The following is a 228,444-nucleotide window of genomic DNA, read 5'->3' on the forward strand; positions in this document are numbered from 1 at the left end:
ATCGGCAATGTGCCGTCCAAGATCATCACGACGGGCGCGCTGTTCCTCTCCTGCGCGCTCTCCTGGCCCATCTTCATCTCCTACCTCACCGGCAATGCCCAGCCGCAGATTGTCGAGCTGTTCACCTGGATGCGCTCGGGCACGCTGGACGTCAGCTGGGCGCTGCGGGTGGATTCGCTCACGGCGACGATGCTCGTGGTCATCACCAGCGTCTCCGCGCTCGTCCACCTGTATAGCTGGGGCTATATGGACGAGGACCCGGATCAGCCGCGCTTCTTCGCCTATCTATCGCTGTTCACCTTCGCGATGCTGATGCTGGTGACCGCCAACAACCTGCTGCAGATGTTCTTCGGCTGGGAAGGGGTGGGCCTGGCGTCCTATCTGCTGATCGGTTTCTGGTACAAGAAGCCGTCGGCGGGCGCGGCAGCCATCAAAGCGTTCGTGGTCAACCGCGTCGGCGACTTGGGCTTCATGCTCGGCATCTTCGGCATCTATCTGGTGTTCGGCACGATCGACATTCCGGCGATCCTGGCGGCGGCCCCGACCATGGCCGGTTCGACCATCGGCTTCCTTGGCATGCGCCTCGACACCATGACGGTCCTGTGCCTGCTGCTGTTCATCGGCGCGATGGGCAAGTCCGCGCAGCTCGGCCTCCACACCTGGTTGCCGGACGCGATGGAAGGCCCGACGCCGGTCTCCGCACTGATCCACGCCGCGACCATGGTCACGGCAGGCGTGTTCATGGTGTGCCGCCTCTCGCCGCTGTTCGAGACGAGCGCGACGGCCATGGCGGTGGTTACCATCGTTGGCGCGGCAACCTGCATCTTCGCCGCCACCATCGGCACGGTGCAGACCGACATCAAGCGCGTGATCGCCTATTCGACCTGCTCGCAGCTCGGCTACATGTTCTTCGCCGCTGGCGTGGGTGCTTATGGTGCCGCGATGTTCCACCTGCTGACGCACGCCTTCTTCAAGGCGCTGCTCTTCCTTGGTGCCGGCTCGGTAATCCATGCCATGCATCACGAGCAGGACATGCGCTATTATGGCGGCCTGCGGAAATCGATCCCGATCACCTTCTGGACGATGTTGCTTGGCACGCTGGCCATCACCGGCGTCGGCATTCCCGGCACCTATTTCGGCTTTGCCGGCTTCTTCTCCAAGGATGCCATCCTGGAGAGCGCCTTCGCGGCGGGCGGTCATGGCACGGGCGCGTTCTTCGTCGGCGCCTTCGCGGCGCTGCTCACCAGCTTCTACAGCTGGCGCCTGATGTTCCTGACCTTCTGGGGCAAGCCCCGCTGGGCGGGCAGCGAGCACATTCAGCATGCTGTGCATGACGCGCATGGGCATGATGCCCACGGCCACGGTCATGACGACCATGCCCACGCCGAAGCACATGGCCATGCCGAGCATGGCGCGGATAATCCGCCGGCGCAGGAAGATGCGGGTCATGATCCGCACGGCCATGGCGTCGATGCGCAGGCAACCGGCACGGCAGGCTATCATCCCCATGAGAGCCCGCTGGTCATGCTCATCCCGCTGATCGTGCTGAGCCTTGGCGCGGTCTTCGGCGGCTATGTGTTCTACTACAGCTTCTTCGGGGTCGAGGAGGGCGCCCGCTTCTGGGCGGCCAGCACGCTCTATTTCAACGAGCATCTGGTCCATGCCGCGCATGAAGTGCCGTTCTGGGTGAAGGCGACACCGGCCGTCGTCATGCTCACCGGCCTCGTCATCGCCTGGCTGGCCTATATCCGCCACACCGACTGGCCGGCCAAGTTTACGGCGCAGTTCTACATGCTCTACGATTTCCTGCTGCATAAGTGGTATTTCGACGAGCTGTACGATCTCATCTTCGTTCGCCCGGCCATGTGGCTTGGCCGCGTCTTCTGGAAGGGCGGCGACCAGGGGGTCATCGATCGGTTCGGTCCCAATGGCGCGGCGGCAGTCGTCGTCGCGGGCAGCCGGGTCACGCGGGCCATGCAGTCGGGCTATCTCTATTCCTATGCGCTGGTGATGCTGATTGGCCTCGCCGCGGCAGTCACCTGGGCGATCATGCCGAAATGAGCCAGAGCTTCCCCATCCTTTCGCTGATGCTCGCCGTTCCGATGATCGGCGCCATCGCCTGCCTGTTCGTCTCGGCGCAGTCGGCGCGCTGGATCGCGCTCGCCGCGACCCTGATCGACCTGTTGCTGGGCGCTATCCTCTGGCTGAGCTTCGACATGACGCTTGGTGCGGCGGAGTGGCAGTTCACCGAATATGCGCCCATTTTCGGCAAGTTCGCCTGGGCGCTGGGCATTGACGGCATCGCCCTGATGCTGATTGCGCTCACGGTGTTCCTGATGCCGATCTGCATCGGCGCGAGCTGGGAATCCGTGAAGGACCGCGTCGGCGAATATATGGCGGCGTTCCTGTTCATGGAGACGCTGATGATCGGCGTCTTCGCGGCGCAGGACATCTTCCTCTTCTACATCTTCTTCGAGGCCGGCCTCATCCCGATGTATCTCATCATCGGCATCTGGGGCGGCGCGGACCGGATCTACGCCAGCTACAAATTCTTCCTCTATACGCTGCTCGGCTCGGTTCTGATGCTCATCGCGATGCTGTGGATGGTCCGCGTGGCCGGCTCCACCGCAATCCCGGTGCTGATGGCCTATGACTTCCCGCCGCACGCGCAGACCTGGCTGTTCCTCGCCTTCTTCGCCAGCTTCGCGGTGAAGATGCCCATGTGGCCGGTCCATACCTGGCTGCCGGATGCGCACGTGCAGGCGCCGACCGCAGGGTCGGTGATCCTCGCCGGTGTGCTGCTGAAGATGGGCGGCTATGGCTTCATCCGCTTCTCGCTGCCGATGTTCCCGGTCGCCTCGGCCGAACTGGCCTGGCTGGTCTGGGGCCTCTCGATGGTCGCGGTGGTCTACACCAGCCTCGTCGCGCTGGTGCAGAGCGATATGAAGAAGCTGATCGCTTATTCCTCGGTCGCGCACATGGCGATCGTGACGGTCGGCCTGTTCGCCTTCAACCAGCAGGGCGTCGAGGGCGCCATGATGGTGATGCTGGGCCACGGCCTGGTTTCCGGCGCGCTCTTCCTGTGCGTGGGCATCATCTATGATCGCCTGCACACCCGCGAGATCAGTCGCTATGGCGGCCTTGCCGTCAACATGCCCAAATATGCGCTGCTGTTCATGCTCTTCACCATGGCCTCCGTTGGCCTGCCGGGCACGAGCAACTTCGTCGGCGAACTCTTGTCGCTGATGGGCATCTATCAGGCATCGAGCTGGGTTGCGCTGGTCTGCACCACCGGCATCATTCTGGGCGCCGCCTATATGCTGTGGCTCTACCGCCGCGTGGTGTTCGGCGATCTGGTCAAGGACGACGTGCGCGCCATGCCGGACCTCTCGGCGCGCGAACTGGCGCTGCTGGTGCCGATTGCCGCCGCAGTCCTGTGGATGGGCGTCTATCCTGAGAGCTTCCTGGCGCCGATGCGCGGCAATGTCGCCAGCATCGTTGCCCGCACCGAGGCCGTGAAGCCCGCCGGTGACGCCCATCTCACCAAGGGCACCGGCAAAGCCGTTGACACACATCACGAAGAACACGCCGAGGGGGCGCACTGATGGATAGCCTGGGCGTATTTGCTTCGGTCCTGCCGGAAATCACGCTGACGATCTCAGGCCTGGTCCTGCTGATGGTCAGTGCCTTTGCAGGCGACAGCGCCGGTCGCACGGTGAGCTGGCTCTCGGTGCTGGCGCTGGCCGTGGCCGGGCTGCTGCTCGCCACGCCGGCCGTGAATGCCGGCGGCCTGATCTTCGAGGGTCTCTACCGCGCCGATGCCTTTGCGAGTTTCGCCAAGGCGCTGATCTTCTTCGCGGCTGCGGCCTGCATCGTCGTGGCGCCGCGCTTCTTCGATGGCGACGGTGGCCTGCGCGCCGAATATCCGGTGCTGATCCTCTTCTCGTCCATCGGCATGTCGATGATGGTGTCGGCGGCCGATCTGCTGACGCTCTATATCGGCCTCGAGCTGCAGAGTCTGGCGGCCTATGTGCTGGCGAGCTTTGCCCGCAAGGATTCGCGGTCGGCAGAAGCGGGCCTCAAATATTTCGTACTCGGCGGCCTCGCGAGCGGCATCCTGCTTTATGGCATGTCGCTGCTCTATGGCTTCTCCGGTACGACGAGCTTCACTGGTGTCGCTGCAGCGATGGCCGATGGACTGAGCACCGGCGAAATGTTCGGCATGGTGTTCGTGCTGGCTGGTCTTGCCTTCAAGATCAGTGCGGTGCCGTTCCACATGTGGACGCCCGACGTGTATGAAGGTGCGCCGACGCCGGTTACCGCCTTCTTCGCTAGCGCACCCAAGGTCGCTGCGCTCGCTCTGACAGTGCGCGTGGCGATCAGCGCGATGGGACCGAGCGGCGTCGCCTGGCAGCAGATCATCATCTTCATGGCCTTGGCCTCCATCGTGCTGGGTGCCGTCGCGGCGATCAACCAGCCCAACATCAAGCGACTGTTGGCTTATTCCTCGATCAACAACATCGGTTTCGCACTGATCGGTCTGGCAGCCGGCACGGCCGAAGGTGTTGCGGCGGTGATGAGTTATCTGTTCATCTACATCATCATGACGGTCGGCAGCTTCGCCTGTGTGCTGCAGATGCGCGACGAGAACGGCAACCCGGTCGAGACGATCGCGAGCCTTGCAGGCCTGTCGCGCTCGCGGCCGGGTCTGGCGGCTGCGCTGGCCATCTTCATGTTCAGCCTTGCAGGCATTCCGCCGCTGTTCGGCTTCTGGGCCAAGTTCCTGGTGTTTGATGCCGCCGTCGGTGCGGGCCTCACGCCGCTCGCCGCCATCGGTATCGCGGCTTCGGTGATTGGTGCCTTCTATTATCTCAAGGTGGTCAAGACGATGTACTTCGACCAGCCGGCCGAGCCTTATGGCACCGCGCGCAGCCCGCTGGAATATGGGCTTATGACCGCCTGCGCGGCGATCATTGTGGTGGGCTATCTGCTCAACCCCTGGCTCGACCGGGCGAGCGCGGCTGCTGCAGCCTCGCTGTTCTGAGACCGCCGCGTGTCGCCTCCCCAGTGGGGCGACGCGGCGGTGCGCAGTGGGCGCATCGATGACCCTCGATCACTGCATGGCGTCACAGGGGCGCGGCTAAATGGCGCACGCGCGCATCCATGTCGTGCCGGAGACTGGCTCCACCAATGCCGATCTGCGCGCGCAGGCGGATCGCTGGCCGAATGGGCACTGGCTGCGCGCCGAGCTTCAGACGGCGGGGCGAGGGCGGCTTGGGCGTGCATGGCAAAGCCCGACGGGCAATCTCTACGCCTCCACGCTGATCGCGTTGCAACCGGGCGATCCGCCAGTCACCGGCATCAGTCTGATGATGGGGATCGCGGTCCATGACGCGCTGTCCCGCCTCGCTGAGAGTGCGTCGATCCTGCTGAAATGGCCCAATGATGTGCTGGCGGATGGCGCCAAGCTCGCGGGCATGTTGCTGGAGCGGGAGGGGCAGGCGATCATCGCCGGGATCGGGGTCAACATCGCCACCGCGCCGTCGCTCGCCGACCGCCCGACCGTAGCGCTGAGCTCACTGCCGGGCGGGGCCGGCCTCACTGCGGAGACAGTCCTCGATGCGTTGGTTCTCGCGGTCGACCGCTGGCTGCTGCTTTGGCGCGCCGAGGGAATGGCCGCGCTCGTCCCGGCCTGGCTCGCGCGTGCGCATCCCGTCGGTACGCCGCTGGTGGTGACAGGCACGGGCAGCGCCCCCTTACACGGGCGCTTTGCTGGCCTGCGCGACGATGGTGCGCTGATGCTGGCCCGTGAGGATGGCACACAGGCCGTCATCCACAGCGGCGATGTCGGCATATTGCCTTGAATTCGGCGCTGGAAACGCGCAACGCCGCCTGAGAGGATCAGCCCATGTTGCTAGCCATCGATGCCGGAAATACCAATGTCGTCTTCGCGCTGATCGCGTCCAATCGCACGATCCGCGCCCGCTGGCGGATCGCCACCGATCCGCGCCGCACCGGCGATGAATATGCCGTGTGGATCAACCAGCTGCTCCAGCTCGAAGGGCTGGGCATGAAGGATGTGACGGCGGTGATCGTCTCTACCGTCGTGCCGCGCGCGATGCATAATCTCGATACGCTCGCCCGCAAATATTTCGGCGTCGAGCCGCTGATTGCCGGCAAGCCGCCGGTGGAGTGGCACATCAATGTGGACGTGCCGATGCCGCAGACGCTCGGTGCGGATCGCGCGCTCAATGCCATCGCCGCCCATGACGCCTATGAAGGCGATCTCATCGTCATCGATTTCGGCACGGCAACCACCTTCGACTATATCGATTATACCGGCGCCTATAAGGGCGGGATCATTGCGCCGGGCATCAACCTGTCGCTCGATGCGCTCGTGAACAATGCCGCGAAACTGCCCCGCATCGCCATCGAATCCCCCCGTAACAATGATTCCGTGATCGGCCGCACCACGGAGGACCAGATGCTGATTGGTGTTTTCTGGGGATATGTGGCAATGATGGAGGGGCTGGTCATGCGGATGCGCAAGGAGATCGGCCGCCCGGCGACTGTTCTTGCCACCGGCGGCCTCGCCATCTTGTTCGACCAGAAGACCGATCTCTTCGATGCCATCGTGCCGGATCTCACATTGACCGGCCTGGCACTCCTTTATGAACGCAGCGGAAAAAGTGCATGACGCCAGGCGATGAACTTCTCTTCCTGGCCCTTGGTGGGTCAGGCGAAATCGGCATGAATCTCAATCTCTATGGCTGTCGTGGCAAATGGTTGATGGTGGATCTGGGGGTGACCTTCTCCGATCCGTCCTTCCCCGGGATCGATCTCATCATGCCGGACACCGCCTTCATCGAGGAGCGGCAGAAGGATCTGCTCGGCATCGTGCTTACCCATGGGCATGAGGATCATATCGGCGCGGTGCCTTATCTCGCGGCCGATCTCGACGTGCCGATCTATGCAACGCCGTTCACCGCCGGTCTGGTGCGGGGCAAGCTTGCCGAGGAAGGTCTGACGGACAGCGTGACGCTGCATGTCATCCAGGAGGACGAGAGCTTCCAACTCGGCGACTTCCGGATGCGCTATCTGCCGCTGGCGCACTCGATTCCTGAAGGGAATGCGCTGCTGATCGAGACGCCCTTTGGCCGCATCTTCCACACCGGCGACTGGAAGCTCGACGACGAGCCGCAGATCGGCGTGCCCTCCACGGCGGAAGAACTCAAAGCCGTCGGTGACGAGGGCGTACTGGCGCTCGTGTGCGACAGCACCAATGTCTTCAATCCCGAGGCCAGCGGCTCGGAAGGCTCTGTGCAGGCCGATCTGCTGAGCACCATCGCCGGCGCCAGGGGCAGGGTGGTGGTGACCACCTTCGCCAGCAATGCCGCGCGCCTGCAGACGCTGGCCAATGTGGCGCGGCTCACCGGGCGTAAACTCTGCGTGGCGGGGCGCTCGCTCGATCGCATCATCACCATCGCCAAGAGCTGCGGCTATCTGCAGAATCTGCCGCCGATGCTGGACTTCGACGCGATCATGGCGGTGCCGCCGCGCGAGGCGATGATCATCGCGACCGGAGGCCAGGGCGAATCCCGCGCCGCGCTCGCCCGCATCGCGACCGATCAACACCCGATCAAGCTGGATACCGGCGACACGGTGATCTTCTCGTCGCGCAAGATTCCTGGCAACGAGCTGGCCATCGGCCGCATCCAGAATGCGCTGGCCGCCAAGAATGTGGTGATGATCACCGAGAATGATGCGCATATCCACGTTTCCGGCCACCCCGGGCGGCCGGAGCTTGCGGCAATGTATGGCTGGATACGGCCCGAGATGATCGTTCCGGTGCATGGCGAATTACGCCATATGGCCGAACAGGCGCGCTTTGCCGCCGAGCAGGGCATCGAGCGCGGCATTGTGCAAACCAATGGCGACATCATCCGCCTCGCGCCCGATGGGCCGCACAAGATCGGCGAGACGCGCGCCGGACGCCTCGTGCTGGATGGCGACGTCATCCTGCCGGCCGATGGCAACACCATGAACGAGCGCCGCAAGATCATGATCCACGGCCATATGAGCGTGGGGCTTGCCATTTCTTCCAAGGGCAAGATGCTGGGCGTGCCGGATATCCGCACCAAGGGCGTGCCGGTGGAGGATGATCGCGAGCAGTTCCTGGCCGATGCGGCCAAGGCTGTGGGCGCAGTGGTTGCCAAGGGCAAGGCGAGTGGGGACGTCGAATCCTTGCGGGAAGCAGTGCGCATCGGCGCGCGCCGCGTGGCGTTCGAGTGGACCGGCAAGAAGCCGATCGTCGATGTGACGATCGTGCAGGCCGGCTGAGGGAGGCGAGGATGCAAATCGGCTCCGCGCTGGCGATCTATTTTCTGATCTGGTTTCTCAGCCTGTTTCTGGTGTTGCCGTTCGGCGTGCGCACCAGCGACGAGCTTGGGAAGGAGAAGGTGCCGGGGCAGGCGGACAGCGCACCCCATGAGTTTCGCTTCTTCCGCATGATCCTGCGCACGACGGTGCTTTCCGCCCTGTTCTTTGCGCTGTTCTACGCGAACTGGCAATATGGCTGGGTGACCATCCGCAGCTTCGACGGGTTTTTAAATGCGCCGGAGAGCCTCCGGCAATAAGCGGGGAGGCGGGCGCGCGGTTTCAGCCGCGCGCCCCGCTCAGTTCGGCCTCAATTTGGCCGAAGCCGGTCGATACCCTGTGCAAGCGCCACGTAGAGCTTGCCGATATCCGACGAGATCATTGTCAGCGCCAGCGTGCTGCCATCCTTGGCGGCCATCACCGTGCGCAGCAGCATTTCGAAGTCGCGGATGTAGCGGTTCACATGCTCGCGGAAGGTGGCATCGTCCTGATAGAGGGCGTGGATCTGCTTCGCCTCGGCATTGTTGACCAGCTTGGTCGCCCGCCGAGCGAACAGACCCTGATCCCCCTTGAGATAGGCGTTCCAGTCGCTGTCCGAGACATCCTTGTCGAACCATTTGCCGACATCGATGGCGTGCTCGCCCAAGGCGCCGATGAGCATGGCCGAGCGTTCGGAGATCAGGTCGCGGTCCTGCGTCTCCAGCTTCTCGCGATGTGCGCTGATGGCGAGGTCGAGCGTCTTGCTGGCTTCGGCAAGGGTCAGCATGTCGCCGCTCAGCTTGTGCGTTGCCTTCTGGGCGGTCTGCGCAGCCTCGTCGGCCGCTTGGGCCAGCCGGGCCAGTTCGCTCGAAACGGTCGCCTCGACCACCTGCCGGATGGCCTTGTCGCTGGCCACGGCGAGGCCCTGGGCGGCTGTCGGGATCACGCTGTCCATCGCTTCGCGCGCGCGCAGAGCGGCGGCGTCGGCGGCATTGCGGACTTCGCCCAGCGCTTCCGCCAGGCGCGGGCCGACGGTTTCGCCGAGCGTTTCCATGCCACGACCTGCCTGCTCGACCGCCTCGGCCAGAGCCGCGATCTGCTGGCGCTGCGCGGCAAGAGCGTCCTGCGACTTGCACAAAGCCTCGGTGAGCACGCTGAGCTGAGTGTTGGTCGCCTTGTCGGACTCGCGCAACTGGCTGACGACGCCGGTCGCCACCGCTTCCACGGCCTCAAGCGCAGGCCCCGCCGTGCGAATGCGCTCGTGCATCGTGCCAAGCTGGCTTTCCACCCGGCCAATCGCGGCCGGCAGGCTCTCGTCCAGCTCGCGCACGCTGCTGTCGAGGGCGAGCAGCAACGCTTCAGTGCGCTGGATAAGCTGGCCGGCATGGCCATCGCCGCGCCCCAGCGTCTCGATCAGGGCCTGGGTTTCCCCTGACAGCCGGCTGAGCGTGCCGGAAAGCTGCTGGGTGCGCGCCAGCGAGGCCTGCTCCAGCGCATCGAACGAATTTGCAAGCGCGGCTGCTTGCTCGCTCGTCTGGGTCAGCCACTGCGTGCTCCTGCCGGTCTGCCCTTCCAGCCGGGCATCGAGACCGTCCAGCAGGGCTTCCATCTCGCGGCAGGTGGACGCGAAGCGATCCAGACCGCCGCTGGATGCACGGTCGATCGCCGCGGCGCTCTGTTCGACGAGCGCGGCCAGCGCGGCATTCTGCGCATCAAGGCGCTGCTCGGTCGCATCGAGCACGGATTTCACGCGGTCGATGATGAGGTCGAGGCGGGCAGAGGAGAGTTCGGAGAGATTGGTCAGCTCTTCTCCTGCGTCATGGGCGCCGTCACGCAGACCGGAGATCTGCGCCGAGAGCGCCTTGCCGGCATCGGTGAGCTGCAGGCGGACTTCCTCCGCCACCAAAGCTGTCGCCTGCAATTGATGATCGAGCGCGTCGTGGCGCTGGCCCAGATCGCCACCGACCCGTGCGAGCGTTTCGCCCAGTGTCGCCAGCCGGTCCTCCAGCTTGGGCAGCGTATCAACCATCGCGGCGAGCCGGTCGCCGACAGCACTCACGCGAGAGAGCGAGGTCGTGCTGTTCTGGCCGAGCAGATCGGTCTGCGCGGCGATGTCCGTCATGGATCGGCGCAGGGACTCGCTCGCCGCCTCGGCTGCCCGGGCGGTTTCGCGGGTCTGGCCGGCAAGCTGGCCGTTCACGTCAGTAAGCATGGTCAGGGCCTGGCGCGCTTCGCTGGTGATCTGCGCGGCGTCGTCGGCGCTGATCGAGGCGGCCGCCGCAGCCGGGCGTCGCATCAGGATCACCGCGAGGCCGCCGAGGATCAACAAGGGTGCCGTCGCGACTGCGATCAGGTTGATCAGCCATGCGGAGCGCGCGCCGATGTCCGGATCGGTCCCACTGGCGACCACAAGCGCGACCCAGCCGACGGCAATGACGCCCAAGCCCCCCAGAGCGGCTTTCCGCGCCGGGCTGAGCGGTTCGCTCTCTTCGGCGCCGTTTGCGAAGGATATGGCCATGCCTTGATCTCCCCCAGAAGAACGATCGGGAAAGGCGGGCGCGTCCCAGCCTGCATCCGACTCGTTGCGGCGCGAGACGCCGTCCTGTTTCACGTGTTCTGGCCCCTTATTGATGCCGCTAATCTGGTCGATATCCCGCCCATCCGTACCGTTTTGGGACGGATTTTCGACTTTTCGGGCGTCGGACATGACATTTCCTTAACATGTTCCCTCTGAGGGGGAACCCGGTTTTACACTCTGTTCACCTTTCGAAGGTTATCAGATGGCCATGGCATATGATCCTGGCACGCTCGAAGCAGCCCTTGCTGCGGCAGTCGGTTCCGACCGTGCGCTCATCGCGGATTTGCGTCGCGCATTCCTCGAAAGCGCAGGCCGGCAGGTTGATCTTCTCGCCCGTTCTCGCTGCGATGCGAACTGGACAATGGCGGCGCTGCGACTCAAGGGGCTGTGCGCCAGCTTTGGCGTTAATCGCCTGATGAACCTCGCTGATGAAGCGCTGGTGGGCGCGCCGGGCGATCCGGTCATCCTGCGGCGCATCACCCAGGCGCTCGCGACGGTCGGGGCGGAAAACGAAGACTGACAGCCCGACCGCATGTGTCGGCTGATCACTCTCACGGCATCCCCCTGTGTCGAAATGGGGGCCTTGCAATCGGGCCACCGCATTGCCAGACAGATTGTCTGTGTCGAATGTCGGTCTCTAGGTAGCATCCATGGTGCTGGTCGCTCTGCTCAGTGCGCGCAATGCCGCACGGGACGGTCTGCAGTCGCCCGTGTCATCGGCGCTGCTGGACTTTGGCGGCCAGAGCCTCATCGAGTATCAGGCGCGGCTGGCGCTTGGCGCGGGCGCGGAAAAGCTCATCATCCATGCCGATGCGGCGGCGGCCGAGGCGGACTTGCCCGGCCTCACCCGCATGGCCGATCACATCGCGCGAGAGACCGATTGCCCGGTGAGCGTGGTGCGCGACATGCCGGAACTGGCCCGCACGATTGCACCGGAAGACCTCGTTCTGCTGATGGCGGAAGGGGCGGTGATCCCCTCAGAAGCGCTCGACGCCCTGACGATCAGCGGTGGCGAGGCGGTGCTGGTGCTGCCCTCTGGCGCGAGCACGGCCAGCTTCGAGCGGCTGGATGCCAGCAGCATGTGGGGCGGGGCGTTCTGTGTTTCCGGGGAACGGCTGCTCGCAACGCTGGATATGCTGGGCGAGTGGGATCTGGTGCTCACCTTGCTCCGTCGCGCCGTTCAGGATGGCGTGGAGCGGATCATGCTGCCGCCCGAGCCGGTGCTGCAGGGCCGGTTGGCCTTCCTCACCGATCAGTCCAGCGCCGATCTGGCGCTGAATGCCCTCAGCGATTACGCCCCCGACGCAAGCTGGCGCGATGGCGGCGGCGTTGCGGCCTTGCTGGCGCCGCTCTCGCGTACGTTGCTGCGCGAGTTGATGCACCGGCAGGCGGAACCGGGACATATCGCGCTGCTCGCCGTGCTGCTGTGCGCGGGCAGCGTGGCAGTGGGACTCAGCGGATGGGCTTTCCCGGCGCTGCTCCTCATGCTGCCGGCGCTCGGCATCGCGGCGCTGGCGGACCGTTATGCGCAACTGACCCTGCGCGCGACCGGTCGGCGGTGGCCGTTGGCGCTGGTGCAGGGCGGCGCGCTGCTGCTGTTGGGCATGACCGGTTTGCGCGCGGCGGGAGCGGACCCGCTGGCGCTCACGACGGTGCTGTTCGTGCTGCTGTTCCTCACTCTTTTCACCTTCGGGTCGGAACGAACGCCGCCCACTGCGCTTTGGGAAGTGCAGCTTCGTCCCGGCGTCCCGGCGGCATTGCTGATGGTGCTTGGCGGCGTTATCGTCGGCTATGTGGGAATAGCCTTTGCGCTGCTCGGCTGGGTTCTGGCCGGTCTTCTGGCCGCGCGACTGTTCCATTTGGGAAGGTCCGAATTTTAGGGCCTGTTAAGCCTGTTTGGCTAGGGATGGGGCATGACGGGCGTGGGTGAACCGGTTCAGCAACGCCATGGCGGCGAGCGGGAAGGCGCGGTGTTTGCCGCGCGCTTTGCTCGCGGGCTGGCGCTGGAGGTTCGCCATGGGGCCGATCTCGCGCGACTGGCCGACGATGCGCCGGGCCGCTGGACCGATGCCTTGCTGGCCGAAACGCGCATCCATCTTGCCGGGCTGATGAACGCCGTCGAGCAGGCGCTGGTCGCCGGACTGGCCCGCGAGCCCGTGGCCTCGGCCTCCGCCATGCCCGATGCGGGTTATGCGCGGCAGGCGATCGAGCGGGACATCGCCGTGCTTTCGCCGGACCTGCTGCGCCATCTGCGTCATCGCGCCTGCGTGTCGCTGCTGATGCGGCAATATCGGCTCGAGGGTCGCCATGGCGATCGCTCGCGGCTGGAGAGCGAGGCCAGCGACAATGGTCGGTATCTCGATGCACTGGCTGGCCTCGCGCTGGCGGAGCGCAACTGGTGCGGGCCGATGTTGCTCGACGCAACGATGCTGCCGGACCTGCCGGCCGATCTCTATCACGATCTCGTGTGGACCGTCGCGGCCCTGCTGGTAAACGGCAGCAGCGCACAAGCCGCCGGCGCTGATCCCATGCTTACGGCAGCCATCGCGCGCGCCGCCGAGGGGCTGATTGCCCGGCATGATGAAGGGCAGGGCGCCATCGCACAGGCCCGCCGCTGCGCGCGTGCGCTTAATTCGGATCAACGCTTCGCCATCGCCCCGCACGCGCTGGCGGAAGCGCGGCTGCTGCTCTTCGCCGCCATCGTGGAGTGCGAGGGCGGCATTGCGCTGGACGAGGTGCTGGAGGCGCTGATCGGCCCGCAGGATCGCGATCGCTTCGCCCTGTTGCGGGTCATGGGCGTGGACGATCCCGGCGCCTTTCAGGTCGCAGAGATGCTCGGCCCGGTCACCGGTCTCGCCGAAGGGGGTGATGCCGCGCTGGTCGCTTTCGTCGAGGGCTATCGCGCGTTCGATGCGGAGCAGGCCATGCAATGGCTGCTCGACCGGATGAACCCGCGCGCGCTGGCGGACAAGCTCGCTCTGCTGGACGGCCGATGACAGTCGCGCGCCCCGGCACGGAGCCAATCCTGGCGCGGCTGGACGGCGACGGCCGCATCATCGCGGCCGACGCGCCGCTTGCGCGGTTGCAGGCCGATGCCGGCGGCGATCCGCACGGGCCGCTCGCCATTCCCGCGCTGGCCGCGCTCGTCCGCCTCGCCGCGCGCCTGCGCATCCCGATTTCCCGCGCGGTGCAGGCGGCTCAGGGCGAGGCTGATCTGAGCATGTGGGTGCAGATCCGCCCGGAGGCGGACGGCTATGCCATGTCTATCGTCGACTGGCAGGTGCGCGCTCCGCGTCAATGGCCCGGCGAACTGGGCGTGCTGATGGCGCGCCGTCTGGCGCCCGTTGAGCCGGGCTGGCCATGGCAGGTGGATACGCAACTGCGCTTCCGGCAGGTTGCGGCAGACGCCGCCGCCATCGGGCATGAGCCGCCCCGCGATGGCGAGCCGCTGACGGCCTATTTCCGCCTCGATGCGATCATTGCGGACGATGTGTCGCCGATGCCGCTGGTTGAGGCGTTGGCGCTGCGCATGCCGTTTACGGACCAGCATGCGCGCCTGCGGGCCGACGATGCCGTCTTCTATCGCATTTCCGGCGAGCCGCTGTTCGATGAGCATGGCGCGCTGATGGGCTATCGCGGCCGCGCGGTGCCGCAGGAGAGCCAGCCCGCACAGGGACCCCGCGTCGAGGCAGAGGCGCCGTCGGCGGAGATCCACGATCTCTTTGGCGATGGCATGTTCGATGCCGGCTTCGCCCCCCGGCTGGACCGCGCCCTTCGCCAACCGATCGGGCGGATCATCGCCAATGCCGGCAGCATCGCTGCGCAGGCGCATGGTGAACTGCGAGAGGAATATGCAGGCTATGGCGCGGACATCGCCCAGGCCAGCCGCCATCTGCTAGATCTGGTCGATGACTTGTCAGATCTTCACGCCATTGAGCGCCCCGATTTCCGGGTGGCGAAGGAGCGCGTCGATCTGGCCGATCTGGCGCGCCGAGCCGCCGGCCTGCTGCATGTTCGTGCCGGCGAGCGCGGCATCCGTATCCAGACACCGCCGCTGGGTGAGAGCGCCATGGCTTGCGGTGAGTATCGCCGCGTGCTGCAGATTCTCGTCAATCTCATCGGCAATGCGGTGCGGCATACCCCGCGCGACAGCACCATCTGGGTCCGCGTCGATAGCGAGAGCGGGCGCGCCCGCGTCGTCGTTGCGGATCAGGGCGGCGGCATTGACCCCGCCGATCACCAGCGCATTTTCGAGCGGTTCGAGCGGCTGGGTCTCTCCGGCGGGGATGGTAGCGGGCTGGGGCTCTATATCTCCCGCCGCCTTGCCCGCGCGATGAGCGGCGATCTGACCGTCGAGAGCGCGCTGGGGCAGGGCGCCCGCTTCACGCTCGATCTGCCGGTGTGGGCGGACGCCTGACCTGAGGCGTAGCGTTCAGGGCACCCGCAGACCTCGCAACTCATAGCCGATCGACTGTTCGATCTCACAGGTCTTGCGAACGGCTGGCAGCGCCATCATCCGGTCATAATGAGCGGTGAGGCCCGGCCAGTTCTCCACCGGCAGGGCGAGCGTGTGCCGCATCCGCCAGAACAGGCGGAAGAGGTGGATGTCGGCCACCGAAAGCCTGCCGCCTACCGCCCATTCCTGACCCGCAAGCCGATGCTCCGCCTGTTCGAGCGCGGCCTCTGCGCGCCCTTGCCCGGCAATGAAGGAGGGATGCAGCGTCGACGCGGCGAACGACATCCAGGAGAGAGCTTGCGCGGTGCCCATGGGATCATCCGGCAGCAGCGCGGCCTCGGGAAAACGCCGCGCGAGATAGAAGAGGATGGCCGCTACTTCGGTCAGCGTGCCCTCATCGGTCACCAAGGTCGGCACCTTGCCTTCGGGGTTGATCGCCAGATAGGCCGGCTCGGCCTGTTCGCGTTTGGCGAAGGAGAGCGAACGTAGCTCGAACGGCGCCCCGATGTGCAGGAGCGCGATGTGCGGGGCCATCGAGCTGGCGCCCGGAGCGATGTAGAGCGTGAGCATGGGTTGTCCTCCCTGATGCCGGCAAAGGCTGTGACAAGCTTAATCCTTCTCCCCTTGAGGGAGAAGGATACGGAGCCTTGCCGCTATGAGCGGCTACGCGGAGTTGGATGAGGGGTGCGGATCTCTGATTCGCGCGATCCTGTCGATCGCTGACCCCTCTCCTAGCTTCGGCTAGGCAGCACGCTGCCAAGCCTGCGCATCCCTCTCCCTCAAGGGGAGAGGTACAGGGCGATCGGCAGCCAGCTACTATCTCAGGCCGCCTTCACCTGCGCGCCGTCATAATAGCCATGGCCGCTCGCTGCCATCTCCCGCAACTGCTCAGGCGGCGCGAAGCGTTCGCCATGCGCGGCCGTCAGCCGATCCAGCACCTCGACCACCTTCGCGGGGCCGATCGTGTCGATCGCGCTGAACGGGCCGCCGGTATAGGGCGCGAAGCCCCAGCCGAAGATCGCCCCGATGTCGCCATCCTGCGGCGTGACCAGCACGCCCTCGGCGAAGCAGCGGGCACATTCGACCAACTGGCGATAAAGCAGCCGCTCACGCACCTCGGCCGGCGTCGGCTGGTTGAGAGCGCGGGGGAACTCCGCCGCAAGGCCGGGCCAGAGCGCCTTTTTCCCGCCGTCCGCCGGGTAATCATAATAGCCCTTGCCGTTCTTGCGGCCGAGGCGGCCGATCTCGACCATATGCGCCACAACATCGTCGGCCTTCGCGGGCACATAGGCATCGCCCAGCGCGGCCTTCGCGGCGAGCGTCACCTTATGGGCCAGCTCAATGGAGACCTCGTCCGAGACGGCGAGTGGGCCGACAGGCATGCCCAGCTGGCGCCCGACATTCTCGATCAGCGCGGGGTTGATGCCCTCTGCCAGCATTTGCGCGCCTTCCTGCACATAAGTGCCGAAGCAGCGCGAAGTGTAGAAACCGCGCGAGTCATTGACGACGATGGGCGTCTTGCGGATCTGCGCGACGAAATCGAGCGCCTTGGCGACGGCGGCATCGCCGGTCTGCTTGCCAAGGATGATCTCGACCAGCGGCATCTTTTCCACCGGCGAGAAGAAATGCACGCCAATGAAATTTTCCGGCTTCGACCAGGCCTTGGCGAGGCCGGAGATCGGCAGGGTGGAGGTGTTGGAGCCGAAGATCACGTCCGGCCCCAGCACGGATTCGACCCGCTGGGTGATCTCCGCCTTGATCGCAGGGTCTTCGAACACGGCCTCGATCACGAAATCGCAGCCCTGCAGCGCATCCACGCTGTCCGCCGGGGTGATGCGGGCGAGCGCTTGTTCCATCTTATCTGGCGTCATGCCCCGGCCGATGCGCTTTTGCATTTGCGCTTGCGCATGGGCCTTGCCCTTGTCCGCTGAGGCGAGATCGCGGTCGAGCAGCACCACGTCGATACCGGCCTGCGCCGCGACATTGGCGATGCCCGCGCCCATCATCCCGGCGCCGAGCACGGCCAGCTTTTTTGTGGGGGCCTTCTCGACGCCAGCGGGGCGCCGCGCGCCGCGTTCGGCGGCCTGCTTGGATACGAACAGCGTGCGGACCATGTTGCCCGCCTGCGGATCGGCCACCACCTTGGCGAAATATTTGCTCTCGACGCGGATCGCCCGATCCATCGGCAACTGGATGCCTTCATAGACCGCGCTGAGCAGCGCATGTGGCGCATGGATGTTCCGCTGGGTCTGCTTGGTGGTCATCACCGTTGCGGCCATCATCGTCTGGATGAAGCCGGGGTTGAACTGCCCCGATCCGCCGGGCACCTTGAAGCCCTTGATGTCCCACGGCTGTGTGTGGGCATCGGGATTGGCCTTCACCCAGGCCTTGGCGACAGCGACAGTCTGGCCGGGGTCGGCCAGTTCATCGACCACCTTCATCGCTGCCGCCTCAGCCGGGCGCCAGCTCTTGCCCTGCAGCATGTACATGAGTGCGCCCTGGATGCCGATCAGGCGGGGCAGGCGCTGTGAGCCGCCACCCCCGGGGAACAGGCCGACGAGGATTTCCGGAAGGCCGATCTGCACCTTGGGATTGTTGCTGAGCACGCGGTGATGGCAGGCGAGCGCCAGCTCCAGACCACCGCCCATGGCCGTGCCTTCGATGGCAATGGCGACCGGCTTTCCGCAGGTCTCAAGTTTGCGCAGCAAGTCGTTGAGGGTGAAGACATTGTCGAACAACTGGCTCATGTCCGCGCCGCCGCTCGTTGCCTCGCGCAGCATGGCCGAGAGATATTTGAGGTCCATGCCCGCCATGAAGCCACTGTCCTTGCCGGAGCAGATGACGGCGCCCTTGATGGCCTCCTCGCTGCCGATCCGCGCGATGGCGGCAGCGAAATCGGTCAGGAAGTCGGGCGTGATGACATTCATCGACTGCCCCGGCACGTCGATGGTGAGAAGGGCGATGCCGTCGCCGTCGATCTCGGTCGTGATGGTCGTAGCCATGTGTGCCTCCTGACTCGTTCAATTTTTTCCCTCCGTTCATCCTGAGTAGCCACTGAGCTTGTCGAAGTGGCGTATCGAAGGATCGAGCCACGGAAAGACCCTTCGATACGGGTCTTCGGCAGGCTCAGCCCCTACTCAGGGCGAACGGACTTCTGGATTCAAACCCGCTCGATAATGATGCCCGTGCCCATTCCCGCGCCGACGCACAGATTGACCAGCGCCGTGCCCTTGCCGGAGCGTTCCAGCTCATCGAGCGCAGTGCCCAGCACCATCGCCCCGGTCGCGCCGAGCGGATGGCCCATGGCGATGGCGCCGCCGTTCACGTTGATCTGGCTGTGATCGAGCCCCATCGCCTGCATGTAGCGCAGCACGACGCTGGCGAAGGCTTCGTTCAGCTCCCACAGGTCGATATCGCCGACCGACATTCCAGACTTTTTCAGGAGCTTGTCGGCAATGTTTTCCGGGCCCGTGAGCATGATCATCGGCTCGGAGCCGACCGAAGCCATGGCCTTCATCCGGGCGCGCGGCTTGAGCCCATATTTCTCGCCCATGGCCTTGCTGCCGACCAGCACGGCCGCAGCGCCATCGACAATGCCGGAGCTGTTGCCGGCATGGTGGACATGGTTGACGCGTTCCAGCTCCGGGTATCGGAGCAGGGCGATGGTGTCGAAGCCCGGCATCTCTTCGCCCATGGCGAGAAAGCTGGGCTTGAGGCTGGCAAGGCTCTGCATCGTCGTTTCCGGGCGCATATGCTCGTCATGGTCGAGCAGCACCTGGCCGATCACATCCTTCACCGGAATGATCGACTTGCCGAAGCGCTTGTCGTCCCAGGCAGCCTTGGCGCGCTTCTGGCTCTCGACCGCATAGGCATCCACATCGTCGCGGGAGAAGCCGAACTTGGTCGCGATCACGTCCGCGCCGATGCCCTGCGGCGCGAAATAGCTGGCATAGGCAACATTGGGATCGGAAGCCCAGGCGCCGCCGTCCGCGCCCATCGGCACGCGGCTCATGCTCTCCACGCCACCGCCAATGGCCAGCTCCGCCTCGCCACTGATCACCTTGGCGAGGGCCATGTTCACCGCTTCCAGGCCGGAGGCGCAGAAGCGATTGATCTGCACGCCCGGCACGGTCTCGGCATAGCCGGCGGTCAGCACCGCCATGCGGGCGATGTCCGTCCCTTGCTCGCCGACCGGGGCGACGCAGCCGAGGATCACGTCGTCCACGTCCGCCGTGTCGATGGCGTTGCGATCGCGCACCGCCTGGAGAACCTGGACCGCTAGCTGTACCGGCGTCACCTCATGGAGCGACCCGTCCGGCTTGCCGCGTCCCCGCGGTGTGCGCACGGCATCATAGATGAAGGCTTCCATGGTCGCTCTCCTATAGGTCTGGCGGGGCCTTTGGTGCGGCCAATATGGGCCATGCCATCGCCTTCGCGCAAGGGCTCGCTGCCGGCTTCGCCACTTGCGTGGTCCATGCAAGCCCAAGAAATCCGCCAATCCTCGGCCCTACCCTAACGTCAACGGAAGGTGCGCGGGCGGGGCATAATTTCCCTATCTTTAGCGCCAGGGCGAGCCGTGCATGCCGAGTCCGCGCTGCCCTTTTGGGCGCAAGCGGCCCGACTCGGGCGTCTGCGGTTGAATAGAAAGTTCCAACGGCCTATCTGCGCCGCATCAGCATATCGACATGCACACCCGCGTGTCTTCTTGTCCTTTTCCCGGGGGTAGGCATGGCCAGCCAGAACGAACTCAGTCCCAAGCCGGCAAAGCCGGACGTTCCCAAGGATGTCGAGGAGGCGATCCGCACCCTCATCCGCTGGGCCGGCGACGATCCAGAGCGGGAAGGCCTCATTGAAACGCCCAAGCGCGTCGCGCGCGCCTGGCGGGAATATTGCGAGGGCTATGCCGAAGACCCGGCCTATCACCTCTCGCGCATCTTCCATGAGGTCGGCGGCTATGACGAGATCGTGCTGCTGACTGACATCCCGTTCCAGTCGCATTGCGAGCATCACATGGCGCCGATCGTCGGCAAGGCGCACATCGCCTATCTGCCGCAGGATTATGTCGTCGGCATCTCCAAGCTGGCCCGCGTGCTGGAAGCGTTCGCCCGCCGCCTGCAGGTGCAGGAACGGCTGACGGCGCAGGTCGCCGACTGCATCTGGGAGAATCTCAAGCCGCTCGGCGTGGCCGTGGTGATCGAGGCGACCCATGGCTGCATGACCGGGCGGGGCGTCCGCACCCATGGCACGATCATGCGCACCAGCCGGATGATGGGCGTATTCAAGCGCGACGAAAAGAGCCGAGAGGAAGTGCTGCGCCTCATGGGCGTAAAATGACGGCGCAGGCCCCGCTCGCGCTCGTCACCGGGGGGCACCGCCGCCTCGGCGCGCGCATCGCCATGCATCTGGCGCGTGCCGGCTATGCGCTGGCGATCCATGGCCGGCATGATGCGGAGCCGCATCGTTTCCTGTCCGATTGCCTCGCCGAAACGGGCGTGAATTGGCATGGCTTCGTCGCGGATTTCCTGACGCCGGGGGCCGCCGAAGGGCTGATGCCGGCGGTGATCGATCATTTCGGCCGTGCACCGGATCTGCTGGTGAACAGCGCCTCGCTGTTCGGCGAGAGCGAGCTGGCCAATGTCAGCGCCGGCCAGCTGGCCGACTATCATCAGGTCAATACGGTTGCGCCGGTGTTGCTGACCCAGGCCTTTGCTGCGGCGGCCCGGCCCGATGGGGCTGGCGCCTCGATCGTCAATATTCTCGACCAGCGCCTGGCCCAGCCGCATGGCGACCAGCTTGCCTATACGCTGGGCAAGGCGGGGCTGGAGGCGTTCACGCGGATCGCGGCGCGCACGCTGGCGCCTGCCATTCGCGTCAATGCGGTCTCGCCGGGGCTGACGCTCGCGACCTATGATTATACGCCCGAGCAACTGGAGCGGCTGGCCAGCCACGCGCCGCTCGGCGTGTTGCCGACGCCGGAGGCGGTGGGCGAGGCGGTGCTGTACCTGGCGCGGGCGGAGTCGGTGACCGGCCAGACAATCATCGTCGATGGCGGTGCCCATATGCGCAGTTACGCGCGCGATTTTCTGCATCTGGAAACCTGAACCGCCCGGCAGCGCCCGGTGACGGCCGATCCGATCTCCCACAAAGCAAAACCCCGCCGGACGATCTGTCCGGCGGGGTTTCTAAAGCTTGCGGAGGGAAGGAGCTCAGGCCTCTTCCGTATCCTCGTTGGCAGCCGGCTCGGCAGCCTCGGTCGCGATTTCGCCCGGCTCGGCATTAGGATCGTAATCCTCAGTGAAGCCGGCTTCGTCCTTCTCGAACATGGAGGCCATGACGTCCACGCCGTCCTTCTGCAGGTCGGCTTCCTCAGGCGAACGTGCGACGTTGGCCTGAACGGTGACGGAGACTTCCGGGTGCAGCGAGACGCGCACGTCGAACAGGCCGAGCGTCTTGATCGGGCGTTCCAGCACGACCATCGACTTGCTCACATTGGTGTGGCCGGCTTCGTGGAGCGCTTCCACGATGTCACGGACCGAGACCGATCCGTAGAGCTGGCCGCTGTTCGACGACTGACGGATCAGGACGACCTGAACGCCATCGACCTTCTCGGCCGCCTTGGCGGCGTCGTCACGACGGGCTGCGTTGTCGGCCTCGATCTTGGCGCGGTTGGCCTCGAACACCTTCTTGTTGGCGTTGTTGGAGCGAAGCGCCTTCTTGTTGGGCAGCAGATAGTTGCGCGCATAGCCGTCCTTGACGGTTACGACGTCGCCGATTGCACCCAGCTTCTCGATACGCTCGAGCAGAATGATTTCCATGGGTCCGCCCTCCTTACTTCACGATGTAGGGCAGCAGGCCCAGATGGCGGGCGCGCTTGATTGCCTGGGAAAGCTCGCGCTGCTTCTTGGCCGAGACGGCCGTGATGCGCGAGGGAACGATCTTGCCGCGCTCAGAGACGAAGCCCTGCAGCAGGCGCACATCTTTGTAATCGATGCGCGGTGCGTCCTTTGCGGAGAACGGGCAGGTCTTGCGACGGCGGAAAAATGGGCGTGCCATGTGTCAGGTCTCCTTATTCGCCGTCCGAGGCTTCTTCGCGGTCCCGGCGGGGCGCGCGATCGCCGCGATCCGGGCGGTCACCACGGTCGCCGCGCTCACCACGACGCTCACGGTCACGCTCGTTCTTGCGCATCATCACCGAAGGGCCACCCTCCAGCTCTTCAACGCGGACGGTCATGAAGCGGATCACGTCTTCGTTGATCTGCGTCTGACGCTCCAGCTCGGCGACGACGCCAGCCGGCGCGTCGATGTTGAGCATCACGTAGTGAGCCTTGCGGTTCTTGGCGATCTTGTAGGCGAGGTTGCGGAGACCCCAGCTTTCCACCTTCGTCACCTTGCCTTCATTGGCCTCGATGATCTTGGTGGCATTTTCCGCGAGCGCATCGACCTGGGCCTGTGCCAGATCCTGACGCGCAAGGAAGACATGCTCATAATAGGGCATGGTTCATGCGTCCTGTCTTTTGGCCGATTGCTGACATACGCCCCATGCGCATGCCCCTCCGGCTGTCGTCTCAAACAAAGCTTCGCGGCGGGCGCAGCGAGAGCCTGCCCGGCGAAGGGGCGGCCTATGGCTGAAAAGTGCCGGCAAGGCAAGCGCGCAATGCCCGCTCTTGCCGATAAGCGATCAGGGCCGGAACTGCCGGGCCAGCGCGTGATAGAGCTTGGGCTTGCAGATCTGCCCGCTGACCCAGTTGGCGAAGATCGCCGTGGCGAACAGCGGCAGGATCATGGTGCGGTCTGCGGTCATTTCCATCATGATGATCGCGGCGGTGAGGGGCGCCCGGACCACACCGGCGAAATAGCCGATCATGCCGAGCAGCACGATGGCGCCGTGCGGCTGGTCCGGCATCAACAGCCCCAGCAGCTGGCCAAGGCCGGCGCCGACGGAGAGCGATGGCGCGAAGATACCGCCGGGCGCTCCGCTCAGCGCCGTAGCCAGCGTGGCGACCAGCTTGGCGGGGCCGAAGCTCCAGGAAACCTCTTCGCCGGCGAGCAGCGCGCGGGTCGTCTCATAGCCGGTGCCCCAGCTGATCCCGGCGGTGAGAATGCCCGTGATGGCGACGACGAGCCCGCAAGTGCCCGCGACGAGCAGCGGCTTGGCCCGCATCGCGCGGGCGAGCGGGCTGCGGGACCAGGCAAGAGCGATCAGCGCGCGCGAGAACAGGCCGCCCGCCACGCCGCCGACCAGCCCGGCGACCGGCGTCAGCAGCAGCATCGACGAGATCGGCATCGATTGATGCATGGCGCCGAAATAGATGTAATCGCCCGAAAGCCACAGGCTCGTAATGCCCGCCATCATCACGGCGGCCATGACGACGATTGCAATCTTCTGCTCGAAGGCGGCGGCCAGTTCCTCGATGGCGAAGGCGACCCCCGCGAGCGGCGTGTTGAACGCCGCCGCAACACCGGCCGCACCGCCGGCAATGATGATCCCGGCTGAAACCGGGACGCGCAGCCAGCGCTGCACCGCGGCCATGATGGCGGCACTGATCTGCACGGTCGGTCCTTCGCGACCGACTGAGCCACCCGCGAGCAGCATCCCCAGCGTGCCGAACAGCTTGAACAGGGCGGTCCGCAGCGAGAGCAGGCGGCGGGATTGTGGATGATCCGGCATGCGCGCCGCCGCCATTGTCTGCGGAATGCCCGATCCGCGCGCCTCCGGGCACCAGTGTCGCGTGACATAGGTCACCGCGATGAACAGGCCGGGCGTGATGACCAGCGGCGCATAAGGAAAGGCATCGGCCACGCCGGTAAACACGCCTTGCGCGGCCTCACCCAGCTTGGCGAACAGCACCGCGACCAGGCTGAGCAGCAGGGCGCCACCGATCGCGCCGATGCGGCCCCGCATCACGCGGGCATCCACGCGGCTGATCGCGTTGGAGAACCGTGGCTTTAACATCCTGGCTTCCCCTATGCCCCATGAGCAGGGCGCACAATGGCCAATGTCCATCCTGGCGCGCTGTCTTGCCGGTCAAGCCAACAGGACTTGCCCGGGGCGCCCCCCCGGACTAGGGCGCAGGCCTTCACAGACCAAGCAGGGATCAGGGCCGTGCGTGCATTCATCTTTCCGGGGCAGGGCAGTCAGGCCGTGGGCATGGGATCGGCGCTGGCCGCAGCATCGCCCGTGGCGCGCGAGATTTTCCAGGAAGTCGACGAGGCGCTGGGCCAGCATCTCTTCCGCATCATGACCGAAGGACCGGAAGCGGACCTGACGCTGACTGAAAATGCCCAGCCGGCGATCATGGCCAACGCGCTCGCCACCTTGCGCGTGCTGGAGAAGGAGGGCGGCATCGTGCTCCGCGACAAGGCGGATGCGCTGGCCGGCCACAGCCTCGGCGAATATAGCGCCCTGTGCGCGGCGGGCGCCTTCGATCTCGCGACCACCGCCCGTCTGCTCAAGACGCGCGGCCGGGCGATGCAGGCCGCCGTGCCGGTGGGCGAGGGCGCCATGGCTGCCCTGCTCGGCGCCGACATCGAAAAGGCCGAGGCGCTCGCGGCTGCTGCGGCGGAGGGCGAAGTCTGCGCCGTCGCCAACGACAATGATCCGAGCCAGGTCGTCATTTCCGGCCATGTCGGCGCCATCGAGCGCGCGATCGGGCTGGTGAAGGATTATGGCATCAAGCGTGGCGTGCTGCTGCCGGTCTCCGCGCCCTTCCACTGCCCGCTGATGCAGCCGGCTGCCGATGCGATGGCGGCTGCCCTGGCGGACACGCAGTCGCCTGGCGCCTTCATTCCCGTCTATGCCAATGTGACGGCCGCGCCGGTGAGTGACGCGGCGACCATCCGTGACCTGCTGGTTCAGCAGGTGACCGGCCGGGTGCGCTGGCGCGAAAGCATCGCGGCGATATGGGCGGCGGGCATTACCGATTTCGTCGAGCTGGGCGGCAAGGTGCTCGGCCCGATGGTCAAGCGCATCGCGCCGGATGCGACCGTGACCAGCGTGATCTCGATGGATGACATCGAGGCGCTACTCGGCCGCGTGTGAGAGACAGGAGGGACTGCATCATGTTCGATCTCAATGGAATGACCGCGCTGGTCACTGGCGCGAGCGGTGGCATCGGCTCTGCCGTGGCCCGGGCCCTGGCCGCGCAGGGCGCGCGACTGGCGCTCTCCGGCAGCAATGTCGCCAAGCTGGAGGCCTTTGCCGCCGAGCTGGGCGGCGATCACGTCTGCGTGCCGTGCGATCTGAGCGATGCGGCTTCAGTGGACGCGCTGGTGCCCGCCGCGATCGAGGCGCTGGGCGGCAAGCTGGATATCCTCATCAACAATGCCGGCGTCACGCGCGACAACCTCATCCTGCGCATGAAGGACGAGGAGTGGGACACCGTCCAGAAGATCAATCTGGAAGCAGCCTTCCGCCTCATCCGCGCGGCTTCGAAGCCGATGATGAAGGCCCGCACGGGGCGGATCATCTCGATCACCAGCGTCGTGGGCGTGACCGGTAATCCGGGCCAGGCCAACTACGCCGCCTCCAAGGCCGGCCTGATCGGCATGAGCAAGAGCCTTGCACAGGAACTGGCCAGCCGGGGCATCACCGTGAACTGCGTCGCGCCCGGCTTCATCCGCTCGGCCATGACCGACGCGCTGAATGACGCCCAGAAGGACGCCATCCTCTCGCGCATTCCAGCCGGCGCGCTCGGCACCGGCGAGGATATCGGCGCGGCGGTGGTCTATCTCGCCAGCCGCGAGGCGGGCTATGTCACCGGCCAGACCCTGCATGTGAATGGCGGCATGGCGATGATCTGAGTTTTGGCCGGTCTCTGGTGAGATCGGCTCATCTGGAGCTCGTCATTACGGCAGAGCGAGATTTTTTATCGGCAGGCGGAACCCGATGCCGCGCCGATCATTCCTTCACTGACTGGCTCCCGCCGGTCAGCGGACCCCCTTAACGGCGACCTTCCAGAGGTCGCCGTTTTTTTGTGGCGAGGGTTGGTGGGCTGGCCGTGCTGAGGTGGTCTCAGTTGACGCTGACGCTGTCTAGTTCTGAACCCACGAACCCGTGGCGGCTGGTCCCGCCAGTCGATTGTCCGCCCCATACCGATAAAACGCGGGATACCGGCGGAATATGGTGAGCCCTGCTGGGTTCGAACCAGCGACCTACTGATTAAAAGTCAGTTGCTCTACCGACTGAGCTAAGGGCCCCCAAGCGGGTGTCGCGATCCCCTAAAGGTGCGGGCTCTGGCGGTCAACCGGCTTGGCGGCTTTTACAGCCGCGATCATCTGGCTGGGGTGGGTTTGCGCAGGCGGAAGGCCAGATGGTGGATGGTGAGGCCGGACACAGGATCTTCTGCATTCGGAGCGATCCCGCGCAGCGGTTCCAGGACGAAGGCACGGTCTGCGATGGCCGGATGCGGCACGGTCAGCCGTCTGCTGCGCACGGCGCCGCCAGACCAGAGCAGCAGGTCGAGATCCAGCGTGCGCGCGCCCCAGCGGCGGTAGCGGCGGCGATGGAAGGTGCGCTCGATGGCCTGAAGCTGGTCGAGCATCGCCAGCGGTAGCAGCCTCGTGCTCACAATGGCTGCCGCATTGGCATAAGTGCGCGCGGACGGGCCCAGGGGGCGCGAGTCGATGATGGGGGAGGCTCGAACAAGGCTGAGGGGCGCGAAGTCGAGGGCATCGAAGGCGGCGCGCACGATGTCGCGCGGGCGCATCCCCGCCATCGGACGATTGGCGCCGATACCAACAGCGTAGATCTGCTCGCCGGTTTCCGGCGACCGATGGTCGCGCGCCAGAGGGTGGATGCTTGCCTTGTTCATCCGCCAGGGCCTATCCGCAGGGCATGTCCATGACCAGTCCTGTTATAAGCCCCGTGCCCGGCGCCGAACCGGCGCGCGATTGTCCCCTATGTCCGCGTCTGGTCGCCTTTCGCCAGGCCTGTCGGATCGAGTATCCGGACTGGTGGAACAGTCCAATCCCCGCCTTTGGCGATCCGGATGCACGCATTGTTCTGGTGGGACTGGCGCCCGGCAAACATGGCTCTAACCGCACCGGGAGGCCGTTCACCGGCGATTATGCGGGCGACCTCCTGTTCGCCACGCTCGACAAATTCGGTCTTTCGCGTGGCACATATGACGCGCGTGTGGATGATAGTCTTGAGCTGGTGGATTGCGCGATCCTCGCGAGCGTGAAATGCCTGCCGCCACAGAACAAGCCGACCCCCGAGGAAATCCGCACGTGCCGTCCGTTTCTGGATGCGGAGGTCACGTTGCTGCCCAAGGCGCGCATCTTCATCGCGCTCGGGCAGATCGCGCATCAATCCGCGGTGAAAGTGCTGGGTGGGCGGCTGCCCAAGGCCCGCTTCGCGCATCTCGCCGAGCACCGGATGCCCGATGGGCGCATGCTGATCGATAGCTACCACTGCTCGCGCTACAATACGAACACCGGGCGGCTGACGGCGGAGATGTTCGAGGCGGTTTTCGATCGGGCGCTGGCTTTGCGGGATAGCCTTTAAGCGACGCGGTGATAGGCAGGTTTTATCCGTCGGGCATTGCGCCCGTTGGATGAAGTTCGGGCGGCAACCTTGCGCGCGGCTGTTCCTTCACGACGCAGCAATGGTCGTGAGAGAACGCGCATGCCAAACAGGTTCCAGGGTGCAGACATTGCTGACCGGCCTTATCTCGCCAAGCTGAAGGCCCGGCTCAAGAGGCTGGTGAACGCGAGGGACTGAAAGCCACCGCCGCGCTCGCCGGGTTTATCGCAGCAGATAGTCGTAATAAGCGCCATCCGGCGGGCCACCGGCGGCAGCCTGCACGCCATCCAGGGCGCCTTCCGGTAGCGAGGCGAGCGACTTGGCATGATGCTCTTCGCTGGCCCATTTCTCGATGAAGATGAAGCGGTGCTCGTTGCCCAGGTCCCGCATCAGTTCGACGCCTTCACAGCCATCGGCAGCCTTCACCGTGCCTGAGAGGGCGATGAGGGCCGCTTCCATCTCGGCGCTTTTGCCGTCTGCGGCGGGAATGATGTAGAGGCGAGCCACGGTCATACACATCTCCTTATGCAGCGATGGTTACACATCCTGCGCCAGCCGTCCATAAAGCTCGGGCCTGCGATCGCGAAAAAAGCCCATGCCGGCACGGTGCTTGCGTGCGCGGTCAAGATCGAGCGTGGCGATGAGCGCGCCGGTCTGCCAGTCTTCCGCCTCGGCCACCAGATCGCCCCATTCGTCTGCGATGAAGCTGTGGCCGTAGAAGCTTTGTTCGCCGGTGGCGCCGGCCATCTGCTCGCGGCCGATGCGATTGGCGGCGATGACCGGCATGCAGTTGGAGACGGCATGGCCCTGCATCGCCCGCCGCCACATGCGGCTTGTATTCAGATCCCCATCATAAGGCTCCGAGCCGATCGCTGTGGGGTAGAGCAGCACCTCTGCGCCCATCAGCGCCATGGCGCGGGCTGTTTCCGGATACCATTGGTCCCAGCAGATGCCGACGCCGATCGTGCCATATTTCGTCTCCCACACCTTGAAGCCGGTGTTGCCGGGCCGAAAATAATATTTCTCCTCATAGCCCGGCCCGTCCGGGATATGGCTCTTGCGGTAGACGCCCATGATCTCGCCCTGATCGTCGATCATGGCGAGGCTGTTATAATGGTGCTGGCCATCCCGCTCGAAGAAGCTGGTGGGGATGTAGACGCCCTGCGTCTTGGCCAGCTTCTGCATCGCCAGCACGGCAGGATGCTCGGTGAGCGGGCGGGCGCGGGCAAACAAAGCCTCATCCTCGACCGTGCAAAAATACAGGCCCTCGAACAGTTCGGGCGGCAGGATGATCTTGGCTCCGCGGGCCGCGGCCTTGGCGACATGTTCCTCCACCAGCGCGATATTGGCGACCTCATCCTCCGAAAAGGCGAGCTGAAGCGCGGCGACCGTGAGATGAGACATGGCGTGATCCTGCGGCGAAAGGGGTCAGACGGCGGCCGGCAGATGCATGCTCATGCAATGGAAACTGCCGCCGCCGCGCAATATGGCATCGGACGGCAGGCCGACAATAGCCCGGCCCGGAAAGAATGGCGCGAGCGCATCCAGCGCGGCCTGATCATTGGCCGCGCCATATTGCGGCACGATGACGGCGCCGTTGGTGATGCAGAAGTTCATGTAGCTCGCTGGCACGATGTGCCCGTCAATCTCGTATCGGCCGACCGACGGCATCGTGGCGACCTCCAGCCCATAGGCGCGGGCGCGAGCCGTGGCATCGGCATAGATGGCGGTGTTGGGATCATCCTCGGTGCTGGCCTGCGGCACCACGAGAACCCCCGGCGCCACGAAACGGGCGAGATTGTCGACATGTCCATCCGTGTGATCGTTCAGCAAGCCATCACCCAGCCAGAGCATGGACGACAGGCCAAGGGTACCGGCCAGGATCGTCTCGATCTGCTTGCGATCCAGCGTGGGATTGCGATTGGGGTTGAGCAGACATTGCTCGGTCGTCACGAAGAGCCCGGTGCCATCCGTATCGAGCGCGCCGCCTTCCAGGATGATGGGGACGTGACGGCAGGGCAGGCCGGTCGTGGCGGCAAGGCGCGCGCCGATGTCCTCATCGCCCGACATCTGAAACTTGCCGCCCCAGCCGTTGAAATCGAAATCGACGAGGGCGCGGGAGCCATTCGGGCCGAGGAGGCCGATTGGGCCGGTGTCGCGCAGCCAGATGTCGCCGAAGGGTTCGTGGCGGACCTCTACGGCGGGGGGGACAAGGGTGCGGGCGTGGAGGGCATCTGGCTCGGTGCGCGCGAGAAGTATGACGCGCTGGCCCTGGCTGGAGACCGCATTTGCAAATGCCGCTGCCTGCAACTGGGCATCCGAACGCGCTGAGGGCCATTCCGACGGGTCGCCGGGACAGCCAATCCAAAGCAGTTCCTGAGGGGCCCACTCTGCCGGTAGGATGTAAGACATTCGGCGTTCTCTCTCGTTTCGCGAGCGTCTTGGCCGACATAGCTTGCAATGACAAGGTGCGCTTTCGTCGCGGTCGGTGCTTGTTTTTTTCGGAGGGGGCTGCGCCTATGATGTGTCGAGTCTGTGCTTTTTCGCCGGGCTGACGTGGTGCAAACTGATGGGTCTGGCGGAAGGCAATCCAGCAATAACCGAATAGCAATGCTTTCGACGGTCATTCTCGCTAGGAACATCGGAGGTGTCAGCCCGTCGCGCGGCGCTGCCAAACTCTGCTGCACCAGCACACGAAGAGGGTGTCCCGCATGGTTTCCCGTCAAAGTGAAACTCAGTTTCTGTTCACATTGGTTGCGCTCGACAATGGCATCAGAAGCGATAATGGACTAACGGCGATTGGGTCGCCCCCAACCTTCTTTATTTGAAAGATGCAGGGAAAATAAAATAGACGATGATCCTAATATATTATCCTTAAATATAGTGGCATTGAATATTTATATTAATTCTATGAAGTTAAAATCTATGCTTATAGATGTATCTCGTTTGATTTGGCGCATGAAAAGAGGGTTGTTGCCGACAGGTATTGATCGAACATGTCTTGCGTATATTTCTCATTATCGCGGTCGCGCCCATGCAGTCATTCAGTTCGGGAAGGTGACAGCGGTTTATCCCCTTGAATGTTCCCGAGAATTGTTCGAGGTCTTACTTTCATCCCATAAAGGTGGTGGTGGCCACCGATTGCCCTCCCTCGTTTGGCGGGGCGTGCGGGAGCTTTTGAGAGGTCGGGTGGGGCGGCGTGACCTCACGGGAGCCATTTATCTGAATGTCGGTCACACGGGCCTCGATAAGGTGAGCCATGAGGCTTGGGTTCAGAAATCGGGCGTGAGACCAATCTATTTTGTGCATGATCTCATTCCGATAACTCACCCCGAATATTGTCGTCCGAGAGAATTAGAGAAGCATCGTCACCGCATCACTGCGTTATTGCGCAATGGAACTGGCATCATCGGAAACAGCCGCGATACGCTTGATGAGTTGAAAATTTTTGCCAGTTACCAAGGATCGTTGGAAATGCCGCCGACGCTTCTGGCACCTTTAGGAGCGGATTTCTCTGATAGACAGCAAGCCCCGAGACCCGATACGACTTTGCCGGTGCGGCCCTATTTTGTCATGCTCGGCACGATTGAAGGACGGAAGAATCACCTCTTTATTCTTACGATATGGGCAGAGATGGCTCGGCGTTTGGGGGCAGCGTGCCCGCAACTCGTTATCATTGGCCAGCGCGGCTGGGAAAGTGAGCAGGCGGTCGATATGTTGGAGCGCAGCGCGGCGCTGCGTGGGCATGTTATCGAGCTGTCACGCTGTGACGATGCGGAGCTCCAAGCCTATATGTGCGGGGCGCGAGCGCTGCTCTTTCCATCTTTCGTCGAAGGATATGGTCTTCCGCTCGTGGAAGCGTTGGCCAGCGGGACGCCGGTCATAGCCAGCAATCTTGGGGTCTTTCGTGAGCTTGCGGGCGAAATTCCAGAGTATCTCAGTCCGATTGATGGTCTGGGCTGGTCTCAGTTGATTGAGGATTTTGCGCAGCCCGACAGCACTCGGCGTGCAAATCAGCTAAAGCGTCTTGCTAGCTGGCAGCCGCCAACTTGGGCGGATCATTTCGCCAAGCTCGATCCCTGGTTGGAGGAGTTAGCTGCTCAGCCGTAAGTGGCAACGCTCGCGAGCTGCCACTGGCCGGTTCGATTGCTAACCAGCCGCTCTACGGAAGACTCCACCAATATACTCGTCGCCGTCTCGCTCGCCAGCCCGCCATAGACGAGGCAGCGATCGTGCAACACGCGGCGGAAGGACTCGTAGACGTCCGAATCGGGCGCTTGCGGGCGCATCCAGAAGTCGTCGAGCCGACCCTGGTGGGTGATTTGCGGTATGTTGTAGATCGCCTTGCCCAGCGCCATGGTAGGAACGCCGGCGGCGAGGGCCAGCGTGGCTGAGGTGCTGTTGATCGTCACCATGCCCAGGGTATCCGCCGTCAGTTCCTCAAGGACGCCCCCCGCAATGTGCAAGATGCGATCTTCGATGCCGGCCTTGCGGGCCTGGCTCATGATATGATTGCGCCAGCTCATGAAGCTGCAATCGAGCGGATGCTCCTTGATGAGCAGGCGGACATGCTTGGGCGCGCGGCGAGCGAAGCTGTAAAGCACGTAATCCAGCGCTTCCTTCATGTCCGCGAACGGCGAATGCTCGCGAATTTGGAAATCGGTGGAGAGTTGCAACGGGAAGAGGAAATAGGGCGCCCCGGGCAGCCGCGCGAGGGTCTCCTCGGCGCGGCGAGCATCTGCCTTTTCCCGCGCGAATTTATAGAGCCAGCCAAAGCCCTCCATCATCAGGGACCCGGTCCGGTGTGACTGGTAGAAAGGATAGAGCGGCCGCCCGAACCAGGTGCGTGAGTAATAGCGCCAGGCATCGCGCGCGCGGCGGTTGAAGCTGGCGGTGATGACCGGGCGCTGCGGCAACGGGGGCAGGTTGCGCGCGGCTTGCAGGTACCATTCCGGGTCTCGCGGCAGCGAGCTGTTGCCGTTCACGCCGCTCGGCTCAAGGGTCAGCCAGTCCGGACGAATATAGCCTTCTTCAAAGACATGCACGTCGATCTTGCGAAGCTGTGCCATGCGATGGGCGGCCATGTGCAGAGGGCGGCAATCGCCGAACAGAATGATGTCGGTGATGGCATTGTCGCTTAGGAAGCGATCAATGAACAGGGTCCACCGCTTCCGGCTTCCGCGATAATTGGTGGCCTCGCCGGGCCAATCGGCGAGATCGCCGCCATTCAGATTGATGCGAAAAATACCGCATTCGAGAGTGCGAAGTCGTTCGGCCAATTGCCAGAAGAAGGGCCCCGGCGGCCCCTGCAGGAACAGGAAGTTCCGATGCGCTATGGGCTGGAATTTCATCTGTTTCCCAACATGTGCGCGATGGCCCGTCTAGCCAAACCAACCAACTTTCTGAGCGGGACTAGCGCAACATTTTGACGCTGAACACCAGAAATGAGACGCATGACAAGTATTTCTGCCGTGCATGGCAAATTGGTTACGGGGTCCAGATAGCGCGGATATTGAATAAGCACATAGGCTGTTAACGCATCTAGCGTTAAGGCCTTGTTTCGACGCGGCAGGGATGCGCCGAGATCATTGGTGAGCCCCCAGCCTGCAAAGAAGGGCATGCCGTGCGTCGTCACCGGTGTCCCGTGCAACAGCGCTTCGAACCCGGCGAGAGAAGTAATGACATGCACCTCGTCCGCCATGGCGATCAACGCGCTGATCGGACTGTCGGGGTTGATTTCGTTCGCCAGATCCAACGCGATATTCGTCGGGATGGCGCCGCGCCGATGGCCCGCTTCAACATCGGGATGCGGTCGATAGACGATCCACGCATCCGGCGCGCCTGCGCGAACGCGGCGGAGCAGTTCAAGGTTGGACTGGACGGCCCCGCCGCCGAACTGGACGGACCGGTCATCCTCGACCTGGCCGACCACGAGAAGATGACGCTTCTGCCCGCCCCGGCGCGGCAAAGTGGCTGCGCGGCCAATGCCATATTTGCTGACGCCTTCGCACACCAGCCATTCGCGCAGACGGCGCGCGCGGGCAAGCATGCCGGGCGAGGGTGTGCCTTGCGCCAGCATCTCCTCCAGCCGGTTGGGGCGGGTGGGGTCGTAGTGAACGCCCAGATCATCGACGATGATGGAAAGCGGTGGCACGCAGTCGGCACCGAGCCCGGCTGAGCGGATGAAGCCATCCTCCACTTCCATCACCGGCCAGGGACCCGCCTCGATCTCCGCCAGCAGGGCAGGGGGAACGCGCGCCTTCCACACAGCAATGGCATCGCTGGGCTTGAGATCGCGCAGGGCCGCGGGATTGGCGGGACGGAACGGGACGGCGCTGCCGGCCCAGAGCAAGGGGTCCACCGTATCGCGCTTCCAGTGCGCGAAACCGAATGCCGCCGCGATCGGGCGGTTGGCGTCGATCAAGCGCCGCCAGCTCGCCAGCGTTTCGATCAAATCGAATGCGCTGGCGAGCTGGCCGGTGAACGGGTCTGCGTAGGCGACGTCCTGCACCAGATGCCGCTCAACCAAAGCGGCGATGATGGCCTCAGTCTCGGGGGCGTCGGGCGCACGGTCGGCAAGCGCAGCGAACGCGCCTTCACCGTTAAGGCAAACGCGCTTGCCTGCGATGGCGCTGAGCAGCATCAGCGGATCGTCGGCGGACCCGGACACGCTTTCTTGTGCGATTGTCCAAGGATCGTCCGGCGCCCAGAACGGACCACCGACGCGATATTGTCGCAGGGCCGCGAGGATTTGCTCCGCGGTTGCGGAGCGGACATGGCTCTCGCCCCCCGCAGCGCTGAGGACGACCGGATAGGGTTTTCCGCCGGGAAAAGGAGGAACGGCGAGGATCGTCTGTGCGGCGAGCGTCATGGGCGATGCACTTTCTCCAGCCAGCCCGTCGGCGGCTTGGGCACGGCGGCGTGGGGATCGGCACGCATCGCTTCGATCACGCGGTTCAGCCAGGGCGACAGGAGGGCCATATTGGGATTATGACGGGAGGCCACCCCTGTGACCAGACTGGAGGGGCCGGAATAAGCCGCAAACAGCGTATCGGCGCTGGCCTTCGGAACGAGGCGGTCGAGATCGCCTTGGACGAACAACACAGGGACCTTGATCGCCTTCAATGCCTCCCGATTGTCCCATCGATCCGGGATGAAGGCGCGGCTGATCTTTGGCGCGGCGGCAGCAATGCGAACGAAAACGCTCATCGCGATCACGCCAGCGATATCCGGTTCTCTTGCTGCGGCATGAAGCGCCACGGAAGAGCCCAGCGAATGGCCGATCAACCAAATACGCGCGCCGGGCCCGGCCAGATCCCCCGCCTTTGCGATGAACGCGCTCGCATCGGTCATCAGGCCGTCTTCGCTCGGTCGGCCCGGATTGGCGCCGAAGCCGCGGTAAGACGCAGCCAGAACCGCATTGCCTGTCCCGGCCAGATGCTGGGCAGCATTCGCATTCATTTCGGCATTCCAGTTGCGGCCGTGGAACATCACGAAGATGTCGGGGTCGCCCGGCGCGCCCGGCCAGTAATAGCCGGTGAGTGCGAGATGATCCTTCGTGGTGACGCTGATGGTCTGGGGTGGCGCGCCGACCCATCGGGTCACGGCGGCTTTGTTATGGGGAGAATAGAGAACGTCACGTGATAGAGACGCACAGCCCGGCGTCATCCCCAGCCACGCCAACAGCACCATGGTCTGCCGCGCACGCGCCCGCCTGCTATGGCGCGGCTTGCCCGGACGATCCTGTGTCTCGCGCACGATCCTCACCTAGGGCGAGACGCGCGCGCTGAGAATCCCTTCGACCAGCGGAACGTCGCTGGGGTTGTTCACCTCTACGATGGGATAGCCTTGTTCCTCAAGCGTGACGACCGAGACCGGTATGCCCGCGACGAGGAAGCGCAACTGTTCGAGGCCCTCGACTGCCTCCAGCATCGTCGGCCCCAGCGCGACATAGCGCTCTAGCGCGGCGCGGCGATAGGCATAGAGGCCAAGATGGAGCAGCACAGGCATGTCCTCGTTCGGCATGCGGCCTTCAGGGAGATAGGGGAGGATGCGCTTGGAGAAATACAGCGCTTCCGAACGACCGTTGACCACGACGGTGGTGCCACCCACGCGGCCCTGCGCGGCATCCTCGGCAAGGTGGCGATAGGTTTCGTGTGAACACCGCACCGCCACGGTCGCGACCTGCACCTCCGGATTGGCGTGCATATGGTCGATCAGGGCAGCGACGAAAGCCGGCGGGGTGAGCAGCGCATCGCCCTGGAAGTTGACGAGCAGCTGCGCATTGGGCAGCGCGTCGAGGCAGGCCGCCACCCGCTCGGTGCCATTGCCGCAGCTTTCCGGTGTCATCAGCCACTGGCCGCCAAAGCCATCGACTTCGTCGGTGATCCGCTTGTCGTCCGTCGCGACGACGACGGCCGCGTCTTCGCAGACTGCGAGTGCGCCATCATGGCTCCACCCGATGAGCGTATTCGTGATGCCATCAGGGCCCATGATGGGCGCCAGCGGTTTGCCGGGATAACGGCTCGATCCATAGCGTGTCGGGATAATGATGACGGTCCCAGCGTCAGCCAGGGCAGGGCGCTCACTCATGCGGCTTCCCGTCGTCGAATCTCGGGCCGAATGCAAGCCGGGTTCCATCAGCCTCGCGGTCAATCTGGGCGTGACGTTGACCGGCGATCATGGCGCACCCGCTCAGGGCGCGAGATCGTGAATATGCGCGATGCCCACGGGCTTTGCGCGGTCATCCTGCGCCGTGACGAACAGCACCGTGATCTTGGCATCGTTCATGAGGGTGAGAACTTCTTCCACCAGCGTGCCCACGGGCACAGTGATGGGGGCGCTGGTCATGATATCGGCCGCGCGGGCGGTAAGCACATGGTCGAAGGCGCGGCGCAAATCGCCATCGGTGATGATGCCGACCAGGGAGCCATCATCGGACACGACGCCCGCCACGCCCTTGCCGCCGCTTGTCATCTCGAAAACCACGTCGCGCATCGGCGCGTCCCAGCGGACCAGGGGAAGCGGGTCGTTGACGTTGATCACTTCTTCGATCGGCGCGAGGCGCGAGCCGATGTCTCCGCCGGGATGCCATTGGGCAATATCGGTGCGCGTGAGGCCGCGACGTTCCATGGCAGCCATGGCCAGCGCGTCGCCAAGCGCCAACATCATCGTGGTGGAGGTCGTCGGCGCAATCCGCACGGGACAGGCCTCTGGTGCGTCGGGCAGTTGCAGGACGATATCGGCTGCGACGCCCAGCGGCGAATGACGCCGCGAGACGATGCCGATCACCTGTACGCCCCGCCGCCCGGCATAAGTGAGCAGCGGGCGCAATTCCGGCGAAAAGCCGCTGTTGGAGAGAATGATCAGCACATCGCCCTGACTCAGCATCCCCAGGTCGCCATGGGCTGCTTCCCCGGCGTGAAGAAAGAAGGAGGACGTGCCGGTCGCAGCAAAGGTTGCAGCGATCTTGCGGGCAATATGGCCGGACTTTCCGACGCCGGCGACGACGACACGGCCGGGCGTGTTCAAGATGACGTTGACGGCATCCGAAAAGGACTGATCGAGCGACGCAGCCAAGGCTGCGAGACCAGCGGCCTCTTGCGTGATAACGGACAGGCCCGCCTCGAGCGTTCTTTCATGGTCTACCCGGGAAGGGTGAAAGGAACGCGGGTGAACAGTAGCCATGTCGACGGAATTTCCCTGATTTGCGCCTTGGGCTAGCTTTGGCTGCGCTTTCGCGCAACTCATTTTTGCACCGCAACAACTCATCGCTTGCTCAGAACAACTGGCCTTAACAAATCGATGATTTAAGGTTTTAACGCCAAGGCTCTTAATAACCTGTTCCGTCTACTTTGGCGCATTCGCTCCACTCCGGCTCTCGTCGCGAATCGTCCGGAATTCTGCGGTTGGGAACCAGTTGGGCCACACGTCGCTCTGCGCCAGTTCGCGGCCGATGCGATAGTGAAGCTGGAGATCGCTTGCCGCGCCGGCCCAGTTCCAGCGGGGATCATATTCGTCCTGCGGCTTGTGATAGCGGTGGACCGTGTAATCTTCGGCCGCGGCCTGGCCGGCCGTCACGCCGCCATCCACCAGGTCCTCGCCGCTCTCGGCATACAGCATGGGCACGCCCTGCTTTGCGAAGCTGAAATGGTCGGAGCGGTAGAAGCTGCCTTTCTCCGGCGCTGGCTCGGGCTTGATGACGCGGCCCGCATCCTTGACGGCGCGTTCGAGGAACAGCTCCAGCTCGGATTTGCCGCCGCCGATGACCACCACGTCGCGGGTCGGGCCCGCCATGTTCAGCGCATCCATGTTGATGCCACCCACCGTCCGCGCGAGCGGGAAGACGGGGTTCTCGGCATAATAAGCCGAACCGAGCAGGCCGGCTTCCTCCGCCGTCACGGCGAGGAACACCAGGGTGCGCGCAGTGGGTCCGGCGTCACGGTGAGCCTTGGCCAGCGCAATCAGCGCGGCCGTGCCCGTCGCGTTATCGACCGCGCCATTGCAGATGTCGTCGCCATCGATTGGTTCGCACCGGCCCAGATGATCCCAGTGCGCGGTGTAGAGCACATAATCGTCAGGCCGGCTGGTGCCGGGGAGAATGCCGATCACGTTGCGGGAGCGTTGGCGGCGGACCATGTTGTTGATGGTGATGCTGGCCTTGAGGTCACCCAAGGGCACCGCCCGGAAGCCCGGGCGCTTGGCCGCCGCGCTGAGCGCGACGAAATCCTTGCCGGCCGCAGCGAAGACGCGTTTGGCAGCATCGAGCGTCACCCAGCCAGCCGCGGCGGACTGATCCATATGATCGCCCGGCACATCGATGTTGAGCTGCGGCCCGGTCCAGGAGGAGACGACCACGTCCCATGGATAAGCGGCCGGAAATGTCTCGTGAACGACCAGCGCGGCAACCGCGCCTTGCCGCGCGGCTTCCTCATATTTGTAGGTCCAGCGGCCATAATAGGTCATGGCGCGACCCTCGAAGGGACCGTCGAGACCTTCCATCTCGTAATCGGGATCGTTGACGAGGATGACCACCGTCTTGCCGCGCACATCAACGCCGGCATAATCGTTCCAGCCCCGTTCGGGCGCGTTGATGCCGTAGCCGACGAACACCATGTCGCTGGCCGCCACCGTGCTGGTCGGCACCACCCGATAGGTGCCCGCGACCATATCCGTTTTGTAGGCGAGGTTGATGGCGGTTTTGGCCCCGGCGATCCGCAAGGTCATGTCCGGCGAGGGTGTCAGTTCGACCAGCGGCACGTCCTGTGTCCAGCTTCCCTTGTTGCCCGGTTTCAGGCCAGCCTTGCGCATCTGGGCGATGAGATAGGAGACGGTCTTTTCCTCGCCGACAGTCCCGGGCGCGCGCCCTTCGAAAGCGTCCGAGGACAGGGTGCGCGTGACGCTTTTGAGCAGATTGATGTCGATGGGTTTTGCCATCACGGCGGCAGGCAAAACAAATGCCGGGTCCGCTGACACGGGCGCGGCATCGGCCGTGCTTTTCAGTGGCGTGGCTGTGGGTTGGCACGCAGCGAGAAGCGCGAGAGGGAGAGCGATCGCGAGACGAGGGAGGCGCATGGGTACTTCTTCCAGCAACAGGCAAGGTGATAGTCGCTCATGTCAGGGTCTGCTTGCGTGTTCAACATGAAGCCGCTTAATCAGAGGCATGGCTGTGCCGTCATGCTTTGGTGGGGCCATTTACGAGGGGGGATTTCTATGATTTCGACCGGCGTCGTCGCGCGGGTTATGGGCGCGAGCTTGTTTAGTATCGCGGTCGGCGCGGGGGCGGCCGGCGCGGCGGCGGGTGCCCCGTCGAGCGTCGAGCAGGCGGCCGCGACCTTTGGAGCGCGCCCGAGCGTGCAGCACGCCAGTCTCTCCCCCGACGGGGCTTTGCTCGCAACCATCGAGCCCATTGGTGCACGCGGCACGCAGGTCCGCATTCTCGATCTCACTCGGGAGGACTCCCGTCCTGTCGGCATCCTGCAGGCATCGGGATCACCCGAACGGCTGAGCTGGTGCCGTTGGAGCGGGACCCGCCGTCTCCTTTGCAGTATTTATGGGGTGTTCCCACTCAACGACGGCCAACTCAGCTACGCCAGCCGGCTGATTGCGATCGATGCGGACGGCAAGCGGATGCAGTCACTTCGATTGCCGGGTACCAAGGGGAATGCGCTGGGCTACCGGCTGTTCGGCGGATCTGTGCTGGATTGGAACCCTGGGCAGGACGGCCATGTGCTCTTGCTCCGCGAGTTTGTGCCGGAATCCACGACCGGCACGCGGCTCGCGCAGGTTGCCGATGGCCTTGGCGTGGATCAGGTCGATACGATTTCCATGCGGACGGTCTCTGCGATCGAGCGGCCACGCCCAGCTAATACTGAGTTCATCAGCGACGGCCAGGGCCACATTCGCATTCGTGGCATAGATCCCAACAGAACCTCGGAGGGCTATGCGTCCGGCATCACGCGCTACCAGTATAGCGGTGCAGACGGTAGCAACTGGCGGCTCCTGGGCGATTTCGATTCAAGGACGGGTGAGGGGTTCAATCCCTATTATGTCGATCCTGCCTTGAACCTTGCTTACGGCTTGCGGAAGCTGGACGGTCGCTATGCCGCCTATTCGGTGTCGCTTGACGGCCAAGCGTCGGAGAAGCTGCTGCTGGCCCGCCCGGATGTCGACGTCGAGGGGTTCGTGACGATCGGGCGCAATTCACGCGTCATCGGCATTTCCTACACCACCGATAAGACGGAGGTTGAATATATCGACCCCGAGCTCAAGCGGTTGAGCAAGGCGCTTTCGCGCGGCTTGCCAAACTTGCCTCTCATCCATTTTCAGGATTCCAGTCAGGATGAGCGCAAGCTGCTGCTTTGGGCTGGGAGCGATGTCGACCCCGGCCGCTATTATCTTCTGGACCGTGAGATGCGCGGCCTGACGGAGTTGGCCTTTAGCCGCGCGGGGACGCAGAACCTGTCGCTCGCGACCGTCCGGCACATCACGTTCGATGCTGCGGACGGCACCAAGATTCCTGCCTATCTGACCCTGCCGCCGGGGAGCGACGGAAAAGGGCTTCCCGCCATCGTGATGCCGCATGGCGGCCCGAGCGCACGGGATAGCTGGGGCTTTGACTGGATGGTGCAGTTCTGGGCCAATCAGGGCTACGCTGTGCTGCAGCCGAACTTCCGGGGCTCGTCCGGCTATGGCGATACGTGGTTCCAGACCAATGGGTTCAAGAGTTGGAACGTGGCCATCGGCGACGTTGTCGATGCCGGGCGCTGGCTGATCCGCGAAGGGATTGCCGACCCGCGCAAGCTCGTCGTCTCTGGCTGGTCTTACGGCGGCTATGCCGCGCTCCAGTCGGCTGCTGTGGAACCGGATTTGTTCCGCGCCGTGATTGCCATTGCCCCTGTGACCGATCTGGAAAGGCTGAAGAATGAGTGGTCCGGCTGGAGCAACTATTATCTGCAGAAGGACTTCATCGGCTCGGGCCCTCATATCGAGCAGGGCTCGCCAGCCCGGCAGGCGGGTCGCATCAAGGCGCCGGTCCTCATGTTCCACGGCACGTTCGACCGCAATGTGAACGTTGGCCAGTCACGGCTGATGTCTGATCGGCTGCGGCAGGCGGGGAAGGACGGGACGCTGGTCGTCTACGAGCAGCTGGACCATTATCTGGATGACAGCGAAGCGCGGAAAGACATGTTGGTCCAGTCCGCCAACTTCCTGCAGAAAGCGCTGAACGCCGCGCCTTGAGCGCGGCGTTCAGCCTCAGCCGAAAGGCTGCGTCGCAGAGCAGGCGCGCGATCATGAAAAAAGGCGGCCCGTTGCCGGACCGCCTTTTTTGAAATCTGCCTGAGAGGCCGATCGATCAGCGCGAGTAGAACTCGACGACCAGGTTCGGCTCCATCTTCACCGGATAGGGCACCTCGTCCAGCGTGGGGACGCGGGTGTAGGTGATCTTGGTGGCGCCATCGGGGGCGAGATAGTCGGGGATGTCGCGCTCGGGCAGGCTCTGAGCCTCGAGAACGAGCGCCATTTCCTGCGCCTTCTTGCCGAGCGTGATCTCGTCCCCCGGCTTCACCAGACGCGACGCGATGTTGCACTTCACGCCGTTCACATAGATGTGGCCGTGCGAGACGATCTGGCGAGCCGAGAAGATCGTCGGCGCGAACTTGGCGCGGTAGACGACCGCGTCCAGACGACGCTCGAGCAGACCGATGAGGTTCTGGCTGGTGTCGCCCTTCATGCGGCTGGCTTCGATGTAGCTCTTCTTGAACTGCTTCTCGGTCACGTCGCCATAATAGCCCTTGAGCTTCTGCTTGGCGCGCAGCTGGATGCCGTAGTCGGACATCTTGCCCTTGCGGCGCTGGCCGTGCTGACCGGGGCCATATTCACGCTTGTTGACCGGGCTCTTGGGGCGACCCCAGATGTTCTCGCCCATGCGACGGTCGAGCTTGTACTTGGCGCTTGTGCGCTTCGTCATGATGACTTTCCTTCAATTGCGAACAACGTCTGCCGCGCCCTGAAAGGGTTTGGCGTCGATCCCGGTCTTTCGCCTGACACTCATTTTCAGAGGCAGGGCCGCCGCTGCACCGGGGTGCGGGGCCGATTGCGAAGGCGCGCCTATGGCGGGCGAGGCTCGGAAAGTCAAGGCGCCGTCGCGGTGGCGGTCTTTCGTGCGGGGGGTGGGGTCAGGCGCGGAAGCTCCGGCCCTACGCCGTCATACAGCAGGCGCAGGGTAGGGAAGGCCTGAACGATGCGCCAGCAGCCCCAACTGAGTGCCATGGTGAGCGCGGTGATCACGCCCGCCTTCACCACCACCGGCATGGCGATGTGCTGGCCGAGGACGACGAGGCCGGCGATGATTGGCAGGTGGACGAGATAAATCACGAAGGCGCCACTCACCAGCGCCTGCACAGCGGGGCTTGGCCTGTCCGCCAGCCGCTTCATCGCGGCAATGAGGGTCTGCGTCATGGTGATCGCCGCAATGGTGCCGATGAACCGCTCGGTCATCGGATGCACGTCTCGTCCGATCTGGAGGTAGAGCAGGGTGGCGGCGAGGGCGATCAGCGCAAGCAACGCGGAAGGCTTGTGCAGTGCTGCGCGGAACTGGGGGGCGCGGCAGACCAGCCAGCCGAGCGCGAACCACGGCGCGAACTGGATCAACTGGTCGATGCGCAGGATTTGCTGGGGCAGGTTGGTGGCAAAACCCCAGGCATAGAAGAGCTCGATGGCCCCGGCTTGCCAGGCGCCGATCACGACGCCGAGGCCGATCACGGCCGCTGCCATATGCCGGCCAAGCCAGTCATCGAGACGCGCGGGAAGCACAGCCTGCCCCGCGCGCGGTGCGAGATGACAGAGCAGGGCGGCCGCACCGCAAAGATAAAGCAGCACGATGATGAACCACAAATGCCGCATCCAATATCCGCCCGATTGCAGGCTGTTCTTCTCCAGCGAGCCCAAGGCGCCCCATAGACTGAAATTGGACAGCTCGGTGAACAGGTTGAGCAGCGGATTGAGGGTAAGCAGTGCGGCAATGAACGGCAAGCCGAGGCGGATCAGGCGGTTTTTCATCCACGCACCGGGTGCGCGTCGCATCAGCAGGAGCGCGGCGAAATAGCCTGCGATCACAAAGAAAGCGGGCATTCTGAACAAATGGATGATGCCGGCGATCCACGTGAAGATGAGATCGCCTTCGCCCGCATTGACGATCCACACGTCATTGGCGCGGTAGGCCATGGCGACATGATAGGGAATGCCGAGCAGCATGAGCAGGGCGCGCATGGCGTCCCAATGATGTTCACGACCCGAAACGTCTGTTCTCATTCTTCTTCCTGACGCGCACCAGCCTTGAACAAGAAAGCGCGCGGCCACCAGAGCGGTGGCACGGCTGGCCGCGATGGCAGGGAGGTTCGTCGGTTTTGACGCGCAAGATGGGCCTCAATGGGCCTGTCGCGCGGTGTCAGCGTCGCTGATTGTCAGCGCGGGCGCGGATTGGCGAGCGAGGAGAGAACGCCGCGCAGCGTGCGCACTTCAAGGCTGTTCCAGCCGGGCTTGGTGAGCACGCCGCGCAGGGTGCGCCGTGTCGCCGGGGCGCGATCGGGCGGGTAGAAATAGCCGGCTTGCTCGAGCATGCCATCGAGCTGGGCGATCATGCCCTCCAGCTCTTCCTGCGGGGCGGGGGGCAGCAGGTCGGTGTGGGTCGGCTGGCTGAGCGCCGCCTGCTTGGACCATTCATAAGCGCACAGGATGACGGCCTGCGCGAGGTTGAGCGAGCCGAACTCCGGGTTGATCGGAACCGTGAGGATAGCCCGGGCAAGCGCCACATCGTCGGTTTCCAGCCCGGAACGCTCCGGGCCAAAGACGATGGCACTGCGCCCCTGCGCAAGGTGGATATCCCGCGCGGCTTCTTCCGGCGTCACGACAGGCTTGGTCACGCCGCGCTTGCGCACGGTGGTGGCATAGACATGCGGACAGTCCGCCACGGCATCGGCCAGCGTCTCGAACACCTGCGCGTTGGCCAGAACCCCGTCCGCGCCCGCGGCTGCGGGGCCGGCCGCCGGATTGGGCCAACCATCGCGCGGCGTGACCAGCCGCATCTCGGTCAGCCCAAAATTGAGCATCGCCCGCGCCGCCTTGCCGATGTTCTCACCGAGTTGAGGGCGGACGAGGACGATGACGGGGCGTGGGGTGTCATGCCCTTGTACTTGCTCACTTTCCTCCGTTCGCCCTGAGCGAAGTCGAAGGGCCGAGCTGAGCGCAGGCGAGGCAGGAGCGCTGACGGAAGGAAATGCGGCTGTTTCTTCCCCGTTCGTCCTGAGTTGCTGCTGAGCCTGTCGAAGCGGCGTATCGAAGGACTTCCGCGCCGCTTCCTTGAGGGCCGCAAAATCTCCCGCGATCAGCGCTTCCTTCTTCTTGCGTGACCAGCCCTTGATCTGTTGCGCCGCACTCAATGCTTCCTCGCGCGTTCCGAACGATTCCGACCACGAAAGAGCGACCGGCAAGCGCGTTGCTGTGTAGCCGGGAATTGATCCAGACTCATGCTGGGCAATGCGCAGGTCCAGATTGTCGGTATGGCCGGCATAATAGCTGCCATCGGCGCACTTCAGCAGATAGGTGTAGAAGCTCATGGCAAGGCCCTTCGATACGCCACTTCGACAGGCTCAGTGACTACTCAGGGCGAACGGGGTGAGGCAGACGTGGTGCCTCACTCCCGGCCAACCTCACGGATCGACCCTGCAAAGGACTCAAAATCCTTCGCCTCGGTAAAATCGCGATAGACGCTGGCGAAGCGGATATACGCGACGCTGTCCAGGCCCTTGAGGCCTTCCATCGCCAGTTCGCCGATGCGGGCGGCCGGGACTTCCGTCTCGCCGCTGGTTTCGAGCTGGCGCTGGATGCCGGAGACCAGCCGCTCGATGCGCACCGTGTCGATCGCCCGCTTGCGGCAGGCGATTTCGATGGAGCGCGCGAGCTTGTCCCGGTCGAAGGGCTCGCTGGTGCCGTTCGATTTCGCGACGGCGATGTCGCGCAGTTGGATGCGCTCGAACGTAGTGAAGCGCGCGCCGCAGCCTTCGCACTGGCGGCGGCGGCGGATCGCGGCGCCGTCCTCTGTGGGGCGGCTGTCCTTCACCTGGCTGTCTTCATGGGCGCAATAAGGGCAGCGCATTTAGCGGCGAATCCTCTGCCAGAAGGCGATACCGGCGCCGGTCACAAGACCGAGCGGCAGTGAGACCACCGGCAGGACCAGCCCGGCCACGGCGCCAATGGCCGCACCGGTCAGCACTGGCTTGGTGGAGGGATGGGCAAGCCCCTGCTTGGCCATGCCGGTGGCTTCCGCCTTGGCGCGCTGGGCGAGATCGTCGGGCTTGCTCATCGGTCGCGGTCCTTGCTCAGTAGATCGGGAAGGCGGCGGTGAGGGCCTTCACCTTCTCACGCACATGCGCCTCGATCTGGCCATCGCCTTCATCGCCATTGCGACGCAGCCCCTCGACCACTTCGGCGATCCAGCCGCCGATCTGGCGGAACTCGGCCTCGCGGAAGCCGCGCGTCGTGCCCGCCGGGGTGCCGAGGCGCAGGCCGGAGGTGACGAACGGGCTCGCCGTGTCGAACGGCACGCTGTTCTTGTTGCAGGTGATGTAGGCGCGATCCAGCGCCTTCTCGGCCGCCTTGCCGGTCGTGTTGCGCGAGCGCAGGTCGATCAGCATCAGGTGATTGTCTGTGCCGCCCGATACCACCGCTACGCCAGCGTCGGCGAGACTGGCGGCCAGCGCCTTGGCATTGGCGACGATCTGATGGGCATAGGCCTTGAACTCAGGCTGCAGGGCCTCGGCGAAGGCGACGGCCTTGGCGGCGATCACATGCACCAGCGGACCGCCCTGCAGGCCGGGGAAGACGGCCGAGTTGAACTTCTTGGCCAACGCCTCGTCATTGGTGAGGATGATGCCCGAGCGCGGGCCACGCAGCGACTTGTGCGTGGTCGTCGTCACGACATGGGCGTGCGGGAAGGGCGAGGGGTGCGCGCCACCGGCGACGAGGCCGGAGAAGTGCGACATGTCGACCAGCAGATAGGCGCCCACTTCATCGGCAATCGCGCGGAAGGCCGCGAAGTCCCACACGCGCGGATAGGCGGTGGCGCCCGCGATGATCAGCTTGGGCTTGTGCTCGCGCGCCTTGGCGATCACCTCGTCCATGTCGAGCAGCTGGTCTTCCTTGCGCACGCCGTAGGACACGCAGTTGAACCACTTGCCGGACATATTGACCGGCGACCCGTGGGTGAGGTGGCCACCCGCCGAGAGATCGAGGCCCATGAAGGTGTCGCCCGGCTGCAGCAGCGCGAGGAACACTGCCTGGTTCATCTGGCTGCCGCTATTGGGCTGCACGTTGGCGAAGTCGCAACCGAAGAGCTTCTTGGCGCGCTCGATGGCGAGGTTCTCCACCACGTCGGCCCACTCGCAGCCGCCATAATAACGCTTGCCGGGATAGCCCTCGGCATATTTGTTGGTGAACACGCAGCCGGTCGCTTCCAGCACCGCCTTGCTGACGATGTTCTCGGAGGCGATCAGCTCAATCTTGTCCTGCTGGCGCTTGAGCTCGCCCTGAATGGCGGCGAAAACCTCCGGATCGGCGTCCGCAAGGCCGGTCGAGAAAAAGCCCTGAGCGCGGACGGCGGGCTGGTTGTCGAGATCGGCAGCGGCTGGCGAGGCAGTCATGAGCGGATGTTCCTTGTTATCAGACGTCTGTGTTCAACGGATCGGGCGCGGCATCACGCCGTCGTGGCGAGCGCTGGCGGATTGCCGAGCTTACCGACGCGACGAGCGTGACGATCGCCGCCGAAATCGGTGGTGAGGAAAGCGGTGAGGCAGGCCTTGGCCATTTCCGGGCCGATCAGGCGGGCGCCCATCGCGATCACATTCGCATCATTATGCTCGCGCGAAAGCTGGGCGGAGAGCGGCTCGCTCACCAGCGCGCAGCGGCAGGCCGGATCGCGATTGACGGCAATGGAAATGCCGATGCCCGAGCCGCACAGCGCCACGCCGCGCTCGGCGCGACCGGCCGCGATCTCTGCGGCCAGCTTGTAGCCATAATCGGGATAGTCGACGCTCTCGCCCGCGGCCGGGCCAAGGTCGTTCACATCATGACCCTGCTCGCGCAACCACTCGGCCAGCGCGGCCTTGAGGTCGGTTGCGGCATGGTCGGAAGCGATGGCGATACGCATGGCAGAAGGTCCCCGGCCCAACTCTGAATCTGAACGAGTCGGCTTCGCGCCGCTATCTAGTATCCGCGGGCCCAGAATGCCACCGTGGATTGCGTGGCCGCGCGGCTGGCGCTATCGGGCGGCCATGAGCGGGACCATTCTCTCCATCCTCATGCTCGCCGGCATCGCGCTGGGCGTGGGCGGCATCTACATGATCGGCTGGCGGCACGATGCCAAGCGCGGGTGGCTGATGATCGTCGCGGCGATGGTAATGTTCATGAATGTGACGATCTGGACGATCCCGGTGGCGGAGCCGGGTGCGGCGGGCGTAGCGAACGCCGCGGAGTAAGCGTTGCCTGAAGTCCAAAGCTGACTGGTTGCAGGTCGGCCGGCATTATATGCCTAGCCATTCCAGTCCGCCTTTGAGTTCGTCTGCCGAGTAATCGATCTGTAACACGCGCCGATGTCCCGCGGACTTTTTGGCGGCGGAAGCGTGTAGAATGGGCGTGGCGTGAGCCCAGACATCGCCAGCTTGAGCTACGCAGGCCCGCACCCCACATTTCTGAACGACGTTATCATACTGGGTTATGGGAAGCCGGCCGGCGCGATGTGAGCCTGGCGCAACCAGAAGTGGCGCATTGTCTTCTGGAACATCATCGATGTGGCAGCGTAGGGTCAGCATCCGTTCAAGGAGGGCGAAGGGCGGCTCAACATGTTGCATCCCGCTTTTCTTGCTCCAAGGGCCATAGCCTTCGACCTCCAATCGGCGTTGCACGCATATTGTCCGATCTTGATGCCACGCGAGCGACCAATTCGTCTCGTTGGTTTTGTCGAACAGGATCGCTCGAACCGGTTGGCAGCGCTCTCCGAGAACCGAAGCGGCCAAAGATCCTATTGGTCCTGTGGATGCCAAAAGAGGCCGGAGGCCCGCTACGTTACGAAGACGCAAGCCGGCTTGCCCTCCGGGAAGCGTGCTCAATATTTCGCAAATTTCTCCAAGGCAATTTGAAGCGGCGCCATGAAAATGCTCGGCGCCGTCTCTTGCGAGTGTGAGGGAAAAGGGCTCCGCAGGTTGCGTCATAAGTTCAGATCATCGCTAAAGCATCAGGCAGCCGGGGCAGATGCGGCATAAACTTTAGTCCCAGACGAGCGCATTGTCGGGTGCCGCGATTAGGATCACAAATCCCTGATCAGCCGCACCGGCAAGCCGATCCAGGCGGGGTCGTTCACCACTTGCTGGCGCATGCCGATGCCGAGCGGGAGGAGGTGGAGCATGGCGCCGTCGCGGCCGATGAGGCGGCCAAAGAGGAAGCGGCCGGCGGGGCGGGGCACTAGTACGTCGCGGTTGAGTGCGTCGGCGAACCGCTCCGGCGGCAGGGGTTCGCACCACAATTCGTCTCCGGCGCGGTAATCGCCAAGCGCGGCGGTCATGCGGATGCCAAGCGCGCCTTTGGGCACGGCGGGCGGCACCAGCGTCAGCGGGCGGCTGGGCGCGCCGGCGCCATCTGGGCCGACCAGCGCGGCGACGGGCACTTTCTCGCTGGCGGGCAGATCGACGAGGTCGCTGGCCTGCACGTCCAACGCGGCGGCGATACGGTTGAGCCATTTCACCGATACGGTTCGCGTGCCGGTTTCGAGGCGGCCGATGGTCTGGGCGGTGGTCGGCGGCTCGCAGCGTGCGGCGACTCCTTCCAGCGTGAGGCCCCGCGCCTTGCGGACTTCCCTGATCCTCGTAATCATCGGCTCACCTGATTTGTTAACCTCATCGGTTCGCTATGTCCTACATTTGTCGCCACATGGCAATGGTTTTTGCGACTCGAAACGGGAGACGCAGGGCATGACCGAACGGCGCGGTAAGACAGTGGAACGAGTGATCGAAGGGCCCGATGGGCGGCGCGAGCGCGTGATGGTCAACATCGCAGAATCGCCGACGAGCTGGCTCCATGCGCGTGGGATGCTGAGCCAGCGCCAGTTCGATGCCGCTGAGGCGCTGCGCCGCGATTGGGAGCAGGCTGGCATGGGCGCGCGCGTGACGATGAACTGGGATCTGGCGGCCGTACCTGTTCGCGCCGGGCGGGGCGGGGCGCCGGGGCAAGCGCCGACGCTCGCAAGAATGAGCGCGCGCGACCGGCTGAATGGCGCGCTGGCGGCGGCCGGCCCCGGTTTGGTGGATATCCTGTGGCGGGTCGTATGCGCGTGCGAAAGCCTCGTCGCGGCCGAACGCGCGCTCGGCTGGCCGGCGCGGGCCGGCAAGCTGGTGCTGGGCTTCGCGCTGGATCGGGTAGGGGATTTTTACCGGATTCGATAAGCCAGCCACCGCTTCACGGTTGCTTGCATAGCGCCCCTCACCCTCGTCATTCCCGCGAACGCGGGAATCCAGCTTCGACGTTGCCTTAACGCGCCGGCGCTGACCTGGATTTCCGCGTTCGCGGGAATGACGGAGGAAGGGAGAGGGACGCGTTCCTTCGGTGGGGTGCCCACCTTGTCCGCGCCCGGGTCGTTCCGATCCGCCCCAGCCCGCCACCACCTCAAACCCGATCCGCTCTGGCTCAGGCGCATTTTCTTCCGCGCGCCGGGCTGATAAGGCGCGGCCATCATGATCACCGATCCCGCGCGCGCGCTGGCCATTGCCAAGTCCATTTTCCTCGAACGCTTTCCCGGAGCCGATTACGCCTTTGTGGCCGGTTCCATCATGCGCGGTGAAGGGCGCGCCTGGTCGGATATCGATCTGGTGGTGGTCTATCGCGCGCTGCCCCTGGCGCACCGGGAATCGGAGACGGTCGACGGCGTGCCGGTTGAAATGTTCGTGCACGATCCCTCCACGCTCGCCTGGTTCATGGAGCAGGATATTGCGAAGGGGCGCCCCTCTTTGCTCTCGATGGTGGCCGAGGGCGAAGTGATCGGGCGGCGGATCGCGCTCGGCAAGGTTCTGCAGGCGAAGGTCGCGGCGCGGCTCGCGGCGGGGCCGAGGCCGCTGAGTGCCGAGGCGCTCGAAGACCTCCGTTACCAGATCACGGACGCCCTGGACGATCTGCGCGGCGAGCGCAGCCGCTCCGAGAAGCTGGCCATCGGCGCGCGACTCCACCCGCTGCTGGCGGAACTGAGCCTGCGCACCCGCGACTGCTGGAATGGCGCCGGCAAATGGCTGCCCCGCCAGCTGGAGGCTGCGCAACCCGGCCTCTCGAGCCGCTACGAGACCGCCTTTGCTGATCTGTTCGGCGCCGGGCGAGCTGACGCTGTGCTGCAGCTGGGCGAGGCGGAGCTGGCCCGCGTCGGCGGGCGCTGCTTCGACCGTTTTCGGCGCGATGCCCTGGCTGCGCAACGCATCGACGCGCGCTCACCCCTTGCGGCGACGAAAGACCGGGTCTAGGGCCGGCGCATCCGATCACCATCACCGATCAACATGACAAGGACAGTCCCGATGAAAGCCCGCGTGTTCGTCACCTTGAAATCCGGCGTGCTCGATCCGCAGGGCAAGGCGATCCAGCACGCGCTGGAAGGGCTGGGCTTTGGCGGCGTCAATGATGTCCGCGCCGGCAAGCTCATCGAGCTCGATCTGGCCGACGGCACCAGCGAGGACGAGATCGACGCCATGTGCCGCAAGCTGCTCGCCAATACGGTGATCGAGAATTACCGCATCGAGGCGATCGGCTGAGCCGGCGACAGGAAGGACGTTTCCGATGAAAAGCGCTGTCATCGTCTTCCCGGGCTCCAATTGCGACCGCGATCTGGCCGTGGCTTTCGAGGCCGTGAGCGGCGCCAAGCCTGAGATGGTCTGGCATCGCGAGACGGAATTGCCGGAGGGTCTGGACCTCATCGGCGTGCCCGGCGGCTTTTCTTATGGCGACTATCTGCGCTCCGGCGCCATGGCGGCGCGCTCGCCGATCATGCAGGCCGTCGCTCAGGCGGCATCGCGTGGTACCTATGTGCTCGGCATCTGCAACGGTTTTCAGGTGCTGACCGAAGCGGGGCTTCTCCCGGGCGCACTGATGCGCAATGCCGGCATCCACTTCGTTTGCCGCAGCGTGGCGCTGACCGTGGAGAACAGCCAGAGCGCATTCACCAGCGGCTATGAGGCCGGCCAGACGATCAACATCCCCGTCGCGCATCATGACGGCAATTATTTTGCCGATGCGCAGACGCTGGATCGACTGGAAGGAGAGGGCCGCGTTGCGTTCCGCTATGCCGAGGCCGTCAATGGATCGGCGCGGAACATCGCGGGGATCCTCAATGAGGGCGGCAATGTGCTCGGCATGATGCCGCACCCCGAACGCGCGATCGAGAAGACCCATGGCAGCACCGATGGGCGCCGGATGTTCGAGGGACTGACAGAGGGCCTGCTCGCACGCGCTTGAGGGTTTGCGGGCGCCAGTTGGGACATCCGTCGGTCGCGACCTCCTCCCTCGTCACCCCGGACTTGATCCGGGGTCCCGCTGCTTCAATGCAGCCGAAGGTTCAAGCAGCCCACCAAGAAAGCTGGACCCCGGATCAAGTCCGGGGTGTCGAAGGTGGGATAGGCTGGTGCTCGATGCTCGCTTCCTTGCCTTACGGGGCAATGCCAAAGCGCGCATAGTCCGCGTCGATGCGGGGCTTGATGCGGCGGGCGATGGCGAGATCGGTCTGGCCCTCCGCGCCGCGGTCCATGCGGGCGAGGACGACGCCGCGCATGAAGCGGCTTTCGGCGAGATTGGGGACGGCATTCAGCACGGCATTCAGATCGCGGAGCGCATCCTCATACCGGCCGAGACGGTAGGAGACGACCGCACGGCTATCCAGAATGCCATAGGGACTGTTGCTCAGCTCCAGCGCCGATGTGCAATCCTTCGCGGCGGTTTCGATCTCGACCTGCCGCGTCCCCTTGATCCAGCAGCGCATATTGAGCAGCGACGGCGTGCCCGGCCGGTCTTCCAGCAGCGTGTCGACCAGCGCGAGCGCCGTGGCCGGGTCGCCATAAGTGCCGATGATGTCAGCCTTGCCTTCCTGGAAGGTCCGGCGAGATTCGCCGCCCAGCGCAATGCGTTGATCCAGCAGTGCGACGGCCCCATCCAGATCGCCGCTTTCGGCGCGCAGGTTGGCGACCCTGAACACCGCGCCCACGGACGCGGGGTCGAGCGCACGGCCGGCTTCGGCATCCGCCAGCGATGCCTTGAGGTCGCCCATTTCCTTGTGGATCTGGCTGCGCATCAGATAGAGGTCGATGTCCGGCTCGATCGTGATGGCCTTGCCGAGATCGGCCAGAGCGCCCTCGCGATCATTGATGGCGCGGAGAAATGTCGCCCGGTCGCGATAGGGCGCGGCCTTGTCGGCATTGGCGGCAATGGCCTTGGCGTAGACGGCCTGCGCGGCGGCGATCTGCGTCGCGCCGGCGGGATCCTTGCCGGTGATGTCCCACGAGCGCAGGGCATTGGCCGGGGCGATCAGGCGCGGCGCCTGCGATTGCGCGGTGGCAAGGCGGTCCTTCTCGGGGCCGATCTCGCTGGCCGGGATCTCGATGCCGGTGGAATCGACATTTTCATCGATGGTGAGCACGCCTTTCTCAAGACTGAGCGCGCGCTTGAAATCATAGCCGGCGATGCGGGCGGCCAGCGCAGGCTCGCCCTCAACGCGGAAGCCCGCGCCCTGCTGGGGCAGGCGGATGGTCGTGCGAACATGGCGTCCCTCGGGCGCCGGCGTCGCGACCGGGATGGCGGACCAGGCCGCACGTGCGCGATCCGGCGCGAAGCTGATCGACGAGATGCTTTTGTCGACCGCGCGGCGCATGGTCTTGTCCGTCCACGCCCACTCTGAATCGGTGACGCCGCGTGCCTTGATCGTCACGATCCCCGCCTGATCGTCTCCGGTGAGGCTGATGTCCGCAAACTGGGATTCGCCGACCACGCTGGAGAGGAACTCGCCAAGCACCTCCTGCTGCTTCTCGCTGTCCAGCTGCGTGCGCACGACGTTGAGCTGCATGGCGGCGAGGCCGCGCAACACCAGCGTGAGATCGAACACGCTTGGCAGATCGATGCTGGCGGTCTCATCCATGGTCATCGTCAGGTCGAAGGCGGGGCGGCCGGCATTGCGCGGCTCGATCAGCAGGAGATCGGCGCCGTCCGGGCGTAGCGGCAGCACATAGCGGAAGGGCGGCGTATCGTGGATATCCTTGATCCGCGAGCCAATGCCGGTGCCGTCCAGCCAAAGGGATTCGCCATCGATCTGCGCGCGCACGAGAATGTGGTTGAAGGCGGCCGGGCTGGCGAGGCGCTTCACGACGGCGTCGCCGAGCTGGGCATGGGCCAGCACGGGCTCTGCCGTAATGCCCATTCCGCGCAGCATCGCGAGGAGCATCAGTGTCTTGGCCTTGCAGTCTCCATAGCGCAAAGCCCAGCTCTGCTCCGGCGTTTGCGGCACATAATTGCCGCCATCCATGGAGACCGCCAGATAGCGGATCTGGTCCTGAACGAGCCGCAGGGCGCGCTGGGCACGGCCGAGCGGCGTACGCTCGGCAGCCATGATCGCCTGGACCTCCTGCAGCAGGGCGCTGCCGGGCTTGAGCAGGCCCTGCGTCGCGAACAGCGGGGACATCGTCCTGGAGACGTCGGCCCAATCCTTGAACGTAGAGACCTCGAGCAGTGGCAGCGGCTGAAAGCGGATGGGCGCATCGGAGGGAATCTCCGTCTGGCGCGGGCCGGGCAGGGCAAAGCTAAGCTCAGTGAAGCGTGGGCCGCGGACTGGCTTGGCCTCGATGCCGGTGATGCCGACCTTCCATTTGACCGGGCTGTCATTGTCCCACAGGGTCCGGAGGCGACCCTGACCGAGCGTGACCGGCGCGGTGATCAACGGCGTCAGCGCCTGGACATGGCCGGCAAGCGCGGCGTCCTTGCCGGTGGTGGAGGCGCGCAGGCGCAGGATGTCGCCCACGCGCAGGCCTTCGACGGCCATGGTCGCGGTCAGCAGCCCAGTGAGTTCGCGCCGCTCCAGCGCCTGCTCGCGCCGGATGACTGTGAAGGTGCGGCCACCGGCCAGCAGATCGATGCTCTGACCATCGCGCACGATCGCTAGCTCGTGGATGATGAGATCGCCCTTGTCCGGCAGCCAGGGCAGGGTGAGGTTGGCGAGCTGGTTGAGCTGTTCGGCCGAGGTGATGCGCTGCGCGGTGTCCGAGTAGGTCCACAGGCTGCCGTCTGCGATGCGCTGCTGGCGGTCGAAGATGAGGATGGCGGGGCCGCTCGCGGCAAGCGCGGACGGCGCGGGAAGCTGTGCGGCGATGACCCAGTCCGGTGAGCGCTGATATAACGGCGTCTCTCCCGCGCGCGCCACCGCAGAGAGGGCGAGGCCACAGAGCAGGGCTGAAGCAAAAATACGCCGTTTCAATCGTCTCTCCTCATCGCGCAGGCCATGAGGCGTTAGCTGATCGCGACGAATGGCTCAATCGACCCTATCGATGCTGCGCATTATTCTTCGGGCTGGCTCGGCGATCCTTCCCGCTGGAGGCGGCGGGCAGTGCGCTCATGCAATATAGCGGCCTCGCGCAGGCGGCGGGCGACGTCTGCATCGCCACAGTTGTCGGCCTTCAAGCGCGCCACCCGGGCGAGTTGCTGATAGTAAATGGCATCACGCCGGGTTTCCATGTCCTGCGGAATAGCACGACATGGCTCCGCGCGAAGCCGTTTTGCGACAGCTTGTCTTGCAACGGGACAAGTGAGGCACTTGAGGAGGCCCGGAACTTTTCGACCAAGCCACCGATTTGACATCCCGATAGCCGGCCCTCACGGTGCGGTCACTCCACAGGAGGCCATGTGGCTTTGAACGGCGCCGATGCACTGCTGACCCAACCCATCGCCTATATCGGGGCGTCCGGGCTCACCATCGGCGCGATCATCTCGGCCATCGTCGTCTTCTCGACGGCGCTGCTGGCGGTGTGGCTGCTCAAGAAGTTCGTGCGCCGCGCGCAGCAGACCATGGGGGAGGAACGCTCCCACGCCATTCATATCGGCGGGCAGATCGCACGCTATGTCATCGTCGCCTTCGGGCTTGCAGCGGCGGTGTCGGCGCTGGGAGTCGACCTGTCCGCGCTCTCCCTGTTCGCCGGTGCGCTGGGTGTCGGCATCGGCCTGGGGCTGCGCGATATCGTGCGCAACTTCGTGGGCGGTCTGGTGCTACTGTTCGACCGGAGCATCGAAGTGGGCGATTTCGTCGAACTGGAAGACGGCACCATGGGCGAGGTCCGCTCCATTGGCCCGCGCGCCACGGCGGTGCTGACCAATGACGATGTCGACATGCTCGTGCCCAATGCCAACCTCATCGACGGCAAGGTGACCAACTGGACGCGCAACCGCATGACCCGCCGCGTCCACATTCCCTTCCGCACGGCTCTTAATGCCGACAAGGAGAAGGTGCGCGACGCCGTGATCGAGGCGGCCAAGGCCGTGCCGCTGACCTTGCCGGATGCCGGGCGCAAGCGCACGCAGGTCTGGCTCGTCGGCTATGGCGAGAACGCGCTCAAGTTCGAACTGGTCGTCTGGCCCACCCTGTCCGCCGTCAAACGACCGGGGCGCACGCTGGCGACCTATTGCTGGGCGATCGACGATGCCCTGCGCCAGAATGCCATCGAAATCCCGCTGCCGCAGCAGGAAATCCGGGTGCGCGGCCTGTTCGGCCAGGAGGGCGAGGCTGGACTGGACGCCTTGCGGCCGGGGCAGGGCGCGGCAACCGATGGGGCAGGGGCGCGTTCTTCCTCCGAAGGCTGAGGGCTTGGTCCCCGGCATTATAGGAGGCCTATCCATGACGCAGAGTCAGAAAACCCCGCCGCTGGACTTCAACGATCCCGACAAGGACAATGCCGAGCAGGATGAAAGCGGCACGCAGGCGCAGGATGTCGCCGCCGATGCGCAGGCCAATCCCTATCGCGGCGAGCCCGAAACCGAGCATGGCGGCAAGCCGAATCCCGCTCAAGTGATGCCCATCGATGCGCCGGACCTGGTGGACACGATGAACCAGATGGATCGCAGCGGCCTCATCGACATGGGCGCCTATGAAGGCGAGGAGAATATGGACGACGAGGACGGCTCCATACCGGAATAGCGCCGACACCGTTTCCCTCTCTTGAGGATCGTCGCGGACGATCCGCCCGATCATCGAGCGCCCGAGCCGGCCACCGCCGGCTCGGGCGCTTCCCGTTTCCGTAGCGTCCGGACTGCGCATCGCTGCTCTTCATGCCAGCATGGCGCCCCTCCTTCGCGAGCACAGATGCGCATTTGCAACGCGTGTCGACAAGGCGCGGGGCGGTTTGACGTGGGTCAAAGCGAGCCGTGGCGCAAAGGCTACACCTGTGTCTCGAATGAACGATATCGCTGCCCTTTGGGGCAGTCGGGTCTTGCATTCAGTGAGTGCGGGCGCATTGAACATGCATGCCCATCCCGCAGGGCCAGCATAACAGAAACGGAAGAGAGAGAATGAAACGGATTTCCCTGTCCATCCAAGCGTCCATCCCCGCGCTGCTCCTCGCCTCGACGAGCGCCCTCGCCCAAACCCCGCAGGCCGCCCAGACAGCGACCGCCGCCGATGACGGCATGGAGATCATCGTCACCGCCCAGAAGCGCGAGCAATCGCTGCAAGATGTGGGCGCCGCCGTCAGTGCCTTGGGCGCCGACCGGATCGCCAGCGCTGGCGTCAACAGCATCTCTGACCTGCAGACGATCGTGCCGTCGGTGAACTTCGGCAGCGATTTCAATCAGGCGAAGATCTTCATTCGTGGCGTGGGTGCCAACACCTCGACCACGGGCAGTTCCACCGGCGTGGCCTTCCACGTCGACGGTGCTTACGTGGCCCGCGCCGAGGCCCAGCTCACCTCGCTCTTCGATCTGGAGCGCATTGAGGTGCTGCGCGGCCCGCAAGGCACGCTCTATGGCCGCAACGCGGTGGGTGGGTCGATCAACGTCATCACCGCCCGCCCGACGGACATCTTCTCGGGCTATGGCCGCATCGGCTATGGCAGCTATAATGCGTTGACGACCGAAGCCGCGATCAGCGGCCCGATCACCGAGGGCATTCGCGCCCGTCTGGCGATCAAGACCGAGAACCGCGACGGCTATGGCGTCAACCCGGTCTCCGGCAAGGATGTCGACGATCTCAACCGCCGCATGGGCCGCGCTTCGCTCGAGTTCGATCTTGGCCGCGAGGCGACGCTGCTGGTTTCGGGTGAATATTTCCGCCAGAGCGATGCTTCCGGCGCGATCCATTATCTGCGCGCATCCTTCCCCGGCGTGGCCCGTCTCGCGCCGCTCGGCGTAGGCGGCTATGCGACCAACCCGCGTGATCTCGCGACGGAATCCAGCCCGGGCACTGAGACCGAGACCTATGCCTTCACCGGCACGCTCAATGTGCCGCTCAACGATGCGCTGACGGTCACCAACATCGCCAACTACCGCTCCTTCAAGAGTTCGCTGTTCCAGGACCTCGACCTTTCGGCGGTGATCGACAGCCTGCCGACCAACGGTCAGGCGACCACGGTGCAGGAGCGCCGGATCGACAGCAAGCAGTGGAGCAACGAGTTGCGCCTCGGCCTGCAGTCCGAATGGGTGAACGGCACCATCGGCGTGTTCTTCTTCCATGAACGCCAGCGGCCGATCGACAATGTGGGCCTCGCGAACCGGACCGGCATGGCGCAGAATATCGGCGTGCTGCAGGCTGCCGGCATCGATCTGAACGAGGCCTATGGCCTGTGCGGTTACTCGCCCAACGGCGTGACCGGCGGCAGCAACATCATCGCGCCCAAGCGCGTCTGCACGCGCTCGAACCTGCTGACCGAGGCCTTCTCGATCTTCGGCCAGTATGAGATCGGGCTTGGCATGTTCAGCGAGGCGCTCTCGGGCCTCAGCGTGAAGCTCGGCGGCCGCTGGAGCAGTGAGCATGTGGAGTCGGAGAACCCCTCCATCATCATCACCCGCAACGGCGTGGGGCCGGTGCTCCGCTACACCGCCGCGGGCACGCATGTGGAGAAGACCTTCCGCGACTTCACGCCGGAAGCCGGGCTGGTCTGGAAGGCCAATCAGGACATCCTGCTCTATTACACCTATTCGGAAGGCTTCAAGGCCGGCTCGGGTGAGAATGCCGCAGGCAGCACCACCATCGTGAACCCCGAGAAGATGTTCAACCATGAGGCGGGCATCAAGGCGAGCTTCGGCCGCATGTTGACCGTGAACCTCGCTGGCTATGCTTACACGCTGAACGGCCTGCAACTGAACAAGACGATCGCCGGTGGACCGACGGGCTACACCACGATCTTCCAGAACGCGGCCAAGACACGCGCAAAGGGCATCGAGCTCGACGCAATGCTGCGCCCGATGCCCGGCCTGCGGCTGAGTGGTGCGCTCTCCTACACGGATGCGCATTTCGTCGATTATCTGACGCTCGATCCGCTCAACCCGGCCAACATCGCCGGTGGCACGCCGTATAACGCCGTGACCAACCCCGATCCGACGGCCTTTGGCGCCCCGAGCGGCGGCAACATCCAGCTCGCCGGCAACGACACGCGGAACAGCCCGCGCTGGTCGTGGAACCTGCACGGCGAATATGATGTGATCGCGCCCATCGGCACCTTCACGCCGAGCGTGGACGTCTCCTATAAGAGCCGCACTTACTTCAGCGAGTATATGCGCGAGATCGAAAGCAGCGCGGCCTACACCATGGTCGATGCCTCGCTGGCCTACGAGACCAACGACGGCCGCATCCGCGCGCAGCTCTGGGCCAAGAACCTGTTCGACGTGTTCCGCCCGAGCAGCACCTTCGCTCTGGCGACAGGCCGCCTTCTCGGCGTGACCTGGCTCCCGCCGCGCACCTATGGTCTGACGGTCGGCTACAAGTTCTGAGGATTCACGCGGCGGCTGAGGTCGCCGCGTGACCGGTTGAACCGATCAACATTGCGCCCGGCAGGCTCAGGCTTGCCGGGCGCGATTGCGTTCTGGCATCAGCCACACCGCGACCGTCCGCGCGTGACGTGACTCGCGGCGCCTATTTCTTGTCGTCGAACGGTATGTAGACCGAAGATTTGTAGAACCGCCCAAGCAAGGCGCCGACATGGACCGGCGGAAACTTCGCTTCACCGTCACGCGCCACCAGTTCCTCCAGCGGCTCGACAACCACGTCGTGATCGGCGTTCCAGAAGAACGGCACCGACAAGCGCTCGACGCGCGAGGTATTGCGCACGCGGTGAAGCGTCGAACGATAGCGCCCGTTCGACCACCACATCATCATGTTACCGATGTTGACCGTGAAGGCCCCAGGCACCGGCGGGGCGGAAATCCAGCGCCCGTCCAGCGTCTTGAGTTGAAGCCCGCCAATCTCACCCTGGGCGAGGATCACGAGCGGACCTTCGTCGACATGGGCGCTCAAATTCTTTATTTCGTTGCCTGCGCCTTCGGGGAGAGAAGGGTAGTACATCAGGCTGATCTGCGAGGTTGAGTTCTGGAAGTAGCGGTCGAAACGGTCTTCCGGCAGGTCCAGCCCAAGGGCGAAGGCGTGGATCAATTCCTTCGCGAGATGCGACATTATGTCATAATAGGTCATGCAATCCTTGTCGAAGTTGTCGACCTTGGATGACCATCTGTTCTGCTGGTAGAAGGGGTTCCCGGTTTTGAGCAGCGGGTCGTCAGGGTCGAACTCTCGCTGGATGCGATACTGCTCAAAGACCCGGCTATTCGCGTTCAGCTTCTCCCGATCCCCCGCATAGATCCAGCCCCGGTTGAGTTCGTCGTTGACGCGCACTTCCTCCTTATCCTCCATCGGCAAATGGAAGAAATCCGTCGCTCGGTCGAAGACGGCCTGTCGCATCTCGGTCGGCACGCCGTGGCCCGTGAGGTAGAAGAACCCCATGGTGGCGCAGGCCTCGGCGATCTGTCGGGCCACCTCACGCCGCGCGTTGGCGTCGCCGTTGAGGAAAGGCGAAAAGTCGATCAGCGGAACTTGGGAAAGTTCTACAGCCTGTGCGATCAGGCGGTCTTCATCCTGAATCATAGCGTCCATTCTCGCTCACCCATTTTTTTGCACCTGGAATTCCGGTGCATAAGGTGACAGGCCAAGTCGGAAGCAGGTAATGCTATTCCCGTCCGGTTTGCTTGCGCGAATTGCAACGCGTCAGGTTGCGCCACGGCTAGGCTTCGCTGGGCCGGCGACCTCATCGCGCAGCTGGATCGACGGCTTGATTGCGCTCGATATGGGTGAGGAGCGCCTCGGTGAAGGCTTCAGGGTCCTCCCTAGCAGAGATATGTCCTGCATCGAGCAGAACAAGCTGCGCGCCGGGAATGCCGGATGCCAGGGCTTCACTGTCGGAAGGCGGCGTGGGCACATCGTTCCGGCCGGTCATCACCAAGGTCGGGACGGCGATCGATGCGAGATCCCGTGTGAAGTCGCAATCGCGCAAGACCGCGCAGCATCCGGCGAAACCATGCGCCGGGGTGGCGAGGAATGTATCGCGAAACTCAGCGATTGTCGCCGGATCGCTGCTGCGGAACTCGTCGGAGAAGAATCGCAGAAGCGACATGTCGACCAGAGCTTCCATCCCGCCCGAAAGCGCAGTGTCGATCCGTTGCTGCCAGCCTTCCACCGTTCCCAGCCGGGCCGCTGTGTCGCATAGCGTCAAGCTGGCCAGTCGTTTCGGCATATTAAGGGCCATGAACTGGCCCATCGTTCCGCCAAGTGACAGTCCACACAGATGCGCCCGTTCGACCCCAAGCGTGTCCAATATGGCGCACGCGTCACCCGCAAGCTGCTGGACGCTGTAAGGCCCTTCGGGAGCATCGCTCGCGCCATGTCCGCGTGTGTCGTAGCGAATGATGCGGTATCGGTCGTTGAGGTCTGCTGCTTGCCGGTCCCATAAGGTCAGATCGCAACCGACGGAGTGCGCAAAGAGGATCGCTGGTGCATCTTGCGGACCCTCGACCATGACATTCAGCCGGGCCTGATCGAACGAACGGATAAACGGCATAAGGGACTCCTTCCGTCCCAGTTCGCATATTGCTGATCAACCCGCTGTTTCAAAAGCGGTACGGTCACCATGCCCAAATTGCACAACCGGCCTCTTCGAGATGAGGCTAACTTGGCTGCGCTGGTATCTATGAAGATGGGCATCCTTAGATGAGTGACTTTGCGCTTCCGATCATCGATCTGTCGGCACTGGAAAGCGACGATACCAGCATAAGAAGGACCGCAGTTGAGCGCCTGAAACAAGCGAGCCTGCAGCACGGCTTCTTCTATTTGGTCGGTCACGGCCTCAGCCAGGAGCGTCTGGGCTTGGTGCTGAAACACGCCGAATCCCTGTTCGCCCTGTCGGAGACCGAAAAACGCGCCATTGCAAACGAGGGAACGCCGGGTGGGCGCGGGTATGCGCTGATGGGCGGTCGCACCAGCGAAGGCGCGCTCCAGCAACCGCTGAAGGAAGAATATTATCTTGGGCGTGAGGACGTGCACGAGCCTGCCAATCTGTGGCCGGCCGGGCTTCCTGCTTTCAAAGCTTTCATGCTCGTGCATGTTACTGCCATGCACGATATCGCCCGGCGGCTCATGGCGGGCTTCGCTGTCTCGCTCGATCTGCCGCGCGATTATTTTTCGGCTTTCTGTAAGGACCCAATCGCTGCTGTGCGGCTCGTCCATTATTCCGCTGCCGCCTGCGGGGCAGGGGCGCATTCCGACTTTGGAAGCCTGACTTTGCTCGTTCAGGATGATGTCGGCGGCCTGCAGGTGTTTGATCGCGATGCCGCAGGCTGGATCGACGCTACCCCCTTGCCGGGGAGCCTCGTCGTCAACGTTGGCGATCTGTTCGAGCGCTGGACCAATGGCCGGTACAGATCTTCGGTTCACAGAGTGGTGAACACGGCAGGTGTGGATCGATATTCTGCGCCATTCTTCCTGACCGGTGCGCCGCAGCAGGAAATCGCGTGCCTGCCTTCCTGCCTCGCTGATGGGGAAGTGCCGCTCTATCCGCCCATAGCGGTCGCTCAGCACCTGAAAAACGGCTTTGAAGCTCAGGGGTTTTGAAGTCTGGCGGTCAGCGAACGACCTGTAACGCCCTCTTGAAGGCGGCGTTCAAGGCTCGCCCAAACGCTGCCGCGCGAGGTGTCACGCGGTCAGTCCAGCCATGTTTGTAATTGATTTGGTCGGGACGAGAGGATTCGAACCTCCGACCCCCACACCCCCAGTGTGATGCGCTACCAGGCTGCGCTACGTCCCGACCGGAGGTGCGCTCCTAGGCGTATCGCGCGGAAGTTGCAAGGTCCGTTGGCGCCTCCTTGCGCATGATTTTTCATTTTGCTGGTGGCCGGCAGGCGGGGCGGGGTGACGGGGCGATTGTTCGGCGCGCTTTGCTCGGCCGGCGCGCGGCGCGGCGGTGGCGCGGGGGAAGGGCGCCCGGCGATCTCGGTTGCCTGCACCGGGGCGATATGCTAGCCGCGCGCCCTTGAAACAGTGTGCGTGAGGCCGCATCTGCGGGGCGCGCTGTCATCCATCTGCTGATTGCCCTGCTCAAGGATCGCAATGTTCACAACTTTTGCACTCGCCGCCGCTGCACCAGGCTCTTCGGGAATGGCCAGCTTCATGAGCTTCGTTCCGCTGATCCTGATCTTTGCGGTGTTCTACTTCCTGCTCATTCGTCCGCAGCAGCAGCAGATGAAGAAGCATCGTGCCAAGATCGGCGCGGTCAAGAAGGGCGATCAGGTCGTCACCGGCGGCGGTCTTGTCGGCAAGGTGGCCCGGGTGGACGACACCTATGTGGACGTCGAGCTCGGCCAGGGCATCAAGGTGAAGGCGGTCAAGGCGACCCTGAGCGATGTCGTCGATCCGATGACCGCCAAGCCCGCGAACGACTGACGGGCCATGCTCGACTTTCCCCGCTGGAAGATCTGGCTCGTCCTTGTGGCGCTGGTCGTCGGCAGCCTGTATGCCGTGCCCAGCTTCCTGCCCGACCGGACCTATTCGCAATTGCCGAGCTTCATGCAGGCGCGCGTCAATCTGGGCCTCGACCTCTCCGGCGGCAGTCACATTCTGCTCGAGGCGGACACGAAGGACGTGGCACGCCAGCGCATCCAGAATATCGAGGAAGCGATCCGCGTCGATCTGCGGCGGGCTGACAGCCGCATCGCCATTGGCGAGATGTCCACGCAGGGCGATGCGCTGCGCTTCATGGTGCGCGATGTCACGCAGGTTGACGCCGCTGTCGAGCGCATCCGTCCGCTGACGCGCGGTGCGGGGCTTACCGGCCAGCGCGATTTCGACGTGCAGGTGCGCGATGGCAGCACCATCGTCGTGACGCCGACCGAGGCCGGCATCAACGCCGCCGTCGAGAGCGCCATGGAAGTGGCGACGGAGGTTATCCGCAAGCGCATCGACGAGATGGGCACGCGCGAGCCGACCATCATCCGCCAGGGCAGCAACCGCATCGTCGTGCAGGTGCCCGGTCTTCAGGACCCCGCTCAGCTCAAGGATCTGCTCGGCCAGACCGCGCAGCTTGAGTTCAAGCTGGTCGACACGACGGCCAATCCGGCCGACTTGGCGCGCGGCATCGCGCCGGTGGGCAGCGTGCTTGTGCCGTATCCAGACAATCCACTCGGCCAGCCGGTCATCGCGGTGAAGCGGCAGACCATGGTGGCGGGCGATGAGCTGATCGACGCCCAGCAATCCTATGATCCCAAGACCAATGCGCCGGTGGTGAGCATCCGCTTCAATAGCTCGGGTGCCAACAAGTTCGCGCGCACCACGCAGCAGAACGTGAACAAGCCCTTCGCGATGATCCTCGATGGCACGGTGCTCTCGGCGCCCAACATCAACGAGCCCATCCTCGGCGGATCGGCGCAGATCAGCGGCAACTTCACCGTGGAAAGCGCCAACCAGCTGGCGATCGCGCTGCGCTCCGGCCAACTGCCGGTGAAGCTGACGGTGGTGGAGGAACGCACGGTCGGGCCGGATCTTGGCGCTGATTCCATCCGCAAGGGCATTATCGCCGGCGGCGTGGCGACGGCTGCGGTGCTGCTGCTGATGGTGATGGCTTATGGCCGCTTCGGCATCTACGCGAACCTGGCGCTGATCTTCAACGTGCTGATGATCGTCGGCATCATGGCGCTGTTCAACGCGACGTTGACCCTGCCGGGCATCGCCGGCTTCGTGCTGACCATCGGTGCGGCGGTGGACGCCAACGTGCTGATCAACGAGCGCATCCGCGAGGAGCAGCGACGGGGTCGCAGCATCATGCAGACGATCGAAACCGGCTATAAGGAAGCGCAGCGCGCGATCTTTGACGCTAACACGACGAACGTGATCGCCGCCGCTTTGATGTTCTACTTCGGCTCCGGGCCGATCAAGGGCTTTGCGGTCGTGCTCACCATCGGCATCTTCACCTCGGTCTTCACGGCCGTGACGGTGACGCGCCTGTTCGCTTCCTTCTGGCTGCGCAAGCGGCCGACGACACTGACGATCTGAGGCACAAGACCAATGCGCTTGCTCAAGCTTGTCCCGGACAACACCAACATCGGCTTCCTCAAGTGGCGCCATGTCGCCATGGCGATCAGCATGATCTCGATCATCGCGTCGATTGCTCTGGTCGCCACGCGTGGCCTCAATCTGGGCGTCGATTTCGTCGGCGGCCAGATGATGCGGGTCACCTTTTCGCAGCCCGTCAATCTCGATGCCCTGCGCGGTACCGTGGATGCGGCGGTGAAGGGGGAGGCGAATATCCAGCAGTTCGGCTCGGCGAGGGACGTCTCCATCCGCACGTCGCTGCCGGAAGGCGGTGAGGATGCCGCGAACCAGGCCGCCGAGCGGCTGAAGGCGGCGATCCTCAAGGCCCATCCCGATGCGGTGTTCGGCAGCGTGGATACCGTGTCCGGCAAGGTCTCGGGCGAACTGTTCGAGACTGGCGCCTGGTCGATGTTCTTCGCGATGCTGGCGATCTCCATCTACATCTGGTTCCGCTTCGAATGGCAGTTCGGTCTCGGCGCGCTGTTTGCGCTGTTCCATGACGTGGCGCTCACCTTCGGGCTGTTCGCGCTCACCCAGATGGAGTTCAACCTGAATATCGTCGCGGCCTTGCTGACGATCATCGGTTATTCGCTCAACGACACCATCGTCATCTATGACCGTATCCGCGAGAACCTGCGCAAATATCGCAAGATGGAGCTGGTTCCGCTGCTTGACCTCTCGATCAACGAGACGCTCGCACGCACGGTGATGACCTCGCTGACGATCATCATCACCCTGGTGGTGCTGCTGCTCCTCGGGCCGGAAGTGATCTTCGGCTTCACCGCCGCCATGTTGTTCGGCATTTTCGTCGGCACCTATTCGTCGATGTACATGTCCGCGCCGCTGCTGGTGTGGACCAAGGTCGGCTCGGACAGCTTCGTTGCTAAGGCGGGCGGTCAGGTGGCCGGCGCCGAGCGGACCCTCAAGAACGAGACGATGCCGCGCTGATCTCGCGGCATCCGTCGGGCGGGGAGGAAAGAGCATGGAACTGCTCCGCGACGAGAAGCCAGCGGGCCCGGTCATCACCGGCTTTGCCGGGCGCGGCTTTCGCGTGCGCGATCATGTGTTCGACAGTGGTATCCTGATTGATCCGTCTGGCGTGGTCCCGTGGGACGCGCCGGCGACGATCGACCAACTGACTCTCGAGATGCTGCGCCCGATTCTGGATCTCGACCCGCCGGCGGAATTGCTCCTGCTCGGCACTGGACCCAGGCTGGTCAGGCCCTCGGCAGCGTTCGTCCGCGCCGTTGAAGCCATGGGGATCGGCGTGGAGGCCATGGACAGCCGCGCGGCGGCGCGCGCCTGGGGCGTACTGCGACAGGAAGACCGACAGATCGTCGGAGCGCTGCTCCCGCATCGGTGAGCGACCCACCAGCCTGCGCCCGAAGGGCCGGGCATGACGCGAAATCTTAACCTCAGTCCGCTAGACCTGTTTCCAGGGCCAGAAAAAGCAGGAACAAAATCCGACAACGGGCGTCCTGTACGGGTGAGGATGGAGCGTGATGGGGCAGCTCCTTGTGTGAGTATGTCGCATGGCCATCATTGCCATTGATTTCGAAGCCTCCTGCCTGCCGCAATATGGCCGGTCTTTCCCCATCGAAGTTGGCATTGCCAGTACCGAAGGCTGGAGCCGATCCTGGCTGATCCGCCCTCATGCGGACTGGTCGGACTGGCAATGGAGCGAAGAAGCCGAAAGCCTGCACGGCATTTCGCGTGCGCAGCTTGAGCGCGATGGGCTAGATGCCCGCTGCGTCGCACGGCAATTGCGCGCGGCCGTGGCTGGGCATGAGGTGATTGCCGACAGCTATTTCGATAATGCGTGGTCGCGCACGCTCTTTGCTGCAGCGGGCGAACCGACGCATCTGTCGATCCGCTGTCTCGCCGAGCTTCGCCTCTTTCACGATACGGACCGCACCGTCCTGACGCGCCTGCTCGACGCGGCTGATCGTCAGCGGGCGCGGCGTCACCGCGCCGAGGATGATGCCCGCTGGCTGGCACAGGTCATGGCAGGGCTGATCGCAGAGAGTGACATGCCCAGGCCAGCGGCGCGCGCCGCTTAAAAGACTGCGCCGAACTGGCCGCCGGGGATCGTCCGGCGGCCGCGGCCTACTGCTCCAGATCGTCGGCCAGCGCCTCGGGCGGATGCAGGCGCACCCGCGCGACATGGCGCGGATTGGCCTCGACGATTTCGATGCGCCAGCCACTCGGCTCATGCTCGATGATTTCGCCGGTCTCCGGCACGCGCCCCGCGATCACGAACGCCAGGCCGCCAATAGTGTCGACATCGGAATCGACCTCGGCAAGGCGCGGATCGATGGTTCGGGCGATATCTTCGAGCTCGGCGCGGGCGTCGGCATCCCACATGCCATCTTCCAGCGGCACCAGCAGTGCCTCCGGTTCCTCGTCATGCTCGTCCTCGATATCGCCGACGATTTCCTCGACGAGATCCTCGATGGTCAGCAGACCGTCCGTACCGGAATATTCATCGAGCACGATGGCGAGGTGCGTGCGCTTGGCGCGCATTTCGGCGAGCAGGTCCAGCACGCCCATGCTCTGCGGCACATAGAGCGGCTGACGGATCAGCGTCTCCAGCGACTCCGGGTGCGCTTCTCCGCGTGCCAGAATGGCGAAGGCATCGCGAATGTGGATCATGCCGGTGACATGATCGAGCGTGTCCTTGTAGACGGGGATGCGGCTGTGGCCGGCCTGAGCGAAAAGCGCCATCAGCTCCGTAAAGCTGGCGTCCTGCGAAATGGCGATGATGTCCGCGCGCGGCACGGCGACATCGTCCACCGTATGCTCGCTGAAATGCAGCATGTTGCGGAGCATCTGCCGCTCGATCGGCGTGAGATCGCCCTTGCGGGACGTCTCATCTTCCTGATCGTCATATTGCTCGATGACGCTCTCAAGCTCGTGCCTGAGGCTGGTCGATCCATTATCGCCGAAAAGCAGGGCTTTGAGGCCCTGCCATATTCGTCCGCCTTCGCTGCTACTACTACTGTCGCCCTCTTTGGAGGGGGACGGTGCGGATGTCTCCGACATCTTCTGGATCAATTCCCTGTTTCGTCAATCGGGCCGGTCATGCCGGGCTCGCGATCCCCATATGGATCATCAATGCCCAGCGTTTCAAGGGCTCGTATTTCGAGGCGCTCCATGGCCTCGGCCTCGGCATCATTCTCATGATCATGGCCGAGCAGGTGGAGCGTGCCGTGAACGATGAGATGTGTCGCGTGATTTTCTAGCGAAACCGCGCGTTCCAGCGCCTCGCGGGCGCAGGTTTGGTAGGCGAGGATGATGTCGCCGAGCAGCACCTCACCATCGTCACTATTTTCGATGGATTCGATGAGATCGCTCTGGATCATCGGAAAGGAGAGGACGTTGGTCGGCTTGTCCTTGCCCCGGAAGGAGGCGTTGAGCTGCTGGACTTCTGCATCGTCGGCCAGCCGGATGGAGAGTTCGACGCAAGCATCGCTGTCGATGATAACCGATTGCGAGGTTTGCGCGAGCGCGGCGCGCACCGCCCGATCAGCGAGCGCGTTCCAGTCGGTTTTCTCGGCCCAGTCCGGGCTGGCCTCGGTCAGCACTTCAAGCATTCGGGCCCTCATAAGCCGCGACGATCCGTCCGACGATGGGGTGGCGCACCACATCGGCCGTGGTGAAGCGGGTAACGGCGATGCCTTCAATGCCCTCCAGCCGCTCGACCGCATCGGCGAGGCCCGATGCGCCGGGCTGCGGCAGATCGACCTGCTTGGGGTCGCCGCAGATCACCATGCGGCTGCCTTCGCCAAAGCGGGTGAGGAACATCTTCATCTGCGCGATGGTGGTGTTCTGCGCTTCATCGAGGATGATGAAGGCATTGGCGAGCGTGCGGCCGCGCATGAAGGCGAGCGGCGCGACCTCGATCTCGCCCGAGGCGATGCGCCGCTCGACCTGCTCGGCAGGCAGCGTATCGTAGAGCGCGTCGTAAAGCGGGCGGAGATAGGGGTCGACCTTCTCCTTCATGTCGCCGGGCAGGAAACCCAGGCGCTCGCCGGCCTCGACGGCAGGGCGCGAGAGAATAAGGCGGTCCACAGAGCCGGTGATGAGCTGGCTCACTGCCTGTGCGACGGCGAGATAGGTCTTGCCGGTGCCGGCCGGCCCGAGGGCGAAGATCAGCTCGTTGCGGGCCAGCGCGTCCATATAGACGCCCTGATTGGCCGAACGCGGCACGATGGTCTTCTTGCGGGTGCGGATCATCACCTTGGGCGGCTCCGACACATCATGCCGGATGATGCCATCGAGCGTCGGCTCGGCGGACATGGCGATCACCGCCTCGACCGCGCCGCTGTCAACCGTCTGGCCGGCGGCGAGGCGATTGTAGAGCCCCTGCAGGACATCGCGCGCGCGCGCGGCGCCTTCCGCATTCCCTTCGATTTGCAGCTTGTTCCCCCGTGCGGAGATGTAAACGCCGAGGCGGTTCTCGATGGCTACAAGGTTCTGGTCATATTCCCCGAACAAGGCGCCGAGCAGAAACGGCTTGTCGAAGACCAGTTCGAGGCGGGCCCGTTCTCCGGCCTGGGCGGGCACGGGGCGCTTAGGCAAGCGGGCGACCAAGCGGTCGACTCAGGGCGCGGGGCGCGATGAGAGTGTCTGTCATTGCCAAGCTTCATGCCAGAAGGGCGGGGGGAGCGACAAGCGGGAAGTCTCGCCCTTGAGGTGAAAAGAGGGGCGGCGGTTTTGGGTGAGGGCGCGGGTGTGATCTTGCGGCGGGGTCGGTTTCCCTGGGAGGTGTGAGGGGGACGAGTATTTCTTGTCATTCCCGCGCACGCGGGAATCCAGGCAGCCTATCGGCGGCAAACCAAGGTCGACGGCAGGATGGCTCCTCATCGCACAGTTGCTCCTAGATTCCCGCGTGCGCGGGAATGACGAGGGAAAATCCAAAGTCAGCGCTATCGCCGTTTTGAAATTTTGATCTTGAATGGCCGGCACTCGCTTCTTTGCGGCGCCCCCCCTTACCCTTGCGCCGAATCCCAATGCTCCACGATCAGGCCATCGCGAATGCGATAGGTGTCGTACCACCAGACCGGCGTGAGCCGCGCGGGATCGTGCGGGTCCGGCAAATGCCGCTGGAACATGAGCTGGACGAGGTCGCCCTCGGCGAGGACGAACTCGAACCGGGTCAGCGGATAGGTGCCGGGCTCCAACGGCTGCATGTCTGGAAATTCGGTGCGCAGGAAGGCGATGAGTGCTGCCAGTCCCTGGCCGATGCCGGGCGAATGCTGGATGTAATCGGGCGCGATATATTTGCCCGCAGCCTCGATGTTGCGGCCGTCGATGACGTCGTGCCACATCGCCAGCACAAGTTGCTTGTTGGCCGCGAGCGCGGCGGCTTCCGTGGGTTGCGCCATGTCCTCTCCCCAGCAGTGTCGCCCAGGACTAGCGGGTTCCACCGACAGCTAAAATGGCGATTGGAAGGCGCGCCGGCACCTGCTCGGACGCAGAGCCTCAGGCGGGGGCGAGCACGCCGTCGTAGATCGGATCTTCCAATGCCCGACCGGCGCCCATCGCCACGCACATCAGCGGGTTTTCGGCGATCTTCACGGGCAAGCCGGTCGCGACCGCAATGGCCTCGTCCATGCCCCGCAGCAGCGCGCCGCCGCCTGTGAGGGTGATGCCCTCGTCGATAATGTCGGCGGACAGCTCTGGCGGGGTTTCCTCCAGCGCGGTCATCACCGATCCGACGATCTGGTTGATCGATTCGCGCAGAGCCTCGGCGATCTGGGCTTCGCTGATCTCGATCTCGACCGGGCGGCCGTTGACCAGATCGCGCCCGCGCACACCCAGGGTTATGCCAGCGCCGTCAGGCGTCATGGCATTACCGATCTGCTGCTTGACGCGCTCGGCCGTTATTTCGCCGATCATCAGATTATGATGGCGCCGGACGTAGGAGGAGATGGCTTCGTCCATCTTGTCGCCGCCGACGCGCACCGAGCCGCTATAGGCGATGCCGCTGAGCGAGAGCACGGCCACCTCGGTGGTGCCGCCGCCAATGTCGACGACCATGGCGCCAATCGGGTCCACGACTGGCAAGCCCGCGCCGATCGCCGCTGCCATGGGCTCCTCGATGAGCTGCACGTCGGCAGCGCCTGCGCGCGAGGTGGCGTCGCGGATTGCGCGGCGCTCCACCATCGTCGCGCCCGAGGGCACCGCGACTACCACGCGGTTGCGGCCCATGCGGGCACTGCCCAGCGCCTTGTCGATGAAATGCTTGATCATCTGCTCGGCGATTTCGATGTCGGCAATGACGCCGTCACGCAGCGGACGCAGGGCGCGCACGCCTTCCGGCGTCTTGCCCAGCATCAGTTTGGCCTCATTGCCGACGGCCTTGATATGGCCGACGCCCGCGATCGTCTCGATCGCGATGACGGACGGCTCGTTCAGGACGACGCCCTTGCCGGCGACGTGAACCAAGGTGTTGACGGTGCCCAGATCGATGGCGAGATCATGGCCGGAAAAGCTGAAAAAGCGGGAAAACTTCATACCCTCGAGATCGTCACTGAGTGAAGCCGTTCACATGCCGCGCGGGCACGGTGGCGTATTCTGCAAAGAGGTGAAGCGGTGTTTTCAGGGGACCGTTGCCCGCGCCCGCCCACCTCAGGCGGCAAGCGGACTGGCGAGCGCGCCGGCGAGGCTGTTGGGCCCGGCCGAGAGGATATCCACCGCGATCAGATCGCCGATGGCCGCGCTCGTGCCATCGATATGGACCGACTGGAGCCAAGGCGTCTTGCCGATGAGTTGCCCGGCGTGCCGCCCCTTGCGCTCCAGCAAAATGGTCGTGCGCTGGCCGACGCTGGCCTGATTGAACGCCAATTGATGAACGTTCAGCGCGGCCTGCAGGCGCTTGAGGCGTTCGTCCATCACCTCTGGCGCGATTTGGCCTTCCATATCGGCTGCAGGCGTGCCCGGGCGCGGACTGTATTTGAAGCTGAAGCATTGCGCGTAGCGCGCCTCGTTGACGATGCTCAGCGTCTCCTCGAACTCGGCATCGGTCTCGCCGGGGAAGCCGACGATGAAATCGCCGGACAGGGCTATATCCGGCCGGACCGCGCGGACGCGTTCGATGATGCGCAGATAGGAGTCGCGGCTGTGGCTGCGGTTCATGGCCTTGAGGATGCGGTCCGAGCCGGCCTGCACCGGCAGGTGGAGGAACGGCATCAGCGCCGGCACCTCGGCATGGGCATCGATCAGTGCCTGCGTCATGTCGTTGGGGTGGCTGGTGGTGTAGCGGATGCGGGCGAGGCCGGGCAGCCTGTCCAGCGCGCGGATGAGCCCGTCCAGCCCCTGCGGGCGACCGGCTTCGTCTTCGCCGGACCAGGCATTCACATTCTGGCCGAGCAGGGTGATCTCGCAGGCGCCGGCATCGACCAGCGCGCGCGCCTCATCCATGATGGCGTTCCAAGGGCGGCTGACTTCCGCGCCGCGCGTATAGGGCACGACGCAATAGGTGCAGAACTTGTCGCACCCCTCTTGCACGGTGAGAAAGGCAGACGGTGCGGATCGGCGTGCCCGACCCGGCAGCACGTCGAATTTGGAATCGGCGGGCATGTCCGTATCGACGGCCTCGCGACCCGCCACCACATCGTCGATGAGGCCGGGCAGGCGGTGATAGGCCTGCGGGCCGACGACGATATCGACGGCCTTGGTGCGCCGGGTGATTTCCGACCCTTCCGCCTGCGCCACGCAGCCCGCGACGGCGATCATCGGGCGCGTGCCATCCTCCCGCCGCAGCCGACCAATGTCCGAATAGACCTTCTCGGCCGCTCGCTCGCGGATGTGGCAAGTGTTCAGCACCACCAGATCCGCCTCTGCACCGTCGCCCGCCGCCGTCATGCCGCGCGCCGCCAGCAACTCGCCCATGCGCTCGCCATCATAGACGTTCATCTGGCAGCCGAAGGATTTGACATGGTAGGTCTTGGGTGGGGTCTGGGTCATGCCCGCGCCTATACAGCCGTTAGGACGAGGGGGGAAGGGCAGGCCGCTGCGGGGCCTGCCGTTCAGCCGGGCAGGCCCATGGCCGCGGCAAGCCTCGCCCGCGCGCTGGCGGCGAGTGCCTTGCGATCGGGATGATCGCCGGGATCGAATGGATCGAGGAACCGCAGCGTCAGGGTGCGCCGGCCTGGCGCGCCGAGGATGCGGAGCGCATTGGCGATGCCGCTCTCGCCCTCCTTCCAGGCGACGAGATCGGTTCCCGCGCCGTAATCGATGACGACCGGCTGGATATGGATCGAGCGGGGCGGCGGGAGAAGAACCGAAAAGAGCGCGGGCTTGAACGGCAGCAGAGATCGGCCGTCCCCAGTCGTCCCTTCCGGGAACAGCGCGATGGGCTGATGCGCTGCCAGTGCGGTGCGCACGGCGTCGATCTGCCCGGAGACGGCACCGCGCCGCTCGCGCGTGATGAACACGGTATTGTTCTGCGCGGCGAGCCAGCCAACGATGGGCGCGCGCGCGACATCATCCTTGGAGATGAACGCGGTCCCAGTGGCGCCGCCCAACGCCAATATGTCGATCCAACTCACATGATTGGCGATGAAGAACACATCGTGCAGCAAGGGGGTGCCCTCGATGCGGACGTCAAAGCCCGTCGCGTGAGCGGCGCGCGCGAGAAAGCGCTGGGGCCAGGGCGAAACGCCGCGGCGCCGGGCGAGAAGATGCGGGATGACGCAGGCAATGACGACGCCGATCAGGCGCGCAAGCCTTGCGAGCGCGCGCAGGCGGCTCACTTAGTCCTTGCTGCGATCGCGATCGAGCGAGACGCCGTAGAGCTCCATGCGGTGATCCACGAGGCGATAGCCCAGCTTCTCGGCAATCTGGCGCTGGAGCTGCTCCAACTCCGGGTCCACGAACTCCACGACCTTGCCGGATTCCACGTCGATCAGGTGATCGTGATGGGCTTCTGGCGCCGGCTCATAGCGCGCGCGGCCATCGCCAAAATCATGACGCTCCAATATGCCTGCCTCTTCGAACAGGCGCACAGTGCGATACACCGTGGCGATGGAGATGTTGCTGTCGATTGCGGAGGCGCGCTCGTGCAGCTTTTCCACATCGGGATGGTCTTCGCTTTCGGAAAGCACGCGGGCGATCACGCGCCGCTGCTCGGTGATGCGCAGGCCGCGCTCTGCGCACAGCGCTTCTATGTCAATCGTCCGGGACATGGGGACTGTGTAGCTGAATTTGCCCGTTCTGGAACCCGCAATTTCGGCTTTTTGACGATTGGCTGACAAGAAAAATGCCGCCCTTGTGCAAAGGCGGCATCGTTCGATTTTTGCGTTCGCGCGCGGGGCGCGGGATTATTTGCGGCCGCGCTTGCGCGTGGTGCCGAGACCGATCTTCTTGGCCAGCGTGCGGCGCTGTTCGGCATAGTTGGGCGCGACCATCGGATAGTCAGCGGGGAGCCCCCACTTGGCGCGATAGTCTTCCGGCGTCATCTGATAATGGGTCATGAGATGTCGCTTGAGCATCTTCAGCTTCTTCCCGTCTTCCAGGCACACGATGTAATCGGGCTTGATCGAAGAACGGACAGATACGGCCGGCTCCTGCTTGGGCTGCGGCGGCGCGACGTCCTGCTGAAGACCGGCCAGCGCACTGTAAACATTCTGGATGAGCGTCGGCACGTCCGACACGGCCACACTGTTATTGGATACGTGGGCAGCCACGATATCCGAGGTGAGCGTGATCAGCACTTCGTCTTGAGCGTTAGTATCGGACATATGAAGTTCCCATTATCAACTTGCGACCCGTAGAATCACTATTCTTAGGCTATATTCTACCATTAAACACTATGGGGATTGAACGATGAGCGCAAGAGAAGTTTCGGACTCAGGACGCACCCTGTCCCAAAACGAGTTTCAAACTCAAAGCATCAAAGCGGGAACCGTTCGATCCACAATAGTAGTTAAGTCGAACATTATACTGATGAAAGCCGGCTTTGATATAAAGATGAAGAGCTGGATTCCCTGATCGCACTTCCAGAAAAATTGTTTCTGCGCCGGTTCCCTCGGCCTCTGTCATACAGCGATCAAGTAATCGGCGGCCATGTGTCCGCCCACGATGATCCGGATGGACGGCAAGCAAAAGAAGCTCAGCTTCGCCGGCAATACTGCGGATCAGGCCGAAGCCGACCGGTCCGGCATGGGTGTAGCCAGTCACCAGAATGGAGCCGGGCAACTGCATCATGCCCATCAATTGCGCAGAGGACCATGCTTCGCCAAATTCCGGTGGGAAGGCGGCCGACATCACCTGCATGGCGGCGCCGATCTCGTCCACACAAGGATCGAGACTGGCCACGATGCGGAGCGCCTCCTTGTCCTGCATCAGCGAACCGGCGCTGGTCTGGGCTTGCTTAAGGCAGCCATGGGCTTCGCGTCTGCCCCGCGCCCGTAATCGGGCACAGGCGGGCGGGTGCGCTGCGTGACCGGCAGGCGGAATACCGCGCGGGCATCGGGAAGCAACGGAACGGCCTGGCCCCGCGCGCCGGCATCGACCAGCGTCTGGGCGCCCGAGCCGACGAGCAGGCCGACGCGGAGAGACGCCGCCAGTTCGTCGATTGGCGTGGATCGGACGGTGAGGGGCGGCCTGTCGGATGTGACAGACGATGCCGCTTCCGCCCAGAAGATTTCGCCATGTCCGCCGACCATCGTTACCGCGAACGGCTCTGTCGGCCCGAGCTGGGCACGGGCGATGGCGGCAACCAGATCGAGGCAGCCATAGCCGGAAACAGGCACCTGCCATGCGAAGCCCAGCGCGCGCGCGGCAGCCAGCCCCACGCGCACACCGGTGAAGCTGCCGGGGCCAATGTTCACGAGAATGGCGTCAGCGCGGCCGCCCTCGGGCAGCGCGGCGACAGCGGGCAGCAGCGCTTCGGCATGGCCGCGCCCCAACTCGCGATGCGTTGCCTCAATCAACCGGTCGCCATCGAACAGGGCGATGGAGAGCGCCGGCGTGGCGCAATCGATGATGAGCGTGCGCTGCGCCAAGGGCTGGCTCATCGTGCGCGTGGGGGAACGATCCGGCGCATCGATCGGCTCAGACGGCCCGGACTTCGGTCACTTCCGGCACATAATGCTTGAGGAGCTGCTCGATGCCGTTCTTGAGTGTCGCGGTCGAAGAGGGGCAGCCGGCGCAGGCGCCCTGCATCCGCAGGAAGACAGTGCCGCGCTCAAAGCCGCGATAGACGATATCGCCGCCATCATTGGCGACGGCGGGGCGCACGCGAGTGTCGATCAATTCGCGGATCTGGGCGACGATGTCGGCATCGGCCGGGTCGTCGCCGGGCATGGCGCCATCGTCCTCATTCTCCGCCGGAACGCGGATATCGTGCGCCGTGCCCGGCGCGAACAGCGGCATGTCCGCCGAGAAATGGTCGAGCAGGATCGCGATCACGTCGGTGCGCAGCGAACTCCACGCAACGCCCGGCGCTGCCGTGACCGAAATGAAATCCCGGCCGAAGAACACGCCGGTCACATCCCCGAGGTTAAACAACGCCTCGGCGAGCGGCGAGGCCGTCGCCTCGTCTGCGCTGGCGAAATCGCGCGTGCCCGAGGTCATGACCGGGCGCCCCGGCAGAAACTTCAGGGTTGCGGGATTGGGGGTCTGCTCGGTTTCGATGAACATGCTGGCTCTCGCGCGAAGGACGGAGGCCGGCTTGAACGCGCGCCGGCCATGGATGCGACTGCCTCCCATTTGGGCCGTCCCCGGCGCTCGTGCAAGGGGCGAGTTGGCGCCTAGCGCGTCGGAGCGGATGCCGATCCGGCCGATGTGCCGGGCGCCGGGGCCGGCGCGCTCTCGGGCAGAACCACCGCGGACCAGCTTTTCTCCGGCACGAGATAGCGAGCAGCGAGTGCCTGCAGGTCGGCCGGAGTGATGCTCGTGAGGTCACGCCCAAGGGCGCGCGCATAGCCGAGCTGGTTCTCGTCGCGGGAGAAGCCCTGCAACTGGTCCATCCAGAAGGCATTGCTGTAGGCCGCGCGAGTCAACAATTGACGCACCGGCGCGATCTGGCGGTTGAGTTCATCCTCCGTCACCGGATTGGTGGTCAGATCGCGCACCAGTTCATCCACGAGCTGATAGAAATACGGGATGCGCTCGGGCTTGAGCTGGGTCTGCACGACCAGGAAGCCGCCGCCGTTCATCCGTTCGGGCCAGTTGCTCGATGCACTGGGCGTATAGGCCGCACCGTCAATGGAGCGCAGCCGCTCGAACAGCCGGTCGGTGATGATGCGGGCCAACATCTCAAGCTGGCGGCTCTCGCGAATGTCGGCGACGCCACTGCCGGTCGGCCAGGCGATGATCGCGGCGGCCTGTTCGTCCGGCCCGTCATGGACGATGCGAACCGGGGTCGCGACATGAGCGGGGAAATTGAGCGCGAGGTTGCGGGCTGGTGGCGGTGCGTCGGCGCGTTTGGGCAGAGCGCCGAAGCTGGCGGCCACGGCGGCAATTGCCTGCTCGACATCGAGATCGCCGAACACCTGGATTTCAATGGGGCCGTTGGCGAGGCGGGGCGCCCAGACCTTGCGGAAGGCATCCAGCGTCAACGCCGTGCGATCATCCGGCGAGGCCGGGCTGAAGCGGGCATCCTTGTCCCGCAGCATCCATTCAAGATCGCGGCCAATGGCTTCCGCAGCGGAGGCCGGCACCGGATCATAGCTGGCCTCAAGCATCGCCATGGAGCGGCGCAGCGGCGCCTCGTCCCAGCGGGGGAAGGCCAGCTTGGAGGCGAACAGGCGCAGCTGATCAGGATAATCCTGCGGGCTGCTCGTGCCGCTCAGCGTAAACGCATCGTCATCGATGCCGAAGTTCAGCGACAGGCGGCGGCCGCTCATCAGATCGTTCAGCTCGCGCTGGCCGAGGTCGCCGATGCCGCTGGCAGTCAGCGCATAGGGCACCGCCCACAAGGCGGCGCGCTCGTCCGGCGCGAAGCTCTGGCGGCCATGGCCCCAGCGCACGTTGACATGCACCTTGCCCGGTTCGGCTTGATTGCCGGCGACCAGCAAGCGAACACCATTCTCGAACGTGACGTTCTGGATGCCCAGCACGCCGAGGTCAGTGCGCGAGGCCACCTTGCCCGGCGCGGGCAGCTTGGGCAGCGCGGCCATGGTCACCCGCGAATCGCTCAGGCGCGCGCGGGAATTGGGCTCGACCTGCGCGCTGAAGGCAGTCTGCAGGCGCTGTTCGGCATTGTCCTGCGGCGCGCGCAGGCTCAGCAGGGCGCGTTCCACCGTAGCGGAGAACAGCCGGTTGGTGGCCGCGAGCAGTTGCTCGGGCGTCATATATTTCTTGGAGGACTGGTAGATGGCGAGCTGGTCCTGCGGGGAGACGACCGTCTCGCGAATATCCACCGCCTGCACGATGCTCTCGACCTGCTGGGGGCTGCCCTCAATGGCGGCACTGGCTACCAGCGCGGCAAAGCCGGCTTCCATGCCCTGAAACTCGCGGTCGATATCGACCTGGCTGGGAGCGACCCGGCGGGCATCCTCGATGATGGCGCGCACTTCCTGCAGCGCCTTCTCCCAGTCGCTGCCATTGGGCACGATGGTCACATAGGTCGCATTGGCCGAGCGCATGCTGTTATCCAGCGAGACATTGGCCTGCACGAATGACGCGCCGTCGCTGGCCACGGCTTCGAGGCGCCGATTGATCAGTTCCAGCGCGACCATGTCGGCCAGCCGCATCTGGTTGAAGACGATCGTGTCCTCGTTGAACACCCATGGCCGCAGATAAGCGAGGCCCACGCTATAGGGCACGCTCGGCTCGACGATCACCTTGGTGGCCGGGGCGGAGGGATCGGGCTTGCCGAAGTCGGGCAGCGGCGTCGCGCGGCCCTTGGCCTTCCAGCCGGAAAAATGCGCGCGGACCATCGCTTCGAGCGCGGCCGGCTCCATGGACCCGGAAATGGCGATCACGGTGCGATCGGGGCGATACCAGCGGTCGTGGAAGGCACGCAGGGCCTGCGGCGTCGCCTTGAGCAGCGTCTGCTCGGTGCCGATGGGGCTGTGGCTGGCGAGGCGCTGGCCGGCGAAATAGAAAGCGCGGATTTCGTCTCCCAGCCGGGCGCCGGGGCCAAGGCTCTCGCGCCGCTCGGCGAGGATGACCGCGCGTTCGGCCTCCACGGGCGCCTTGCTGATGTTGGGCTGCTGCATCATCCCGGCGAGAATGCGCAGGCTCTCGTCGATGCCTTCGTTCGTCGCGCGCGGCAGATCGAGCGCATAGGTGGTGCCGGTGGGCGTGGTCTGCGCATTGCTGTCACTGCCGAACTCGGCGCCCAGCCGCTGCCAGATCCGCTTCGATTCGCCATCGGGCACATCGCGCGATCCGCGGAAGGAGAGATGCTCGATGAAATGCGCAAAGCCGGCTTCGGCAGGCTCTTCCATCAGCGAGCCGACATCCACCCGCACGCGGATCGATACCTGTCCGGCCGGCACATCGTTGCGACGCACCGCATAGCGCAGGCCGTTTTCCAGCACGCCGAACTGCCACGCCGGGTCGATGGGCACGTCGCTCTTCTCGTAGAGCCACGGGCGCTCGGCCGGAACGGTGGGCTTGAGCGTCTGCTCGCCCGCCTTGGATTGCGGCTGAAGGAGGCCGGGCACCTCGCCCTGTGCGGCCAGCGGCGCCGAAGCGATCAGGCCGAGGACAACGGTGGCGGAAACGATGGGCCGGAAGATATCGGAAAAGGTCATGATGCCAGTCTATTGCCCATTGCGTGCGGGGTCACCCTGAAACTCAGGGCAATGATGGTCGGGCGGAAATGCCGGCCTTCGGGGAGGATGAGCGCGCGGGTTGGTTGCGCGTACAGGCGGTCGGTCGGCACGCCGCAGGTATCGCATCCCAGCCTGAACGCCAGATGACCGCGCTTGCGGCGACCAGCCGGATAGATCGCTGCCCGCAAATCCTCTCCGACATTTGGCATTTGGCGTCGCGCGCCTATCTACCAAGCCGACGACCCACTCTGAACCCTGGAGTTACCGGCTATGCCTGGCATTGGCGACGCACTTTTTCGGCCTTTTCAGTTCAAATCGCTTTCCCTCCCCAATCGTATCGTGATGGCGCCGATGACGCGGGCGAAGGCCCCCGGCGGCATCCCTGGCCAGCCTAATGCGGACTATTACCGGCGGCGGGCCGAGGGCGGGGCAGGGCTCATTCTCTCCGAAGGCACGGTGATCGACCGGCCAGCCTCGCGCAACGATCCGGGCATTCCTTTCTTCCATGGCGAGGCGGCGCTGGCCGGCTGGGCGGGAGTGATCGAGGCAGTCCATGCCGCCGGCGGGCGAATGGGGCCGCAGCTCTGGCACACCGGCTCGACTCGCACCGGTAGCGGCTGGGAGCCGGACGCGCCGGTGGAAAGCCCCTCCGGCCTGCTCGCACCCGGCGAACCGCGCGGCGTCGCGATGACCGAAGAGGATATCGCTGATACCGTGGCGGCCTTCGCCAAGGCAGCCGCAGACGCCAAGCGCCTGGGCTTCGATACCATCGAGATCCACGGCGCCCATGGCTATCTGATCGATCAGTTCTTCTGGTCCGGCACCAATGTTCGCGAGGATCGCTATGGTGGGTCTACCATCCGCGAGCGGGCGCGCTTCGCCGGTGAGGTTGTCGCCGCCATTCGCGCGGCCGTCGGGCCAGATTTCCCGGTGATCCTGCGCGTCAGCCAGTGGAAGCAGCAGGATTATTCCGCCCGGCTGGCCGCGACGCCTGCCGAGATGGAGGACTGGCTGCAGCCGCTGGTGGATGCCGGCGTCGATATCCTCCACTGCTCGCAGCGCCGCTTCTGGGAGCCTGAATTCCCGGAGATCGACGGCGAGGCCGGCCTCAATTTTGCTGGCTGGGCCAAGAAGCTAACCGGCGCGCCGACGATCAGCGTCGGGTCCGTCGGCCTCTCGGGCGAGTTTCTGGCGGCTTTCGGCGGTGAAAGCTCGACAAGCGTGGAGCTCAATCGCCTCATCGAGCGGATGGAGCGCGACGAGTTCGACCTCATTGCCGTCGGCCGCGCGCTGATCAGCGATCCGCAATGGCCCCGCAAGGTGCAGCAGCAGGCGTGGAGCGATCTCAAGGGCTTCACCCCGGCAGACCTGCAGGAACTCGTCTGAGCAAGGGGAGGGCGCGCCAGGTTTACGGCGCGCTCTTCCAGCCCCGGCTTTTCGATCTACGTTGCTGAAAGGATGGTAGCGGAGGAGGGACTCGAACCCCCGACACGCGGATTATGATTCCGCTGCTCTAACCGGCTGAGCTACTCCGCCCCAAGGGCTTGCTGCCGCCTTGCGGCGTCAGGCCGGCGCGCTATACGCAGGCGAAATCGGATGGTCAATGGTTGACCGTTCGATTGCGGCACCTTCGTTTCTCTGGCAAGGCCGCGGGGTAATTTGCATTGGGGAGATGACGTGCAGCATTTCGACTGCTTGATCGTGGGGGGAGGCCATGCCGGTGCGCAGGCGGCGATCCTGCTTCGCCAGCTCAAATATGAGGGGTCCGTGGGCCTGATTGGCGATGAGCCGGAATTTCCTTATGAGCGCCCGCCGCTGTCCAAGGACTATCTGGCCGGCGAAAAGACCTTCGAGCGTATCCTGCTGCGCCCGGCCAACTTCTGGACGGATCAGGCGATTTCGCTGTTCCTCGGGGAGCGGGTCAAGACGATCGATCCGGTCGCGCATCAGGTGGTCACGGCCAAGGGTACGGAATTTTCCTATGGCAAGCTGATCTGGGCGGGTGGTGGCTCGGCCCGGCGGCTGTCCTGTCCGGGCTCGACGGCGAGCGGCCTGTTCACCGTGCGGTCGCGCGCCGATGTCGATGGGTTGATGGCCATTCTGCCCACGGCGGAGCGGTTCGCCATCGTCGGCGGCGGCTATATCGGCCTTGAAGCGGCGGCAGTGCTGAGCAAGCTCGGCAAGCAGGTCACGCTGCTGGAGGCGCAGGAGCGGCTGCTGGCTCGCGTTGCAGGGCCGGAACTGTCCGATTTCTTTGCGCAGGAACATCGCGCCCATGGCGTGGACGTGCGCCTCTCGGCCTCGGTGGATGCCATCGAGACCGGTGATCAGGGGCAGGCCACCGGTGTCCGGCTGGCCGATGGCGAGGTGATCCCGGCAGATGCGGTGATTGTCGGTATCGGCATCGTGCCGGAGACCGGGCCGCTGATTCTCGCGGGGGCGAGCGGCGGCAACGGCGTGGATGTCGATCAATATTGCGAGACCTCGCTGCCCGACGTCTACGCGATCGGCGATTGCGCCGCGCATGAGAACCGCTTTGCGGCGGGGCGCCGGATGCGGCTCGAATCGGTGCAGAACGCCAATGATCAGGCGCGCACGGCCGTGCAGCATATCATGGGCAACCCCGCTCCTTATGAGGCGGTGCCGTGGTTCTGGTCGAACCAATATGATCTGCGCTTGCAGACCATCGGTCTGTCGCTGGATTTCGACGAGTGCATCGTGCGCGGCGATCCGGCTTCGCGCAGCTTCTCGGTTGTCTATCTGCGGCAGGGGCATGTCATCGCGCTCGACTGCGTCAACCGCACCAAGGATTATGTGCAGGGCCGCGCCCATGTCGTCGCGGGGAGCCGCCTGGACCAGGCGCAACTGGCAGATGGCGAAATTCCGTTGAAAGAGGTCGGCGTCGCCTAGCGGCTGAGGTCGGGCGCGTCGGAGGGGGACAAGCCCTCGGTGCCCACCGGCCTGATCTTGCGCAGCAGATCGATCAGCAGCTGTTGCTCCTGTGTATCGAGATGCGCCAGAAGCTGGGTTTCGTGGCGGTGGATGCGTGCGGCGGCCTCGGTGAAGGCGGCGGCGCCCTTGTCCGTCAGCGTGAGGGAAAACGCCCTGCGGTCCGAGGTCGAAGGCCGGCGCGTCACGAAATCGAGCGCGACGAGCTGATTGACCAGCGTCACCATATTGGTGCGCTTGATGCCGAGCGCGGTGCCCACCCGGCCCTGGCTGATGCCGGGATTGGCAGAGACGACCGACAACACAGCAAAGAGCACTTGCCGCATGTCGCTATCGGCAAAGGTGCGGGAGAAGTCGGCAGACATTACCGCGAAGGCGCGGCGAAGATGATAGCCGGCCAGATCGCCCAGAAGACCGAGCGAGAGAGCATCGGATGGTTCGGCAGATTGGTCTATGGCTCCCCTCCTCATGCTTGCGGTCCCCTCATGGCTGAGGGTTGCCGCCCGAAAATCATTTCCCAGCTAACGGTGTGTTGCGCGTATATCACAGCCCCGCACTGATTGTTATGTCGCATTGCTAGTTGCGCATGGTGGGCTTATTTTCCCGGCCAGGTCAATGCCCTGCGGGGCACGCGCGGCCCCGCTGCGCCGACCAAGAAACCACAGGGAGGATATCATGAAAGCCCCATTTCTCATTGGCGCAGCGCTCGGCGCGCTGATCTCCACGCCGCTCTTGGCGCAGGATACGGCCGCGACCCAGACGCCCCAGGCGATGGATACGGAATCGGATGCCGGCACGATCATCGTGACTGCGCGTCGCCGGGCCGAATCCCTGCAGGATACGCCGGTCGCGATCTCCGCCTTCGATGCGCAGGTGCTCGAAGACCGTCAGATTAACCAGACGTCCGATCTCGAGACGATCACACCCAACCTCCAGTTCAAGACGGCGGGCCAGCTCTCCGGCAACTCCGCCGCGACGGTGGTGTTCATCCGCGGTATCGGCCAGCTCGATCCCACGGCGGCGGTCGATCCGGGCGTGGGCATCTATCTGGATGAAGTCTATGTCGGCCGCGCCGTCGGTGGCGCCATCGACTTCGGCGATATCGCCGGCGTTGAAGTGCTGCGCGGCCCGCAGGGCACGCTGTTCGGCCGCAACACCATTGGCGGTGCCATTCTCGTGCGCACCAAGCAACCTGAGCTGGGCCGGTTTGGTGCGGATGTGCGCCTGCGCCTTGGTTCGGACAGTCTGATGGAAGGCTTTGCCGCCCTCAACATTCCGCTGGGCGACACGTTGGCGGCGCGCGTCTCGGGCGGTTTCCGCAAGCGCGATGGCTATGTGATCCGCGAATATGACGGCATTGATCTCGGCAATGACGATAGCGCGACGCTGAATGGCGCGCTCTATTGGGAAGCCAGCCCGGACATCAAGGTGAACATCCGCGGTGACTACACCAAGCGGGACGAGAACGGTGCGCCGTTCGTCTTCGCCGGCGTGAACCGGAACGCACCGGTCGCGGCGATCGCGAGCGTGGCGGCCGGCTGCCCCGGCGCGACCATCCCGTTCGCGCCGCTCACGCCGGGCGATCCGCGCTTCGGTGCGCCGAACGTGCCGCAGATCAACGATGCTCGCTGCGCCAACAATTTCCAGGACAAGGGCCCGTTCGTCAATGGCGGCACGGCCCCGGTGCTGAGTACTTCGGAAGTCTGGGGCGTCTCGGGCACGGTCACCGCGAATGTGACCTCTAATGTCCTGCTGAAGTCGATCAGCGCCTATCGCTCCACCCAGTCGCGCGGCGTGCGCGATGCGGACAATACCCCGCTGCTGCTGATCACCACGGATGTGGGCTCGCAGTCCGACCAGTATAGCCAGGAACTCCAGCTGCAGTATGAATCGCCGGTGCTCAACGGCATCATCGGTGGCTATTACTTCAATGAGAAGACCAACGAGCGGGCGACCGTGCCGCTGGCCTTCCCGCCGTCGCCGCCGGTCATCGGGTCCCTGCTGGCAGGCGGCCCCGGCTCGCGCGACCTGCAGGTTTCTGATCTGGAAACGGATTCCATCGCGGTATTCGGCGAGCTTTCGGTCAAGCCGATCCAGAATCTCGAGATTTCTGGCGGTTTGCGCTACACGCGGGACAAGAAGAAATATCACGGCATCGTGTTCAACCTGTTCCCAGCCACGCTGCCGGACCCGGATCCGCTGCCGACGCTGGCGATCCCGCAGGGTGGCCCGCTGTTCATCTATCCGGGCCCCTATTCGCAGAGCTTCTCTGCGCTGACCGGCTCGGCGAGCGCGCGCTATTCGTGGACGCGCAATGTCAGCACCTACATTTCCTACTCGCGCAGCTTCAAGTCGGGCGGCTTCAACACCCGCTACAATGCGGCGCCTCCGGGCAATGTGCCGACGCCGTTCGACGAGGAGAAGGTGGATAGCTACGAGATCGGCGCCAAGTTCGATTTCGGCGATTTCCGCTTCAACGCGGCGGCTTTCCAGGCGGATTACAGCAATATCCAGCTGATCTTCCGTCAGGGTGTCGTGCCGCTGCTGTTCAACGGCGGCAAGGCGCGTATTCGCGGGCTTGAAGGCGAGCTGAGCTATCATCCGCGCGCTTACGGCCTGCGGATCGACATCGCGGCGAGCACGCTCAACGATGAGATCCTGAGCATCACGCCTGTTCCGGGCGCGACGGCGACGGTTCAGCCGGGCGATGACCTGCCGTTCACGCCCTCCTTCCAGGGCAATTTCGGCATCGGCTATGAGATCCCGCTCAACGACGACGTGACGCTGACGCCTCGCTTCGACGGCAATTACAGCGCCAGCCTCAAGTTCATCACCGGCAGCGTGCCGGAGATCGAGCAGGACGGCTATTTCGTCGGCAATGCATCCGTCACGCTCGCCAACAAGGCGACCGGGTGGAAGCTGACCGGCGGCGTGCAGAACCTGTTCGACGAGCTGTATCTGGTGCAGGGCAATGCGTCGCTCGGCACGCTCGGCTATGCCGAGAAGATCTACGCACGTCCGCGCAGCTGGTATGTGCAGGCGTCGATCTCGTTCTGATTGTGACGAAACGGCCGGCAAGGCCCGGCTGATGCAGCGGCCCGCTTCGTGATGAAGCGGGCCGTTTCGTTTGTGATGACGATCAGCGACGAAAGCGGTGCTGGCTCAGGGCAGACCAGGGGCCGCCTTCATAAACCCATACCGCAAGGCCGGCGATGACGAGAGGGGCAGGGCGGATCTGTGTCCGCAACAGCGCCAGCGTCTCCTTCGCGACGGAGGGAGCGACCTTGTTCTGGACCGTGATGTGCAGGCGCTTGAGTGCGTGGTCCTGCGGGATGAGGTGCCGCTCAAACCGCTCGGCGATCGTGGCGCGAATATCGAGAAGCCCGTCACTCTCCACCGCCAGCGCGACAAGGCTGCCTGACCCGAACGGCTCGCCTAGACTGGCCGGAGGTGGGGGACGATCGACCAGTCCCTTCAGCATCGTCCTTAGTTCGGCATGCAGGGACGGCGGGAGGTGGTGGAACAAGGTGATGTGGGCGGGCACCTGATTGCGAGCGGCGGGATAATGGGTCTGACGCAGCCCGTCGGCCCATGCTTGGTCCGCGCTCCTCAACTGAGCGGTGACGATGAGGGGGCCGCGGGGCAGTTCGAGGACAGTTTGCGTCATGTCAGAACCGGGCTAAAATGGCCGTGCAACAAGCCATGGGGAGGGGGTGTGTGATGACGGGTGTGGGGGACCATCGCAGCCGGAGCATGTCGCGGATTCCGGCTATTCTGTTTCTGATATGGACCCTGATCGGCATCGCCGCCTTCCTTGTCCAATCGACCGCCAATCTCGAAGAGCTGGCCATGGCCGATCCCTATCAGGCGGAAATCTGGGCCAACATGCCGCGCTGGGCCTGGCTGAGCTACGGCGTGGCCGTTGCCGCCGCGTTTGCCGGCGCCGTTGCCCTTCTGGCACGGCGTGCCGCCGCCGTCTGGTTCTCGGTCATCGCGCTGATCGCCATATTGGTCCAGTTCAGCTACTCCTTCATCGGCACCGATCTGCTGGCGGTCAAGGGCACCAGTGCGGCGCTGTTCCCGGCCTTCATCGTGCTGATTGCGCTGCTGCAACTGGGCTATGCGCTGCGGTTGCGGAGCAGGGGTTTGCTCCGCTGAGCAAAGCTCACATTTCGCCGCGTTGACGGCGGATGTCATACCATTTGCGCACATTCGCATTATGCTCGGCCAGCGTCTCCGCGAAGATATGCCCGCCCTTGCCATCCGCGACGAAGTAGCGCGCTTTCGTTGCCGCCGGCCGCAGGACGGCCTCGATAGAACTGCGTCCGGGGTTGGCGATTGGTCCCTTGGGTAGGCCAGTCATCGCATAGGTGTTGTAGTCGTTCACCGCGCGGATCTCCGACTGGAGGATGCGGCGTCCGAGCGGCTTGCCCCTGGTGATCGGGTAGATGATCGTGGGGTCGGCCTGCAGCATCATGCCCTCGCGCAGCCGATTGGCGTAGACACCGGCCACCGTCGGTCGCTCGGCGGGGATGGAGGTTTCCTTCTCCACGATGCTGGCGAGGGTGACGGCCTGCTCAGGCGTCTTGACTGGCGTTGCAGCCGAGCGCTTGGGCCACTGCGCGGCAATGAAGCTCGTCATTGCGGCCTGCATCCGCCCAAGCACCGCCGCGCGGGTCTCGCCCTTCTGGTAGCCATAGCTGTCGGGCATCACCGAGCCTTCCTCGGGCACGGGAATGTCTCCGGTCAGCTCGGCATTGGCCATCAGCCGCTCATGCACGAGGACGGAAGGCATGCCTTCTGGGATGGTGACGAGATGGACGAGGGTCTTGCCGCTCTGCAGGATGCCCAGAATGTCGGCGCTGCTCGCTCGTCGGGGGATGCGATATTCGCCCGCCTTGATCGACCCATCCGGCCCCAGCACCCGCGCGCGGGCAAGGAAGGCGGTGGCGGAGCCGATGGCGCCTTGCGCTTCCAGCTCGTCGGCCGCCTTGCGCAGCGTCGCGCCCTCGGGAACGATGATCGTTGCATCGGCCTCAAGCGGGCCGGGCCTCGACCAGCCATGGACGAAGAGAAGCGCCGCAACGGCCAGTCCGGCCAGCAGCAGAGCAGCGACCGTGAGGACGATGCGGCGCATTGCGGCCGTCAGAGAGCCTTGAGCACAAGGCTGGCGTTGGTGCCGCCAAAGCCGAAGCTGTTGTTGAGCACGGCCTTGACCTTCCGCTGCTTTGCCGTGTGCGGAACGAGGTCGACGCCCTGGCAGCTTTCGCTGGGATCATCCAGGTTGAGCGTGGGCGGCACGATCTGGTCACGCATCGCAAGGATGCAGAAGATCGTCTCGACGGCGCCGGCACCGCCGAGCAGATGCCCGATGGCCGACTTGGTGGACGACATCGACATGGTCTCCAGCGCCGGGCCGAAGAGCCGCCGCACTGCGCCAAGCTCGAGCTCGTCGCCGAGTGGGGTCGAGGTGCCATGGGCGTTTACATAATCGATATCGGCAAGCGACAGGCCAGACCTGCGCATGGCCATTTCCATCGCGCGATAGGCGCCTGAGCCCTCGGGGTGCGGTGCCGTCACATGATAGGCATCGCCCGAGAGGCCGTAGCCGAGAATCTCCGCATAGATCTTCGCACCGCGCGCCTTGGCGTGCTCATATTCCTCGAGCACGACCACGCCGGCCCCTTCGCCCATGACGAAGCCGTCGCGGGCCTGATCCCACGGGCGGCTGGCGCGCCAGGGTTCGTCGCGAAATTCGGTCGAAAGCGCGCGCGCCTGACCGAAGCCGGCAATACCGATCGGGCAGATGGCGCTTTCCGCGCCGCCGGCGAGCATCACATCGGCATCGTCGAGCGCGATCATCCGCGCCGCGTCGCCGATCGAGTGAACGCCCGTCGCGCAGGCCGTAACGACGGCGTGATTAGGGCCCATCAGGCCGTATTTGATGGAGACCTGACCGGAGATCAGGTTGATCAGGCGACCGTGGACGAAGTGCGGCGAGACCCGCTTCGGCCCCTTATGCTCCAGCACCAGCGATTCGCTCTCGATGCCCGGCAGGCCGCCAATGCCCGAGCCGATCGAACAGCCGGTGCGCAGACGCTCGGCTTCGCTCATCTCGGTCAGGCCGGCATCTTCTATGGCCTGGCCGGCCGCGTCGATGCCATAGACGATGAACGGATCGACCTGACGCTGGACCTTGTGGTCCACGCGCTTGTTGGGGTCGAAGCCGAATTCATGATCCGGAGCCTTCACTTCGCAGGCGTAATTGGTGTGGAAATCGGTCGCGTCGAAACGGGTGATCGTTTCCGCGCCCGACCGGCCGGCGATGATGTTCTTCCAGCTTGTCTCCACGTCGCCGCCAAGGGGCGAAACCATGCCGAGACCTGTTACGACGACACGACGCATTTCACTCTCCTGATCCAGTCACCCGGCCAGTTGCCCGGAACGCCAGGCGCTGATCAAACACGAACGGCCCTCCCATGGCGAGTCAAACCCGCAACCGGAGAGCCGTATCCATGTGTATTCACTGGCCGGTGCATGTCCGCGACGAGGCCGCGAACCGGGCTCCCGCTATCTTACTGCTTGCCGTCGATGAAATCGATCGCGTCCTTGACGGTGGCGATCTTCTCGGCAGCATCGTCGGGGATTTCGACGCCGAACTCTTCCTCAAAAGCCATGACGAGCTCGACGATGTCGAGGCTGTCAGCGCCCAGATCGTCGATGAAGCTCGCGTCTTCGGTCACCTTGTCCGCCTCGACGCCGAGGTGCTCGACGACGATCTTCTTCACGCGATCCGCGGTCTCACTCATGAGAGGTCCTTTGCTTTACTTTGGTCTTCAATCTGGAGATGCCCTAGAGCCTAGGGCGGGGCGTGACAAGAGGCTAGCGATAGCGGGTGCAATTGCCCCGTGCGCGGCGGCTTTCGGCACACTCACAGCGTTGCGCGGCGCCGGAAGACGTAGCGAATCTGGTGGCGTCCCTCGCAAAATTGCTTTGCGCGCGATGCACTCACGCCCATATGCGCGGACACGATCAAGACAATCCGAGGATCTCTCCTGATGAGCGACTATGACTTCGACCTGTTCGTAATCGGTGCCGGATCGGGCGGCGTGCGGGCATCGCGCATTGCAGCGGCGCATGGTGCCAAGGTCGCCGTGGCGGAGGAGCACAAAGTCGGGGGGACATGCGTGATCCGGGGCTGCGTGCCCAAGAAGCTGCTCGTCTATGGCGCGCATTTCGCCGAGGACATCAAGGATGCTCGCCGGTTCGGCTGGGATATTTCGGACTGCAGCTTCGACTGGCCCACCCTGCGCGACAATGTGATCGGGGAGGTCTCCCGGCTCGAAGGGCTCTATCAGCAGACGCTCGACAATAACAAGGTGACGACCTTCCACGAGCGCGCGACGGTGGAAGGGCCGCATGAGGTACGGCTGGCCAGCGGCAAGCTGGTGACCGCCAAGGTCATTCTCATCGCGGTCGGCGCCTGGCCGAATGTGCCCGATGTGCCCGGCGCGGAGTTGGGGATCACATCCAACGAGGTCTTCCATCTGGAAAAGATGCCCAAGCGCGTCGCGATCTTCGGCGGCGGTTATATCGCCAACGAGTTCGCCGGCATTTTCCACGAGTTCGCCTGTCAGGTGACGGTGTTGCTGCGCGGCGACCAGATCCTGCGCGGCTATGACGAGCAGATTCGCGACCGCCTGCTGCAGATCAGCACGGCCAAGGGCATCAACTTCCGCTTCAACGCCCCGCTCGAAAAGATCGAGAAGCAGGAGGATGGCTCCCTCAAGGTGTTTATCGAGGGTGGCGATCCGATCGAGACCGATCTGGTGCTGTTCGCCACCGGCCGCAATCCCAAGATCGACGGGCTGGGCCTGGACAAGGTTGGCGTGGAGACGGAGAAGGGCGCGATCAAGGTCGACGAATATAGCCGCACCAATGTCGAGAGCATTTACGCGGTGGGCGACGTGACCGATCGGGTGCAGCTCACCCCGGTGGCGATCCGGGAGGGCCATGCCTTCGCCGACACCGTGTTCGGCGGCAATCCGCGAACGGTGGATTATGGCTGCATTCCATCCGCCGTGTTCAGCCATCCGCCGATCGGCGCGGTCGGCATGACTGAGGGCGAGGCGCGCAACACGCTGGGCGCGGTCAAGGTCTATACCTCCGACTTCCGGCCGATGAAGAACACGCTGGCCAATCGCAACGAGCGCAGTCTCTACAAGCTGATTTGCGAGGAAACGACCGGGCGCGTGGTCGGCATCCACATGATCGGCCCGGATGCGCCCGAGATCCTGCAGGCGGCGGCCATCGCAGTGAAGGCGGGCCTGACCAAGGACGATTTCGACGCCACCGTCGCGCTGCATCCGAGCATGGCGGAAGAGCTGGTGCTGATGCGCTGAAGGTTCAGGCCGGCACGCCCTTTAGCCGATGCTGTAGGGAATGACGTGCCGGCCATCCCGCTCGACGTGGATCGGGCGGTCGATCGGCGGGAAGGCGCGCTGCGGGCAGCCTTCGCGCGGGCACAGGCGACAGCCCGGCCCGATGGGCGTGACTGCGGCATCATCGGCGAGGTCCAGCCCGTCCGCCCAGGCGAGATGGGCAGCATAATCGCGTTCGCAGGCGAGCACGATGGCGTGGCGGCGGTCCGGCCGTGCGATGGCGCGGGCGAGCAGGATATAGTGCACGCCATCGGGCATTTCCGCGCGCTCCGCACCGCTATAATCAGCACGGGTCGGGGCCTCGTGCAGCCTCAGGCGGGGGCAGAGCGGGCCATAGCTGCCAAAGTCGAGCCGCGTGGCGCTATGCCGCTTGGTGATGTTGCCGGCCGGATCAATGCGACAGAAGAAGAAGGGAATGCCGCGCTGTCCCGGTCGCTGTAGCGTGGCGAGCCGATGCGCGACCTGCTCGATGCTTACGCCAAACCGCGCCGCCAGCGCATCGACATCATGGCGGAGCGTCCGGGCCGTCTCGCGGAAGAGACCATAAGGCATGAGCAAGGCGGCAGCGCCATAATTGATGAGCGCGTGATGCAGCAGGGCATCGGCAGGCGCCCCCACCGGGTGCTGGGCAATGATGGCGCGCATCGTGGAATCGGCCAGCCCGCGCAAATGCACGATATGGCTGGCGAGCTGGAAGGCGATGCTCGTGGCGGGCAGGCGATCATTGACGTGCAAGGTCCGGCCATCGGGGGAGGGCGCGCGCAACAGCGTGGTCTTGAGTGGTTCGCGACTGACGATGCAGTCATGCTCGTCACGCAGTGCCGCGCTGAGCGTTGCTATCGTGGCTTCCGCATCGGAGCGCGCGCAGATGCTGAGCTGCGTGGCGAGATCCTCGGCGGCGGTGTCCAGATCATGGAAATAATTGTCGAACAGCCGCAGGCGATCGCTCACCTGATCGAAAGTCGCGCGTGCGCCCGGCAGCAGGCCGTTACCGAGCGCCTGTTCGGCCATGGACAGCCGACCCTCGGTCTGCCGGAGGGCGTGATGCAATTCCACATAGCGCGCCGCAAATTCAGGATATTGAACATGCAGCCGCTCGGTCCGCTCGGGATCGGGGGGCGGTGAGCGATGTCCCGGATTGGCAAGCGCCCAGTTGAAGGCGCCGAGCAACTGCTCCTCAGGCCGCGCGTCGAAATCGGACCAGTCGAGCGGAAAGGCCGCCGCCAGCGCGGCCTTTACCCGTGCGGTCAGGGGACGGTCGTTATTCTCCAGTTGCGAGAGATAGGAGACGGAGATGCCCAGCAGCCGCGCCATGTCCGCCTGATCGAGCCGGCTCTGCAGACGCAGGTCGCGCACTTTCTGGCCAACGAACAATCTGTTTCCGCGTGGCAAGGACTGTCTCCGGGGTACGAGTCGGGGTGAGGGATCGCCGCACTGGCCGGGACAGTGGGCACGATCCGCAAATTTTTCATCCGCGGGTTAGCGCCTGTGCCGATAAACCAGGACGTCCTTCAAGACGCCCGCACCGTAGCGGAACCAGCTCATTTCGCAATTCCGCAAATTGCTGCTCGTGTTTGCCGATCCATACTCGCTCTGGCGCGACGCTTGCCGCGCGCGGGTACGATGCTAGCCTGCGCCCAGTCAGAACAGCGGTCGGCAACCGCGCCGCAAGGGAGGATCGATTGAGCGAGATCGTGCTGTCCACGCTGGACGATGGGGTGCTGACCCTTGCCCTTAACCGCCCCGAGCGGCTCAATGCCCTTTCCACCGGCCTGCTGGCAGACCTGACCCGCAAGCTCGATGAGGGCGTGCGTGCAGGTGCGCGGGCCGTGTTGATCACCGGGACGGGCAGGGCGTTCTGCTCCGGCGCGGATCTGGCCGATAGCGAAGGCATCGGCGCCGATCTCGGGGAAACCCTGGCGACCTATTACCATCCTCTGTTCCTGCGGCTGGCCGGGCTCGATATCCCGGTGTTGAGCGCGATCAACGGGCCGGCGGTTGGCGCCGGCGTCGCCTTGGCGCTGGCCGCCGACATCGTGGTGATGGCGCGCTCTGCCTATCTGCAGCTTGGCTTCGTCAATATCGGGCTCGTGCCCGATGCCGGGGCGACATGGCTGGTCGCGAAGAGCGCCGGGCGCGCCAAGGCGCTCGAACTGGCGCTTCTTGGTGAGCCGATGAGCGCTCAGGAGGCGCAGGACGCCGGACTGGTCGCCCGCGTGACCGACGACGAGAGGCTCGGCGAAACCGCACGCGGTCTTGCTCTCAAACTCGCGCAAGGGCCGACCCGCGCCATCGGCATGATCCGTAAGCAGGTCGCTGCCGCACTCAATCACAGCCTGTCGGAGACGATGGGCATCGAAGCCGCCAATCAGGCAGCGGCCGGCCACAGCGCGGATTTTCAGGAGGGCGTCGCGGCCTTTCTGGAGAAGCGGGTGCCGCGCTTCCAGGGGGATTGAGCGAGAAACGCTACGGAATTCGGCTCGTCGGTCGAGCCGAAAACTGCGATTTTTCTTTGCGTCATCTTTCCTGCTTTGTGAGCACCATTTGATCGATCTGACGATAGCCCGTTCGTTTCGTCCTATGGCAACGTTTTACTAACCTTTGAACGCTTAGCACTCTCCTAAACTCAGAGACGATTGGACGGCGTGGAGAGCTTTTACCATCTGGTCGTGGTTGATCAGCAGATTCGGGGCATGCTGATCATTGTGGCGATTTGCGGGTCTGGCATTTTAACAGCCACGGCCATTCTCGGTCATACGTTCAACATGAAATCGCAGAGCGTACGTCGGGCCTGGCTTGTGATGGCCGGGCTGGTGACAGGCGTTTCGTTTTCGGCGATCCTGCTGACAGGGGTTGCGGCCTTGGGTGCGCGTGCCGGAACGACTACCGGGCCTGACATGGATCGTATCATCGTCGAAGGCGTGGCCAGTCTGCTCTTCATGACCGCCCTTGTTCTGGCCTGGCGTGGATTGATGGGTGGCAGTGCGGCATCGGCGGATGACGGCCAGCTTGCCGAGGCGCTCGATGAACTAGCCCATGTGCAAGCGCATCATCGCGCCTATGTCGAGCTCAATCCCCAGATCGCCTGGATGGCCGATGCGGAGGGACGCATCACCGAAATTGGCCCACTTTGGGCTGAACAGGTGGGCCTCGATCTAGAGGCCGGGCTAGGATATGGATGGACGCAGGCCGTTCATCCTGATGACCTTCCGACCGTTCAGGCCTTATGGGCGGACGTTGTCAAAAATCAGTCGGATGCCGCCGATGTCCGCTATCGCATCCGCATGGCGAACGGGATGTACCGCTGGTACCGGGCGCGCGCACGGCCTCACCGGGGTGAAGATGGCAAAGTCCTCGCCTGGTATGGCACGCTGGAAGACATCCACGACCATGTGATCGCCGAAACCGCGCTCAGGCAGAGCGAGGAGCGCTACCGCCTGGCGGCGGAAGCTGGGAACGACGTCATATGGGACTGCTCCCTGCCAACCGGCATCACGACCTGGAGCGGGGCGTACAAAAAAGTCCTGGGCTATCCGGAACTGGATCAAGCCACGCATTTCGATTGGTGGATCGAGCGTATTCACCCCGATGACCGGGAGCGGGTCCTCGCCAACCAGAGGCGGGCCCTGGAGAGTGGCCAGAAGTTCTGGCTCGAGGAGTTTCGGTTTCGCACGGCCAAAGGGACGTTCATCGATACCAAGGCGCGAAGTGTCATCGTGCGCGGCGACAAGGGCGTAGCAGTCCGGCTTGTCGGATCGATACTGGATATCACCAAGCAGAAGCAGGCCCAGGCCGAACTGAATTGGGCCGCGTATCACGACCATCTCACTAGGCTTCCGAACCGGGCGCTCTTCGGCGTTCGTATTCAGGCCGCGATCGACGCGGCATGTGATTCCGGTGATCCGGTGGCGCTCATGATCCTGGATCTCAATGGATTCAAGGAAATGAACGATTCGCTCGGCCATGCCGCAGGCGACCGGGTGTTGGTGGAGGTCGCTCGGCGCCTGTCCTCCTGTATCCCCGAGGGGGCGACAGCGGCTCGGCTGGGCGGCGACGAGTTTGCAATCATCTTGCCTGGCCTGTCTGCGGCGGACGAATATCGCCCGGTAGCGGACGCCTTGAAGCGCTGCTTTGAAGTGCCGGTGCAGATCGAAGAACTGCGCATTCCGGTCAGCTTTTCCGTCGGTGTCGCTGTCTGGCCGCGCGATGGCTTTGAGCCCGGGGACCTCCTGATCGCGGCTGACCTTGCTCTCTATGCAGCCAAGGCCGACATGCCCGGCTCCGTCCGGGAGTTCTCCCCGTCCCTCAAGGTAGCATCCGAGAGGCGAACCCGCATGCTGGTCATGGCGCGCGCAGGGTTGGACGAGGACCGCATCGTGCCGTTCTACCAACCCAAGGTGAACCTCCAGACCGGGCAGATCGACGGCTGGGAAGCGCTGTTGCGGGTGGCCGAGAACAGCCAGGTTCTGCCGCCTGCGGCCATCGAGGCGGCGTTCTCGGATGCCGAAATGTCGGTGCGGCTGACCGACCGGATGATCTGCGGCATCTTTGCGGACATTGCGCGCTGGCGGGCCGATGGGCTGGAGCCGGGGCGGATCGCGGTCAACGTGTCCGCGGGCGACTTTCGCGCGCCGAGTTTGCCGGCCCGTCTGGAAGATGCCGCCCGGGCCCATCGGCAGGGTCTGGCCCAGATCGACATCGAAGTGACGGAGACTGTGCTCATCGGGCAATTGGGGCCAGAAGTCGCGCGGATGCTCGAGGAGCTGCGCGGCCTTGGAGTGATGGTCGCACTGGATGATTTCGGCACGGGCTATGCTTCGCTCAGCCATCTCCAGCAATTTCCGGTCGACGTGATCAAGATTGACAAGTCGTTCATCGACCGTATCGAGGACAGCACCCCCGGCGCGACGGCCGTTATCGACGCCGTGTTGCAGATGGCCCGGCGCCTGGGGATGCAGACGGTCGCGGAAGGCGTCGAAACCATCGCGCAGGCCCGCTATCTCCGCGCGCGGGGCTGCACGCTGGGGCAGGGCTTCTTGTTCAGTAAGCCGGTTCCGGCGTCACAGGTGCCCTCACTGCTGCGAGGGAAAGCCTATGGTCACTGGGAGTTCGGCGGCGTCGGCTGACCAGCAGTCGGCGCGGTCGGCTCATCGCCCCCGCCCAGGGCCCGGTAGAGCCCGGCGGCACTGGAGAGCTCCTGACGCCGCAACTCCAGCAGCGCGAGCCGCGCAGCATAATCGCTGCGCTGCGCATCGAGCAGTTCCAGCCGGGCATCGACCCCGGCCTGATAGCGCAGGCGGGAAAGCTCGGCGCGCCGCGCGGCCGACTGGGCCACGCCCCGCTGGGCTTCGATCTGGCGGGTATAGGTCTCCCGCCCGGCCAACCCGTCTGCGACCTCGCGGAACGCAGACTGAATGGCCTTTTCGTAGTTTGCGATGGCGATCGACTTGCGAACCTTCGCCAGATCGAGCTGGCCCTGCAAACTGCCGCCGTTGAAGATCGATTGGGTGATCTGCGGCGTGAACGACCAGTTGCGGTTTGCGCTATCGAACAGGCTGTCCAGCGCCATGCTGGTGAAGCCGAACAGACCTGTGAGCGAAATGCGCGGGAAGAAGGCGGCGCGGGCGGCGCCGACATCGGCATTGGAGGCGACCAGCTCATGCTCGGCCTGACGGATGTCCGGCCGGCTGGCGAGCAGGGCGGAGGGCAGGCCGACCGGCAGCTGGGTGCGGATCGGCTGGTCCATGAGCGCGATGGGGGCGGGCAGGTCGGCGGGCAGGGGCGCCCCGACCAGCAATTGCAGCGCGTTGCGCGCCTCGGCCAGCATCCGCGTGCGCATCGCCTGATCGGCCTGGGCCTGACTCACCTGTCCCTCTGCCTGCGCAACATCGAGCCCGCTGACCTGCCGCGCCTGCTGGAGACGGCGAGTGATCGCGAGCGAATCCTGCCAGTCGCCCAGCGTGCGGTCGGTGAGGGCAAGCTGCTCCTCGGCGAGCCGTTCGGCCAGATAGGCATCGACGATCGACCCGATCAGCGCGATGCGCGCGGCACGGCGGCCTTCGTCAGTGGCGAGATAGCGCTCGAAGGCGGCCTCGCTCTGCGAGCGGAGGCGACCAAACAGATCGATCTCAAAGCTGGTCAGCGCAGCATTGGCGGAGAACTGGCTGAACTCCGCCCCAGCGCCGGTTTGTGAGGCGGCCGCCGAGACGCGCTGCCGGGAATAAGCGGCGCTGGCATCCAGCGTCGGCAGTTGCGCACCTCTTGCGACGCGGAACTGCGCGCGGGCAGCCTCGACGTTGAGCGTAGCGACGCGCAGATCGCGATTATTCTCCAGCGCCAGCTCGATGAGCCGCTGCAGGCGCGGGTCGCCAAACATCTCGTGCCAGTCCAGCGCCGCGGCACTGGCTGCCTCTTCGGGAGAGGCGAGCGGGTAGACCGGCGCAACCGGGGCAGGCGGCGTTTCCAGCCGTGGGTTCATCGAGCAGGCGCTGGTCAGCAGCAGCGCCGCGAGGGCAAATTTACGCATCTCAATTCTCCGATGCGGGGTAGGCGGCGGGCGTCTGCGATGAACCATCGACATGCTTCTTGCGCTTCTGTCGCTCGACCAGCTTCATCACCACCACGAAGAAGACCGGGACGAAGAAGATCGCGAGAATGGTGGCACTGATCATGCCGCCGAAGACGCCCGTGCCGATGGCCCGCTGGGTCTCCTTGCTCGCACCGCCCGCGAGCATCAGCGGAACGACGCCGAGCGTGAAGGCGAAGCTGGTCATCAGGATCGGCCGCAAGCGCAGGCGCGCTGCGTGCAAAGCGGCGTCGACCGCAGACATGCCGTTATCATAAGCATGCTTGGCAAATTCCACGATCAGGATCGCGTTCTTGGCGCTGAGGCCGATGATCGTGATGAGGCCCACGTTGAAGAACACGTCGTTGGGCATGCTGCGCAGCGTGACCGCCAGCACGGCGCCGAGCACGCCGAGCGGCACGACCAGCATCACCGCCGCCGGGATTGCCCAGCTTTCGTACAGCGCGGCCAGCACCAGGAAGACGACCAGCATCGAGAGGCCCAGCAGAAGGATCGCCTGATTGCCAGCGAGCCTTTCCTGAAGCGACTGACCGGTCCATTCGATGGCGAAGCCGGGCGGCAGCTGGCTCGCAAGCCGCTCCATCTCCGCCATGGCCTCGCCGCTGGAGTGGCCGGGCGCGGGCTGGCCGGCAATGCGCATGGCGGGATAGCCATTATAGCGCACCAGCTGCAGCGGCATTGTCTCCCAGCGCGGCGTGACCAGCTCCGAGAGCGGGACCGTGTTTCCGGCCGCGTTGCGGACATACAGCTTGAGCACGTCCTCAAGGTTCATGCGGAAGGGGGCATCAGCCTGCACGATGACCTGCTGCATACGGCCATTATTGGGGAAGTCGTTGACATAGGCCGAGCCCATGGCCCCGCTCAGCGTGGAGGTGATGGACTCGAAGGGCACGCCCATGGCCTGCGCCTTCTGGCGGTCGATCACCATCTCGACGCTGGTGCCGGGCATCAAGCCTTCCGGATAGACGCCGGCAAGGGCCGGGTTTTTCGCGGCCATGCCGAGCAGTTGGAACTGCGCGGCCATCAGGGCATCGAACCCACGGCCCGAGCGGTCCTCAAGGCGCGCGGAGAAGCCGCCGGTGGTGCCAAGGCCATCGATGGATGGCGGGATGAGGCTCATCACGAGCCCTTCGCGCACGCCGGCGCCGGTGGCCTGATTTGCCGCGCCGGCCTCGCCAAATGCGGTCGCGCCGTCACGCTCGCTCCAGTCCTTGAGCATCGTGAAGCCGAGGCCGACATTGGCGCCCGCGCCGGAGAAGCCCCAGCCCAGCACCGAGATGGTGTCGGCAATGCCGGCGCGCTGCGCGGTGTGCTTTTCGAAGACTTCCAGCGCTTCCAGCGTTCGGCCGGACGTCGCGTCCGACGGGAGCTGGAAGACGGTCATGAAATAGCCCTGATCTTCATCGGGCAGGAACGAGGAAGGCAGGTTTGTATAGCCGACGATCATCAGCACCACGATGACCGCGAAGCTCGCCATCATCCGCGCGCTGCGCTTCAGGGCGCGCGTCACCCAATTGTGGTAGCCGTGCGTCATCGTGTCGAACTTGCGGTCGAACCAGCCGAAGAAGCCCTTCTTGGTCTCATGGCCCGTGACCGGCTTGAGCAATGTCGCACAGAGCGCCGGCGTCAGGCTCAGGGCAAGGAAGGCCGAGAACAGGATGGAGACCGCCATGGAGATGGTGAACTGCCGGTAGATCGCGCCGACCGAGCCGCTGTAGAATGCCATTGGCACGAACACGGCGGTGAGGACGAGGCTGATGCCGATGATCGCGCCCGTAATCTCGCCCATGGCCTTGCGTGTGGCTTCCTTGGGCGGCAGCCCTTCCTCGGCCATGATGCGCTCGACATTCTCGACCACCACGATGGCGTCGTCGACGATGATGCCGATGGCGAGGACCATGCCGAACATAGTCAGCACGTTTACGGAATAGCCGGCCAGCATCATCACCGCGCAGGTCCCGAGCAGGGCGATCGGCGCGACGACGGCGGGAATGATGGTGTAGCGGAATTTCTGGAGGAAGACGAACATCACCAGGAAGACGAGCACCATCGCCTCGACCAGGGTCTCGATGACCTTCTCGATCGAGATCTTCACATAAGGCGCGGTGTCGAACGGAATGCGGTATGACATGCCGCTGGGCATGGCCCGCGCCAACTCGACCATGCGCTCATGCACGCGGGCGGAGGTGGAGACCGCATTGGCGCCGGGCGCGAGCTGGACGGCCATCAACGCCACGGGCTTGCCGTTGAGGCGCGTCTGGAACCAGTAGGACGCGGAACCAAGATCGACCCGGGCGACATCGCCCAGCTTCAGGGCGGAGCCATCCGTTCCGGCGCGCAGCACGATCTCCCGGAATTGCTCGGGGGTCTTCAGCTGGCCCTCGACGGTGATCGGAACCTTGACGCGCTGGCCTTCGGCAATCGGCTCGCCGCCCAGCACGCCGGGCGAAACCGGCGTGTTCTGTGCAGCAATCGCCGCCGTGATATCGCTCATCGCAATGTCGTAGGACGCCAGTTTTGCCGGATCGACCCAGATGCGCATCGCGCGCTCGGCGCCGAACAGCTGGACACGGCCGACGCCGGGGAGACGCTTGAGCTCCTCGACAACATAGCGCGCCGCATAATCCGACAGTTCCTCGAGGTTCTGCTGGCCGTTGGACGATTCCAGGCTCACCAGATTGAGGAAGTTGCGATTGGCGGAATCGACCTGGATGCCGAGTTGGCGGACGATCTGCGGCAAGCGCGGCTCGGCGGCCTTGAGCCGGTTCTGCACGTCCACCTGCGCCAGTTCCGGGTTGGTCCCCGGCTGGAAGGTGGCGGTGATCGTGGCCTGACCGGACGTATCCGTCGAGCTTTCGAAGTACAGCAGGTTGCGCACGCTTGAGAGTTCGCGCTCGATCAGGCTGACGACGCTGTCATTCAGCGTCTGCGGCGTGGCACCGGGATAGGTCGCGGTGATCTCGACGCTTGGCGGCGCGATGCTCGGATAGCGCTCCAGCGACAGGCGCGGGATGGCGATGACGCCCGCTAGGATGATCGCGATGGCGACCACCCAGGCGAAAACGGGCCGATCGATGAAGAAACGGGGCATGGGTTCGCTTTCGTCTTCAGCGCGCGGCCGCGGCGGGCTTGGCGGCGGCTGCAGGGCGCCATGGCTTGGCCGAAACGGTGGCGCCGGGCTGGACCCGATCCTGCCCTTCGACAATCACGGCTTCACCAGCCTTGATGCCTTGCGTAATCAGGACGTTTCCGTCGCGCACATCCCCGGTCTGCACCGGCCGCAGCTCGACCTTGCCGTCTTTCCCAACAATCCGGACGCTGGCCTGACCGGCGGGATCGCGCAGCACGGCTTGCTGCGGCAGAGTCAGCGCACTGGGCAGAACCATGCGGGGCAGGCGCGCACGCACGAACATGCCGGGCAGCAGCGCCCGCGTGGGATTGGGCACCTCGACCCGGGCGATCACCTCGCCCGTGCCTGGATCGACGCTGATGCCGGAGAAGAGCAGGCGCCCGGTCGCCGCATAGGGCTTGCCCTCGGATGAGAGGATCTCCACGGGCGCGCCCTGGGCGGAATTGCCGGCACGCGCCGCCTCGCGCAGCGTTTCGAGGCGGGCGGCCGGCTGACGCACGTCCACATAGACGCGGTCAATCTGTTGGACGGTGGCGAGCGGTTCTGCGCCGCCGACGGCGGCAAGGGCGCCCTCGGTCACCATGGACTGGTCGATCCGGCCACTGATCGGCGAGCGGATCGTGGCGAAGCCGAGATCGACCTGCTGGCGTGCCAGCGTGGCGCGGCTCTGGGCAAGATCGGCAGCGGCCTGGTCGCGCGCGGCCACGGCATCGTCATAGGCCTGTCCGCTGATCGCATCGACCTTCACCAGCGGCGCCAGGCGCTCGGCCTGGATGCGGGCGCGGTTGAGGGCGGCCTGCGCGCGCTGCACGGCGGCTGCGGCGCTCTGTGTATCCGCGCGGAACGGGGTCGCGTCGATCTGGAACAGGGGCTGGCCGGCCCGCACTTCGGAGCCCTGCTCGAACAGCCGGCGCTGGATGACGCCATTCACCTGCGGGCGGATTTCCGCCACACGGAAGGCCATCACCCGGCCCGGCAGTTCGTCCGCCACGTCGACGCGCGAGGGGGAGACCTTCACGACCGATACCTCTGGCGGCGGAGGCGAGGATGGGGTCTCACCTCCTGAGCAGGCGGACAATACAAGCGCCATCGACGCGATAACGATATAGGCGCCAGAGCGCCTGGGGGGGCATTTTGTCATCATGTCCGACTCTTGATTTTTGCTTGTCCGCGCTGGCCCTTTGGGACTGGCTTGTCGAGGCAGTGTTGGTCAAGTGTAGAGAAATTGTGGAGGCAGGTGGCCCCCCGTTTGGAACTGCGGTAACGGCTTGAAGGCAGAAGGATATGCTATGGATGCCGAAAACGCGCTCGTGCTGGTCGCGGAAGACGAACCGGAAATCGCCGATGTCATCGCCGCCTATCTGGAGCGGGAAGGCTTCCGGACGGTTCGTGCCGCTGACGGGCGCACCGCGCTGGAACTGCACCTTGCCCTCAAGCCGGACCTCGTGATGCTCGATGTGCAGATGCCGCGGCTCAACGGCTGGGACGTGCTGGCCGAGTTGCGGCGTCGCGGCTCGACCCCTGTGATCATGCTGACCGCGCTTGATCAGGATATCGACAAGCTGCAAGCGCTGCGCATCGGCGCAGACGATTATGTCGTCAAGCCGTTCAATGCGCTGGAGGTGGCCGCAAGGGCGCGCGCCGTGCTGCGCCGGTCGGGTGGCAGCCGGGGCTCCACGCTGCGGGTCGGGCCCATCGAAATCGATATGGACAGCCATCTGGCCAGCGTGATCGTCGGGGACGATCCGCAGCGCGTGAGCCTGTCCCTCACCCTCACCGAGTTCCGCATTCTTGCGCACATGGCGCGCGCGCCCCGGCGGGCGTTCTCGCGTGGCGAGCTGGTCGATGCCTGCCTGCCGGGCGGCGATGCGCTCGACCGGACAGTGGATACGCATTTGAGCAAGCTGCGGCGCAAGCTGGAGGATGCCGGTGCGCATGGCTTCATCAACAATGTGCGCGGCGTCGGCTTTCGCCTGGCAGATATTTCATGAAGAAGCCGGCAGGCGGTCTGGGGCGGCAGATCGTGTTGTCCACGGTGATTTCCACGGTCGCTTCCGTGCTGATCACGATCATCGGCCTCTATATCTTTTATGGCGTCATCATCCGGGTGGCGCCGCATATGCTGTTTCCGCTGACGGACGACTGGCGCCCGCACGGCATTGAATGGCTGCTCATCGGGCTGTTCTGCGTCGTCTCGACCGGCATTGCCGTGCTGGTGGCGACGCGGCTGGCCCGGCGGATCGTTCAGCCACTGGTTTCGGTTGCGCAGACCGCGCGGATCATTGCGGACGGCAATATCAAGGTCCGTGCACGCAGCGATGACCGGGCGCCCACCGAGGCAACGATGCTGGTGGAGGACTTCAATCTCCTGGCCGACCGGCTGGAGCAGGCGGGGGAGGCCGTCCGCCGCTGGAACGCGACCATTGCCCATGAACTGCGCACGCCGGTGACGATCCTCTCCGGGCGTCTCCAGGGCCTTGCCGACGGGGTGTTCGCGCCCGATCCGCCGCTGCTGCGCTCGCTCGTCACGCAAGTGAATGCCCTGACCCGCTTGATCGAGGATCTGCGCACGGTGAGCCTCATGGAAGGCGGCCGGCTGGACATGCGCTTCCAGCAGGTCGATCTCGCCGAAGAAATGGAGACGGTCGTCCGGCTGATGCAGCCCGAGCTGGAAGCCGCGGGCTTCAGCATCGTCACCGCCTTCGACCGCGGCCTATGCTATGTCGATACCGCCCGTATTCGGCAGGCCCTGATGGCGCTGCTCGAGAACGCCCATCGCCATGCCGATCCCGGTCAATTGGCCGTGACGCTGCGCATCTCCTCGTCCAGCGTGCTCCTGAGCGTGACCGACGAGGGCCCCGGGATGACGGAGGAGTTCGCCCGCCATGCCTTCGATCCGTTCCGTCGCTATATGGAGCAGGGCGGAGCGGCGAAAGGCAGCGGTCTTGGCCTCTCCGTGGTGCGGGGCATTGCCGAGGCGCATGGGGGCGCAGCGACCTACCGCACGGTCAATGGCGGCTCCTGCTTCACCCTCACCCTGTCGCGATGGAAGCCGCGCGGACCATCGGCGCCCATGGAAGGCGATTTCGCCTGATCCTGCGCGTCAGGCGGTGATGGCCGCAACCGTCGCGCCGAGCGCGGCGATCGCCTGATCTGGCGCCAAGCACAGCTGCAGGCCGCGCTGGCCGCCATTCAGATAAATGTGCGGCTGGGCCAAAGCGCTCTCGTCGATCACCGCGCGGATGGGCTTCATCTGGCCGAAGGGGCTGATGCCGCCGACCTTGTAGCCGCTCAGGCGCTCGGCATTGGCCGGCTTCATCATCGCAGCGCTCTTGGCGGACAGGGCCGCGGCGAACTTCTTCATCGCCACTTCGCTGCTCGCCGGGACGATGGCGCAGGCCGGCTTGCCATCCACCAGCGTCATGAGCGTCTTGAAAACGCGCTCCGGTGGCTCACCCAACGCCTCGGCGGCCTGCAAGCCGATATGGGCGGCAGCCGGATCGTAATCGTAGAGATGGACGGTGAAGGCGATGCCGGCCTTGCTCAGCGCCCGAGTGGCGCGGGTTTCCTTTGCCATGCGCGCTGCGTGCTGCGTCCAGTTCACGATGTCAATGCAGCGCCGTTTCACCTCTCGGCGTAAAAAGGCCGCCAATCATGGTGCATGGACAAGGCGAACCATTAAATAACCATGGCTCTTAGCCGTTCAGTATCGTGCGGGCGCCATCGTCGTCGCTCGTACCTGACCGGCGGAGTCCAGATGCTCAAGAGAATCGATGTTGCTGACGTGAAACTCGGCATGTTCATTCACAAACTTGAAGGGCCGTGGCTCAAGCACCCGTTCTGGCGGACGAAATTCCTGCTGACCGACCCCCAAATCCTTGCCGACCTGCGCGCCAGCGAGGTCGAGGGCGTGATGATCGACATCGACAAGGGCGATGATGTCGCGGGTGCGGGCGGTCCGCGTCCGCCGGCGACGACGCTGCGTCGACCGCTCGTGGCGGCGGGCTCCTCCGCCCCCTCGGGCGGTGTCGGTCTTGCCGAGCGGGTGCGCATGGAGCGGCTGCGCAAGCTGGTGCCGGAGCGCGCGAGCGGATCGAACGTCGTTCCGTTCAACCCACGCTCCACGACGGCCTTGAGCGTCGGTGCGGAGGTGGGCCATGCCAAGGCCGTGGTGGCGCGGTCCAATCGCGTGATGAGCGCCGTCTTCGAGCAGGCGCGGCTGGGCAAGGCGATCTCGCGGGGGCAGGTCGAGCCGGTGATCGAGGATCTGTTCGCCTCCGTGCAGCGCAATCCGCACGCCTTCAACGGCCTGATGCGCATCCGCCGCGAGAATAGTTCGCTCTACGCGCACGGCCTCGCCGTCAGCGCGTTGATGATCGCGTTGGGCCGCCAGATGGGCCTCGATGATGCTCGGGTGAAGGAAGCCGGGCTGGCCGGGCTGCTGATGGACGTGGGCATGGGCCATCTGCCCATCGACGTGGCGACGATCAGCGACGATTTGAGCGAGGGCGAGCGCAAGATCGTCGAGACGCACACCACGCTTGGCTATGAGTTCCTCCAGATGGGCGGCGAAATTGCCGAGGATGTCGCACTGGTCTGCCTTGAGCATCACGAGCGCTGCGATGGCTCCGGTTATCCCAACCAACTGACTGGCGAGAATATCAGCCTGTTCGGCCGCATGGCGGCGGTATGCGACGTCTATGACTCAATGACGTCCGACCGGCCGCATCGGCCACGGATCGACCCCAATGCCGCGCTCGGCCTGATGCGGGGCATGGAAGGCGAGCTGGATGACGAGATTCTCGATCACTTCATCGAGAGCGTGGGCGTCTACCCCATCGGCTCGGTGGTGCGCCTGAGCAACGGGCGCCTGGCGCTGGTGGTGGAGCAGAATGTCGGCGAATATACCACGCCGCGCGTCTGGAGCTTCTACGACATCGCCGCGCGCCGGGTGATAAAGCCGGAGGATATTGACCTGCGGCTGTGGAAAGGCCGCGTCGAGATCGCCTGCAGCGATGACGCTGCCGACTACGGGATCGACGATTTTCCGGCACTGCGAGAGATGGTCTTCAATGCGGCTTGCAAGGCCTCGCTCTAATGCGCGATCTTATCTAAATACGCACTGTTCCGCTACTTTCAGGCCGGGTGTCGATTTTTGTAAGCAACTTCAGCCGTTTCATAAGGGGCTTCTCAACATAGAGAAAAGCTGCTTCGCCCAAAACCAAGCATAAGGAGGAAATTGGAACAACCCAAGCTAAAGCACTAATTTCGCTCCCGGGACAAGCGAGTAGGAGCAGCGCCAAAAGACCCCACTGAATGGGTTTGTGAGTAAGGTAAAGAATGTAACTGGAGTCACCAAACCGCGCCAACGCATTAACAATGTTGGACGCGCCAGAATTAGATTCCCACGCGACAACGCCTGCGATTAGGATGCAGCTTGGAATTCCCCAAAGGACGACTTTAGGTAGTGCGTTTTCCTCAAGCGCAAATCCCGCCAGAAACACTAAGATTGCGCCTATAACAAGCGTTCTGCCAAATTCGAGGGACGGCTTCCTGTAAGTTAACCACAGCGCGATTGCAGCGCCCGTCAGAAACTCAATGAGTAATCCGTTGGTGGCAAGGTCGATGAATGCATTCCCCGTGTCCAGAAATGGACGCGATGCAATCATCAGAATGAAGAATCCGCAAAGGATTAAGAATCCTCGTTGGCGGCCTAGAAGCATCGCGGTCGCGAAGCAAAGGTAAAAATAAACTTCGTAACTCAACGTCCACGCTGGTGAAATGTAGCGCGGTGAAAGGCCAGGCCACAAAGCCATTACACCAAAAAATTCTAGGCCGGTGGAATGTATCTGGCGCCCGATTGCGAAGAAGATAAGGAGAGAGATGGCTAATACTAACCAATATACCGGATATATCCTAATAAACCTCTTCATTAAGAAATCTCGAAATGAGAATTTCCTCGGTCCGAGGAATGAGATCATCATTACAAAGCCACTTATAACGAAGAAGATGTGGACCCCGGCTTCCCCAAAAGCAAAAATTCTGTCCTCGGCGCGGAAAGCCCGCAGCCAGCCCTCAGCTTCGGCATCTTGATGCGCATGAAAAAAGACAACGGCCGTCGCGGCAAGCGCCCTCAGCATCTGGATCGATTTGAAAGTCCCCACATTTATCGACTTATCAAACGGATTTACTCTCGCAACTGTTTTTTATGAAGACTTGGCTTTGCTGCCTCCGTGCACTCAAAGGTGCCGTCTTATCGCCGGGCCAGCTCCATCAACCGGACAAGATCGGCCATCGTCTGATTGCTGGGCGCGGGGACGCCGACCGCTTGGGCGCGGTCGCAGATGGCGCCGTTGATGAAGTCGATCTCGCTGGCACGGCCGGCAATCATGTCCTGCAGCATGGATGCCTTGTGACCGCGATGTTCGGCCAGGGCATGGTCGATGCTGGCGGTGATGCGCGCATGGTCGACCGTCACCCCATGGGCCTTGGCCGTGGCCACCACCTCGTCGACGATCGCTGCAATGATGCGGCGGCCCGGTGCGTTGTCCACGCCGGCATTGGGCTGGCCGGTGACGGCGCCGAGCGGGTTGAGCGCGGCGTTGAAGGCGACCTTTTCCCAGATCGCGACATCGATGTCCGCGCTGTAGCGCGCGTCGAAACCGGCGCGGGCGAGCAGGGCGGTCGCGGCCTGCGCCGCTTGCGCGCCGGCCGGCGTCATCGCGCCCAGCTCGACATGGCCGGTGCCGTGGGATTCCACACCATTGAGGCCATGGAGGTCGGCCGGAAGTGCGGCGATCCCCTTGAGGATCTGGTCCTGCGGAAAACTTTCCGCCACAATCTCCGGATTGCCGAGGCCATTCTGGAGCGTGAGCACATAGGTGCCGCTGGCCGCGAGATGCGCGATCGACTGGATCGCCGAGCGGCTGTGCATCCCCTTGGTGAAGAGCAGAGCGAGGTCGATGGGCGGCTGGGCATCGGCCGCAAGCCCAGCCCGCAGCGAAATGGTGCGTGTGCCATTGTCGTCGGTGAGGTGGATGCCGTCGCGGTCGATCGCTTCGATGCGGGTCTTGTCGACATCGATGAGCAGCACGTCCGCGCCGCTCTCGGCAATACGTGCCGCGAACAGGGAGCCCATCGAGCCCGCGCCGATCACCAAAATGGACTGCACCTGCGTCTCCTTATTCCATCGCTGCCCGGCAGCCTTCACGCGCCGCCCTGATGGCGTCCGGTCCGGCATGGGTCAAGCCGCTTGGCGCCGATCCTCCGGCGGGTTACCCTGTTTGCAATGCGTGACGTTCAAAGGCGCACGGACCATGAGGAGAGGCGGGCATGAAGAATTTTGCGGGCAAGGTGGCCTTCGTGACGGGCGGAGCGAGTGGCATTGGCCTCGGCATGGCGCGCACGTTTCTGGCCGAGGGCATGAAGCTCGTTATCGCCGATTACAATCAGGACCATCTCGATGCCGCCCGCGAGCTCATGACGGGCAACAATGCCACGCACTTCATCAAGGTGGACGTGACCGACCGGGCCGCCCTGCGCGCAGCGGCGCAGGAGGCGCTGGACATGTTCGGCAGGATCCATCTGCTGGCCAACAATGCCGGCGTCGGCGGCGGCGGTGCGGCGGATGATCCCGACTTTGAGGATTGGGACCGGACCATCGGGATTAATCTGGGCGGGGTGGTCAACGGCTGCAAGATCATCGTGCCGATCATCAAGGCGCAGGGCGAGGGCGGTCATGTCATCAACACAGCCTCCATGGCCGGCATGGTGCCGCTGCCCGGTGCCGGCGCCTATGCCGCGAGCAAATATGCCGTGCGCGGCTATACCCAGACACTCCGGCTCGATCTGGCGCCGCATGGCATTGGCGTGTCCTGCCTCTATCCGGGCGCGGTGCAGAGCGCGCTGATGCCGGTGCCGGAAGATGACAGCAGTGCCCCGCCGGGCGAGGAGGGCGTGTTCGTCAAGCGCTTCTGGGCCGCGATGCGCGCGGCAATGGACCCTTTGGAAATGGGCCGGCTGGTGGTCGAGGCGATCCGCGAGAACCGCCCCCACATCCTTACGCACAGCGAATTCCTGCCGGAAATGCGCGCGATGCATCAGGATCTGGAAACCGCCTTCGTGACCGGTCTGCCGGTGCCCGACGCACGCAGCAGTTTCGAGCGCTTCCGGCACGAGACGGTCGCGCGGTTGATGGCGATGGACGTGATCGATTGACCGCCGCCCATTGGGCGGGTCAGCCCGCCTGATGCGCCTGTTTGGCGTGGCGCGCGAAATTGTCGAGGATCGCTTGCCAGCCGTCGCGCTGCAAGTCGCGGCTATGTTCGTCCTCCGGCTCGAACTGCACCTGAACATGGGTGCCATTCGCTGCGGACGCGAATGTCACGCGGGCGGTGCGCTCCCCGAACGCATATTCAATCAGGCGCTCCGGTTCGATGCGGGTGTAGGTGCCCGCGAAATCGAAGCCCACGCTGCCATCCTTGGCTTCCATGCGCGAGGAGAATGCGCCGCCTTCGCGAAGGTCGACGCTGGCTGCCGTCGTATGCCAGTCATCGGATGCGGCATTCCACTGCATGATGTCCTGCGGCGTCGTATAGCACCGCCAGACATGATCGATGGGCGCCTCCACAAGCGCTTCGACGGTGATCATTTCGCTGGTCATGATGGCTGATCTCTCCTTGCCGGCAGGCGTTCGCCCTCTCATCGGTTCGCGATGCCTCTCGGTCCATCCTCCTGCACGGCCGGGCGCCCTGTCAATGCAGCATGAGGCAGGGATCGATCCGGAAAGTGGCCATCGCATGCTTGCGCCTTCGCGTACCAGTCGCCAATTAAGGCGCCACGAAGAGGACGTTCGATCTTAGGAGATTCGGCATGGAAAATTTCAACAAGACGATCAAAGGCATAAAGGATCGCGGCGCGGCGCAGCTGTTCATCGATGGTGAATGGCGCAAGAGCAGCGGCACCAATGAGTTGTCGGTGGTGACCCCGCATGACGAGGAAACCGTCCTCACCTATTTCGAGCCGACCACGGCGGACGTGGACGTCGCCGTCGCCGCCGCGCGCAAGGCTTTCGACACCGGCCCGTGGCCGCGTATGGCGCCCGCCGAGCGCGGCGTGTACCTCAAGAAGGTCTCCGACATTCTCATGGCGCGCATGCCCGAGTTGGCCGAGGCCTGGACGGGCCAGGTCGGCGCCGTGATCGGCTTCTCCAGCAAGGCCAGCTATCAGGTGCCCGGCCTGTTCAAATTCTATGGCGAGCTGTGCGACAGCTACAAGTTCGTCGATGAGCGCATTGGCTCGATGGGCGGCAACAAGGTGCGCGTTGTGAAGGAGCCGGTTGGCGTCGTCGCGGCGGTCACGCCGTGGAACGCGCCGCTGGTGCTGCTGGTCTACAAGGTCGCAGCCGCGCTGGCCGCAGGCTGCACCATGGTCTGCAAGCCTTCGCCGGAAACGCCCATCGATGCGCACATCCTCGCTGAAGCGATCAAGGAAGCGGGCATCCCCGCCGGCGTGTTCAACATGCTGCCGGCCGGGCGCGAGGTGGGCGATCACCTCATCCGTCATCCGGGTATCGACAAGATCAGCTTCACCGGCTCGACCGCTGCGGGCAAGCACATTGCCGGCGTCGCGTCCGAGCGTCTCGCCCGCGTCAGCCTGGAGCTGGGCGGCAAGTCGGCGGCGATGATCCTCGACGATGCCGATATGGACCATGTGCTCAAGAGCCTCGTGCCCTATTCCATGCCGATCACCGGGCAGGTCTGCTTCTCGCTGACCCGCGTACTGGTGCCCAAGAGCCGCAAGAGCGAGATCATCGACGCCTATACGAGCGCCGTCTCCAAGGTGAAGGTCGGCGATCCGTTCGAGGCGGATACCGGCATGGGCCCGCTCACAATGCAGCGCCAGCTTGAGCGCGTGCAGGGTTATATCGCCAAGGGCAAGGCCGAGGGCGCCAAGCTCGCGCTCGGCGGCGGCCGCCCGGCCGACCTCAATCGTGGCTTCTTCATCGAGCCGACGGTGTTCACCGATGTCGACCCGAGCATGACGATCTTCCAGGAGGAGATTTTCGGCCCGGTCGTCTCGTTCGTCGATTACGACAATGAGGCGGACATGATCGCCAAGGCCAATGACACCGTGTACGGTCTGCACGGCGCAATCTACACGCAGGATGCGGAGCGCGGCTTCGCCGTCTCGCGCGAATATCGCGCCGGTTCGGTGACGATCAACGGCATGATGGTGGACATTCACATGCCCTTCGGCGGCTTCAAGCAGTCCGGCCTCGGTCGGGATGGTGGCATCGAAGGTCTCGAGAACTACACGGAGACGAAGGCGGTTTACTTCGCCTGATCTGGTCCGGCGCCCGCCCGCGATTGTTGCGGGCGGGCGTTGGCATCAGGGACTTACCAAGCAAGAAAAGCGCGTGCTCCTGCGAAGGCAGGAGCCCAGGGCGATAGTGTGCTGCGGTTGGGCCCTGGGCTCCTGCCTTCGCAGGAGCACGGGTGGTACCGGTCGGGAGGTTTGGTCCTCAGGCCCGCGCCAAGCTCAACGACATCTCCCGCCGCCGGATCATCGCACCAACCAGCGCCAGGCCTCCCATCATCATCGCCCAGCTTGCGGGTTCGGGGACGAAGGAGCCGAAGCGGATATCTGGGAAGGGTTCGGCCGGCCAGCTCTCATCTTGCCACATGCGCGCGCTGGTGATCGTGAGTTCGGCGCGATCAAACACCTCGTAGCCGGACATGAAGACGCCGCCGCCCTGCGTGGCGTGAAACAGCCCATCGAAGGGATCAACCGTCTCCGGCCCGAACGAAAAGCCGATGTCCCAGCGCGTCACGTGGCCAAACAGGGCGGAATAGGTGAAATCGCCGGGCATGGTGCCACCGCCATTGCCGCCCACCGCGAGATCGCCGCTCGCGAAAAACGTCGTCTTGCCCAGATAGGTCGTGGTCTGCGCGACCTGATCGATCCGGTACACATCGGCAGTGCCGCTGATCTCGAATGGGGTGATGGCATGAGCGGGGAGAGACAGGGCGGCCAGAGCGGCCGCGAGCACAGGCTTCAACATGGAACGCCTCCCTAAAGGATGCGCCAGACTGTCTCATTTTCGAACATGCGCCTAGAGCGCGGCAGGCCGGGCGGCACCGGCCTGCCTTTGTTTCGAGTTACTTCAGCGCATCGCTCAGGCCGGGCAGCATCTCCGCGCCGGCCAGCACCTTGGCACTCGACTCCTTGACCGTGGCGCCGATTGGCTCTGCCCGCCCGCCGAGGCAGGCCGAGAGGAAGCTCTCGGTGATCGCGTTGAAGGCGATATTGTTCTGCGGCTTGGCGAAGCCATGGCCCTCGTCCGGATAGAGCACATAGGTGACCGGAATGTTGTTGGCCTTCATCGCCTCGACGATCTGGTCGCTCTCCGCCTGCTTCACGCGCGGATCGTTTGCTCCCTGGCCGATGAGCAGCGGCTTGCTGATCTGGCCCGCCTTGTGCAGCGGCGAGGCCGCCTTGAGCAGCGCCAGCCCCTCGGGCGTGTTGGGATTGCCCATGCGCTGGTGGAATTGTTCGATGCCGGCGGTCCAATAGGGCGGGATGGTGTTCAGCAGCGTCTCCAGATTGGAGGGGCCGACAATGTCCACCCCGCAGGCGAACGCATCGGGCGTGAAGGCGAGGCCGGCGAGCGTCGCATAGCCGCCATAGCTGCCGCCCATGATCGCGACCTTGTCCTTGGCCGTGATGCCCTTGCTGACCGCCCAATCGACCGCGTCGATCAGGTCGTCATGCATCTTGAGGCCCCATTGCAGGTTGCCCGCTGTGATGAAGCTTTTGCCAAAGCCTGTCGAACCGCGGAAATTGACCGACAGCACAGCATAGCCGCGATTGGCCAACCACTGGTGGTAGCTGTTATAGCCAAAGCTGTCCCGCGCCCACGGCCCGCCATGGACGAGAAGGACCATCGGCGCCGGCTTGTCCGGCACGCCGTCGCCATCCGCGTCGCTGCCCGGCGGCAGGGTGAGATAGGAGACCAGAGTGAGGCCGTCGCGTGCGGTAATCTCCCGCGCATGCATGGGCACCAGGGGCGCGCCTTCCAGATCGGGGCGGCTGACATATAGCTTGGTGAGCGCGCCCTTCTTGCGGTCGTACAGCCAGGCGGCGGCCGGCGCGGTGACCGGATCGTTGTAGATCGTCCAGACGGTATCGTCGCGCGTGCGGGAGGTGACCTGGAAATCGCCCTTCAGCCGCTCGCGCAGCCACGCCAGCGACTGACCGACGTCTGGGTCAATCGCCGTCCATTCGGTGGTCAGATACTCGACCGAGTATGCCTCGATCTCGCCGGTGACGGGATCGGCCATCGCGCCGCCGACATCGGCCTTGTCATTGGCGGCCAGCGCCTGGCTCTTCCCCGTGGCGACGTCCTGCGCAATCAGAGCTGCGGTGTCGCGGCCCCGGCTGTCCAGCCAGTAGAGCGTCTTGCCATCCGTGGTGAAGCCGGCGGGCTGGGTGGTCAGGGCATCTTCCAGCGTGGTGCGGGAGAGGGGCTTGTCTTCCACGACGTTGTTCGTGACCCGGAAGAAATCATAGCCACCCTCGGCATTGGGCCGCAGTGCCATGCGCAGCACGAGATTATTGTCGGCGAGGAAGCCGGCATAGCCATCGCCCCGGATGACCTCGGTCAGCGCCCCGGTCTTCAGGTTGAGGCTATAGACATCGTGCCAGCGCTCGTCGCGGTTGTTGATGCCGACGAGAATGCGGTCGCTGATCGTGGTGGAGGTGCCGACGATCATCACGCGAGTCTTCTCGAAGGGCGTGAGCAGCTTCTCGGCGCCAGTGGCGACATCGACCCCGTAGAGCAGGTAATTCTCGTCTCCGCCCTTGTCTTGCACATAGAGCAGCATGGCGGAATCGGCCGTCCAGTAATGCACGCCGATGGGCCGGTCCTTCTCTGCCGTCATCGGCTTGGCCTGATCGGGATGGTCGGCCGGCGCGATCCAGATGTTCATCACGCCATCGCGCGGCGCGAGCCAGGAAAGATATTTGCCATCCGGGCTCACCCGCAGCTGGGCGCGGTCCGGGTTGCCGAACAGGCGCTGCCGCTCGATGATCGGCGCATCCTGCGCGAAGCTCGCCGTCGCGGGCACGCCGCCGGCAGCCAGCATGAAACCAAGGGCAAATGTCGTCACGCAGGTCGGCCTCTTCATAAAGCATGTCTCTCGATGGGCCGGTCGTCCGTTGGGAAGGGGGAGCCGGCTGTTTCGGAATAGCGCGAGCATATCGAATGGTTCCGCCACGGGCTAGCCGGCTGAGGCTTTTGGATGGCGGGCCAAGGCGTGCGGCAGCCGTCCGGGGGTTTTGCCGACTAGAATTTGTGCGCCATGAGCCTATGGGCTTTGCCGGGATGGGCCTAAGGGTGCCTGCCAGACATTCATCCGATTGGGGGATAGCAATTGAAAAAGACCGGTCGCCTTGCCTGGCTGAAGATCGACCGTTTTACGCTGATGCTGCTGGGCACGCTGTTGCTGGCGAGTTTTTTGCCGGCGCGCGGCAGTCTGGTCCCGGCGGTGGATCTGCTCGGCAAGGTGCTGGTGATTGCGCTGTTCTTCATCCACGGCGCGCGTCTGCCGCGCGAGGCGGTGGTCGGCGCCATCGGCCAATGGAAGCTGCAACTGCTCATCCTCGCGGCGACCTTCGCATTGTTTCCGCTGATCGGTATCGCCCTCAAGCCGCTCTCCGGGCCGGTCATCGAGCCGATGCTGTTCACCGGCATTCTCTTCCTGTGCTGCCTGCCCTCGACAGTGCAGTCGTCCATCGCGCTGACGTCGATTGCGCGGGGGAATGTGCCGGCAGCGGTATGCGCGGCGGCGGCTTCCAATCTGGCCGGCGTGGTCTTTACGCCGCTGCTGACGGGCCTGCTGCTGGCGAGCAGCGCGGCAATCAACATGGATGCCGTCTGGGCGATCGTGGGCCTGATCCTGATCCCCTTCGCCATCGGTCAGGCGCTGCACGGCTGGATCGGCGCCTGGCTGCTGCGCCACAAGATGCTCACCTCATTCGTGGATCGCGGCGCCATATTAGTGATGGTCTATGGGGCATTCGGCAAGGCGGTGACCGGCGGCCTTTGGCAGGCGATCTCCGGCATCGACATCGCCATTCTGCTCGGCTTCTGCCTGCTCATTCTGGCCGTGGTCGTCATCGTGCTGCGGCTAGCGGCGCGGCTGACCGGCCTGGCGCGTCCTGACGAGGCATCTCTGGTGTTCTGCGGATCGGTAAAATCGCTGGCGACGGGCGTGCCGATGGCGAATGTGCTTTTCCCCGCAGCCATGGCCGGCGCCGTCGTCCTGCCGGTGATGATGTTCCATATCGTCCAGTTGGTGACCGGCGCGTTCCTGGCGCGCGCCTATGAGCGCCGCGCGATTGCGGCGGCACCGGGCGAATCCTGACTGGTCAGTGAGTCAAAGGCCGGGCGAGGGCGCGCCATTGCCCGGGCGTCGTCTCGAACCGGCGCTTGAAGGCGCGGGCGAAATGGGCCGGGTCTTCGAAGCCGTTGGCAAAAGCGATCTGCGAGATCGAGGCGCCCGCCCAGCGTGCATCGCGCAGATCGTCGGCAGCGCGCTGCAGGCGGCGGTTCCAGATTTGCCCGGTGATCGAGACGCCGAGCGCATCGCGCATCAGCTGATCGAGCCGGCGGCGGCTGATATGCTGCGCCTGCGCGATCTGTTCGGCGGTCAGGCCGGGGATGGAGAGATTGAGCTCGATATAGTCGAGCGCCTTCTGCACGCGCCAGTGGACATTCTCCAGCTCCACCGCAAGGCCGGAGGTGGCGCCAAGGAGCTGGATGACGGCATTCATCGCCGCGTGCTGCTGCGCCTCTCGCAGGTCGCCCGCCACGCGCAGCAGGTGCAGCACGGTGTGAGCGAGCAGGGAGGTGCCGGCATCGCGCCCGGGAATGAGCGTCGCGACGAGATGCTCCATGTCGGGGAAGCGGCTCATGACCAGCGCGCGCGGCATCCGCAGCAGCAACAGCTGGCTGTAATCCAGACCGCACAGGCGGAACGGGTAGCGCTCGTCGATAAAGCAGATGTCGCCCGGCGCCATCTCGCACTGGCGTTGCCGCTGGGTGGCAAGAGAGCTGCCTTCAGCCTGCAGCATCATGGTGAGAAACTGGTGGGATTCCGGGCTGCCGGTGGGCGTGTATGTCACCTCGGCCGGGGCGGAGGACACGGCGAACAGCGCGCCCGGGCCAACACGGCGATGCAGGATTGCCCCGATTGTGGGATTGGCCTCGATCGCCTGTACGCATAGGCCGGGAAAAACATTCGGCGCCGCGCCAGCCCATATGTCCGCGCGCTTGGCCCGATCAAAGCCGCTCAGGTCGACAACCGAGGATAGACCCTCGAGATTGACTGCTTCCATCTCCTCAACTCCAATCCTGTATTGAGACAGGTGCCGGGCCTTGTCAAAGCAAATGGTCAGACATCCCCGCTTATTTATCGCGGCGTTGCCAAGGCCGGGCCGATCCGGCATGGCCCGGCCCCATGATGACCCATTTCCGTTTCGTCGCGCTGCTCAGCGGCACCAGTCTGCTCCTCTCCATGCCCCTTCACGCGCAGGAAACCGGCCCGGATGTGGTGGTGCTGGGGCAGGGGCTTGCGCTGCCGCCAGGCACGCCGGCTTATGGATCGGTCACGCTCGAGAAGATGCGGCTGGCGGAGGACGCCTCCGGCACGATCGAGCATGCGCTCGGCGATGTCGCCGGCTTCCAGCAGTTCCGCCGGTCGGATAGCCGCTCGGCCAATCCTTCGGCGCAGGGCGTCACGCTGCGCGCGCTGGGCGGCAATGCGACCAGCCGGGCGGTCGTGCTGCTGGATGGCGTGCCGCTGGCCGATCCCTTCTTCGGTTCCATTCCGTTCAATGCCCTGCCGCTCGACGGAATCGGCGCGGCGCGGATCACCCGGGGCGGTGGTGCGGGAAGCTTCGGGGCCGGCACGGTCGCCGGCAGCATCGAGCTGTTCAGCGCCGATCGCACGCAATTGCCGCGCTATAGCGCGCGGGCGCTCTATGGCTCGCGTAATGCGCAGCAGATCGAGGCGAGCCTTAGTCCCGATCTCGGCAATGGCTTCGTCTCCATCTCCGGCAGCTATGCCCGGGGTGATGGCTTCTGGACGACGCCTGCGGACCAGCGCGTCGCGGCCAGCGTGCCGGCGGGCTACGAGACATGGGCGGTGAGCGCGCGCGGTGTCGCCGCCGTGGGCGAGTCGAGCGAGATTCAGGCACGCATCGGCCTGTTTCGCGATGACCGGACCTTGCGCTTCGCCGGGGCAGATAGCGCGCAGGAAGGGCAGGACGCCAGCCTCCGTTATGTCGGGCGCGGCGACTGGCAGGTCGAGGCGCTGGGCTATGTGCAACTGCGCAACTTCAGCAACATCGTGGTCAGCGCAACGAGCTTTCGCCCGACGCTCAACCAGCGCAATACCCCGTCGACAGGGCTCGGCGGCAAGCTGGAAGTGCGCCCGCCGGTGGGTGAGGATCATCTGCTGCGGATCGGCGCCGATAGCCGGTTCGCGAGCGCGGACATGTATGAGGAGGCGCTCAACGCCACGACCGGCGCCGCGACCGCGCGGCGTGAAGCCAGCGGCCGGCAGGTCACGAGCGGCATTTATGTGGAGGATGACTGGTCGCTCGGGCGCCTTGTCCTGACCGGCGGTGCGCGCCTCGACTATTGGCGGATCAGTGGGGGCCTCTTCACCGAGCGAACGCCGGCCTCCGGCGCGGTCAGGACGGTGACCTATGCCGACCGTGAGGATTGGGAAGGCAGCTTCCGCGCCGGATTGATCTGGCAGGCCACACCGGGGGTCGCCTTGCGCGGCGCAGGCTATACCAGCTTCCGCCTGCCGACGATCAACGAGCTGTATCGCGGCTTCACGGTATTCCCGGTGACGACGCAGGCCAATGCCGATCTCGCCCCCGAGCGGCTGCGCGGTGTCGAGGCCGGGTTCGATCTGGCGCCGGCTCCCGGTGTGACGCTTTCCGCCACCGCCTTCTACAATCATCTGGCCGATGCCGTCGCGAACGTGACGATCGGCACCAATCTGCGCCAGCGCCGCAATGTCGATGCGATTGTGGCGAAGGGCATCGAAGTGAGCGGGACGATGACGTTCGGGGATTTCGATCTCGCGGCATCCTATGCCTATAATGACAGCCGCGTGGAAGCGAGCGGCGCGGCGGCCCAGCTCGATGGCCTGCAACCGGCACAAAGCCCGCGCCACGGCGCCAGCGCCACGCTGGGCTGGCATGCGCCCGGCAATGCCCGGCTCGCGCTCACCGTCCGCCATGTCGGCCCGCAATATGAGGACGATCTGCAGGCCGACCGGATGGCCCCCGCGACGACACTCGACGGCTATGCCCGCGTGCCACTGACCGGCCGGATGGCGCTGGTCGGCCGGGTCGAGAACCTGTTCGACGAGCGCGTGGTGACCCGACAGGTCACCTCGACCAACGGCGCCGTGAGCACAGACCTGGGCACGCCGCAGACCTTCTGGATCGGCGTCCAGATCGCGGGATAGCGCCTCCGTCGCGCTCGCATATTTGAGCGGCCTCTTGCGCAGCGGGGCCCTTGTCCGCATTCTGCCCATTGTTGGGCATGTTGGAGGACGTGATGGGGACTTACGCGGGGGTGCGCTATTCCATGGTGGCGATCTGGCTGCACTGGATCATTGCGCTGCTGATTATCGCCAATATCGTGATCGGCATCGGGCACGATCCGCTGGGTGCGGTGGTCCCCGGCGTCATGAATATTCACAAATCCATCGGGCTGACCGTCCTCGTCCTGTCCGTACTGGCGCTGCTCTGGCGCCTGATGAACAGCCCGCCGCCGCTGCCGACGACCATATCCAGACGCACCAAGCGCGCGGCGGCGTTGATGCACCGTTTGCTTTATGCCCTGATGATCCTCATGCCGCTCACCGGCTGGATCATGTCCTCGGCAGGGCCGCGTCCGCTCAACTGGTTCAATGTCTTCGACGTGCCCAAATTCGCGGTGGCGCGAGGCGATGCCATCGTGAACGTGGCGGGTTCGCATGAGGTGCTTGGGCTCATCTTCGGGGCGCTGGTGATCGGCCATATCGGCGCGGCGCTGTGGCACCAGTTCATCCGGCGGGATGGGCTGATTATCCGGATGGTGTGAGGCTGCGGGGCTAACCTGTGCGGGATATGAAAAACCCGGCCGGAGGATGCTCCGGCCGGGTTTATCGATGCTCTGAAGGATCGGGCCTGTTAGGCAGCCTTTGCTGCTGCATTCTGGCGGCGGTGATAGGCGTTCACGACCGACAGCACGGCCTTCACCGACGCCGTCGCCACGTCTTCATCCGTGCCGACCCCGAAGAATGTGGTGCCGTCATCGGTGCGGCATTCGACATAAGCGGCCGCGCGGACGTTACCGCCGGTGCCAATGGCGTGCTCATTATAGTCGACAACGTCGAGCCCGATGCCGAGTTCATCGCGCAGGGCCGAGAGGACCGACGAAATCAGGCCATTGCCCCGGCCAGAAATGCTGCGCTCCTTGCCATCATGGACGATCTTGCCGGTGAACACGCGGTTCCCGGCGGGGCCGCTCTCGACATAATCGACCAGCGCATAGGGCTGCGCGCCGGTGAGGCAGTAATGCTGCTCGAACGCCTCCCAGATGTCGGCGGCATGCAGTTCGCGGCTGGACTTGTCCGCCAAGTCCTGCACCACCTTGGAAAAATCGCCCTGCATCCGCTTGGGCAGCTTGAGGCCCTTGTCCTGCTGCAGCACCCAAGCGACGCCGCCCTTGCCGGACTGTGAGTTGACGCGGATCACCGCTTCATAGGAGCAGCCGATATCCGCCGGATCGATCGGCAGATAAGGCACGTCCCAGATCTCGTCATTGCGCTGTTCCTGCGCGGCGAAACCCTTTTTGATCGCATCCTGATGGCTGCCGGAGAAGGCGGTGAACACCAGATCGCCGGCATAAGGGTGTCGGGGGTGGACGGGCAGCTGGTTGCAGTAGGTCACCGTCTGCACGACCTCTTCCATGTTGGAGAAGTCGAGGCCCGGCGAGACGCCCTGCGTGTAAAGATTGAGTGCCACGGTCACCAGATCGCAATTGCCGGTGCGCTCGCCATTGCCGAACAGACAGCCCTCGACGCGGTCGGCGCCGGCCATCAGGCCCAGCTCCGCCGCCGCCACGCCAGTGCCCCGGTCATTATGCGGGTGCAGCGAGATGACCACGCTGTCGCGGTTCCGGATGTGGCGGCAGAACCATTCGATCTGGTCGGCATAGATATTGGGCGTCGCGGCCTCGACCGTGGCGGGCAGGTTGAGGATCAGCGGCTTCTCCGGCGTCGGCTGGAGAATGTCCATCACCGCCTCGCAGCACTCCAGGCTGAAATCCAGCTCGGCGGTGGAGAAGGTTTCGGGGCTATACTCGAACCGCCAGTCGGTGTTCGGCTGCTTGGCGGCTTCGTCGCGAATGATCTTGGCGGCATCGACGGCGATCTGCTTGATCTGCGGCCGCTCCATGTTGAACACGATCCGCCGCCACGCCGGAGAGACAGCGTTGTAGACGTGGACAATGGCCTGGCGCGCGCCCTGCAGGCTCTCGAAGGTCCGCTCGATCAGGTCGCGGCGGGCTTGCGTGAGCACTTGGATGATCACGTCATCCGGGATGCGGCCCGATTTGACGAGGCCGGAAATGAAATCAAACTCGGTCGCGCCCGCCGAGGGGAAGCCGACCTCGATCTCCTTGAGTCCCACGCGGGTCAGTAACTCGAAGAAGCGGGTCTTCTTCTCGGTATCCATCGGATCGATCAGCGCCTGATTGCCATCGCGCAGATCGGTCGAGAGCCAGCGGGGCGGCTGGGTGATCGTGCGCGAGGGCCACTGCCGGTCGGGCAGGTCCACTTGCGGGAAGGGACGGTATTTCTGTGACGGGTCGCTCAGCATCATGGTTCGGACATTTCATTGTTCACAGCCAAATGCACGCAGGCGCTATCCATTTGCACTGATGAGGATCTGATTCTGTGGCTAAAAGGCCCTTAGGCGCAGCGGGCCGCCTGCGGCAACCGCTTGGGTATCGCGCCTAAGGGCGCGTAAGTCGCGTAAGGCGAAGGGCCAGCCAAAAGTCCATGCGCGCTCCCATGCACGGAAAATCAGCGTCCGTCCAGCATGAAGTAGAAAAACGGCGGTAATCGGCCATATTTTTCGCGTTGCGTCAATCCGCCATGCCGCCTTGCCGGGATATTTTTAACTGCTCGGAACGGGATCGTCCCTCCCGTGATTTTTACTCTTGATTTTGAATTTCCCCGGCTCACTATGCTGCAATGCACAATAAGATAGAGAAACGCATACGCTGATGACATGTTCCGAGATGCTGGGTGAGGCTGGAGACGTTCGCGATTGTTACGCGGTGGTTCAGCAATGGGTGGATGAGACCGGCATCGAGGGGTTGCACCGACGATTGAGCGAGGCGGAAGCGATCTTCCGGCGCATCGGCATCACCTTTGCTGTGTACGGGGAGGGCGGCGACCCGGAGCGGCTTATTCCATTCGATCTGCTGCCGCGCATCTTCACCGCTGCGGAATGGGCGCGCCTGGAAGCGGGCATTCGCCAGCGCGCGGCGGCGCTCAATGCCTTCCTGCTCGACGTCTATAATCGCGGCGAGATCATCCGCGCCGGGATCGTGCCGGGCGACATCGTCTATCAGAACAAGGCCTACAAGCCGGAGATGGCCGGCTTCACCCCGCCGGGCAGGGTCTACAGCCATATCGTCGGCATCGACATCGTCCGCACTGGTCTCGACGATTTCATGGTGCTGGAGGATAATTGCCGCACACCGTCGGGCGTCTCCTACATGCTCGAAAACCGCGAGATCATGACGCGGATGTTCCCGGAGCTGTTCGCCCGGCAGCGTGTTGCGCCGGTCGACGATTATCCGAGCCAGCTGCTGCGCTCGCTGCAGGAGGTGGCGCCGCCCGCCTGCAAGGGCGTGCCGCAGGTCGTGGTGCTCACCCCTGGCTCGTTCAACAGCGCTTATTATGAGCATAGCTATCTGGCCGACCTGATGGGCGTCGAGTTGGTCGAGCCGGCCGATCTCTTCGTGGAAGACGGGCTGGTCTTCATGCAGACCACGCGCGGCCCCCGCCGGGTGGATGTGATCTACCGGCGCATCGACGATGATTTCATCGATCCGCTCGCCTTCCGGCCCGATAGCCTGCTGGGCGTGCCGGGCCTGTTCAATGCCTATCGCGGAGGCGGCGTGACGCTCTGCTCCGCGCCCGGTGCGGGCATTGCGGATGACAAGGCGATCTACGTCTATGTGCCGGAGATGATCCGCTTCTATCTGGGCGAGACGGCGATCCTGCAGAATGTGCCGACCTGGCAATGTTCCAAGCCGGACGATTTCGCCTATGTGATGGACCATCTCCCTGAGCTGGTCGTGAAGGAAGTCCACGGCTCGGGCGGCTATGGGATGCTGATCGGCCCCAAGGCCAGCGCGAGCGAGATCGAGGCTTATGGCGCGCGCATCCGCGCCAATCCTTCCGAGTTCATTGCGCAGCCGACGCTCGACCTTTCGGCAGCACCCACACTTGGGCCTGTCGGCCTGGTACAGCGCCATGTCGATTTCCGGCCCTTCTGTCTTGTCGGCAAGGAGATCAGGCTGGTGCCCGGAGGCTTGACGCGGGTTGCGCTGGCGGAAGGGTCGCTGGTGGTGAATTCAAGCCAGGGCGGCGGCGTCAAAGACACGTGGGTGCTGCGGTGAGGGGGGCTGCGATGAGAGAGGCCGCTTACGGCATGCGGGTCCAACCAAAGGGAGGCCGCCCATGCTGAGCCGGACCGCCGAAAATCTGTTCTGGATGGCCCGCTACATGGAGCGCGCCGAAGCCACCGCGCGGCTGCTCACCATGGGGCAGCGGATGACCATCCTGCCCGGCGCGACGATGCGCGACGAGTGGCGCTCGGTCGTGCAGGTCACCGAGTGCGAGGATGTGTTCGGCAAGGATGCGATTATCCGCGAGAGCGACATCGTCGAACATCTCATTCTCAATGCCGATAACCCTGCTTCCATCCGCGCCTGCCTCGCGCGGGCACGGCAGAACGGCAAGTCGGTGCGCACCGCGCTGACGCAGGAGATGTGGGAAGCGCTCAACGAGGGCTGGCGCAAACTGGAAACCTATGGCGTCAACGATGCGCGCCGAGAGTTCGCCGAGATCATCGACTGGGTGAAGACCCGTGCGATGATCTTCCGGGGCGCCACCGAGAGCGGCCAGTTGCGCAACGAGGGGCACGATTTCCTGCGCGTGGGCGGCGCGCTGGAACGGGCGCAGATGACGTTGCGGTTGCTCGACGTCAAATATTACGTCCTGTTGCCGGAGACCGAAGTGGTCGGCGGCCACCGCGACCATTATCAGTGGACTTCGGTGCTGCACGCGCTGTCGGGCAGCCGCGCCTATCACCATGTCTATGGCGGCTCCTACACGCCCGCGCAGATCACGGACTTCTTGATGCTCAACCGGCAGTTTCCGCGCAGCACGCTCTATTGCTTCGATCAGATCGCCTATCGGCTGCAGCGGCTGGCCAGTTGGCACGGCCAGCGCACGCCGGCCAATCTGCGCAGCGAGGAGATGGTGGAGACGCTCGCGCAGGCCAATAGCGGAGATATTTTCCGCCGGGGCTTGCACGAAACCGTCCAGAGCAAGATTGTCCAGTGCAACATGCTTGGGCACGAAATCGCACAAGCCTATCATTTCGGCTGAGCGGGAGGCGACCGGGCCATGCGGATCACGATCCGTCACGAGACTGTCTATCGGTATGAGGAGGAGGCTGGCGGCGTGGTCATGCGCCTGCGCCTGCTGCCGGCGACCAGCAACGCGCAAACCGTCGAGCAATGGACGGTGACAGCGAACGGCCAGCCCATCGAACGCTGGATCGTCAACGGTTATGGCGATGCCGAGGCCGTGTGGCGTGCGCCCGGCCGCGTCGACAGCGTCACCATCCTGTCAGAAGGGACAGTGCGGACCGTCGATTGCGCCGGTGTGCTCAAGCCGGCCGATGGCGCGGTACGGCCCCAGCTGTTCCTGCGCGCAACACCGCTGACCGAGATCGACGCGGCGATTGCCGATCTGGCCCAGCGCGCGCGGCGGGAGGAGGGCGTGCTCTCCAGCCTTCATGCCCTGTCCGATCTGGTGCACGAGGAGATCGAATATCGATCCGGCAGCACGAGCATGGAAACCACGGCCGCCCAGGCCTTTGCCCAGAAGTCGGGCGTGTGTCAGGATCAGGCGCATGTCTTCATCGCGGCGGCGCGCAGCCTGTTGATCCCGGCCCGCTATGTGGTCGGCTATCTGCGGGACGACGAACGGCCGGATAGCGATCATGAGCCCCATGCCTGGGCGGAAGCCTGGGTAGAGGGGCTGGGCTGGATCGGGTTCGATATTACCCTGGGCCTCTGCCCGGTGGAGGGGCATGTGCGCCTGTGCTGTGGCCTTGATGCCGCAGATGCCGCGCCGATTCGGGGCGTGATGATCGCAGGGGGCGAAACCGCATTGTCGCACGACGTGCAGATTGCCAGTCTGCCATCTGAGGATACCGCACAATCCCAGACGCAACAGTGAGTCGGGCGGGCGGCTCAATGCGGGCATGAAAAAGGGGCATAAAATGACGTATTGCGTGGCATTGCGGGTCGAGGCCGGCCTGGTGATGCTCTCTGACACGCGGACCAATGCCGGGCTCGATAACATCGGCATGTTCCGCAAGACCTTCACTTATGAGCGCCCCGGCGAGCGGGCGATTGCGCTGCTGTGTTCTGGAAGCCTCTCAGTCACGCAGGAAGTGCGCACCAAGCTCTCCCGCGCCATGAAGGACGCGGTCGACAATCCCGAGGTCGAGACCCTGCTGAACTGCGCCACCATGCACCGCGCCGCGCATCTGGTCGGCGAGGCGATGAAGGCCGTTCAGAAGGAAATGCGCGAGGGGATGAGCGGCACCAGCCCATCGCTGAGCGCCAGCATCCTGCTGTGCGGGCAGCGCAAGGGCGGCAAGCCTCGCCTGTACCTGGTTTACTCGCAGGGCAATTTCATCGAAGCGACGGCGGACACGCCCTTCTTCCAGATCGGCGAACACAAATATGGCAAGCCGATCCTTGACCGGATGATCAAGCCGACCACGTCGCTCTCGGATGCCGCCAAGGCGGTGTGCGTCTCCATGGATTCGACGCTGCGCTCCAACCTGTCGGTCGGGATGCCGCTCGATTTGAGCATCATCCCCCGCGATCAATATGAGTTTAGCGTCCGTCGCCGAATCGAAGCAGACGACCCGGAATTCTCGACCATTTCCCGGCAATGGGGCGAGGTGCTGAAGTCCGGCTTCGATTCGCTGCCCTCGATGATCGGCGCGGGATCATAGTGCCTAATCTTAGCCCCTCATCTTCAGAGGAGGGGCGATTTGAAGGGCAACCTCGTCCGCCGAGCATTGAGTTCCGCGCCACAAACCCTAAATGCGAATGACGTTCGCCAGGCAGCGCTGGCGACGATTTGACCTATCCGTCCGCGAAGGAAGACATCGACCCATGACCGCCACGCACAGCTCGCGCATGATCATTCTCGGTTCCGGGCCGGCCGGTCTTTCGGCCGCCATCTACGCCGCGCGCGCCGGCATGGCGCCGATCGTGGTGCAGGGGATGCAGCCGGGCGGCCAGTTGACCATCACCACCGATGTCGAGAATTATCCCGGTTTCCGCGAGGTCATTCAGGGCCCGTGGCTGATGGAAGAGATGCAGGCGCAGGCCGAGCATGTCGGTACGCAGATGATGTACGACCAGATCGTCGACGTCGACCTCAGCAAGCGCCCGTTCAAGCTGACTGGCGACGGCGGCACCGAATATTATGGCGACACGTTGGTCATCGCGACCGGCGCGCAGGCCAAGTGGCTGGGGCTGGAGAGCGAGCATCTGCTGCAGGGCAAGGGCGTCTCGGCCTGCGCCACGTGCGATGGCTTTTTCTATCGCGGCAAGAAGGTGGTGGTGATCGGCGGCGGCAACACCGCAGTCGAAGAGGCGCTGTACCTCACCAATCACAGCCATGACGTGACGCTGATCCACCGCCGCGACAGTCTGCGCGCGGAAAAAATCCTGCAGGATCGCCTGTTTGCCCATCCCAACATCAAGGTGGTTTGGAACAAGGCCGTCGAGCGTTTTGTCGGCGGTGGGGATCCGGAAGGTCTGGTCGGCGTCGATCTGGTCGATACCGAGACGGGCGAGAAGAGCCATATCGAGACGGATGGCGCATTCGTCGCCATCGGTCACAAGCCGGCAACCGAGCTGTTCGAGGGCAAGCTGCCGCTCGATGAAGGCTATCTGGTTGTTGAGAAGGGTACGAGCCGCACCAGCATTCCCGGCGTTTTCGCGGCGGGCGACGTGACGGACAAAATCTATCGTCAGGCCGTGACGGCTGCGGGCATGGGCTGCATGGCGGCGCTGGATGCCGAGCGGTTCCTCGCGGAAGCCGACTTTGAATCGCAGCGCGAGCATGTGCCGGCCTGATCGCGGCATCACGGTGAACTAGAATGTGAAAAGCCGGGCGACCGCGAAGGTCTGCCCGGCTTTCCTTTGTCTTGAGCCTGAGCGCGAGCCCAGACGGGTCACGTGTCGCGATTAGCGCGAGGCAACCTTGGTCAGCGGCGTCTCGTTCAGCAGGACCGCATCCTTCACGCGGAAGGATACCGGCATGCCGTTGGCGCTGCCGACCACGCGGCCCTTGGCGACGGTGAGACGGAAGGTCGAGCCGGGCGTTGCGCGGCCCTCGATCACCCGGCGGCTGTCGCCGAGTTCGGTGACGGTGTAGGTGTAGCTGACGCCTTCATGCGTGAAGGTCTTCTCAGCCTCTTTCGCGTGGCCGGGTGTGACGACGGCAAACGAAAGCAGTGCGGCGGCAAAAAAAGCATTTTTCACGAACAGTCTCCTTTGTCAGTTGCAAAAGAGCCTTGCTCGGCATCCCATGTTCTTCCGTGGTCATAGTGCTGCGCTGCACCATGGCTCACAAACGCAAAAAGCGGCGGAGCGATTGCATTTGATGCAAACCGATGACGCGGTGCAGCGCTACGTGCGAAAAGCGGATACGGAGTACGCCTGTCAGGCGGCGCGGCTGTCCAGTTTGCGGCTCAGCATGGCGGCCAGACTGCCGAATGTCTCGAAGCTGTCCATATCCACATCATCATCATCGATGACGATATCGAGCCGATCCTCAAGATCGGTCAGCAAGGTGGCGACAGCCATGGAATCCAGTTCCGGCAGCGACCCGAACAGACCCGTGTCGGCGTCGAACAGATCGACACGCTGCGGGGAGAGCCCGAGCACATCCACGAGCGATGCGCGCAACGCATCGCTGGCCGCGCTGTTGGAGGCGCCATTGCCCTCTCGATCCTGGCTGGTCTGCATCATCGGGCCCCTAACGGGTCGATATCATTTTGGAAAGCATGGCGATGCGGGGCCGGGCCGATCTTGTCCGACTGTTGCGGCCGATCCACGTTCTCAATGCGCGCGCCTATTCATGCCTTGAAAGAACATGATATGGGCGGGGGATGCTACCGCCCCTCGACCATCTGACGCAGCAGGGCGATCCGACCGCCATTGCTCTGGCGGGCAAGTTCGGCGCGATCGATTATGCGACGATGGAGCATTTGGTGGGGCGGCTCGCGCACCATCTTGCCGCGCGTCTCGAGGGGGCAGGCGCGTCCGGCGGCAGTCGGGTGGCGGCGTGGCTGCCCAAGGGCCTTCTCGCGGCGCTGCTGCCTCTGGCGGTGGTGCGGGCCGGGCATATCTATGTGCCGATCAATCCGCTGCTCAAGCGGGCGCAGGTTGCCCATATCGTGCGGGATAGTGGCGCGGCGATACTGATCTCACAGCCCGCGCGGCTGGGGACGCTGGAGCCAGGCGATCTGGCTGAGGCTGTGGCGCGCGTGGAAGAGGCCGCGCTGCTCGGTGTGATTGAAGATGCGGACGCCGCGACGTTGCCGCCCGGCACGGGACGCCCTGACGATCTCGCCGAGATTCTCTACACATCGGGATCGACCGGGCGACCCAAGGGCGTGATGCTCAGCCACGCCAATCTGATGATTGGCGCGCGGTCAGTGGCCCGCTACCTCGGTCTCGACGCGACGGACCGTACCCTCGCGCTCCTGCCGCTCAGCTTTGACTATGGGCAAAACCAGCTGCTCTCGACATGGTGGGCCGGCGGATGCGCGGTGCCGCTCGATTATCTGCTGCCGCGGGAGGTCGCGAAAGTCGCAGCGCGGCACGCCATCACGACGCTGGCCGGCGTCCCGCCGCTCTGGGTGCAATTGACCGAGATCGACTGGCCACCAGAGGCGCGCGCTGCCTTGCGCCGCCTCACCAACAGCGGCGGGACGCTCACCCGTCCGCTGATCGCCCGCTTGCGCGAGACATTCCCCGGTGTGGACGTGTTCGCCATGTATGGGCTGACCGAGGCGTTTCGCTCCACCTATCTCCCTCCCGACCTGCTGGATCGCCACCCGGACAGTATCGGCCAGGCGATACCGGACGCGGAAGTGCTCGTCGTGCGGGCTGATGGCACTTTGACGGACGATGATGAGCCAGGCGAACTGGTTCATAGCGGCCCGCTGGTGGCGCAAGGCTATTGGCAGGATGCAGCACGGACGTCGGAGCGATTCAGGCCGGCGCCGGCAGCGTCTACCTATGGTGGCATGGCGGTGTGGTCCGGCGACACCGTGGTGCGCGATGGCGAGGGCTTGCTGCGCTTCGTCGGCCGGGACGACGCGATGATCAAGAGCGCCGGCAATCGCATCAGCCCCAGCGAGGTGGAGGAGGCGGCGGTGGCCGTCGCTGGCGTGGGCGAAGCCTGTGCGCTTGGTCGCGCGGATGAGCGCCTCGGCCAAGTCATCGTGCTGTTCGTGCGGGCGGAAGCGGCATTATGCGAGACCGATCGCGGCTCGCTCGGCGAGCGTCTATCCGCGCAGTTGCGGCAGACGCTGCCCAATTTCATGCAACCGGCGGAGATCAGGATTTTGGCGCAGATGCCGCGTAACCCCAATGGCAAGATCGATCGCGTGGCGCTCGCCGCGCTTGCCGGGGAGGGCGGCGCATGACGCCCCTCAAGCCCAAGCCGATGGGGCCGATCCCGCCCGGTTATGAGAGCGAGGGCGGCATGCTGCTGGTCGGCGGACAGGGCGTGGCCGCGCTGATCGATCAGATCGGGGAAACGCCGGCCTTTCTCTATGACGCCGGCAAGCTCCGCCAGCGCGTAGCGGCCCTGCGGGCGGCCATGCCGGCTGGGGTCGATCTCCATTATGCGATGAAGGCCAATCCCTTCGCGCCGCTTCTCGCACTCATGGGGGAGCTGGTGGACGGGTTCGACATTGCCTCCGCCGGAGAACTGGAAATGGCGCGGGCAGCCGGGGTGGACGGCAGCCGGATCAGCTTTGCCGGACCGGGCAAGACCGACCGGGAACTGGACGACGCCCTTGCGGCGGGCGTTACGATCAACCTGGAGTCGGAAGGCGAGGCCGAGCGCGCACTCGCGCTGGCTGCACGCGCCAATGTCCGGCCCCGGCTCGCGGTGCGCGTCAATCCCGATTTCGAGCTGAAAGGCTCGGGCATGCGGATGGGCGGCGGCGCGCGGCCCTTCGGCCTGGATGCCGATCGTGCGGCCGCAATGACCCGCCACCTGATCGCCGCAGGAGCGGAATGGCGCGGCTGGCATGTCTTTGCCGGCTCGCAGTCGCTGGATGCGCAGGCCATCGTTGCGGCCCAGTCGGCCACCATGGAGCTTGTCGCGCGCCTTTCCGATGAGGTGGGGGCAAGCCCGCCGCTGGTCAATCTCGGCGGTGGCTTCGGGGTGCCCTATTTCCCCGGTGACGTGCCACTCGACCTCTCCATCATCGGCGACGGGCTGAATCGTCTGCTGGCCGACCGCCCCGCGATGCTGCGCGAGAGCCGGTTCGCGCTTGAACTGGGGCGCTTTCTGGTGGCGGAAGCCGGCATTTACCTCAGCCGCGTGATCGACGTGAAGCAAAGCCGAGGAGAGACTTTCGCCGTGGTGGATGGCGGCCTACACCATCAGCTCGCGGCCAGCGGCAATTTCGGCACCGTGGTCCGCCGCAATTACCCGATTGCCCTGGCCAACCGCTTCGATGAGTCGCCAGTGAGTGAGCCAGTCCATGTGGTCGGTTGCCTTTGCACGCCGCTGGATCGGCTCGGCGATGCCGTGGTGCTCCCGCCTGTCGCGGTCGGCGATTTCGTCGCGCTGTTCATGGCCGGCGCCTATGGCGCGAGCGCCAGTCCGGCGGCCTTCCTGGGCCATGCCCCGGCCCGCGAGTTGCTGGTCGAAGAGGATTGATGCCCGTCAGGCGGCTGATGCCTGATCGGGCGCAATCCCGATCCCACTCAGGCCCTGCGACTCCAGATAGGCCGGATAAAGCATCTGCTCTTCCCTCTGGATGCGGTCGACCAAAGCCTCCAGCGCGGGCCGGAGGGCGGCGCGAAACGCCTCGGGTTCCTGGAAAATCCGACAGTCCGGCCAGGCCTTCATCAGATCGGCCCATAGATCCCCCAGATGGCCGGTCTCCGCATGATATTGCGAGGCGAGCGTGGCGATCCTGCCGTTGCCGCTGGCGCGCAGGGCTGGATAGACGTGCTTATCCTCCTTGGCCAGATGGCGGATCAAGATGCGGTTCAACTTGCTGCGCACCGCGATCAGTTCGCCCACCTCCGCGCCGGATCGCTGCGCCGCCGGGCTCGTGACTTGCTGGCACAGATCGAGCAGCGCCATATGTTCAGCCTGAAGATACCCCAATTCCATGTCTTAGCCTGCCTCGCGACACCGCTCGCATGTCCATCTGAGCATCCAATCTGCGCCCGGGAGCTTTAACAATGTGTTGTCAGGCGGTTAGGGGATAGTCCGCCGAGATGAAATAAAGGCCGTCCGGCGGGGCGTTGTGCCCCAGCGCGGCGCGATTGCGCGCGTCCAGCGCCGCCTTGAGGTCGTCGGGTGACCATGTGCCCGTGCCGACCAAGGCAAGGCAGCCCACCATCGAGCGGACCTGATGATGAAGGAAGCTGCGGGCCTTGGCGTGAACGGTGATGCGCTCGCCGATGCGCACGACATCAAGGCGGGCGAGGGTGCGGTGGGGGCTGTCCGCCTGACATTGCGCGGAGCGGAAGGTAGTAAAATCATGTCGGCCGACCAGTGCCTGCGCGGCCTCGTGCATCCGCTCGGCGTCCAGCACCTGCGGCACACGCCAGACAAGGCCGCTCTCGAAGGTGAGCGGCGCGCGGCGGTTAAGGATGCGATACTCATAGGCGCGCGCGACGCAGGAGAAGCGGGCGTGCCAATCCTCCGGCACGATTTCGCAGGTCAGAATGGCGATCGGCTCGGGCCGCAGATGGGCATTGAGCGCTTCCATCAGGCGAAAAGGCGTGATCGCCTTGTCCAGATCGACATGCGCTCGCATGCCGAGGGCATGAACACCCGCGTCGGTGCGCCCGGCGCAATGGACGATCGGCGCGCCGCCGGCGATGCGGCCCAACGCCTCCTCGATGCATTGCTGCACGCTCGGGCCATGGGCCTGGCGCTGCCAGCCCATATAGGGTCGCCCGTCATATTCGACCGTGAAAGCGAAGCGGGTCATTCCAAGAGGGTGCCAGCCGGAATGGCAGTGCCACGCAACAGATCGGCGGTGGCCATGGCGCCCTTGCCGGCGCGCTGGATGAGGGTGGGGCGCAGCGAGCCTTGTTCGCCGCATCCGATCAGCAGGCCCGCGTCGAGCACGGTTCCTGCGGGGCCGGGCCGAGCATCGACTGAGGCAGCCAGAACCTTGTAGCGCTCGCCCTTGTGCGCGAACCATGCGCCCGGGGCGGGGTTGAAGGCGCGAACCTGCCGTTCGGCCGCGACCGGCCCGGCGGTGAAATCGAGGTGGCTCTCCGCCTTGTCGATCTTGGCCGCATAGGTCACCCCATCCTCGGGTTGGACGATCGGCGGATAGGCTCCGATCTGATCGAGCACCTGGACCATCAACGCGGCCCCGACATGCGCCAGTTCATCGGTCAGCGCGCCAGCGGTCTTCTCGTCCACGGGCGTGCTGACCTTTGCCAGCATCGGCCCGGTATCGAGACCCTTGGCCATCGCCATGATGGTGACGCCGGTGCGCTCGTCGCCTGCGAGGATGGCACGCTGGATCGGTGCCGCGCCGCGCCAGCGCGGGAGCAAAGAGGCGTGGACGTTGAGGCTGCCGAGCCGTGGGGCGTGGAGGACCGGGATCGGCAGGATCAGCCCGTAGGCGGCGACCACGGCGACGTCCGCCTCGAAAGCGTCGAAGACCTCCTGTTCCGCCGGGTCATTCAGGGAGAGGGGCGTTCGCACCGGCAGGCCCAGCGCCTCCGCTCTGGCTTGCACCGGGCTCGGGCGAGGCGCCTTGCCGCGACCTGCCGGCCGGGGTGGCTGCGTATACACCGCCACGACGGAATGGCCGGCCGCGGTCAGCGCATCGAGCGTCGGCACCGCGAAATCCGGCGTTCCCATGAAGACGATCCGCAAAGGCTCTTTCATGTGGCCCTCTGAAACGCTTGTATCATCGCAGCGCAAGCCCTTATTTGGCAGTCATGTCCTCGCCAGAGATCGACGCGCTCACGCAGGCGCTTGCCCGGCTGCCCGGCCTTGGCCCCCGTTCGGCGCGGCGGGCGGTGCTGCACCTGCTGCAGCGGCGCGACGCGGCGATGGTCCCGCTGCTGCGGGCGCTGGAAAGCGTGAGTGAGCGGATGGTGCATTGTTCGGTCTGCGGCAATGTCGATACCATCGATCCCTGCGCCATCTGCGCCGATCCTCGCCGCGATGCCCGCGCTTTGTGCGTGGTGGAGGATGTGGCGGATCTCTGGGCGCTGGAAAAGTCGCGCCTGTTCCCGGGACGGTTCCATGTGCTGGGCGGGCGGCTCTCCGCGCTGGATGGCGTGCGGCCCGAAGACCTTTCGATCGCCAGCCTTGTCCAACGCGTCGCCGATGGCGGCATTGATGAAGTGGTGCTGGCGATGAACGCCACGCTGGAGGGGCAGACGACCGCCCATTACATCGCCGAGCGGCTGGAGTCCTACCCGGTACGGCTGACACAATTGGCCCATGGTGTGCCCGTCGGGGGCGAACTCGATTATCTCGATGAGGGCACGCTGGCGCAGGCGCTGCGGGCGCGGCGGCCGATCGGTTGAGGGGCGGATACGCGGGCAGATCCTGCCGCGTTCGATCAGCCTGATCGGAACAAAGCGTTAACAACGGCTTGATCTCACGCCTTGGCTTTCATATCTGGACACCATGGCCATTAGACCGATCCTTGAGACCCCGGACCCGATTCTGCGGACGATTTCGACGCCCGTCGAGGCGATCGACGATGATTTGCAGACGCTGATCGATGACATGTTCGACACCATGTACGATGCGCCGGGCATTGGGCTGGCGGCCATTCAGGTCGGCGTGCCCAAGCGGGTGCTGGTCATCGATCTGCAGGAGCCCGAGTCTGAGGAGGAAGGCGCACCGCCGGTCAAGAATCCACTGGTGTTCATCAATCCGCAGATTCTCGACGGTTCCCCGGAAAGCTCGGTCTACAATGAGGGCTGCCTCTCCGTGCCGGACCAATATGCCGAGGTCGAGCGGCCCGCGCGCATCCGCGCCAGCTGGATGGATCGGCAGGGCCGGATTCATGAGGAAGAGCTGGAAGGTCTGCTCGCGACCTGCCTGCAGCACGAGATGGACCATCTCGAAGGCATTCTCTTTATCGACCATTTGTCGCGGCTCAAGCGGGACATGCTGCTCAAGAAGCTCGCCAAGACCCGCAAAGCGGCCTGAGCTTCCGCGCCCATTGCTGCGCGGCTTGGTTTTCTAATTTGATCGGCAAGAAAAAAGGGGCGCTTCGGGCGCCCCTTTTTCTAATCCATGAATAAGCCAGCTGAGGCTCAGCGTTTGTCCATCGGGACATAATCGCGCTGCGTCGGGCCGGTGTAGAGCTGACGGGGACGGCCGATTTTCTGCTCTGGGTCCGAGATCATCTCGTTCCACTGCGCGACCCAGCCGACGGTGCGGGCGAGGGCGAAGAGCACCGTGAACATGTCCGTCGGGAAGCCGATCGCCGACAGGATCACGCCCGAGTAGAAGTCCACATTCGGGTAGAGCTTCTTCTCGATGAAATATTCGTCGTGCAGCGCGATCTGCTCCAGCTCGCGGGCGACGTCGAAGATGGGGTCGCTGACGCCCAGCTTGTCCAGCACTTCCTTGGCGGTCGCCTGCATCACCTTAGCGCGGGGGTCGTAATTCTTGTACACCCGGTGGCCGAAGCCCATCAGGCGGAACGGATCGTCCTTGTTCTTGGCGCGGGCGATGTAGGACGGGATGCGATCCACGGTGCCGATCTCGCGGAGCATGTTGAGCGCCGCTTCGTTGGCGCCGCCATGCGCCGGGCCCCATAGGCAGGCGATGCCCGCCGCGATGCACGCAAACGGATTGGCGCCCGAGGAACCGGCGAGGCGCACGGTCGAGGTGGAGGCGTTCTGCTCGTGATCGGCATGCAGGATGAAGATCTTGTCCATCGCCGCTTCGACGACGGGGTCGACCACATACTCCTCAGCCGGGACCGAAAAGGTCATGCGCAGGAAGTTGCCGGTGTAGCTCAGGTCGTTGCTCGGATAGACGAAGGGCTGGCCGACCGAATATTTGTAGGCCATGGCCGCGAGCGTCGGCATCTTGGCGATCAGGCGATGGCTCGCGATCATCCGCTGGTGCGGATCGGTGATGTCCGTGGAGTCGTGGTAGAAGGCGGACAGCGCGCCGACCACGCCGCACATGATCGCCATGGGGTGCGCATCGCGACGGAAGCCGCGGAAGAAGGTGGATAGCTGCTCGTGCACCATCGTGTGGCGCGTGATCGTCCGCTCGAACAGCTCGAACTCGTCCTTGGAGGGGAGCGAGCCGCGCAGCAGCAGATAGGCCACTTCCATGAAGCTCGACTGCTCCGCGAGCTGATCGATGGGATAGCCGCGGTGAAGGAGCACGCCCTCATCGCCATCGATATAGGTCAGTGCCGAATCGCAGCTCGCCGTTGAGGTGAAGCCGGGATCATATGTGAACATGCCCGTCTGGGCATAGAGCTTGCGAATGTCGATGACCTTGGGGCCGACGGAACCTTCGACGACCTTACATTCGAGATCCTTGCCCTCGACGGTCATTTTGACTGTGCTGTCGCTCATTCCTTCACCCCTTATTGCTCAAATTTGTGGTCCGGACCCGGAAGCCTGAAGGAGTCCGGCCTGATCCTGCAGGCGGCCCAAGGTTTCGTCCCGACCAAGATGGAGTAGCACGTCGAAGATACCGGGCGACGTTGTCCGTCCCGTTAAAGCAACGCGCAGTGGCTGTGCAATCTTTCCAAGGCCAAGGCCTGCCTCTTCCGCGATCGCGCGGATGGCCGCCTCAAGCGACTCAAGTGACCAGTCGGGCAGCGCCCGCAGTTGCTCGACCACCGTGCCGAGCAGAGCTCGGGCATTTTCGTCGAGCAGCTTGGCGGCAGCCTCCTCGACCGCGAGCGGCCGTTTGGCGAACAGGAAAGCGGCGCCGTCGGTCAGCTCCAGCAGCGTCTTGGCGCGGGGCTTGAGCGCGGGCATGATCGCCGCAAGTTGGTGCAGCCGGGCCTGGGCCGCGGCATCGTCGTCCAGCGGATCCATCCGCTCGGCGACGAGCAGAGCGAGGCGACCCTCATCGGCCTCGCGAATGTAATGGCCGTTCAGATTTTCGAGCTTCTTGAGGTCGAATCGAGACGGCGAGCGACCCACGCCGGGCAGATCGAACCATTCGACGGCTTGTTCGCGGCTGATGATCTCATCATCGCCATGGCCCCAGCCGAGTCGCAGCAGATAGTTGTTCACCGCCTCGGGCAGCATGCCCAGCTCGTCACGATAGGCATCGACGCCCATGGCGCCATGTCGCTTGGAGAGCTTGGCGCCATCCTGCCCGTGAATCAGCGGGATGTGCGCATAGACCGGCTCGGGCCAGCCCATCGCGCGAATGATGCCGAGCTGGCGGAAGGCGTTGTTGAGATGGTCATCGCCACGGATCACATGAGTGACCCCCATGTCGTGATCGTCCACAACGACGGCGAGCATATAGGTGGGCGTGCCGTCCGAGCGGAGCAGGATCATGTCGTCCAACTCGGCATTCTGCACGACCACACGGCCCTGCACGGCATCCTCGATGACGGTTTCGCCCTCGCGGGCCGCCTTCAGGCGAATGACATAGGGGGCATCGCCGCCCTCGGCTGGATCGCGGTCGCGCCAGCGCCCGTCGTAGCGCATCGGCTGACGTTCGGCGCGTTGCTGCTCGCGCAGGGCCGCCAGCTCCTCGGGCTTCGCGAAGCATTTATAGGCATGGCCGGCATCGAGCAGGGCGTTGGCGACTTCGGCATGGCGTGCCGCACGCGCGAACTGGAAGACCGGTTCATTATCGCCTGCAAGGCCCAGCCAGCTCAAGCCGTCGAAGATCGCCTCGATCGCGGATTCGGTCGAGCGGGCGCGGTCGGTATCCTCGACGCGCAGCAGGAACTTGCCGCCATGGTGACGGGCGAAAAGATAGTTGAACAGCGCCGTGCGTGCGCCGCCAATGTGGAGATATCCCGTAGGCGAGGGGGCAAAGCGGGTGACGACCGTGCCTGTTTGTTTCCGTCCTTCTGCCACGCTATGCCTGCTTTTCCCTTATGTCGCGGGTGGGTTTCCTAGTGAACGAGAATGCCCCTAGCACGCCTTTTCCGGCTCGACAAATACCGTTGTTGCGCCGCAGCAGTGTCTGGTTGGGACGGCTTCATGCGCGAGCGGAATCGGTGCTGGAGGCTGAGCGGGCGCAACTGCCATTGTGGGTGCCGATCCTGCTGGGCGCCGGGATTATCGCCTGGTTCACGCTGCCTGCGCCACCGCAGTGGATGGCGTGGATCGCCTTCTGGCTGGGCGCCGCCGCTGCCTTTGGCGCCGTGGGGCGCGGAGGGCGATTGCCTGCTGCGCTGGCCATCGGGGCGGTGCTGTTGGCGGCGGGCTGTCTGCTGATCTGGGCCAAAGCGCTGCTCGTGGCGCAGCCGCCACTTTCGCGCGCCGCGGTGGTGGAGATGGAGGCTCGAGTCCTCTCGGCAACGCCCTTGGCTGCCCGGGGACTGGTGCGGCTGGAGGTCGCGCCGCTGTCCCGCCCTGACCTGCCGGCGCGGGTCCGCATCAACGCGGCGCCCGATCAGATGGGCGAAGAGATTGCCGCTGGCGACCGCATTGCCCTACGCGCGCGGCTGATGCCGCCTGCACCGGCTGCCCTGCCGGGCGCTTATGATTTTGCGCGGGCGGCCTATTTTTCCGGCCTCGGCGCTACCGGGCGGGCACTCGGCAAAGTGCAGCGCATCGATGCGGCAACCGCTGGCGGGGATGCGCGCGCGACACTCGCCCACCACATCGCCGCGCGGTTGCCGGGGCCGGAAGGGACGATTGCGATCACGCTCGCCACGGGCAATCAGAACTGGATCAGCGAGGCGGATGCGGACGCGATGCGGCGCAGCGGGCTTGCCCATCTGCTCTCGATCAGTGGCTTGCACGTTTCCGCGCTGATCGGCGGCGTGATTCTCATCATGGTCAGTCTGCTTGCGCTGTCGCCGACCCTTGCGCTGCGCTGGCCGGTGCTGATGATCGCCGCCTGCGTGGGCGGCGCGGCGGGCATCGGATACACTGTGTTCACCGGGGCGCAGGTGCCGACGATCCGCTCCTGCATTGCCGCTCTGCTGGTGATCGCGGGCATGGCTCTGGGCCGCGAGGCAATCGGGCTGCGACTGATCGCGACCGGCGCGCTGATCGTGATGATCTTCTGGCCGGAGGCTGTCATCGGCCCCAGCTTTCAGATGAGCTTCATGGCCGTGACCGCCATCGTGGCGCTTTACGAATATCCGCCTGCACGGCGGCTGTTCGAGCGACGCGACGAGGGGCGGATAAAGCGCTGGACCCGCAGCCTCGGCGCCTTGCTGGCGACAGGTTTGCTGGTGGAACTGGTGCTGACGCCGATTGCCTTCGCTCATTTTCATCGCTCCGGCCTGCTGGGCGCTGCGGCCAATATGATTGCCATTCCGCTGACCAGTTTCGTGGTGATGCCGGCCGAAGTGCTCGCGCTGCTACTCGACGCTGTGGGGCTGGGGGCGCCGGTCTGGTGGGTTGTCGGCGTGGCGCTCAAGTTCCTGCTCTGGATTGCGCATACTGTCGCCAGTCAGCCCTTTGCCACGCTGTCGCTGCCCGTCTCCAGCGGACTGGCCTTTGCGCTCGCCATGATCGGCCTCTTGTGGCTGATGCTTTGGCACACGGCGCTGCGATGGTGGGGCCTGCCTCTGGCGGCGCTCGGCTTTTTCCTGACATTTCTAGCGCCGTCCGCCGATGTGCTGGTCACCGCCGATGGTCATCATGTGGCGGTGCGCCTGGGCGATGGGCGCATGGCGTTGTTGCGGAACCGAAGCGGGGATTATGTTCGTACCACTTTGGCCGAGGCCAGCGCCTATGACGGTGAGTTTGCGTCCCTGACGCAGGCGCCGGACACGCGATGCACGCGGGACATGTGCGCGATGACATTGCCGGGCCGTACCGGCCAGCCGCCGGTTCACCTGCTGATCAGTCGCTCGCGCCTGCTCGTTCCCTATCCCGAGTTGGTGGCCGCCTGCGCGCAGGCCGATCTTGTGATCGCTGACCGGCGCCTGCCGCCGGGATGTGTGCCGCGCTGGGCAAAGCTGGATCGGCCTGCGCTGAATGCCATGGGCGGTGCACTGATCCTGCTCGACAGTCGGGAGATCGTGCCGGGCCACGACCCGCGCAGCCGCCATCCCTGGATCGTGAGCACTAGTTCGCGCTAGAGCCGGCGTCCCATATCGCCCGCCTCAGTTATAGCGCCGCAAGAGCCCTGCGAGCCGGCCCTGAATGCGCACCTGCCGCGCCTCATAGGTTTGGGGCTCATGGTCGCGATTGGCAGGATCGAGCCGCACCTTGCGGCCGTCATGATGGAAATATTTGAGCGTCGCTTCATTCTCGTCGATGAGGGCCACGACGATCTGGCCATCGCGCGCCGTTTCGGTCCGCTGGATCAGCGCGAAGTCACCGTCAAAAATCCCTGCTTCGATCATCGAGTCACCGGAGACTTCTAGCGCGTAATGATCGCCGGCGCCCAGCAACGCGGCCGGGACCGGCAACATGGTGTCGCTCTCCATCGCCTCGATGGGAAGACCGGCAGCGATGCGCCCATGCAGCGGAATTTCGATCACGTCATTGGCGGCGATGGAGATCGTCCGCGCCGGCGCGGTGGCCGCCTTGCGCAGCGGGGTCACGTTGGTGGCCGCCGCCGGCTCTTCCGTCCGCTCCGCCACGGGCATACCATCGGGCAGTTTGAGGATTTCAAGCGCCCGCGCACGATTGGGCAGCCTGCGGATGAAGCCGCGCTCTTCCAGCGCGCTGATCAGCCGATGGATGCCGGACTTCGATTTGAGGTCCAGCGCCTCCTTCATCTCCTCGAAACTGGGCGAGACGCCACCCTGATCGAGATGCTGCTTGATGTAGCTGAGCAGTTGCTGTTGCTTGGCGGTCAACATGAGTGGTTCCCCAATATGGAACGGACGGAGAACGTTTAGGAAACGAATCGAGCCGCGTCAACACGGATCGGCCAAATATCTCAGGTTTCGGTGCGCTCTAGCCTTGCGCTAGCGAGCGATCAGGTCAGGATGTGCTGATCGGGCGCGATGGGTGCGGGGAGGTCGGTCGCGCCGAGGCGGGCGAGCATTTCGCGTTCCACCGTCCGCGTCATCGCATCGAGCGGCAAATCGTTGGGATCATAGCCGAACGGGTCTTCCAGCTGATCGCCCAAAGCATCCAGCCCGAAGAAGGTGTAGCTCGCCACCAGCACCGGAATGAGGGCCCACCAGCCCAGCGAACCAGCCAGGGCGAAGGGCAGCAACAGGCAGAAGACATAGGTCGTACGGTGGAGGATGAGCGAATAGGTGAACGGAACCGGCGTGCTGGCGATCCGTTCACAGGCCGCCTGCACATCGCTGAGCGCCTTGAGTTGGCCCTCGATGAGCGAGTGGTGGATGGGGTTGATCTGCCCGTCGGCTGCGAGGCGTAGGCAATGTGCGCCCATCTCATAAAGCACCGTGTCGGTCGGGTTCGGGGAGGTGCGCCATGGTCCATCGTTCACCCACCGGCCGATGGCGGCAGCCTCGTCGTGCTGACGCAGGCGGGCTGCAAGACCGTTGGTGAAGCCGCAGACGCCGCGGAGCAGCGGGGCGCGCTCCTCCTCAGGCAGCGAGGACGTGAGCCGTGCGAAGGAGCGGCTCGCGATGATCAGCGCACCCCACTGTTTGCGGCCCTCCCACCAGCGATCATAGCAGGCACTGTTGCGGAAGCTCATGAAGATAGAGAGCGACAGGCCGATCAGCGCGAATGGAATGCCGCTGATCTGCGCGAACAGCCCGGGCCAGGCGCGGGCCGCGAGAATGGCCGCGACACTGGCCACGGCGATGCCCGCCAGCCGATGCTGGATATGCGGCATGATCGTGCCGCGGTAGGCGAACAGCACTTCGAGCAAGCCAAGGCGGTTGCGAACGATCACGGGCGGACATCTCCTGCCAGGGCACGCGGCCACCGGACATGGGCCGGGCACCGGGCGCGCTCGCCATGCGGAGGATGCGCGCGCAGATCAAGGATTAAGTGGCCGCAAGGGGAAGCGCGCGATGGACGCTGAGGGAACCGGCGGGGAGGGCAGCGGTTCAGCTTGAGAGACGATCACAAGGGAGGACTGTGCCATGCCCCTCAAGCTCGAAGGTTCCTGTCGATGCGGCGCCGTGCGCTTTTCCGTCGACAGCCACGCGCCGGTGCCATTTCTGCGTTGCTATTGCTCGATCTGCCGCAAGACCGCCGGCGGTGGCGGCTATGCCATCAATCTCCACGCCGACAAGCGCACGCTCAAGGTGGAAGGCGAGACCGCCGTCTATCACGCTACGCTGGACGATGGCGAAGGCGGATGCCGCGTCAGCACCGGCGAGCGACACTTCTGCCCCGCCTGTGCGAGCGCGCTCTGGGTGTTCAGCCCGGAGTATCCCGACCTGCTCCACCCTTTCGCTTCCGCGATCGACAGCGATTTGCCCAAGCCGCCGTCGCTGGTGCACATGATGCTCGGATCAAAGGCGAATTGGGTCGAGCCGCAGATCGGGTCGGATGACCAGTGCTTCGACGGCTATCCAGACGAGGGGCTGGAAGACTGGCACCGGGCGCATGGGCTATGGATTGAGTAGGACGGTTCGGGCGGGACGCTTCCAGGGGCGGTCATCAGGCTGGGTTGACGGTGAGAACGTCAGCTATCCGGTGCGGCTTAAAAATACCTGCCTGTCCGGATACGGCGCCGTTGCGGACATTCACTTTGCGTAGAAATTCCGGTTCCGAGGGTCGCCCGCAGCAGGGAAATTGTTTTCTGGAATGCAACTCTGCACAGCCTTGCGATGGATTGCAGCCAACGCCCGACCATTCAGCTTGTATAACCTAACGCTCGTTCGATCCCCCGAAGGAAAAACATCCACTACGATATGCTGCGACCTGTTCCTGTACCGCAAAGCTTTAGCCGGTGAGGAGGGTGAACGGACATGGGCCAGTGCCAATCGACCACTGTAGTTCTTTCCCAAACAGAAGCTCAGGCTTTCGACATCGCTGCTGGTCGTTTGCTCAAAAGCCGGCGGTGCCCCTTCTAGTGATCGCTCAGTTGACAAGCTAAAAAGGCCCATCAACCATGCTTGCCCGATCCAAAGCGGTATCGCCACCAGCGCTACTATACCCATGCCAGTTCGTGCGGTTGGTGATAGGTCTGACCAGCGCTTCATCTTACACCGATTTTCCACGCATCGATTGAAATGGTCAATGTCTGCTTCCCACGCCCAAACTGGCCGCTCGTCTATCCTTCGTCACCGCTTCAAAGCGGCTACGGCTGTGGTCCGACCATGGTGTTGAATGCGGACTGATGAGGCGCGACGCCATTGTGGGCGCTCCCTCCGTTCGTCCTCAGTCGCTGCTGAGCTTGTCGAAGCGGCGTATCGAAGGGCCGGCCCGTGCACTGGGATGCTTCGAGACGGCCCTTCGATACGCGCCTGCTGCGCACCTCAGATCCTACTCAGCAGGAACGGTGAAGGTTGAAGAAGGCCGGTTGCCACAGCTTTTCGGAGGCGGGCAGTTTCTATCGATATGAGCCATGATGGCTCTTCAGGGCGATGGAAAGCTGACAATCCGGATTCTCTGCTTCCGACCCTACGGCGTCGTGCCAACACATACCCACATCGCGCGCTGTCGCGGTAATCCACCCCTCAACCAATACTCTTCGCCAACCCCTGGCTCAGCTTGAGCGCCCCATTCAACCGTGCCCTGGGATCACCCCAGGCGCGCTGGATCACCAGCTTGCTGTCGGGCCGCAGCTTGGCGATGGCGCCGAGCTTCTGGACGTAGCCGATCAGGCCCGGAAGATTGCGGCACTGGTCGTTCTGGAAGCTCACCAGCGCGCCACGTGGGCCGATGTCGATCTTGGCGATGCCCGCCTTGCGGCAATTGAGCTTCACGTCGATCAGCGTCAGCAGATTCTGGGTGGGGTCCGGTAGCGGGCCGAAGCGGTCGATCAACTCGGCGGCGAAGGCCTCGATGGCGCCCTTGTCCTCCAGCTCGTTGATGCGGCGGTAGAGGCCCATGCGCAGGTCGAGATCCGGCACATAATCCTCCGGGATCATGATCGGCGCCTCGACATTGATCTGCGGCGAGGATTTGTCCGGCGCGGGGGCGAGCGCGGCGCCGCCGGCCTTGGCTTCCATGATCGCCTCTTCCAGCATCGACTGGTAAAGCTCGAAGCCAACCTCCTTGATGTGGCCGCTCTGCTCGTCGCCGACGAGATTGCCCGCGCCGCGAATGTCGAGATCATGGCTGGCAAGCTGGAAGCCGGCGCCCAGCGTATCGAGATCGGACAGGACTTTCAGCCGCTTTTCGGCCGTCTCCGTCGTCAACCGGTCGGCCGGGGTCGTCATATAGGCATAGGCGCGCGTCTTGGATCTGCCCACGCGGCCGCGCAGCTGGTAGAGCTGGGCGAGGCCGAAACGGTCGGCGCGATGGATGATGATGGTGTTGGCGCTCGGAATATCGAGACCGGATTCCACGATGGTCGTCGAGAGCAGCACATCATATTTGCGCTCGTAGAAAGCGGACATGCGCTCCTCGACCTCGCTGGCCGACATCTGGCCATGGGCGGAAATGGCGCGCACTTCGGGCACCTTTTCGCGGAGAAAATCCTCCATGTCCGGCATGTCCGAAATGCGCGGCACGACGAAATAGGTCTGGCCGCCGCGATAATGCTCGCGCAGCAGCGCCTCGCGAAGCACCACGTCGTCCCAGGGCATGACATAGGTGCGCACGGCGAGGCGATCCACAGGCGGTGTCTGGATGACGGACAGTTCGCGCAGGCCGCTCATCGCCATTTGCAGGGTACGCGGAATCGGCGTTGCGGTGAGGGTGAGGACGTGGACGTCCGCCTTGAGCTGCTTGAGCCGCTCCTTGTGAACGACGCCAAAGCGCTGCTCCTCATCCACGATCACCAGCCCGAGCCGCTTGAACTCCAGCCCCTTGGTCAGCAGGGCATGGGTGCCGATCACGATGTCGATGGTGCCGTCGGCCAAGCCGTCCTTGGTCGCTTTGGTCTCGGTGGTTCCGACAAGGCGGGAGAGGCGCCCGACCTTGAGCGGGAAGCCGCGGAACCGCTCCTCGAAATTGAGGCGATGCTGGCGCGCAAGCAGGGTGGTCGGGCAGATGAGCGCGACCTGCGCCCCGGCCATCGCCGCAACGAAGGCAGCGCGCAGCGCGACCTCCGTCTTGCCGAAGCCCACGTCGCCGCAAACCAGCCGGTCCATCGGCTTGCCGGCGGCCAAATCGTCAAGCACATCGCTGATCGCGCGATCCTGATCTTCCGTTTCCTCATAGGGGAAGCGGTCGACGAAGGCGGGATAGCCGGCGCTCTCCGCCTCATAGGCAGGCGCAGCCCGCAGGGCCCGTTGCGCAGCAGTGGCAAGCAACTCTCCGGCGATCTCCCGGATGCGCTCCTTCATCCGCGCCTTGCGGCGTTGCCAGGCCTCGCCGCCGAGCTTGTCCAGCGCGACCGCGTCCTCGCCCGAACCGTAGCGGGAGAGCACGTCGAGATTCTCGACTGGCACGTAGAGCTTGTCGCCGCCGGCATAAGCCAGCGCCACGCAGTCATGCGGCGATTTGCCGACCGGGATCGAGGTCAGGCCCTCATAGCGCCCGATGCCATGATCGACATGGACTACGAGATCGCCAGGCGTGAGCGTGGCGAGTTCCGCCAGGAAGGCATCCGCGCTCTTGCGCCGCTTCTGACGCCGCACCAGACGATCGCCGAGCATGTCCTGCTCAGTCAGCACTTCCAATTCGGCATTGGCAAAGCCGTGATCGAGCGGCAGCACGGCCAGCGCGACGCGGCCGGTGGGGGCGCCGAGCGCTTCCTGCCAGCTATCGACCAGCGTAACGCCGCGCACGCCATGATCTTCAAGCAAGCCCTTCAGTCGCTCGCGCGCGCCGATGGAGTAGCTGGCGATGATGCGCTTGCGGCCCTTGCGCTGGCTTTGCTCCAGATGCTTGGCCACCGCCTCATAGACATTGCCGCCCTGCGCCCGCTCCGGCGCGAAGTCGCGGGCGCTGTCCACGCCGAAATGGAGCACATGGGCGCTCTCGGGCTCGTGGAAGCTGGAGGTGAGGTGGATCGGCAGCGCCTCGATATCTTGCGCCCACTGATCGGCAGTCAGATAGAGCTGATCCGGCTGCAGCGGGCGATAGCTGCCCGGCGAGGCCGCCGCGGCGGTCGTGCGATTGGCGTGATAATCCCGGATCGCCTCGAAGCGGGCCTCGGCCGCGCCAGCAGTGCCGGCCTCGCGAATCCACACCGTTCCCTCCGGCAGATGCTCGGCGAGCGGGACGAGCCGGTCCTCGAACAGCGGCAGCCAATGCTCCATGCCGGCCAGACGCCGCCCGTCGCTCACCGCCTGATACAGCGGATCGCCCGTGGCGGTCGCGCCGAACATCTCGCGGTAGCGGCTGCGGAAGCGCTTAATGCTCTCCTCATCGAGCAGCGCCTCGGAGGCGGGCAAGAGCATGAAGCCATCGACCGCCCCGGTGGTGCGCTGGGTCGCGGGATCGAACCGACGCAGCGTCTCGATCTCGTCGCCGAAGAAGTCGAGCCTCAGCGGGCCGGGCTCGCCGGAGGGATAGAGGTCGACGATGCCGCCGCGCACGGCATATTCGCCGGCATCATGCACCGTATCCGTGCGGACATAGCCGTTGGATTGGAGCAGGCTGACCAGCCGGTCGATGGCGATCCGCTCGTTCGGAGCCAGGCGCGCAACCATCTGGCGGATGCGAAAGGGCGTGAGCGTCTTCTGCGTGACCGCATTGACGGTGGTGATGACCAGCTGGGGGCCGTTGGGCTTGCCCTGCAAGGCGTGCAGACCAGCCAGCCGCTCGGATGCGGCGCGCAGCGAAGGGGAAGCGCGGTCGTAGGGCAGGCAATCCCAGGCCGGGATGCTCACCACCTCCAGCTCTGGCGCGAAATAATGCACGGTCTGCGCTATCGCGTCCGCCATCTGGCCGTCGGCGGCGATGAAGCAGGCGCGCTCCTTCGCCGCGCGGGCGAGGTCCGCCAGCAGAACCGGCAGGAACCCCGCAGGCACGCCGGACAGGGTGAGCGGCGCCTTGGCCGAGAGGATGCGGGATATGTCGGTCATTAGTGTGTTCGACTCTGCCTTCCGTTCGTGTCGAGCCCTTCGACTGCCCGCAGGGCGGGCGCTAAGGATAAACTTCAGCCAGAGGCTGAAGTCGAGACACGGGTAGCGCTTTGGGATTGGCGTTGGCCCGCTGGTTCTCGACTACGCTCGAACCGCACGGAGGTTGGGAGGGTCAAGAAAGGGGAGGGATCACTTCGCAATCGGGACATAATCAAGCCTGCGCATCGCCTCCATCATCGCGCCTTCGTAACGCGCGGGGCAGGGAAGAGTGCCGATGGCCCAGGCCATGATGTCGACATCCTCTTCCTCGAGCAGCGCCTCGAACAGATCGGCTTGTTTCTGCGTGAAGCTCGCGGCGTGGGCATCGAAGAACCCGCCGATCATCAGATCCGCTTCCTTCGTGCCCCGGTGCCAGGCGCGGAATTTGAGGCGGCGCAGGCGGGTCTCGTCGATCATGTCCGGTCCTTTTCGCGCGGCGCTCGGGTGCGCGATTTATCATGATTGGCCGGCGGGCACTTTTCCGGCCATCCAGCTTCGACTAGGGCAGATAGCGATGCGGCCCGATATTCTCAATCCGCTGTTCACGGAAAGCACGGCGCTCAAGGGCGTGGGGAGCGCTTCGGCCAAGCCGCTGGAGCGCCTGGGCCTTACGCGCGTGGTCGACCTTGCCTTCCATTTGCCGGTGAGCTGGATCGAGCGGCAGCGCGTCCGGCGGCTCGCGGAAGCCGAGACGGGGCGGATGGTCGCGCTGGTGCTGACGGCGCAGGAGTATCGCGCCTCGGGCACGGCACGGGCGCCGTTCCGCATCCGCGCCGTGGATATGGCCGGCGATCCGGTGAGCATCGTCTATTTCGGCAAGAACAGCGGATGGCCGCGCAAGCTCTTCCCGCTCGGGGAGCCGCGCTTTGTTTCCGGTCGCCTCGATCAGTTCGGGGACGAGTTGCAGATCGTCCACCCCGATCATGTTGTGCCGGTGGAAGAGGCAGGGCAGATTGCCGATTGCGAGCCGGTCTACGGTCTTTCGGACGGCATCACCAATGGCCGGCTGCGCGATCTTGTCGCGCAATCGGTCGAGCGCGGGCCGGCTCTGGATGAGTGGATCGAGCCAGGGCTGCGCGCCCACAAGGGCTGGCCGAGCTGGCAGGAGGCGCTCAAGGCCACGCATGAGACGCCGGGCGCAAAGGCCGCGCGCGAGCGGCTGGCCTATGACGAGGTGTTCGCAAGCCAGCTTGCGCTGATGCTGCTGCGGGCCTCGACCCGCCGCCGGCGCGGGTTTCCCCTGGCCGGGGACGGGCGCTTGCGCGACGCCTTGCGCCTGCCATTCGCCCCCACCGGTGCCCAGCGTCGTGCGTCTGCCGAGATCGAGGGCGACATGGCGCAGGCCGTGCCGATGCTCCGGCTGCTGCAAGGCGATGTCGGCTCCGGCAAGACGCTGGTGGCGCTGATGGCGTTGCTCAATGCGGTGGAAGCCGGCGCGCAGGCGACCTTTCTGGCGCCGACGGAAATTCTCGCCCGCCAGCATTATGCCAGCCTCCAGGCGATGCTGGCCGGCCTGCCGGTGAATGTTGCGATCCTGACCGGGCGGGACAAGGGCAAGGCACGCGAGTCGACGTTGATGGGGCTGGCCGATGGTAGCATCCACATCCTCGTGGGCACCCATGCGATCTTTCAGGAGGCCGTCACCTATCGCAATCTCGGCCTCGCGGTTATCGATGAGCAGCATCGCTTCGGCGTGTCGCAGCGGTTGATGCTGACCGCCAAGGCCGAGCGCACGCCGCATCTGCTGGTGATGACGGCAACCCCGATCCCCCGCACGCTCTGTCTGGCGCAATATGGCGATATGGACGTCTCAAGGCTCGATGAGATGCCGCCGGGCCGCCAGAGCATCGACACGCGGGTGATCGGTGACGATCGGCTGGAGGATATCGTCTCCGCACTCGGCCGCCATATTGCGGCGGGGCGTCAGGCCTATTGGGTGTGCCCGCTGGTCGAGCAAAGCGAGGATGGCGACGAGGCGGCAGCGGAAGCGCGCGCTGCGATGCTCAAGGCGCGGTTCGGCGCGGATGTCGTCGGCATGGTCCACGGGCAGATGCCCGGCCCGGAGAAGGACGCGGTGATGGAGGCCTTCTCGCGCGGGCAGCTCAAGCTGCTGGTGGCGACGACGGTGATTGAGGTCGGCGTGGACGTGCCCAATGCCACGCTGATGATCGTGGAAGCGGCGGAGCGCTTCGGCCTTGCGCAGCTGCACCAGTTGCGCGGGCGCGTGGGGCGCGGCGATCAGCGCAGTTTCTGCATGTTGCTGCACGGGAGCAACCTCTCCGAGACAGCGCGCTCGCGTCTCGCCCTGATGCGGGAGACCAATGATGGCTTCCGCATCGCAGAGGAAGATCTGAAATTGCGCGGGGCTGGCGAAATCCTCGGTACGCGCCAATCGGGCGAGCAGCGCTTTCGGCTGGCCAGCCCGGAACAGATCCAATCGCTGCTGGATGCCGCGCATGACGATGCCCGTCTGCTCATGGACCGCGATGGCGGGCTGGCCTCCCCGCGCGGACAGGCCGCGCGGCTGTGCCTTTATCTGTTCGAGCGCGATGCGGCGATCAGTCTGCTCGCCAGCGGCTGAGCGTCAGCCGTCGGTCTGTGGCCGGGTGATGCGTGCCAGAATATCGAGATAGGCCCGCGCATCGATAGGCTGGAGGAATTGCGCGCCAAAGCATCCCCGCAGGCTCCAGCGGATTTGCGCATCCTGCGTGGTGATGAGCGGCAAGCGAAGGGCGACCGGTTCGCCGCGCTCGAAGCGTGCGAAACCGCAGCGGGCTTGAAATCCCCAGACCGAAAAGTCGATCAGCTCGACCTCGATGGGGTCCGTGCCGCGCGGCCGGGATACATGGGTCTGGAAGGAGATGGCGTCGCGTGAAACGACGCGGCGCCGGCTGTGACTCAGCTCGGATCGGACAGCCCGGCTCCATGCTTCGTCGCCCATCGTTCAGGCTCCAGCGCGGCTGGCGCGAGGGTCAGCGGCCGGGATGATCGGGGCCCTTCAGCCGCAGGAGCATGATGTCATACTCCTTGTCCGCGATCGCTGACTCGAATTCGACACCGAGGCGCGCACTGTTCGCCCAGATCGCGCGCCCCCGCAACATGCCGATCTGCGGCACATCGATGGTGAGGCTTTCGCCGATCGACACCAGTTGATCGCAGCGGATCATGCAGCCGCTCGGCGAAATGTTGATGAGCACGGCCGGCGATGGCGGGAGGGTGCCCCCCCAGATCTGCACGGGGCTTTCCACGGCGTCCCGTTCGTAGCGGCGCGGCTCGTCCATCGAGAAGGCAAACGTCATGGATCAGACTCCCAGTCGGAGTCTGATCCTGTCAGTCACCGGTAAACATCTGATAAACTCGGCGTAATCGAGGCGCGAACGCCCCGCTCCGGCAGCTTAGCGGCTGAGCAGAGCGTGCCGCTTCTTGCCGAGGCTGAGCTTCACCGGCGTCCCGCCAATCTCGATCATATGCTTTTCGTCGCGTACCGGCTCGTCGTCGACGCGGACGGCGCCTTCGGCAATCTTGCGGCGCGCCTCGCCATTGGAGGCGGCCAGCCCGGCCTGGGTGAGGGCCGTGACCAGGGCGATGCTGCCTTCCGAGACGTGGACGGTCGGCAAATCCGCAGCCGCCGCCGCGCCTTGCTCGAAGGTGAGGCGGGCGGTTTCGGCAGCGCCATCCGCAGCGGCCCGGCCACGGCAAAGCGCCGTAGCCTCATTGGCGAGGATCTTCTTCGCTTCGTTGATCTCCGCGCCTTGCAGCGCTTCGAGCCGCCGGATTTCGTCCATCGGCACATCGGTGAACAGGCGCAGGAACCGCCCGACATCGCGATCGTCGGTGTTCCGCCAGAACTGCCAATAGTCGAAATGCGGCAGCATCGCCTCGTTCAGCCAGACGGCGCCCGCCATCGTCTTGCCCATCTTGCCGCCGTCGGCTGTGGTGATGAGCGGCGTGGTGACGCCGTAGACTTCCGTGCCATCCACCCGGCGCGAAAGCTCGATGCCGTTGACGATATTGCCCCACTGGTCCGATCCGCCCATTTGCAGCCGGCAACCTGCCCGACGGGAAAGCTCGAGGAAGTCATAGGCCTGGAGGATCATGTAATTGAACTCCAGGAAGCTCAGCGACTGCTCGCGATCCAGCCGCAGCTTGACCGAATCGAAGCTGAGCATCCGGTTGACCGAGAAGTGCTGGCCGTAATCCCGCAGGAACGGCAGATATTCGAGCGCGTCTAGCCACTCGGCATTGTCGGCCATGATCGCGTCCGTGGGACCATCGCCGAAGGTCAGGAAGTTCTCGAACACCGTCTTGATGGAAGCGATGTTGCTGTTGATCGTCTCGACGGTCATCAGCTTGCGCGCTTCATCCTTGAAGCTGGGGTCGCCAACCTTGCCGGTCCCACCACCCATCAGCACGATGGGCTTGTGGCCGGTCTGTTGCATGCGACGCAGCAGCATGATCTGCACCATCGAGCCGACATGGAGCGAGGGCGCGGTGGGATCAAAGCCGATATAACCCGGAACGACCTGCCTGGCGGCGAGCGCATCCAGCGCGCTTGCGTCAGTAATCTGGTGGATATAGCCCCGCTCTTCGAGCAGGTTCAGCAGGTCGGACTTGTAGCTTGTCATGATCGCCCTTTGGGAAGCGCGGGGTTATTGAAACGCGGGGGCGCTTAGCATGGGATGGGAAGGATGAGTAGTATTTTGGCCCGCGCCGCTCTGGTCTGCCATCCGGATACGCCCTGCGATGCGCTGGCGGCGCTGGGCATGCAGATTGAGCTGACCGACGATCATGGTTGGGAGATCGGCTTCGTGGCCATGGGCCGGATTGCCGATCTGCGTCTGCCCGAGGCCGCACCAGGCATTCATACCGATGAGCTATGGCGCACCACCTGCTTCGAGCTGTTCGTGGCGCAGGACGATGATGCCTATGCCGAGTATAATTTCTCGCCCTCCGGCGCCTTCGCGGCCTATCATTTCGACCATTATCGCACCGGTATGAGGCCTTTCGAGATACCCGCGCCGCGTATCCTGCAGGCGGCAGATGCCGAGCGGCTGTCGCTGTCCATCCGCCTTCCCGAAGACGCGCTGGTGTGGGATCGATCAGGGGCGATCGGCGCCAGCGCGGTCATTGAGGAGGCGAACGGCTCTCTGAGCTATTGGGCATTGGCGCATCCCCCCGGGCGGCCAGACTTTCACCACCGGGATTGCTTCGCGCTGCGGCTTCCGCCAGTGGACCGGGCATGAGCTTTCTCACCGGTCTCGATCGCCTGCTGGCCGACCCCGCGCTGCGTGCACCGTTTGCCGGCCAGCGCATCTGTCTGCTGGCACATCCAGCTTCCGTCACTGCGGACCTCACCCATGCGCTCGACGCGCTCGCGGCCTGTGGCGACATCCGGCTGACTGCCGCCATGGGGCCGCAGCACGGCCTGCGGGGCGACAAGCAGGACAATATGATGGAATCGCCGGATTTCATCGATCCTGCCCACGGCATCCCTGTGTTCAGCCTGTATGGCGAGGTGCGCCGGCCGACGGCGCAGATGATGGACTCGGCCGACATATTCCTCGTCGACCTGCAGGATTTGGGGTGTCGCATCTACACCTTCGTGACGACTTTGCTCTATCTGCTCGAAGCAGCGGAAAAGGCTGGCAAGAGCGTGTGGGTGCTGGACCGGCCCAATCCCGCTGGGCGGCCCATCGAGGGCCTGACGCTGAGGTCAGGCTGGGAGAGCTTCGTCGGTGCCGGGCCGATGCCCATGCGCCACGGCCTCACCATGGGCGAGCTGGGGCACTGGTTCATTGCGCATTTCGGTCTGAACGTGGATTATCGCGTAATCGCGATGCAGGGCTACGCGCCCGAGGCGGCGCCGGGCTTCGGCTGGCCCACTGAGCGCATCTGGGTCAATCCAAGTCCCAACGCGCCCAATCTCAACATGGCCCGCTGTTATGCCGGCACGGTCATGCTGGAAGGCGCGACGCTATCGGAAGGGCGGGGGACGACGCGCCCGCTGGAGCTATTCGGCGCGCCGGATATCGATGCGCGCAAGGTGATCGGCAAGATGCAGGCGCTGGCCCCGCATTGGCTGGACGGATGCACCCTGCGCGACTGCTGGTTCGAGCCGACCTTTCACAAGCATGTCGGCACCTTGTGCGCCGGCGTCCATATCCATGCCGAAGGGCCGGCTTACGCGCATCAGGCCTTCCGCCCATGGCGGGTGCAGGCACTGGCCTTCAAGGCGATCCGGGCACTGTACCCAGACTATCCGCTCTGGCGCGATTTTCCCTATGAGTATGAGCTTGGCAAGCTGCCCATAGACGTGATCAACGGCTCGCCCTTGCTCCGCGAGTGGGTGGATGATGGTGCGGCGACGCCAGCGGACCTCGATGGCCTTGCGGGGGCCGACGAACGTGCCTGGGCGGAGACCCGCGCGGCCCATCTGCTTTACTGAGCGGTGGGAGGATGAAGGGTGGCCCAGAACCGGCGGCGGGGCTGGCGCTGTTGCCGGTGCTGGCTGTTGTTGGTTCGACGGCTTGTTTCCAGTTCGGGGCAGCTTTCGCCAAGGGACTATATCCCTCGGTCGGGCCGATCGGGGCGTCAGCCCTGCGCATCCTGTTCGCGGCGCTCATTCTGCTGGTGTTGGTCCGGCCGTGGCGGGCGTGGCCTGCGCGGCCGGACTGGCTGGCGCTGCTGAGCCTTGGTACCTGCGTTGCGGGGGCTATTCTCTTTTTCTACCTCGCCATCGCGCATCTGCCGCTGGGCATCGCAATCTCCATCCAGTCTCTAGGGCCACTGACGCTCGCCGCCTGCATGGCGAAGCGTGCCGTCCACTTGTTATGGGTCGCGCTGGCGGGCCTCGGCATCTGGTGTCTGGTGGGTGCCGATGGCGCCAAAGGCGCGCTGGAACCGGTGGGACTGTTGTTCGCGCTCATCGCTGCAGCCTGCTGGGCAGGCTACATCCTGTGCGGCCGCAGGGTTGCAACATCATTCGGCGCCGGGGGTGCGGCCTTGTCGCTCTGCGTGGCCGCGCTTCTCGTCGTACCGGTGGGCATGATGCAGAACGGGGTGGGGCTCTTCGCGCCCGCCTTGCTTCCGCTCGCGCTGCTGGTGGCGATCCTGTCCGCAGCCATTCCCTTGTCGCTGGAGCTTTATGCGTTGCCGAGGCTGCCAGCGCGTAACTTTGCGGTGCTGGCCAGCCTCGAACCGGCCTTCGCCGGTCTGGCCGGGCTACTCATGCTGGACGAACGTCTCAGCGCCATCCAACTCGCCGGCATCGCGATGGTTGTGACGGCCAGCATGGGGTCGGTGATGAGCAGGAGAAAGGCCATGCCGGCATAAGTCCGGCGTTCAATCGATCTTACTGGCTGCTCTGTCGCGCGCCAGCCCTGGCATTGAGCAAGTTCCACATGCCGCGATGCTGCACGAGCAACTGATCGGCGCCGAATTGCACGGCACGCGAGAAGCGCTCGACCTGGGGAAGGTCGTCCAGCAGAGCCACCGTGTCAGACTGGCTGGGGAGGGTGGTTTCGGCCGGCTCAATGCCGAGGCTGAGCGCACCGACGTCGAGGATCTTGCGGATGGCCTGCCATTCCAGCACCAGCGTGATCGCCGTGCCGAGCGCGCAACCGCGCCGTTCCGACTGGGCAAGCATCTCAATGGCATGGCTTTGCTGGGCGATGGCCGCAGTCGCCTCACTATGGCGCGGCGTGCTCGGCACCGGCCCGGCCGCAGCGCAGAGGCGATGCATATAGTCGCGTTCTTCGGCAAAGGCGCTGGTCGAGCGGATCAGCCAATCGCGGGCGACCGGCTCTGCTGTGTGAACGGCAGCGTGATCGACAACGCCCGGGATCTGGCCGTGGAGCAGGACGAGAAGGTGGATGAAGTCCGCAAAGTCCGCCGAGTGCCGCGCAAAGGATATCCGCTCGCCGGCCAACACGGGCGCGCAGTAAGAATGTGTCGCGGACCCTTCGCTCTCCACAAGCGCAAGCACTCGGGCGGAAAGGCCGGTCTCAACGAAATCAAGCGGGCGCGGGTCCATATCAAGCCTTAGAATGCCGAACCGACGGGCCGGCAATTTTCCCCGGGGCGATGTAACGCGCAGGAAGTTAACAAGATGTTGAAAACGCTCCAACCAAGCAACGCGAGCCTGTTTTATTTCAGAGTATTAGCTCGGCCGCACAGGTCGCGCAGGCGCATGCTAAGGTTCTTGCGGCTGGCAGGTATTGCGCGCACGAAAAAGGCGGCGGAAGCGCGCAACGCCTCCGTCGCCTGATCTGATTTCGGATCTTACTGGTCCAGGAAGCTGCGCATCTTGCGGCTGCGGCTCGGGTGCTTGAGCTTGCGCAGCGCCTTGGCCTCGATCTGGCGAATACGTTCGCGCGTCACCGAGAACTGCTGGCCGACTTCTTCCAGCGTGTGATCGGTGTTCATGCCGATGCCGAAGCGCATGCGCAGCACGCGCTCCTCGCGGGGGGTGAGGCTCGCCAGGACGCGGGTAACCGTTTCCTTGAGGTTCGCCTGGATCGCGGCGTCGACCGGGATGATCGCGTTCTTGTCCTCGATGAAGTCACCCAGATGGCTGTCTTCCTCGTCGCCGATCGGCGTTTCGAGCGAGATCGGCTCCTTGGCGATCTTCATCACCTTGCGCACCTTCTCGAGCGGCATGCTCAGGCGCTCGGCCATTTCCTCCGGCGTGGGCTCGCGGCCCTGCTCGTGGAGGAACTGGCGGCTGGTGCGGACCAGCTTGTTGATCGTCTCGATCATGTGCACCGGAATACGGATGGTGCGGGCCTGATCGGCGATCGAGCGGGTGATCGCCTGACGAATCCACCAGGTCGCATAGGTGCTGAACTTGTAGCCGCGGCGATATTCGAACTTATCCACCGCCTTCATCAGGCCGATATTGCCCTCCTGGATGAGATCCAGAAACTGCAGGCCGCGATTGGTGTACTTCTTGGCGATCGAGATCACGAGGCGGAGATTGGCCTCGACCATCTCCTTCTTCGCAATGCGCGCCTCGCGCTCGCCCTTCTGCACCATGTTCACGATGCGGCGGAACTCGGGCAGGGACGTGCCGGTCGACTGCGCGATCTCGGATACTTCCGCGCGGATACGCTCGACAGCATCGACCTCATTGGCCGCAAAGGCCGCCCACTTCTTGTCGAGCTTGCTGACCTTCTCCAGCCAGCCATCGTCCAGCTCCTGGCCGACATACTGGTCGAGGAAGTCCTTGCGCGGGACCTTGTGGCGCTCGGCGAGGCGCAGCATCTGGCCGCCCAGCGTCGTCAGGCGCCGGTTGAAGGCGTAAAGCTGATCGACGAGATATTCGATCTTTTGCTGGTGGAACTGGACGCTCTCGACTTCTGCCGTCAGGTCTTCGCGCAGCTTGTGATAGGTCGCTTCGTCCTTGGCCGGGAATTCCATGCCATTGCCCAGCGCGACCAGCCGGGCCTGCTGAATCTTGCCAAATTTGCCATACAGCTCGGTGATGTTGGCGAACTTTTCGAGTGCGGCGGGCTTGAGCAGCTCTTCCATCGCGGCGAGCGAGAGAGTGTTATCCTCCTCGTCGTCCTCTTCCTGGCGCGCCGTGCGGCGTTCGACCATGGAATCATCGTCGTCGCCGTCGGCTTCCGGCTCGTCCTTTACCTCGTCCTCGTCCTTGAACGAGGGACCGGCGGTCTTTTCGGAAATCTCGCCATCGTCGTCTTCGCCGTCTTCCGACAGGCTTTCCGGCGCCGGGTCCTTGGAGAGCATGGCGTCGAGATCGAGAATCTCGCGCAACTGCATCTCGCCATTGTTGAGCGCGGTTGACCAGCCGATGATCGCGTTGAACGTCGTCGGGCTTTCGCACAGGCCGAGGATCATGGTATCGCGACCGGCCTCGATGCGCTTGGCGATGGCAATCTCGCCCTCGCGGCTGAGCAGCTCCACCGCGCCCATTTCGCGCAGATACATGCGCACCGGATCGTCGGTGCGGTCGGTCGTCGTCTGCTTCTTCTCGGCGACGTTGCCTGAGCCGTCCTCCTCGTCCGAATTATTGTCGATGGATTCGACTTCGGATTCGGGCTGCTCTTCGCCGTCATCGCCCTGTTCTTCATTCTCGACGATGTTGATGCCCATGTCGCTGAGCGCCGAGGTGATGTCCTCGATCTGGTCGGAGGACATCTCGCCTTGCGGCAGGGCGCTGTTCAGCTCGTCATAGGTGATGTAGCCACGCTTCTTGGCACGGGCGATCAGCTTTTTGATGGACGCTTCGTTGAGATCGAGAAGGGGGGCATCGCCGCCTTCTTCGCCACTCTCCGGGTTTCCAGCGTTTCCATTGATCTTCGTCGCCATGCGTTGCCTTGCTCCGGGCCAAGCGCGGTGCCGCGCGGGCCAGTTATTCACTCTTCGAGGGGTTGGGCCAGCTCGGCGGCTCGTGCCGCCAGATCTTCCTTGAGCTTGCGCAGGGCTTGCTGGCGGGCGAAACTCGCCTCGTCCAGATTCTCCGCCATCGCTCTCGTCGCCGCCGCCAGCTCCGCTTCGATTCGCGGCATCGCCACCAGCACCCCGATGGCTTCCGCCAGATCGCGCTGTGCACGCCATCCGTCGGCTTCGGCCTGGGTGAAGGTGAAATGCAGCGCGTCGGCGCGGAGCAACCCCTTCGCCATATTATACAGCTCAGTGCTGCCCAATATGGTAAGGAGCGCCTCGGTTTCAACAGTTTCTTGGCGATCGGCCGCTTTGAGCAGCGCGTCCAGCAACTTTGCCAGCCCGGAGTCGGGCGGCGACAGGCTGTCCAGTGCCTCGCGGTGGACGAGGATCTCGCCCGGAAAGCGCAGGAGGCCGGCCAGAACGGCGCGGAGAAGCAGCATGTCTCCGCCGGTTTCGCGGATCGCCTTCGCGTCCTGCGTGGCCGGTGGGGGCGGGGCGATCCAGCGGCCACCCTTCATCGTGCCGCCGCCGCGACCCGCCGATCGCCCCTCGAAGCGGGCGTTGGGCGCCGCGCGCGGCGCGAAGAACAGCGCGTCGTAACGCTCCTTGAACAGGCGAGAATAGAGCGCCCGGATGTCGCTATCGGCAATTGTGGCGGCAAGCGCATTGAGCCGCAGCTTCAAGCCAGCGCGTTCTTCCGGCGTGGCCAGCGGCGCGGCATCATGCTCGCTGCGCCAGATGAGGTCCGCCAGCGGGATCGAGCTTGCGAGCACGGCCTCGAAGGCCTGAAGCCCCTCGGCCCGCAACAGATCATCAGGATCCTGCCCGGCCGGCAGCGTCGCAAACGCAAGGCTGTGACCGGGGCGCAGCAGCGGCAAAGCGCGGTGGGCGGCACGGATCGCCGCACGCTGCCCGGCACTATCGCCATCGAAGCACAGGATCGGCGTCTCCACCATGCTCCACAGCTTCTCGATCTGCGCCTCCGTCAGGGCCGTGCCGAGCGGCGCCACAGCCTCGGCAATGCCGGCCTGGGCAATGGCGATCACGTCCATATAGCCCTCGACGACGATGATCCGGCCCGCGTTGCGCGCGGCAGGCGCCGCCTTGTCGAGGTTGAAGAGCGTGCGACCCTTGTCGAACAGCGGCGTCTCGGGGGAGTTGAGATATTTGGGCTCGCCCTGGCCCAGAATCCGCCCGCCAAAGGCGATCACCCGCCCGCGCTGGTCGCGGATCGGGATCATCAGCCGCCCGCGAAAACGATCGTAACTGTCTCGTTCGCTGTCTTCCGGCCGGATGAGCATGCCGGCCTCGACCAGCATGTCTTCGGGGAAGTCTCGCAGCGCGGTCTTGAGCTTGCCGCGACTATCCGGCGCGAAACCCAGCCCAAAGGCCCGGCGGGTCGCGTCCGTCAGCGCGCGCTTATGCAGATAGGCGCGCGCCTCGGCGCCATCGAGGCCGCCAAGCTGATCCTCAAACCAGTTCTGCGCCGCGGCGGTCACGTCATGCAGCGATTTCGCCTGCTCGGCCCGCTTGGCGGCACGCGGATCGGGCGCGGGTACCTCCATGCCGGCTGCAGCAGCAAGCTCCTTGACCGCATCCAGGAAGGGCAGGCCGCGCTGATCCGTCATCCAGCGGATCGCATCGCCATGCGCCCCGCAGCCAAAGCAATGGTAGAAGCCCTTCTCGTCGTTGATCGTGAAGCTGGGCGTCTTCTCATTGTGGAAGGGACAGCACGCCTTGTATTCGCGCCCGGCCTTCTGGACCTTGATCGTCTTGCCGATGAGCGTGGAGAGGGTGGTGCGGGCGCGGAGTTCGTCCAGCCATTGCGGGGTGAGGCTCATGGCATAGGCCCATGAGTACCGAGCTGCTCCCCTCCACGTGCCCCTAAACCTCCGTTCGTGTCGAGCGAAGTCGAGACACGTTCCGAAGGCGGACGCGCAAAATGGGAGAGCCGTTCCCAGTCCCCGCTAGCCAAAGCCTCCTTCTTGGCGCGCGACCATTTTTTCACGATCAGTTCCGCCTGCAACGCTTCGCCACGCGATCCGAAGCTCTCCGACCAGATCAATGTCACAGGGCGGCGTGCGGTCGTAAACGCGCAGAAACCGCCCGTCTGATGCTCGCCCATGCGGCGTTCAAGGTCATCCGTGTGCCCCGTGTAATATCGGCCATCACGGCAGCGCAGGATATATGTCCAAAAGGCCATCCGTATCCCCTAACCGTTCGTGCCGAATACTCCCCGTTCGTGTCGAGCGAAGTCGAGACACCTTGCGCTTGGCTGGCCGTGTCTCGACTTCGCTCGACACGAACGGAGGAAGGGCGAGCGATGAAAGAGAGGGAGGAGGGAATTCTCCCCCAATCACCCCAGCGCTGCCTTTACCAGGCCGCTGGCCTTGCTCATGTCCAGTACCGTCCCGTGGCGCTCCTTGAGCACGGCCATCACCTTGCCCATGTCCTTCACCGACGACGCACCCACTTCAACCTTGATCGCCTCGATCGCGGCGCGGGTTTCGTCCTCGCTCATCTGCTTGGGCAGGAAGCCTTCGATCACCTCAAGCTCGGCCTGCTCCTGCGCGGCGAGTTCGGCGCGGCCGCCCTGTTCGTACATGGTGATCGATTCGCGGCGCTGCTTGATCATCTTCTGCAGCACATCGACGACAATCACGTCGTCATCGGGCGTGCTGGCGGCGGTGCGCAGCTCGATGTCGCGGTCCTTCAACTTGGCCAGGATCAGGCGCACAGCGGCCAGCCGGGGCTTGTCGCCGGCCTTCATCGCCTCAATCTGGGCAGCCTTGATGCCGTCGCGAATCATCACGTAATCTCCGAGTCACCTTGCGGGAAAGGAACAGATATAGCGGCGCTCCCCTTTTTTTAATAGATTGACCGTGCAGATGCGAACCCATAGTGAGCCGGCCGTTTAGCCGGGCGCTTGGGGCGCCTGCCAGAAAGCAAAAAGCGAAGGATCAGACAGCCATGGCGAACGCCAAATACCCGACCGTGCCCAAAGGAGCGACGGGGGTATTGGTTCTAGCCGATGGCACCGTCGTCTTCGCGCGCGGCTTCGGTGCCGAGGGAGACGCGGTTGGCGAGCTGTGCTTCCACACCGCGATGACCGGCTATCAGGAGATCATGACCGACCCGAGCTTTGCCGGGCAGATCATCACCTTCACCTTCCCTCATATCGGCAATGTCGGCACCAATGCCGATGACGTCGAATGCCAGCAGCCCTGGGCGCTGGGGTGCATCGTGCGTGAGGATGTGACGGCGCCATCCAACTTCCGCAACGTCCAGCCCTTCGATGCCTGGCTGAAGGCTAACGGCCGGATCGGTCTCGCAGGTGTTGATACGCGTGCCCTGACCCGCCTGATCCGCGAGAAGGGCGCGCCCAATGCGGTGATCGCCCATAATCCGCAGGGCCAGTTCGATCTCGCGGCGCTGCACGAGAAGGCAAAGGCCTGGCCGGGCCTGGAAGGCATGGACCTCGCTATCGAGGTGACCGGCGCACAGCGGGAGTGGACCGGCGGCGCCTGGCGCCTCGGCTTTGGCTATGAGGCGATGGAAGCGGGCGAGCGGCCCCATGTCGTCGCCATGGATTTCGGCGCGAAAGACAATATCTTCCGCAACCTCGTTAAGGCCGGCGCGAAAGTCACGGTGCTGCCGGCCACGGCCTCCTACGATCAGATCAAGGCGCTCAACCCCGCCGGTGTGTTCCTCTCAAACGGCCCGGGCGATCCGGCGGCGACAGCCGACTATGCCGTGCCGGTTATCCGAAAGCTGCTCGACGAGAATGTCCCGATCTTCGGCATCTGCCTTGGTCATCAGCTGCTGGCGCTGGCCGCCGGTGCGAAGACCACCAAGATGCATCAGGGCCATCGCGGCGCCAATCACCCGGTCAAGCGGCTGGAAGACGGCGTGGTGGAAATCACCTCGATGAACCACGGCTTCGCGGTCGATACCGCCACGCTGCCGGTCAATGTCGTCGAGACCCATGTGAGCCTGTTCGACGGCTCCAACTGCGGCATCGCCTTCACGGACAAGCCGGCTTTCGCCGTGCAATATCACCCCGAGGCCTCGCCGGGGCCGCAGGACAGCTTCTACCTGTTCCAGCGGTTCGTGGAGGGGCTGGCGTGATTGCGCTCGCGCTCCTTGCGGCGGGCGCGGCAGGCGATCAGGGCCAGTTGCAGCGTCAGCTCGATTATATGGTTGCCACCTGCCGCGCCGACCAGTTCGTCCGGCTGGTGGCTCACGGCACGGATCGGGTGAGCTTTGACATGCTGCGACGCGAGGCCCTGCCATCGGTCAGCGAGACCAATGCCCTTCAATGCGCGCTCGACAAGGTGCGATCGCGCGAGGATCTTCAAATCGGTTCCACCGGGAACGAGGCTCGGAACAAATAATGCCAAAAAGAACAGACATCTCCTCGATCCTCATCGTCGGCGCTGGCCCGATCATCATCGGCCAGGCGTGCGAGTTCGATTATTCGGGCACGCAGGCCTGCAAGGCGCTGAAGGAAGAGGGCTACCGGATCATTCTGGTCAACTCCAATCCCGCGACGATCATGACCGATCCGGAAATGGCCGATGCGACCTATATCGAGCCGATCACGCCGGAGATCGTCGCCAAGATCATCGAGAAGGAGCGCCCTGACGCGATCCTGCCGACGATGGGCGGGCAGACTGCGCTGAACACGGCTCTGGCGCTGTTCAACGATGGCACGCTGGAGAAATACGGCGTGCAGATGATCGGCGCCGATGCCGAGGCGATCGACAAGGCCGAAGACCGGCTCAAATTCCGCGACGCGATGGACAAGATCGGCCTTGAGAGCGCCCGGTCGCGCATCGCGCACACCATGGACGAAGCCATGGCCGCGCTGGAATTCACCGGCCTGCCGGCGATCATCCGCCCCAGCTTCACCATGGGCGGCACCGGCGGCGGCGTCGCCTACAACAAGGAAGAGTTCGTGCGCATCGTGACCACCGGTCTCGATGCGTCGCCGACCACCGAAGTGCTGATCGAGGAATCGCTGCTCGGTTGGAAGGAATATGAGATGGAAGTGGTTCGCGACCGCGCGGACAACTGCATCATCATCTGCTCGATCGAGAATGTCGATCCGATGGGCGTCCACACGGGCGACTCCATCACCGTCGCGCCGGCGCTGACGCTGACCGACAAGGAATATCAGATCATGCGCAACGCCAGCATTGCGGTGCTGCGCGAAATCGGCGTGGAAACAGGTGGTTCCAACGTACAGTTCGCAGTCAATCCCAAGGATGGGCGGCTGATCGTCATCGAGATGAACCCGCGCGTGTCGCGCTCATCGGCGCTGGCTTCCAAGGCCACCGGCTTCCCGATCGCCAAGGTCGCGGCCAAGCTGGCGGTGGGCTACACGCTGGACGAGATCACCAATGACATCACCGGCGTGACGCCGGCGAGCTTCGAACCGACCATCGATTATGTGGTGACGAAGATCCCGCGCTTTGCCTTCGAGAAGTTCAAGGGCGCCGAGCCGCTGCTCGGAACCGCCATGAAGTCCGTCGGCGAAGTGATGGCAATTGGCCGCAATATTCACGAATCCATGCAGAAGGCTCTGCGCGGACTCGAGACAGGCCTCGCCGGTTTCAATCAGGTCGATCATCTGGTCGGGGCGCCCAAGGAGCAGATCGTTGCGGCGCTGGGTCAGCCGACCCCGGACCGGCTGCTGATCGCAGCACAGGCGCTGCGTGAGGGGCTGAGCGTGGATGAAATCCATGCCGTCGCCAAGTTCGACCCCTGGTTCCTGCAGCGCCTTGCCGAGATCGTCGAGGCCGAGAAGGGCGTGCTCGCCAATGGCCTGCCGCGCGATGCGGAGGCCATGCGCAAGCTCAAGTCCATGGGCTTCTCGGACAAGCGCCTTGCCTGGCTGGCGCTGCAGTCGGCCAACATCCCCGGTGGCATGGACAACGCGATAAAGCGCGGCTCGGGTCTCGTCCGCGATGCGGTGGTGGCGATGACTGGCGGCGTCACCGAGAAGGAGGTGCGCGCGCTGCGCCACAAGCTCGGCGTGCGTCCGGTGTTCAAGCGGATCGACACCTGCGCGGCCGAGTTCGAGGCCAAGACGCCTTATATGTACTCGACCTATGAGGCGCCGAGCTTCGGCGAGCCGGAGGACGAGAGCCAGCCGAGCGACCGGCGCAAGGTCGTGATCCTGGGCGGCGGACCCAACCGCATCGGCCAGGGCATCGAGTTCGATTACTGCTGCTGCCACGCCTGCTTCGCGCTGGAAGATGCGGGCTATGAGACGATCATGATCAACTGCAATCCGGAGACGGTGAGCACCGATTATGATACGTCCGACCGGCTATATTTCGAGCCGCTGACGGCGGAAGACGTGCTGGAGATCCTGCATGTCGAGAAGTCGAAGGGCGAGCTTGTTGGAGTGATCGTGCAGTTCGGCGGGCAGACCCCGCTCAAGCTGGCGCAGGCACTGGAAGAGGCCGGCATTCCCATCCTCGGCACCTCGCCGGATGCCATCGACCTTGCCGAAGATCGCGAGCGGTTCGCGGCGCTGATCGAGAAACTGGGCCTGCTACAGCCGGCCAATGGCATCGCCCGCAGCCGGGAAGAAGCCATCGCGGTGGCCAATCGCATCGGCTACCCGGTGCTGATGCGCCCGAGCTACGTGCTGGGTGGCCGGGCGATGGAGATCGTCGATGGCCAGGCGCAGCTCGAGGAATATATCGCCACGGCGGTGCAGGTCTCGGGCGACTCGCCGGTGCTGATCGACCAGTATCTGCGCGATGCCGTTGAGGTTGACGTCGATGCGCTGTGCGATGGTGAGGATGTCGTCGTCGCCGGCGTGCTCCAGCATATCGAGGAAGCCGGCGTTCACTCCGGTGATAGCGCTTGCTCGCTGCCGCCTTACAGCCTGCCCGATTATCTCATCGCCGAGATCGAGCGGCAGGCCGATGTGCTGGCCCGCGCGCTCTCCGTGCGGGGCCTCATGAACATCCAGTTCGCGGTCAAGGATGGGCTGGTCTACCTCATCGAGGTCAATCCGCGCGCCTCGCGCACGGTGCCGTTCGTGGCGAAGGCCATCGGCACGCCGATCGCCAAGATCGCCGCGCGGGTGATGGCCGGCGAGAAGCTCGCGAGCCTGCCGAAGATCGACCGCAATGCGATCCGCCATATTGCGGTCAAGGAAGCCGTGTTCCCGTTCAATCGCTTCCCCGGCGTCGATCCGGTCCTTTCCCCGGAGATGAAGTCGACCGGCGAGGTCATGGGCATCGACAGCGATTTCGCGACTGCTTTCGCCAAGGCGCAGATCGGCGCGGGCACGGTGCTGCCCAAGCAGGGGACGGTCTTCATCTCCGTTAAGGATAGCGACAAGAGCGTGATCCTGCCCGGGGCCCGCAAGATTGCCGATCTCGGTTTCAAGATCGTCGCAACCGGCGGAACGGCCGACTTCTTCGCGGAGAACGGCTTGCCGGTGGAGAAGGTGAACAAGGTCGCGCAGGGCCGTCCGCATATTGTGGACCGCATTGCGGATGGCGAGGTGGACCTCATCTTCAACACCACGGAAGGCTGGCAGTCGCTCAAGGACAGCAAGGCGATCCGCACGAGCGCGTTGCGCGGCAAGGTGCCGAGCTTCACGACCGCGGGGGCAAGTCTGGCTGCGGTGGACGCAATTGAGGCTTTGCGTGCGCGTCCTCTTGAAGTGAAGTCGCTGCAATCCTATTATCAGGCGTCGCACGACTGATCTTCCAGAACACAAGAAATCAGTTGCGGGCCGACCGGATCCCCGGCGGACTAGGGAGTTCGCGCATTGTTGCGCTGGAAATAGGGAGTCGAGATGGCGACCGTTGAGAAGATGCCGATGCTGCAAGTCGGTTATGACAAGCTGACCGACCAGCTCCGCGCGCTCAAGGCCGAGCGTCCCAAGATCGTGGATGCGATCGAGGAGGCACGCGCCCATGGCGATCTTTCGGAAAACGCCGAATATCATGCCGCAAAAGAGCGTCAGGGCCAGGTCGAGGCGACCATCGCCGATCTGGAAGACAAGCTCTCGCGCGCGCAGGTTATCGATCCCACCACGCTGTCGGGCGACAAGATCATCTTCGGCGCCACGGTCACCTTGCTGGACGAGGATGACAAGCCGGTGCGCTATCAGATCGTCGGCCAGGCCGAGGCGGACGCGAAGCTGGGCATGATCAGCTATAACAGTCCGCTTGGCCGCGCCCTCATCGGCCGTCAGGTCGGCGAGGATGTCGAGGTGACGGTACCGTCCGGCGACAAGTTCTATCTGGTCAATAAGATCGAATTCATCTGATCCGCAGCCGCGCCATGATTATGTCTTTTCTGGTTGCCGCACCGGCAGCGTTCACGCTGTCGGTTCGCACCGCAGCCGGCTGACATCGCGATGCAGCTTCCCAAAGGTCCGGCGACCAACATTCTGGCGGCGATCATCGTCATCGTCTTCCTGCCGTTGTATCTCACCGGGGAGATGGGGCGCGCGGCGCTGATTGCCGGGTTCATTTCCGAGCGCGTTACGTTGCTCTCGTCGTCCGAAGCGCTGACCTTCAACGTGCCGTGGCTGCCGCTGTGGATCACGCCGCTCACCGCCACGCTGCTGCATGGCGGGTGGATGCATCTGGGCTTCAATGTGCTGATGCTGATCTTCTGCGGCCGCTTCGTTGAAAATCTGCTCGGTCCGGGCCGGCTCGTGGTGATCTATGTCGTCGGCGCCTATGCCGCAGCGCTCGGGCAATGGCTTTCGAGCTTCTTTTATGCGCAAGGCGAGGGCTGGGTGCCGATGATCGGCGCAAGCGGCGCGATTTCCGCCGTGCTGGGAACCTATGCGTTCATTTACAGCCAGCGCGGCGTGAAGGCGATGGGGCCTGTTCCCGCCTATATCGTCCGCATGGTCTGGCTCGGCGCAGCGTGGACCATCCTGCAATTGCTGATCGCGCTGGCGGGCGGGTTCGACAGTTTCTTCGGCGGGATCGCCGTTGGCGCCCATATCGGCGGCTTCATCGCCGGCCTGCTGCTCGCACGCCCCTTGCTGGCCCGGCGGTTTCGGGCGTCCTGACGGGCGCGTGCCAGCGCTGGTCTAGCACTGCCACCCGAGCCAATCCGTCAGTGAGCGTGATCCTCGGCATCATCCGTGCTCGGATCGAGCAGGCGATGCAGATGGACGATCACATAGCGCATTTCCGCATCGTCCACGGTCCGCTGCGCCGCGCCGCGCCAGGCCGCTTCGGCACTGGCATAGTTCGGGAAGATGCCGACGATGTCGATGGCATTCAGATCTTCAAATTCGAGTTTCTGCGGGTCTTTGACGCGACCGCCCATCACGAGGTGCATGAGGCTCAAGAAAGTGCTCCGGATTTATGCCCGGCAAGAGGCGCCTGGGCGTTGTCGATTTGCTAGCAGCCTCGGCCGGTTCTGCCAAGAATGGCGACACTGGCCTTGCGATCCTAGGCGTCCGATTTCTTGTCCGAACGCGGCTTCTTGATGCGTTTGCCGATCAGGCGGGCGGCTTCGACCGCCGCCGTTTGAAGCGCGGCCTTTTCCGTCTTTGCAAGATTGGCGAACATGGTCTGCGCCGCTTGGCGCGCGCCGGAGTTTCGCACGGCCTGCTGCGCCGCCCGTCCGGCCTTGCCCGCAGCTGATCCGATGGCCAGCTTGGGCAGGAAAATGGCGATGACGGCCCCGGCTGCTGCAGCTGCGGCTACTGCCGCGATGGGATGTTCCTGAAACATCCGGTTGGTTTCATTGGCTGCACGATAGGCCTTTTCCCGCGTGTCAGCGACCACGTCCTCGCCCCGCTCGCGCACCGTGGCAAGCGTGCTCCCGACCTTGTCCTTCACCTGCTCAAGCGTAGAAGCCGCTTGGCGGCCCTTCTTCGTCTTCGGGGCGGTCATCGTCTGATCAACTGTCCTCTTTCTGGCTCCATAGAGCGCGATTCAACCAGACGAGCCAAGCACCACGCATCACGTAGAGCAAGATGAATCGCACAGGGCGCCAGAAGAGAAGGCCGACCGCACCGGTCGCGACCAGCGTCGTCAGGACGGGATGGCGGCGCAGCGTTCCCCGTGCGGCCTGTTTGGCTTGCGACACTTTCTGCTGAACCGCCTCGACGGCGTCGTCCTTCAGATGCGCCGGGCTTAACCGGTCGCGAACTCCGTCCACTGCAGAGCGAAAACGCTCTCTAGCGCTATCCGCACGCTGGCGGGCCTCGGCCAGTTCGAGGGGGGAGGGCGCGCTGCTCATGGGCGATCTGCCTTGCTGAGGGGGGAGAGGGCACGCTTGACCATCAGGCCGCAAAGTAGAGCGAGCAGCAGGAGGACTCCGGCTACGATCAGAGCCGCGCCAAGCCAACCGACAGAAGGCGCGAGCGCGATCACGGCTGCCGCGACCAGCGTAACGAGCGCCAGACTGACGAACAGAAAGGCGAGGACGCCGAACAGCGCCGCGCGGCGGGCCGCCGCGGCAATCAGTGCCGCTTTGAGCTTCGCCCACGTCAATTCCGCCTCGGCGAGTTCCCGGCCCGATGCAATCAGCCGCGAAAAGCTCTCGCCAATGGTCTCCTTTTCAAGCGCGTCTTCAGGGTTCGGCGGGGTGCCCGCCGCAGTGTGCATGGTGTCGGGATCACTCATCGATCAATGCCGGCCGGTCCTTCCAGCCTCAGCTGTCACTCGACGAGCCCCGCATCATGCGCATGAGCACAAAGCCAACCACAGCCGCCGCACCGATCGCCACCGCAGGGCTCTTGCGCACGAAGTTGCGCGCTTCCTCGGTGAGCTGGTCGATATCCTTGGCGTCCAGCGAGTCCGCCGCGCCGGCGACGGTTTCCGCAGCCTTGCGGGCATAATCGCCATATTGCGGGCCGAGCTTTGAATCGACGGTCTCGGCGGTCTCGGCGATCAGCTTCGAGAGGCCATGAAGGGCATCGCCTGTCGTGTTCTTAGCCGTCGTGGCGGCACCGCGTGCGGTGGCCTTAGCCTGCTCGGCAAATTCGCCGGCCTGCTCGCGCCAGTCGGTGCTCGATCCGGTCTCCGCGCCCCGCGCCTCTGCTGCCGTGGACAGCGCAGCCGACTTCGCGCTCGTGGCATCCGATGCAGCCTTGCGCGCCGACGTCGCCTTCGACGTGCTCTTGCGGGTCGTTCCGGTGCTATTGGTCTCGGCCATGGCGGGTTCCTCTTGTGATACAGAACAGGCTTGCCTGTTATAGCAAGGCTCGCCCTCTTTAACAGACCTGCGGCGGCAAATGTTCCCGCCATTGCACAGAAACAGCAAGATAAGCCGAGCCGCCCGCCATTGCCATGAGGGAGTGCGCTCGCTAATCCGCGCCGATAATTTGCCAGACGGAAGGGGAAGGCACAGCCATGACCGCAATTCTCGACATTCACGCCCGCCAGATCCTGGACAGCCGCGGCAACCCGACGGTGGAAGTCGACGTGTTGCTGGAAGACGGCAGCTTCGGCCGCGCCGCCGTTCCCTCGGGCGCATCCACCGGCGCTTATGAAGCGGTCGAGAAGCGAGATGGCGACAAGTCCGTCTATCTCGGCAAGGGCGTTCTCCAGGCCGTCGATGCAGTGAACGGCGAGATTGCCGAAGCGATCACCGGCATGGATGCCGAGGATCAGGGCGATGTCGACGCCGCAATGATCGAGCTGGACGGCACGGAGAACAAGGCGCGGCTCGGCGCCAACGCCATTCTCGGCGTAAGCCTCGCGACGGCCAAGGCGGCTGCCGATGCGCGCGGCCTGCCGCTGTACCGCTATGTCGGTGGCGTCTCCGCCCATGTGCTGCCGGTGCCGATGATGAACATCATCAATGGCGGCGAACATGCCGACAATCCGATCGACTTCCAGGAGTTCATGATCATGCCGGTGGGGGCGGAGAGCATCGCCCACGCCGTGCAGATCGGCTCGGAAATCTTCCACACGCTCAAGAAGGGCCTGCACGACAAGGGTCTCGCGACCGGCGTGGGCGACGAGGGTGGGTTTGCGCCCAACATCGCTTCAACGGTCGAAGCGCTCGACTTCATCATGCAGAGCATCGAGAAGGCCGGTTACAAGCCGGGTGAGAATGTCGTGCTGGCGCTCGATTGCGCAGCGACCGAGTTTTTCAAGAATGGCAGCTATGTGATCTCCGGCGAGGGCAAGACGCTCTCCCCGGCCGAAATGGCCGACTATCTCGCGGACCTCGTCGCGCGCTACCCGATCAAGTCGATCGAGGACGGCATGAGCGAGGATGATTTCGAGGGCTGGAAGATCCTGACCGACAAGATCGGCGACAAGTGCCAGCTGGTGGGCGATGATCTGTTCGTCACCAACCCCAAGCGCCTCGCCATGGGCATCGAGAAGGGACTCGCCAACTCCATGCTGGTCAAGGTCAACCAGATCGGCTCGCTGACCGAAACGCTCGCCGCCGTCGATATGGCCCACCGTGCGCGCTACACCAATGTGATGTCGCACCGCTCGGGTGAGACTGAGGACGCGACCATTGCCGACCTGGCGGTCGCCACGAACTGCGGCCAGATCAAGACCGGCTCGCTGGCGCGCTCCGACCGGCTCGCCAAGTACAACCAGCTCATCCGTATCGAGGAAGAACTGGGCGACCGCGCTTATTATGCGGGAACGTCGATTTTCCGCTGAGGCGTTTTTAACGGTCCGGGTGGAGGCGAACGATCCGTTGCGCATCCCCCGGGCCGACGGCTTGTCTACAAAGTTAATGCAATTTGTCGCATTCGTTCATTTTGGGCTTGCATTGCAACGGTCGGCGTGATTCCAAGGGCCCATGGCGCATCTGGCAAAATTGAGGTTTCTTCTTGGTTCGGCGTTCACGCCGGCCATTGCCATTTTCCTGCTCCTGCTCTTCATCGGCTATGCCATCATTGGCCCGAACGGCATTCTCGCCTGGTCCGATTACAGCCGGCAGCTCAAGCAGCGGCAGGCCGAGTTGTCGGCGCTGCACAAGCAGAAGGCCGCGCTGGAGAATCGGGTGAAGCTGCTCGATCCGCGCCATGCCGATCCGGATATGGTCGACGAGCTGGTCCGCAAGCAGCTCGGCGTCACGCACCCCGATGAAGTCGTCGTTCCGATGAAATGACTAAGGGTGCGGTCGACTAACCAGATTTCGCCACCCATTTAACCTATCTGGACATTGCGCTCCTGCCGGTGCCGTGCCTATAGCTGGCTGTAACAGCCACGCGAGAAGGACCTGAAACATTGGCGAAGCCAGCTTCCAGACGCGCGCAAAATGCCCCTGCATCCACTGCCACGGCGCCGTCTGCGGACCATAACCGGGAGCGCCCCGGTGAGCCCAATCCCTATGACGCGAGCCAGGAAGAGCTGCTCGAATTCTACCGTCAGATGCTGCTCATCCGCCGCTTCGAGGAGCGGGCCGGGCAGCTTTACGGTCTCGGCCTGATTGGCGGCTTCTGCCACCTCTATATCGGTCAGGAAGCGGTTGCGGTCGGCATCCAGTCGGCGTTGACGCCCGGCAAGGACAGCGTGATCACCGGTTATCGCGATCATGGCCACATGCTTGCTTATGGCATCGATCCCAAGATCATCATGGCCGAGCTGACGGGCCGGGAGGCCGGCATTTCGCGCGGCAAGGGCGGCTCGATGCACATGTTCAGCGTCGAGCATAAGTTCTTCGGCGGCCATGGCATCGTCGGCGCGCAGGTCAGCCTCGGCACCGGTCTGGCGTTCGGTCACAAATATAACGAGGATGGCGGCGTGTGCGTCGCGTACTTCGGCGACGGCGCGGCCAATCAGGGCCAGGTCTATGAGAGCTTCAACATGGCCGAGCTGTGGAAGCTCCCGATCATCTATGTGATCGAGAACAACCAATATGCCATGGGCACCTCCGTGGCGCGTTCCTCCGCCGAGGATCAGCTCTATCGTCGCGGCGAGAGTTTCCGCATTCCGGGCATCCAGGTCGATGGCATGGACGTGCTGGCCGTGCGCGGCGCCACCGAGGCGGCGCTGGAGTATGTCCGCTCCGGCAAGGGGCCGATCCTGCTGGAAATGAAGACCTATCGCTATCGCGGTCACTCGATGTCCGATCCGGCGAAGTATCGCTCGCGCGACGAAGTGCAGCACATGCGCGACACGTCCGATCCGATCGAGGGCCTCAAGAAGATTCTCGCCGATGCCGGCGTGAAGGAAGAGGATTTGAAGGCCATCGATACGAAGATCCGCAAGGATGTGAGCGAGGCGGCCGACTTCGCGGAAACCTCGCCCGAGCCTGACATGGCCGAACTTTATACCGATGTGCTGGTGGAGCAGTATTGATGGGTCTCGAGATCAAGATGCCGGCCCTCTCGCCGACGATGGAAGAGGGGACGCTGGCCAAGTGGCTCGTCAAGGAAGGCGATGAGGTCAAGGCCGGCGACATCATGGCCGAGATCGAGACCGACAAGGCGACGATGGAGTTCGAGGCTGTCGATGAAGGCACCATCGAGAAGATCCTAATTGCCGAGGGCACCGACAATGTGAAGGTCGGCACGGTGATCGCCATGCTCTCCGGCGAAGGCGAAGAAGCGCCCGCACCGGCCGCGCAAGCTCCCAAGGCCGAAGCGCAGGCCGCGCCCAAGGCTGCGGACGAGGCTGAGGCGCCCAAGAAGGCCGAGAGCGGCACCGCCAATCTCTCCGGCAGCAAGGCGAGCGCGGTGACGGACCCGGCGATCCCGGAAGGCACGCAGATGGTCAAGACGACCGTCCGCGAAGCGCTGCGCGATGCCATGGCCGAGGAAATGCGGCGCGATCCGCGCGTGTTCCTGATGGGCGAGGAAGTCGCCGAATATCAGGGCGCCTACAAGGTCACCCAAGGCCTGCTCGAAGAGTTCGGCCCCAAGCGCGTGATCGACACGCCGATCACCGAGCATGGCTTTGCCGGCATCGGCGCGGGCGCTGCCATGGGCGGCCTCAAGCCGATTGTCGAGTTCATGACCTTCAACTTCGCCATGCAGGCGATGGACCAGATCATCAACTCGGCCGCCAAGACCAACTACATGTCCGGGGGGCAGATGCGCTGCCCAATCGTGTTCCGTGGCCCCAATGGGGCGGCGAGCCGGGTTGGCGCGCAGCACAGCCAGAATTACGGCCCGTGGTATGCGGCCGTGCCGGGCCTGATCGTGATCGCGCCCTATGACAGCTCGGATGCCAAGGGCCTGCTGAAGGCCGCGATCCGCAGCGAAGATCCGGTGGTGTTCCTTGAGAACGAACTGGTCTACGGGCGCAGTTTCGAGGTGCCGCAGCTTGACGATCATGTCCTGCCGATCGGCAAGGCACGCATCGTCCGCCCCGGCAAGGATGTGACGCTGGTGAGCTATTCCATCGGCGTCGGCGTGGCGCTCGAGGCAGCCGAAACGCTCGCCGCCGATGGCATCGATGCCGAGGTGATCGATCTGCGTACGTTACGCCCGCTCGATACCGCGACGGTGCTGGAAAGCCTCAAGAAGACCAACCGCCTCGTGGTGGTCGAAGAGGGCTGGCCGGTCTGCTCCATCGCCAGCGAGATTGCGGCGGTCTGCATGGAGCAGGGCTTCGACGATCTCGATGCGCCGGTGCTGCGCGTGACCAATGAGGATGTGCCGCTGCCTTATGCGGCCAATCTCGAAAAGGCGGCGCTGATCGATGCGGCGCGGGTCGTGAAGGCTGCCCGCAAGGTCTGCTATCGGGATTGAGATAGGGTGGGGCGCTCATATGGGCGCCCCGCGACCTTTGATGGCGCGAGAGGTCTTGGCTGCCCTGGGCTCCTGCCTTCGCAGGAGCACCAGCCTTTGTCCCTCCATTCTCTGTCTTAACTCAGGGAAGGCGCGCGGCGCGTCCCGGATTTTCGGCACCGGCGCGACGGCCCGGCAATTGCTCGTTGAAGATCTTGCGGCTAACGAACTTCCAGGCGCCATCCACCTTGCGCATCTTATCCTCATAATGGCCGTAGCTGCCGATATGCGGGGTATGTCCCGTGCCGTTATTGGCTACCTCGAACCAGTAGATCACGCCCTTGGCCGTATCGCCATGCACATAGATGGCCTGATTGGTGATGAAGTGGCGCAGGGTGACAGGCTGGCCTGAGCCATCGTCGCCATAATATTGCTTGATGGCTTCCTTGTAGACGCCGATTTCCTTGTAGATTTCCTCCGGCCCGACGGCGGTGCCGCCTGCCCATTCCAGCACGCCTTCGGGCGCGAACAGGGCGGCGTAGCTTTCGGCATCGCCCCAATCGAGCGCCATGAGATACTCGGCTTCAAGCTGCATGATCGCGGCGCGATCGGCGGCATAATCCTCCTGCGCCGCTGTAGGGCGCCCGGTTTCGTTCGGCATAATGATGTCCTCTCCTCTGCCTGTGCCATGGCGCAGGCTCGCAAGAGGTTAGACGAGGGGCTTCGCCTGTGCAATTAAAGCTGGACAGAATCAATCTCAGCGGTTGAAACTGGCAGGATAACGAGCCGCAGGAAATGGAACCGGTGCGGCGCCAGGGCGAGCAGAGAGGAATTCACGACATGGCAATGGCACCTCAGGCGGCACACTCCGTGCCGGGCGACGATGCTGGGGCCGCGTCGCAGCAATGGCCCTCCAGCCCGCGTGCCTATTTTGCGCTGACTGTCATCATCATCGCCACCTTCCTGAGCTTTTTCGATGCCACCGTGTTTGGGATGCTGGCGGAGCGGATCAAGGTCGATTTCGGCCTGTCCGATACGCAGCTTGGCATATTGGGTGGTCCGGCAAGCATCATCTTCTACGTCTTCGTCGGCATTCCGCTGGCCCGGCTCGTGGATATCTATCCACGCAAGATGATCCTCGCGATCAGCGCGGCGGTGACGGGCGGCGTCACCATGCTCAGCGGTCTGGCGCAGGGCTTCGGCCAGTTCATCGCGGCGCGGATGCTGTTGGGCGCTGGTGGATCGGCGCATGGCCCCGGCTCTTATTCGCTCATTGTGGACATGTTCCGGCCCAAGAAAATCCCGATTGCCTTCGCGCTGCTGCAGTTCGGCTTCATCGGCGGCACCACGCTTGGCGTGCTGTTCGGTGGTATGATGATCGGCGCGGTATCGCATTGGGATACCAGCTATGTGTGGGGCCTGCGCATCTTCAACTGGCAGTGGATCTTGATCGGCCTCGGCCTGCTGTCCTTCCCGGCGGCGCTGCTGTTCCTACTGGTGAAGGAGCCGGCGCGGCGGGCGGCTGTGGCCGACCCGATCGCAGTGCCTCAGAAAGCCAGCTTCGGCCGCAAGATCGCCACGTTCATGGGCTTCGACGCCATTCGCGGCATTCAGGCGAAAGGCATGGTTTATTACCCGCTGTTCATCGCGCTGGCGCTCAGCGCGACGGAAAGCCAGGGCATCGGCTTCTGGCGCGTGCCTTTCCTCGTGCGGACCTATGGCATGGACGAGGCGCAGATTGGCGCGGTGCTCGCGCCCATGCTTCTGGTCGCGCAGCTTGCCGGCCTCGTGCTCGGTGGCCTGATGGTCTCGTGGTTCGGCCGCAAGTATAAGGATGCGAACGTTCGCACGGCGGCGATCTGCTTCACCGCGGTCACCATCTGCACGCTGGCCGCGCCGCTGATGCCGACCGGGCACCTCGCCATGGGCGCGATGGCTGTGGCGACGCTCTTCGGCCTTGCGGGCGCGCCGGCGCAGAATGCCGCCGTGCAGCGCGTCGCGCCGCAAGCCATGCGCGGGCAGGTGACGGCGCTGTACCTGTTTATGTTCACCTTCTTCGGCGCGATGGGCAGCCTCGTGATCGGTGTGGTGGCGCAATATGTCGTGCGGGATGAGGCACGGCTGTGGCAGGCGATCTTCATCACCGCGCTCGTGCTGCTGCCGCTCGCCACGATCAGCATGTGGCGTGCCTGCAAGCCCTATCGTGAGGAAATCGAGCGCTTGGAGGCAGCAGAAGTTGCGGCTGTGAGCAAAGCAATGCCTGCGGGGAGTTGACGACTCATCATTGAGTTCTCACAGGGGATATTGCGCGACGCCGGGTTTTGGTCCGGCGTCACTCTGTTTTGCTGAGAGTCCCGAGAGGATGGCTATGACCAATTATCCTGCCCTGCACATGATCATCGATGGCGAGGCCGTGACCGGCGGTGATCGCCGAACGCAGACCATCGTCAATCCTGCGACGGGCGAGACCCTTGGCGAGCTGCCGCTGGCCAGCACGGCGGATATCGACCGCGCGTTGGAAACCGCGCAGCGCGGGTTCAATCGCTGGCGCAACTCGACGGCGCAGGAGCGCGCTGCGGTGCTCTCCGGCGCAGCGCGTCTGCTCATGGAGCGGCAGGAGACGCTGGCCCGCATCGCCACGATGGAGCAGGGCAAGACCCTGCCTGAATCCCGCATCGAAGTAATGATGGTCGCCGGCCTGTTCAATTTCTACGCCGGCGAGGTTTCGCGCCTTTATGGCCGCGCTCTGGTGCGCCCGGCCGGCATGCGCTCGACGGTGACCTACGAGCCGGTCGGCCCGGTTGCGGCCTTCTCGCCCTGGAACTTCCCGCTCGGCAATCCTGGCCGCAAGCTGGGCGCGCCGATCGCGGCGGGCTGCTCGGTGATCATGAAGTCTGCCGAAGAGACCCCGGCGTCCGCGCTCGGCGTGCTGCAGTGCCTGCTCGATGCCGGCCTGCCCAAGGACGTCGCGCAGGCCGTGTTCGGCGTGCCCGATGAGGTGTCGCGCCACCTGCTGGCCTCGCCGATCATTCGCAAGCTCAGCTTCACCGGCTCGACCGTGATCGGCAAGCACCTCGCCAAGCTGGCGGCCGAAGACCTGAAGCGCACCACGATGGAACTCGGTGGTCACGGCCCGGTGCTGGTGTTCGACGATGTCGACGTGGACCGCGTGCTGGACGTCATGGTCGGCCACAAATATCGCAACGCCGGCCAGGTTTGCGTCTCGCCAACCCGCTTCATCGTGCAGGAAAATGTCTACGAGCGGTTCCGTGACGGGTTCGCGAGCCGTGCCAAGGCGCTCAAGGTCGGCAACGGCCTTGAGGATGGCATCCAAATGGGCCCGATGGCCAATGAGCGTCGCCCGGACGCCATGGAGCGCCTCATCGGCGGCGCTGTCAGCAGTGGTGCCAAGCTCAATGCGGGCGGCGAGCGCATCGGCAATCAGGGCTTCTTCTATGCCCCGTCCGTGCTTAGCGAGATCCCGCTCGATGCCGAGATCATGAACGAGGAGCCGTTCGGTCCGGTCGCGCTGATCAACCCGTTTGGCAAGGTCGACGACATGATCGCGGAGGCCAATCGCCTGCCTTATGGTCTCGCCGCTTACAGCTGGACGGACGACGTCAAGCTGCAGCGCCGCGTGGCGCGGGAAGTCGAGACCGGCATGCTCGGCGTCAACAGCGTCGCCATCGGCGGTGCGGACTCGCCCTTTGGCGGCGTCAAGTGGTCGGGCCACGGCCATGAGGATGGCCCCGAGGGCCTCCATGCCTGCCTCGTGACCAAGGTCGTCCACGAAGGCTGATCCAGAATACAAGCCCCGGTGCCCGTGCAGGCGCCGGGGCTTTCTTTCCCCATTTCTCAGGAGAGTAACATGACTCACGCGCTCAACACCGGCGGCGATCGCGGCTATCTTCGCATCGCGACCGAAGAGGCTTTCGCGACGGCCGAACAGCTCGACGCCTTTCTGAAGCTGGTCAAAGAGGGCCGGGCCGACAAGGCGACCACGTCGCTCTGGGGTTTCTACGGCACCTCGCCTTCCGAGCGGACCCAGTTCATTCGCGATCGGCTGCTCGATCTGGACGATCTGCGCATCCAGGCGATGGACGAGACCGGAATCGACGTCGCCATTCTCTCTCTGACATCGCCCGGTGGACAGGCATTCGAGACCGATGAAGCCAAGACGCTGGTCCGCAATGCCAACGACGTTCTGAAGGCCGCTTGCGAACGCCACCCGTCGCGCTATGTCGGCATGGTCTCCATCGTCCCGCAGGACGTGCAGTGGTCCGTCGAGGAAATCGCACGCGGCAAGAACGAGCTGGGCTTCAAGGGCGTGATGGTCAACAGCCACACCAAGGGTCACTATCTGGATGAAGAGCAGTTCGACCCGATCCTGAAGGCCTGCGCCGACAATAATCTGCCGCTGTACATCCACCCGCAATCGCCGCCGGATGCGATGATCGCCGGCATGGTCGAGGCTGGCCTCGATGGCGCGATCTTTGGCTTCGGTGTCGAGACTGGCTATCATCTGCTGCGCATCCTGACGACGGGCGTGTTCGACCGCTATCCCAACCTGACCGTGTGCGTCGGCCATGGCGGCGAGGCGATCCCCTACTGGCTGTTCCGCATGAACTACATGCATCAGGCTGGCGTCCGCTCGAAGCGCTATGAGCGCCTCAAGCCGCTCAACCACGACCTGTTCCACTACATGCGCAACAATGTCTGCGTGACGACCAGCGGCATGGCCTGTCCGCTGGCGATCAAGCTGTGCATCGATCAACTCGGTGAGGACCGGGTGATGTACGCGATGGATTATCCCTATGAATATGTCGCCGATGAGGTGCGTACGCACGACAATCTCGACATTTCTGCAGAAGCCAAGAAGAAGCTGATGCAGACCAATGCCGAGCGGGTCTTCAACCTGTGACGACCCCGCCGGTGTCGGGCCGGGTGACCGGCACCGCCTGGTATGCGCTGGCGTTGGTGGCTCTCACCAACGCCATGTCGCTGCTGGATCGCAACATCCTCGCCATTCTCGCGCCGCGCATCAAGGCGGACCTGCAGATTGGCGATGCCGAGCTGGGGCTGCTGTACGGAACGGTGTTCGCGCTGTTCTATGCGTTGTTTTCCCTGCCGCTCGGTCGCCTGTCGGATGGCTGGATTCGCACGCGCATTCTGGCTCTCGCCATCGGCTTCTGGTCCTTTTCCGCCGGTCTCGCTGCCTTCGCCAGCGGCTTTGCGATGCTTGCCATTTCCCGCCTCGGGGTCGGGATCGGCGAGGGAGCGACGTCGCCGGCGGGGACATCGCTGCTGTTCGATTATTTCCCTAAGCATCGGCGCGGTCTCGTGATGGGCACGATTGCTGCCTCCATTGCCGTCGGCCTTGGCATGTCCAACGTGGTCGGCGGGGTCGCGGCGGGCTGGTGGGAAGGGCTTTATCCTTCCGCTCAGTCAGCGCCGCTGGGCCTTGCCGGCTGGCAGTTCGCGTTCCTGGTCGCCTCGGTGCCCGGATTTGTGCTCGCATTGCTGCTGTGGCACCTCAAGGAGCCTCAGCGCGGCGCGATGGATGGCATCGCATCCCGGCCGGATCCGGCGCCGTTCCGCTCCAGCCTCGCGCTGCTCGGTGCGGTGACGCCCGGCACCAATTTGCTGAGCCTCGCCGCCAGCAAGGCCAGTGCCCGCCACTGGACCGCCAATATCGGCGTCATGGTGCTGGTGGTCGGCCTGATGACGCTGTTCGTGCATCTGGCTTCGGCCTTCTCGCCGCGCCCGGCGCTCAGTTTCGGTGGCGTGCCGCTCAATCCCCACATCCTGCAATGGGGCGTGATGGGCTTTGGCATCATCGTGATCTTCAACCTGTTGCAGCGGCTGGCGCTTGCCGATCCGCCGACCTATCAGGTGACGGTGCGCTCGCCCGCGCTGATGATCGCGATTGCGGTCGGCGCGCTGCAGACGGTGATTAATTACGGCATCATGGGCTTCACGCCCGCCTTCATCATGCAGACCTATGGCACTTCGCCTGCCGAGACTGGCGTCACCTTCGGCCTGCTCTCGCTAGTGATTGGCGTGATCGGCCCGATGATTTCGGGGCCTCTGGCTGACTGGTTCGACAAGTCCATGCCGGCGACCGGCCGCGTGTATCTCACGCTGTTCGCGCTCGGCGTCTCGCCACTCATCGGGGTCTGGACCTATCATGCGCCGGATGCGTTCGGCTTCTACAGCCGCTTCGTGCTCTACAGCGTCATCCTCACCTGCTGGATGCCGCCGCTCTACTCGCTGATCTACGGACTTGTGCTGCCTCGCATGCGCGGCATCACCGCGAGCACCTATCTCATCATCTCCACCATTTTCGGCCTCGGCATGGGCCCCTATCTGGTCGGGATGATCTCGGATGCCACGGGTGATCTGCGCACCGCGATCCTGAGCGTCAACTGGATGGCGATCCCCATCATCATCCTGCTCATCATTCTCCTCACCCGCATCCGCAAGGACGAGAGCCTCATTCTGGTCCGCGCCCGGGATGCAGGGGAGCCTGTCTGATGCTTTGACCTGCTCAGCATCCTCTCATTGTTGACTTTGTTCGAAATGGCGCTTTGTGTCATAAGAACTGAGTCGAGCCGCGCGGGGGACGTGCGCGGTGCAATGAGAGGATGACAAGAGCATGACGGACGAGAGAACTGTCGATTACGTGATCGTCGGAGCGGGCAGCGCGGGATGCGTTCTCGCCAACCGGCTCTCGGCGGATCGGGGCACGGAAGTCGTCCTGCTCGAGGCTGGTGGCGATGATCGCCCGACGCGGGAATTGAGCCAGTTCCGCTCCAACATGATGATCCATATCCCGATCGGTTTCGGCAAGACGCTGAACGATCCCAAGGTCAACTGGCTGTATGAGACGGAGGTCGACGAGGGCTCAGGCGGTCGCCCCCACAAATGGCCCAAGGGCAAGGTGCTCGGCGGCTCGTCTTCGCTTAACGGCATGCTCTATGTGCGCGGCCAGTCGGCCGACTATGATGGCTGGCGCCAGATGGGCAATGAGGGCTGGGCATGGGACGACGTGCTGCCCTATTTCAAGAAGAGCGAAGACCAGACCCGTGGCGCCATGGAAGGCCATGCGCAGGGCGGTGAGCTGGCTGTCTCCGACTTCCCGGAGCATCACCCGATCAGCAAGGCCGTCATCGATGCCTGTGTCGAGGCTGGCTATGCCTATAAGGATGATCTGAACGACGGCGATCAGGAGGGGACCAGCTGGTTCCAGATGACCGCGCGCAACGGCAAGCGTTGCTCGACGGCGGTGGGCTTCCTCCATCCGGTCATGGATCGGGTCAATCTCACGGTCGAACTGCGCGCCATGACGACCCGCATTCTCTTCGAGGGCAAGCGCGCGGTGGGGGTTGAGTTCGTCCAGCATGGTCGCCTGCGCCGCGTGAAGGTGCGCAAGGAAGTGATCCTTGCAGCCGGCGCGGTCGAGAGCCCCAAGCTGCTGGAAATCTCCGGCATCGGGCAGGGCGGTGTCGTCCGGGAGCTGGGCGTGAAGCTGGTGCACGAGCTGCCCGGCGTCGGCGAGAACCTGCAGGACCACTACATGATCGGCTGCCAGGCGCGGCTAAAGCCGGGCACCCCGTCGGTCAATTCCATGGCCAGCGGCCTTCCGCTGATCGGCCAGGTGCTCAAATATGGCATGACCCGCAAGGGCCTGCTCTCCTACGCTGTGGCGCATGGCTGCACCTTCCTGCGCTCGCGCGAAGGGCTGGAGACGCCGGACATCCAAATCCACACCATGGCGGCGTCCATGGATCTGGAAGTGCTGAACGCCAAGCAGCAGCTGGCGCTGGAGAAGGAGCCGGGCATGGCCTCCAACCCCTGCCAGCTTCGCCCGGAATCGCGCGGGCACATCCACGCCCGCTCACCCGATGGCACGCAGGCTCCCAAGATCACGCCCAATTATCTGCAGGACCCGATCGACCAGCAGATGGCCGTCACGCAGCTCAAGATCATTCGCGAAATCTGGCAGCAGCCGGCGATCGCCAAATATCTGGCCGGCCCCGATCCGTTCGGCGAGACGGACGATCAGATGTTCTTCTATGCGCAGGTCGCCGGCGGCACGCTGTATCATGCGGTCGGCACGGCGCGCATGGGCAGCGATCCCAAGGCGGTGGTCGATGCGCGCCTGCGCGTTCACGGCGTTCAGGGCCTGCGCGTGGTCGATGCCTCGATCATGCCCAAGATCGTCTCCGGCAACACCAATGCCGCGACGATCATGATCGGCGAGAAGGGATCGGAAATGATCCTGGAAGACGCGAAGGAACTTGCGCCGGCCTGAACGGGTCGGCGTGCGGCATTAATGCTGGACGGGAAACGAAGCCGCCTGCGCGTCAGGCGGCTTCGGTCATTTCATGGAAGGCTTGCGCGATCAGCGTGAGCGACTTGGTGCGGGCCTGCGGATCGAAGGCGGGGCTGTGGACGATGACCTCATCCACCTGCGTCCGCTGGACGAACTGGCGCAGGCCGCGCGCGACATCATCGGCGGTGCCAAAGGCGCTGCATTGCATGACATGCCCCAGCATTGCGCTGAGCGATGGATCGAGGCTCGCGACATAATTCTCCACCGGCGGCGGCAACTTGCCGGGGCGACCGGTGCGCAGCGCGACAAAGTTCTGCATCATCGAGCTGGCGACATATTCCGCCTCCGCCACCGTGTCGGCAGCGACGACGCTCATCGCCGCCGCCGCATAGGGTTCGCGCAGAGAGGCGGAAGGGCGGAAATCGCGGCGATAGATGGTCAGCGCTTCATCCAGCAGATCGGGCGCGAAATGTGAGGCGAAGGCGTAGGGCATCCCGAGTGCCGCCGCGAGTTGCGCGCCGAACAGGCTGGAGCCCAGAATCCACATGTCGATCTGAGCGCCGCGCCCGGGCACGGCCAGCAGGCCGAGGTCAGGCTCGCCGGTGAAGTGAGCGCGTAATTCCACCACGCTGCGGGGAAACTCCTCGGCCTCCTGCCGGGTGTCATGGCGGATGGCGCGGGCTAGTCGCCCGTCCGCACCCGGTGCACGCCCGAGGCCGAGATCGACACGGCCGGGGAAGAGTGCATCCAGCGTGCCGAACTGCTCGGCGATGATATAGGGCGAGTGATTGGGCAGCATGATGCCGCCCGAGCCGACGCGGATGGTCTTGGTCGCCCGCCCGGCCTCGGCGATGATGAGCGCGGTGGCCGCTGCTGCCACGCCGGCCATGCCGTGATGTTCGGCGATCCAGTAGCGATGATAGCCGAGCGCTTCGGCATGGGCGGCGAGCGGGCCGACGCGCTTGATCGCATCGCCGGCGCTCTCGCCTTCGACAACGTTGACGAGGTCGAGGAAGCTGAGTTTGGTCATCGATCCAAGATGGGATCGGCATCCCCGCTGCGCAACCGGTCGCAGGCGGGGGGCTTGGGGATCAGGTGACGCGCCAGACCCACAATTTGATGCCCGCCTTGTAGCGCGCGCCCGAGCAGACGAAGATGCTGCGGTTCATCCAGTCATATTTGCCTTCCGGCGCGATGAATTCCGGCACGGTGCGGAAATAATAATCCGCCGGATCGACCTCCTCGCCTGCCGCCAGTCGCGCCATCACATCGGGCGGGCCATGGCGCAGGCCACGATTGCGGATCTGGATGACGACGCCGTCATCGGTCTGCAGCGCGTAAAGGGCATCGGCGACGGTGACGCCGTCCGGCCGGGTGAGCTGGAAGTCGGCGGCGTTGCCGAGCAGCTTGCCCTTGATCAGCGGCCCTTCGACACGGCCGCCCTCGAAGATCGGGATGATGCGGCGGGTGCCATCGACGGTGTTGCCGAGCGGCACCGGCGCGCCGAGATCGCCGCCGGCTTCATAGACGAATTCCAGGCCGGGCTGAATCATGAACGTGCTTCCTTGAGACTTGAAGTGTGAGGCTGCAGCCCCGGCGCGCACACATAGCGCGGGCCGGGGCTGTGGCTGGATGATCGCTAGGGTCAGGCGGCTTCGCGTTCCAGGCCGATCTGGTCCGCGCTGGCCCAGTTGCCGTGCAGGCCAAAGCGCAGCGCGAAGGGGATGTGGATCGTGGCGACCGGTCCCTTCTCGATGTCCAGCGCTTCGAAGATCAGCAGGTCGCTCTTGTGGTCGGCCAGGCGATTGCAGACCTGCACGATCCAGCCGTCGCCTTCCGGCGCGTCCTTGGAGCGCGGCACGAAGGCCGGCTCTTGCAGAGAGGAGGTGGGGCCGCACCACCAGTGCTGCTCCTTGCCTGTCTGGTGGTCGATCAGGAACAGGCAGTTCATCAGGAAGCCGCCGGCGCTGCCGCCCTTGAGCTCGACCGGACGCTTCATGTCCATCTCCAACATCCAGCCATAGCGATAGGGCAGGCCGGTGACGCGGTCGTCAATGCGGGGGAATTCGCCCGACGTTTCCGTGAGGCGAGTGACGCTGTCGAACTCGTCGCTATTGGACGCCATGTCGACCGTCCAGCGGGTGAGGTAGCTCGCCGCCTGCTGCGGGTTGAAGGGCGCACCATGCACATCCGGGAAGAAGGGGAACATGTTGTTTGCCGCTTCCGGCACGTCGATATGGACCTTGGTGCCGTCCTGATAGGCGTTCATCACATGCGACGCGAAGCAATTGTCGCGCTTGAACCAGCGGATGTCTTCCTGCTTCACATCGTCACGGCGCGGGATGATGCCGAGGTAGACGGGCAGTGTGGTGTCGAAGCCGAAGTGCGGCAGGCCCTTCTCCAGGCGCTCCCAGCTGCCGATCGAGGGCACGATGTGCAGGACCAGATAATCCTTGGTCACGCCGAAGTCGTGCATCATGCAGTAATAGGGCGCCTTGAACCAAAGTTCGCGGACCAGTTCGCCCTCAGGGCTGACCTCATAGAGGCACACATCGTCGGTGCACAGGCCGCTCGCCGCATAGCCGATGGCGACCATGTTGCCCGTGAGCGGGTCGATCTTGGGATGCGCGGTGAAGGTCTGGCCGGTCATCTTGCCGCCGAACTTCTCGAACCCGATGGTCTCCATCGTGTCCGGCTCCATGACGAGGGACGGGCTGTCCTCCTTCATGGCCCAGAGCTTGCCGGCGAACACAAAGGCGTTGGTGTTCGCGGTCGAGCGATACTCGCCCTTGACGGACTCATCGTCCGTCAGCGGATTGCGATAGGCACCGAAGAGCGCCTTGCCGGCCTCGTTCTCCAGCTTCCACTTGGCGGTCTTGGCCCAGCGCTGCTTGATGTCGCACTGGCCATCATGAATGTGGAAGCGCGTGATCATGCCATCGCCGTTGAAGCTGATGTCATCGCCCAGGCGGGGCGGGAATTGCGGGTCCGGCTGCACGCGGAAGAAGGCGCCATTCAGCTCGGGCGGAATCGTGCCCTCATGCACGAGATTCGGAATGTCGCATTCGATGCGCGACGGGCTGTTGAAACCTGTGAAAGCGGGGGTATTGGGGAATTGCGCCATAGCTTGCTCCTCTTGCGCAGGTTTGTATGCTATGCATACCAATTGGGCAATTCCCATTGCTTAATCAATGGCCGAACCGTTCCGGTTCTCGGGGGTAAAGATCTTGGAAGCACGCGCACGTCAACGTCCTCTTGTGGCCGCCAAAGGTGGTGGAAGTGCGACGCCATCGCCTGCGCCCGCGCAGATCGACGACGATATCGGCGCGATCGACGACATTATCGGGTTCCACATCCGCCTTGCCCATGGCGCGGCCTACCGCCATTTCACCGAGACTTTTTCCGAGCTTGGCCTGACGCAGAAGATGGTCTCCGTCCTCTGGCTGATCAGCGATCATCCGCACATCGCCCAAGCCGATATCGGCCGCCGTCTGCAGATGGACCGGGCGACGACGATGGCGATCATCAACCGGTTGGAAGCGCGCGGCCTGCTGGTGCGCGGCGCATCCACGCTGGACCGGCGCCGGCAGACGCTCACGCTGACTGCGGACGGGCAGGCGGCCCTGAGCGACGCGCGGCGCTGCATCGACGAGCATGAGCAATGGCTCAAGTCCCGTTTTACCAAGAAAGAAGCCACATTGCTCATCGAGTTATTGCGCCGTATTCACGAGTAGATTCGGCCTGTGAGATCGCCGATGCGGTCCACTGCCTGGAGAGGAAAGCCCAACCATGTCATCGTCTGATCCTGTTGAGATCATTAATGAGTCGCCGATGTCCGTTCGGCAGTGGATTGTCGTGGTCTTGATGATCCTGCTGAACGCGCTGGACGGTTTCGACGTGCTGTCGAGCGCCTTCGCGGCGCCGGGCATTTCGGCGGAATGGGGCATCCCCCGCTCGGCGCTGGGCATCGTCCTCTCGGCCGAGCTGGTCGGCATGGGCTTCGGTTCGGTCATCCTCGGTGGTGTCGCAGACCGCATCGGCCGCAAGGACACGATGCTGATCTGCCTCGTCGTCATGGCGATCGGCATGTATCTGGCCCATGCCGCGACCGGCGTGACGCTCCTGACGGTATGGCGCTTCGTCACCGGCCTCGGCATCGGCGGGATGCTGGCGGCGACCAACGCCGTGACGGCGGAATCGACCAGCAAATCCTCCCGCAGTCTCGCCATGGCGCTCTACGTCATTGGCTACCCGATCGGCGGCGTGGTGGGCGGCTTTGCCGCGCAGAGCTGGCTGCTGGTGGAATATGATTGGCGCGCGGTGTTCATGTTCGGCGCCGTGGTGACCGCGATCATGATCCCACTTGTCTTCTTCCTCGTGCCGGAGACGCCTGCATTCTACGCCGCGCGCCGGCCCGCGAACGTGATCGAGAAGGTCAACCGCTCGCTCCGCGCGCTGCGCAAGCGGACCATCGAGGCACTGCCGCCGCTGCGTACGGAAGGACCGCAGCCCAAGGTGACCGATATCCTGTCCAAGCCGGGCCTGCGCAAGGTCACCTGGCTGTTGGCCTTCGGCTACATGTTCCACACGCTCACCTTCTATTACATCCTCAAGTTCGCAGTGCAGATCGTCGCGGATTCCGGCTTCTCGCAGGCCGATGCCGCCAGCACGCTCACCTGGGCCAATATCGGCGGTGCGATTGGCGGCGGTCTGTTCGGCTTCCTGCTCAAGAAATGGGACATCAAGGGGCCGACGATTGCCATGATGATTGCCGGCGTGGTTGCGGTGGCATGGTTCGGCATGGGGCATGGCGAGCTGGGTGAATGGCGCGTGGCGGCATTCCTGTCGATGTTCTTCCTCAACGCGGCCATTGTGGGCTTCTATGCCGCCTTCGCGCGGGGCTTCCCGGCTTATGCCCGGGCCACGGGTACGGGCTTTGTCCTCGGCGTGGGGCGCGCTGGCGCGGCTGGCTCGCCCATCGTCGCCGGGCTGCTCTTCGACGTGCTTGGCAAGGGTGAGTTACTCACCGTATCGCTCATCATGAGCCTTGGCTCGGTGTGCGCCATCTTCATGCTGCTGCTGCTGCCGATGCGCGATGGCGATGCGATTGCTCAAGCCGAGGCTAAGGCCTGAGATCTGGGTCCGCCGCCCCCTCTATGCGGGGCGGCGGATCGTCAGATACTGAATGGTACGACGAGAGCAGGGGGTCGAGACGGTCAGCCCGCCGTGACGCGGAGCACTTCATCCGGCCGGGCCAGCGCATAGAGCGAGAGGCCGGCAGCCTCAGCCCGGGCTGCCGCCATGCTGGTCGGCACCGAGATGGTCACAAGGGTGTGGGCGCCGACGCGGACCGTTTTCTCCACGATCTCATAGCTGCAGCGCGCCGTGGAAAGCACAAAGCCGGTGTCCATCGTCTGCCCTGCGCGGGCCATGGCGCCAACGAGCTTGTCCAGCGCATTGTGCCGGCCGACATCCTCGCGGGCCATCAGGATCGCCCCATCCGGTGCCACGAAGGCAGCGGCGTGCATCCCGCCTGTGGCGCGATTGCCCGGCTGATGCGCCCGCAAGGCGTCCAGCGCCGCGAAGATCGCCGCCGGTGCGAGCGCCTCATGCGCGGCGACCGGGGGGAGGGCACGCGAAACGGCTTCCAGATTATCGATGCCGCACAGGCCGCAACTCGACTCGGCCACGCGCGTGCGCACGCGCTCTTCAAGTTTCTCGAGCGCCAGGGAGGTGATGGTCGCACGCGCGATCCAACCGAGATCGGTCTCGACGATATCCATGTCAGTGACATCGCCCGGTTGCGCGGCCAGGCCCTCGGTCAGCGCGAAGCCGGTGATGAAGTCGTCCAGATCGAACGGACTGGCCATCATCACAGCATAGGAAAGGCCGTTATATTCCAGCGCGACCGGAACTTCCGGCGCGAAAGGGCGCGCGACCGGACGGCTGGAGCCATCCGGTCGAAGGGCGACCAGGTCAGCCGGCGTCGTTGTAGCCAGGATCATTCTCATCCGCGCTTGCGAATTCGGTCGCCCGAGTCATGTGCGGCACTGGCCCATCCAACATCGCGATGGCGCGTGCGGCGAGCGGCGACATGTCAGCGGGGTCAACAGCCCGAATACCGGCGAGCATCCGTGGATCCCAATACATCTTGATATGGTCGGCGGTCGCGAGGGCCGCTTCGTCGTGACCCAGGGCTTCGAAATTCCGCGCGATCTGATTCGCCATGTAAATGAGGCGCTCTGCTTCCATGACGCTTACTCCGCCGCTTCAGCCGTCAGGCTGGCCACGATCCGCCGCGAGCGCTCGGACCAGCTGTTATAATCCTCCTGCCAATCGGTCGGGCCGTTGGAGGGCGTGATCTGGACAGCTGTCACCTTGTACTCAGGGCAGTTGGTGGCCCAGTCCGAATATTCGGTGGTCACGACATTGGCCTGCGTGGCGGGGTGATGGAAGGTGGTATAGACCACGCCCGGGGCGACCCGTTCGGTGATCGTCGCCCGCAGCGTCGTCTCGCCGGTGCGGCTGGAGAGCTTTACCCAGTCGCCATCCTTGAGGCCGCGATTCTCGGCGTCGGTCGGATGGATTTCCAGCAGATCCTCAGGGTGCCAGGCCGTGTTGCCGGTCCGCCGTGTCTGCGCGCCGACATTATACTGGCTGAGGATGCGGCCGGTGGTGAGCAGCAGCGGGAAGCGCGGGCCGGTCTTTTCGTCGGTCGGCACATAATCGGTGACGACGAACTTGCCCTTGCCGCGCACAAAGCCTTCGACGTGCATGATCGGCGAACCCTCATGCGTCTCGTCCTTGACCGGCCACTGCAACGATCCCTCGCGCTCCAGACGCGCCCAGGATACGCCCGCGAACGACGGGGTGAGACGGGCGATCTCGGCCAGGATTTCGCTGGGATGCTCGTAGTTCCAGCCAAGCTCCATGGCATTGGCGAGAAGCTGCGTGATCTCCCAGTCGGCATAGCCATTGGCGGGCTCCATGACCTTGCGGACCGGCTGGATGCGCCGCTCTGCATTGGTGAAGGTGCCGTTCTTTTCAAGGAAGGTCGAACCGGGCAGGAAGATATGCGCGTAGTTCGCCGTTTCGTTCAGGAACAGGTCCTGCACGATGACGCACTCCATCGCCTTAAGGCCCGCCGCGACATGCGCGGTATTGGGGTCGGACTGAAGGATGTCCTCGCCTTGGATATAGATCGCGCGGAACGTACCGTCGATCGCGGCGTCGAGCATATTGGGGATGCGCAGGCCCGGCTCGGCATCCAGGGTCACGCCCCAGTCCGCCTCGAACAGCGCGCGCGTTTCATCGTCGCTGATGTGGCGATAGCCGGGCAATTCGTGCGGGAAGCTGCCCATGTCGCAAGCGCCCTGCACGTTGTTCTGACCACGCAGCGGGTTCACGCCTACGCCGCGGCGCCCGATATTGCCGGTTACCATCGCAAGGTTCGCGATGGCCATCACCGTCGAACTGCCCTGGCTATGCTCGGTGACGCCAAGGCCATAATAGATGGCGCCATTACCACCAGTCGCGAACAGCCGGGCCGCGCCGCGCAATTCCTCGGCGGGCACGCGGGTGACAGCTTCCAGCGTCTCGGGGCTGTTGCGCTCCTGCGAGACGAAGGCGGCCCAGTCCTGATACTCGTCCCAGTCGCAGCGTTCACGGATGAACGCTTCGTCGGCCAGGCCTTCGGTCACGATCACATGCGCCAGGGCGGTGAGCACGGCGACGTTGGTGCCGGGCTGCAGCGCGAGATGGTGCTGCGCGGCGATGTGTGGCGATTTGACCATGTCGGTGCGGCGCGGGTCGATGACGATCAGCTTGGCACCCTGACGCAGGCGGCGCTTCATCCGGCTTGCGAACACCGGGTGGCCGTCCGTCGGGTTGGCGCCGATGATCAGGATGACGTCGCTGTCCATCACGCTGTCGAAATCCTGCGTGCCGGCGGAGGTGCCGAAGGTCGTCTTCAGGCCATAGCCGGTCGGCGAGTGACAGACGCGGGCGCAGGTGTCGGTATTGTTGGAGCCAAAACCTGCGCGGATCAGCTTCTGCACAAGGAAGGTTTCCTCATTGGTGCAGCGTGACGAGGTGATGCCGCCCAATGCGCGCGCACCGTGGGCGGCCTTGATGCGCTTGAGTTCAGATGCGGCGTAGGAAATCGCCTTGTCCCAGCTCACCACCTGCCAGGGATCATCCACGCTCTTGCGGATCATCGGCTGGGTGATGCGGTCCTGATGGTTGGCATAGCCCCAGGCGAAGCGGCCCTTGACGCAGCTATGGCCGCGATTTGCCTTGCCGTCCTTCCACGGCACCATGCGCACCAGCTGCTCACCGCGCATTTCCGCGCGGAAGGTGCAGCCGACGCCGCAATAGGCGCAGGTGGTGACGACGGCCCGCTCGGGCTTGCCGATCTCGACCATCGCCTTTTCCTGAAGCGTGGCGGTGGGGCAGGCCTGCACACAGGCGCCGCATGACACGCATTCGGAGGAGAGGAAATCGTCGGACGCGACACCCGCAGACACCATGGAGCCGAAGCCGCGGCCATCGATCGTGAGCGCGAAGGTGCCCTGCACTTCGTCACAGGCGCGCACGCAGCGCGAGCAGACGATGCACTTGCTGGGGTCGAAATCGAAATAGGGGTTGGACGTGTCCTTCTGGAGACCCAGATGATTGTCGCCCGTGTACCCATAACGCACATCGCGGAGGCCGACGGCGGCCGCATTGTCCTGCAGTTCGCAGTCGCCATTGTCCGAACAGGTCAGGCAGTCCAGCGGGTGATCGGAGATATAGAGCTCCATCACGCCCTTGCGCAGCTTCTGCAGGCGCGGGGTCTGGGTGTGAACGGTCATGCCGTCCATCGCCGGCGTGGTGCAGGAGGCGGGGGTGCCGCGCATCCCGTCGACCTCGACCAGGCAGAGGCGGCAGGAGCCGAAGCTCTTCACGCTGTCTGTGGCGCAGAGTTTGGGAATGTCGCCGCCGCATTCGGCAGCCGCGCGCATCACGCTCGTGCCTTCCGGGACGGTGACGGAGCGACCGTCGATGGTCAGCGTGACCATCTTCTCCGATGTGGAAGCGGGCGTGCCGAAATCGGCCTGAGGTTCATAGCCCATGACGTTCAACTCTCTCCAGGTCAGCAGCAGTGTTGATATTAACAGGTTCGCGCGGCAATTGCACGGCGCGCGCGGAAATACGGTTCGCGAAGGCCTTCATCGAATGCACGCCCTCGCTCTTGAGGATGTCGAGCGCGTCGCCGGCCGCCGAGGCGGGCCACAGGCCGATCACCGGCAGGCTCTCGACATAAGCTGGATATGGCGACAGGCGCTGCAAGAGGTCTTGCGGCAGATCGATGGCATCGCATGGCACGCTCAGCACGGCGGGGAGCCCGCGCGCCTGCGCTTCGAGCAAGGCCGCAGCGAGTCCCGCCAGCGGTCCCATGTGCGGCGCGGGCTGGTCGGCGATGCTGGCCACGCCGTCATGCTCACGCCCCACCACGATGGTCTGCGCGCTGTGCACGGCCACGGCGTCGATGGCGTGATCAATCAGGGCGCGACCGTGAAAGGTCGCCACGGCCTTGTCACTGCCGAAGCGCGTCGACTTGCCGCCAGCGATTACCGCGCCGAGGACGGCCGCGCGATCGATGGGAAGCAGGCCGACGCAGCAGCTCATTCAGCCGCCTCGGGGAGGCTCTGGCGGGCGCCGAAATCCTCGGGCCAGTGCTTGAGCGCGCTCATCACCGGATAGGGCGTAAAGCCGCCCAGAGCGCAGAGCGAACCGAACTTCATCGTCTCGCACAGATCTTCCAGCAGAACGATCTCATCCTCCAGGCTGCGCGGCGCGGTGGGGGCGTTGTGCATCTGCGGCAGGCCCTCGAGCGTATCGCGCTGGCGCGGCACGCGCGCCATGATCCGGTCGATCAATTCCTTGCCGCGCACCGAGCCGATGCGGCAGGGCGTGCACTTGCCGCAGCTTTCCGCCGCGCAGAATTCCATGGCGAAGCGCGCCATGCCGGCCATGTCCGCGCCCTGGCCGAACACAGTGATGCCGCCATGGCCGATCAGCGCGTCGACGGCGGCATAAGCCTCATAGTCGAACGGAATGTCGAACTGGTCCGGGTGCAGATAGGCACCGAGCGGGCCGCCGACCTGCGCGGCCTTGACCGGCGAGCCGTCGTCCGTGCCGCCGCCAATCTCGTTGACGAGCTGGCCAAGCGTGATGCCGAACGCCGTTTCAAACAGGCCGCCATGCTTGATGTTACCGGCAAGCTGGATCGGCATCGTGCCGCGCGAACGACCCATGCCATAATCGGCATAGGCCTTGGCGCCCTCGGCTAGAATGTAAGGCACAGCCGCAAGGCTGAGCACATTGTTGACGATGGTGGGCTTGCCGAACAGGCCGACCAGTGCCGGGATCGGCGGCTTCGCCCGCACTTCGCCGCGCTTGCCTTCCAGGCTGTTGAGCAGCGAGGTTTCCTCGCCGCACACATAGGCGCCGGCACCGACGCGCACTTCCAGCACGAAGGGCGCAACGAGATGCGCGCTGCGGCGGATCGCTTCTTCCAGCTTGGCGATGGCGTGGGGATATTCCGAGCGGACGTAGATATAACCCTTGGTCGCGCCGGTCGCGAGGCCGGCAATCGCCATGCCCTCGATCAGGCAATAGGGGTCGCCTTCCATGAGCATACGGTCGGCAAAAGTCGCGCTGTCGCCTTCGTCGGCATTGCAGACGATGTACTTCTGGTCCGCTACCGCAGCCGCGACGGTGCGCCACTTGATGCCGGTGGGGAAACCAGCGCCGCCGCGACCGCGCAGGCCCGAGGCCACGACTTCCTCGACCGTCGCCTCGGCGCCGATCTCGCGAGCGCGGGCGAGGCCTTTCCAGCCGCCGGTCGCTTCATAGTCCGCAAGCTCGGTCGGGCGCGTCTTGCCGGCGCGGGCGAAAGTCAGCCGCTGCTGCTTGGCAATGAACGGATGCTCGGCAATCACGCCGATGCCGAGCGGCGACGAGCCGTCCAGAATCGCCGCAGCATCATCGGCCGTTGCCGGGCCGAAGCCCTTGCCGTCGATTTCCACCAGCGGTTCCAGCCACTGCATGCCCCAGCTCGAAACCCGCTCGACGGTTGCGCCCGCCCTTGCGAAGGCCTCGGCAACCGCGTCGGCACCGCAGGCGACGGCCAGCGCGTCGTCGGAAATGCGCACCATGACCATGTCAGGCAATCTCCCGGATCAGCTTGTCGAGCTTGGGCGCGTCCAGCCGGGCGTGAACGGCATTGCCGATCATCGCATTGGGGCCGACGCTGCACAGGCCGAGGCAATAAATGGTTTCAATCTTCACGCGCTCGCCGGCCGCGGCAACCGCGCCATCGACCAGAGCTTCGACGCCGCGTGCCTTGCAGGATTCCGCACGGCACAGCTTGAGCACCGGCGCGGCCTTGGGCTCGGCGGTGAAATCATGATAAAAGCTCACTACGCCATGCACTTCGGCGCGGCTCAGGTTGAGCGCGAGGGCGATCTGGCGCTTGGACGCCTCGTCCACGCAGCCGAACTCGGCCTGCACGTCATGGAGGATGGGGAGAAGAGGCCCTTCGCGGCGGCTATGGCTCGCGATGATCTCGTCCAGCCGATCGGCTTTGGCGTCTCTCATGCGCGCGGGTCTCCCAAGTCTTCTTTCGTTGCTGAAATTCGTTTGTGTTACTGCCTATTTTTTGCGCGGCTGGCAAGCGCAAACCGCTGGATCGCGTTGTTGCGAGAGGCTTGCAAAAGGCGGTGTGCACTCACGGCTTGGGCGCTGGTCAGACTGGTGATGCGGGGATCACGCGGGCGCTTTCAGTCCCGCCAGCCAGTCGCCGAGCATGGCGCGCCCGGCGGAGACAGCCCGAGGCCCGAGCCGATCATGCGCGGCGCGCAGGCTGTCGTTGCAGCCGCCGGATTCCGCCGCAGCCTCCGGCCATTCCTCCATCCACTGGTAGAAGCGCGCATCCTCGCCCATTTCGGCATGGAATTGTAGGGCAAGTACATGTTGTCCCCGCCGGAAGGCCTGATGCGTATAGCGGTCGCTGGACGCAAGCAGTTGGGTGCCTTCCGGCAGGGTGAACGTGTCGCCGTGCCAGTGCAGCACCGGCACGTCGACAAGATGGCAGAGCGGGCCGGTGTGACCGGCATCGTTGACCTTGACCGAATGGAAGCCGACCTCCTTGACCGGGCCGGGATAGACCTTCGCGCCGAGCGCCGCCGCGATCATCTGCGCGCCGAAGCACACGCCCAGCGTGGGGCGGTCGGCCGCCAGCCGCAGCGCCAGGCGGCGCAGCTGGCATGCGATCCACGGATAGCGATCCTGCTCATACACCCCCATCGGCCCGCCCATCATGATGAGCAGATCGGGTTCTCGCAGGTCGAGCGTGGCGAAGGCGGGGTCGGTCACATCGATCCGGTCGATCGCATAGCCGGCCGCTTCCACCGGCTCCCGATATCCCGCCATGCCCTCATGGGGGACGTGCCGAATCACAAGCGCGCGCTTCATCGTCATTGGCCTCTCGAGATGAGCGTCAGAGGCCGAGGCGCGACCAGAAGTCACTGGCACTGGCGAGGGGCGGCGAGTCGTGCGGGGCCGCAGGCGCCAGTCGCCAGCTCGGGTGCGGAAGCGGCGCCAGCGCGCGGCCGGCTCGCTGGGCATGATTACGGTTACGGCGGGGAATGGAACGGATAGCCATATCGTTTCTCCAATACGGAGCACGAAGCCGGCGTTGTCGCGTGGGATTCGTGCGCTTTAGCGGTTGGTGACGCGGAGCAAGCTGACAAACATCAAAAGCCGCGTTCCGGGCTGGGGCGGCAGCGCCTCCCGTCATTCCGGACAAGAGGGGTTTAAGCCGGAAGGCATGATTCCGGCAATCAAGCGATCTTTGCAGGGGTGATAGTTTAGCTCGGCCGGCCGCGCGGTCGCCTGCGCGTCAAAACACGCCGAACGTCCAGCCTTCCGTCCGCGCCAACTCTGGCGTCAGCGCCTGCGGTGCCCACAGGGCCGGCTCGCCATGGACCAGCCGCAGCCAGGCCGCGCTGAGCAGCGCATCGGTGGCATGGTCGCTGTACCGGCCAGCGAACGGTAGATGCGGCCCGCTGGCGAGACGCGCAAGGCAGGCATCCAGTTCGGCCTCGCGAACCTTGGTCTGGCCCTTGCGCTTGCCGGCGGCGAGCGCGGCAAGGCTGGTGTAAATTTCCACGATCAGACTGCCCGAGCCGGGGTCGGCGTCGAACGGCCAGACCGGCATGTCCGCCCGGATACGGTGCAGCACCCGCATCCCGGTTAGACTGGATTTGCCGACCTGGGCGGCGCCGACGAGATTGAGGTTGCTGCAGGGGTTGAGGCCCTGCGCCTGCTGGGCCAGCTCCGTCTGGCGCAGCCGCCCGCGTCCCCCGCCGAACAGATCGCCTTCCCGGCCCCCATGGCGCCGGAAATGCCGCGCGGCCTCCGGGTGATCGACAAAGGCGCCAGCCCCCAGATGCGGCTCGTCGGCGCTGATGTCCTCGACAAGCGCCCAGAGTTGGCGGGCGTTGGGTGGAGTGCGATCCCAGCCCGGGAAGAAGGCGCCCTTGTCGGCGAAGGGCAGGGACGGGCCGAGATCAAGGCCGACCAACGTCTCGCGCGGCATGTCGCGGCGCATCCAGTCGAGCACGTCGGGGCGTGACCAGATGTGGCCGGGGCGGACCAGCGCAGGGCCGGCATTGCTATCCGCGTCGCAGATGGCGACGGCAATGCCCGGCTGTCGCGGCCCCTGTGCGCCCGACCAGTCGATTGCGGCGAAATGGCGGAAGCGGCTCACGGGTGGCGGGCGGGATCAGTCACCGCGCAAGTCGCGCCGACGCTCATCCCACCAGGCGATGCGCTCGGCGATCCGCTTCTCGAACCCGCGCTCGGTGGGCGCGTAAAAGGTCTGCGGCGCCATCTCCTCGGGCCAGTAATTGTCGCCTGAGAAGCCGCCTTCCACATCATGATCGTAGCTATAGCCCTTGCCATAGCCGATCTCCTTCATGAGCTTGGTCGGCGCATTGAGGATGTTCGCGGGCGGCATCAGCGATCCGGTTTGTTTGGCGCTGGCAAAGGCCGCCTTCTGCGCCTTGTAGGCGGCGTTGGATTTGGGCGCGGTCGCGAGATACAGGCAGGCCTGCACGATCGCCAGTTCGCCCTCAGGCGAGCCGAGGAATTCATAGGCGTCCTTCGCGGCGAGGCATTGGGTGAGCGCCTGCGGATCGGCCAGGCCGACATCTTCGCTGGCGAAGCGCACCAGCCGCCGCAGGACGTAAAGCGGTTCTTCGCCCGCGACCAGCATCCGCGCTAAATAGTAGAGCGCGGCCTGCGGATCGGAGCCGCGCAGTGCCTTGTGGAGCGCGGAAATGAGATTGTAATGCCCGTCGCGATCCTTGTCATAGACGGGCATCCGGCGGTGAAGAAGGGCCGCAAGGCCCGCCGGATCCAGCGGCTCGGTGAGGCCGATGCCCTGCAGCGTCTCCACCTGATTGAGCAGGAAGCGGCCATCACCATCAGCCGAAGCCACGAGCGCGGCGCGGGCATCGTCGGTCAACGGCAGCGGCGCGCCGGTCAGAGCTTCCGCACGGGAGATCAATGTATCGAGCGCGGTCTCGTCCAGCCGGCGCAGGATGAGCACCTGCGCGCGGCTGAGCAGCGCCGCGTTGAGAGCAAAGCTCGGATTTTCGGTGGTGGCGCCGACCAGCGTGACGGTGCCATCCTCGACATAAGGCAGAAAGCCATCCTGCTGTGCGCGATTGAAGCGATGGATTTCATCCACGAACAGAAGCGTGCGCTGCCCGGCGCGGGCGGCGTCGCGCGCGGCGGCAAAGGCAGCCTTGAGGTCCGCCACGCCGGAAAAGACCGCGGAGATCGGCGCAAAGCGCATGTCCACCGCTTCGGCCAGCAGGCGCGCCAGCGTGGTCTTGCCGGTGCCCGGCGGTCCCCACAGGATCATCGAGGAGAGCCGTCCCGCCGCGACCATGCGCCCGATGGCGCCGTCAGCACCGGTGAGGTGGTCTTGCCCGACCACGTCATCAAGCGTGCGCGGGCGCAGACGGTCGGCCAGCGGCGCATCCGCGCGAGGCTCAGCAGGGCTAGAAGCGGCGGCAAGGCCGCCGAAGAGATCAGACATGCGGACTCATATAGGCCGGCCCGTCACCGGTTGCACGGGCCAGCTTGCACCGGACGACGGGCCATTCGCAGGCATGCTCAAAAAATTGCAAAAGGGGCCTTGTGGAAATCAGTCTAAGATATATCTTAGATCAATCTGAATTTTGGAAGGATTGAATCTTTGATGTTTCACACACGCACACATGGACGGTGCGGCCCGCATGGGCACCGTCACGCGCTCAAGGCCATGATGGGCCGGGGCGGTCGTTTCGGCGGCGGCTGGGGCGGCGCAGAGTGGGACGGGCAGGGCGGCCATGGCGGTCCGCGCGGCGGCCGTCGCGGACGCGGACGCCTGTTCGATGGCGGCGAGTTGCGACTCGTGTTGCTCAAATTGATCGGCGAGGGTCCGCGCCACGGCTATGATCTCATCCGCGCGATCGAGGAATTGACGGGCGGCGCTTATGCGCCCAGCCCCGGCGTCGTTTATCCCACGCTCACCCTGCTGGCGGAGATGGACCTCATCGCCGACAGCGAGAGCGAAGGGGCGCGCAAGCTTTACGCGATTACCCCCGCAGGCGAGGCCCATCTTGCCGAGAAGGCTGACGAGATCGGCGGCCTGATGGACCGGTTGGCGGGCCTCGGCGCCGAGCAGCATCGATCGAACAGCGGCCCGGTCCGCCGCGCCATGGGCAATCTCAAGACGGCTCTGATGGGCCGGCTGCGCGAAGGCGAGACCACAGACGATCTCCCGCACGAGATCGCCGCGATCCTCGATGAGGCAGCGCGGAAGATCGAGCGGTTGTAAGACTGCACAGCATAATTCCAATCGCCCCACCGCCGGACGGTGGAGCCACCAACAGAAAGACAATCTCATGAACAGCGCAACAGCCAAGGTGCCCACGCAGAGCGGCAGCCGCTACCTCCAGCAACTGTGCAAGCACTGGTCGCACAACCTCAAGGTGGAGTTCACACCCGAGCGCGGCACGATCGTGTTTCCGCGCGACGCGCGCGGCGCCGATTGGCCTGCCGACGCTCTGGTGACGATGGTCGCGCAACCCGACACGCTCGACGTGACCATCGACGCCAGCAGCCCGGAGCATCTCGAAGGCCTCAAAAACACGGTCGCCCGCCATCTCGATCGCTTCGCGTTCCGTGAGGCGCCGCTCAGCTTCCCCTGGTCTTGAGAGTTCGAACCGGCGCGATCAGTCCGCCGGTTCGGTCTTCAGTTCTGCAAGAGCGGCTGCGATCTGCGCCGTGCCATAAGGCTTGGTGACGATCGGCACGGCGTGGAAGCGCGAGGAATCCAAGCCGCTGCCATAGCCTGTTGCAAAGACGAACGGGATGCCGCGCTCGGCGAGAGCCCTGGCGACCGGCTCGCTGGTCTCCCCGCCCAAATTATAATCGAGCATGGCGACGTCGAGCGGGACGGTCGCACAGGCGCGCAGGGCAGCGGTGACGCTGGAGGCGACCTCGACCTTCTCGGCGCCGAGTTCCATCAACGCGTCCTGCCCGTCGAGCGCGATGATGAGGCTGTCTTCCACTAGCAGCACGCGCTGCCCAGCTAGCGGCAGCTTCGCCGGCTCGCGCAGATCGGCAGACGCGCCGTCCGTCGCATCGGTCCGGTCCTCAGGCGCGACGCCGGCCACGAAACGGGAGGGAATGCAGAAATGCGCCTTCACACCGCTCAGTCGGTAGTGAATCTTGGCATCGCCCCCGAGATCGTGGGGGACGGTCTTTTCGATCACCGTCGATCCAAAGCCGCGGCGCGAGGGCGGGGTGACCGCCGGCCCGCCGAGTTCGGACCAGTCGATCAACAGGCTGCCATCCTCGTCCTGCTGCCAGCTGATCAGCACTGTGCCGCTATCGGAGAGCGCGCCATATTTGGCGGCATTGGTCATGAGCTCGTGGAAGACCAGCGAGAGCACGGTGAAGGCGACCGGCTGCAACAGGATGTTGGCGCCTTTGGTTTCCACATTGGTCCGCTTGTCGCGCAGGAAGGCATTGGCCTCGATGTCGATAAGATCCCGCAACCGTGCCGGACCCCAGCGATCGCGCGTCACTTGATCGTGCGCACGGGCGAGCGCCTGCAGGCGATCGTCCAGATTGCGGGTGAATTCCTCGACGCTGGCCGCCCCGTCGCGGGTCTGCGACACGAGTCCGCGGATGAGCGAGAGGATATTGCGCACGCGGTGATTGAGCTCGGCGATCAGCAGTTCCTGCCGTTCCTGCGCACGCTGCCGCTCCTCGCCAGCGCTCTCGGAAAGGCGGATGAGCACTTCCAGCATGCCGACCCGCAGCGCTTCGGCAACGCGGCGCTCGACCGTGGTAAACGGCAGGCTGCGGCCCTTCACCAGTTGCGACCAGCTTTCGAAGCTTTTGCGCGGGGTGAGCCGGTCGCCGTTGGGTCCGAGCTCGACCGGCTTCTCCGGGTTGCCGCCCCAGCGCACCGAGCGCATCTGCTCGCTGCGGAAGAAGACCACATAGTCACGCGGCTTTCGGGAGAGCGGGATAGCGATCAGGCCGGCGGCGACATCCGCATAGGCGGCCGCCTCGGGCAGGACGGATGAAATGCAGTCCGTCGCGAAGACCTCGCCGTGCGAAAGCTGATTGAGGATGGAGACGAGGTTTATGAACTGCTCGCGCGAGGGCGTCAGGCCACTCAGCGAGACAGAGCCGTCAACATAAGCCCCGACGCCATCGGCGGGAATGGTATCGAACACGACTTCGCCGAGCCAGTCCGCGTCCCGCAGCAGGTTCCCATCCTGCGCGATGGAGGCCATCAAGCGATCGGTGGCGCCGCGTGCGCGCGACTCATAGCCGGCATTCTCGCTGCGTTCCCGGCTCTCGAGCATCAGCGAGAAGATCTGGCCGAACAGTTCAGCAGCCGTACGCATGGCGAGGCCAGGCAGGCGCGGCTGATAATGGTGGCAGGCGAACAGACCCCAGAGCTTGCCTTCGACAATGATCGAGATCGACAGCGACGCGCTGACGCCCATGTTGCGCAGATACTCGACATGGATGGGCGAAACCGCGCGGAGCAGACAGAGCGACTGGTCGAGGACCGCGCCGCTGGGATCGGTCTGCGGTACGATCGGCACCGGCTCTGCATTCACATCAGCGATGATGCGGAACGGGTTGCGCACATAAAGCTGGCGCGCTTGTGCCGGAATATCCGATGCGGGGTAATGCAGGCCAAGGAAGCTGTCGACGCCAGCGCTCAGGGCCTCGGCCACGACCTCGCCCGAGCCCTCGGCATCGAAGCGATAGACCATCACCCGGTCGAAACCGGTGATCGCCTTCACCTGCCGGGCGCTCTCGCGAATGAAAGAGGTGAGGGTATCGGCTTGGGCGAGGCGCGACATGAGCGTGCGCACGAGCGTCGCCGCTTCGCCTGGATCTTCGAGCGCGGGCTCGCATTCGATGACGATGCTGTTGCCCGAGAAATGCACGGCGACATCGTAGAGCTTGCCATCATCGAACAGCGGCTGCGAGAACAGGCGCTCCACGGAATCATTGCCGCGCAGCATCGAAATCCGGTTGCGGATGTCATGCTGAGCAGCGGGCGTGATGAGATCGGTGAGCTTGGAACCCAGCAGCGCATCCGCCGATTTGCCCGTGAACGCGGCAATATTGTCCGAGACGCGACCGATCATCCAGTCGGCACTGACCGCCAGCAGGAAACCGAACGGCTGGATCGTTCCGAGAATATGGATCGGTTCGCGGTCGCAATTGCTGAGGTCGACCCGAAAGCCGGCAGGATCATTGGCCAAGTCTGGCTCCCATCGCGATGGCGCAATTTCGGTAAAGGGCGAAGGTCCGCGTCGCTGCTGCGCGGGTTTCGCGCTGCCAGACGGGGCCGTGAGTCAGGGCCTGATCTTCCAGAGCGGCGATGAAGGCACGCCACGCGCCTTGGGGATGCACGGCGCTCAGATAATCACGCGGAAGATCGTCGGGCACGCGGCGGGCGAGCATCGCGCCACCCAGGCGCGAGCCTTCCGTCACATAGGCGGCACCCCAATGAGCCGCCGTGCTCGGGGCCCATGTCAGCGGCTCGGCCTCGGGAACGGCCTGGCCCAAGGCGTCGAGGTCGGCCGTCAGGGCCCGCACGCGCGCGGATGTGTCGATATTGGGCGAGGCTGAACGCAGCCAGCGCTCGAGCGGCACCAGCGCTGCAGCATGGGCAGACAGAAAGCGGCCGTAACTCGCACGGCTCGTCAGATCGAACTGGCTGAACAGGCTGTCGACTTCGTCGTGATCCGCGCGCGTCTCTTTCTTCAGGACTTGATGGAAGGCCACTGGCTGAACCGCGGCTGTTGTCGGGATTTCCGCCACGCCGGGATCAGTATCGAAAGACATTGTCGTGAATTTACAGCGCGTGCCGGCAATATACAACGCGTGATCTTACGAGCCGCGGCGAAAGGAATGGCGCAATTCGGGGCAGGGGCGGCCTTTGTCTCATCGGACACATAACGCGCCGAGAGATGAACGGTTGCAGGCCGTCACACTCAGTCTTCGTCGCCGTGTGCTCAGCCGGCCCGGCGTTTCGCCAAGCCGCAATATGTTTCGATCATCGCGGCGTTCACCTGATCCCATTTGTAATCCTGCACCCGCAGATGCCCGGCTTGCCCCGCCGCTGCGCGCAAGGCGGGATCTTCGATGAGACGCTGGATGGCGTCGGCATAAGCCTGCACGTCGCGCGGCGGAACGAGGAAGCCGGTCTCACCGTCCGCGACCAGATCAATCGCGCCTGTGGCGCGGGCAGCGACCACCGGCACGCCCGCCGCCATGGCTTCGGTCGTCACATTGCCAAAAGTCTCGGTGACCGAGGGCATGAAGAAGATATCCATGCAGGCGGCCGCCCGACCGAGGTCATCGCCGCCCTGAAAACCCGCAAACACCGCCTCCGGTACCCGCTCCGCAAACCACTGGCGCGCGGGTCCTTCGCCGATCACCAGCACCCGATGACGCACGCCGCGCGCCTTGAGCGCCGCGATCACATCGGCAAAGACGCCGAGGCCCTTTTCCAGAACAAGCCGCCCAAGGAAGCCGATCGCGATCTCGTCATCGGCGATGCCGAGCGAGCGCCGCCAGCCATTGTCCCGCCGCTGCGGGTTGAACCGGGCATGATCGATGCCGCGCGACCAGATGCCGATGGGCGTCGTCACGCCCCATTCGCGCAGCAGCGTCGCCATGCTGCCGCTTGGCACCATCACCTGGTCGACGCGATTGTAGAAGCGGGTCTGCAGGCGCACCAGCAACGGCTCGATGACGCCAAGGCCATAATAGCGCGGATAGGTTTCAAAGCGCGTGTGAAGGGAGGCGACACAGGGGATGCCCTCCCGCCGCGCCCAGCTCGATGCGCGATGCCCCAGAATGTCCGGCGCGGAGACGTGGACGATATTGGGGGCGTAAGCTGCCAGGTCCGCCCGAGTCTGCGCTGAAAGCCCCTTGGCGAGCCGATATTCGCCCCGGCCGCCCGGCATGGACCAGCTCGGCACCGACACCAGCTCGCCAGCCGGTTCGAACGCCGGCGGATCGATGGTGGGGGAATAGACGCGCACGCCGGCGCCGCTCGCGAGCGCAGAGGCCATCAGATTGTTGAGGGCCTGATTGGCGCCATCGCGGACGTAATTATAGTTGCCGCTGAACAAGGCAATGCGGAGGTCGCTGGGGAGCATCGGGGCCCTATAGCGAGGCGGGCCGTGCGGTCAAAGTGCTGCTGCACCATCGGCGGAAACTTGTCCGTCCGTTGTTGCACTGGCGCGACTCACAAGGGTCGTGCCATGACAGGACATGGACGAGCCATCCCTTTCCCTTTCCGTTGACGCGCTGCTGGTCGGGTCGCCGGCCTTGCTGGCGCCGGGCGTGATGAGCGCCATGGGCAAACGACCCGTTCGCGGGCCGGTCCGGATCGGCTGGCTGGGGCTGGAGGGCGATAGCGTCGCCGATCCCGTTCATCATGGGGGCCATGACAAGGCTGTCCACCTCGTGCCGCACGAGCATTATGCCTGGTGGCGCGGCGTGCTGGATGATCATCCGCTGCTCGAGACGCCGGGCGCGTTCGGCGAAAACCTCGCGACGCGCGGGGCCACCGAGGCCAATCTGTGCCTGGGGGACCGGTTTGCGCTGGGCAGCGCTGTGCTGGAGATCAGCCACGGCCGCCAGCCCTGCGCCAAGCTCAACGCGCGCTTCGGCCGCAAAGACGTGCTGGGTCAGGCCATCGCGAGCGGCCATTGCGGTCTCTATCTGCGCGTGATCGAGCAGGGCGAGGCCAAGGCGGGCGATGCGATGATCCTGCTGGAGCGCCCCTTGGAAGACTGGCCGATTGCGCGGGTGTTCAACCTGCTCATCGCAGGCGGACACAAGGCCGATCCGGCGGGCGTCGCGCAACTGGCGCAAACCCGGGTGCTCGCCGACGCGTGGCGGGTGCGAGCGGAAAAGCTGGCGCGCTGAGCTAGGCGTTGGAGCGCGCTTCTGTTTCATGCTGGCTGTGCGAACGGCCATTGGGCGCACGCATCGAATGGCATCATCCCGTGCCTAAGGCCAAGGGCGGCCGAGAGACGGTGCCGCTGCACCCGATCTGCCATCGCGCGATCCACGCGCATTTCAGCAATGGCCAGCTGGCGCGCATGGGGCGCGATCAGGCGGCGTTGCGCGGCGATCCCGCGCTCGCCGCCTTTCTGCGCTGGGTCGCCGGCAAGCCGGCGGACTTCCACGCGCCGACGCGCAAGCCCCGCCGTTAAGGGCGGGGCCTGCACCGGCTCAGCGCATCGCCTTGACGTCCTCGGCGGTGATCGCATCCTCATAATGATTGCCGAAATGCGTGCGGACATAGTTCACCACATTGGCGACCTGTTGGTCCGTCATCATCTCCCCGACCGGCGGCATGCCGTTCAGGCCCTTGAGCGTCACCAGCATGGGATAGCCGCTGGCGGCGAGATTGGGATTGTTGGCAAGCGCCGGATATTTGCCTGCGCCTGTCGCGCCGGCTGCGTCCGGCATGTGGCAGGCGGCACAGACCCGCCTGTACATTTTTTCGCCGTCGGGTTCGCTGAACCGCCCCGGCATCACGAATGCCCCGTCGGCATCGCCTTGCTGGGCGACCAGAGCGGCGGGATCGCCCTGGCGTGGCTGAGCAGCATCCTGCGCGAGTGCGACGGAGACCGAGCCGGTGAGAATGCCGGCGGCGAGGCCAAAGGCCAATGTGCTGATCTTCATGATATTAGCTCGCGGTGACACGTTGATGGAGCCGCGTGATCGCATCGATGGCGGAGGTGATGCCGCCTTCCTGCCATCCGCCGATATAGGAGGTATGTTCGCCCGCCAGGACGATCCGCCCGTCGAATTCGCACATATTCCGATAGTGCTCGGCGCGCGCTTCCTCCGTCCATTGCCCGAAGCAGCCGAGCACCCAGGGCACCCGATGCCAGCCGACGGCCACGCCGTTCATGAACTCGGCCTTATATTGCGGATGGATCTGCGCGCCCCATTCAACCGCGCGCTTGACCCGCTCTTCCGGCGGCAGCGCGGTCAGTTCGAACCCTGTCGAGCCGCCGGTATAAGCGCCCAGAAGCACGCCCGGGCCGCTGGCGCCATAATTGCTGCTGGGATAGCTGATCTGCGAGATCGGCAGATCCGTGGTGGTGATGCCGCCATAGATCTGGTCGTCCTGCTCCCAGAAGCGCCGCTTGAACTCCAGCCCGACCTTGACGCTGGTCGAGTAGGGCACGGCACGGATCGCCCCGGCGAGCTTGGGGCCGACATTCATGTCGATCTGCGCGAGGATGGGCAGCGGGATGGTGCAGATGCACCAGTCAGCCTTGGCCTGCGCAGTGGCACCGGATTTGGTGTCGACATAATCGACCGTGACGCCTTTCGCGCCCTGCTTGATCGCGGTGACCTTGCTGTTGAGGCGGACCAGATGGCCGATCGCCCGCTCATAGCCCTTGGCGACCATCTCCATGCCGCCAACCGGCTGGAAGATGGCGAACTCATGATCCCAGGTGAGGTTGCCGCCGATCGAGCGCCACAGGCGTGAGCGCAGCACCGTTTCGGCCGTCATCGGCTCGGAGGGGATCGGCTCGGCGGTCAGGCCGCCGCCCGGCTGCTTTTCCCAGCCGCGACGATTGCTGGACTCGCGGCCCTTCACATAGCGCATGTCCTTGTCGAGCGCGCCCCAGCTCCGCAGGGATTCCAGCAGGATGTCGCCATCCTCCTTGCTGAGCGTATCTGCCAGGGCATTCTTGTTGACCGCCTTGGCGAGCAATTCGCTGACATGACCGTAGAAATCCGCCTGCACATGCCGGTAGCGCTGCGGGGCCCCGCCGAACGCCTTGGTCGAGTGAACATAGGCGTTATAGTTGACCTGCATGAACGGCTCGAGCGCCACGCCCAGTTCGCGGCAATAATGCATGATGCCATGGTGGTGCCATGGAATGCGCCACGGGCCGGGATTGATGTAGTTGCCGGGCGCGAAGTTGCACTTCTGCGTCGCGCCGCCGAGCTCAGTGTAGGTGTCGCCGCCCTTGAGCGTCCAGGAGCGGCCGCCCACGCGGTCGTTATACTCCAGCACCTGAACCTTGTAGCCGGCGCGGCTGAGTTCCAGCGCGGCGGTCATCCCCGCGACGCCGGCGCCCAGAATGAGCACGCTCGCGCCCTTGGCGCCGCCCTCCAGCTTGATCGGTCCCTTGAACGTCGAGGCCTGAGCCTGACCGAGGCTCGACATCGCCATGTACATCGCCGATGCGCCCGCCGTGGTTCCAATGAGCGCCAGCAGATCACGCTTGCTCATGCGCAGCGCGTTAGTGTCTGTCATATGTGGTTATATCCCATGTCACCCCTTTGCGTGAGGGAGCCATGGTGGGCGAACCGGGCCTTGACCCGACTCGCACCAACCTGTGCAGCACCTCGTCGCGAAGCCAGTGATCGGCCTGCGGCTCGCTGCTGTTGATACGAGGTTTTGCGTATTTGCGGTGGGACGCGGCTCGGGCAATGGGCCGGATCTGCGCCGGAGTCGTGGACGATGCGTGCCGTGTTGCCCAAGCAGATCCCGCTGTTGAATTACGCGAAGTATTCAGGGCCGGATTTAGCCCCTCCTCTTCAGAGGAGGGGTGGCGCGCACTCAGCGGCCTAAAGCGTCGCCTCGATTTCGCGCGCCGCCATATCAGGCTCGGGCGCCTGAGTGATCGGGCGGCCGATGACCAGCAATGAGGCGCCGGCATCCACCGCTTCACGCGGCGTGACCGCGCGCTTTTGATCGCCCTTGCTGGCGCCGCTTGGGCGCACGCCGGGCACGACAAAGAAGCCGGCCGGCCACAGCTTGCGCGCGCGGGCGACCTCATTGCCGGAGCAGACGATGCCGTCGAGACCGGCCTCCTTCGCGAGCAGCGTCAGCCGCTCGACCTGTTCCTGTGTCCCGCCGTGGACGCCGGTTTCCTCCAGATCTGTCTGGTCAAGGCTCGTGAGCGTGGTCACGGCGACGACCTTGGTGTGGACCCCGGCCGCAGCCTTGGCATCTTCCAGCATCGCCCGTCCGCCAGAGGCATGGACGGTGAGGATCGACGGTTCGAGCGCGTGCAGGGCCTGAACCGCCTTGGCGACCGTGTTCGGAATGTCGTGAAGCTTCAGGTCGAGAAAGATTGGCAAACCGAACTTGCGCATCTCATGCACGCCATGGTGGCCATTGGCGCAGAAGAATTCCAGCCCCAGCTTGATGCCGCCGACATGGTTGCGGACCTTCTGAACCAGCTCCTGCGCATGGGGCAGGGAGGGCGTGTCGATGGCGATATAGATGATGCTGGTCATGGAGTGTCGGTTCTGCCTGCCGGTTTGAGATCGTCGTCCACCCGCACGTCGATCGTGCGAACGGGCGGTGCGGGGTCGAATCCCGCTGGGGTGATGTGATCGGGCGTGGCGGTTGGCGCGGGGTGGTCCTGGGTGTGAACCACTGGCGCCGTCGCCGCCGGCGCGGAAGCCGCGAGGGCACGCTCTGCGCTGTCGAGCCGCCGGCGCATCCGATATTTGGTGGCCTTATGCAGCGCCCAGAACGGCAGCGAACCGGCGAGAAACGCGACGATCACGAGAACCGGCAGCTTGGTTTCCAGCTGGAGACCGCCCCACAGATTGATCATCACGGGGGTCCAGTTGGCGAAGCTGAAAATGACGATAATGATCGCCAGTACGACCCAGAAGGCTGTCCGGAGGAACTGCATGGCTTGTCTTCCTCTGCTTGGTCCGTAGAGCCTGACCATAAGCGCGCCGTGACGGCTTGCCTAGGGGCGCGTTTCAACGCCTCTCTGCGGACATGGGAGCTTCCGGAACGGGCGGGTCAGCCAGCGGTTCCGAACACCCGTGTGAAGATCGTGTCGACATGCTTCAGATGATAGTCGAGGTCGAACAGTGCCTCGAGCTGCGGACCGGAGAGATGCGCGGAAACGGCCGGGTCGGCCTTGAGCAGATCGAGCAGCGAATGCGCACCATCCGACTGCCACACCTGCATGGCGTTGCGCTGGACCATCGCATAGCTGTCCTCGCGGCTCACACCCGCCTGGGTGAGGGCGAGCAGCACGCGCTGCGAGTGGATGAGGCCGCCCATCCGGTTCATGTTCTTCATCATCCGCTCGGGGTAGACGAGCAGCTTGTCGATCACGCCGGTGAGCCGACCGAGGGCGAAGTCGAGCGTGATCGTGGCGTCCGGGCCGATGAAGCGCTCGACCGAGGAGTGGGAGATGTCCCGCTCATGCCACAGCGCGACATTCTCGAGCGCGGGCAGGGCATAAGCGCGCACCATGCGGGCCAGGCCGGTCAGATTCTCGGTGAGCACCGGGTTGCGCTTGTGCGGCATCGCCGACGAGCCCTTCTGGCCCGGCGAGAAATATTCCTCGGCTTCCAGCACCTCGGTGCGCTGCAAATGGCGCACTTCGACGGAGAGCCGCTCAATGGAGCCCGCGATCACGGCCAGCGTCGAGAAGAACATGGCGTGGCGATCGCGCGGGATCACCTGCGTACTGACCGGCTCCACCGTGAGGCCGAGCTTGGCCGCGACATGCTCTTCCACCTTGGGATCGATATTGGCGAAGGTGCCGACCGCGCCGGAGATGGCGCAGGTGGCGACGTCTTCTCGGGCCGCGATCAGGCGCGCCTTGCAACGGGAGAACTCGGCATAGGCTTCCGCCATCTTGAGACCGAAGGTGACCGGCTCGGCGTGGATGCCGTGACTGCGACCAATGGTCGGGGTCAGCTTGTGCTCGAACGCGCGACGCTTGATTGCCTCCAGCAGCGCATCGAGATCGGCGATCAGCAGATCGGCCGCGCGGGCAAGTTGCACATTGAGGCAGGTGTCCAGCACGTCCGAGCTGGTCATGCCCTGGTGCATGAAGCGGGCTTCATCGCCGACCTGCTCGGCCACCCAGGTGAGGAAGGCGATCACGTCATGCTTGGTGACAGCCTCGATGGCATCGATGGCGGGCACGTCAATAGAGGGGTTGGTGGCCCACCAGTCCCAAAGGGCCTTGGCGGCGCTTTTGGGTACCACGCCCAGCTCGGCCAGCGCTTCGGTCGCGTGAGCCTCGATCTCGAACCAGATGCGGAAGCGCGCTTCCGGCTCCCAGATCGCGGTCATTTGCGGGCGGGCGTAACGAGGCACCATGAGGCGGGTTCCTGATGAGACAAATTGGAGACGGCCTGCCCCTAGCAGGCTGCGGCGAAACGGGCAAATCACCCGGGTGAGGGCGGCGGTTATGACTCAAGGTGCTGAGATATAGCGATAAAAATCAATGCTGTCCGTGGTGGGTGGTCGCGGCGAAATGAAACGAATCGTCCGCAGATGGGTGCGCGTCGACCGATTGATCAGAGCCTCATCCGCGTGCCGCAACCTCAGATCAGTCCCATGGCCCGCATCGAACGGTGACCTTCGGTCGCGATAATGACATGATCGTGGACGGTCACGCCGAGGGGCTTGAGCGCGGCGATGACGTCGCGAGTCATGAGGATGTCCTGCCGGCTCGGCTCGGGCAGGCCGCTGGGATGATTGTGCACGAGGATGACGCCCGCAGAGCCGAACTCCAGTGCGCGCCGGGCAACTTGCCGGGCGTAGATGGCCGCTTCATCCACCGAGCCGTCCCCCATATGATCGTCACGCAGCAGGATGTTGCGGGCGTTGAGATGAAGCACGCGCACGCGCTCGATCGAGAGATGGGTCATGTCGGCGCGCAAATAATCGAGCAGGGCCTGCCATGATGCCAGCACCGGCCGCTCCGCCACCTCGTTGCGCAGCATCCGCAGGGCGGCGGCCTGTGTCGCCTTGAGCGCGGCGGTCGTGGTCTCGCCCATGCCGTTGACCTGCATCAGCGTGGCCCAATCGGCGCTGAGCACGGCGCCCAACGAGCCGAAGCGGGCGATCAGGGCCTTTGCCAGCGGCTTGGTATCCCGGCGCGGCAGGGCGAGCGCAAGCAGATATTCAATCAGTTCATGGTCGAGCAGCCCATCCGGTCCGGACGCGAGTCGCTGCCGCAGGCGGGCGCGGTGGCCAACGCCATCATGACTCGTCTCGCTCTTGCCCCGGGATCGCCCTTCGCCCATGAACATTGTAGCTAAGCGCGAGCCGGCAGAGCGGCAAGCGGGAATGACGGGGATAAACGTCTGACCGAGTGGGTCGAAGAGGATGACGGACTAGAGGCGGGTGCAGCAGAGCGGCTGCACCGGCGCCGTCAACGTCTGCGCTGGATTGCCGGAGGGAGCGCGACGGCGCTGCTGCTGGTCGCGGGCGGCCTCTGGCTGGCGCGCGAGCCGATTGCTGACAGCTTCATCGCGCGGGAACTGGCCAAGCGGGGCGTGCAGGGCCGATATGAGATCACGCGGATCGGTCCGCAGCACCAGCGGTTGGACAATCTCGTCATTGGCGATCCGAAATCGCCCGATCTCACGGTCCGCTTCATCGAGCTCGAACTCGCCTGGGGCCTGACCGGACCCTATATTGATCGGCTCGAGGCGAGCGGCGTTCGGCTGCGTGGGCGGATTGCCGATGGCACGCTGGACCTCGGGCAGGTCAGTCGCTTGCTGGAAGGCGGCACGGGCGATCCCAAGCTGCCCGACTGGACGGCGGTGATCGAGGATGCACAGGCGCTGATCGTGACCGACAACGGCACGGTCGAGCTGGGGCTGGATGGCAGCGGGCCGTTGTCGTCGGGGTTCAACGGTCAGCTCAACCTCGCGAGCCCGGCGCTTGCCTTTGGCGATTGCAGGCTGCGGGCACTGCGGGCGCCGGTCGATGTGGCGACCGAGAACGGCGAAATTCACCTCAAAGGCCCGGCTCACGCCAGCGGCGTTGGATGCGAGGCGGCGAAGCTTCGGCTGACGGCGCCCACGCTCGATCTCAACATCCGCACAAATTTGGCGTTGGAACCCTTGGGCGGTGCAGTGAGCCTCGCAGCGCCATTGGCCGAGCAAGGGGACGGGCAGGGGAAGCGCGAGTTCAAGGAACTGTCCGGGCTCATTACCTTCAAGGGCGAAGGCGATGCCCTGCGGGGGAGCGCTTCGCTTGCCGCCGTCAGCGCGCTTGTCGACGGCCTTGAAAGTGACGCCGCGAAGCTGGGTGGCAATTTCGCCGTGCAGCTCGATTCCCGCAATCGCGCTTTGGCATGGCAAGGCACCGGGACCATCGACAATGCCCGGCCGGCGCGGGGGATCAATCTCGCGCGCCTCGCCTCGGCGGCCGATGGCAGCCCCCTGGAACCGATCGCGCACAAGCTGGCGCGCGCAGTCGAGGCAATAGGCCGGCGCAATCACATCGAACTGGCAGGCCAGGTCAATATGCTCGGCGCGCAAGGTAATGCCCGGCTTGACCGCTTCGCGCTGCGCTCGGCGAGCGGCGCGCGGATCGAGAATTGGGAAGGCAGCGCGGTGCGCATCGACTGGCCGGGCGGCCTGCGCGCGTCGGGACGGCTGGACATCGCCGGTGGCGATCTGCCGGAGGGCCGCATCGAGTTCGCCACGCAGGAGCAGGGCGGTGTGCGCGGCATCGCCACATTGAGGCCTTATGATGCGGGCGGGGCGCGGCTGGCGCTCAACCCGCTGCGCTTTGCCATGGATGGCGCGGGGCGCGGCAGCGTGCAGACCCAGGTGACGCTAGACGGTCCCTTGCCGGGCGGTGCAGTCAAGGGCCTGCAGATGCCGCTGGATGCTCGCATCGGGGCAGGCGGGGCGGTTAGTCTATCAGGGACTTGCGTGCCCTTGCGCTGGGCTTCGCTCAGCATGTCCGGCCTCGTGCTCGATCCTGCGGCGTTACAGGTTTGCGGGCTGGGGGAGGGCGCGGCCGCGATCCGCGATGTGGCATTGCGCGGCCGGCTGGGCGACAATCCCTTCGCATTTGATGCCAGCGCAGCGCGTTACGCCCTCACCACCGGCCGCTTCGAAATCCAGCAGCCGAACGTGCGCATTGGCGCGGCCGAAGCCCCGGTCCGGCTCGCTGCCGATCGCCTGACGGGCGGACGTGGGTCGGCGGGTGGCCTCGCCGGGACGATTTCGGCGGGGCGTGGGCGGATCGGCTCTGTGCCGCTCGATCTCACCGCCATGGAAGGGCAATGGCAGTTCGCCGACGGACGTCTGGCCGTCGATGGCAATCTGCGCGTCGCGGACACGCAGGCCGATCGGCGCTTCAATCCGCTGGCCGGCGAGCAGGTGCGCCTGACCCTGGCCGACAATCGCATCGAGGCGACCGGTGTTCTGGTGCATCCGGAACGAAAGGCCAAGGTTGCCGATGTGGTAATCCGGCACGACCTCAGTCGTGGCGCAGGCCGCGCCGATCTGACAGTGAACGGCCTGCGCTTCGGCAATGCGCTTCAGCCGGACGATCTCACGCCGCTCTCGCTGGGCGTGGTCGCTAACGTGGTCGGGATGGTGAACGGCGCCGGCCAGATCCGCTGGACCGGCGACAAGGTGACCAGCGATGGGACCTTCTCGACGGAGAACATGGCTTTCGCGGCCGCCTTCGGCCCGGTCGCCGGCCTGTCGACGACGATCCGCTTCACGGACCTGCTCGGCCTGCGCACCGAACCCGGCCAGGTGGTGACGGTGGAAAGCGTCAACCCGGGCATCGAGGTGCGCGACGGCACCATTCGCTATCAATTGCTCTCCAGCGAGGTGGCGGAGATCGAGGGCGGGCGCTGGCCGTTCTCCGGCGGTATGCTGGAGCTGATGCCCGCGCCCCTCGCGCTGGATTCGCGTCAGCCGCGCAATCTTACTTTCCGCGTCGTCGGGCTGGATGCCGGTGCCTTCATCAATACGCTGGAGCTGGAGAATATCTCCGCGACGGGCACCTTCGATGGCCTGTTGCCCATGGTGTTCGACAAGGATGGCGGGCGCATCGTGGGCGGCTTGCTGGTTGCGCGGCAGGAGGGCGACGAGCCCCGCTATCTCACCACCACGCAAGGCCTGACCATCCCGTGCGATCCGGCGCGGCAGGCCGGGCGCCTCTCTTACGTCGGCGAGGTCTCCAACGCGCAGCTCAACGCGATGGCGCGGCTGGCCTTTGATGCGCTCAAGAATCTGGGCTATCGCTGCCTCGCGATCCGGCTGGACGGCGCCATCGATGGCGAGTTCGTGACGCAGGTGAGCATCAATGGGGTCAATCAGGGCACGGAAGAGGCGCGCCGCAGCTTCCTGGCCCGGCCGTTCCTCGGTCTGCCCTTCCTGTTCAATGTGCGGATCGAGGCGCCGTTCAGGGGCTTGCTGAATACCGCGACCGGGCTTGCCGATCCGACCAAGCTTATCAATGGCAGTTTGGGCGATCAGTTTGTGCCCATCGGTAGCGGCGCAGCCACATCCGGGGTGACCGTTCAGCCGGCGGACAGCGACAAGACGATAGAAGGGGACGTGAAATGAGGCACCGACGATGGACATCGCGCGCAACGCGACTGGGCTTGGGGCTGGCGCTTGCCGGAGCGGCAGGCGGCTGCATTCAGGTGCGCGCGCCCGAAAAGCCGATCGAGATCAATCTCAACGTGAAGATTCAGCAGGAAGTGGTCGTGCGCCTTCAGCAGGACGCCAAGGACCTCATCGAGAACAATCCGGAGCTATTCCCGAAATGACATATATGCACAGCATTCGCGCCGCAGCGCTTGCGGCAGTTTTCGGTCTCGGCGTCGTCGGAGCGGCTCCGGCCGTCGCGCAGGACGCCGTAGTGAGCGCCGCCAAGTCGGCCGGCACGGTCGGTGAGCAGTCGGATGGCTATCTGGGCGTCAACGGCTCGGTGAGCAGCGATGTGCGCGCCGCCGTGGATGCGCTCAACATCAAGCGCCGCGCGGCCTATACCGATCTGGCGGCCAAGCGTGGCGTGACCGTGCAGGACATGGCGGCCGTGACCGGTTGTCAGACGCTGGCCGGGCGCGTCTCGGAAGGGCAGATCTACCGGATCGGCAATGGTCCGTGGCAGACCAAAGGCGCCGGGCCGATTGCGCTGCCGGATTATTGCGCCACCGCCACACGCTGAGCGATTCGCGCCACTGAGGGCCTAATTTTCCTCGAAAATCCGCCTGATCCCTCCGGCGCGGTCACCAGTGTTGACTTGCACGCCAACGCTTTCTACACGGGCCGCGCCTTGACGGGGGCGGCTCAGGCACGTCATGCAGCGCTGGTTTTTACGTCTCTTGGCGTGAACGGGAGTTGGCACGATGACAGAGACCGAACCTGGGCGAGACCCGATTGCCGAAGATGAACGCATCAAGTCGCTCAGCGAGCGGTTGGAACGTGCCGAGGCAGTCGAAAAGGTCAGGACCGGAGCGGACCAGGAAGTTGGCGGCGATAAGAATTATCGCCTCGGCAACCGGGTTCTTGCGGAGCTGATCGGCGGTCTTGTCGGCGGCGCGCTGATTGGATGGGTCCTGGACCGGTTCATCGGCACATCGCCTTGGCTCCTGCTGGTTTTCCTCTTTCTGGGGATCATCGTAGCCTTCAGGAACATTTGGAAGATTTCGATGAAGCGTCCTGAGAAGTAAGGGCGCTTTCGTCATAATCGCAGACGGCTTTTTGGGAATCAGACGTGGCAGAACCCGGCAAGATCGATCCTATGCACCAGTTCGCCATCGAGCCGCTGTTCGGTACCGAACAGTGGAGCCTCGGTGGTTACAACATTGCGTTCACCAACAGCGCGCTGTGGATGGTGATCACGGTCGTCGTTCTGTGGGGCTTCATGCTGCTCGGCATGAAGCGCGATCTGGTGCCGGGGCGCTGGCAGGCGGCTGTAGAGTCGATGACCGGCTTCATCGCGAAGCTGACCGATGACAATATTGGCAAGGGCGGGCGCAAATATGTGCCCTACATCTTCTCGCTGTTCATGTTCATCCTCTTCGCCAATCTGCTCGGCCTGCTGCCCATCGGCATTTTCGGCCTGCATCCCTTCACCTTCACCAGCCACTTCACGGTGACCGGCGTGCTGGCGATCCTGAGCTTCTCGATCGTGCTGATCGTCGGCTTCTGGAAGCATGGCCTCAAGTTCTTCTCGCTGTTCGTGCCGCATGGCACGCCGTTGTGGCTGATCTGGCTGATCCCCATCATCGAGTTCGTCTCGTTCATGGTGCGTCCCTTCTCGCTGGGCCTGCGACTGTTCGTCGCGATGATCGCCGGTCACATTCTGCTCAAGGTGCTTGCTGGCTTCGTGATCAATGCTTCGGCTGCCGGCGTGGCGCCCGGCCTTGGCGTCGGCATCCCAAGCTTTGCCCTGATGGTCGGCATCTCCGCGCTGGAGATCCTGGTCGCTGGCATCCAGGCCTATGTTTTCGCACTGCTCACGTCGCTGTACATTCACGACGCCGAGCATCTGCACTGAGTTTCAACCAACGACCAAATCGAGTTTCAGAAAAGGAGTTAAGTAACATGGACGCAGAAGCCGCAAAGCTGATCGGTGCCGGTCTGGCTGCTATCGGTGCCGGCGTGGCCGCGCTCGGCGTGGGTAACGTCTTCGGCTCGTTCCTTGAGAGCGCGCTGCGCAATCCGGGCGCTGCCGACGGCCAGCAGGGCCGTCTGTTCATCGGCTTCGCCGCCGCAGAGCTTCTCGGCCTGCTGGCGTTCGTCGTCGCGATGATCCTGATCTTCGTCGCCTGATCGCCCGCAAGACGACAGACGATGATGTGGAGCCGGCGGCTGCCCAATGACGGGCTGCCGCCGGACCGCGCAAACGGACAGGTGATATGCCTCAGATAGCCCAGCTCGCCGCAACCTACTCGTCGCAGATCTTCTGGGTTCTGCTGACATTCGGGTTCGTGTTTTTCGTGATCGGTCGCGGCATGGTGCCGAAGATCCAGTCCACGGTGGACGCGCGCGACAAGAAGATCGCCGACGATCTCGAAGCGGCCCGTGCGAATTCGGCCAAGGCCGATGCGCTCGAAGCCGACTGGCGGGCGAAGGAAAATGAAGCGCGTGCCGCTGCGCAGGGCCGTCTGGCCCAGGCAAAGGCCGAAGCTGCTCGCAATCGCGAGGCTGCGCTGGCCAAGACCGACGCCGCGCTCAGCGAAAAGCTGGCCGCAGCGGAAGGCGAGATCGAGGCCGGCCGCGTGAAGGCGCTGGCGCAGATCGAAACCGTTGCAGCGGACGCCGCAGCGGACATCGTGCAGAAGGTCGCAGGCACGCAGGTGTCGCCGGATGCGGCGCTCAAGGCAGTGAAGGCGGTACTCTGATATGGCCAATTCCCACATGGCACAGGCCGCCAATGCGGCATCGGCGAGCGACAATGGATCGCAGGCCGTCCAGTTCAATCTCGAGAATGCCGACAAGGTCCAGGCCCTGAGCGGCGACGTTCATGCCGCGACAGAAGCGGTCGGCGGGCCTGAGGAGCACATCCAGGACCCCACCGCGCTGTGGATGGACGCTACGGGCTGGGTCAGCCTCTCGATGTTGGTCTTCATCGCGGTGTTGATCTGGAAGAAGGTGCCAGCGCTCATCGCCCGGTCGCTGGACGCCAAGATCGCGACGATCCGCAATCAGCTCGACGAAGCCGGGCGGCTCCGCAAGGAAGCCGAAGCGCTTAAGGCCGAGTATGAAGGCCGGATCGCCTCCGTCGCCAAGGAAGCCGACGCGATGCGCGCTGCCGCCGAGCAGGAAGCGGCCGATCTCATCACCGCAGCCCAGGCGGAAGCTGAAGCGCTGGTCGTCCGTCGCCAGAAGATGGCGGAAGACAAGATCGCCGCAGCTGAGCGCGCGGCCATTGCTGATGTGCGCGCCAAGGCGGCTGCAGCGGCGACGGCAGCAGCCGGCGTGCTGATCCGCGAGACCCACAGTGCCGCGGCCGACAAGGGCCTCGTCGACGACGTGATCGGCAAGCTCGCGCACTGAGCGGCCCGCAGATTGATGGCTTTAGAAAGGCCGGGCCGAGCGATCGGTCCGGCCTTTCTGCTTTTGAAGGGTCGTGGTTCGGCCGGTTGAGGCAGGAGGCCGTTGTCCTGTCCGCCTCTCGCCCCTAAATGGCGCGGATGACCGAGCGGCCATCGTCCCCCAATCGCTTCAACGAAGAAAAGGCGACCTCCACAATCCGTGGCAGTGAATTGCCGGACGTGGACGCTGGCGTCGCGGCGATTCGCGAAACGCTCAAGACCTTGGGCACGCGACCGGGCGTGTATCGGATGCAGGATGCGCGCGGCGACGTGCTGTATGTCGGCAAGGCGCGGGCGCTCAAGAATCGCGTGTCCAACTATACGCAGGTCGATCGCCTGCCGCGTCGGCTTCAGCGCATGGTCTCGCAGACCCGCTCGATGACGATCGTCACCACCCAGAGCGAGGCCGAGGCGCTGCTGCTGGAAGCGCAGCTCATCAAGCGCTTTCGGCCACCCTACAATGTGCTGCTGCGCGATGACAAAAGCTTCCCGTTCATCCTGCTGCGCGAGGATCACGCCTTTCCGCGCGTCCAGCTCCACCGTGGTGCGCGGCGCTACAAGGGGCAATATTACGGGCCGTTCGCCGGGGCAGGGCAGGTGCGCAAGACGCTCAACGCGCTGCAGAAGCTGTTCTTGCTGCGCAGTTGCACGGACAGCTTCTTCGCCAATCGCTCGCGCCCATGCCTGCTCTACCAAATTCGCCGCTGCTCCGCGCCCTGCGTCGGGCGGATCAACGAGGCCGATTATGCGGCCCTGACGCAGGACGCGCAGGACTTTCTCGGCGGCAAGTCCACGGCGGTACAGGCGCGGCTCGGCGAGGCTATGAATGCGGCAGCGGAGTCGCTCGATTACGAGATGGCTGCCGTCTACCGGGATCGGCTCAAGGCGCTGACCTTCATCCAGGGCAGTCAGGCGATCCACGCCGAGGGGCTGGGCGATGCCGATATCTTCGCGCTCGCCAGCCGCAATGGCGGCATGTGCATCCAGGTTTTCTTCATTCGCGGCGGGCAGAATTGGGGGCATCGCAGCTTCTTCCCGGTCCACACCGCCGAGGTGGGCGAGGACGAAGTGCTGATGCAGTTCATGGCGCAATTCTATGAGGATGTGCCGCCGGCGCCGCTGGTGCTGTGCGACCGCGAGCCGTCCGAAACGCTGCTGCTGGCCGAGGCACTGAGCCAGAAGCTGGAGCGCAAGGTGCGCATCGAGGTGCCGCAGCGGGGCAGCCGTGTGAAGCTCATCAAGCAGGCCCAGCGCAATGCCGAGGAAGCGCTGGAGCGCCGTCAGGCCGAGAGCAGCGCGCAAGGCAAGATTCTCGCCGACATGGCTGAACTGTTAGGTCTGGAAGGCCCGCCCAATCGCATCGAGATTTACGATAACAGCCACATCCAGGGGACCAGTGCGCTCGGCGCGATGGTCGTCGCGGGGCCGGAGGGGTTCCGCAAGAGCGGCTATCGCAAGTTCAACATCAAGCGCCCCGAGACGGTCGCGGGCGACGATTATGGCATGATGCGCGAAGTGCTCGGCCGCCGCTTCGGCCGCGCCGCCGAGGAAGATCCCGATCGCGAATCCGGGGAATGGCCAGACCTGGTGCTGATCGATGGCGGGCGGGGCCAGCTCAACGCAGCCCGCAAGGCGCTGGAAGAGATGGGCATCGAGGATGTGCCGATGGTCGGCGTCGCCAAGGGGCCGCATCATGGCCGCGAGGGACGGGAGGTCTTCCATCTGCTGGACGGGCGGGACTTCCAACTGCCAGTCAATCACCCGGTGCTGTTCTACCTGCAGCGCCTGCGCGACGAGGCCCACCGTTTCGCCATCGGTGCGCACCGGCAGAAACGGGCCAAGGCCATCACCGTCAGTTCGCTGGACGAAGTGCCCGGCATTGGCCCGGCACGCAAGAAAGCGCTGCTCATGCATTTCGGCACGGCGCGCGCCGTGCGCAACGCCAGTCTGGATGACCTCCAGCGCGCGCCCGGCGTTTCATCGGCGGTCGCGCAGACAGTCTATGATTATTTCCATGGCTGAGCGGATTCATTGCGACCTGCCGCAAAGGTTGATGCCCGGCGCAATGCGCGCTAAGGGCGCTGCTTCAACACCCGTCGGGATGTCCTAACCGCTCATGCTGTTCACCTTTCTTCTTGTCGTCCAGGCGATCATCGCCTTCGCGCTCGTCACTGTCATTCTGATGCAGCGGTCCGAGGGTGGCGGCCTTGGCATGGGTGGCGGTGGCAGCCCGTCCGGTCTGATGTCGGCGCGGGGCGCGGCGGATTTCCTTAGCCGGGCGACCAAGATTCTCGCGACTTTGTTCGTGGGCATGAGCATCGTGCTGGCGGTGATTGCCGCTACGCAGCACCGGGCCGCGACGATCGATACCTCGCTGGTCGGCCAGTCCGGCACCAGCGACATGTCGGCGCCGATTGCGGATGGCGATGGCATTTCCGGCGCGGCCAACAGCGCGGCGGCACCGGCCGGTCCGGCCTCGGCGCCTGCCAATGGCGCGGCCGGCGCACCGCTCGCGCAGTAACGATCCACCAGTTTTTTTCACCGGTAGTGGATTCGTCCGCTTGCCCTTCCGTTCGAGTTCAGCGTAAGCCTCCTCTCCCATGGCGCGGTTCATATTCATCACCGGCGGCGTGGTCTCCTCGCTTGGAAAAGGCCTTATGGCTGCGTCGCTCGCGGCGCTCCTCCAAGCGCGTGGCTACAAGGTCCGCACCCGTAAGTTCGATCCTTACCTCAATGTCGATCCCGGCACGATGTCGCCTTATCAACATGGCGAAGTCTATGTGACGGACGACGGGGCGGAGACCGATCTCGATCTTGGCCATTATGAGCGCTTTACGGGCGTTGCGAGCCGGCAGGCCGACAACGTCACGCAAGGGCGCATCTACCAGACGATCATCCAGCGCGAGCGGCGCGGCGATTATCTGGGAGCCACCGTGCAGGTGATCCCGCACGTGACGGACGAGATCAAGCGCTTCGCTCTGGCCGAGACGGACGATGTCGATTTCGTGCTGTGCGAGATCGGAGGCACGGTGGGCGACATCGAGAGCCTGCCGTTCATGGAGGCCATCCGCCAGCTCCGCAATGAGCTGGGCCACGGCCAGACCGTGCTCGTCCATGTGACGCTGGTGCCCTATATTGCGGCGGCCGGCGAGCTGAAGACCAAGCCGACCCAGCACAGCGTGCGCGAGCTGACCTCGCTCGGCATTCAGCCCGACATTCTGCTCTGCCGCACCGAGCATCCGCTGCCGGACAGCGAGCGGGCGAAGATCGCCTTGTTCTGTAATGTGCGCACGGAAGCCGTGATTCCCGCGCTCGATGCCAGCAGCATCTATGCCGTGCCGGTGCAGTATCACCGCGAAGGGCTGGACCGCGCCGTGCTGAGCGCCTTCGGCATCGAAGGCTCGCGCGAGCCGGACCTGACCCGCTGGTTCGACATTATGGACCGGCAGGTCCACCCCGAAGGGGAAGTGACCATCGGTGTCGTCGGCAAATATGTCGGCTTGCCGGATGCCTACAAGTCGCTGCACGAGGCGCTCGTGCATGGCGGGCTGGCCAATCGCGTGAAGGTGAAGGTCCAGTGGCTCGATGCCGAGCTGTTCGAGGCCGAAGACAGCGACATCGCGGCCCAGCTCGAGCCGATGCATGGCATTCTTGTGCCTGGCGGCTTTGGCGTGCGCGGTTCGGAAGGAAAGATTGCCTCCGTGCGGTTCGCGCGGGAGCGGGGCGTGCCCTTCTTCGGCATCTGCCTCGGAATGCAGATGGCCTGCATCGAGGGTGCGCGGAACACCGCCGGGATCGAGCGCGCCTCGACCACCGAGTTCGGCGAGACCAGCGAGCCGGTCGTGGGCCTCATCACGGAGTGGATGAGCGCCGAGGGGCTGCAAACCCGCAATGTCGATACCGACCTTGGCGGCACCATGCGCCTGGGTGCCTATCCGGCCAAGCTGAGCGGCAACAGCGTCGTTTCCAGCATCTACGGTGCCGAGGATATCAGCGAGCGCCATCGTCATCGCTATGAGGTGAACGCAGCCTATCGCCAACCGCTCGAACAGGGCGGCCTCATCTTCTCGGGCATGTCGCCGGATGGCACGCTGCCGGAGATTGTCGAGCGGCCGGATCACCCATGGTTCATCGGCGTGCAGTTCCACCCGGAGCTCAAGTCCAAGCCGTTCGATCCGCACCCGCTGTTCGCCAGCTTCATTGCGGCGGCGCTCAAGCAGAGCCGGCTCGTCTGATCCTGCACCAGCCATGGACGGCCCGTTTCCGGATCGTTCATGGTGAAGGGCGTAGACGAACCGCTTGCCGCATCCTATGTGGGGTGCGTCTTACCGGCCGGGGTGCCTGCGACTTGCAATTGATGATCCTTCTGTCTGCGCTTCTTGCGTCGCTCTCCGGCCTGATGGTCGGCGAGAGCCGCGTGGCGCCTGCGCAGGTGGAACTCAGTGCAGAATCGCAGCAGGCTCCCTCCAGTGAGCAGGCGATTGCAGTCGCACGGGTCTTGTCCAGCGCTGACACGGGGGCCGAGGCCGTCCTTGTCCGGGCCGATCAGGCTATGGTGCTGGCGCTGCCGGCCCGCAGTGGCCGCACCCACCTTTCCCTGAAGCAGAGCTGGCTGATCTAAGCCCGCCGCAGGCCGCCCTGTGTCGGTCTGCCATTTTGCTGTTCGCGCGCTGGCTCCCGGCGCGTTCGCTTGCCGGTGTGTGAACCGGCGCCCGACCTTTCCGTTTTCAGACAGGAATTTCCGATATGCTCGGCGGCGTTGCCAAATTCTTCTTCGGCTCTTCAAATGAGCGTTACGTCAAGTCTCTCAGCAAGACGGTCAATCAGATTGCCGCGTTCGAGCCGACGATGGTTGCCATGAGCGATGATGAGCTCAAGGCGCAGACGGCCAAGTTCCGCAGCCAGCTCGCCGACGGCGCGACGCTCGATCAGATCCTGCCCGAGGCGTTCGCGACGGTGCGCGAGGGCGCGAAGCGCGCGCTCGGCCAGCGGCATTATGACGTGCAGATGGTCGGCGGCATTGTGCTCCACCGCGGCGAGATTGCCGAGATGCGCACCGGTGAAGGCAAGACGCTGGTCGCCACGCTCGCCACCTATCTCAACGCGCTGCCCGGCAAGGGCGTCCATGTCGTCACCGTCAACGACTATCTCGCCCGGCGCGACTGCGAGTGGATGAGCCAGCTCTATAATTTCCTGGGGCTGACCACGGGCGTGATCGTGCCCAACCTCTCCGAGCCGGAGCGTCGCGCGGCTTATGACGCGGACATTACCTACGCCACGAACAACGAGCTTGGCTTCGATTATCTGCGCGACAACATGAAGTATGAGCGTGACCAGATGGTCCAGCGCCCGTTCAATTACGCGATCGTCGACGAGGTGGACTCAATCCTGATCGACGAGGCGCGCACGCCGCTGATCATTTCCGGCCCGACGGACGACAAGTCCGAGATGTACATGTCCGTCAACGCGCTGGTGAAGAACCTCGCGGATGAGGATTACGAAAAGGACGAGAAGCAGCGCTCCATCGTGCTGACCGAGGACGGCACCGAGAAGGTGGAGCGGATGCTGGAGGACGCAGGGCTGCTTCAGGGCGCCAATCTCTACGATTTCGAGAACACACAGGTCGTCCACCATGTGAACCAGGCTCTGCGCGCCAACTTCATGTTCCGGCGCGACATCGATTATATCGTGAAGGACGGCAAGGTCGTCATCATCGATGAGTTCACCGGCCGAATGATGGACGGGCGCCGCTGGTCCGACGGTCTGCACCAGGCCGTGGAAGCCAAGGAAGGCGTGAATATCGAGCCGGAGAACCAGACGCTCGCCTCGATCACCTTCCAGAATTATTTCCGCATGTATCCCAAGCTCTCGGGCATGACCGGTACGGCGGCGACCGAGGCGGCGGAATTCTACGACATCTACAAGATGAACGTGGTGACCATCCCGACCAACCTGCCGGTGCAGCGTCAGGACGATCAGGACCTGTTCTACAAGAGCCTTGAGGACAAGTTCAAAGGTATCGCCCGGACGATTGGCGAACATGCCGCCAAGGGTCAGCCGGTGCTGGTCGGCACCGTCTCCATCGAGAAGTCCGAACTGCTCTCCAGCTTCCTCAAGGAGGAGGGCGTGAAGCACTCGGTGTTGAACGCGCGCTTCCACGAGCAGGAAGCCGGGATCGTGGCGCAGGCCGGGCGGCTCGGCGCGGTCACCATCGCGACGAACATGGCCGGCCGCGGCACCGACATCAAGCTGGGCGGCAACCTGGAATTCCGGGTTGAGGATGAGCTCAAGGACATGCCGGAAGGCCCGGAGCGCGATGCCGCAATTGCGCGGATCGAAGAGGAAATCGAGGCAGAGCGTCAGCAAGTGCTCGCCGCCGGCGGTCTGTTCGTGCTCGGCACGGAGCGGCATGAGAGCCGCCGTATCGACAACCAGCTGCGTGGCCGCTCGGGCCGTCAGGGCGATCCGGGCCTGTCCCGCTTCTACCTCAGCCTCGATGACGATCTGCTGCGCATCTTCGGCCCGGACACGCTGTTCGCGCGCATGATGCGCTCCAGCCTTGAGGATGGCGAGGCGCTTCCGCCGTCCAAGTGGATGAGCAAGGCGATCGAGACCGCGCAGAAGAAGGTCGAGCAGCGCAACTACGAAATCCGCAAGCAGGTCGTCGAGTATGACGACGTGATGAACGACCAGCGCAAGGTGATCTACGAGCAGCGCAGCGAGATCATGGATGCCGAGACGGTCGGCGACGTCGTCACCGAGATGCGCCATGAGACGATCAACGACATCGTCGGCGCCGCCTGTCCTCCGGGCACCTACCCCGAGCAGTGGAACATTCCGCAGCTCAAGGAGCGCCTCGAGGCGGTGATGAGCCTGACGCCGGACATCGATGGTTGGCTGACCGAGGACGTGGTCGATCCCGAGCTGTTCGTCGAGCGCCTCACCGCGCTGTCTGATGCGGCGCTGGCCGAGAAGGTCAACGATCTCAAGCCCGAGACCTGGGCGCAGATCGAGAAGAGCATTTTGCTGCAGAATCTCGACCATCACTGGAAAGAGCATCTGGCGACGCTCGATGCCCTCCGTCAGGTCGTCCACCTGCGCGCTTATGCGCAGAAGACGCCGATCAACGAGTATAAGCAGGAGGCGTTCGCGCTCTTCGAGCGGATGCTCGAGAACATCCGCGAGGATGTCAGCCGCACGGTGAGTCATGTGCAGTTCCAGATGCAGGACCCGGCACCGCCGCCGCTGCCTGAGCTGCCGGACTTCCTCACCAGCCATATCGACCCGTTCACGGGCGAGGATAACAGCGCGGACATCGATGCAGGCACGCGCGGGTTCATCACCACGACCATTCCGCGCGCCGCGACGGCTGCGGCGGTGGGCGAGGGCAATCCCTATGCGGGTGAGGAAATCAGCCGCAACGCGCCTTGCCCCTGTGGCTCGGGCGAAAAGTACAAGCATTGTCACGGCGCACTCGCCTGACAAGGATCCTGATAACGATCTGATGGCCGGGCGGAAGCCCGGTCACCTCCGCCCGGCGGCCTTCAGCCGGGCTGCGAGTCGCTGGGCGCCAGCCACACCAGCCCGATGAGGCTGATCACCGCCGCGCCAGAGAGGTAGAGGCCAACGGCGCCCACGCCATGCGTGCTCACCAGATATTGCGCGGCAATGGGTGCCATAGCCCCGCCGATGATTCCGCCCACGTTAAATGCGAATGATGAGCCGGAATAGCGCACGCGCGGCGGGAAGAGAGCGGTCAACCATTCGCCGAGCGGGCCGTAGGTAAAGCCCATCAGCAGGAGCGACATGGCGAGGATGAGGAACAGCGCCAGCGGATTGGCGGCATCGAACCCGGCGCCGAAGACGATGCCGAGCGGCACCGTCGCGGCGCATCCGGCGATCAGCACGCGGCTTGCCGAGCGCATGTCCGACCACCAGCCGGCCACGATGATCCCCAGCGCCAGCATCAGGATGGCCGCAAGCTGGATGGTCAGCACCTCGCTGCGCGCCATACCGATGTTCACCGTGGCATAGCCCAGCGCGAAGGCTGTCGAGACGTAGAACAGCGCGAAGCAACAGACGACGGCGAGCGTGCCGGCCATGGTCGCGCGCACATGGCGGGTGAGCAGTTCCGCCAACGGAATGGCTGCCGGCGGCTCGGCCTCCAGCGCCGCCTTGAACTCGGGCGTCTCGCCCATCTTCAAGCGCACCCACAGGCCGATGATGACCAGCAGCGCGCTGGCAAGGAAGGGAAGGCGCCAGCCCCACGCCATGAATTGCGCATCGCTGAGCCAAAGGCCGAGCAGCAAGAACAGGCCATTCGCGGCGACAAAGCCCAGCGGTGCGCCAAGCTGGGGCATCATGCCGAAGCGCGCGCGCCAGCCCGGCGGGGCATTCTCCACCGCCAGCAGCGCAGCACCACCCCATTCGCCGCCCAGGCCGAAGCCCTGGCCAAAGCGCAGGATGCAGAGCAGCAGCGGCGCGACCCAGCCGATCATCGCATAAGTCGGCAGGAAGGCGATGAGGAAGGTCGAGCCGCCCATAAGCATGAGCGAGGCGACGAGCGTCGATTTGCGGCCGATCCGGTCGCCATAATGGCCGAACACGGCGGCGCCGAGCGGGCGCGCCAGAAAGGCGAGGGCGAAGCTGGCATAAGCCGCCATCAGCTGCGCTGTCGGCGACGTGGCGGGGAAGAAGAGCGGACCGAAGACGAGGCTCGCCGCCGTCGCATAGATATAGAAATCGTAGAACTCGACCGTGGTGCCGGCCAGACTCGCGACGAGCACGCGACGGTGCTTCACCATAGCAGACAGGCCGCTGGGCGCCGGCGTTCCGGCGGTTGCTGCGTCGTTCAAAGTTGGCCCCCCTCACATATGACGGCGATGCCCTAGCTCAATTCCGGGCAGCAGCGCTAGATGGCGCGGATGGGGGTGACAGAAGAGAGATCAGCGCCGGCGCTGTTGGTTCAGCACTTCATAGGCCATCACGGCCCCGGCGACGGACGCATTGAGGCTGTCCGCACGGCCCATCATCGGGATTTTGACCAGCAGGTCGCACGCGGCCTCATAATCGGCGGGCAGGCCTCGCGCCTCATTGCCGATCACCAGAAAGGTCGGGGCCTCGTAACGCGGCGCCTGATAATCATGCTCGGTGTTGAGGCTGGTGCCGACAAGCTGGCCCGGCCCCGTGCGGAGCCAAGTGAGGAAGTCAGCCCAACTCGCCTGCGCGATGGATTGGGTGAAGAGGGCGCCCATCGACGCGCGTACCGTCTCGACGGAGAAGGGATCGACACAGTCATCCACAAGGATCACGCCGCCCGCGCCGACCGCATCGCCAATGCGCAGCAGCGTCCCCAGATTGCCGGGATCGCGCATGGCCTGTGCGACGAACCAGATCGGCGCCGCGCTGCGATCAAGGGCGGGGAGGGGTGTCAGCCGGTCGGGATAGACGCCGACGAGCGTCTGCGCATTGTCCTTGCCGGAGATCTTGCCGAGAATATCCGCGCTGGTGAGGATGACATCGCCGCCCTGCGACTCGACCGCCGCGACTAGTTCATCGGCCAGTGGATGCGGGCGTGCGTCGCTCGCCATGAACAGCATCTCGGGCAGGATGCCGCGCTCGCGCGCTTCGGTGAGGATGCGCAGGCCCTCGGCCAGAAACAGGCCTTCGCGCTTGCGCAGCTTCTTTTCCCGCAAGCCGCGCACGCGCTTGACGAGCGGGTTGGAAAAGCCGGTGATTTCGCGGGGCATGGTCAGCAGGGCCGCACAGGATCAGTCTTCGCCGAAGCGATTTTCGACCAGCTCGATGACGGCCGCCAGCGCCGCCGGGGCATCGTCACCGCTCACGGAGACGGTGATATCATCGCCCATGGCCGCGCCCAGCATCATCAGGCCCATGATCGATGTGCCGACCACTTCCTGCCCGTCCTTGCGCACCATGATGGTCGCCGGCAGACTGCTCGCGAGGGTGACGAACTTGGCGCTGGCCCGCGCGTGCAGGCCACGCCGGTTGGCGATGCGCACGGTCGCGATGGCCGTCTCGCCGCTCAAGTGGCGTCTCCCAGCAGTTCCGAGGCGACGCTGATATATTTGCGGCCCGCTTCCCGCGCGGCGGCGACCGCCTGCGTGACGCTCATGTTGCGCCGGGCGCTTTCGAGACGGATCAGCATCGGCAGATTGACGCCGGCAATCACCTCCACCCGTCCCGCGTCGAGCAGGGAAATGGCGAGGTTGGAAGGCGTGCCGCCGAACAGGTCGGTCAGCAGGATCACGCCCGATCCATCATCGACGCGCTGCACGGCGGCGGCGATGTCGGCGCGCCGCACCTCCATATCGTCATCGGGGCCGATGCAGACGGTTTCTATGGCCTGTTGCGGCCCTACGACATGTTCCATGGCGACGCGAAATTCCGTCGCGAGCCCGCCATGGGTTACGAGCACGAGTCCAATCATGGTGAGTGTGCGCCCCGCCCTTCGATTTCCGTTGGTACGATTTCTTTTTTGCCCTGGCGCCGGTTCTCATAGGCGTCCAACTGGACTGAATCCAGATTGCGGTGCGCAATGGTGGGCGAAAAGCCCGCCCGGCGCAAGCGTTCTGCGATCTCTTCCGTCACGCACACCGAGCGGTGGCGACCGCCGGTGCAGCCAAAGGCGATGGTGACATAGGCTTTCCCCTCCTCGCTATAGCGCGGGAGAATGGTGACCAGCAGCTTCTCGATTTGGCCGACGGCCGCCTCGAACAGCGTGTCGGCCATCACATAATCGCGGACATCGGGATCGAGGCCGGTCAGCGGGCGCAGCGTCTCATCCCAATAGGGATTGCGCAGGAACCGCATGTCGAACATCAGGTCGGCATTGCGCGGAACGCCGCGCGCAAAGCCGAAGGACAGCAAGGTCAGGGTCGATTCGAAACTGCCCGCAAAGCGCTGGCGGATCGCCTGCTGCAGGCCGTTGCTGGTGAGGTCCGAGCTATCGACGACATGCTCGGCCGCGCGGCGCAGCGGTTCCAGCAGCTCGCGCTCCCGGGCAATCCCGTCCGCCGCCGGGCGATCAAGGGCGAGAGGGTGGCGCCGCCGCGTCTCGGCATAACGCTGCTCAAGCACTGTGCCCGAACAATCGAGGAACAGCATCTCGACCTCATAGCCGGTGCGCTCGCGCAGGGCAGCAATTGCAGAGAGGATCGTATCCGCCGCAAAGCCGCGCGTGCGGCTGTCGATGCCGATGGCGACCGGGCGGCCCGCCTGTTGCTCATGACCAGCCGGCAGCGGCGCAGCCAGCAACCGGTCGAGCAGCACCAGCGGCAGATTGTCGACCGTCTCCCAGCCGGCATCCTCTAGCGTGCGCAGGCTGGTCGATTTGCCCGCGCCCGAAAGGCCGGTGACCACCAGGATGCGCTTGGCGCCGGGAGCATGGGAGACAGGTGACAGGGCAGGGGGCTGGTCCATGCCTACCCCTTCGCCTGCCCATCGAGACGAAGCAATGCCCATTCGGCCTTGATCGGGGCGGAAGGCTCCAGGCCGGCCAGCACGACCAGCGGCAGTTCGACACCCAGAAGGGAGAATGTGGAGCCGATGTCAGGCATGCGCACGGGCGCTTCATCCAGTCTGATCGCAAGACACGCAATCACGCCACCGACATGGGGCGTTTCGACAATGCCAAGGTGGCGAATTTCCAGCTTGCCCGCAATGGTTTCCGGCGCGTCAAGGATCAGCTTGCCGTCCCGCTTTGAGGCGCGGGTGTAATCGTCGCTGATCAGCATCGCGCCGCGATCGATGAGGCGCAGGGCAAGGTCTGACTTGCCGGACCCGCTTCCGCCGATCAGCAGCACGCCCTTGCCTCCGATGGCGACGCTGGTAGCGTGGATGGTTTGGCAATGGGCGGGATCGTCGCTCATGCGCCGCTGCGCGCCTTCGCGCTGTTCGGCGGCGGCACATCCTGCTCGGCTAGGGGCAGGGTCACGACAAATCGCGCACCGGCCTTGCCATCGAGACGCGCCTCGACATGGATGGAGCCGTGGTGGCCCTCCAGAATTGTGCGGGCGATGGCAAGGCCCAGGCCGCTGTGCTTGCCAAAGCCATCCCGCTCCGGGCGCACGCTGTGAAACCGCCGGAAGATCGCTTCCCGCTCGCTCTCCGGCACGCCGGGTCCCTCGTCTTCCACCGCCACGATAGCCTTGCCGTCTTCGGCTGACAGCGTCAGGCGAATCCGCCCGCCATCGGGTGAAAAGGAGCGGGCATTGTCGACGAGATTATCCACCACGCGGACCAGCTTCTGCGGGTCACCGGAGACGAATACGGCGCCACGTCCCGACCCTGCATAGCTCAGCCGAACGGCGGGACCATCCTCCCGCGGTGCATGGTTGCGCACCATCCGTCCGATCATCCGCCCGAGATCGATGGTCTCGAACGGCGTGCGCGAGAGCTGTGCGTCGATGCGGGTTGCCTCGGCAATGTCGCTGACCAGCCGGTCGAGCCGGCGCACGTCGTCCTGCGCGATGGCGAGCAACTTGGCCTGCAAGGCCGGGTCCTTGATCTGGGCCAGCCCCTCGAGCGCCGAGCGCAGCGACGCGATGGGGTTCTTGAGCTCATGGCTCACATCTGCCGCGAAGGCATCGGTCGCATCGATGCGCTGGCGCAATGCCTGGCTCATGTCGGAGACGGCGCGGGCCAGCATCCCGATTTCGTCGCGCCGATCCGGCAGGCGCGGCACGATCACTTCCCGCGCGCGCCCCAGGCGCACGCGCACCGCAGCGCGGGCGAGGCGACGGAGCGGGAGCACGATCGTCCGCGCAAGAAAGAGCGAGAGCAGCACGGACACCAGAATCGCCGCCGCAAAGACGAGGGCGATGCGCAGGCGCTCGGCACGGACGATATCCGTGATGTCCCGCGTGTTTGCGGTGGCGAGCAGTACATCGCCGCGCCCGGCTTCGTCGAGCGGGCGGGCGACGCTGAGGAAAGGTGTGCGGTCCGGCGCGAACCGATAGGCCGAAGCGGGCGCGCGGGTGCGGGCGGCCTCGCGGGCTTCCGGCCAGGCATCGCGGCGATCCTGCGCCGGCTCCTTCACATAGGCAGGACGGTCGGCGAGGGCGATGGTCTCGACAACGCGGTCCAAGACGCGCGCCAGCTTGATGTGGAGCGGATCGCGCATCGGATCACGCAGCGTGTAGCTGGGTGGGATGAGGCGAAAGCTGTCGGCCAATTTCGTGCCGTCCGCATCATAGATGCGCAGCCGCAAACCCGTGGTCTGCGCTGTGCGCAGCAGTAACCGGGCGCGATCGCTGGCCGGGGCAGTCTCCATCGCAGCGGCGATCAGCGCGGTTTCCCGGCTGATCGACACCAGCCGGCCGTCGATCAGCCGCGCCCGATAGCTATCGAGATAGAAGAAGCCGCCAGCCAGAATGGCAAGCGCGAAGATGTTGACCGCGAGGATCCGCCGGGTGAGCGAGATGCGCGTGGTCCATTCGCCGCTCGCCAGGCGCTCCTCATTCCTCGTTGAAGCGATATCCGGCGCCATAGAGCGTATCGATTGCGTTGAACTCGGGAGCAACTTCGCGGAATTTCCGGCGCAGGCGCTTGATGTGGCTGTCGATGGTGCGGTCGTCCACATAGATGTCGTCCTGATAGGCGGCATCCATCAGTTGATTACGGGTTTTCACAATGCCTGGCCGCTGGGCGAGCGCTTCGAGAATCAGGAACTCGGTGACGGTCAGCGCGACGTCCCGGCCATCCC

At 64.5% G+C, this 228,444-nt stretch carries 211 protein-coding genes and 3 tRNA genes (2 of these 214 only partly in view); 95 read left to right on the forward strand and 119 right to left on the reverse strand.

The features are described 5' to 3' along the window. The 7 genes from nuoL to M2334_RS06695 form a co-directional block, all read left to right on the forward strand. Positions 1–2,061, forward strand: the 3' portion of a protein-coding gene (nuoL, locus tag M2334_RS06665; RefSeq protein ID WP_264605065.1) for an NADH-quinone oxidoreductase subunit L. Its footprint begins 66 nt before the window's first position; 2,061 of the gene's 2,127 nt are visible here — the last part of the coding sequence; its start codon lies off the left edge, out of view; the stop codon is at positions 2,059–2,061. Then, positions 2,058–3,605, forward strand: a complete 1,548-nt coding sequence (locus M2334_RS06670; RefSeq protein ID WP_264605066.1) for an NADH-quinone oxidoreductase subunit M — start codon at positions 2,058–2,060, stop codon at positions 3,603–3,605. The genes nuoL and M2334_RS06670 overlap by 4 nt, the downstream gene beginning before the upstream one ends. Next, a complete protein-coding gene (gene nuoN / locus M2334_RS06675) occupies positions 3,605–5,044 on the forward strand; it encodes an NADH-quinone oxidoreductase subunit NuoN (protein ID WP_264605067.1) in 1,440 nt (479 codons plus the stop codon). The genes M2334_RS06670 and nuoN overlap by 1 nt, the downstream gene beginning before the upstream one ends. Positions 5,045–5,144: 100 nt before the next feature. After that, on the forward strand, positions 5,145–5,864 hold the full coding sequence (locus M2334_RS06680) for a biotin--[acetyl-CoA-carboxylase] ligase (protein WP_264594262.1): 720 nt from the start codon (positions 5,145–5,147) through the stop codon (positions 5,862–5,864). A 44-nt stretch (positions 5,865–5,908) separates the two neighbouring features. Beyond that, complete coding sequence (locus M2334_RS06685) at positions 5,909–6,697, forward strand: type III pantothenate kinase (protein WP_264594263.1); 789 nt, start codon at positions 5,909–5,911, stop codon at positions 6,695–6,697. After that, positions 6,694–8,340, forward strand: a complete 1,647-nt coding sequence (locus tag M2334_RS06690) for a ribonuclease J (protein WP_264594264.1) — start codon at positions 6,694–6,696, stop codon at positions 8,338–8,340. The genes M2334_RS06685 and M2334_RS06690 overlap by 4 nt, the downstream gene beginning before the upstream one ends. A gap of 11 nt (positions 8,341–8,351) precedes the next feature. Further along, positions 8,352–8,636: a DUF1467 family protein gene (locus M2334_RS06695; RefSeq protein WP_264578589.1), complete on the forward strand. Its 285-nt coding sequence runs from the start codon at positions 8,352–8,354 to the stop codon at positions 8,634–8,636. A gap of 50 nt (positions 8,637–8,686) precedes the next feature. Here the strand turns inward: M2334_RS06695 and M2334_RS06700 are convergent, their stop codons facing one another. Then, the gene (locus M2334_RS06700; RefSeq protein WP_264605068.1) at positions 8,687–10,873 is read right to left on the reverse strand and encodes a hypothetical protein; all 2,187 of its coding nucleotides are present in this window, start codon (positions 10,871–10,873) and stop codon (positions 8,687–8,689) included. A gap of 268 nt (positions 10,874–11,141) precedes the next feature. On the opposite strand from M2334_RS06700, the gene M2334_RS06705 reads away from it, so the two are divergent. The 4 genes from M2334_RS06705 to M2334_RS06720 all read left to right on the forward strand — a co-directional run bounded on the left by M2334_RS06705 (position 11,142) and on the right by M2334_RS06720 (position 15,350). After that, positions 11,142–11,453, forward strand: a complete 312-nt coding sequence (locus M2334_RS06705) for an Hpt domain-containing protein (protein ID WP_264570741.1) — start codon at positions 11,142–11,144, stop codon at positions 11,451–11,453. A 130-nt stretch (positions 11,454–11,583) separates the two neighbouring features. Beyond that, a complete protein-coding gene (locus M2334_RS06710; RefSeq protein ID WP_181560065.1) occupies positions 11,584–12,813 on the forward strand; it encodes a hypothetical protein in 1,230 nt (409 codons plus the stop codon). Positions 12,814–12,846: 33 nt separating this feature from the next. After that, positions 12,847–13,929, forward strand: a complete 1,083-nt coding sequence (locus M2334_RS06715) for a hypothetical protein (RefSeq protein ID WP_181560064.1) — start codon at positions 12,847–12,849, stop codon at positions 13,927–13,929. After that, positions 13,926–15,350, forward strand: coding sequence for an ATP-binding protein (locus tag M2334_RS06720; protein ID WP_264605069.1), 1,425 nt, complete (start codon positions 13,926–13,928; stop codon positions 15,348–15,350). Before M2334_RS06715 ends, M2334_RS06720 begins: the two co-directional genes overlap by 4 nt. A 15-nt stretch (positions 15,351–15,365) precedes the next feature. On the opposite strand, the gene M2334_RS06725 is transcribed toward M2334_RS06720, so the two are convergent. The 3 genes from M2334_RS06725 to M2334_RS06735 form a co-directional block, all read right to left on the reverse strand. Continuing rightward, a complete protein-coding gene (locus M2334_RS06725) occupies positions 15,366–15,959 on the reverse strand; it encodes a glutathione S-transferase family protein (protein WP_264594267.1) in 594 nt (197 codons plus the stop codon). A 251-nt stretch (positions 15,960–16,210) separates the two neighbouring features. Beyond that, positions 16,211–18,391 (reverse strand): 3-hydroxyacyl-CoA dehydrogenase NAD-binding domain-containing protein, encoded by a 2,181-nt coding sequence (locus M2334_RS06730; RefSeq protein WP_264605070.1) that lies wholly within the window; start codon positions 18,389–18,391, stop codon positions 16,211–16,213. 158 nt (positions 18,392–18,549) lie between these two features. After that, positions 18,550–19,758: an acetyl-CoA C-acetyltransferase gene (locus M2334_RS06735; RefSeq protein ID WP_264594269.1), complete on the reverse strand. Its 1,209-nt coding sequence runs from the start codon at positions 19,756–19,758 to the stop codon at positions 18,550–18,552. 359 nt (positions 19,759–20,117) lie between these two features. On the opposite strand from M2334_RS06735, the gene folE reads away from it, so the two are divergent. Continuing rightward, positions 20,118–20,723, forward strand: a complete 606-nt coding sequence (gene folE / locus M2334_RS06740; protein ID WP_264578597.1) for a GTP cyclohydrolase I FolE — start codon at positions 20,118–20,120, stop codon at positions 20,721–20,723. After that, positions 20,720–21,490 carry an SDR family oxidoreductase gene (locus M2334_RS06745; RefSeq protein ID WP_264594270.1) on the forward strand — a complete coding sequence of 257 codons (771 nt, stop codon included), beginning with the start codon at positions 20,720–20,722 and terminating at the stop codon, positions 21,488–21,490. The genes folE and M2334_RS06745 overlap by 4 nt, the downstream gene beginning before the upstream one ends. Positions 21,491–21,595: 105 nt before the next feature. Here the strand turns inward: M2334_RS06745 and rplI are convergent, their stop codons facing one another. From rplI to M2334_RS06765, 4 genes are all read right to left on the reverse strand, one after another. Next, positions 21,596–22,204, reverse strand: a complete 609-nt coding sequence (gene rplI, locus M2334_RS06750) for a 50S ribosomal protein L9 (RefSeq protein WP_181560057.1) — start codon at positions 22,202–22,204, stop codon at positions 21,596–21,598. A 13-nt stretch (positions 22,205–22,217) separates the two neighbouring features. Then, complete coding sequence (rpsR, locus tag M2334_RS06755) at positions 22,218–22,442, reverse strand: 30S ribosomal protein S18 (RefSeq protein WP_181560056.1); 225 nt, start codon at positions 22,440–22,442, stop codon at positions 22,218–22,220. Between the two features lie 13 nt (positions 22,443–22,455). Then, positions 22,456–22,884 (reverse strand): 30S ribosomal protein S6, encoded by a 429-nt coding sequence (rpsF, locus tag M2334_RS06760; RefSeq protein ID WP_181560055.1) that lies wholly within the window; start codon positions 22,882–22,884, stop codon positions 22,456–22,458. A gap of 183 nt (positions 22,885–23,067) precedes the next feature. Then, entirely contained in the window at positions 23,068–24,342 is a 1,275-nt protein-coding gene (locus M2334_RS06765; protein WP_264605071.1) for a chloride channel protein, read from the reverse strand. A gap of 150 nt (positions 24,343–24,492) precedes the next feature. Between M2334_RS06765 and fabD the strand changes: the two genes are divergently transcribed. Then, positions 24,493–25,428, forward strand: coding sequence for an ACP S-malonyltransferase (fabD, locus tag M2334_RS06770; protein ID WP_264605072.1), 936 nt, complete (start codon positions 24,493–24,495; stop codon positions 25,426–25,428). 20 nt (positions 25,429–25,448) lie between these two features. Further along, a complete protein-coding gene (gene fabG / locus M2334_RS06775; RefSeq protein ID WP_264578601.1) occupies positions 25,449–26,189 on the forward strand; it encodes a 3-oxoacyl-[acyl-carrier-protein] reductase in 741 nt (246 codons plus the stop codon). A 320-nt stretch (positions 26,190–26,509) separates the two neighbouring features. On the opposite strand, the gene M2334_RS06780 is transcribed toward fabG, so the two are convergent. Both M2334_RS06780 and folK read right to left on the reverse strand, forming a co-directional pair. Then, a tRNA-Lys gene (locus tag M2334_RS06780) sits at positions 26,510–26,585 on the reverse strand. A gap of 74 nt (positions 26,586–26,659) precedes the next feature. Continuing rightward, positions 26,660–27,199 carry a 2-amino-4-hydroxy-6-hydroxymethyldihydropteridine diphosphokinase gene (folK, locus tag M2334_RS06785; RefSeq protein WP_264605073.1) on the reverse strand — a complete coding sequence of 180 codons (540 nt, stop codon included), beginning with the start codon at positions 27,197–27,199 and terminating at the stop codon, positions 26,660–26,662. 23 nt (positions 27,200–27,222) lie between these two features. Here folK and M2334_RS06790 point away from each other — a divergent pair, with 23 nt between their 5' ends. Further along, positions 27,223–27,894, forward strand: a complete 672-nt coding sequence (locus tag M2334_RS06790) for a uracil-DNA glycosylase (RefSeq protein ID WP_413716432.1) — start codon at positions 27,223–27,225, stop codon at positions 27,892–27,894. Positions 27,895–28,134: 240 nt separating this feature from the next. Here the strand turns inward: M2334_RS06790 and M2334_RS06795 are convergent, their stop codons facing one another. From M2334_RS06795 to M2334_RS06805, 3 genes are read right to left on the reverse strand one after another with little or no spacing between them, the layout of a single operon-like run. Next, the gene (locus M2334_RS06795) at positions 28,135–28,425 is read right to left on the reverse strand and encodes a putative quinol monooxygenase (protein ID WP_264573133.1); all 291 of its coding nucleotides are present in this window, start codon (positions 28,423–28,425) and stop codon (positions 28,135–28,137) included. Positions 28,426–28,449: 24 nt separating this feature from the next. Then, complete coding sequence (aguB, locus tag M2334_RS06800; RefSeq protein WP_264605074.1) at positions 28,450–29,316, reverse strand: N-carbamoylputrescine amidase; 867 nt, start codon at positions 29,314–29,316, stop codon at positions 28,450–28,452. A 24-nt stretch (positions 29,317–29,340) separates the two neighbouring features. Continuing rightward, complete coding sequence (locus tag M2334_RS06805) at positions 29,341–30,324, reverse strand: agmatine deiminase family protein (RefSeq protein WP_264605075.1); 984 nt, start codon at positions 30,322–30,324, stop codon at positions 29,341–29,343. A 471-nt stretch (positions 30,325–30,795) separates the two neighbouring features. Between M2334_RS06805 and M2334_RS06810 the strand changes: the two genes are divergently transcribed. Next, a complete protein-coding gene (locus M2334_RS06810; protein WP_264605076.1) occupies positions 30,796–32,022 on the forward strand; it encodes a glycosyltransferase family 4 protein in 1,227 nt (408 codons plus the stop codon). Here M2334_RS06810 and M2334_RS06815 read toward each other — a convergent pair. From M2334_RS06815 to M2334_RS06840, 6 genes are all read right to left on the reverse strand, one after another. Then, a complete protein-coding gene (locus M2334_RS06815) occupies positions 32,013–33,263 on the reverse strand; it encodes a capsule biosynthesis protein (protein WP_264605077.1) in 1,251 nt (416 codons plus the stop codon). The two genes, M2334_RS06810 and M2334_RS06815, sit on opposite strands and share 10 nt — an antisense overlap. Next, entirely contained in the window at positions 33,260–34,783 is a 1,524-nt protein-coding gene (locus M2334_RS06820) for a hypothetical protein (protein ID WP_264605078.1), read from the reverse strand. The genes M2334_RS06815 and M2334_RS06820 overlap by 4 nt, the downstream gene beginning before the upstream one ends. Further along, positions 34,780–35,670 carry an alpha/beta hydrolase gene (locus M2334_RS06825; protein ID WP_264605079.1) on the reverse strand — a complete coding sequence of 297 codons (891 nt, stop codon included), beginning with the start codon at positions 35,668–35,670 and terminating at the stop codon, positions 34,780–34,782. Before M2334_RS06825 ends, M2334_RS06820 begins: the two co-directional genes overlap by 4 nt. A gap of 9 nt (positions 35,671–35,679) precedes the next feature. Then, a complete protein-coding gene (locus tag M2334_RS06830; RefSeq protein ID WP_264594280.1) occupies positions 35,680–36,504 on the reverse strand; it encodes a 3-deoxy-manno-octulosonate cytidylyltransferase in 825 nt (274 codons plus the stop codon). Between the two features lie 102 nt (positions 36,505–36,606). Then, a complete protein-coding gene (locus M2334_RS06835; protein WP_319801336.1) occupies positions 36,607–37,443 on the reverse strand; it encodes a KpsF/GutQ family sugar-phosphate isomerase in 837 nt (278 codons plus the stop codon). Positions 37,444–37,761: 318 nt separating this feature from the next. Next, complete coding sequence (locus M2334_RS06840; RefSeq protein ID WP_413716433.1) at positions 37,762–39,486, reverse strand: M28 family metallopeptidase; 1,725 nt, start codon at positions 39,484–39,486, stop codon at positions 37,762–37,764. A 138-nt stretch (positions 39,487–39,624) separates the two neighbouring features. Between M2334_RS06840 and M2334_RS06845 the strand changes: the two genes are divergently transcribed. Then, a complete protein-coding gene (locus M2334_RS06845; RefSeq protein ID WP_264594282.1) occupies positions 39,625–41,652 on the forward strand; it encodes an alpha/beta hydrolase family protein in 2,028 nt (675 codons plus the stop codon). A 115-nt stretch (positions 41,653–41,767) separates the two neighbouring features. Here M2334_RS06845 and rpsD read toward each other — a convergent pair whose 3' ends face one another. The 7 genes from rpsD to rpiB all read right to left on the reverse strand — a co-directional run bounded on the left by rpsD (position 41,768) and on the right by rpiB (position 47,617). Further along, on the reverse strand, positions 41,768–42,382 hold the full coding sequence (rpsD, locus tag M2334_RS06850; protein ID WP_181560017.1) for a 30S ribosomal protein S4: 615 nt from the start codon (positions 42,380–42,382) through the stop codon (positions 41,768–41,770). A 164-nt stretch (positions 42,383–42,546) separates the two neighbouring features. Next, entirely contained in the window at positions 42,547–43,725 is a 1,179-nt protein-coding gene (locus M2334_RS06855) for an acyltransferase family protein (protein WP_264605081.1), read from the reverse strand. Between the two features lie 152 nt (positions 43,726–43,877). Then, complete coding sequence (locus M2334_RS06860) at positions 43,878–45,029, reverse strand: TrmJ/YjtD family RNA methyltransferase (RefSeq protein WP_264605082.1); 1,152 nt, start codon at positions 45,027–45,029, stop codon at positions 43,878–43,880. 77 nt (positions 45,030–45,106) lie between these two features. After that, a complete protein-coding gene (gene nrdR / locus M2334_RS06865; protein WP_181560014.1) occupies positions 45,107–45,568 on the reverse strand; it encodes a transcriptional regulator NrdR in 462 nt (153 codons plus the stop codon). Then, a complete protein-coding gene (locus M2334_RS06870) occupies positions 45,569–45,775 on the reverse strand; it encodes a hypothetical protein (RefSeq protein WP_181560013.1) in 207 nt (68 codons plus the stop codon). A 16-nt stretch (positions 45,776–45,791) separates the two neighbouring features. Then, positions 45,792–47,111: a serine hydroxymethyltransferase gene (glyA, locus tag M2334_RS06875; RefSeq protein ID WP_264605083.1), complete on the reverse strand. Its 1,320-nt coding sequence runs from the start codon at positions 47,109–47,111 to the stop codon at positions 45,792–45,794. 53 nt (positions 47,112–47,164) lie between these two features. Further along, a complete protein-coding gene (gene rpiB / locus M2334_RS06880) occupies positions 47,165–47,617 on the reverse strand; it encodes a ribose 5-phosphate isomerase B (RefSeq protein WP_264575559.1) in 453 nt (150 codons plus the stop codon). A gap of 124 nt (positions 47,618–47,741) precedes the next feature. Between rpiB and M2334_RS06885 the strand changes: the two genes are divergently transcribed. Then, a complete protein-coding gene (locus M2334_RS06885; protein ID WP_181560011.1) occupies positions 47,742–47,945 on the forward strand; it encodes a hypothetical protein in 204 nt (67 codons plus the stop codon). A gap of 45 nt (positions 47,946–47,990) precedes the next feature. Here M2334_RS06885 and M2334_RS06890 read toward each other — a convergent pair whose 3' ends face one another. Beyond that, positions 47,991–48,677: a phytanoyl-CoA dioxygenase family protein gene (locus M2334_RS06890; protein WP_264605084.1), complete on the reverse strand. Its 687-nt coding sequence runs from the start codon at positions 48,675–48,677 to the stop codon at positions 47,991–47,993. 95 nt (positions 48,678–48,772) lie between these two features. Continuing rightward, complete coding sequence (locus M2334_RS06895; protein ID WP_181560009.1) at positions 48,773–49,336, reverse strand: helix-turn-helix domain-containing protein; 564 nt, start codon at positions 49,334–49,336, stop codon at positions 48,773–48,775. A gap of 97 nt (positions 49,337–49,433) precedes the next feature. Between M2334_RS06895 and M2334_RS06900 the strand changes: the two genes are divergently transcribed. From M2334_RS06900 to purQ, 4 genes are all read left to right on the forward strand, one after another. Beyond that, the gene (locus tag M2334_RS06900) at positions 49,434–49,904 is read left to right on the forward strand and encodes a DUF6456 domain-containing protein (RefSeq protein ID WP_264605085.1); all 471 of its coding nucleotides are present in this window, start codon (positions 49,434–49,436) and stop codon (positions 49,902–49,904) included. Between the two features lie 288 nt (positions 49,905–50,192). Beyond that, a complete protein-coding gene (locus M2334_RS06905; RefSeq protein WP_264594292.1) occupies positions 50,193–50,966 on the forward strand; it encodes a nucleotidyltransferase domain-containing protein in 774 nt (257 codons plus the stop codon). A gap of 51 nt (positions 50,967–51,017) precedes the next feature. After that, positions 51,018–51,251: a phosphoribosylformylglycinamidine synthase subunit PurS gene (gene purS / locus M2334_RS06910; RefSeq protein WP_264570683.1), complete on the forward strand. Its 234-nt coding sequence runs from the start codon at positions 51,018–51,020 to the stop codon at positions 51,249–51,251. Positions 51,252–51,276: 25 nt separating this feature from the next. After that, positions 51,277–51,951, forward strand: a complete 675-nt coding sequence (gene purQ / locus M2334_RS06915; protein ID WP_181560005.1) for a phosphoribosylformylglycinamidine synthase subunit PurQ — start codon at positions 51,277–51,279, stop codon at positions 51,949–51,951. Positions 51,952–52,141: 190 nt separating this feature from the next. Here purQ and M2334_RS06920 read toward each other — a convergent pair whose 3' ends face one another. Then, positions 52,142–54,949, reverse strand: a complete 2,808-nt coding sequence (locus tag M2334_RS06920) for a DUF3857 domain-containing protein (RefSeq protein WP_264605086.1) — start codon at positions 54,947–54,949, stop codon at positions 52,142–52,144. Between the two features lie 425 nt (positions 54,950–55,374). Between M2334_RS06920 and M2334_RS06925 the strand changes: the two genes are divergently transcribed. The 3 genes from M2334_RS06925 to M2334_RS06935 all read left to right on the forward strand — a co-directional run bounded on the left by M2334_RS06925 (position 55,375) and on the right by M2334_RS06935 (position 59,445). Continuing rightward, positions 55,375–56,325 carry a mechanosensitive ion channel family protein gene (locus M2334_RS06925; RefSeq protein WP_181560003.1) on the forward strand — a complete coding sequence of 317 codons (951 nt, stop codon included), beginning with the start codon at positions 55,375–55,377 and terminating at the stop codon, positions 56,323–56,325. Between the two features lie 34 nt (positions 56,326–56,359). Further along, positions 56,360–56,659 carry a hypothetical protein gene (locus M2334_RS06930; RefSeq protein WP_181560002.1) on the forward strand — a complete coding sequence of 100 codons (300 nt, stop codon included), beginning with the start codon at positions 56,360–56,362 and terminating at the stop codon, positions 56,657–56,659. A 371-nt stretch (positions 56,660–57,030) separates the two neighbouring features. Next, positions 57,031–59,445, forward strand: a complete 2,415-nt coding sequence (locus M2334_RS06935; RefSeq protein WP_264575564.1) for a TonB-dependent receptor — start codon at positions 57,031–57,033, stop codon at positions 59,443–59,445. Between the two features lie 142 nt (positions 59,446–59,587). On the opposite strand, the gene M2334_RS06940 is transcribed toward M2334_RS06935, so the two are convergent. Next, a complete protein-coding gene (locus M2334_RS06940) occupies positions 59,588–60,598 on the reverse strand; it encodes an isopenicillin N synthase family dioxygenase (protein WP_264605087.1) in 1,011 nt (336 codons plus the stop codon). Between the two features lie 151 nt (positions 60,599–60,749). Beyond that, complete coding sequence (gene pcaD / locus M2334_RS06945) at positions 60,750–61,559, reverse strand: 3-oxoadipate enol-lactonase (RefSeq protein WP_264605088.1); 810 nt, start codon at positions 61,557–61,559, stop codon at positions 60,750–60,752. 149 nt (positions 61,560–61,708) lie between these two features. Between pcaD and M2334_RS06950 the strand changes: the two genes are divergently transcribed. Continuing rightward, positions 61,709–62,608: an isopenicillin N synthase family dioxygenase gene (locus M2334_RS06950; RefSeq protein ID WP_264594297.1), complete on the forward strand. Its 900-nt coding sequence runs from the start codon at positions 61,709–61,711 to the stop codon at positions 62,606–62,608. A gap of 116 nt (positions 62,609–62,724) precedes the next feature. On the opposite strand, the gene M2334_RS06955 is transcribed toward M2334_RS06950, so the two are convergent. Further along, positions 62,725–62,801: transfer RNA gene (locus M2334_RS06955), tRNA-Pro, on the reverse strand. A gap of 302 nt (positions 62,802–63,103) precedes the next feature. Between M2334_RS06955 and yajC the strand changes: the two genes are divergently transcribed. The 5 genes from yajC (at position 63,104) to M2334_RS06980 (ending at position 67,140) form a co-directional block, all read left to right on the forward strand. Then, on the forward strand, positions 63,104–63,436 hold the full coding sequence (gene yajC / locus M2334_RS06960) for a preprotein translocase subunit YajC (RefSeq protein WP_264594298.1): 333 nt from the start codon (positions 63,104–63,106) through the stop codon (positions 63,434–63,436). 6 nt (positions 63,437–63,442) lie between these two features. Then, a complete protein-coding gene (secD, locus tag M2334_RS06965) occupies positions 63,443–65,041 on the forward strand; it encodes a protein translocase subunit SecD (RefSeq protein WP_264605089.1) in 1,599 nt (532 codons plus the stop codon). Positions 65,042–65,053: 12 nt separating this feature from the next. Continuing rightward, positions 65,054–66,028, forward strand: coding sequence for a protein translocase subunit SecF (gene secF / locus M2334_RS06970; RefSeq protein ID WP_264605090.1), 975 nt, complete (start codon positions 65,054–65,056; stop codon positions 66,026–66,028). Between the two features lie 34 nt (positions 66,029–66,062). Next, positions 66,063–66,443, forward strand: a complete 381-nt coding sequence (locus M2334_RS06975; RefSeq protein ID WP_264605091.1) for an Mth938-like domain-containing protein — start codon at positions 66,063–66,065, stop codon at positions 66,441–66,443. 169 nt (positions 66,444–66,612) lie between these two features. Continuing rightward, complete coding sequence (locus tag M2334_RS06980) at positions 66,613–67,140, forward strand: exonuclease domain-containing protein (RefSeq protein WP_264605092.1); 528 nt, start codon at positions 66,613–66,615, stop codon at positions 67,138–67,140. Between the two features lie 46 nt (positions 67,141–67,186). On the opposite strand, the gene M2334_RS06985 is transcribed toward M2334_RS06980, so the two are convergent. From M2334_RS06985 to M2334_RS07045, 13 genes are all read right to left on the reverse strand, one after another. Next, positions 67,187–68,122 carry a hemolysin family protein gene (locus tag M2334_RS06985; protein WP_264570674.1) on the reverse strand — a complete coding sequence of 312 codons (936 nt, stop codon included), beginning with the start codon at positions 68,120–68,122 and terminating at the stop codon, positions 67,187–67,189. Between the two features lie 8 nt (positions 68,123–68,130). Next, positions 68,131–68,673: an rRNA maturation RNase YbeY gene (gene ybeY, locus M2334_RS06990; protein WP_264605093.1), complete on the reverse strand. Its 543-nt coding sequence runs from the start codon at positions 68,671–68,673 to the stop codon at positions 68,131–68,133. Next, positions 68,666–69,661 (reverse strand): PhoH family protein, encoded by a 996-nt coding sequence (locus tag M2334_RS06995; protein ID WP_264575570.1) that lies wholly within the window; start codon positions 69,659–69,661, stop codon positions 68,666–68,668. The genes ybeY and M2334_RS06995 overlap by 8 nt, the downstream gene beginning before the upstream one ends. Before the next feature lie 410 nt (positions 69,662–70,071). Continuing rightward, positions 70,072–70,467, reverse strand: a complete 396-nt coding sequence (locus M2334_RS07000; RefSeq protein ID WP_264605094.1) for a nuclear transport factor 2 family protein — start codon at positions 70,465–70,467, stop codon at positions 70,072–70,074. 97 nt (positions 70,468–70,564) lie between these two features. Further along, a complete protein-coding gene (locus tag M2334_RS07005) occupies positions 70,565–71,599 on the reverse strand; it encodes a rod shape-determining protein (protein WP_264605095.1) in 1,035 nt (344 codons plus the stop codon). A 114-nt stretch (positions 71,600–71,713) separates the two neighbouring features. Further along, complete coding sequence (gene miaB, locus M2334_RS07010) at positions 71,714–73,063, reverse strand: tRNA (N6-isopentenyl adenosine(37)-C2)-methylthiotransferase MiaB (RefSeq protein WP_181561445.1); 1,350 nt, start codon at positions 73,061–73,063, stop codon at positions 71,714–71,716. A gap of 50 nt (positions 73,064–73,113) precedes the next feature. Next, a complete protein-coding gene (locus M2334_RS07015; protein ID WP_264579146.1) occupies positions 73,114–73,839 on the reverse strand; it encodes a lysophospholipid acyltransferase family protein in 726 nt (241 codons plus the stop codon). After that, the gene (locus M2334_RS07020) at positions 73,840–74,271 is read right to left on the reverse strand and encodes a Fur family transcriptional regulator (protein ID WP_181559986.1); all 432 of its coding nucleotides are present in this window, start codon (positions 74,269–74,271) and stop codon (positions 73,840–73,842) included. A 135-nt stretch (positions 74,272–74,406) separates the two neighbouring features. Further along, positions 74,407–74,826: a MucR family transcriptional regulator gene (locus M2334_RS07025; protein WP_264570670.1), complete on the reverse strand. Its 420-nt coding sequence runs from the start codon at positions 74,824–74,826 to the stop codon at positions 74,407–74,409. 109 nt (positions 74,827–74,935) lie between these two features. Beyond that, entirely contained in the window at positions 74,936–75,430 is a 495-nt protein-coding gene (locus tag M2334_RS07030; RefSeq protein ID WP_264573100.1) for a GNAT family N-acetyltransferase, read from the reverse strand. Next, on the reverse strand, positions 75,430–76,104 hold the full coding sequence (tsaB, locus tag M2334_RS07035; RefSeq protein WP_264605096.1) for a tRNA (adenosine(37)-N6)-threonylcarbamoyltransferase complex dimerization subunit type 1 TsaB: 675 nt from the start codon (positions 76,102–76,104) through the stop codon (positions 75,430–75,432). Before tsaB ends, M2334_RS07030 begins: the two co-directional genes overlap by 1 nt. A 37-nt stretch (positions 76,105–76,141) precedes the next feature. Further along, positions 76,142–76,729, reverse strand: coding sequence for a NifU family protein (locus M2334_RS07040; protein WP_181559983.1), 588 nt, complete (start codon positions 76,727–76,729; stop codon positions 76,142–76,144). Positions 76,730–76,839: 110 nt separating this feature from the next. Next, positions 76,840–79,794 (reverse strand): M16 family metallopeptidase, encoded by a 2,955-nt coding sequence (locus M2334_RS07045; RefSeq protein ID WP_264605097.1) that lies wholly within the window; start codon positions 79,792–79,794, stop codon positions 76,840–76,842. A 291-nt stretch (positions 79,795–80,085) separates the two neighbouring features. On the opposite strand from M2334_RS07045, the gene M2334_RS07050 reads away from it, so the two are divergent. Further along, a complete protein-coding gene (locus tag M2334_RS07050) occupies positions 80,086–81,201 on the forward strand; it encodes an NADH:flavin oxidoreductase (protein WP_264594307.1) in 1,116 nt (371 codons plus the stop codon). A gap of 73 nt (positions 81,202–81,274) precedes the next feature. Here the strand turns inward: M2334_RS07050 and M2334_RS07055 are convergent. Continuing rightward, a tRNA-Met gene (locus M2334_RS07055) sits at positions 81,275–81,351 on the reverse strand. Positions 81,352–81,492: 141 nt separating this feature from the next. Between M2334_RS07055 and M2334_RS07060 the strand changes: the two genes are divergently transcribed. Further along, complete coding sequence (locus tag M2334_RS07060; protein ID WP_264605098.1) at positions 81,493–82,725, forward strand: NAD(P)/FAD-dependent oxidoreductase; 1,233 nt, start codon at positions 81,493–81,495, stop codon at positions 82,723–82,725. On the opposite strand, the gene M2334_RS07065 is transcribed toward M2334_RS07060, so the two are convergent. Then, entirely contained in the window at positions 82,722–83,234 is a 513-nt protein-coding gene (locus M2334_RS07065; protein ID WP_264594308.1) for a MarR family winged helix-turn-helix transcriptional regulator, read from the reverse strand. The two genes, M2334_RS07060 and M2334_RS07065, sit on opposite strands and share 4 nt — an antisense overlap. A gap of 205 nt (positions 83,235–83,439) precedes the next feature. On the opposite strand from M2334_RS07065, the gene M2334_RS07070 reads away from it, so the two are divergent. After that, positions 83,440–85,821, forward strand: coding sequence for a TonB-dependent receptor (locus M2334_RS07070; protein ID WP_264605099.1), 2,382 nt, complete (start codon positions 83,440–83,442; stop codon positions 85,819–85,821). An 82-nt stretch (positions 85,822–85,903) separates the two neighbouring features. Here M2334_RS07070 and M2334_RS07075 read toward each other — a convergent pair whose 3' ends face one another. Next, positions 85,904–86,431, reverse strand: a complete 528-nt coding sequence (locus tag M2334_RS07075; protein WP_264594310.1) for a 2'-5' RNA ligase family protein — start codon at positions 86,429–86,431, stop codon at positions 85,904–85,906. A 53-nt stretch (positions 86,432–86,484) separates the two neighbouring features. Here M2334_RS07075 and M2334_RS07080 point away from each other — a divergent pair, with 53 nt between their 5' ends. Further along, positions 86,485–86,922 carry a sugar transporter gene (locus tag M2334_RS07080; protein WP_264594311.1) on the forward strand — a complete coding sequence of 146 codons (438 nt, stop codon included), beginning with the start codon at positions 86,485–86,487 and terminating at the stop codon, positions 86,920–86,922. Positions 86,923–86,929: 7 nt separating this feature from the next. On the opposite strand, the gene mltG is transcribed toward M2334_RS07080, so the two are convergent. The 3 genes from mltG to M2334_RS07095 all read right to left on the reverse strand — a co-directional run bounded on the left by mltG (position 86,930) and on the right by M2334_RS07095 (position 89,573). Then, complete coding sequence (gene mltG, locus M2334_RS07085) at positions 86,930–87,901, reverse strand: endolytic transglycosylase MltG (RefSeq protein WP_264605100.1); 972 nt, start codon at positions 87,899–87,901, stop codon at positions 86,930–86,932. 8 nt (positions 87,902–87,909) lie between these two features. Further along, positions 87,910–89,169, reverse strand: a complete 1,260-nt coding sequence (fabF, locus tag M2334_RS07090) for a beta-ketoacyl-ACP synthase II (RefSeq protein ID WP_264579137.1) — start codon at positions 89,167–89,169, stop codon at positions 87,910–87,912. Positions 89,170–89,339: 170 nt separating this feature from the next. Continuing rightward, a complete protein-coding gene (locus M2334_RS07095) occupies positions 89,340–89,573 on the reverse strand; it encodes an acyl carrier protein (RefSeq protein WP_181559973.1) in 234 nt (77 codons plus the stop codon). A 249-nt stretch (positions 89,574–89,822) separates the two neighbouring features. On the opposite strand from M2334_RS07095, the gene gor reads away from it, so the two are divergent. Then, positions 89,823–91,166 carry a glutathione-disulfide reductase gene (gene gor / locus M2334_RS07100; RefSeq protein WP_264605101.1) on the forward strand — a complete coding sequence of 448 codons (1,344 nt, stop codon included), beginning with the start codon at positions 89,823–89,825 and terminating at the stop codon, positions 91,164–91,166. 21 nt (positions 91,167–91,187) lie between these two features. Here the strand turns inward: gor and M2334_RS07105 are convergent, their stop codons facing one another. After that, complete coding sequence (locus tag M2334_RS07105; RefSeq protein ID WP_264605102.1) at positions 91,188–92,561, reverse strand: helix-turn-helix domain-containing protein; 1,374 nt, start codon at positions 92,559–92,561, stop codon at positions 91,188–91,190. 326 nt (positions 92,562–92,887) lie between these two features. Here M2334_RS07105 and M2334_RS07110 point away from each other — a divergent pair, with 326 nt between their 5' ends. Together M2334_RS07110 and M2334_RS07115 are read left to right on the forward strand one after the other, a co-directional pair. Continuing rightward, the gene (locus M2334_RS07110; RefSeq protein ID WP_264605103.1) at positions 92,888–93,661 is read left to right on the forward strand and encodes an enoyl-CoA hydratase-related protein; all 774 of its coding nucleotides are present in this window, start codon (positions 92,888–92,890) and stop codon (positions 93,659–93,661) included. A 189-nt stretch (positions 93,662–93,850) separates the two neighbouring features. Then, positions 93,851–96,331: a putative bifunctional diguanylate cyclase/phosphodiesterase gene (locus tag M2334_RS07115; protein ID WP_264606047.1), complete on the forward strand. Its 2,481-nt coding sequence runs from the start codon at positions 93,851–93,853 to the stop codon at positions 96,329–96,331. Here M2334_RS07115 and M2334_RS07120 read toward each other — a convergent pair. From M2334_RS07120 to M2334_RS07130, 3 genes are read right to left on the reverse strand one after another with little or no spacing between them, the layout of a single operon-like run. Continuing rightward, entirely contained in the window at positions 96,304–97,731 is a 1,428-nt protein-coding gene (locus tag M2334_RS07120) for an efflux transporter outer membrane subunit (protein WP_264570658.1), read from the reverse strand. The genes M2334_RS07115 and M2334_RS07120 overlap by 28 nt on opposite strands. Position 97,732: 1 nt before the next feature. After that, positions 97,733–100,882 (reverse strand): efflux RND transporter permease subunit, encoded by a 3,150-nt coding sequence (locus M2334_RS07125; RefSeq protein WP_264570657.1) that lies wholly within the window; start codon positions 100,880–100,882, stop codon positions 97,733–97,735. 16 nt (positions 100,883–100,898) lie between these two features. Beyond that, a complete protein-coding gene (locus M2334_RS07130) occupies positions 100,899–101,939 on the reverse strand; it encodes an efflux RND transporter periplasmic adaptor subunit (protein WP_264594319.1) in 1,041 nt (346 codons plus the stop codon). 271 nt (positions 101,940–102,210) lie between these two features. Here M2334_RS07130 and M2334_RS07135 point away from each other — a divergent pair, with 271 nt between their 5' ends. Both M2334_RS07135 and M2334_RS07140 read left to right on the forward strand, forming a co-directional pair. After that, positions 102,211–102,912 carry a response regulator transcription factor gene (locus tag M2334_RS07135; protein WP_181559966.1) on the forward strand — a complete coding sequence of 234 codons (702 nt, stop codon included), beginning with the start codon at positions 102,211–102,213 and terminating at the stop codon, positions 102,910–102,912. Further along, positions 102,909–104,015 (forward strand): ATP-binding protein, encoded by a 1,107-nt coding sequence (locus M2334_RS07140; protein ID WP_264605104.1) that lies wholly within the window; start codon positions 102,909–102,911, stop codon positions 104,013–104,015. Before M2334_RS07135 ends, M2334_RS07140 begins: the two co-directional genes overlap by 4 nt. 9 nt (positions 104,016–104,024) lie before the next feature. On the opposite strand, the gene ybaK is transcribed toward M2334_RS07140, so the two are convergent. Beyond that, positions 104,025–104,498 (reverse strand): Cys-tRNA(Pro) deacylase, encoded by a 474-nt coding sequence (gene ybaK, locus M2334_RS07145; RefSeq protein WP_264605105.1) that lies wholly within the window; start codon positions 104,496–104,498, stop codon positions 104,025–104,027. 180 nt (positions 104,499–104,678) lie between these two features. Here ybaK and M2334_RS07150 point away from each other — a divergent pair, with 180 nt between their 5' ends. Beyond that, complete coding sequence (locus M2334_RS07150) at positions 104,679–106,019, forward strand: HD-GYP domain-containing protein (RefSeq protein ID WP_264605106.1); 1,341 nt, start codon at positions 104,679–104,681, stop codon at positions 106,017–106,019. Positions 106,020–106,032: 13 nt separating this feature from the next. Here the strand turns inward: M2334_RS07150 and M2334_RS07155 are convergent, their stop codons facing one another. Further along, entirely contained in the window at positions 106,033–107,085 is a 1,053-nt protein-coding gene (locus tag M2334_RS07155) for an acyltransferase family protein (protein WP_264605107.1), read from the reverse strand. A gap of 89 nt (positions 107,086–107,174) precedes the next feature. Further along, positions 107,175–108,092, reverse strand: a complete 918-nt coding sequence (locus tag M2334_RS07160; protein ID WP_264605108.1) for a ketopantoate reductase family protein — start codon at positions 108,090–108,092, stop codon at positions 107,175–107,177. Between the two features lie 161 nt (positions 108,093–108,253). On the opposite strand from M2334_RS07160, the gene M2334_RS07165 reads away from it, so the two are divergent. Beyond that, complete coding sequence (locus tag M2334_RS07165) at positions 108,254–109,138, forward strand: SDR family oxidoreductase (protein WP_264605109.1); 885 nt, start codon at positions 108,254–108,256, stop codon at positions 109,136–109,138. A gap of 19 nt (positions 109,139–109,157) precedes the next feature. Here M2334_RS07165 and M2334_RS07170 read toward each other — a convergent pair whose 3' ends face one another. After that, positions 109,158–109,583 (reverse strand): SRPBCC family protein, encoded by a 426-nt coding sequence (locus M2334_RS07170; protein WP_264605110.1) that lies wholly within the window; start codon positions 109,581–109,583, stop codon positions 109,158–109,160. Positions 109,584–109,792: 209 nt separating this feature from the next. On the opposite strand from M2334_RS07170, the gene M2334_RS07175 reads away from it, so the two are divergent. Continuing rightward, positions 109,793–111,265 (forward strand): aldehyde dehydrogenase, encoded by a 1,473-nt coding sequence (locus M2334_RS07175; RefSeq protein ID WP_264573077.1) that lies wholly within the window; start codon positions 109,793–109,795, stop codon positions 111,263–111,265. A gap of 178 nt (positions 111,266–111,443) precedes the next feature. Here the strand turns inward: M2334_RS07175 and M2334_RS07180 are convergent, their stop codons facing one another. Continuing rightward, on the reverse strand, positions 111,444–111,983 hold the full coding sequence (locus tag M2334_RS07180; RefSeq protein ID WP_264605111.1) for a PEPxxWA-CTERM sorting domain-containing protein: 540 nt from the start codon (positions 111,981–111,983) through the stop codon (positions 111,444–111,446). A gap of 97 nt (positions 111,984–112,080) precedes the next feature. Further along, positions 112,081–114,090 carry a S9 family peptidase gene (locus M2334_RS07185; protein WP_319801337.1) on the reverse strand — a complete coding sequence of 670 codons (2,010 nt, stop codon included), beginning with the start codon at positions 114,088–114,090 and terminating at the stop codon, positions 112,081–112,083. Between the two features lie 264 nt (positions 114,091–114,354). Between M2334_RS07185 and M2334_RS07190 the strand changes: the two genes are divergently transcribed. Further along, on the forward strand, positions 114,355–115,347 hold the full coding sequence (locus tag M2334_RS07190) for a bile acid:sodium symporter family protein (RefSeq protein WP_264605112.1): 993 nt from the start codon (positions 114,355–114,357) through the stop codon (positions 115,345–115,347). 4 nt (positions 115,348–115,351) lie between these two features. Here the strand turns inward: M2334_RS07190 and M2334_RS07195 are convergent, their stop codons facing one another. Continuing rightward, positions 115,352–116,320: a helix-turn-helix domain-containing protein gene (locus M2334_RS07195; protein WP_264594329.1), complete on the reverse strand. Its 969-nt coding sequence runs from the start codon at positions 116,318–116,320 to the stop codon at positions 115,352–115,354. 122 nt (positions 116,321–116,442) lie between these two features. On the opposite strand from M2334_RS07195, the gene M2334_RS07200 reads away from it, so the two are divergent. Both M2334_RS07200 and M2334_RS07205 read left to right on the forward strand, forming a co-directional pair. Next, a complete protein-coding gene (locus M2334_RS07200; RefSeq protein ID WP_413716108.1) occupies positions 116,443–118,470 on the forward strand; it encodes a TonB-dependent receptor in 2,028 nt (675 codons plus the stop codon). Between the two features lie 92 nt (positions 118,471–118,562). After that, complete coding sequence (locus M2334_RS07205) at positions 118,563–119,090, forward strand: cytochrome b (RefSeq protein ID WP_264605113.1); 528 nt, start codon at positions 118,563–118,565, stop codon at positions 119,088–119,090. 89 nt (positions 119,091–119,179) lie between these two features. On the opposite strand, the gene leuA is transcribed toward M2334_RS07205, so the two are convergent. After that, positions 119,180–120,874, reverse strand: coding sequence for a 2-isopropylmalate synthase (gene leuA, locus M2334_RS07210; protein ID WP_264605114.1), 1,695 nt, complete (start codon positions 120,872–120,874; stop codon positions 119,180–119,182). Positions 120,875–121,280: 406 nt separating this feature from the next. Between leuA and M2334_RS07215 the strand changes: the two genes are divergently transcribed. The 5 genes from M2334_RS07215 to trxB all read left to right on the forward strand — a co-directional run bounded on the left by M2334_RS07215 (position 121,281) and on the right by trxB (position 126,464). Then, positions 121,281–122,687, forward strand: coding sequence for a circularly permuted type 2 ATP-grasp protein (locus M2334_RS07215; protein ID WP_264605115.1), 1,407 nt, complete (start codon positions 121,281–121,283; stop codon positions 122,685–122,687). Positions 122,688–122,748: 61 nt separating this feature from the next. Then, positions 122,749–123,681: an alpha-E domain-containing protein gene (locus M2334_RS07220; protein WP_181559953.1), complete on the forward strand. Its 933-nt coding sequence runs from the start codon at positions 122,749–122,751 to the stop codon at positions 123,679–123,681. 18 nt (positions 123,682–123,699) lie between these two features. Further along, positions 123,700–124,539: a transglutaminase family protein gene (locus M2334_RS07225; protein WP_264605116.1), complete on the forward strand. Its 840-nt coding sequence runs from the start codon at positions 123,700–123,702 to the stop codon at positions 124,537–124,539. Between the two features lie 43 nt (positions 124,540–124,582). Then, entirely contained in the window at positions 124,583–125,329 is a 747-nt protein-coding gene (locus M2334_RS07230) for a peptidase (RefSeq protein ID WP_181559951.1), read from the forward strand. Between the two features lie 163 nt (positions 125,330–125,492). Beyond that, positions 125,493–126,464 (forward strand): thioredoxin-disulfide reductase, encoded by a 972-nt coding sequence (gene trxB / locus M2334_RS07235; protein ID WP_264575604.1) that lies wholly within the window; start codon positions 125,493–125,495, stop codon positions 126,462–126,464. Positions 126,465–126,575: 111 nt separating this feature from the next. On the opposite strand, the gene M2334_RS07240 is transcribed toward trxB, so the two are convergent. Further along, positions 126,576–126,872, reverse strand: a complete 297-nt coding sequence (locus M2334_RS07240) for a hypothetical protein (protein WP_264594333.1) — start codon at positions 126,870–126,872, stop codon at positions 126,576–126,578. Between the two features lie 180 nt (positions 126,873–127,052). Then, positions 127,053–127,358, reverse strand: a complete 306-nt coding sequence (locus tag M2334_RS07245; RefSeq protein WP_264572267.1) for a phosphopantetheine-binding protein — start codon at positions 127,356–127,358, stop codon at positions 127,053–127,055. 143 nt (positions 127,359–127,501) lie between these two features. Between M2334_RS07245 and M2334_RS07250 the strand changes: the two genes are divergently transcribed. Further along, a complete protein-coding gene (locus M2334_RS07250) occupies positions 127,502–129,046 on the forward strand; it encodes an AMP-binding protein (protein WP_264594334.1) in 1,545 nt (514 codons plus the stop codon). After that, complete coding sequence (locus M2334_RS07255) at positions 129,043–130,296, forward strand: pyridoxal-dependent decarboxylase, exosortase A system-associated (protein ID WP_264587377.1); 1,254 nt, start codon at positions 129,043–129,045, stop codon at positions 130,294–130,296. The genes M2334_RS07250 and M2334_RS07255 overlap by 4 nt, the downstream gene beginning before the upstream one ends. A gap of 6 nt (positions 130,297–130,302) precedes the next feature. Here M2334_RS07255 and M2334_RS07260 read toward each other — a convergent pair whose 3' ends face one another. The 3 genes from M2334_RS07260 to fmt all read right to left on the reverse strand — a co-directional run bounded on the left by M2334_RS07260 (position 130,303) and on the right by fmt (position 132,492). Then, entirely contained in the window at positions 130,303–130,758 is a 456-nt protein-coding gene (locus M2334_RS07260; protein ID WP_264587376.1) for a hemerythrin domain-containing protein, read from the reverse strand. 79 nt (positions 130,759–130,837) lie between these two features. Then, positions 130,838–131,587 carry a tRNA pseudouridine(38-40) synthase TruA gene (gene truA / locus M2334_RS07265; protein WP_264587375.1) on the reverse strand — a complete coding sequence of 250 codons (750 nt, stop codon included), beginning with the start codon at positions 131,585–131,587 and terminating at the stop codon, positions 130,838–130,840. Then, the gene (gene fmt / locus M2334_RS07270) at positions 131,584–132,492 is read right to left on the reverse strand and encodes a methionyl-tRNA formyltransferase (RefSeq protein ID WP_264588364.1); all 909 of its coding nucleotides are present in this window, start codon (positions 132,490–132,492) and stop codon (positions 131,584–131,586) included. Before fmt ends, truA begins: the two co-directional genes overlap by 4 nt. Positions 132,493–132,557: 65 nt before the next feature. Here fmt and recR point away from each other — a divergent pair, with 65 nt between their 5' ends. Both recR and def read left to right on the forward strand, forming a co-directional pair. Then, entirely contained in the window at positions 132,558–133,154 is a 597-nt protein-coding gene (recR, locus tag M2334_RS07275) for a recombination mediator RecR (RefSeq protein ID WP_264595382.1), read from the forward strand. Positions 133,155–133,257: 103 nt separating this feature from the next. Then, complete coding sequence (def, locus tag M2334_RS07280) at positions 133,258–133,788, forward strand: peptide deformylase (RefSeq protein ID WP_264594335.1); 531 nt, start codon at positions 133,258–133,260, stop codon at positions 133,786–133,788. A gap of 107 nt (positions 133,789–133,895) precedes the next feature. Here the strand turns inward: def and M2334_RS07285 are convergent, their stop codons facing one another. Both M2334_RS07285 and gltX read right to left on the reverse strand, forming a co-directional pair. Beyond that, entirely contained in the window at positions 133,896–135,182 is a 1,287-nt protein-coding gene (locus M2334_RS07285; RefSeq protein ID WP_264570636.1) for a citrate synthase, read from the reverse strand. Positions 135,183–135,200: 18 nt separating this feature from the next. Further along, positions 135,201–136,658, reverse strand: coding sequence for a glutamate--tRNA ligase (gene gltX / locus M2334_RS07290; RefSeq protein WP_264594336.1), 1,458 nt, complete (start codon positions 136,656–136,658; stop codon positions 135,201–135,203). 92 nt (positions 136,659–136,750) lie between these two features. On the opposite strand from gltX, the gene M2334_RS07295 reads away from it, so the two are divergent. Beyond that, positions 136,751–138,844 carry a ComEC/Rec2 family competence protein gene (locus M2334_RS07295; protein ID WP_264605117.1) on the forward strand — a complete coding sequence of 698 codons (2,094 nt, stop codon included), beginning with the start codon at positions 136,751–136,753 and terminating at the stop codon, positions 138,842–138,844. Between the two features lie 24 nt (positions 138,845–138,868). Here M2334_RS07295 and lexA read toward each other — a convergent pair whose 3' ends face one another. Next, on the reverse strand, positions 138,869–139,573 hold the full coding sequence (lexA, locus tag M2334_RS07300) for a transcriptional repressor LexA (RefSeq protein ID WP_264573061.1): 705 nt from the start codon (positions 139,571–139,573) through the stop codon (positions 138,869–138,871). 119 nt (positions 139,574–139,692) lie between these two features. Next, positions 139,693–140,589, reverse strand: coding sequence for a bestrophin family protein (locus M2334_RS07305; RefSeq protein WP_264587370.1), 897 nt, complete (start codon positions 140,587–140,589; stop codon positions 139,693–139,695). Positions 140,590–140,782: 193 nt separating this feature from the next. On the opposite strand from M2334_RS07305, the gene M2334_RS07310 reads away from it, so the two are divergent. Beyond that, positions 140,783–141,271: a GFA family protein gene (locus M2334_RS07310; protein ID WP_264587369.1), complete on the forward strand. Its 489-nt coding sequence runs from the start codon at positions 140,783–140,785 to the stop codon at positions 141,269–141,271. A gap of 1,056 nt (positions 141,272–142,327) precedes the next feature. On the opposite strand, the gene mfd is transcribed toward M2334_RS07310, so the two are convergent. Both mfd and M2334_RS07320 read right to left on the reverse strand, forming a co-directional pair. Further along, positions 142,328–145,789 (reverse strand): transcription-repair coupling factor, encoded by a 3,462-nt coding sequence (gene mfd, locus M2334_RS07315; RefSeq protein WP_264605118.1) that lies wholly within the window; start codon positions 145,787–145,789, stop codon positions 142,328–142,330. Positions 145,790–145,978: 189 nt separating this feature from the next. Next, on the reverse strand, positions 145,979–146,245 hold the full coding sequence (locus M2334_RS07320) for a succinate dehydrogenase assembly factor 2 (RefSeq protein WP_264605119.1): 267 nt from the start codon (positions 146,243–146,245) through the stop codon (positions 145,979–145,981). A 97-nt stretch (positions 146,246–146,342) separates the two neighbouring features. Here M2334_RS07320 and recG point away from each other — a divergent pair, with 97 nt between their 5' ends. Next, positions 146,343–148,409, forward strand: a complete 2,067-nt coding sequence (gene recG / locus M2334_RS07325; RefSeq protein ID WP_264605120.1) for an ATP-dependent DNA helicase RecG — start codon at positions 146,343–146,345, stop codon at positions 148,407–148,409. A gap of 3 nt (positions 148,410–148,412) precedes the next feature. Here recG and M2334_RS07330 read toward each other — a convergent pair whose 3' ends face one another. From M2334_RS07330 to tyrS, 3 genes are all read right to left on the reverse strand, one after another. Beyond that, entirely contained in the window at positions 148,413–148,769 is a 357-nt protein-coding gene (locus tag M2334_RS07330) for a hypothetical protein (RefSeq protein WP_181559933.1), read from the reverse strand. Between the two features lie 31 nt (positions 148,770–148,800). Then, positions 148,801–149,127 carry a PilZ domain-containing protein gene (locus M2334_RS07335; protein ID WP_181559932.1) on the reverse strand — a complete coding sequence of 109 codons (327 nt, stop codon included), beginning with the start codon at positions 149,125–149,127 and terminating at the stop codon, positions 148,801–148,803. A 96-nt stretch (positions 149,128–149,223) separates the two neighbouring features. After that, complete coding sequence (gene tyrS, locus M2334_RS07340) at positions 149,224–150,453, reverse strand: tyrosine--tRNA ligase (RefSeq protein ID WP_264605121.1); 1,230 nt, start codon at positions 150,451–150,453, stop codon at positions 149,224–149,226. Positions 150,454–150,516: 63 nt separating this feature from the next. Here tyrS and M2334_RS07345 point away from each other — a divergent pair, with 63 nt between their 5' ends. From M2334_RS07345 to M2334_RS07355, 3 genes are read left to right on the forward strand one after another with little or no spacing between them, the layout of a single operon-like run. Next, positions 150,517–151,071 (forward strand): DOMON-like domain-containing protein, encoded by a 555-nt coding sequence (locus M2334_RS07345; protein ID WP_264605122.1) that lies wholly within the window; start codon positions 150,517–150,519, stop codon positions 151,069–151,071. Then, positions 151,068–152,273, forward strand: coding sequence for a DUF1343 domain-containing protein (locus M2334_RS07350; RefSeq protein WP_264605123.1), 1,206 nt, complete (start codon positions 151,068–151,070; stop codon positions 152,271–152,273). The genes M2334_RS07345 and M2334_RS07350 overlap by 4 nt, the downstream gene beginning before the upstream one ends. Positions 152,274–152,284: 11 nt before the next feature. Further along, on the forward strand, positions 152,285–153,160 hold the full coding sequence (locus M2334_RS07355) for an EamA family transporter (RefSeq protein WP_264605124.1): 876 nt from the start codon (positions 152,285–152,287) through the stop codon (positions 153,158–153,160). Between the two features lie 19 nt (positions 153,161–153,179). Here M2334_RS07355 and M2334_RS07360 read toward each other — a convergent pair whose 3' ends face one another. The 5 genes from M2334_RS07360 to M2334_RS07380 form a co-directional block, all read right to left on the reverse strand. Further along, the gene (locus M2334_RS07360) at positions 153,180–153,860 is read right to left on the reverse strand and encodes a DUF6975 family protein (RefSeq protein ID WP_264605125.1); all 681 of its coding nucleotides are present in this window, start codon (positions 153,858–153,860) and stop codon (positions 153,180–153,182) included. Positions 153,861–154,108: 248 nt separating this feature from the next. Beyond that, positions 154,109–156,157: an RNA polymerase sigma factor RpoD gene (gene rpoD / locus M2334_RS07365; protein WP_264587362.1), complete on the reverse strand. Its 2,049-nt coding sequence runs from the start codon at positions 156,155–156,157 to the stop codon at positions 154,109–154,111. Between the two features lie 47 nt (positions 156,158–156,204). Continuing rightward, positions 156,205–158,076 carry a DNA primase gene (gene dnaG, locus M2334_RS07370; RefSeq protein ID WP_264605126.1) on the reverse strand — a complete coding sequence of 624 codons (1,872 nt, stop codon included), beginning with the start codon at positions 158,074–158,076 and terminating at the stop codon, positions 156,205–156,207. Next, entirely contained in the window at positions 158,073–158,438 is a 366-nt protein-coding gene (locus tag M2334_RS07375) for a GIY-YIG nuclease family protein (RefSeq protein ID WP_264594345.1), read from the reverse strand. Before M2334_RS07375 ends, dnaG begins: the two co-directional genes overlap by 4 nt. A 153-nt stretch (positions 158,439–158,591) precedes the next feature. Then, positions 158,592–159,044 carry a GatB/YqeY domain-containing protein gene (locus M2334_RS07380; protein WP_264606049.1) on the reverse strand — a complete coding sequence of 151 codons (453 nt, stop codon included), beginning with the start codon at positions 159,042–159,044 and terminating at the stop codon, positions 158,592–158,594. A gap of 161 nt (positions 159,045–159,205) precedes the next feature. Between M2334_RS07380 and carA the strand changes: the two genes are divergently transcribed. The 5 genes from carA to M2334_RS07405 all read left to right on the forward strand — a co-directional run bounded on the left by carA (position 159,206) and on the right by M2334_RS07405 (position 165,296). Next, the gene (gene carA, locus M2334_RS07385; protein ID WP_264605127.1) at positions 159,206–160,363 is read left to right on the forward strand and encodes a glutamine-hydrolyzing carbamoyl-phosphate synthase small subunit; all 1,158 of its coding nucleotides are present in this window, start codon (positions 159,206–159,208) and stop codon (positions 160,361–160,363) included. Further along, entirely contained in the window at positions 160,360–160,629 is a 270-nt protein-coding gene (locus M2334_RS07390; RefSeq protein ID WP_264605128.1) for a hypothetical protein, read from the forward strand. The genes carA and M2334_RS07390 overlap by 4 nt, the downstream gene beginning before the upstream one ends. After that, positions 160,629–163,967 carry a carbamoyl-phosphate synthase large subunit gene (gene carB, locus M2334_RS07395; protein ID WP_264605129.1) on the forward strand — a complete coding sequence of 1,113 codons (3,339 nt, stop codon included), beginning with the start codon at positions 160,629–160,631 and terminating at the stop codon, positions 163,965–163,967. The genes M2334_RS07390 and carB overlap by 1 nt, the downstream gene beginning before the upstream one ends. A gap of 93 nt (positions 163,968–164,060) precedes the next feature. Next, entirely contained in the window at positions 164,061–164,537 is a 477-nt protein-coding gene (greA, locus tag M2334_RS07400) for a transcription elongation factor GreA (RefSeq protein ID WP_181559920.1), read from the forward strand. 90 nt (positions 164,538–164,627) lie between these two features. Further along, positions 164,628–165,296 carry a rhomboid family intramembrane serine protease gene (locus tag M2334_RS07405; RefSeq protein ID WP_264605130.1) on the forward strand — a complete coding sequence of 223 codons (669 nt, stop codon included), beginning with the start codon at positions 164,628–164,630 and terminating at the stop codon, positions 165,294–165,296. A 47-nt stretch (positions 165,297–165,343) separates the two neighbouring features. On the opposite strand, the gene M2334_RS07410 is transcribed toward M2334_RS07405, so the two are convergent. From M2334_RS07410 to M2334_RS07430, 5 genes are all read right to left on the reverse strand, one after another. Continuing rightward, positions 165,344–165,580 (reverse strand): DUF4170 domain-containing protein, encoded by a 237-nt coding sequence (locus M2334_RS07410; RefSeq protein ID WP_264570615.1) that lies wholly within the window; start codon positions 165,578–165,580, stop codon positions 165,344–165,346. Between the two features lie 104 nt (positions 165,581–165,684). Continuing rightward, positions 165,685–166,131 carry a hypothetical protein gene (locus tag M2334_RS07415; protein ID WP_264605131.1) on the reverse strand — a complete coding sequence of 149 codons (447 nt, stop codon included), beginning with the start codon at positions 166,129–166,131 and terminating at the stop codon, positions 165,685–165,687. A 7-nt stretch (positions 166,132–166,138) separates the two neighbouring features. Beyond that, complete coding sequence (locus M2334_RS07420; RefSeq protein WP_264605132.1) at positions 166,139–166,480, reverse strand: hypothetical protein; 342 nt, start codon at positions 166,478–166,480, stop codon at positions 166,139–166,141. After that, positions 166,477–166,866, reverse strand: a complete 390-nt coding sequence (locus M2334_RS07425; protein ID WP_264605133.1) for a phage holin family protein — start codon at positions 166,864–166,866, stop codon at positions 166,477–166,479. Before M2334_RS07425 ends, M2334_RS07420 begins: the two co-directional genes overlap by 4 nt. Before the next feature lie 28 nt (positions 166,867–166,894). Next, on the reverse strand, positions 166,895–167,398 hold the full coding sequence (locus tag M2334_RS07430; protein WP_181559914.1) for a hypothetical protein: 504 nt from the start codon (positions 167,396–167,398) through the stop codon (positions 166,895–166,897). 197 nt (positions 167,399–167,595) lie between these two features. On the opposite strand from M2334_RS07430, the gene eno reads away from it, so the two are divergent. The 4 genes from eno (at position 167,596) to M2334_RS07450 (ending at position 171,911) form a co-directional block, all read left to right on the forward strand. Beyond that, complete coding sequence (gene eno, locus M2334_RS07435) at positions 167,596–168,870, forward strand: phosphopyruvate hydratase (RefSeq protein ID WP_264570610.1); 1,275 nt, start codon at positions 167,596–167,598, stop codon at positions 168,868–168,870. A gap of 142 nt (positions 168,871–169,012) precedes the next feature. Continuing rightward, positions 169,013–169,324, forward strand: a complete 312-nt coding sequence (locus tag M2334_RS07440; RefSeq protein WP_181559912.1) for an FtsB family cell division protein — start codon at positions 169,013–169,015, stop codon at positions 169,322–169,324. A 119-nt stretch (positions 169,325–169,443) separates the two neighbouring features. Continuing rightward, positions 169,444–170,517, forward strand: a complete 1,074-nt coding sequence (gene pdhA / locus M2334_RS07445) for a pyruvate dehydrogenase (acetyl-transferring) E1 component subunit alpha (protein ID WP_181559911.1) — start codon at positions 169,444–169,446, stop codon at positions 170,515–170,517. Continuing rightward, positions 170,517–171,911, forward strand: coding sequence for a pyruvate dehydrogenase complex E1 component subunit beta (locus tag M2334_RS07450; protein WP_264594349.1), 1,395 nt, complete (start codon positions 170,517–170,519; stop codon positions 171,909–171,911). Before pdhA ends, M2334_RS07450 begins: the two co-directional genes overlap by 1 nt. A gap of 121 nt (positions 171,912–172,032) precedes the next feature. On the opposite strand, the gene M2334_RS07455 is transcribed toward M2334_RS07450, so the two are convergent. Beyond that, entirely contained in the window at positions 172,033–172,551 is a 519-nt protein-coding gene (locus tag M2334_RS07455) for a nuclear transport factor 2 family protein (RefSeq protein WP_264579084.1), read from the reverse strand. Between the two features lie 179 nt (positions 172,552–172,730). On the opposite strand from M2334_RS07455, the gene M2334_RS07460 reads away from it, so the two are divergent. The 5 genes from M2334_RS07460 (at position 172,731) to M2334_RS07480 (ending at position 180,204) form a co-directional block, all read left to right on the forward strand. Then, positions 172,731–174,164, forward strand: coding sequence for an MFS transporter (locus M2334_RS07460; protein ID WP_264579083.1), 1,434 nt, complete (start codon positions 172,731–172,733; stop codon positions 174,162–174,164). Positions 174,165–174,258: 94 nt separating this feature from the next. Further along, positions 174,259–175,689 carry an NAD-dependent succinate-semialdehyde dehydrogenase gene (locus M2334_RS07465; protein WP_264579082.1) on the forward strand — a complete coding sequence of 477 codons (1,431 nt, stop codon included), beginning with the start codon at positions 174,259–174,261 and terminating at the stop codon, positions 175,687–175,689. A 69-nt stretch (positions 175,690–175,758) separates the two neighbouring features. Further along, positions 175,759–176,811 carry an amidohydrolase family protein gene (locus M2334_RS07470; protein WP_264570604.1) on the forward strand — a complete coding sequence of 351 codons (1,053 nt, stop codon included), beginning with the start codon at positions 175,759–175,761 and terminating at the stop codon, positions 176,809–176,811. Then, entirely contained in the window at positions 176,808–178,424 is a 1,617-nt protein-coding gene (locus M2334_RS07475) for an MFS transporter (RefSeq protein WP_264605134.1), read from the forward strand. Before M2334_RS07470 ends, M2334_RS07475 begins: the two co-directional genes overlap by 4 nt. A 121-nt stretch (positions 178,425–178,545) precedes the next feature. Then, complete coding sequence (locus M2334_RS07480) at positions 178,546–180,204, forward strand: GMC family oxidoreductase (protein WP_181559906.1); 1,659 nt, start codon at positions 178,546–178,548, stop codon at positions 180,202–180,204. 52 nt (positions 180,205–180,256) lie between these two features. On the opposite strand, the gene M2334_RS07485 is transcribed toward M2334_RS07480, so the two are convergent. The 3 genes from M2334_RS07485 to M2334_RS07495 all read right to left on the reverse strand — a co-directional run bounded on the left by M2334_RS07485 (position 180,257) and on the right by M2334_RS07495 (position 183,349). After that, positions 180,257–181,255, reverse strand: a complete 999-nt coding sequence (locus M2334_RS07485; protein WP_264605135.1) for an LLM class flavin-dependent oxidoreductase — start codon at positions 181,253–181,255, stop codon at positions 180,257–180,259. Between the two features lie 61 nt (positions 181,256–181,316). After that, entirely contained in the window at positions 181,317–181,778 is a 462-nt protein-coding gene (locus tag M2334_RS07490) for a DUF3237 domain-containing protein (protein WP_264570601.1), read from the reverse strand. Between the two features lie 92 nt (positions 181,779–181,870). Then, positions 181,871–183,349: a carotenoid oxygenase family protein gene (locus M2334_RS07495; RefSeq protein WP_264605136.1), complete on the reverse strand. Its 1,479-nt coding sequence runs from the start codon at positions 183,347–183,349 to the stop codon at positions 181,871–181,873. Positions 183,350–183,416: 67 nt separating this feature from the next. Between M2334_RS07495 and M2334_RS07500 the strand changes: the two genes are divergently transcribed. Both M2334_RS07500 and M2334_RS07505 read left to right on the forward strand, forming a co-directional pair. Then, positions 183,417–183,959 (forward strand): MarR family winged helix-turn-helix transcriptional regulator, encoded by a 543-nt coding sequence (locus M2334_RS07500; RefSeq protein ID WP_264570599.1) that lies wholly within the window; start codon positions 183,417–183,419, stop codon positions 183,957–183,959. Between the two features lie 97 nt (positions 183,960–184,056). After that, complete coding sequence (locus M2334_RS07505) at positions 184,057–185,358, forward strand: MFS transporter (RefSeq protein ID WP_264585222.1); 1,302 nt, start codon at positions 184,057–184,059, stop codon at positions 185,356–185,358. An 83-nt stretch (positions 185,359–185,441) separates the two neighbouring features. Here the strand turns inward: M2334_RS07505 and fdhD are convergent, their stop codons facing one another. The 10 genes from fdhD to M2334_RS07555 form a co-directional block, all read right to left on the reverse strand. Continuing rightward, complete coding sequence (gene fdhD / locus M2334_RS07510) at positions 185,442–186,236, reverse strand: formate dehydrogenase accessory sulfurtransferase FdhD (RefSeq protein WP_264605137.1); 795 nt, start codon at positions 186,234–186,236, stop codon at positions 185,442–185,444. Further along, positions 186,202–186,477: a formate dehydrogenase subunit delta gene (locus M2334_RS07515; RefSeq protein WP_264570596.1), complete on the reverse strand. Its 276-nt coding sequence runs from the start codon at positions 186,475–186,477 to the stop codon at positions 186,202–186,204. Before M2334_RS07515 ends, fdhD begins: the two co-directional genes overlap by 35 nt. A gap of 5 nt (positions 186,478–186,482) precedes the next feature. Continuing rightward, positions 186,483–189,338, reverse strand: a complete 2,856-nt coding sequence (gene fdhF, locus M2334_RS07520; protein ID WP_264605138.1) for a formate dehydrogenase subunit alpha — start codon at positions 189,336–189,338, stop codon at positions 186,483–186,485. Further along, positions 189,328–189,894: a molybdenum cofactor guanylyltransferase gene (locus M2334_RS07525; protein ID WP_181559898.1), complete on the reverse strand. Its 567-nt coding sequence runs from the start codon at positions 189,892–189,894 to the stop codon at positions 189,328–189,330. The genes fdhF and M2334_RS07525 overlap by 11 nt, the downstream gene beginning before the upstream one ends. Then, positions 189,891–191,432 (reverse strand): NADH-ubiquinone oxidoreductase-F iron-sulfur binding region domain-containing protein, encoded by a 1,542-nt coding sequence (locus tag M2334_RS07530; protein ID WP_264606050.1) that lies wholly within the window; start codon positions 191,430–191,432, stop codon positions 189,891–189,893. Before M2334_RS07530 ends, M2334_RS07525 begins: the two co-directional genes overlap by 4 nt. A gap of 1 nt (position 191,433) precedes the next feature. Continuing rightward, positions 191,434–191,868: an NAD(P)H-dependent oxidoreductase subunit E gene (locus tag M2334_RS07535; RefSeq protein WP_181559896.1), complete on the reverse strand. Its 435-nt coding sequence runs from the start codon at positions 191,866–191,868 to the stop codon at positions 191,434–191,436. Positions 191,869–192,036: 168 nt separating this feature from the next. Beyond that, on the reverse strand, positions 192,037–192,744 hold the full coding sequence (locus M2334_RS07540) for a glutamine amidotransferase (protein WP_264594357.1): 708 nt from the start codon (positions 192,742–192,744) through the stop codon (positions 192,037–192,039). Between the two features lie 25 nt (positions 192,745–192,769). After that, positions 192,770–192,934, reverse strand: coding sequence for a hypothetical protein (locus tag M2334_RS07545; protein ID WP_264570592.1), 165 nt, complete (start codon positions 192,932–192,934; stop codon positions 192,770–192,772). Between the two features lie 237 nt (positions 192,935–193,171). Beyond that, positions 193,172–194,041: a hypothetical protein gene (locus tag M2334_RS07550; protein WP_264605139.1), complete on the reverse strand. Its 870-nt coding sequence runs from the start codon at positions 194,039–194,041 to the stop codon at positions 193,172–193,174. 15 nt (positions 194,042–194,056) lie between these two features. Then, the gene (locus tag M2334_RS07555) at positions 194,057–195,379 is read right to left on the reverse strand and encodes a replication-associated recombination protein A (protein WP_264594358.1); all 1,323 of its coding nucleotides are present in this window, start codon (positions 195,377–195,379) and stop codon (positions 194,057–194,059) included. Between the two features lie 162 nt (positions 195,380–195,541). Here M2334_RS07555 and M2334_RS07560 point away from each other — a divergent pair, with 162 nt between their 5' ends. Then, positions 195,542–196,162, forward strand: a complete 621-nt coding sequence (locus M2334_RS07560) for a PadR family transcriptional regulator (RefSeq protein ID WP_413716434.1) — start codon at positions 195,542–195,544, stop codon at positions 196,160–196,162. Between the two features lie 67 nt (positions 196,163–196,229). Next, positions 196,230–196,541 (forward strand): DUF2218 domain-containing protein, encoded by a 312-nt coding sequence (locus M2334_RS07565; protein ID WP_264573025.1) that lies wholly within the window; start codon positions 196,230–196,232, stop codon positions 196,539–196,541. An 18-nt stretch (positions 196,542–196,559) separates the two neighbouring features. Here the strand turns inward: M2334_RS07565 and M2334_RS07570 are convergent, their stop codons facing one another. The 3 genes from M2334_RS07570 to M2334_RS07580 all read right to left on the reverse strand — a co-directional run bounded on the left by M2334_RS07570 (position 196,560) and on the right by M2334_RS07580 (position 201,035). Next, entirely contained in the window at positions 196,560–199,127 is a 2,568-nt protein-coding gene (locus tag M2334_RS07570; protein WP_264605140.1) for an HWE histidine kinase domain-containing protein, read from the reverse strand. Beyond that, entirely contained in the window at positions 199,117–199,689 is a 573-nt protein-coding gene (locus tag M2334_RS07575) for a biliverdin-producing heme oxygenase (protein WP_264594360.1), read from the reverse strand. The genes M2334_RS07570 and M2334_RS07575 overlap by 11 nt, the downstream gene beginning before the upstream one ends. A 194-nt stretch (positions 199,690–199,883) precedes the next feature. Beyond that, a complete protein-coding gene (locus tag M2334_RS07580) occupies positions 199,884–201,035 on the reverse strand; it encodes a glycosyltransferase family 4 protein (protein WP_264605141.1) in 1,152 nt (383 codons plus the stop codon). Positions 201,036–201,150: 115 nt separating this feature from the next. Here M2334_RS07580 and M2334_RS07585 point away from each other — a divergent pair, with 115 nt between their 5' ends. Next, complete coding sequence (locus tag M2334_RS07585) at positions 201,151–201,810, forward strand: MOSC domain-containing protein (RefSeq protein WP_264605142.1); 660 nt, start codon at positions 201,151–201,153, stop codon at positions 201,808–201,810. Positions 201,811–201,818: 8 nt separating this feature from the next. Continuing rightward, on the forward strand, positions 201,819–202,100 hold the full coding sequence (locus tag M2334_RS07590; RefSeq protein WP_264605143.1) for an HNH endonuclease: 282 nt from the start codon (positions 201,819–201,821) through the stop codon (positions 202,098–202,100). Between the two features lie 19 nt (positions 202,101–202,119). On the opposite strand, the gene M2334_RS07595 is transcribed toward M2334_RS07590, so the two are convergent. The 7 genes from M2334_RS07595 to M2334_RS07625 form a co-directional block, all read right to left on the reverse strand. Continuing rightward, a complete protein-coding gene (locus tag M2334_RS07595; protein WP_181559886.1) occupies positions 202,120–202,575 on the reverse strand; it encodes a c-type cytochrome in 456 nt (151 codons plus the stop codon). A gap of 4 nt (positions 202,576–202,579) precedes the next feature. Next, the gene (locus M2334_RS07600; RefSeq protein WP_264605144.1) at positions 202,580–204,172 is read right to left on the reverse strand and encodes an NAD(P)/FAD-dependent oxidoreductase; all 1,593 of its coding nucleotides are present in this window, start codon (positions 204,170–204,172) and stop codon (positions 202,580–202,582) included. A 314-nt stretch (positions 204,173–204,486) separates the two neighbouring features. Next, entirely contained in the window at positions 204,487–205,161 is a 675-nt protein-coding gene (gene pyrF / locus M2334_RS07605; protein WP_181559885.1) for an orotidine-5'-phosphate decarboxylase, read from the reverse strand. After that, positions 205,158–205,568 (reverse strand): LapA family protein, encoded by a 411-nt coding sequence (locus tag M2334_RS07610; RefSeq protein WP_181559884.1) that lies wholly within the window; start codon positions 205,566–205,568, stop codon positions 205,158–205,160. Before M2334_RS07610 ends, pyrF begins: the two co-directional genes overlap by 4 nt. Positions 205,569–205,684: 116 nt before the next feature. Next, positions 205,685–207,004 (reverse strand): adenylosuccinate lyase, encoded by a 1,320-nt coding sequence (gene purB / locus M2334_RS07615; protein ID WP_264570581.1) that lies wholly within the window; start codon positions 207,002–207,004, stop codon positions 205,685–205,687. Positions 207,005–207,231: 227 nt separating this feature from the next. After that, positions 207,232–207,936 (reverse strand): RadC family protein, encoded by a 705-nt coding sequence (gene radC, locus M2334_RS07620; protein ID WP_264605145.1) that lies wholly within the window; start codon positions 207,934–207,936, stop codon positions 207,232–207,234. A gap of 90 nt (positions 207,937–208,026) precedes the next feature. Next, positions 208,027–208,230, reverse strand: a complete 204-nt coding sequence (locus M2334_RS07625; RefSeq protein ID WP_264605146.1) for a hypothetical protein — start codon at positions 208,228–208,230, stop codon at positions 208,027–208,029. 6 nt (positions 208,231–208,236) lie between these two features. Here M2334_RS07625 and M2334_RS07630 point away from each other — a divergent pair, with 6 nt between their 5' ends. The 13 genes from M2334_RS07630 to secA all read left to right on the forward strand — a co-directional run bounded on the left by M2334_RS07630 (position 208,237) and on the right by secA (position 222,200). Next, entirely contained in the window at positions 208,237–211,236 is a 3,000-nt protein-coding gene (locus M2334_RS07630) for a YdbH domain-containing protein (protein WP_264605147.1), read from the forward strand. Then, a complete protein-coding gene (locus M2334_RS07635) occupies positions 211,233–211,442 on the forward strand; it encodes a YnbE family lipoprotein (protein ID WP_264594370.1) in 210 nt (69 codons plus the stop codon). The genes M2334_RS07630 and M2334_RS07635 overlap by 4 nt, the downstream gene beginning before the upstream one ends. A gap of 5 nt (positions 211,443–211,447) precedes the next feature. Then, the gene (locus tag M2334_RS07640; RefSeq protein WP_413716138.1) at positions 211,448–211,843 is read left to right on the forward strand and encodes a YdbL family protein; all 396 of its coding nucleotides are present in this window, start codon (positions 211,448–211,450) and stop codon (positions 211,841–211,843) included. 181 nt (positions 211,844–212,024) lie between these two features. Continuing rightward, on the forward strand, positions 212,025–212,348 hold the full coding sequence (locus M2334_RS07645) for an AtpZ/AtpI family protein (RefSeq protein WP_264605148.1): 324 nt from the start codon (positions 212,025–212,027) through the stop codon (positions 212,346–212,348). A 44-nt stretch (positions 212,349–212,392) separates the two neighbouring features. Continuing rightward, positions 212,393–213,178: a F0F1 ATP synthase subunit A gene (locus M2334_RS07650; RefSeq protein ID WP_181559877.1), complete on the forward strand. Its 786-nt coding sequence runs from the start codon at positions 212,393–212,395 to the stop codon at positions 213,176–213,178. 47 nt (positions 213,179–213,225) lie between these two features. After that, positions 213,226–213,453, forward strand: a complete 228-nt coding sequence (locus M2334_RS07655) for a F0F1 ATP synthase subunit C (RefSeq protein WP_014076610.1) — start codon at positions 213,226–213,228, stop codon at positions 213,451–213,453. An 86-nt stretch (positions 213,454–213,539) separates the two neighbouring features. After that, positions 213,540–214,025: an ATPase gene (locus tag M2334_RS07660; RefSeq protein WP_181559876.1), complete on the forward strand. Its 486-nt coding sequence runs from the start codon at positions 213,540–213,542 to the stop codon at positions 214,023–214,025. A gap of 1 nt (position 214,026) precedes the next feature. Further along, positions 214,027–214,680, forward strand: a complete 654-nt coding sequence (locus tag M2334_RS07665) for a F0F1 ATP synthase subunit B (protein ID WP_413716110.1) — start codon at positions 214,027–214,029, stop codon at positions 214,678–214,680. 137 nt (positions 214,681–214,817) lie between these two features. Next, positions 214,818–216,740 (forward strand): excinuclease ABC subunit UvrC, encoded by a 1,923-nt coding sequence (gene uvrC / locus M2334_RS07670; protein ID WP_264606051.1) that lies wholly within the window; start codon positions 214,818–214,820, stop codon positions 216,738–216,740. A 97-nt stretch (positions 216,741–216,837) separates the two neighbouring features. Next, positions 216,838–217,239, forward strand: a complete 402-nt coding sequence (gene secG, locus M2334_RS07675) for a preprotein translocase subunit SecG (RefSeq protein WP_181561429.1) — start codon at positions 216,838–216,840, stop codon at positions 217,237–217,239. A gap of 79 nt (positions 217,240–217,318) precedes the next feature. Next, complete coding sequence (locus tag M2334_RS07680) at positions 217,319–218,953, forward strand: CTP synthase (RefSeq protein ID WP_264573014.1); 1,635 nt, start codon at positions 217,319–217,321, stop codon at positions 218,951–218,953. A 122-nt stretch (positions 218,954–219,075) separates the two neighbouring features. Beyond that, positions 219,076–219,339, forward strand: a complete 264-nt coding sequence (locus tag M2334_RS07685) for a hypothetical protein (RefSeq protein WP_264605149.1) — start codon at positions 219,076–219,078, stop codon at positions 219,337–219,339. A gap of 125 nt (positions 219,340–219,464) precedes the next feature. Next, a complete protein-coding gene (gene secA, locus M2334_RS07690) occupies positions 219,465–222,200 on the forward strand; it encodes a preprotein translocase subunit SecA (RefSeq protein WP_264594373.1) in 2,736 nt (911 codons plus the stop codon). 62 nt (positions 222,201–222,262) lie between these two features. Here the strand turns inward: secA and M2334_RS07695 are convergent, their stop codons facing one another. From M2334_RS07695 to M2334_RS07730, 8 genes are all read right to left on the reverse strand, one after another. Further along, positions 222,263–223,522 carry an MFS transporter gene (locus M2334_RS07695; RefSeq protein ID WP_264606052.1) on the reverse strand — a complete coding sequence of 420 codons (1,260 nt, stop codon included), beginning with the start codon at positions 223,520–223,522 and terminating at the stop codon, positions 222,263–222,265. Between the two features lie 141 nt (positions 223,523–223,663). Continuing rightward, positions 223,664–224,467: a TrmH family RNA methyltransferase gene (locus tag M2334_RS07700; RefSeq protein ID WP_264605150.1), complete on the reverse strand. Its 804-nt coding sequence runs from the start codon at positions 224,465–224,467 to the stop codon at positions 223,664–223,666. A gap of 21 nt (positions 224,468–224,488) precedes the next feature. After that, the gene (locus tag M2334_RS07705; protein ID WP_264605151.1) at positions 224,489–224,767 is read right to left on the reverse strand and encodes an HPr family phosphocarrier protein; all 279 of its coding nucleotides are present in this window, start codon (positions 224,765–224,767) and stop codon (positions 224,489–224,491) included. Further along, complete coding sequence (locus M2334_RS07710; RefSeq protein WP_181559869.1) at positions 224,764–225,168, reverse strand: PTS sugar transporter subunit IIA; 405 nt, start codon at positions 225,166–225,168, stop codon at positions 224,764–224,766. Before M2334_RS07710 ends, M2334_RS07705 begins: the two co-directional genes overlap by 4 nt. After that, entirely contained in the window at positions 225,165–226,160 is a 996-nt protein-coding gene (rapZ, locus tag M2334_RS07715; RefSeq protein WP_264585201.1) for an RNase adapter RapZ, read from the reverse strand. The genes M2334_RS07710 and rapZ overlap by 4 nt, the downstream gene beginning before the upstream one ends. Positions 226,161–226,162: 2 nt before the next feature. After that, the gene (locus M2334_RS07720) at positions 226,163–226,609 is read right to left on the reverse strand and encodes an HPr kinase/phosphorylase (RefSeq protein ID WP_264573009.1); all 447 of its coding nucleotides are present in this window, start codon (positions 226,607–226,609) and stop codon (positions 226,163–226,165) included. Continuing rightward, positions 226,606–228,228, reverse strand: a complete 1,623-nt coding sequence (locus M2334_RS07725; protein ID WP_264605152.1) for a sensor histidine kinase — start codon at positions 228,226–228,228, stop codon at positions 226,606–226,608. Before M2334_RS07725 ends, M2334_RS07720 begins: the two co-directional genes overlap by 4 nt. Beyond that, positions 228,197–228,444, reverse strand: the 3' portion of a protein-coding gene (locus M2334_RS07730; RefSeq protein ID WP_264573007.1) for a response regulator transcription factor. The gene runs 460 nt beyond the window's last position; the window shows 248 of its 708 coding nt (coding positions 461–708); its start codon lies beyond the right edge, outside the window; the stop codon is at positions 228,197–228,199. The genes M2334_RS07725 and M2334_RS07730 overlap by 32 nt, the downstream gene beginning before the upstream one ends.

Origin of the sequence: Sphingobium sp. B11D3D, assembly GCF_025961755.1 — a bacterium.
In the GTDB taxonomy this organism is placed as follows: domain Bacteria; phylum Pseudomonadota; class Alphaproteobacteria; order Sphingomonadales; family Sphingomonadaceae; genus Sphingobium.

Coding starts and splice junctions, on each gene's coding strand:
- M2334_RS07555 (WP_264594358.1), bottom strand. CDS start 195,379: ATGTCTGATCTCTTCGGCGGCCTTGCCGCCGCTTCTAGCCCTGCTGAG.
- ybeY (WP_264605093.1), bottom strand. CDS start 68,673: ATGCTTGAAGTGCTGACCGAGGCCAGCCCGGACTGGGCCGAGAAAACC.
- M2334_RS07050 (WP_264594307.1), top strand. CDS start 80,086: ATGCCTGGCATTGGCGACGCACTTTTTCGGCCTTTTCAGTTCAAATCG.
- M2334_RS07225 (WP_264605116.1), top strand. CDS start 123,700: ATGCGGATCACGATCCGTCACGAGACTGTCTATCGGTATGAGGAGGAG.
- purQ (WP_181560005.1), top strand. CDS start 51,277: ATGAAAAGCGCTGTCATCGTCTTCCCGGGCTCCAATTGCGACCGCGAT.
- M2334_RS07420 (WP_264605132.1), bottom strand. CDS start 166,480: ATGAGCAGCGCGCCCTCCCCCCTCGAACTGGCCGAGGCCCGCCAGCGT.
- M2334_RS07695 (WP_264606052.1), bottom strand. CDS start 223,522: ATGGTGAAGCACCGTCGCGTGCTCGTCGCGAGTCTGGCCGGCACCACG.
- rpoD (WP_264587362.1), bottom strand. CDS start 156,157: ATGGCGACGAAGATCAATGGAAACGCTGGAAACCCGGAGAGTGGCGAA.
- M2334_RS07040 (WP_181559983.1), bottom strand. CDS start 76,729: ATGTTCATCGAAACCGAGCAGACCCCCAATCCCGCAACCCTGAAGTTT.
- M2334_RS07660 (WP_181559876.1), top strand. CDS start 213,540: ATGCCTCAGATAGCCCAGCTCGCCGCAACCTACTCGTCGCAGATCTTC.
- M2334_RS07440 (WP_181559912.1), top strand. CDS start 169,013: ATGGCGCATCTGGCAAAATTGAGGTTTCTTCTTGGTTCGGCGTTCACG.
- M2334_RS06855 (WP_264605081.1), bottom strand. CDS start 43,725: ATGAGAACAGACGTTTCGGGTCGTGAACATCATTGGGACGCCATGCGC.
- carB (WP_264605129.1), top strand. CDS start 160,629: ATGCCAAAAAGAACAGACATCTCCTCGATCCTCATCGTCGGCGCTGGC.
- M2334_RS07320 (WP_264605119.1), bottom strand. CDS start 146,245: ATGATCGACGAGACCCGCCTGCGCCGCCTCAAATTCCGCGCCTGGCAC.
- M2334_RS07135 (WP_181559966.1), top strand. CDS start 102,211: ATGGATGCCGAAAACGCGCTCGTGCTGGTCGCGGAAGACGAACCGGAA.
- M2334_RS07500 (WP_264570599.1), top strand. CDS start 183,417: ATGGCCGAACCGTTCCGGTTCTCGGGGGTAAAGATCTTGGAAGCACGC.
- M2334_RS07725 (WP_264605152.1), bottom strand. CDS start 228,228: ATGGCGCCGGATATCGCTTCAACGAGGAATGAGGAGCGCCTGGCGAGC.
- M2334_RS07120 (WP_264570658.1), bottom strand. CDS start 97,731: ATGCGTAAATTTGCCCTCGCGGCGCTGCTGCTGACCAGCGCCTGCTCG.
- M2334_RS07165 (WP_264605109.1), top strand. CDS start 108,254: ATGAAGAATTTTGCGGGCAAGGTGGCCTTCGTGACGGGCGGAGCGAGT.
- M2334_RS07460 (WP_264579083.1), top strand. CDS start 172,731: ATGGCAATGGCACCTCAGGCGGCACACTCCGTGCCGGGCGACGATGCT.
- dnaG (WP_264605126.1), bottom strand. CDS start 158,076: ATGAGCCTCACCCCGCAATGGCTGGACGAACTCCGCGCCCGCACCACC.
- rapZ (WP_264585201.1), bottom strand. CDS start 226,160: ATGGACCAGCCCCCTGCCCTGTCACCTGTCTCCCATGCTCCCGGCGCC.
- M2334_RS07515 (WP_264570596.1), bottom strand. CDS start 186,477: ATGGAAGCAGAGCGCCTCATTTACATGGCGAATCAGATCGCGCGGAAT.
- M2334_RS07375 (WP_264594345.1), bottom strand. CDS start 158,438: ATGGCCTTTTGGACATATATCCTGCGCTGCCGTGATGGCCGATATTAC.
- M2334_RS07485 (WP_264605135.1), bottom strand. CDS start 181,255: ATGACCAAACTCAGCTTCCTCGACCTCGTCAACGTTGTCGAAGGCGAG.
- M2334_RS06895 (WP_181560009.1), bottom strand. CDS start 49,336: ATGATTACGAGGATCAGGGAAGTCCGCAAGGCGCGGGGCCTCACGCTG.
- M2334_RS06820 (WP_264605078.1), bottom strand. CDS start 34,783: ATGACGCTCGCCGCACAGACGATCCTCGCCGTTCCTCCTTTTCCCGGC.
- M2334_RS07565 (WP_264573025.1), top strand. CDS start 196,230: ATGAACAGCGCAACAGCCAAGGTGCCCACGCAGAGCGGCAGCCGCTAC.
- M2334_RS07285 (WP_264570636.1), bottom strand. CDS start 135,182: ATGAGCGACAGCACAGTCAAAATGACCGTCGAGGGCAAGGATCTCGAA.
- rpsR (WP_181560056.1), bottom strand. CDS start 22,442: ATGGCACGCCCATTTTTCCGCCGTCGCAAGACCTGCCCGTTCTCCGCA.
- secD (WP_264605089.1), top strand. CDS start 63,443: ATGCTCGACTTTCCCCGCTGGAAGATCTGGCTCGTCCTTGTGGCGCTG.
- M2334_RS07140 (WP_264605104.1), top strand. CDS start 102,909: ATGAAGAAGCCGGCAGGCGGTCTGGGGCGGCAGATCGTGTTGTCCACG.
- lexA (WP_264573061.1), bottom strand. CDS start 139,573: ATGTTGACCGCCAAGCAACAGCAACTGCTCAGCTACATCAAGCAGCAT.
- eno (WP_264570610.1), top strand. CDS start 167,596: ATGACCGCAATTCTCGACATTCACGCCCGCCAGATCCTGGACAGCCGC.
- M2334_RS06900 (WP_264605085.1), top strand. CDS start 49,434: ATGACCGAACGGCGCGGTAAGACAGTGGAACGAGTGATCGAAGGGCCC.
- M2334_RS07655 (WP_014076610.1), top strand. CDS start 213,226: ATGGACGCAGAAGCCGCAAAGCTGATCGGTGCCGGTCTGGCTGCTATC.
- M2334_RS07205 (WP_264605113.1), top strand. CDS start 118,563: ATGGGGACTTACGCGGGGGTGCGCTATTCCATGGTGGCGATCTGGCTG.
- yajC (WP_264594298.1), top strand. CDS start 63,104: ATGTTCACAACTTTTGCACTCGCCGCCGCTGCACCAGGCTCTTCGGGA.
- M2334_RS06985 (WP_264570674.1), bottom strand. CDS start 68,122: ATGTCGGAGACATCCGCACCGTCCCCCTCCAAAGAGGGCGACAGTAGT.
- M2334_RS07720 (WP_264573009.1), bottom strand. CDS start 226,609: ATGAGCGACGATCCCGCCCATTGCCAAACCATCCACGCTACCAGCGTC.
- M2334_RS07255 (WP_264587377.1), top strand. CDS start 129,043: ATGACGCCCCTCAAGCCCAAGCCGATGGGGCCGATCCCGCCCGGTTAT.
- radC (WP_264605145.1), bottom strand. CDS start 207,936: ATGGGCGAAGGGCGATCCCGGGGCAAGAGCGAGACGAGTCATGATGGC.
- M2334_RS07125 (WP_264570657.1), bottom strand. CDS start 100,882: ATGCCCCGTTTCTTCATCGATCGGCCCGTTTTCGCCTGGGTGGTCGCC.
- folK (WP_264605073.1), bottom strand. CDS start 27,199: ATGAACAAGGCAAGCATCCACCCTCTGGCGCGCGACCATCGGTCGCCG.
- secF (WP_264605090.1), top strand. CDS start 65,054: ATGCGCTTGCTCAAGCTTGTCCCGGACAACACCAACATCGGCTTCCTC.
- tyrS (WP_264605121.1), bottom strand. CDS start 150,453: ATGACAAGCTACAAGTCCGACCTGCTGAACCTGCTCGAAGAGCGGGGC.
- M2334_RS06735 (WP_264594269.1), bottom strand. CDS start 19,758: ATGGAAGCCTTCATCTATGATGCCGTGCGCACACCGCGGGGACGCGGC.
- M2334_RS07180 (WP_264605111.1), bottom strand. CDS start 111,983: ATGTTGAAGCCTGTGCTCGCGGCCGCTCTGGCCGCCCTGTCTCTCCCC.
- M2334_RS07545 (WP_264570592.1), bottom strand. CDS start 192,934: ATGGCTATCCGTTCCATTCCCCGCCGTAACCGTAATCATGCCCAGCGA.
- M2334_RS07230 (WP_181559951.1), top strand. CDS start 124,583: ATGACGTATTGCGTGGCATTGCGGGTCGAGGCCGGCCTGGTGATGCTC.
- M2334_RS07585 (WP_264605142.1), top strand. CDS start 201,151: ATGGACGAGCCATCCCTTTCCCTTTCCGTTGACGCGCTGCTGGTCGGG.
- M2334_RS07530 (WP_264606050.1), bottom strand. CDS start 191,432: ATGGTCATGGTGCGCATTTCCGACGACGCGCTGGCCGTCGCCTGCGGT.
- aguB (WP_264605074.1), bottom strand. CDS start 29,316: ATGTCTCATCTCACGGTCGCCGCGCTTCAGCTCGCCTTTTCGGAGGAT.
- tsaB (WP_264605096.1), bottom strand. CDS start 76,104: ATGAGCCAGCCCTTGGCGCAGCGCACGCTCATCATCGATTGCGCCACG.
- M2334_RS07330 (WP_181559933.1), bottom strand. CDS start 148,769: ATGGGCGACGAAGCATGGAGCCGGGCTGTCCGATCCGAGCTGAGTCAC.
- uvrC (WP_264606051.1), top strand. CDS start 214,818: ATGACCGAGCGGCCATCGTCCCCCAATCGCTTCAACGAAGAAAAGGCG.
- M2334_RS06670 (WP_264605066.1), top strand. CDS start 2,058: ATGAGCCAGAGCTTCCCCATCCTTTCGCTGATGCTCGCCGTTCCGATG.
- M2334_RS07480 (WP_181559906.1), top strand. CDS start 178,546: ATGACGGACGAGAGAACTGTCGATTACGTGATCGTCGGAGCGGGCAGC.
- M2334_RS07680 (WP_264573014.1), top strand. CDS start 217,319: ATGGCGCGGTTCATATTCATCACCGGCGGCGTGGTCTCCTCGCTTGGA.
- mfd (WP_264605118.1), bottom strand. CDS start 145,789: ATGACCGACATATCCCGCATCCTCTCGGCCAAGGCGCCGCTCACCCTG.
- M2334_RS06885 (WP_181560011.1), top strand. CDS start 47,742: ATGAGCGGGACCATTCTCTCCATCCTCATGCTCGCCGGCATCGCGCTG.
- fdhD (WP_264605137.1), bottom strand. CDS start 186,236: ATGAGAATGATCCTGGCTACAACGACGCCGGCTGACCTGGTCGCCCTT.
- M2334_RS07635 (WP_264594370.1), top strand. CDS start 211,233: ATGAGGCACCGACGATGGACATCGCGCGCAACGCGACTGGGCTTGGGG.
- M2334_RS07350 (WP_264605123.1), top strand. CDS start 151,068: ATGAGCTTTCTCACCGGTCTCGATCGCCTGCTGGCCGACCCCGCGCTG.
- M2334_RS07355 (WP_264605124.1), top strand. CDS start 152,285: ATGAAGGGTGGCCCAGAACCGGCGGCGGGGCTGGCGCTGTTGCCGGTG.
- M2334_RS06935 (WP_264575564.1), top strand. CDS start 57,031: ATGAAACGGATTTCCCTGTCCATCCAAGCGTCCATCCCCGCGCTGCTC.
- M2334_RS07535 (WP_181559896.1), bottom strand. CDS start 191,868: ATGAGAGACGCCAAAGCCGATCGGCTGGACGAGATCATCGCGAGCCAT.
- M2334_RS07220 (WP_181559953.1), top strand. CDS start 122,749: ATGCTGAGCCGGACCGCCGAAAATCTGTTCTGGATGGCCCGCTACATG.
- purB (WP_264570581.1), bottom strand. CDS start 207,004: ATGGTGCCTCGTTACGCCCGCCCGCAAATGACCGCGATCTGGGAGCCG.
- M2334_RS06890 (WP_264605084.1), bottom strand. CDS start 48,677: ATGACGCAACCTGCGGAGCCCTTTTCCCTCACACTCGCAAGAGACGGC.
- M2334_RS07080 (WP_264594311.1), top strand. CDS start 86,485: ATGACGGGTGTGGGGGACCATCGCAGCCGGAGCATGTCGCGGATTCCG.
- M2334_RS07580 (WP_264605141.1), bottom strand. CDS start 201,035: ATGCTCCCCAGCGACCTCCGCATTGCCTTGTTCAGCGGCAACTATAAT.
- M2334_RS06695 (WP_264578589.1), top strand. CDS start 8,352: ATGCAAATCGGCTCCGCGCTGGCGATCTATTTTCTGATCTGGTTTCTC.
- M2334_RS07250 (WP_264594334.1), top strand. CDS start 127,502: ATGCTACCGCCCCTCGACCATCTGACGCAGCAGGGCGATCCGACCGCC.
- M2334_RS07470 (WP_264570604.1), top strand. CDS start 175,759: ATGACTCACGCGCTCAACACCGGCGGCGATCGCGGCTATCTTCGCATC.
- M2334_RS07455 (WP_264579084.1), bottom strand. CDS start 172,551: ATGCCGAACGAAACCGGGCGCCCTACAGCGGCGCAGGAGGATTATGCC.
- M2334_RS07710 (WP_181559869.1), bottom strand. CDS start 225,168: ATGATTGGACTCGTGCTCGTAACCCATGGCGGGCTCGCGACGGAATTT.
- M2334_RS06860 (WP_264605082.1), bottom strand. CDS start 45,029: ATGAGCTTCTACACCTATCTGCTGAAGTGCGCCGATGGCAGCTATTAT.
- M2334_RS06685 (WP_264594263.1), top strand. CDS start 5,909: ATGTTGCTAGCCATCGATGCCGGAAATACCAATGTCGTCTTCGCGCTG.
- rplI (WP_181560057.1), bottom strand. CDS start 22,204: ATGGAAATCATTCTGCTCGAGCGTATCGAGAAGCTGGGTGCAATCGGC.
- M2334_RS07505 (WP_264585222.1), top strand. CDS start 184,057: ATGTCCGTTCGGCAGTGGATTGTCGTGGTCTTGATGATCCTGCTGAAC.
- M2334_RS06840 (WP_413716433.1), bottom strand. CDS start 39,486: ATGCGCCTCCCTCGTCTCGCGATCGCTCTCCCTCTCGCGCTTCTCGCT.
- M2334_RS06725 (WP_264594267.1), bottom strand. CDS start 15,959: ATGCTCACGCTCTACATCGCTCCGGGCGCCAGCTCGATGGCCCCGCAC.
- rpiB (WP_264575559.1), bottom strand. CDS start 47,617: ATGCGTATCGCCATCGCTTCCGACCATGCCGCAACCGACCTCAAGGCC.
- M2334_RS07030 (WP_264573100.1), bottom strand. CDS start 75,430: ATGCAGGACAAGGAGGCGCTCCGCATCGTGGCCAGTCTCGATCCTTGT.
- leuA (WP_264605114.1), bottom strand. CDS start 120,874: ATGATGCTGAGCGACCCGTCACAGAAATACCGTCCCTTCCCGCAAGTG.
- M2334_RS07525 (WP_181559898.1), bottom strand. CDS start 189,894: ATGAGCTGCTGCGTCGGCCTGCTTCCCATCGATCGCGCGGCCGTCCTC.
- M2334_RS06870 (WP_181560013.1), bottom strand. CDS start 45,775: ATGAGCAAGCCCGACGATCTCGCCCAGCGCGCCAAGGCGGAAGCCACC.
- M2334_RS06830 (WP_264594280.1), bottom strand. CDS start 36,504: ATGAGTGAGCGCCCTGCCCTGGCTGACGCTGGGACCGTCATCATTATC.
- M2334_RS07380 (WP_264606049.1), bottom strand. CDS start 159,044: ATGATTCGCGACGGCATCAAGGCTGCCCAGATTGAGGCGATGAAGGCC.
- M2334_RS07540 (WP_264594357.1), bottom strand. CDS start 192,744: ATGAAGCGCGCGCTTGTGATTCGGCACGTCCCCCATGAGGGCATGGCG.
- fabG (WP_264578601.1), top strand. CDS start 25,449: ATGTTCGATCTCAATGGAATGACCGCGCTGGTCACTGGCGCGAGCGGT.
- M2334_RS06815 (WP_264605077.1), bottom strand. CDS start 33,263: ATGAAATTCCAGCCCATAGCGCATCGGAACTTCCTGTTCCTGCAGGGG.
- pcaD (WP_264605088.1), bottom strand. CDS start 61,559: ATGCCGTTTATCCGTTCGTTCGATCAGGCCCGGCTGAATGTCATGGTC.
- M2334_RS07595 (WP_181559886.1), bottom strand. CDS start 202,575: ATGAAGATCAGCACATTGGCCTTTGGCCTCGCCGCCGGCATTCTCACC.
- M2334_RS06845 (WP_264594282.1), top strand. CDS start 39,625: ATGATTTCGACCGGCGTCGTCGCGCGGGTTATGGGCGCGAGCTTGTTT.
- M2334_RS06745 (WP_264594270.1), top strand. CDS start 20,720: ATGACGGCGCAGGCCCCGCTCGCGCTCGTCACCGGGGGGCACCGCCGC.
- M2334_RS06730 (WP_264605070.1), bottom strand. CDS start 18,391: ATGGCTACGACCATCACGACCGAGATCGACGGCGACGGCATCGCCCTT.
- M2334_RS06980 (WP_264605092.1), top strand. CDS start 66,613: ATGGCCATCATTGCCATTGATTTCGAAGCCTCCTGCCTGCCGCAATAT.
- M2334_RS07215 (WP_264605115.1), top strand. CDS start 121,281: ATGACATGTTCCGAGATGCTGGGTGAGGCTGGAGACGTTCGCGATTGT.
- M2334_RS07095 (WP_181559973.1), bottom strand. CDS start 89,573: ATGAGTGAGACCGCGGATCGCGTGAAGAAGATCGTCGTCGAGCACCTC.
- M2334_RS07150 (WP_264605106.1), top strand. CDS start 104,679: ATGCTCAAGAGAATCGATGTTGCTGACGTGAAACTCGGCATGTTCATT.
- rpsD (WP_181560017.1), bottom strand. CDS start 42,382: ATGACGAAGCGCACAAGCGCCAAGTACAAGCTCGACCGTCGCATGGGC.
- greA (WP_181559920.1), top strand. CDS start 164,061: ATGGCGACCGTTGAGAAGATGCCGATGCTGCAAGTCGGTTATGACAAG.
- M2334_RS07490 (WP_264570601.1), bottom strand. CDS start 181,778: ATGATTCAGCCCGGCCTGGAATTCGTCTATGAAGCCGGCGGCGATCTC.
- M2334_RS07020 (WP_181559986.1), bottom strand. CDS start 74,271: ATGTCCCGGACGATTGACATAGAAGCGCTGTGCGCAGAGCGCGGCCTG.
- M2334_RS06700 (WP_264605068.1), bottom strand. CDS start 10,873: ATGGCCATATCCTTCGCAAACGGCGCCGAAGAGAGCGAACCGCTCAGC.
- M2334_RS07450 (WP_264594349.1), top strand. CDS start 170,517: ATGGGTCTCGAGATCAAGATGCCGGCCCTCTCGCCGACGATGGAAGAG.
- secA (WP_264594373.1), top strand. CDS start 219,465: ATGCTCGGCGGCGTTGCCAAATTCTTCTTCGGCTCTTCAAATGAGCGT.
- M2334_RS07685 (WP_264605149.1), top strand. CDS start 219,076: ATGATCCTTCTGTCTGCGCTTCTTGCGTCGCTCTCCGGCCTGATGGTC.
- M2334_RS07640 (WP_413716138.1), top strand. CDS start 211,448: ATGCACAGCATTCGCGCCGCAGCGCTTGCGGCAGTTTTCGGTCTCGGC.
- M2334_RS06765 (WP_264605071.1), bottom strand. CDS start 24,342: ATGTTAAAGCCACGGTTCTCCAACGCGATCAGCCGCGTGGATGCCCGC.
- M2334_RS07245 (WP_264572267.1), bottom strand. CDS start 127,358: ATGCAGACCAGCCAGGATCGAGAGGGCAATGGCGCCTCCAACAGCGCG.
- glyA (WP_264605083.1), bottom strand. CDS start 47,111: ATGACTGCCTCGCCAGCCGCTGCCGATCTCGACAACCAGCCCGCCGTC.
- M2334_RS07260 (WP_264587376.1), bottom strand. CDS start 130,758: ATGGAATTGGGGTATCTTCAGGCTGAACATATGGCGCTGCTCGATCTG.
- trxB (WP_264575604.1), top strand. CDS start 125,493: ATGACCGCCACGCACAGCTCGCGCATGATCATTCTCGGTTCCGGGCCG.
- M2334_RS07175 (WP_264573077.1), top strand. CDS start 109,793: ATGGAAAATTTCAACAAGACGATCAAAGGCATAAAGGATCGCGGCGCG.
- M2334_RS07425 (WP_264605133.1), bottom strand. CDS start 166,866: ATGAGTGATCCCGACACCATGCACACTGCGGCGGGCACCCCGCCGAAC.
- M2334_RS07700 (WP_264605150.1), bottom strand. CDS start 224,467: ATGCCCCGCGAAATCACCGGCTTTTCCAACCCGCTCGTCAAGCGCGTG.
- M2334_RS07665 (WP_413716110.1), top strand. CDS start 214,027: ATGGCCAATTCCCACATGGCACAGGCCGCCAATGCGGCATCGGCGAGC.
- M2334_RS06975 (WP_264605091.1), top strand. CDS start 66,063: ATGGAACTGCTCCGCGACGAGAAGCCAGCGGGCCCGGTCATCACCGGC.
- M2334_RS07005 (WP_264605095.1), bottom strand. CDS start 71,599: ATGAAGTTTTCCCGCTTTTTCAGCTTTTCCGGCCATGATCTCGCCATC.
- M2334_RS07345 (WP_264605122.1), top strand. CDS start 150,517: ATGAGTAGTATTTTGGCCCGCGCCGCTCTGGTCTGCCATCCGGATACG.
- M2334_RS07465 (WP_264579082.1), top strand. CDS start 174,259: ATGACCAATTATCCTGCCCTGCACATGATCATCGATGGCGAGGCCGTG.
- purS (WP_264570683.1), top strand. CDS start 51,018: ATGAAAGCCCGCGTGTTCGTCACCTTGAAATCCGGCGTGCTCGATCCG.
- def (WP_264594335.1), top strand. CDS start 133,258: ATGGCCATTAGACCGATCCTTGAGACCCCGGACCCGATTCTGCGGACG.
- M2334_RS07310 (WP_264587369.1), top strand. CDS start 140,783: ATGCCCCTCAAGCTCGAAGGTTCCTGTCGATGCGGCGCCGTGCGCTTT.
- M2334_RS06905 (WP_264594292.1), top strand. CDS start 50,193: ATGATCACCGATCCCGCGCGCGCGCTGGCCATTGCCAAGTCCATTTTC.
- M2334_RS06950 (WP_264594297.1), top strand. CDS start 61,709: ATGAGTGACTTTGCGCTTCCGATCATCGATCTGTCGGCACTGGAAAGC.
- M2334_RS07600 (WP_264605144.1), bottom strand. CDS start 204,172: ATGACAGACACTAACGCGCTGCGCATGAGCAAGCGTGATCTGCTGGCG.
- M2334_RS07070 (WP_264605099.1), top strand. CDS start 83,440: ATGAAAGCCCCATTTCTCATTGGCGCAGCGCTCGGCGCGCTGATCTCC.
- M2334_RS06720 (WP_264605069.1), top strand. CDS start 13,926: ATGACAGTCGCGCGCCCCGGCACGGAGCCAATCCTGGCGCGGCTGGAC.
- ybaK (WP_264605105.1), bottom strand. CDS start 104,498: ATGGCAAAGGAAACCCGCGCCACTCGGGCGCTGAGCAAGGCCGGCATC.
- carA (WP_264605127.1), top strand. CDS start 159,206: ATGGCGAACGCCAAATACCCGACCGTGCCCAAAGGAGCGACGGGGGTA.
- M2334_RS07360 (WP_264605125.1), bottom strand. CDS start 153,860: ATGGACCCGCGCCCGCTTGATTTCGTTGAGACCGGCCTTTCCGCCCGA.
- M2334_RS07405 (WP_264605130.1), top strand. CDS start 164,628: ATGCAGCTTCCCAAAGGTCCGGCGACCAACATTCTGGCGGCGATCATC.
- M2334_RS06705 (WP_264570741.1), top strand. CDS start 11,142: ATGGCATATGATCCTGGCACGCTCGAAGCAGCCCTTGCTGCGGCAGTC.
- recG (WP_264605120.1), top strand. CDS start 146,343: ATGCGGCCCGATATTCTCAATCCGCTGTTCACGGAAAGCACGGCGCTC.
- M2334_RS06930 (WP_181560002.1), top strand. CDS start 56,360: ATGACGCAGAGTCAGAAAACCCCGCCGCTGGACTTCAACGATCCCGAC.
- M2334_RS06790 (WP_413716432.1), top strand. CDS start 27,223: ATGTCCATGACCAGTCCTGTTATAAGCCCCGTGCCCGGCGCCGAACCG.
- truA (WP_264587375.1), bottom strand. CDS start 131,587: ATGACCCGCTTCGCTTTCACGGTCGAATATGACGGGCGACCCTATATG.
- M2334_RS07000 (WP_264605094.1), bottom strand. CDS start 70,467: ATGGCGCAACCCACGGAAGCCGCCGCGCTCGCGGCCAACAAGCAACTT.
- mltG (WP_264605100.1), bottom strand. CDS start 87,901: ATGCGCCGCATCGTCCTCACGGTCGCTGCTCTGCTGCTGGCCGGACTG.
- folE (WP_264578597.1), top strand. CDS start 20,118: ATGGCCAGCCAGAACGAACTCAGTCCCAAGCCGGCAAAGCCGGACGTT.
- M2334_RS06940 (WP_264605087.1), bottom strand. CDS start 60,598: ATGGACGCTATGATTCAGGATGAAGACCGCCTGATCGCACAGGCTGTA.
- M2334_RS07495 (WP_264605136.1), bottom strand. CDS start 183,349: ATGGCGCAATTCCCCAATACCCCCGCTTTCACAGGTTTCAACAGCCCG.
- M2334_RS06795 (WP_264573133.1), bottom strand. CDS start 28,425: ATGACCGTGGCTCGCCTCTACATCATTCCCGCCGCAGACGGCAAAAGC.
- M2334_RS07170 (WP_264605110.1), bottom strand. CDS start 109,583: ATGACCAGCGAAATGATCACCGTCGAAGCGCTTGTGGAGGCGCCCATC.
- M2334_RS07415 (WP_264605131.1), bottom strand. CDS start 166,131: ATGACCGCCCCGAAGACGAAGAAGGGCCGCCAAGCGGCTTCTACGCTT.
- M2334_RS07645 (WP_264605148.1), top strand. CDS start 212,025: ATGACAGAGACCGAACCTGGGCGAGACCCGATTGCCGAAGATGAACGC.
- M2334_RS06690 (WP_264594264.1), top strand. CDS start 6,694: ATGACGCCAGGCGATGAACTTCTCTTCCTGGCCCTTGGTGGGTCAGGC.
- M2334_RS06805 (WP_264605075.1), bottom strand. CDS start 30,324: ATGTCTTACATCCTACCGGCAGAGTGGGCCCCTCAGGAACTGCTTTGG.
- M2334_RS07610 (WP_181559884.1), bottom strand. CDS start 205,568: ATGCAGTTCCTCCGGACAGCCTTCTGGGTCGTACTGGCGATCATTATC.
- nrdR (WP_181560014.1), bottom strand. CDS start 45,568: ATGCGCTGCCCTTATTGCGCCCATGAAGACAGCCAGGTGAAGGACAGC.
- M2334_RS07335 (WP_181559932.1), bottom strand. CDS start 149,127: ATGACGTTTGCCTTCTCGATGGACGAGCCGCGCCGCTACGAACGGGAC.
- M2334_RS06710 (WP_181560065.1), top strand. CDS start 11,584: ATGGTGCTGGTCGCTCTGCTCAGTGCGCGCAATGCCGCACGGGACGGT.
- M2334_RS06715 (WP_181560064.1), top strand. CDS start 12,847: ATGACGGGCGTGGGTGAACCGGTTCAGCAACGCCATGGCGGCGAGCGG.
- M2334_RS07045 (WP_264605097.1), bottom strand. CDS start 79,794: ATGACCTTTTCCGATATCTTCCGGCCCATCGTTTCCGCCACCGTTGTC.
- M2334_RS07025 (WP_264570670.1), bottom strand. CDS start 74,826: ATGTCCGATACTAACGCTCAAGACGAAGTGCTGATCACGCTCACCTCG.
- M2334_RS06680 (WP_264594262.1), top strand. CDS start 5,145: ATGGCGCACGCGCGCATCCATGTCGTGCCGGAGACTGGCTCCACCAAT.
- M2334_RS07560 (WP_413716434.1), top strand. CDS start 195,542: ATGTTTCACACACGCACACATGGACGGTGCGGCCCGCATGGGCACCGT.
- M2334_RS07065 (WP_264594308.1), bottom strand. CDS start 83,234: ATGAGGAGGGGAGCCATAGACCAATCTGCCGAACCATCCGATGCTCTC.
- gor (WP_264605101.1), top strand. CDS start 89,823: ATGAGCGACTATGACTTCGACCTGTTCGTAATCGGTGCCGGATCGGGC.
- fdhF (WP_264605138.1), bottom strand. CDS start 189,338: ATGGGCTATGAACCTCAGGCCGATTTCGGCACGCCCGCTTCCACATCG.
- pyrF (WP_181559885.1), bottom strand. CDS start 205,161: ATGACCAGCATCATCTATATCGCCATCGACACGCCCTCCCTGCCCCAT.
- nuoN (WP_264605067.1), top strand. CDS start 3,605: ATGGATAGCCTGGGCGTATTTGCTTCGGTCCTGCCGGAAATCACGCTG.
- rpsF (WP_181560055.1), bottom strand. CDS start 22,884: ATGCCCTATTATGAGCATGTCTTCCTTGCGCGTCAGGATCTGGCACAG.
- M2334_RS07195 (WP_264594329.1), bottom strand. CDS start 116,320: ATGGAAGCAGTCAATCTCGAGGGTCTATCCTCGGTTGTCGACCTGAGC.
- M2334_RS07200 (WP_413716108.1), top strand. CDS start 116,443: ATGATGACCCATTTCCGTTTCGTCGCGCTGCTCAGCGGCACCAGTCTG.
- fabF (WP_264579137.1), bottom strand. CDS start 89,169: ATGCGTCGTGTCGTCGTAACAGGTCTCGGCATGGTTTCGCCCCTTGGC.
- M2334_RS07430 (WP_181559914.1), bottom strand. CDS start 167,398: ATGGCCGAGACCAATAGCACCGGAACGACCCGCAAGAGCACGTCGAAG.
- M2334_RS07075 (WP_264594310.1), bottom strand. CDS start 86,431: ATGACGCAAACTGTCCTCGAACTGCCCCGCGGCCCCCTCATCGTCACC.
- recR (WP_264595382.1), top strand. CDS start 132,558: ATGTCCTCGCCAGAGATCGACGCGCTCACGCAGGCGCTTGCCCGGCTG.